At 49.0% G+C, this 230,686-nt stretch carries 211 protein-coding genes, 10 tRNA genes and 2 pseudogenes (2 of these 223 running past the window's edge); 157 read left to right on the top strand and 66 right to left on the bottom strand.

What is annotated here, in order from left to right:
- A protein-coding gene (locus H7A02_06970; protein MCP5171985.1) for an MFS transporter crosses the window boundary here: on the top strand, positions 1-885 show its 3' portion. 321 nt of this gene lie to the left of the window's left edge; 885 of the gene's 1,206 nt are visible here — the last part of the coding sequence; the start codon falls outside the window, past its left edge; it ends in the stop codon at positions 883-885.
- 46 nt (positions 886-931) lie between these two features.
- On the opposite strand, the gene H7A02_06965 is transcribed toward H7A02_06970, so the two are convergent.
- Genes H7A02_06965 through H7A02_06940 form a run of 6 tightly spaced genes read right to left on the bottom strand, consistent with a single transcriptional unit; the run spans position 932 to position 4,870 of the window.
- On the bottom strand, positions 932-1,711 hold the full coding sequence (locus H7A02_06965; GenBank protein MCP5171984.1) for an RNA methyltransferase: 780 nt from the start codon (positions 1,709-1,711) through the stop codon (positions 932-934).
- Positions 1,695-2,474 (bottom strand): pyridoxine 5'-phosphate synthase, encoded by a 780-nt coding sequence (locus tag H7A02_06960; GenBank protein MCP5171983.1) that lies wholly within the window; start codon positions 2,472-2,474, stop codon positions 1,695-1,697. Before H7A02_06960 ends, H7A02_06965 begins: the two co-directional genes overlap by 17 nt.
- Positions 2,471-3,085 carry a peptidylprolyl isomerase gene (locus tag H7A02_06955; GenBank protein MCP5171982.1) on the bottom strand — a complete coding sequence of 205 codons (615 nt, stop codon included), beginning with the start codon at positions 3,083-3,085 and terminating at the stop codon, positions 2,471-2,473. Before H7A02_06955 ends, H7A02_06960 begins: the two co-directional genes overlap by 4 nt.
- Positions 3,076-3,783 carry a TIGR04211 family SH3 domain-containing protein gene (locus H7A02_06950; protein ID MCP5171981.1) on the bottom strand — a complete coding sequence of 236 codons (708 nt, stop codon included), beginning with the start codon at positions 3,781-3,783 and terminating at the stop codon, positions 3,076-3,078. The genes H7A02_06955 and H7A02_06950 overlap by 10 nt, the downstream gene beginning before the upstream one ends.
- A gap of 55 nt (positions 3,784-3,838) precedes the next feature.
- Positions 3,839-4,138 carry a YciI family protein gene (locus H7A02_06945; protein ID MCP5171980.1) on the bottom strand — a complete coding sequence of 100 codons (300 nt, stop codon included), beginning with the start codon at positions 4,136-4,138 and terminating at the stop codon, positions 3,839-3,841.
- Positions 4,139-4,162: 24 nt separating this feature from the next.
- On the bottom strand, positions 4,163-4,870 hold the full coding sequence (locus H7A02_06940; GenBank protein ID MCP5171979.1) for an MFS transporter: 708 nt from the start codon (positions 4,868-4,870) through the stop codon (positions 4,163-4,165).
- Positions 4,871-5,087: 217 nt separating this feature from the next.
- Here H7A02_06940 and H7A02_06935 point away from each other — a divergent pair, with 217 nt between their 5' ends.
- The 10 genes from H7A02_06935 to H7A02_06890 all read left to right on the top strand — a co-directional run bounded on the left by H7A02_06935 (position 5,088) and on the right by H7A02_06890 (position 19,396).
- A complete protein-coding gene (locus tag H7A02_06935; GenBank protein ID MCP5171978.1) occupies positions 5,088-6,893 on the top strand; it encodes a thiamine pyrophosphate-binding protein in 1,806 nt (601 codons plus the stop codon).
- Positions 6,886-7,716, top strand: coding sequence for a citryl-CoA lyase (locus H7A02_06930; GenBank protein MCP5171977.1), 831 nt, complete (start codon positions 6,886-6,888; stop codon positions 7,714-7,716). The genes H7A02_06935 and H7A02_06930 overlap by 8 nt, the downstream gene beginning before the upstream one ends.
- Complete coding sequence (locus H7A02_06925; protein MCP5171976.1) at positions 7,713-8,522, top strand: hypothetical protein; 810 nt, start codon at positions 7,713-7,715, stop codon at positions 8,520-8,522. Before H7A02_06930 ends, H7A02_06925 begins: the two co-directional genes overlap by 4 nt.
- Positions 8,519-10,633 (top strand): TonB-dependent receptor, encoded by a 2,115-nt coding sequence (locus H7A02_06920; GenBank protein MCP5171975.1) that lies wholly within the window; start codon positions 8,519-8,521, stop codon positions 10,631-10,633. Before H7A02_06925 ends, H7A02_06920 begins: the two co-directional genes overlap by 4 nt.
- Before the next feature lie 142 nt (positions 10,634-10,775).
- The gene (locus H7A02_06915; GenBank protein MCP5171974.1) at positions 10,776-11,615 is read left to right on the top strand and encodes a hypothetical protein; all 840 of its coding nucleotides are present in this window, start codon (positions 10,776-10,778) and stop codon (positions 11,613-11,615) included.
- Between the two features lie 2 nt (positions 11,616-11,617).
- Positions 11,618-16,090, top strand: coding sequence for an EAL domain-containing protein (locus H7A02_06910; GenBank protein MCP5171973.1), 4,473 nt, complete (start codon positions 11,618-11,620; stop codon positions 16,088-16,090).
- A 138-nt stretch (positions 16,091-16,228) separates the two neighbouring features.
- A complete protein-coding gene (locus H7A02_06905) occupies positions 16,229-16,852 on the top strand; it encodes a threonylcarbamoyl-AMP synthase (protein ID MCP5171972.1) in 624 nt (207 codons plus the stop codon).
- 57 nt (positions 16,853-16,909) lie between these two features.
- Entirely contained in the window at positions 16,910-17,740 is an 831-nt protein-coding gene (locus H7A02_06900; protein ID MCP5171971.1) for a segregation/condensation protein A, read from the top strand.
- A gap of 62 nt (positions 17,741-17,802) precedes the next feature.
- Positions 17,803-18,555 carry an SMC-Scp complex subunit ScpB gene (scpB, locus tag H7A02_06895; protein MCP5171970.1) on the top strand — a complete coding sequence of 251 codons (753 nt, stop codon included), beginning with the start codon at positions 17,803-17,805 and terminating at the stop codon, positions 18,553-18,555.
- Complete coding sequence (locus H7A02_06890) at positions 18,548-19,396, top strand: pseudouridine synthase (protein MCP5171969.1); 849 nt, start codon at positions 18,548-18,550, stop codon at positions 19,394-19,396. Before scpB ends, H7A02_06890 begins: the two co-directional genes overlap by 8 nt.
- 32 nt (positions 19,397-19,428) lie before the next feature.
- On the opposite strand, the gene H7A02_06885 is transcribed toward H7A02_06890, so the two are convergent.
- From H7A02_06885 to H7A02_06870, 4 genes are read right to left on the bottom strand one after another with little or no spacing between them, the layout of a single operon-like run.
- Complete coding sequence (locus H7A02_06885; GenBank protein MCP5171968.1) at positions 19,429-20,175, bottom strand: YciK family oxidoreductase; 747 nt, start codon at positions 20,173-20,175, stop codon at positions 19,429-19,431.
- A gap of 57 nt (positions 20,176-20,232) precedes the next feature.
- On the bottom strand, positions 20,233-20,889 hold the full coding sequence (locus H7A02_06880) for an HAD-IA family hydrolase (GenBank protein ID MCP5171967.1): 657 nt from the start codon (positions 20,887-20,889) through the stop codon (positions 20,233-20,235).
- 17 nt (positions 20,890-20,906) lie between these two features.
- Positions 20,907-21,623: a bifunctional 2-polyprenyl-6-hydroxyphenol methylase/3-demethylubiquinol 3-O-methyltransferase UbiG gene (gene ubiG, locus H7A02_06875; protein MCP5171966.1), complete on the bottom strand. Its 717-nt coding sequence runs from the start codon at positions 21,621-21,623 to the stop codon at positions 20,907-20,909.
- An 18-nt stretch (positions 21,624-21,641) separates the two neighbouring features.
- Positions 21,642-22,964 (bottom strand): TRZ/ATZ family hydrolase, encoded by a 1,323-nt coding sequence (locus H7A02_06870; protein ID MCP5171965.1) that lies wholly within the window; start codon positions 22,962-22,964, stop codon positions 21,642-21,644.
- Positions 22,965-23,233: 269 nt separating this feature from the next.
- Here H7A02_06870 and gyrA point away from each other — a divergent pair, with 269 nt between their 5' ends.
- From gyrA to H7A02_06815, 11 genes are all read left to right on the top strand, one after another.
- Positions 23,234-25,810: a DNA gyrase subunit A gene (gene gyrA / locus H7A02_06865; protein MCP5171964.1), complete on the top strand. Its 2,577-nt coding sequence runs from the start codon at positions 23,234-23,236 to the stop codon at positions 25,808-25,810.
- 17 nt (positions 25,811-25,827) lie between these two features.
- Positions 25,828-26,913, top strand: a complete 1,086-nt coding sequence (pheA, locus tag H7A02_06860) for a prephenate dehydratase (protein ID MCP5171963.1) — start codon at positions 25,828-25,830, stop codon at positions 26,911-26,913.
- A 20-nt stretch (positions 26,914-26,933) separates the two neighbouring features.
- Positions 26,934-28,058 (top strand): histidinol-phosphate transaminase, encoded by a 1,125-nt coding sequence (locus H7A02_06855; GenBank protein ID MCP5171962.1) that lies wholly within the window; start codon positions 26,934-26,936, stop codon positions 28,056-28,058.
- Positions 28,058-30,316, top strand: coding sequence for a bifunctional prephenate dehydrogenase/3-phosphoshikimate 1-carboxyvinyltransferase (locus H7A02_06850; protein MCP5171961.1), 2,259 nt, complete (start codon positions 28,058-28,060; stop codon positions 30,314-30,316). Before H7A02_06855 ends, H7A02_06850 begins: the two co-directional genes overlap by 1 nt.
- Positions 30,317-30,321: 5 nt before the next feature.
- Positions 30,322-30,993: a (d)CMP kinase gene (gene cmk / locus H7A02_06845; GenBank protein ID MCP5171960.1), complete on the top strand. Its 672-nt coding sequence runs from the start codon at positions 30,322-30,324 to the stop codon at positions 30,991-30,993.
- Between the two features lie 195 nt (positions 30,994-31,188).
- Positions 31,189-32,868, top strand: coding sequence for a 30S ribosomal protein S1 (rpsA, locus tag H7A02_06840; GenBank protein MCP5171959.1), 1,680 nt, complete (start codon positions 31,189-31,191; stop codon positions 32,866-32,868).
- A 62-nt stretch (positions 32,869-32,930) separates the two neighbouring features.
- Positions 32,931-33,227 (top strand): integration host factor subunit beta, encoded by a 297-nt coding sequence (gene ihfB, locus H7A02_06835; GenBank protein ID MCP5171958.1) that lies wholly within the window; start codon positions 32,931-32,933, stop codon positions 33,225-33,227.
- 104 nt (positions 33,228-33,331) lie between these two features.
- Entirely contained in the window at positions 33,332-33,595 is a 264-nt protein-coding gene (locus H7A02_06830; GenBank protein MCP5171957.1) for a LapA family protein, read from the top strand.
- Between the two features lie 41 nt (positions 33,596-33,636).
- Positions 33,637-34,815: a hypothetical protein gene (locus H7A02_06825; protein ID MCP5171956.1), complete on the top strand. Its 1,179-nt coding sequence runs from the start codon at positions 33,637-33,639 to the stop codon at positions 34,813-34,815.
- Positions 34,816-34,940: 125 nt separating this feature from the next.
- A complete protein-coding gene (gene pyrF / locus H7A02_06820) occupies positions 34,941-35,639 on the top strand; it encodes an orotidine-5'-phosphate decarboxylase (protein MCP5171955.1) in 699 nt (232 codons plus the stop codon).
- 67 nt (positions 35,640-35,706) lie between these two features.
- Positions 35,707-36,027, top strand: a complete 321-nt coding sequence (locus tag H7A02_06815) for a helix-hairpin-helix domain-containing protein (protein MCP5171954.1) — start codon at positions 35,707-35,709, stop codon at positions 36,025-36,027.
- A 134-nt stretch (positions 36,028-36,161) separates the two neighbouring features.
- Here H7A02_06815 and H7A02_06810 read toward each other — a convergent pair whose 3' ends face one another.
- Positions 36,162-37,217, bottom strand: a complete 1,056-nt coding sequence (locus tag H7A02_06810) for an MBL fold metallo-hydrolase (protein MCP5171953.1) — start codon at positions 37,215-37,217, stop codon at positions 36,162-36,164.
- An 86-nt stretch (positions 37,218-37,303) separates the two neighbouring features.
- Entirely contained in the window at positions 37,304-38,134 is an 831-nt protein-coding gene (locus H7A02_06805) for a patatin-like phospholipase family protein (GenBank protein MCP5171952.1), read from the bottom strand.
- A 143-nt stretch (positions 38,135-38,277) separates the two neighbouring features.
- On the opposite strand from H7A02_06805, the gene ung reads away from it, so the two are divergent.
- Positions 38,278-38,976: a uracil-DNA glycosylase gene (gene ung / locus H7A02_06800; GenBank protein ID MCP5171951.1), complete on the top strand. Its 699-nt coding sequence runs from the start codon at positions 38,278-38,280 to the stop codon at positions 38,974-38,976.
- A 38-nt stretch (positions 38,977-39,014) separates the two neighbouring features.
- On the opposite strand, the gene H7A02_06795 is transcribed toward ung, so the two are convergent.
- A complete protein-coding gene (locus tag H7A02_06795) occupies positions 39,015-39,470 on the bottom strand; it encodes a DMT family transporter (protein ID MCP5171950.1) in 456 nt (151 codons plus the stop codon).
- Positions 39,471-39,711: 241 nt separating this feature from the next.
- On the bottom strand, positions 39,712-40,407 hold the full coding sequence (locus H7A02_06790; GenBank protein MCP5171949.1) for a hypothetical protein: 696 nt from the start codon (positions 40,405-40,407) through the stop codon (positions 39,712-39,714).
- Between the two features lie 194 nt (positions 40,408-40,601).
- Between H7A02_06790 and H7A02_06785 the strand changes: the two genes are divergently transcribed.
- The 3 genes from H7A02_06785 to H7A02_06775 are packed head-to-tail and all read left to right on the top strand — an operon-like array spanning position 40,602 to position 42,743.
- Positions 40,602-41,075: a gamma-glutamylcyclotransferase gene (locus H7A02_06785; protein MCP5171948.1), complete on the top strand. Its 474-nt coding sequence runs from the start codon at positions 40,602-40,604 to the stop codon at positions 41,073-41,075.
- Positions 41,068-41,655: an elongation factor P hydroxylase gene (locus tag H7A02_06780; GenBank protein ID MCP5171947.1), complete on the top strand. Its 588-nt coding sequence runs from the start codon at positions 41,068-41,070 to the stop codon at positions 41,653-41,655. The genes H7A02_06785 and H7A02_06780 overlap by 8 nt, the downstream gene beginning before the upstream one ends.
- On the top strand, positions 41,652-42,743 hold the full coding sequence (locus H7A02_06775) for a 4-phosphoerythronate dehydrogenase (GenBank protein ID MCP5171946.1): 1,092 nt from the start codon (positions 41,652-41,654) through the stop codon (positions 42,741-42,743). The genes H7A02_06780 and H7A02_06775 overlap by 4 nt, the downstream gene beginning before the upstream one ends.
- Positions 42,744-42,758: 15 nt before the next feature.
- Here H7A02_06775 and H7A02_06770 read toward each other — a convergent pair whose 3' ends face one another.
- Together H7A02_06770 and H7A02_06765 are read right to left on the bottom strand one after the other, a co-directional pair.
- The gene (locus tag H7A02_06770; GenBank protein ID MCP5171945.1) at positions 42,759-42,929 is read right to left on the bottom strand and encodes a hypothetical protein; all 171 of its coding nucleotides are present in this window, start codon (positions 42,927-42,929) and stop codon (positions 42,759-42,761) included.
- A gap of 163 nt (positions 42,930-43,092) precedes the next feature.
- On the bottom strand, positions 43,093-44,310 hold the full coding sequence (locus H7A02_06765; GenBank protein ID MCP5171944.1) for a pyridoxal phosphate-dependent aminotransferase: 1,218 nt from the start codon (positions 44,308-44,310) through the stop codon (positions 43,093-43,095).
- Between the two features lie 126 nt (positions 44,311-44,436).
- Here H7A02_06765 and msrB point away from each other — a divergent pair, with 126 nt between their 5' ends.
- From msrB to queF, 7 genes are all read left to right on the top strand, one after another.
- Positions 44,437-44,838: a peptide-methionine (R)-S-oxide reductase MsrB gene (gene msrB, locus H7A02_06760; protein ID MCP5171943.1), complete on the top strand. Its 402-nt coding sequence runs from the start codon at positions 44,437-44,439 to the stop codon at positions 44,836-44,838.
- 51 nt (positions 44,839-44,889) lie between these two features.
- Complete coding sequence (locus tag H7A02_06755) at positions 44,890-45,630, top strand: DUF1499 domain-containing protein (GenBank protein ID MCP5171942.1); 741 nt, start codon at positions 44,890-44,892, stop codon at positions 45,628-45,630.
- A 112-nt stretch (positions 45,631-45,742) separates the two neighbouring features.
- Positions 45,743-45,818, top strand: a tRNA-Glu gene (locus H7A02_06750).
- Positions 45,819-45,864: 46 nt separating this feature from the next.
- Positions 45,865-45,940: transfer RNA gene (locus tag H7A02_06745), tRNA-Gly, on the top strand.
- Between the two features lie 189 nt (positions 45,941-46,129).
- A complete protein-coding gene (locus tag H7A02_06740; GenBank protein ID MCP5171941.1) occupies positions 46,130-47,068 on the top strand; it encodes an ABC transporter ATP-binding protein in 939 nt (312 codons plus the stop codon).
- Entirely contained in the window at positions 47,065-47,838 is a 774-nt protein-coding gene (locus H7A02_06735) for an ABC transporter permease (GenBank protein MCP5171940.1), read from the top strand. The genes H7A02_06740 and H7A02_06735 overlap by 4 nt, the downstream gene beginning before the upstream one ends.
- Before the next feature lie 66 nt (positions 47,839-47,904).
- Entirely contained in the window at positions 47,905-48,726 is an 822-nt protein-coding gene (queF, locus tag H7A02_06730; GenBank protein MCP5171939.1) for an NADPH-dependent 7-cyano-7-deazaguanine reductase QueF, read from the top strand.
- Between the two features lie 39 nt (positions 48,727-48,765).
- On the opposite strand, the gene H7A02_06725 is transcribed toward queF, so the two are convergent.
- Positions 48,766-50,142, bottom strand: coding sequence for an adenylate/guanylate cyclase domain-containing protein (locus H7A02_06725; GenBank protein MCP5171938.1), 1,377 nt, complete (start codon positions 50,140-50,142; stop codon positions 48,766-48,768).
- 142 nt (positions 50,143-50,284) lie between these two features.
- On the opposite strand from H7A02_06725, the gene H7A02_06720 reads away from it, so the two are divergent.
- From H7A02_06720 to H7A02_06710, 3 genes are all read left to right on the top strand, one after another.
- Positions 50,285-50,836 carry a nitroreductase family protein gene (locus H7A02_06720; protein MCP5171937.1) on the top strand — a complete coding sequence of 184 codons (552 nt, stop codon included), beginning with the start codon at positions 50,285-50,287 and terminating at the stop codon, positions 50,834-50,836.
- A 120-nt stretch (positions 50,837-50,956) separates the two neighbouring features.
- Positions 50,957-51,044 (top strand) — tRNA-Ser (locus H7A02_06715).
- 166 nt (positions 51,045-51,210) lie between these two features.
- Positions 51,211-52,458 (top strand): tyrosine-type recombinase/integrase, encoded by a 1,248-nt coding sequence (locus H7A02_06710; GenBank protein ID MCP5171936.1) that lies wholly within the window; start codon positions 51,211-51,213, stop codon positions 52,456-52,458.
- Between the two features lie 33 nt (positions 52,459-52,491).
- Here H7A02_06710 and H7A02_06705 read toward each other — a convergent pair whose 3' ends face one another.
- Positions 52,492-52,674 carry an AlpA family transcriptional regulator gene (locus H7A02_06705; GenBank protein ID MCP5171935.1) on the bottom strand — a complete coding sequence of 61 codons (183 nt, stop codon included), beginning with the start codon at positions 52,672-52,674 and terminating at the stop codon, positions 52,492-52,494.
- A gap of 563 nt (positions 52,675-53,237) precedes the next feature.
- Between H7A02_06705 and H7A02_06700 the strand changes: the two genes are divergently transcribed.
- The 9 genes from H7A02_06700 to H7A02_06660 all read left to right on the top strand — a co-directional run bounded on the left by H7A02_06700 (position 53,238) and on the right by H7A02_06660 (position 64,939).
- Positions 53,238-54,281 (top strand): integrase domain-containing protein, encoded by a 1,044-nt coding sequence (locus H7A02_06700; GenBank protein MCP5171934.1) that lies wholly within the window; start codon positions 53,238-53,240, stop codon positions 54,279-54,281.
- Positions 54,282-54,291: 10 nt separating this feature from the next.
- Positions 54,292-54,639, top strand: a complete 348-nt coding sequence (locus H7A02_06695) for a hypothetical protein (GenBank protein MCP5171933.1) — start codon at positions 54,292-54,294, stop codon at positions 54,637-54,639.
- Positions 54,640-55,036: 397 nt separating this feature from the next.
- Positions 55,037-59,332, top strand: coding sequence for a Helicase associated domain protein (locus tag H7A02_06690; GenBank protein MCP5171932.1), 4,296 nt, complete (start codon positions 55,037-55,039; stop codon positions 59,330-59,332).
- Between the two features lie 665 nt (positions 59,333-59,997).
- Positions 59,998-60,897, top strand: a complete 900-nt coding sequence (locus tag H7A02_06685; protein MCP5171931.1) for a mechanosensitive ion channel — start codon at positions 59,998-60,000, stop codon at positions 60,895-60,897.
- Positions 60,884-61,732 (top strand): magnesium transporter, encoded by an 849-nt coding sequence (locus H7A02_06680; protein ID MCP5171930.1) that lies wholly within the window; start codon positions 60,884-60,886, stop codon positions 61,730-61,732. Before H7A02_06685 ends, H7A02_06680 begins: the two co-directional genes overlap by 14 nt.
- A gap of 47 nt (positions 61,733-61,779) precedes the next feature.
- Positions 61,780-63,072 (top strand): magnesium transporter, encoded by a 1,293-nt coding sequence (locus H7A02_06675; protein MCP5171929.1) that lies wholly within the window; start codon positions 61,780-61,782, stop codon positions 63,070-63,072.
- Between the two features lie 104 nt (positions 63,073-63,176).
- Positions 63,177-63,380, top strand: a complete 204-nt coding sequence (locus H7A02_06670; GenBank protein ID MCP5171928.1) for a LapA family protein — start codon at positions 63,177-63,179, stop codon at positions 63,378-63,380.
- 288 nt (positions 63,381-63,668) lie between these two features.
- The gene (locus H7A02_06665; protein MCP5171927.1) at positions 63,669-64,625 is read left to right on the top strand and encodes a DnaJ domain-containing protein; all 957 of its coding nucleotides are present in this window, start codon (positions 63,669-63,671) and stop codon (positions 64,623-64,625) included.
- On the top strand, positions 64,622-64,939 hold the full coding sequence (locus H7A02_06660) for a chaperone modulator CbpM (protein ID MCP5171926.1): 318 nt from the start codon (positions 64,622-64,624) through the stop codon (positions 64,937-64,939). Before H7A02_06665 ends, H7A02_06660 begins: the two co-directional genes overlap by 4 nt.
- Positions 64,940-64,963: 24 nt before the next feature.
- Here the strand turns inward: H7A02_06660 and H7A02_06655 are convergent, their stop codons facing one another.
- Complete coding sequence (locus tag H7A02_06655; GenBank protein MCP5171925.1) at positions 64,964-66,334, bottom strand: succinylglutamate desuccinylase/aspartoacylase family protein; 1,371 nt, start codon at positions 66,332-66,334, stop codon at positions 64,964-64,966.
- Positions 66,335-66,676: 342 nt separating this feature from the next.
- Here H7A02_06655 and H7A02_06650 point away from each other — a divergent pair, with 342 nt between their 5' ends.
- The 4 genes from H7A02_06650 to H7A02_06635 all read left to right on the top strand — a co-directional run bounded on the left by H7A02_06650 (position 66,677) and on the right by H7A02_06635 (position 70,797).
- On the top strand, positions 66,677-68,905 hold the full coding sequence (locus H7A02_06650; GenBank protein ID MCP5171924.1) for an NADP-dependent isocitrate dehydrogenase: 2,229 nt from the start codon (positions 66,677-66,679) through the stop codon (positions 68,903-68,905).
- A 69-nt stretch (positions 68,906-68,974) separates the two neighbouring features.
- Positions 68,975-69,051, top strand: a tRNA-Arg gene (locus H7A02_06645).
- 701 nt (positions 69,052-69,752) lie between these two features.
- Positions 69,753-70,349, top strand: a complete 597-nt coding sequence (locus tag H7A02_06640) for a hypothetical protein (protein MCP5171923.1) — start codon at positions 69,753-69,755, stop codon at positions 70,347-70,349.
- 10 nt (positions 70,350-70,359) lie between these two features.
- Positions 70,360-70,797, top strand: coding sequence for a PaaI family thioesterase (locus tag H7A02_06635; GenBank protein ID MCP5171922.1), 438 nt, complete (start codon positions 70,360-70,362; stop codon positions 70,795-70,797).
- A 111-nt stretch (positions 70,798-70,908) separates the two neighbouring features.
- Here H7A02_06635 and H7A02_06630 read toward each other — a convergent pair whose 3' ends face one another.
- From H7A02_06630 to map, 5 genes are all read right to left on the bottom strand, one after another.
- Positions 70,909-74,085, bottom strand: a complete 3,177-nt coding sequence (locus H7A02_06630; GenBank protein ID MCP5171921.1) for an EAL domain-containing protein — start codon at positions 74,083-74,085, stop codon at positions 70,909-70,911.
- A 159-nt stretch (positions 74,086-74,244) separates the two neighbouring features.
- Complete coding sequence (nth, locus tag H7A02_06625; protein ID MCP5171920.1) at positions 74,245-74,898, bottom strand: endonuclease III; 654 nt, start codon at positions 74,896-74,898, stop codon at positions 74,245-74,247.
- Positions 74,898-76,094, bottom strand: coding sequence for a succinyldiaminopimelate transaminase (gene dapC, locus H7A02_06620; GenBank protein MCP5171919.1), 1,197 nt, complete (start codon positions 76,092-76,094; stop codon positions 74,898-74,900). The genes nth and dapC overlap by 1 nt, the downstream gene beginning before the upstream one ends.
- Before the next feature lie 95 nt (positions 76,095-76,189).
- Positions 76,190-78,910, bottom strand: a complete 2,721-nt coding sequence (glnD, locus tag H7A02_06615) for a [protein-PII] uridylyltransferase (protein MCP5171918.1) — start codon at positions 78,908-78,910, stop codon at positions 76,190-76,192.
- The gene (map, locus tag H7A02_06610; protein ID MCP5171917.1) at positions 78,910-79,680 is read right to left on the bottom strand and encodes a type I methionyl aminopeptidase; all 771 of its coding nucleotides are present in this window, start codon (positions 79,678-79,680) and stop codon (positions 78,910-78,912) included. Before map ends, glnD begins: the two co-directional genes overlap by 1 nt.
- A gap of 365 nt (positions 79,681-80,045) precedes the next feature.
- On the opposite strand from map, the gene rpsB reads away from it, so the two are divergent.
- From rpsB to H7A02_06490, 24 genes are all read left to right on the top strand, one after another.
- A complete protein-coding gene (gene rpsB, locus H7A02_06605; protein ID MCP5171916.1) occupies positions 80,046-80,810 on the top strand; it encodes a 30S ribosomal protein S2 in 765 nt (254 codons plus the stop codon).
- Positions 80,811-80,923: 113 nt separating this feature from the next.
- On the top strand, positions 80,924-81,787 hold the full coding sequence (locus H7A02_06600; GenBank protein ID MCP5171915.1) for an elongation factor Ts: 864 nt from the start codon (positions 80,924-80,926) through the stop codon (positions 81,785-81,787).
- Positions 81,788-81,926: 139 nt separating this feature from the next.
- Entirely contained in the window at positions 81,927-82,664 is a 738-nt protein-coding gene (pyrH, locus tag H7A02_06595) for a UMP kinase (GenBank protein MCP5171914.1), read from the top strand.
- Positions 82,665-82,769: 105 nt separating this feature from the next.
- Positions 82,770-83,327: a ribosome recycling factor gene (gene frr, locus H7A02_06590; GenBank protein ID MCP5171913.1), complete on the top strand. Its 558-nt coding sequence runs from the start codon at positions 82,770-82,772 to the stop codon at positions 83,325-83,327.
- A 30-nt stretch (positions 83,328-83,357) separates the two neighbouring features.
- The gene (uppS, locus tag H7A02_06585) at positions 83,358-84,131 is read left to right on the top strand and encodes a di-trans,poly-cis-decaprenylcistransferase (GenBank protein MCP5171912.1); all 774 of its coding nucleotides are present in this window, start codon (positions 83,358-83,360) and stop codon (positions 84,129-84,131) included.
- Positions 84,124-84,966, top strand: coding sequence for a phosphatidate cytidylyltransferase (locus tag H7A02_06580; protein ID MCP5171911.1), 843 nt, complete (start codon positions 84,124-84,126; stop codon positions 84,964-84,966). The genes uppS and H7A02_06580 overlap by 8 nt, the downstream gene beginning before the upstream one ends.
- An 11-nt stretch (positions 84,967-84,977) precedes the next feature.
- Positions 84,978-86,177 carry a 1-deoxy-D-xylulose-5-phosphate reductoisomerase gene (locus tag H7A02_06575; GenBank protein MCP5171910.1) on the top strand — a complete coding sequence of 400 codons (1,200 nt, stop codon included), beginning with the start codon at positions 84,978-84,980 and terminating at the stop codon, positions 86,175-86,177.
- Positions 86,178-86,208: 31 nt separating this feature from the next.
- On the top strand, positions 86,209-87,573 hold the full coding sequence (gene rseP, locus H7A02_06570) for an RIP metalloprotease RseP (protein ID MCP5171909.1): 1,365 nt from the start codon (positions 86,209-86,211) through the stop codon (positions 87,571-87,573).
- Between the two features lie 46 nt (positions 87,574-87,619).
- Positions 87,620-89,977: an outer membrane protein assembly factor BamA gene (bamA, locus tag H7A02_06565; protein ID MCP5171908.1), complete on the top strand. Its 2,358-nt coding sequence runs from the start codon at positions 87,620-87,622 to the stop codon at positions 89,975-89,977.
- 66 nt (positions 89,978-90,043) lie between these two features.
- Entirely contained in the window at positions 90,044-90,565 is a 522-nt protein-coding gene (locus H7A02_06560; GenBank protein MCP5171907.1) for an OmpH family outer membrane protein, read from the top strand.
- Positions 90,566-90,585: 20 nt separating this feature from the next.
- Positions 90,586-91,608: a UDP-3-O-(3-hydroxymyristoyl)glucosamine N-acyltransferase gene (lpxD, locus tag H7A02_06555; GenBank protein MCP5171906.1), complete on the top strand. Its 1,023-nt coding sequence runs from the start codon at positions 90,586-90,588 to the stop codon at positions 91,606-91,608.
- A 43-nt stretch (positions 91,609-91,651) separates the two neighbouring features.
- Complete coding sequence (gene fabZ / locus H7A02_06550; GenBank protein ID MCP5171905.1) at positions 91,652-92,086, top strand: 3-hydroxyacyl-ACP dehydratase FabZ; 435 nt, start codon at positions 91,652-91,654, stop codon at positions 92,084-92,086.
- A gap of 27 nt (positions 92,087-92,113) precedes the next feature.
- Positions 92,114-92,884, top strand: a complete 771-nt coding sequence (gene lpxA / locus H7A02_06545; protein ID MCP5171904.1) for an acyl-ACP--UDP-N-acetylglucosamine O-acyltransferase — start codon at positions 92,114-92,116, stop codon at positions 92,882-92,884.
- Positions 92,885-92,888: 4 nt separating this feature from the next.
- Positions 92,889-94,061 (top strand): lipid-A-disaccharide synthase, encoded by a 1,173-nt coding sequence (gene lpxB, locus H7A02_06540; GenBank protein MCP5171903.1) that lies wholly within the window; start codon positions 92,889-92,891, stop codon positions 94,059-94,061.
- An 11-nt stretch (positions 94,062-94,072) separates the two neighbouring features.
- Entirely contained in the window at positions 94,073-94,684 is a 612-nt protein-coding gene (rnhB, locus tag H7A02_06535; GenBank protein MCP5171902.1) for a ribonuclease HII, read from the top strand.
- Between the two features lie 143 nt (positions 94,685-94,827).
- Entirely contained in the window at positions 94,828-98,325 is a 3,498-nt protein-coding gene (gene dnaE / locus H7A02_06530; GenBank protein MCP5171901.1) for a DNA polymerase III subunit alpha, read from the top strand.
- A 120-nt stretch (positions 98,326-98,445) separates the two neighbouring features.
- On the top strand, positions 98,446-99,396 hold the full coding sequence (locus tag H7A02_06525; GenBank protein MCP5171900.1) for an acetyl-CoA carboxylase carboxyltransferase subunit alpha: 951 nt from the start codon (positions 98,446-98,448) through the stop codon (positions 99,394-99,396).
- 108 nt (positions 99,397-99,504) lie between these two features.
- Positions 99,505-100,845: a tRNA lysidine(34) synthetase TilS gene (tilS, locus tag H7A02_06520; protein MCP5171899.1), complete on the top strand. Its 1,341-nt coding sequence runs from the start codon at positions 99,505-99,507 to the stop codon at positions 100,843-100,845.
- A gap of 201 nt (positions 100,846-101,046) precedes the next feature.
- Positions 101,047-102,675: a CTP synthase gene (locus H7A02_06515; protein MCP5171898.1), complete on the top strand. Its 1,629-nt coding sequence runs from the start codon at positions 101,047-101,049 to the stop codon at positions 102,673-102,675.
- Positions 102,676-102,707: 32 nt separating this feature from the next.
- Positions 102,708-103,556 carry a 3-deoxy-8-phosphooctulonate synthase gene (gene kdsA / locus H7A02_06510; protein MCP5171897.1) on the top strand — a complete coding sequence of 283 codons (849 nt, stop codon included), beginning with the start codon at positions 102,708-102,710 and terminating at the stop codon, positions 103,554-103,556.
- A 93-nt stretch (positions 103,557-103,649) separates the two neighbouring features.
- Positions 103,650-104,939, top strand: a complete 1,290-nt coding sequence (eno, locus tag H7A02_06505) for a phosphopyruvate hydratase (protein MCP5171896.1) — start codon at positions 103,650-103,652, stop codon at positions 104,937-104,939.
- A 102-nt stretch (positions 104,940-105,041) separates the two neighbouring features.
- Positions 105,042-105,863 (top strand): sulfite exporter TauE/SafE family protein, encoded by an 822-nt coding sequence (locus H7A02_06500; protein ID MCP5171895.1) that lies wholly within the window; start codon positions 105,042-105,044, stop codon positions 105,861-105,863.
- A gap of 142 nt (positions 105,864-106,005) precedes the next feature.
- Positions 106,006-107,391, top strand: coding sequence for an oxygen-independent coproporphyrinogen III oxidase (gene hemN / locus H7A02_06495; protein MCP5171894.1), 1,386 nt, complete (start codon positions 106,006-106,008; stop codon positions 107,389-107,391).
- Between the two features lie 156 nt (positions 107,392-107,547).
- Positions 107,548-108,756 carry an HDOD domain-containing protein gene (locus H7A02_06490; protein ID MCP5171893.1) on the top strand — a complete coding sequence of 403 codons (1,209 nt, stop codon included), beginning with the start codon at positions 107,548-107,550 and terminating at the stop codon, positions 108,754-108,756.
- 115 nt (positions 108,757-108,871) lie between these two features.
- Here the strand turns inward: H7A02_06490 and H7A02_06485 are convergent.
- A tRNA-Asn gene (locus tag H7A02_06485) sits at positions 108,872-108,947 on the bottom strand.
- Positions 108,948-109,096: 149 nt separating this feature from the next.
- Between H7A02_06485 and uvrB the strand changes: the two genes are divergently transcribed.
- The 13 genes from uvrB to H7A02_06420 all read left to right on the top strand — a co-directional run bounded on the left by uvrB (position 109,097) and on the right by H7A02_06420 (position 121,222).
- Positions 109,097-111,112: an excinuclease ABC subunit UvrB gene (uvrB, locus tag H7A02_06480; GenBank protein MCP5171892.1), complete on the top strand. Its 2,016-nt coding sequence runs from the start codon at positions 109,097-109,099 to the stop codon at positions 111,110-111,112.
- 87 nt (positions 111,113-111,199) lie between these two features.
- Positions 111,200-111,276, top strand: a tRNA-Val gene (locus tag H7A02_06475).
- Between the two features lie 362 nt (positions 111,277-111,638).
- Complete coding sequence (locus tag H7A02_06470; protein ID MCP5171891.1) at positions 111,639-112,199, top strand: PEP-CTERM sorting domain-containing protein; 561 nt, start codon at positions 111,639-111,641, stop codon at positions 112,197-112,199.
- A 190-nt stretch (positions 112,200-112,389) separates the two neighbouring features.
- The gene (gene thrS / locus H7A02_06465; protein ID MCP5171890.1) at positions 112,390-114,315 is read left to right on the top strand and encodes a threonine--tRNA ligase; all 1,926 of its coding nucleotides are present in this window, start codon (positions 112,390-112,392) and stop codon (positions 114,313-114,315) included.
- Positions 114,316-114,371: 56 nt separating this feature from the next.
- Positions 114,372-114,914 carry a translation initiation factor IF-3 gene (infC, locus tag H7A02_06460; protein ID MCP5171889.1) on the top strand — a complete coding sequence of 181 codons (543 nt, stop codon included), beginning with the start codon at positions 114,372-114,374 and terminating at the stop codon, positions 114,912-114,914.
- Positions 114,915-115,026: 112 nt separating this feature from the next.
- Complete coding sequence (gene rpmI, locus H7A02_06455) at positions 115,027-115,218, top strand: 50S ribosomal protein L35 (GenBank protein MCP5171888.1); 192 nt, start codon at positions 115,027-115,029, stop codon at positions 115,216-115,218.
- A 26-nt stretch (positions 115,219-115,244) separates the two neighbouring features.
- Positions 115,245-115,601 (top strand): 50S ribosomal protein L20, encoded by a 357-nt coding sequence (gene rplT, locus H7A02_06450; protein MCP5171887.1) that lies wholly within the window; start codon positions 115,245-115,247, stop codon positions 115,599-115,601.
- A gap of 233 nt (positions 115,602-115,834) precedes the next feature.
- Positions 115,835-116,890, top strand: coding sequence for a phenylalanine--tRNA ligase subunit alpha (pheS, locus tag H7A02_06445; protein ID MCP5171886.1), 1,056 nt, complete (start codon positions 115,835-115,837; stop codon positions 116,888-116,890).
- Between the two features lie 57 nt (positions 116,891-116,947).
- Positions 116,948-119,326, top strand: coding sequence for a phenylalanine--tRNA ligase subunit beta (gene pheT, locus H7A02_06440; GenBank protein ID MCP5171885.1), 2,379 nt, complete (start codon positions 116,948-116,950; stop codon positions 119,324-119,326).
- A gap of 9 nt (positions 119,327-119,335) precedes the next feature.
- Entirely contained in the window at positions 119,336-119,638 is a 303-nt protein-coding gene (gene ihfA / locus H7A02_06435; protein ID MCP5171884.1) for an integration host factor subunit alpha, read from the top strand.
- Complete coding sequence (locus H7A02_06430; protein ID MCP5171883.1) at positions 119,619-119,975, top strand: MerR family transcriptional regulator; 357 nt, start codon at positions 119,619-119,621, stop codon at positions 119,973-119,975. The genes ihfA and H7A02_06430 overlap by 20 nt, the downstream gene beginning before the upstream one ends.
- An 89-nt stretch (positions 119,976-120,064) precedes the next feature.
- Positions 120,065-120,141: transfer RNA gene (locus H7A02_06425), tRNA-Pro, on the top strand.
- A gap of 172 nt (positions 120,142-120,313) precedes the next feature.
- Positions 120,314-121,222, top strand: coding sequence for a TIGR01777 family protein (locus tag H7A02_06420; GenBank protein ID MCP5171882.1), 909 nt, complete (start codon positions 120,314-120,316; stop codon positions 121,220-121,222).
- A 12-nt stretch (positions 121,223-121,234) separates the two neighbouring features.
- Here the strand turns inward: H7A02_06420 and queD are convergent, their stop codons facing one another.
- Positions 121,235-121,591 (bottom strand): 6-carboxytetrahydropterin synthase QueD, encoded by a 357-nt coding sequence (gene queD / locus H7A02_06415; GenBank protein ID MCP5171881.1) that lies wholly within the window; start codon positions 121,589-121,591, stop codon positions 121,235-121,237.
- A 136-nt stretch (positions 121,592-121,727) separates the two neighbouring features.
- Here queD and H7A02_06410 point away from each other — a divergent pair.
- The 8 genes from H7A02_06410 to pepN all read left to right on the top strand — a co-directional run bounded on the left by H7A02_06410 (position 121,728) and on the right by pepN (position 128,625).
- Positions 121,728-121,803, top strand: a tRNA-Val gene (locus H7A02_06410).
- 14 nt (positions 121,804-121,817) lie between these two features.
- A tRNA-Asp gene (locus H7A02_06405) sits at positions 121,818-121,894 on the top strand.
- 243 nt (positions 121,895-122,137) lie between these two features.
- Positions 122,138-122,905: a hypothetical protein gene (locus tag H7A02_06400; GenBank protein ID MCP5171880.1), complete on the top strand. Its 768-nt coding sequence runs from the start codon at positions 122,138-122,140 to the stop codon at positions 122,903-122,905.
- A gap of 136 nt (positions 122,906-123,041) precedes the next feature.
- Entirely contained in the window at positions 123,042-123,953 is a 912-nt protein-coding gene (locus tag H7A02_06395; protein MCP5171879.1) for an NAD(+) kinase, read from the top strand.
- Positions 123,954-123,961: 8 nt separating this feature from the next.
- Positions 123,962-124,813 carry a rhomboid family intramembrane serine protease gene (locus tag H7A02_06390; protein ID MCP5171878.1) on the top strand — a complete coding sequence of 284 codons (852 nt, stop codon included), beginning with the start codon at positions 123,962-123,964 and terminating at the stop codon, positions 124,811-124,813.
- Between the two features lie 21 nt (positions 124,814-124,834).
- Positions 124,835-125,104 carry a DUF1315 family protein gene (locus H7A02_06385; protein ID MCP5171877.1) on the top strand — a complete coding sequence of 90 codons (270 nt, stop codon included), beginning with the start codon at positions 124,835-124,837 and terminating at the stop codon, positions 125,102-125,104.
- A 25-nt stretch (positions 125,105-125,129) separates the two neighbouring features.
- Positions 125,130-125,957, top strand: a complete 828-nt coding sequence (locus tag H7A02_06380) for a DUF2797 domain-containing protein (protein ID MCP5171876.1) — start codon at positions 125,130-125,132, stop codon at positions 125,955-125,957.
- Positions 125,958-125,973: 16 nt separating this feature from the next.
- Positions 125,974-128,625 (top strand): aminopeptidase N, encoded by a 2,652-nt coding sequence (pepN, locus tag H7A02_06375; GenBank protein ID MCP5171875.1) that lies wholly within the window; start codon positions 125,974-125,976, stop codon positions 128,623-128,625.
- Positions 128,626-128,976: 351 nt separating this feature from the next.
- Here the strand turns inward: pepN and H7A02_06370 are convergent.
- Positions 128,977-130,061 (bottom strand): IS3 family transposase gene (locus H7A02_06370; GenBank protein ID MCP5171874.1). Its coding sequence is split into 2 segments (ribosomal slippage): positions 128,977-129,800 and positions 129,800-130,061, totalling 1,086 coding nucleotides; the frame shifts between segments, so codons are not numbered across the junction.
- Positions 130,062-130,343: 282 nt separating this feature from the next.
- Between H7A02_06370 and H7A02_06365 the strand changes: the two genes are divergently transcribed.
- Positions 130,344-130,742, top strand: a complete 399-nt coding sequence (locus H7A02_06365) for a hypothetical protein (GenBank protein ID MCP5171873.1) — start codon at positions 130,344-130,346, stop codon at positions 130,740-130,742.
- A gap of 321 nt (positions 130,743-131,063) precedes the next feature.
- Here H7A02_06365 and H7A02_06360 read toward each other — a convergent pair.
- The 6 genes from H7A02_06360 to H7A02_06335 form a co-directional block, all read right to left on the bottom strand.
- Positions 131,064-131,139 (bottom strand) — tRNA-Phe (locus H7A02_06360).
- Positions 131,140-131,222: 83 nt separating this feature from the next.
- Complete coding sequence (locus H7A02_06355) at positions 131,223-131,495, bottom strand: oxidative damage protection protein (GenBank protein MCP5171872.1); 273 nt, start codon at positions 131,493-131,495, stop codon at positions 131,223-131,225.
- 19 nt (positions 131,496-131,514) lie between these two features.
- On the bottom strand, positions 131,515-132,558 hold the full coding sequence (gene mutY / locus H7A02_06350; protein ID MCP5171871.1) for an A/G-specific adenine glycosylase: 1,044 nt from the start codon (positions 132,556-132,558) through the stop codon (positions 131,515-131,517).
- A 2-nt stretch (positions 132,559-132,560) separates the two neighbouring features.
- Positions 132,561-134,618 carry an AsmA family protein gene (locus H7A02_06345; protein ID MCP5171870.1) on the bottom strand — a complete coding sequence of 686 codons (2,058 nt, stop codon included), beginning with the start codon at positions 134,616-134,618 and terminating at the stop codon, positions 132,561-132,563.
- 72 nt (positions 134,619-134,690) lie between these two features.
- On the bottom strand, positions 134,691-136,751 hold the full coding sequence (locus H7A02_06340; GenBank protein MCP5171869.1) for a TonB-dependent receptor: 2,061 nt from the start codon (positions 136,749-136,751) through the stop codon (positions 134,691-134,693).
- A gap of 196 nt (positions 136,752-136,947) precedes the next feature.
- Positions 136,948-137,235, bottom strand: a complete 288-nt coding sequence (locus H7A02_06335; GenBank protein ID MCP5171868.1) for a hypothetical protein — start codon at positions 137,233-137,235, stop codon at positions 136,948-136,950.
- A gap of 150 nt (positions 137,236-137,385) precedes the next feature.
- Here H7A02_06335 and hisB point away from each other — a divergent pair, with 150 nt between their 5' ends.
- The 3 genes from hisB (at position 137,386) to hisA (ending at position 139,461) form a co-directional block, all read left to right on the top strand.
- A complete protein-coding gene (gene hisB, locus H7A02_06330; GenBank protein MCP5171867.1) occupies positions 137,386-137,979 on the top strand; it encodes an imidazoleglycerol-phosphate dehydratase HisB in 594 nt (197 codons plus the stop codon).
- Between the two features lie 25 nt (positions 137,980-138,004).
- Entirely contained in the window at positions 138,005-138,664 is a 660-nt protein-coding gene (gene hisH / locus H7A02_06325; GenBank protein MCP5171866.1) for an imidazole glycerol phosphate synthase subunit HisH, read from the top strand.
- 65 nt (positions 138,665-138,729) lie between these two features.
- Complete coding sequence (hisA, locus tag H7A02_06320) at positions 138,730-139,461, top strand: 1-(5-phosphoribosyl)-5-[(5-phosphoribosylamino)methylideneamino]imidazole-4-carboxamide isomerase (protein MCP5171865.1); 732 nt, start codon at positions 138,730-138,732, stop codon at positions 139,459-139,461.
- A gap of 77 nt (positions 139,462-139,538) precedes the next feature.
- Here hisA and argF read toward each other — a convergent pair whose 3' ends face one another.
- The 5 genes from argF to H7A02_06295 form a co-directional block, all read right to left on the bottom strand.
- Entirely contained in the window at positions 139,539-140,444 is a 906-nt protein-coding gene (argF, locus tag H7A02_06315; GenBank protein MCP5171864.1) for an ornithine carbamoyltransferase, read from the bottom strand.
- Positions 140,444-141,619: an acetylornithine transaminase gene (locus H7A02_06310; GenBank protein MCP5171863.1), complete on the bottom strand. Its 1,176-nt coding sequence runs from the start codon at positions 141,617-141,619 to the stop codon at positions 140,444-140,446. The genes argF and H7A02_06310 overlap by 1 nt, the downstream gene beginning before the upstream one ends.
- Positions 141,620-141,756: 137 nt before the next feature.
- A complete protein-coding gene (locus H7A02_06305) occupies positions 141,757-142,536 on the bottom strand; it encodes a PepSY domain-containing protein (protein MCP5171862.1) in 780 nt (259 codons plus the stop codon).
- Positions 142,537-142,549: 13 nt separating this feature from the next.
- Positions 142,550-143,065 (bottom strand): FMN-binding protein, encoded by a 516-nt coding sequence (locus H7A02_06300; GenBank protein ID MCP5171861.1) that lies wholly within the window; start codon positions 143,063-143,065, stop codon positions 142,550-142,552.
- A gap of 83 nt (positions 143,066-143,148) precedes the next feature.
- On the bottom strand, positions 143,149-144,351 hold the full coding sequence (locus H7A02_06295) for a porin (GenBank protein ID MCP5171860.1): 1,203 nt from the start codon (positions 144,349-144,351) through the stop codon (positions 143,149-143,151).
- 273 nt (positions 144,352-144,624) lie between these two features.
- Here H7A02_06295 and grxD point away from each other — a divergent pair, with 273 nt between their 5' ends.
- From grxD to H7A02_06250, 9 genes are all read left to right on the top strand, one after another.
- Positions 144,625-144,960, top strand: coding sequence for a Grx4 family monothiol glutaredoxin (gene grxD, locus H7A02_06290; protein ID MCP5171859.1), 336 nt, complete (start codon positions 144,625-144,627; stop codon positions 144,958-144,960).
- Between the two features lie 184 nt (positions 144,961-145,144).
- Positions 145,145-145,747 carry a peroxiredoxin C gene (locus H7A02_06285; GenBank protein ID MCP5171858.1) on the top strand — a complete coding sequence of 201 codons (603 nt, stop codon included), beginning with the start codon at positions 145,145-145,147 and terminating at the stop codon, positions 145,745-145,747.
- Between the two features lie 81 nt (positions 145,748-145,828).
- Positions 145,829-146,041 (top strand): SlyX family protein, encoded by a 213-nt coding sequence (locus tag H7A02_06280; protein ID MCP5171857.1) that lies wholly within the window; start codon positions 145,829-145,831, stop codon positions 146,039-146,041.
- A 127-nt stretch (positions 146,042-146,168) separates the two neighbouring features.
- On the top strand, positions 146,169-147,359 hold the full coding sequence (locus H7A02_06275) for a trans-2-enoyl-CoA reductase family protein (protein ID MCP5171856.1): 1,191 nt from the start codon (positions 146,169-146,171) through the stop codon (positions 147,357-147,359).
- 99 nt (positions 147,360-147,458) lie between these two features.
- A complete protein-coding gene (locus tag H7A02_06270) occupies positions 147,459-148,241 on the top strand; it encodes an MBL fold metallo-hydrolase (GenBank protein MCP5171855.1) in 783 nt (260 codons plus the stop codon).
- Positions 148,242-148,244: 3 nt separating this feature from the next.
- On the top strand, positions 148,245-149,204 hold the full coding sequence (gene lpxL / locus H7A02_06265) for an LpxL/LpxP family Kdo(2)-lipid IV(A) lauroyl/palmitoleoyl acyltransferase (GenBank protein ID MCP5171854.1): 960 nt from the start codon (positions 148,245-148,247) through the stop codon (positions 149,202-149,204).
- A 136-nt stretch (positions 149,205-149,340) separates the two neighbouring features.
- Positions 149,341-150,228 (top strand): 4-hydroxy-tetrahydrodipicolinate synthase, encoded by an 888-nt coding sequence (locus tag H7A02_06260; protein MCP5171853.1) that lies wholly within the window; start codon positions 149,341-149,343, stop codon positions 150,226-150,228.
- Between the two features lie 37 nt (positions 150,229-150,265).
- Positions 150,266-151,306: an outer membrane protein assembly factor BamC gene (gene bamC / locus H7A02_06255; GenBank protein ID MCP5171852.1), complete on the top strand. Its 1,041-nt coding sequence runs from the start codon at positions 150,266-150,268 to the stop codon at positions 151,304-151,306.
- Positions 151,307-151,311: 5 nt separating this feature from the next.
- Positions 151,312-152,067, top strand: a complete 756-nt coding sequence (locus H7A02_06250; GenBank protein MCP5171851.1) for an MBL fold metallo-hydrolase — start codon at positions 151,312-151,314, stop codon at positions 152,065-152,067.
- 387 nt (positions 152,068-152,454) lie between these two features.
- Here the strand turns inward: H7A02_06250 and H7A02_06245 are convergent, their stop codons facing one another.
- Positions 152,455-152,922, bottom strand: coding sequence for a hypothetical protein (locus H7A02_06245; protein ID MCP5171850.1), 468 nt, complete (start codon positions 152,920-152,922; stop codon positions 152,455-152,457).
- A gap of 214 nt (positions 152,923-153,136) precedes the next feature.
- Between H7A02_06245 and H7A02_06240 the strand changes: the two genes are divergently transcribed.
- Together H7A02_06240 and H7A02_06235 are read left to right on the top strand one after the other, a co-directional pair.
- Positions 153,137-153,796 (top strand): OmpA family protein, encoded by a 660-nt coding sequence (locus H7A02_06240; GenBank protein ID MCP5171849.1) that lies wholly within the window; start codon positions 153,137-153,139, stop codon positions 153,794-153,796.
- On the top strand, positions 153,796-154,605 hold the full coding sequence (locus H7A02_06235; GenBank protein MCP5171848.1) for a class I SAM-dependent methyltransferase: 810 nt from the start codon (positions 153,796-153,798) through the stop codon (positions 154,603-154,605). The genes H7A02_06240 and H7A02_06235 overlap by 1 nt, the downstream gene beginning before the upstream one ends.
- 11 nt (positions 154,606-154,616) lie before the next feature.
- Here H7A02_06235 and dapE read toward each other — a convergent pair whose 3' ends face one another.
- From dapE to H7A02_06220, 3 genes are all read right to left on the bottom strand, one after another.
- Positions 154,617-155,753, bottom strand: a complete 1,137-nt coding sequence (dapE, locus tag H7A02_06230; GenBank protein MCP5171847.1) for a succinyl-diaminopimelate desuccinylase — start codon at positions 155,751-155,753, stop codon at positions 154,617-154,619.
- Between the two features lie 218 nt (positions 155,754-155,971).
- The gene (gene dapD, locus H7A02_06225) at positions 155,972-157,006 is read right to left on the bottom strand and encodes a 2,3,4,5-tetrahydropyridine-2,6-dicarboxylate N-succinyltransferase (protein MCP5171846.1); all 1,035 of its coding nucleotides are present in this window, start codon (positions 157,004-157,006) and stop codon (positions 155,972-155,974) included.
- Positions 157,007-157,030: 24 nt separating this feature from the next.
- On the bottom strand, positions 157,031-157,375 hold the full coding sequence (locus tag H7A02_06220; protein MCP5171845.1) for an ArsC family reductase: 345 nt from the start codon (positions 157,373-157,375) through the stop codon (positions 157,031-157,033).
- A gap of 163 nt (positions 157,376-157,538) precedes the next feature.
- Between H7A02_06220 and H7A02_06215 the strand changes: the two genes are divergently transcribed.
- The 3 genes from H7A02_06215 (at position 157,539) to H7A02_06205 (ending at position 159,651) form a co-directional block, all read left to right on the top strand.
- Positions 157,539-158,039: a histidine phosphatase family protein gene (locus H7A02_06215; protein MCP5171844.1), complete on the top strand. Its 501-nt coding sequence runs from the start codon at positions 157,539-157,541 to the stop codon at positions 158,037-158,039.
- 181 nt (positions 158,040-158,220) lie between these two features.
- Entirely contained in the window at positions 158,221-159,018 is a 798-nt protein-coding gene (locus H7A02_06210; protein MCP5171843.1) for a hypothetical protein, read from the top strand.
- Between the two features lie 90 nt (positions 159,019-159,108).
- Positions 159,109-159,651: a flavodoxin gene (locus tag H7A02_06205; protein ID MCP5171842.1), complete on the top strand. Its 543-nt coding sequence runs from the start codon at positions 159,109-159,111 to the stop codon at positions 159,649-159,651.
- A gap of 30 nt (positions 159,652-159,681) precedes the next feature.
- Here the strand turns inward: H7A02_06205 and cmoB are convergent, their stop codons facing one another.
- Genes cmoB through H7A02_06190 form a run of 3 tightly spaced genes read right to left on the bottom strand, consistent with a single transcriptional unit; the run spans position 159,682 to position 164,335 of the window.
- Positions 159,682-160,650, bottom strand: coding sequence for a tRNA 5-methoxyuridine(34)/uridine 5-oxyacetic acid(34) synthase CmoB (cmoB, locus tag H7A02_06200; protein MCP5171841.1), 969 nt, complete (start codon positions 160,648-160,650; stop codon positions 159,682-159,684).
- Between the two features lie 25 nt (positions 160,651-160,675).
- Positions 160,676-161,413 (bottom strand): carboxy-S-adenosyl-L-methionine synthase CmoA, encoded by a 738-nt coding sequence (gene cmoA, locus H7A02_06195; protein MCP5171840.1) that lies wholly within the window; start codon positions 161,411-161,413, stop codon positions 160,676-160,678.
- Positions 161,414-161,416: 3 nt separating this feature from the next.
- Positions 161,417-164,335 carry an insulinase family protein gene (locus H7A02_06190; protein MCP5171839.1) on the bottom strand — a complete coding sequence of 973 codons (2,919 nt, stop codon included), beginning with the start codon at positions 164,333-164,335 and terminating at the stop codon, positions 161,417-161,419.
- 236 nt (positions 164,336-164,571) lie between these two features.
- Between H7A02_06190 and H7A02_06185 the strand changes: the two genes are divergently transcribed.
- From H7A02_06185 to H7A02_06175, 3 genes are read left to right on the top strand one after another with little or no spacing between them, the layout of a single operon-like run.
- Positions 164,572-166,194 (top strand): long-chain-fatty-acid--CoA ligase, encoded by a 1,623-nt coding sequence (locus tag H7A02_06185; protein MCP5171838.1) that lies wholly within the window; start codon positions 164,572-164,574, stop codon positions 166,192-166,194.
- Positions 166,195-166,242: 48 nt separating this feature from the next.
- On the top strand, positions 166,243-166,866 hold the full coding sequence (locus H7A02_06180; protein MCP5171837.1) for a DUF502 domain-containing protein: 624 nt from the start codon (positions 166,243-166,245) through the stop codon (positions 166,864-166,866).
- A gap of 9 nt (positions 166,867-166,875) precedes the next feature.
- Entirely contained in the window at positions 166,876-167,622 is a 747-nt protein-coding gene (locus tag H7A02_06175; protein ID MCP5171836.1) for a hypothetical protein, read from the top strand.
- A 21-nt stretch (positions 167,623-167,643) separates the two neighbouring features.
- Here the strand turns inward: H7A02_06175 and mnmC are convergent, their stop codons facing one another.
- From mnmC to trmL, 3 genes are read right to left on the bottom strand one after another with little or no spacing between them, the layout of a single operon-like run.
- Positions 167,644-169,716: a bifunctional tRNA (5-methylaminomethyl-2-thiouridine)(34)-methyltransferase MnmD/FAD-dependent 5-carboxymethylaminomethyl-2-thiouridine(34) oxidoreductase MnmC gene (gene mnmC / locus H7A02_06170; protein MCP5171835.1), complete on the bottom strand. Its 2,073-nt coding sequence runs from the start codon at positions 169,714-169,716 to the stop codon at positions 167,644-167,646.
- Between the two features lie 39 nt (positions 169,717-169,755).
- A complete protein-coding gene (gene fldB / locus H7A02_06165) occupies positions 169,756-170,307 on the bottom strand; it encodes a flavodoxin FldB (GenBank protein ID MCP5171834.1) in 552 nt (183 codons plus the stop codon).
- Entirely contained in the window at positions 170,307-170,771 is a 465-nt protein-coding gene (trmL, locus tag H7A02_06160; GenBank protein MCP5171833.1) for a tRNA (uridine(34)/cytosine(34)/5-carboxymethylaminomethyluridine(34)-2'-O)-methyltransferase TrmL, read from the bottom strand. Before trmL ends, fldB begins: the two co-directional genes overlap by 1 nt.
- A gap of 51 nt (positions 170,772-170,822) precedes the next feature.
- Here trmL and H7A02_06155 point away from each other — a divergent pair, with 51 nt between their 5' ends.
- On the top strand, positions 170,823-171,593 hold the full coding sequence (locus tag H7A02_06155; protein ID MCP5171832.1) for a VIT1/CCC1 transporter family protein: 771 nt from the start codon (positions 170,823-170,825) through the stop codon (positions 171,591-171,593).
- Between the two features lie 2 nt (positions 171,594-171,595).
- Here H7A02_06155 and H7A02_06150 read toward each other — a convergent pair whose 3' ends face one another.
- Both H7A02_06150 and H7A02_06145 read right to left on the bottom strand, forming a co-directional pair.
- Positions 171,596-172,033, bottom strand: a complete 438-nt coding sequence (locus H7A02_06150) for a two pore domain potassium channel family protein (protein ID MCP5171831.1) — start codon at positions 172,031-172,033, stop codon at positions 171,596-171,598.
- A gap of 13 nt (positions 172,034-172,046) precedes the next feature.
- A complete protein-coding gene (locus H7A02_06145; protein ID MCP5171830.1) occupies positions 172,047-172,562 on the bottom strand; it encodes a glycine cleavage system protein R in 516 nt (171 codons plus the stop codon).
- A 185-nt stretch (positions 172,563-172,747) separates the two neighbouring features.
- On the opposite strand from H7A02_06145, the gene H7A02_06140 reads away from it, so the two are divergent.
- From H7A02_06140 to H7A02_06130, 3 genes are read left to right on the top strand one after another with little or no spacing between them, the layout of a single operon-like run.
- The gene (locus H7A02_06140; protein MCP5171829.1) at positions 172,748-173,590 is read left to right on the top strand and encodes a class I SAM-dependent methyltransferase; all 843 of its coding nucleotides are present in this window, start codon (positions 172,748-172,750) and stop codon (positions 173,588-173,590) included.
- 39 nt (positions 173,591-173,629) lie between these two features.
- A complete protein-coding gene (locus H7A02_06135; GenBank protein ID MCP5171828.1) occupies positions 173,630-173,890 on the top strand; it encodes a YheU family protein in 261 nt (86 codons plus the stop codon).
- 30 nt (positions 173,891-173,920) lie between these two features.
- On the top strand, positions 173,921-174,553 hold the full coding sequence (locus H7A02_06130; protein MCP5171827.1) for an alpha/beta fold hydrolase: 633 nt from the start codon (positions 173,921-173,923) through the stop codon (positions 174,551-174,553).
- A 16-nt stretch (positions 174,554-174,569) separates the two neighbouring features.
- Here H7A02_06130 and cptA read toward each other — a convergent pair whose 3' ends face one another.
- The 7 genes from cptA to H7A02_06095 form a co-directional block, all read right to left on the bottom strand.
- Positions 174,570-176,384 (bottom strand): phosphoethanolamine transferase CptA, encoded by a 1,815-nt coding sequence (gene cptA / locus H7A02_06125; GenBank protein MCP5171826.1) that lies wholly within the window; start codon positions 176,382-176,384, stop codon positions 174,570-174,572.
- A gap of 87 nt (positions 176,385-176,471) precedes the next feature.
- The gene (locus H7A02_06120) at positions 176,472-176,879 is read right to left on the bottom strand and encodes a diacylglycerol kinase (protein MCP5171825.1); all 408 of its coding nucleotides are present in this window, start codon (positions 176,877-176,879) and stop codon (positions 176,472-176,474) included.
- A 320-nt stretch (positions 176,880-177,199) separates the two neighbouring features.
- Entirely contained in the window at positions 177,200-177,643 is a 444-nt protein-coding gene (locus tag H7A02_06115; protein MCP5171824.1) for a CopD family protein, read from the bottom strand.
- A gap of 40 nt (positions 177,644-177,683) precedes the next feature.
- A complete protein-coding gene (locus H7A02_06110) occupies positions 177,684-178,079 on the bottom strand; it encodes a DUF393 domain-containing protein (protein ID MCP5171823.1) in 396 nt (131 codons plus the stop codon).
- Between the two features lie 15 nt (positions 178,080-178,094).
- Positions 178,095-178,700 (bottom strand): pyridoxamine 5'-phosphate oxidase family protein, encoded by a 606-nt coding sequence (locus tag H7A02_06105; GenBank protein ID MCP5171822.1) that lies wholly within the window; start codon positions 178,698-178,700, stop codon positions 178,095-178,097.
- Between the two features lie 53 nt (positions 178,701-178,753).
- A complete protein-coding gene (locus H7A02_06100; GenBank protein MCP5171821.1) occupies positions 178,754-179,170 on the bottom strand; it encodes a hypothetical protein in 417 nt (138 codons plus the stop codon).
- On the bottom strand, positions 179,170-180,204 hold the full coding sequence (locus tag H7A02_06095) for a folate-binding protein YgfZ (GenBank protein MCP5171820.1): 1,035 nt from the start codon (positions 180,202-180,204) through the stop codon (positions 179,170-179,172). The genes H7A02_06100 and H7A02_06095 overlap by 1 nt, the downstream gene beginning before the upstream one ends.
- A 157-nt stretch (positions 180,205-180,361) precedes the next feature.
- On the opposite strand from H7A02_06095, the gene H7A02_06090 reads away from it, so the two are divergent.
- Positions 180,362-180,607: a succinate dehydrogenase assembly factor 2 gene (locus tag H7A02_06090; protein ID MCP5171819.1), complete on the top strand. Its 246-nt coding sequence runs from the start codon at positions 180,362-180,364 to the stop codon at positions 180,605-180,607.
- Between the two features lie 103 nt (positions 180,608-180,710).
- A complete protein-coding gene (locus H7A02_06085) occupies positions 180,711-180,977 on the top strand; it encodes a hypothetical protein (protein MCP5171818.1) in 267 nt (88 codons plus the stop codon).
- A 62-nt stretch (positions 180,978-181,039) separates the two neighbouring features.
- On the opposite strand, the gene nadB is transcribed toward H7A02_06085, so the two are convergent.
- On the bottom strand, positions 181,040-182,653 hold the full coding sequence (gene nadB / locus H7A02_06080) for an L-aspartate oxidase (protein ID MCP5171817.1): 1,614 nt from the start codon (positions 182,651-182,653) through the stop codon (positions 181,040-181,042).
- A gap of 199 nt (positions 182,654-182,852) precedes the next feature.
- Between nadB and rpoE the strand changes: the two genes are divergently transcribed.
- From rpoE to H7A02_05945, 27 genes and pseudogenes are all read left to right on the top strand, one after another.
- Positions 182,853-183,449, top strand: coding sequence for an RNA polymerase sigma factor RpoE (gene rpoE, locus H7A02_06075; protein MCP5171816.1), 597 nt, complete (start codon positions 182,853-182,855; stop codon positions 183,447-183,449).
- Between the two features lie 137 nt (positions 183,450-183,586).
- On the top strand, positions 183,587-184,234 hold the full coding sequence (locus H7A02_06070) for a sigma-E factor negative regulatory protein (GenBank protein MCP5171815.1): 648 nt from the start codon (positions 183,587-183,589) through the stop codon (positions 184,232-184,234).
- Between the two features lie 34 nt (positions 184,235-184,268).
- Complete coding sequence (locus H7A02_06065) at positions 184,269-185,312, top strand: MucB/RseB C-terminal domain-containing protein (GenBank protein ID MCP5171814.1); 1,044 nt, start codon at positions 184,269-184,271, stop codon at positions 185,310-185,312.
- Positions 185,313-185,411: 99 nt separating this feature from the next.
- Positions 185,412-185,864: a SoxR reducing system RseC family protein gene (locus H7A02_06060; protein MCP5171813.1), complete on the top strand. Its 453-nt coding sequence runs from the start codon at positions 185,412-185,414 to the stop codon at positions 185,862-185,864.
- 37 nt (positions 185,865-185,901) lie between these two features.
- The gene (locus H7A02_06055; GenBank protein ID MCP5171812.1) at positions 185,902-187,281 is read left to right on the top strand and encodes a DegQ family serine endoprotease; all 1,380 of its coding nucleotides are present in this window, start codon (positions 185,902-185,904) and stop codon (positions 187,279-187,281) included.
- Between the two features lie 176 nt (positions 187,282-187,457).
- Entirely contained in the window at positions 187,458-189,257 is a 1,800-nt protein-coding gene (gene lepA / locus H7A02_06050) for an elongation factor 4 (GenBank protein MCP5171811.1), read from the top strand.
- Between the two features lie 75 nt (positions 189,258-189,332).
- Positions 189,333-190,085, top strand: coding sequence for a signal peptidase I (gene lepB / locus H7A02_06045; protein ID MCP5171810.1), 753 nt, complete (start codon positions 189,333-189,335; stop codon positions 190,083-190,085).
- Positions 190,086-190,150: 65 nt separating this feature from the next.
- Positions 190,151-190,537, top strand: coding sequence for a DUF4845 domain-containing protein (locus H7A02_06040; GenBank protein MCP5171809.1), 387 nt, complete (start codon positions 190,151-190,153; stop codon positions 190,535-190,537).
- Complete coding sequence (gene rnc, locus H7A02_06035; protein ID MCP5171808.1) at positions 190,534-191,223, top strand: ribonuclease III; 690 nt, start codon at positions 190,534-190,536, stop codon at positions 191,221-191,223. The genes H7A02_06040 and rnc overlap by 4 nt, the downstream gene beginning before the upstream one ends.
- The gene (era, locus tag H7A02_06030; protein ID MCP5171807.1) at positions 191,216-192,118 is read left to right on the top strand and encodes a GTPase Era; all 903 of its coding nucleotides are present in this window, start codon (positions 191,216-191,218) and stop codon (positions 192,116-192,118) included. The genes rnc and era overlap by 8 nt, the downstream gene beginning before the upstream one ends.
- Positions 192,119-192,157: 39 nt before the next feature.
- Positions 192,158-192,895, top strand: a complete 738-nt coding sequence (recO, locus tag H7A02_06025) for a DNA repair protein RecO (protein ID MCP5171806.1) — start codon at positions 192,158-192,160, stop codon at positions 192,893-192,895.
- Positions 192,892-193,263: a holo-ACP synthase gene (locus tag H7A02_06020; protein MCP5171805.1), complete on the top strand. Its 372-nt coding sequence runs from the start codon at positions 192,892-192,894 to the stop codon at positions 193,261-193,263. The genes recO and H7A02_06020 overlap by 4 nt, the downstream gene beginning before the upstream one ends.
- A gap of 206 nt (positions 193,264-193,469) precedes the next feature.
- Entirely contained in the window at positions 193,470-194,360 is an 891-nt protein-coding gene (cysM, locus tag H7A02_06015) for a cysteine synthase CysM (protein ID MCP5171804.1), read from the top strand.
- Positions 194,361-194,422: 62 nt separating this feature from the next.
- Entirely contained in the window at positions 194,423-196,672 is a 2,250-nt protein-coding gene (gene relA, locus H7A02_06010) for a GTP diphosphokinase (protein MCP5171803.1), read from the top strand.
- An 80-nt stretch (positions 196,673-196,752) separates the two neighbouring features.
- A pseudogene (mazG, locus tag H7A02_06005) lies at positions 196,753-197,529 on the top strand (nucleoside triphosphate pyrophosphohydrolase).
- A gap of 157 nt (positions 197,530-197,686) precedes the next feature.
- Positions 197,687-198,340, top strand: coding sequence for an adenylate kinase (gene adk, locus H7A02_06000; protein MCP5171802.1), 654 nt, complete (start codon positions 197,687-197,689; stop codon positions 198,338-198,340).
- Between the two features lie 133 nt (positions 198,341-198,473).
- Positions 198,474-199,454: a ferrochelatase gene (hemH, locus tag H7A02_05995; GenBank protein MCP5171801.1), complete on the top strand. Its 981-nt coding sequence runs from the start codon at positions 198,474-198,476 to the stop codon at positions 199,452-199,454.
- A gap of 152 nt (positions 199,455-199,606) precedes the next feature.
- Positions 199,607-200,524: a histone H1-like repetitive region-containing protein gene (locus tag H7A02_05990; protein ID MCP5171800.1), complete on the top strand. Its 918-nt coding sequence runs from the start codon at positions 199,607-199,609 to the stop codon at positions 200,522-200,524.
- A gap of 83 nt (positions 200,525-200,607) precedes the next feature.
- The gene (gene tsaB / locus H7A02_05985) at positions 200,608-201,387 is read left to right on the top strand and encodes a tRNA (adenosine(37)-N6)-threonylcarbamoyltransferase complex dimerization subunit type 1 TsaB (protein MCP5171799.1); all 780 of its coding nucleotides are present in this window, start codon (positions 200,608-200,610) and stop codon (positions 201,385-201,387) included.
- A gap of 8 nt (positions 201,388-201,395) precedes the next feature.
- Entirely contained in the window at positions 201,396-202,193 is a 798-nt protein-coding gene (locus tag H7A02_05980) for an undecaprenyl-diphosphate phosphatase (protein MCP5171798.1), read from the top strand.
- Positions 202,194-202,319: 126 nt separating this feature from the next.
- Positions 202,320-203,633 carry a M18 family aminopeptidase gene (locus H7A02_05975; GenBank protein MCP5171797.1) on the top strand — a complete coding sequence of 438 codons (1,314 nt, stop codon included), beginning with the start codon at positions 202,320-202,322 and terminating at the stop codon, positions 203,631-203,633.
- A 96-nt stretch (positions 203,634-203,729) separates the two neighbouring features.
- A complete protein-coding gene (locus H7A02_05970; GenBank protein MCP5171796.1) occupies positions 203,730-204,740 on the top strand; it encodes a tryptophan--tRNA ligase in 1,011 nt (336 codons plus the stop codon).
- Positions 204,737-205,066 (top strand): hypothetical protein, encoded by a 330-nt coding sequence (locus H7A02_05965; protein ID MCP5171795.1) that lies wholly within the window; start codon positions 204,737-204,739, stop codon positions 205,064-205,066. Before H7A02_05970 ends, H7A02_05965 begins: the two co-directional genes overlap by 4 nt.
- A gap of 285 nt (positions 205,067-205,351) precedes the next feature.
- Positions 205,352-205,696: a helix-turn-helix transcriptional regulator gene (locus tag H7A02_05960; GenBank protein MCP5171794.1), complete on the top strand. Its 345-nt coding sequence runs from the start codon at positions 205,352-205,354 to the stop codon at positions 205,694-205,696.
- An 11-nt stretch (positions 205,697-205,707) separates the two neighbouring features.
- Positions 205,708-207,006 (top strand): type II toxin-antitoxin system HipA family toxin, encoded by a 1,299-nt coding sequence (locus tag H7A02_05955; protein ID MCP5171793.1) that lies wholly within the window; start codon positions 205,708-205,710, stop codon positions 207,004-207,006.
- A gap of 473 nt (positions 207,007-207,479) precedes the next feature.
- Positions 207,480-207,755: an antibiotic biosynthesis monooxygenase gene (locus H7A02_05950; protein ID MCP5171792.1), complete on the top strand. Its 276-nt coding sequence runs from the start codon at positions 207,480-207,482 to the stop codon at positions 207,753-207,755.
- Positions 207,756-207,814: 59 nt separating this feature from the next.
- Positions 207,815-208,183 (top strand): DUF1801 domain-containing protein, encoded by a 369-nt coding sequence (locus H7A02_05945; protein MCP5171791.1) that lies wholly within the window; start codon positions 207,815-207,817, stop codon positions 208,181-208,183.
- Between the two features lie 35 nt (positions 208,184-208,218).
- Here H7A02_05945 and H7A02_05940 read toward each other — a convergent pair.
- A pseudogene (locus H7A02_05940) lies at positions 208,219-209,164 on the bottom strand (IS110 family transposase).
- A gap of 320 nt (positions 209,165-209,484) precedes the next feature.
- Between H7A02_05940 and H7A02_05935 the strand changes: the two are divergent.
- The 4 genes from H7A02_05935 (at position 209,485) to H7A02_05920 (ending at position 213,043) form a co-directional block, all read left to right on the top strand.
- Positions 209,485-209,796 carry a hypothetical protein gene (locus H7A02_05935; protein ID MCP5171790.1) on the top strand — a complete coding sequence of 104 codons (312 nt, stop codon included), beginning with the start codon at positions 209,485-209,487 and terminating at the stop codon, positions 209,794-209,796.
- A 244-nt stretch (positions 209,797-210,040) separates the two neighbouring features.
- Positions 210,041-210,991, top strand: a complete 951-nt coding sequence (locus H7A02_05930; GenBank protein ID MCP5171789.1) for a helix-turn-helix transcriptional regulator — start codon at positions 210,041-210,043, stop codon at positions 210,989-210,991.
- Between the two features lie 308 nt (positions 210,992-211,299).
- Positions 211,300-212,157, top strand: a complete 858-nt coding sequence (locus H7A02_05925; GenBank protein ID MCP5171788.1) for a hypothetical protein — start codon at positions 211,300-211,302, stop codon at positions 212,155-212,157.
- A gap of 442 nt (positions 212,158-212,599) precedes the next feature.
- Entirely contained in the window at positions 212,600-213,043 is a 444-nt protein-coding gene (locus H7A02_05920; protein ID MCP5171787.1) for a hypothetical protein, read from the top strand.
- On the opposite strand, the gene H7A02_05915 is transcribed toward H7A02_05920, so the two are convergent.
- Genes H7A02_05915 through metH form a run of 4 tightly spaced genes read right to left on the bottom strand, consistent with a single transcriptional unit; the run spans position 213,032 to position 218,501 of the window.
- On the bottom strand, positions 213,032-213,970 hold the full coding sequence (locus tag H7A02_05915; protein ID MCP5171786.1) for a prenyltransferase: 939 nt from the start codon (positions 213,968-213,970) through the stop codon (positions 213,032-213,034). The genes H7A02_05920 and H7A02_05915 overlap by 12 nt on opposite strands.
- 33 nt (positions 213,971-214,003) lie before the next feature.
- Positions 214,004-214,447: a hypothetical protein gene (locus tag H7A02_05910; protein MCP5171785.1), complete on the bottom strand. Its 444-nt coding sequence runs from the start codon at positions 214,445-214,447 to the stop codon at positions 214,004-214,006.
- A gap of 39 nt (positions 214,448-214,486) precedes the next feature.
- Complete coding sequence (locus tag H7A02_05905) at positions 214,487-214,777, bottom strand: DUF2970 domain-containing protein (GenBank protein ID MCP5171784.1); 291 nt, start codon at positions 214,775-214,777, stop codon at positions 214,487-214,489.
- A 28-nt stretch (positions 214,778-214,805) separates the two neighbouring features.
- Positions 214,806-218,501 (bottom strand): methionine synthase, encoded by a 3,696-nt coding sequence (metH, locus tag H7A02_05900; protein MCP5171783.1) that lies wholly within the window; start codon positions 218,499-218,501, stop codon positions 214,806-214,808.
- A gap of 244 nt (positions 218,502-218,745) precedes the next feature.
- Here metH and nfuA point away from each other — a divergent pair, with 244 nt between their 5' ends.
- Both nfuA and H7A02_05890 read left to right on the top strand, forming a co-directional pair.
- Positions 218,746-219,330 (top strand): Fe-S biogenesis protein NfuA, encoded by a 585-nt coding sequence (gene nfuA / locus H7A02_05895; GenBank protein MCP5171782.1) that lies wholly within the window; start codon positions 218,746-218,748, stop codon positions 219,328-219,330.
- 153 nt (positions 219,331-219,483) lie between these two features.
- Positions 219,484-220,077 (top strand): TetR/AcrR family transcriptional regulator, encoded by a 594-nt coding sequence (locus H7A02_05890; protein ID MCP5171781.1) that lies wholly within the window; start codon positions 219,484-219,486, stop codon positions 220,075-220,077.
- 88 nt (positions 220,078-220,165) lie between these two features.
- On the opposite strand, the gene H7A02_05885 is transcribed toward H7A02_05890, so the two are convergent.
- The 3 genes from H7A02_05885 to H7A02_05875 all read right to left on the bottom strand — a co-directional run bounded on the left by H7A02_05885 (position 220,166) and on the right by H7A02_05875 (position 227,566).
- Positions 220,166-221,233: a 3-deoxy-7-phosphoheptulonate synthase gene (locus tag H7A02_05885; GenBank protein MCP5171780.1), complete on the bottom strand. Its 1,068-nt coding sequence runs from the start codon at positions 221,231-221,233 to the stop codon at positions 220,166-220,168.
- Between the two features lie 253 nt (positions 221,234-221,486).
- Entirely contained in the window at positions 221,487-224,954 is a 3,468-nt protein-coding gene (locus H7A02_05880; protein MCP5171779.1) for a UvrD-helicase domain-containing protein, read from the bottom strand.
- The gene (locus H7A02_05875; GenBank protein MCP5171778.1) at positions 224,888-227,566 is read right to left on the bottom strand and encodes a PD-(D/E)XK nuclease family protein; all 2,679 of its coding nucleotides are present in this window, start codon (positions 227,564-227,566) and stop codon (positions 224,888-224,890) included. The genes H7A02_05880 and H7A02_05875 overlap by 67 nt, the downstream gene beginning before the upstream one ends.
- A gap of 131 nt (positions 227,567-227,697) precedes the next feature.
- Between H7A02_05875 and H7A02_05870 the strand changes: the two genes are divergently transcribed.
- The 3 genes in view from H7A02_05870 to H7A02_05860 are tightly spaced (at most 54 nt apart) and all read left to right on the top strand, a layout consistent with a single transcriptional unit that may run on beyond the window.
- Positions 227,698-228,516 (top strand): NUDIX domain-containing protein, encoded by an 819-nt coding sequence (locus tag H7A02_05870; GenBank protein MCP5171777.1) that lies wholly within the window; start codon positions 227,698-227,700, stop codon positions 228,514-228,516.
- Positions 228,517-228,570: 54 nt separating this feature from the next.
- The gene (locus H7A02_05865) at positions 228,571-229,824 is read left to right on the top strand and encodes a DNA recombination protein RmuC (GenBank protein ID MCP5171776.1); all 1,254 of its coding nucleotides are present in this window, start codon (positions 228,571-228,573) and stop codon (positions 229,822-229,824) included.
- A 25-nt stretch (positions 229,825-229,849) separates the two neighbouring features.
- Positions 229,850-230,686, top strand: the 5' portion of a protein-coding gene (locus tag H7A02_05860) for a DUF481 domain-containing protein (protein MCP5171775.1). The gene runs 255 nt beyond the window's last position; the window shows 837 of its 1,092 coding nt (coding positions 1-837); the start codon lies at positions 229,850-229,852; its stop codon lies off the right edge, out of view.

The following is a 230,686-nucleotide window of genomic DNA, read 5'->3' as shown; positions in this document are numbered from 1 at the left end:
ATTGTATTCGGTTTGTCTTTTGGTCTGATAACACCCTTTGTGCAGCCCGCCAAAGAAAGCTTACTTGCGCAGGTGACAGCGCAGGCAGTGCAGGGAGCCATTGCCAAGACGACTTTCGTACAGTTTTCTGCTAATTCTGTTGGTATTCTTATCGCCAGTCTCATGGAGCAGGTTGGGCTGTATGCGCTCTTAGTTGCTCAAGTGGTGATGTATGTCGCCGCAGCCTATTTTTTCCGAAACTGTCACTCTGAAACAAACGTTCTTGCAAAAAAAACGACAACACTCAGGGATGTGGTTTCCGGGGTGCAGCTGGTGTGGGGCAATACCCAGTTGAGACAGCTCATGTCGCTGGTGGCAATTACCAGTTTTGTCGGACTGGCAGTCTATCTGGTAGCCATTGCGTTTTTGGCGCGGGATGTTTATCAGGGCGGGGCATCATTTTTTGCGGTATTGCAATTTTGTTTTATGGCCGGTGTTGTGGTCGCCAATGGGTTGTTCATCCGCTTTCACCACTTGTTAAAGCGTCTCGGCAGAGCCCTGTTGCTGTGCTACGTATTCAGGGCAGTGTTGTTATTGCTGATATCGTTGCGATTCAGTGCCGAGTGGGCAGCGGCTCTGGTGTTTATCTGGGGGTGTTTTTACGGTTTATCCACAACGTTGGCACGATCCCTGGCTTTTAGCGAAGCTCCTTCGGAGTACCGTTCGAGGGTAGTGTCTATTTTTCAGCTCTGTCTGTTTGGTGCAGCTCCCTTTGGCGCGTTTGCGGCAGGCCTGCTGGTTGAAAGTCTGGGAGTGCTGGTCGCCATTAAGATTTTGAGTGGTGTGATTTTATTGACTGCGTTGGTGGGTGTTTTCAAAGGGCCGCTGTGGAATTTCAGGCATTGATGTCTAAAAAGCAAGGCAGGCTGAAAGCCTTTTGAAACAGGGTCACCTATAGTGTTGTTCTGAAGGCAAGCAAGGCTGCGGTAATGGCTACATTCAGTGATTCGACACCATTGTGCATGGGGATTCGAATAAAATAGTCGCAGGTCTTGTTTACTTCCGGAGATACTCCGTGCGTCTCGTTTCCCAGCACGTAAACAGTGGGGCAATGCTGCTCAAAATCAGCCAGTGTCTGCTGACTGTGCGAGGATAACCCGCATATCGTTGCGCCATTCCCTTTTAATGATAAGAGCCCTTTCGGCAGTGATGGGCAGCGGATGATTCGGCTTTTAAAAATAGTGCCTGCACTTGCCTTGATTACGAGCGGTGAGATACTGGCAACCCCTTTTTCCGGTAGCAGTATCCCGTGTGCAGGGCTGGCACATACGGAACGGATGATCATGCCCAGGTTTTGCGGGTTTGTGACGCCATCGAGTGCAATCAGGGTATAGTTACTTTTCGGGGCACTTCTCAGGAAGTCATCCAGTTGACAGTGGTTTGGACACTGAAGGTCGGCCGCTACACCTTGATCCTGTTTGGCATTTTTGGAGATTCGCGACAGCGCTTCTTTACTGTGGAAGACAACCTCGATTTTTCGGCGTTCGGCCAATAGCTGGATCTGGTTCATGATGCCACCGGATTTGTTGGACTGGGCAAGGTGTAACCGGAATACCGGTATCTGCTCATCCTGCAGTGCTTCCAGCACAGGTTTGCGACCATAGATCGTTAACATTCGGCTGAAAAACCGTTTGCGCTCGAGGTAGTCAGCGTGGTCAGTTTGTGGGTTCATGCCAGCACTCTGCTTCATGCAGCAGTGAAAGATAGGTTTGCACAGCGGTTACAAGTCCCATTTCGATGGCGTCAACGGTTAGAGCGTGGCCAATGGAAACTTCTTGCAACCCCGGGATTGTGGCGTAATGGGGCAGGTTGTTCAGGTTGAGATCGTGTCCAGCATTAACACCCAGCCCGATTTTTGTGGCGTAAGAGGCTGCTTCCCGGTGTTGATGCAGTAATGACTGAAACAGAACTTCATCATTCTGGGCGGCAGCGTAAGGGCCGGTATAGAGCTCTATTCTGTCCGCTCCAATCAGCTTTGCCTGTTCAATCTGCCGGATTTCCGGGTCCATAAACAGGCTGACACGCATGCCTTTTTGTTGTAACCGTTGAATAATGGGCCTGAGTTTTTCGCCAGTCTGGAAAAGGTCAAAACCGTGATCGGAAGTGAGCTGGTCATCGACGTCCGGCACCAGCGTGCATTGATCCGGCATTGTTTCTTCAACAAGTTCAATAAAGCCGGGATAGTCGCCGCGAGCATCCGCAAAAGGGTTGCCCTCTACATTGAACTCGACTGATGATAGGGGGGTGACCAGTTGACTGAGCTGGCGCACGTCGTTGGGGCGTATGTGGCGCTGATCCGGGCGAGGATGAACGGTAATGCCATTGACCCCTGCATCAATGCAGATTTTTGCGTGTTTAAGCAGATCCGGGTAATTGCCTTCACGGGAATTACGAAGCAGGGCAATTTTATTCAGGTTGATGCTCAGTGCGATCACAGGTCTGCCTGCTGATGGGCATCCATGCGAGCTTTCTGAATCATGATTGGCTGCCTGGGCAGATGTTGGTGAATGCCTGCACGTTTTACCGGTTGCTGGCTGATTTTCCGTACAACGCCCATTCCCTCGACGACCTCACCAAAGACCGTGTAACCAGGTGTTGTCGGTGTGGCATCCAGGTTCTTATTGTGGCTCAGGTTAATGAAGAACTGGGCGCGGGCTGAGTCGGGATCTGATGTTCTGGCCATCGCAATAGAGCCGGGTTTATTAACAAGACCATTACCTGACTCGTTGATGACAGGAGCGCCAGGCTCACGAGGGTAGAGGTCAAACCCGTAACCGCCGGCCTGTATGACAAAGCCCCTTACTACCCGATGAAAGATCACGCCATCGTAGTAATAACTGTTTACATAGTTGAGAAAGTTTTCCACTGTGGCCGGTGCTTTTTCCGGGTATAACGCCAGAACGATGTCGCCGTAGTCTGTTGAGAGCCTGACAACAGGTGATGATTGTTTTTGTGCCTGTAGGTTGTCTGCGGCATGAGCCGACAGTGCTAGTACAAGGGTACAGCACAAAAAGCAGATTGCGATAAACCGATGGATTAACCCCATTCGCTGAATTTTTTCCTGCGTTTTAGTCTGGGTATCAAAATGGTAAGTAGTGCACCCATAAATACTGAGAGGCCGCCATAGAGAAACCAGCTTTGGTGCTCATTACTGCGCAGTTGCTCATTGGTGGCGCTCAGTATATCGATTTCACCCTGCAGCATTCGGTTCTTTGTCAGTAGTTCTTCATTTTGTTGCTGGATAGAAATGGCGCTGGCAGAAATTTTGCGAATATTGTTGAGTTCAGCACTGATGCTGCCGCTTTCCGTTTGTACTGAAGTAAGCTGTGATGTCAGTGACTGATTAGCTTCGGTCAAGTCCTGCAACTGCTGTTGAAGAGCAATATTGTCAGCTTTGGTCGCCGCCAGCTGTTTTTCTACTTTGATTATCCGGTGCCGCGCAATTTGTTGCGTCACCAGATATTGAGTGGGCAGCCAGCCATCAAGTCCACCCGAAGTGGTGACATGGGTCCAGCCATCATTATTATCTTCTACCACCTTCAAAGACGTACCACTTTTCAAACCGTGATGCAGTATGGCGCAGCGGTTGCAGGGTGTTTTTCTCAGGGGCACACGCAGATCATCCGAAATATATCGGGTTTCAGCCTGGAGCCAAGTGGAGGCAAACAAAAGAGGTGCTGTCAGTAAAATGACGGCAAGTGTTTTCAGTATTGCTAGCCGGTTTGTTTGTCGCTGTCTTGTCATTGGGGTGTTCTTTTTTGAGATTATTGGTATGGGAGTGCCAATGTTGTAATACCGGTCAGGGTAGCACTTTTAAATAAGGCTTTACGGTAACTTTCCGGTAAACCCCTTCTTTCATGTAAGGGTCTGCATCGGCCCATGCCTGAGCAGATGTCAGTGAGTCAAACTCGGCAACGACCAGACTGCCGGTAAAGCCTGCCTCACCGGGTGCCTGGCTGTCAATGGCGGGGTGGGGGCCTGCGATCAGTAGTCGGCCATCGGCTTTCAGTTTTTCCAGCCGGGCCAAGTGGTCCGGGCGGGCAGACAGCCTTTTTTCGAGGCTGTTTGGAATATCTTCGCTGATAACGGCATACCACATATAGAGATCCGGTTTTATCGATTGCTAGTGTTTGTGACGAATAATCTCTTCAAGAGGCAGGCCGGTAAGATGGGTAATGCCTCTGAACAGGTAGAACAGCGCGCCCATCATGACCAGCATGCACGGAATTGCGATGACGGGAAAGCTGAGGGCAGTCATTTCACCCAGTTGTTCGTTAAACTCTACAGAGCCAGGTTGTCCTGTCACGATAGTCGTTGCCAGGATGTAATTCAGCACTGCGGACAGGAAAAAAGAACCGGCAATCAGCCAGGAGGCCCTGACGAGGCGCAGCTCAAACTGGCCCCTGGAGTGTTTTTCTTCCAGAGCCAAAGCGATGCGGTCAGTTTCAAGAATAGTGTCGTTATACAGAAAGGTTTTTACCAGGGGCCAGGGTGTTTTGAGGGAAATCATGGTGGCAATGCCAAATATCGCAGGGATAGTTGCTTCCTTTATAGCGATGTAGGCGGGGTCCAACTCCAGCAGCCCTATTCCGCCCGTTAACAGTACGCTGATAAAACCTAACGCCGAGAAGAAATTGACTTTTCGGCTTTTATGAAATTCTTTTACCCCATATGCAATGGGGAATAACAGTGCCGTCACCAATGCCAACTGAGTGCCAAGCCAGTTGTCCCCGCTGAGCTTTGTCAGGATTAATGTGGGAATAACGATGTTAAAGGCGAGGTTGGCCAACAATCCGGGTTGCTGAGTCTGGCTGTTTTGGCTTGAAGTCATGATGGCTGTTTGCTGTTATGTTCTAAGGACTGCTACGAAAGGCAGCTATTGTAAGGGATTTTCTTCGCCTGTCGAGCTGTTCACAAAACGGGTGAGAGCCAAACGATAATATAGCTAAACACTTGAAAAGGCTCTGGAAATAGAGTGATAATGACGAAATCATAACAACAACGTTAAGAAAAAAATATAACTTGTTGAAAAATAAGAGAATTAAATTATGCCCGTTTTTGAAGCGAAAGAGGAAAAGACAGGGATAGCAGAAATAAATGCCGAATTTGGTGATTTATTGATCAATTATCTCGAGCAACTGGGTGTTGAATATATATTTGGTATTCCCGGTGGGGCAATTGAACCTCTTTACAATGCCCTGGCGCGCAGTGAAGCCAGGGGTGGGCCTCGCGCAATAGTGGCTCGCCATGAAACCGGCGCAGCCTTCATGGCTGATGGCTATTCCCGCAATACCGGCAAGCTCGGTGTCTGCTGCGCGACGACGGGGCCAGGTGCTACCAATCTGATTACAGGGGTGGCGTCAGCTTATGAAAATAATATTCCCTTACTCGTGATTACTGCGCAAACGGCGCTATCAACGTTTGGTCGAGGGGCCTTTCAGGAGTCTTCCTGCACAGGTGTTAATACCGTCGGAATTTTTGAGCACTGCACCCGATACAACACTTTGATATCGCATGTGGATCAGTTTGAAACAAAACTGGCTACGGCAATAATGACCGCTTTTCAGGCGCCGATGGGTCCCGTACATATCAGCGTACCTTTGGATGTTATGCGTTCGGTTGCTCCCACCCATAACCCCAGCTACAACCTCCCCAAGCTGCTGCACAAACCGTCGTTATTGGATGACGATGCAGTTGAAGAACTCTACGAAGAAATTGTGCATGCACGGAAACCGGTGTTTTTGATTGGCGATGAAGCTGGCGAAGCCATCGGTACTATTCTCACCCTGGCAATGAATCTCGAAGCCTTGGTAGTAGTAACACCTCATGGGAAAGGTCTGGTCAGTCCGTACCATCCTCTTTTCAGGGGCGTCATTGGTTTTGCGGGGCATCAAAGTGCTATGGACGCACTTTCCGATCCAGCCGTTGATAAAGTGATTGCCGTTGGCGCCAGTCTTGGGGAGTGGGCCACGAATGGCTGGGATCGAACCGCACTGTTAAATCAACGGTTAATACATGTTGAGGAAGCGGAGTCGAATCTCACCCGGACGCCGATGGCCAGGCTGCATGTGAGGGGACGTTTGGAAACCATTTTTGAAAAGCTGTTGATGCGTTACGAAAATGACCCCAGAACACAGCTTCATGCGGTCACTGAGAATACGCCCGTCACAAAAACTGCAGAGCCGAAATCACCTGAGCGTCACTTCACACTAAACGAAGAAGACAAGCATTACGCCGACGCTACACCAATAAAACCCCAGCGGTTAATGAGGGAATTGCCGCGTTTGTTTCCACCAAATACCAGCTATCTGGCCGATACCGGCGCAAGCTTCGCGTGGGCAACGCACTACCTGCACCCGTTTGATCGTCGTATGAAGGGAAAACGCAATTCCCGGGGAGGTCTGTTTCGAGCGTCATTGGACTTTGCTTCCATGGGGTGGGCAATAGGTAGCGCTGTTGGTACTGCTTTTGCCAAACCCGGAGAGCCGGTAGTCTGTATCACCGGAGATGGCAGCATGCTGATGAACGGTCAGGAAATTACCGTGGCGGTTGAGCATAAATTACCCGTGGTGTTTGTCGTGCTCAATGACAGTGGCTACGGTATGGTGCGTCACGGACAGCGCTTAACCGGAGCTGAACAGATCGGGGTCGACATCGCGAAAACCAATTTTGCCTCTCTTGCCAGAGCAATGGGTGCTGATAGTTATGTAGTCTCATCGCCACAGGATCTGACGGATCTGGATATCAAGTCAATGTGTAACAGGGCAGGGCCCACCCTGCTCGATATCCGGATTGATAAATCAGAAATCCCCCCCATTGGTATGCGAACAGAGGCAATCAAGCAGGATGTCTGAAGAAAAAAAACAGGAAAAAATTACTACTAAAATCTGGCGGGAAGAGCCGGAATCCGACAACCCTTTCGCAGCTTCGGTCTGTTATTGCTCTGGCTTTGATGTGTATGGTGATCTGCTAGGGAAAGCCAGCTATATCGAGTACCTTTACCTCCTTTTTAAGCTGGAACCGCCGACTCGTGAGCAGGCGAAATTACTGGAGGGGCTGGCCGTTGGTCTGGCTAATCCAGGGCCGCGGGATCACAGTGTCAGAGCAGCTATGAGTGCCGGAGCAGGTGGTTCAACCCATGCTTCTGCGCTAATTGCCGCTATTGGTGTCGGTGCCGGCAACCTCAACGGTGGCCGGGAAGTTTACACCGCGATTAATTATTGGCGACAGTGCGGGGCAGACCTGGATGCCTGGGTAACAATGATTAAAGAGCCACCGGTGGAAGAGCGCGCCGATGTCTGGCATCACATGGAGCATGCACCCGGGTTTGACCCAAATGGTGCCAGTTGCCCCAAGCCGGTGAGACAGTTTCTGGAATACTTATCGTCAGTGTCACCCGGTGGCTCTCTGCTCTGGCTGAACAAAAATCGTGAAGCACTTGAGAAAACAGCTGACTGCCCATTGGCTATGTCCGGTGTTGCTGCAGCGGCTTTGAATGATCTTGAGTTCACGGCAGACCAGGCTGAAATCATCTATATGTTACTACGTCTTCCGGGTGCAGCGGCACACTCTCTGGAGCAGGAAAAACTTGGCTGGCGGCGTTATCCGTTTTTTGCCGATGGTTTAAAGCTGACCAACGACCCTGGCCCAGTAAATGATAAGAAGGAATCAGTATGAAAGGCCCCGAATTATTAGCCCACTACGAAGACAACTGGGAAACTGATATGGGGGCCTGGTTTCCGGGTGAAAGGGTGGTTTTAAGGGGGAAAGACCTCTTCTCTGAATTTGGTGAAAGCTCATGGATGGAGTATTTGCTATTTATTGTTACTGGGAAAAGGAACCCCGAATTGGCGAATTTGATTCAGACTATTTGGGTGTTGAGTACAAGTTATCCGGACCCTAGATTGTGGAATAACCGTGTGGCCTCTTTTGCTGCTTCTAGCAGAAGTACAGGAGTCCTGGCTCTTTCATCTGGAGTTGCTGTCTCTGAAGCGACGATTTATGGGTTGAAGCCGATTAAAGGTGCAACTGATTTTTTTATAAGGGTGAAAAAAAAGTTGCAGCAAGGTGATTTTCTGGAAGAAATCATTACAGATGAGCTTGTTAAATATAAATCAGTATACGGGTACGGACGTCCCATGGTGGCGCAAGATGAAAGAGTTGTACCCGTGTTGATGCTAGCAAAGAGATTGGGTTTTGATAAGGGTGAATATTTAGACTTAGCGTTTGATGTCGAAAAAATACTTAGTGAAAAACATAGAATGAAAATAAACATTGCTGCCGTATACGCAGCATTGATGGCTGATGCTGGGTTGTCTGCAATTGAGGCATATTATATGGCGAGCTTGTCATTTACAGCAGGCATGCTCGGACCTTTTGTTGATGCTCTGGATAAGCCTGAAGCTGCTTTTTTTCCGCTGTCTGTAAATCGATTGAGGTGCTCAGGTTTTACTGAGACTAGAAAATGGGGAGACATGAAATGAAAAAAAAGTTAAGTATTATATTATCGGCGCTATTAGTGAATGGATTCTCATATGCGAGTGAAGAAGTAGGCGCTGAAGAAGAATTATTTCCTTTTTTTGGCGGTGAAGAAATGATTAGTATTGCTACTGGATACAGTAAAGCCATTTCTAAAGCTCCTGCTGTTGCCTCTGTCATTACCTCTGAAGACATAAAAAGAATGGGTGCGACGGACATAGATATGGTTCTCGAAACTATCCCCGGACTTCACGTGGCTAGAGATGTGGTTGCTCATAACCCTATTTATACTTTTAGGGGCATATACGCTGATTTCAACCCTCAAGTTTTAATGTTGATTAATGGGGTTCCGGTAACTAACTTATTTCATGGTGACAGAAATCTGGTATGGGGGGGGATGCCTGTTCAGGCCATTGAAAGAATTGAAGTTATTCGTGGCCCAGGGTCAGCTATCTATGGAGCGGATGCTTTTGCTGGTGTAATTAATGTGGTCACAAAAGGACCGGAGGATATATCCGGGGTGAGCTCGGGAATAAGATACGGCAGCTTTAGAACTAAAGATGCTTGGTTATCTGTTGGCGATTCAGCAGGGGGGGTTAAATACTCTGCAGTTATCGAGATGCATAAAACTGAGGGACAAGATGAAAAGATTGAAGCTGATGCTCAATCTTTATTGGACATGCTGTCGGGAACAAATGCGTCTTATGCTCCTGAATCGATGAACTTGGGAAGAGAAAGTTGGGATGCAAGGTTTCAATTAGATTACAAGACAGTGATTGTCAGGGCGGGCGCGCAAGTCAGAAAGAATGTTGAAAATGGAGCTGGAGCGGCACAAGCTTTAGATCCGGTGAATCGCTTTGGCAGTGAAAGGCTGAACGCAGATGTAACCTTCCAGGATGAATTATATGGTGGGGATTTAGAATTTATGGTTCAGTTAAGCTACCTGCAAACTTCTCAAGAAGTTGAAGATGATCTGGTTTTATTTCCCCCAGGCTCTACAGGACCATTTGCTCCTCCTATAGGGATTTTTGCTAATGGAGTAATTGGAGACCCTGAAGTATATGAGAAACATACAAGGTTTAACTTTTTTGTGGACTATCATGGGTTCTTAGAGCATAAACTGCGAATGGGGGCTGGTTACTACTACGGAGATGTTTATAGAGTTGAAGAAGAGAAGAATTTTGGTTTCCGGCCAGACGGCTCTGTCATTATGCCTGGGGAAGCAAAGGTAAACGTAAGTGATACCCCATACGTGTTTTTGAGAGAAGATGACCGGGAAAACAAGTTTATTTATTTTCAGGATGTGTGGCAGTTAGCTAATGACTGGGAATTAACGGCGGGTATTCGTTACGATCATTATTCTGATTTTGGCAGTACAACAAACCCTCGAGCCGCATTGGTGTGGTCAGCTCGACATGATTTAACTGTTAAGGCTCTTTATGGTGAAGCGTTCAGGGCACCGTCTTTTGGGCAAACTAGGGCTATCAATAACCCCTCTATTTTGGGGAATCCTGAATTAAACCCAGAAACAATAAAAAGTTATGAAGTAGCATTTGATTACCGACCAAGATACGACCTGTCTTTGATTGCTAACCTTTTTTATTATAAATGGGAAGATATCATTCAATTTATTCCTGACCCTGGTGGCAGTAGAACAGCGCAAAATGCAGGTGAACAACTGGGGCATGGCATGGAGTTTGAGGTTAAATGGGAAGCATCTGAAAACTTGACGTTATCCGGAAATTTCGCCTGGCAAAAATCCAAGGATGAAAATCTGGATGCCGATGCTGCCAATGCTCCGGAGAAACAGCTGTATGGACGCGCTGATTGGGATTTTGCGGAGGACTGGAATTTGAACCTTCAGGCTAACTGGGTGATGGGTAGAAACCGGGTGAAAGGTGATCCGCGCAATGAGATTGATGATTATGTGTTGGTCGATTTAACCATGCGTCGAACCAACTTGTGGAAAAATTTTGAAGCAGCACTGATGGTCAGGAACCTTTTTGATGAAGATGCCAGAGAACCTTCGCCTAACGGTGATCCTGTGCCTTTTATCCCCGATGACCTGCCACTAGCAGGAAGAAGTATTCTGGGTGAGTTGAGGTATCAGTTCTAACTGATGAGTTGTCGTTAATCTAGCAAGGACAGGGATGCATACTCTGCTAATCTTCTTAATGCGAAGGCGACACTTTTTTTTCAAAGTGTTGCTTTCGTTGCTTTTATTTTCCTCAGTATCCTTTTCCCAGGAAGGTAATTCAGTGGCACTTGTGATTTACCCCCAGATTAGAGAACCCTTCTCGAAGGTGTTTGATGATATTGTTTTAGGATTTGATGAGCAGTTCAACGGTACAACCAGACGTTTACGCGTGCAAAAGAGTGACACTCCTGAAACTATTGCTTCAGGGCTGCAGGTGCATAATCCGCAGGTGATTTTGGCGCTGGGGAATCGCAGTTATGACCTTTATAAATCATCCAACAGCGCACCCCCTGTGCTATTGGGTGCTGTTGCGGAAACGGAGGAGCATATTACGGGTGTTTCCATGATTCCAGATGCGGAAGTTGTGTTGGGGCAGATGTTGAGCTTTTCACCGGGGGTGAAAAAAGTGTATGTCATCAGGCAGCGAGGCAGACTCGATCCTATGCTCTCTGTGGCAAAGCGCTATCTGGAAAAGCGTAAAATAATACTGGAAATCAGTGAGTGTGATGACCTGCAGCAGGGAGCCAGTGCCTACCGTCAGGTGCTGGATGACGCTGTTGAAGGTGATGCGATCTGGGTTTTGCCAGGTTCGAGACTGTTGGATAATGCCGTTTTGTCCTTGGCGCTGAATACCGCATGGCAAAAAAATTTGGTGATGTTTTCTTCAAACCCCTTGCATGTGAAGCGGGGTATGCTGTTTGCGGTTTATCCGGACAACAGGGGAATGGGGGCGAGCCTGGGGAGGCTTGCCAATGAAACACTTTCTGGAGAAAAGCTGTCGGGCATGATGCCGTTGAAAGATGTACTGATCGCGGTTAACGAGAGAACCAGTCGTCACCTCGCGATTGAATTGACTAACGAAATGAAAAGCAATATCGATTTGTTGTTGCCAGCGAGATAATTTTGGCTGAACCGGAAAGCACTAAAACCAAACCACGCACGCTGACGTTTCGCAAACAGCTGGCGATTGGCTTTACACTGGGTATTCTAGTGCTTGCTCTTGCGACTTCTCTGGGCGTGACCAATATCTCCAATGAAATGGTGCGTAATCAGCAGATACAGCAAGGGCTGAAAATTGCAGAATCTTTTGCACAGCAAAGCAAATTGGCGTTGCTTTATCAAAGCAACGAGTTGGCAAAAGATGTCGGTGATGGCATCAGGGAGTTTCCCGGGGTTATTGGTATTCGGATAACCACGATTGAAGGCACAGTTCTTTATCAGTCGGGAGAGATTGACAGTTCCCTGAAGCTATTTGACGAGACTTCTGAAAAGAAAACCCAGCTGGTATCCCTGGACAGCCAGGATCAATGGACGTTCATGGCTCAGTCGCTATCAGATGATTTGCAGGGCGATGACTGGTCTGAAATTTATGGCGAAGGTGAAGAGTCTCAGGGAGCCCTCCCTCTGGGTTTTGTCACCATCAGTATTGGTCAACAGGCTCTTAGAGAAATGCAGAGCAGTATTCTGCAAAGTAATCTGGCTATCTCCATCATTGTTGGTGCCGTGTTGTTGCTGTTGTTGATTATGTTGTCTCGCAGAATCACGAACCCTCTGGAAAGGCTATCCCAGGTGATGAAGCGGGCCGAAGGCGGTGACAGCCAGGCTCGTGCAGAGCTGAGAGGGCCTGTCGATATTGTCAACATGCAACACGCTTTTAATACCATGATGGAAGTGCTTGAAAAACGTGAAGGGCAGTTGATGCATGCGCGGGATGCGGCTCTGGAGTCAGCGCGAGTCAAAGGGGAATTTGCGGCAAACGTAACACATGAACTCAGAACTCCAATGAATGCCGTGCTTGGCATGATGGAATTGTTGATGACGATGGGGCTTAACGCCAAGCAGAAGGAGTATGTTGAGACAGCGAAGCAGTCGGGCGAAAACCTGCTTGAATTAATTGATGATATTTTGAATTTTTCTGAAATTGAAGCCCAGAAAATCGAAATTGTTCCGGTAGACAGTTACATCCACGAGCTGCTGGACGATGTGGTTAATTTACTTTCCAGTTCTGCATTAAAGAAAAAGCTGGATCTGGGTTATATCGTTGCCAAGGATGTGCCCAATGTTGCCTACGTAGACGCCTCGCGATTGAGCCAGGTGTTGATTAATCTGGTGGGTAATGCCATCAAGTTTACCTCGAAGGGACAGGTTTGCATTCGGGTCAAAATGTTAGTTGGTGATAGTGGCGATCAGGCGCTCTGTTTTGAAGTGGTGGACACGGGTATCGGTATCAGTCCGGAAAACCAGCAGAAAATTTTTGAAGCGTTTACTCAAGCTGATTCCTCGACAACCAAAGAGTATGGTGGCACCGGTTTGGGTTTGTCCATCAGTCGTCAGATTGTTGAGCTGATGGGTGGAAATATTGATGTTACCAGTGATATCGGTTCAGGCAGTGTTTTCTGGTTCTCTATACCGTTAATGCAATCTCCAACAGCGGTGTCTCTGGATGAAGGCGAGGTTATTGCTGATCAACCATTAGGTGACTTGCGTGTATTGGTGGTGGATGACAGTGCAATTGTTCGGGAATTTGCCCAGCAGCAAATTGAACAAATGGGGTTTCAGGTGTCGTGTGCTGAAACCGGTCTGTCAGCGCTGGATCTTGTCCGCAATTCAGAGAGTCATTTTGATGTTATTCTGCTTGATCAGGAAATGCCGGGGTTGAAAGGCAAAGACTTCCTGATGTTGACGAGAAGGGAAGAGAGTCTGTCTAAAGCGTTGATTGCCTTGCTTGTTAATCCCTGGAGCGATGTTGCTTCTGATCATGATGGTATTCCACAGCTTCCGAAGCCGCTGTTGTCAGATACGTTGCGCGACTTTTTTCAAAACCAGCTTAACGGGGTTCCCTCTAAGCAGAGTAACATCCCTCAAGAGGACGCATCTCCCAGTCAGATATTCACCTCTATTAAGAAAGTCCTGGTGGTTGATGATAACCGCCCGAACCAGCAGGTTGCCTCGGGAATGCTGGAGCGACTGGGGTGCAAAGTCGATGTCTGTTTTGATGGTAAGCAGGCAATTGATGAAATTGTTCGTCATCGCTATGACGCTGTATTAATGGATTGCCATATGCCAGTGATGGACGGCTATGAGGCTACGCGCCAGATTCGTATGTATGAAGCCGGTGACGAGGTATTGCCGATCATTGCAATGACCGCCAATACGGGGCAGGACGAGGTTAGAAAGTGCCTTGATAGCGGTATGACAGATTTCCTCTCCAAGCCTTTGCGCCTTGAAGACTTGAGAAAGACGCTATTAAAAGCTATCCCTGAGGGGCAAAGCTCTGTCGAAGAGGTAATGACTGCGCACGAGCCTGCTGCCCCATTGCAGTTTGTCGAGAAAAGTTTTGATCCGCAGGTCCTTAAAAACCTCAGAGACAGTGTTGGCGAAGTTGTCAGCGCGATGATAGAGGCTTTTCTGGAAGATACGCCGGTATATGTACAGTCATTGAGAACAGCCCTCGCAGAAGGTGATGCCAAACATGTCCGCGAACTGGCTCACACCATCAAGGGAAGCGCTGCGAATTTTGGTGCTGATAAAGTTGTGCGCATCAGTAAAGAACTGGAGGATATGGGTGCCAATAACGCTCTTGATGAGGCAGGGCAACAGCTGAATAAACTGACAGAAGCATATGAAGCCCTCAGTAAGGATCTGGAAGGCCAACTGCTTGGCGGGGCTTCAGAGCACCATCATTCTGAAGCATACAACCTTCTGATTGTTGACGATGATCGATCCATGAGGCTGGCTCTGGCCAATGTGTTTGACAGTGAAACCTATGCCATTGAGCAGGCCAGTAATGGCATCCACGCTATTTCGATATGTAAGCGGCACATGCCGGATTTGATTCTGATGGATGCCATGATGCCGGAAATTGACGGTTTTGTTGCCTGCCAGCGCATCAGGGAACTGCAGGGTGGTGCCGATGTACCTATTTTGATGATTACAGCGCTGGACAATGAAGAATCTATTGTTGAAGCTTTTAAATCAGGGGCGACGGATTATATTCCCAAACCCGTGCACTTTGCTGTTATGAAGCAAAGAGTGCAGCGGCTGGTTAAGGCCAGCAAAGTTGAAAAGCATGTGAAAAAGCTGGCCTATCACGACCCGTTGACTGGTCTGCCAAATCGCGCCCAGCTCATGCAACAGCTACGCGTGATGCTGAATCGGGCGAATCTGGAAAACGAAAAGGTAGCCATTCTGTTTTTGGACCTGGATCGCTTTAAAATGATCAACGACACCCTGGGTCATGATGCCGGAGATGTATTGTTAAAAGCAGTTGCAGACAGGATTCGCCGCTGTGTTCGTGATCAGGACTTTATTGCCCGCTTGGGCGGTGATGAGTTTACTATTGTGCTGGAAGGTGTTTTGAGCGAAGAAGATGTCTCCAGAGTGGCACTCAAAATCTGTGAAACCCTGGCTCAACCATTTGTGTTTCTGCAACAGAAAATGTTCGTAACAACAAGTATTGGCGTTTCCATGTTTCCGGAGCATGGTGCTGATACCGGATCATTACTTAAGCACGCTGACTCGGCGATGTATACAGCAAAAGAAACCCGCAACGGTTTCTGTTTCTATCAGGAAGGAATGGAAGATGAAATTGCCCGTCGGCTCGAGCTGGAAAGGGAGTTGCGAATTGCTATTGACGACGATCAGCTGGTACTGCATTTACAGCCGCAGATGGATTTGAATACCGGTGCGATTGTTGGTGCAGAAGCATTGGTGCGTTGGGACCACCCCAAGCACGGTTTGCTGGGGCCAATAGAATTTATTCCCATGGCAGAGGAAACCGGGCTGATCAATCAGATTGGGAACTGGGTGCTGGAAGAGGCTTGCCGTCTTATTCGCTTGTGGCAAGGGAAGGGGCGTCTTTTTAAGCTTGCCGTGAATCTTTCCGGGCGGGAGCTGCTTGAAGTTGGATTGCAGAAAAAAATCACCAAATTGTTGAATAAATATGATATTCCTGCAGATTCTCTGGAGCTGGAAATTACTGAAAGCATGATCATGGAAAATCCTGAGCAGAATCAGCAGGAGTTGCTGGCACTTAAGGATATGGGCGTGACCGTGGCTATTGATGATTTTGGCAGCGGTTTTTCTTCGCTGAATTATATTAAACGCCTACCGGTTGATGTCCTGAAAATTGACCGGAACTTCATCGTTGATATTGAAACCGACCCCAATGACAAAGCCATTGTTACCGGGATTGTGGCGTTGGCTAAAAGTCTGGGTTTGACAACGGTTGCAGAGGGTGTTGAAACCGAGGCTCAGAAGCAATTGCTGAAAGAGCTTCAGTGCGATACTTTTCAGGGATACCTGCTCAGTAGGCCAGTACCTGCCGATGAATTTGAAAAATCTTTTCTGCACTACAGTGAAACGGAAACGGTATAATCTGCTTTCCATCTTCTCAGCTTTATTTCCTACATTTGATTGTCTGTGTGATAATTGCCCCGCGTTCAGTTAGCCTGTAGCCACCTGCGTTGTCCACTAGTTCATTACTTCTTCGTCAATTAAGAAAACAGTGTTGATATGAGTCAGTTTTTTGCGATCCATCCGGATAATCCGCAGGCACGCCTGGTTCGGCAGGCGGTGGACATCATTCGCCGCGGAGGCGTAGTGGTATACCCCACAGATTCGGCTTATGCGCTGGGTTGCCATATCGGCGATAAAAAAGCACTGGATCGAATACGCCTGATTCGTAAACTGGATAAGCACCATAACTTTACGCTGGTGTGCCGGGATCTCTCTGAATTGGCGGTATACGCCAAGGTCAGCAACCAGTTGTACCGTTCAATCAAAGCGCATACACCAGGACCTTATACGTTTATTCTGGAGGCTACTGCCGAAGTACCAAGGCGGGTTATGCACCAGAAAAGGAAGACGATAGGCTTGCGAGTACCGGAAAACAGGATAGCGCTGGCGTTGCTGGAAGAATTGAACGAGCCGATCATCAGTACCACTTTGCAATTGCCAGGGGATGAGTACCCTTTAACCGATCCTTATGATATCCGCGATGTGCTGGAACGGCAGGTGGAGCTGATCATTGATGGTGGCTACTGTGGAATGGAACCCACCAGCGTGATCGATATGAGTGGCGATGAAATATCCATCCTTCGAGAGGGTATGGGCGACGTAACCGATTTTCAGTTGTGAATCTGGTCGTTCTGCCCATTAACGGTATAATGCCTCCTTTGCGAAAAAATAGCGCGTATGTCCACCGAATCTTCATCTGAACCCCATTTGCCAGTCGCTCCTGCGCATCCCGAGCAGGCAGAAATGCCTTTTGCCATGGTTTATGGGCAGGGTATTACCCAGTTGCCCAAGGATTTGTATATCCCGCCAGAAGCGCTGGAAGTGATACTGGAGGCGTTTGAAGGGCCGCTGGATTTACTGCTTTATCTGATCAAACGCCAGAACCTGAATGTGCTTGAAATCAATGTGGCGGAAATTACCAGACAGTATATGACCTACATTGAGATGATGCAGGCGATTGAGCTCGAGTTGGTGGCCGAATATTTGCTAATGGCGGCAATGCTGGCCGAGATCAAATCACGCATGCTGCTGCCTCGACAGAAAACCGTGGAAGATGAAGAAGATCCCAGAGCCGAGCTGATCCGGCGATTACAGGAATATGAACGTTTTAAACAGGCGGCGGAAGATATTGATGCCTTGCCTCGGATCGGCAGAGATGTTTTTCAGGCCTCAGCCAGTGAGCCGGACCGTACTAAAGAGCGGCCTCATCCAGAAGTGGATATGAGAGAGCTTATAGTGGCGCTGGCAGACGTGCTGAAACGGGCAGAGATGTTTGAAAGTCATCATGTGCAATTTGAGGTACTCTCCACCCGTGAGCGCATGTCGCAAGTATTGGACAGGCTTCGCGATGGCCAACAGTTCGTACCTTTTGTCAGCTTGTTTACGTTGAGCGAAGGTCGTATCGGTGTTGTTGTTACCTTTCTTGCCTTAATGGAATTGATCAAAGAGGCGCTGGTGGAAATTGTTCAAAGCGAATCTTTTGGGCCTATTCACGTCAAGGCCAGATGAACGACAGCGTTATATGACGCAAGCGCAATGATATGGTTACCTGAAGGTAAAGAGTTAAGAAGATGGATAACGATAAGTTAAAACAAATACTGGAAGGAGCGCTTCTCGCGGCAGGCAGGCCCCTGGATATCGGGCGTATGGAGATGCTGTTCGACCTTGGTGAGGCGCCCCCACGCGACCAGATCCGGGCTGTGCTTGAAGAGATAGAAGACGGCTGTAAGGGCAGAGGTTTTGAGCTTTCCAAAACCGGTAGTGGCTACCGCTTTCAGGTGCGTCAGGAGTTATCCGACTGGGTTAATCGGCTGTGGGAAGAGAAACCACAGAAATACTCTCGTGCCCTGCTGGAAACACTGGCCCTGATTGCTTACCGGCAGCCCATTACCCGGGGTGATATTGAAGAAATCCGAGGTGTTTCTGTCAGCTCTCAAATTATCAAAACGCTGCAGGAAAGAGAGTGGGTGAGAGTGGTGGGGCACCGGGACGTTCCCGGTCGTCCAGCCCTCTATGCGACAACACGTCAGTTTCTGGATTATTTCGATCTGCAAAGCCTGAATGATCTGCCGCCGCTGAGTGAAATCAAGGATATTGACGAGATTAACCCTGATATGTCGCTGCCCCTTGATGGTGGTATTGATGATCGGGTTGAGGGCGATAGTACTGCTGTGTCGTCAGGTGAGTCCGAACCAGAACTACCCGAGTCAGAGCGATCAGAGCCGGAAGATAGCTCACTCGTAGAAGAATTGCGGAGGTCGCAATTGGCCAATCTTGGTGAGACGGCTGATGACCACATTGAAGAGCGATCAGTTAATGAGTGATCACCCCGATAATTTGAATCAAACCGAAAAGCTGCAAAAAGTCATTGCGGCGGCGGGTTACGGCTCACGGCGTGAGATAGAACGCTGGATCGCTGATGGGCGCATCAGGGTGAATGGCAAAATTGCCACACTCGGAGATCGGGTTGGTGAGCAGGATGCCATTGAGGTGGATGGTCGTCGACTCCAGGGAGCTTCGACCAGACGGGATATCCGTGTGCTGCTTTACAACAAGCCGGAAGGCGAGATTTGCTCCCGCTCAGATCCTGAGGGGCGGCCAACGGTTTTTGATCATCTTCCCGCTATCAAGGGTGAGCGTTGGGTTGCGGTTGGCCGCCTGGATATCAATACCAGTGGGTTGCTGTTGTTTACCAACAACGGTGAGTTGGCAAATAAACTGATGCATCCCTCAAGTGGCATTGACCGGGAGTACTCGGTGCGTGTTTATGGTGAGGTTGATGATGACATGTTGCAGAGACTTCGTGACGGTGTATTGCTCGAGGATGGGGTGGCGAAGTTTTCCGATATTGTCCCGGGTCAGAAAAAAGGCGCAAACCGCTGGTATACCGTCGCCTTAATGGAAGGTCGCAACCGTGAAGTACGCCGCCTCTGGGAATCCCAGGCTGTCGAAGTTAACAGGTTAAAGCGGGTTAGGTTTGGCCCGATTTTTCTGCCTTCCTATACCCGGCCGGGGCAGTGGCTTGAGCTGGAGCATCAGGCTATTGCGGATCTGTGTGACCAAGCCGGTTTGCCGGCACCTAAAAAGCGCCCCATATTACCCGCTGAAAAACGCCAGCGTGAGCGTCGTGAAAATAAGCTGCGTTCCCGAGGGCGTCGTCAATAACCTTTTGATTCAAAACAGGCACTCAAACTCAATTATTGGGCGTCGAGAGACTGGCCGGTAAGTCCCTCGCTGTCCTTGCCCATCAAGTACAAGTAGGTTGGCATGATTTCACTGGCATGCTTGAGCGTGCTAGGGTCTTCTGCGGGATAGGCTTTTGCCCGCATTTGGGTTCTTGTGGCGCCCGGGTTTATGCAATTTACACGAATCTTTGATGTGCCCTCCAATTCACCTGACAGCACCTGACATAAGCCCTCGGTTGCGAATTTTGAAACGGCGTAGGCTCCCCAGAAGGGTCGGCCGGTTCGACCAACACTGGAGGAGGTGAAAATGATGGCTGCGCTATCTGATTTTTCCATTAGCGGCAGCAGTGCCTTGGTCATCAGGAACTGTGCGGTAACATTCACGTTTATTACTTTTTGCCAGTTTTCCAGCTTGTAGTTGGCAATGGGCGTGCGTTGTCCCAGTTCGCCAGCGTTGTGTAGTAGCCCATCCAGCCGGGTAAACGCCTTGGATAGGTTGTCATGCATGGCCTGATAGTCTTCTTCGGTAGCACCGTCCAGGCAGATAGGGTAGATAGCAGGTTGAGCGCCGCCAGCAGCCTCAATCTGATCGTAAACCTGTTCCAGCTTTTGCACGGTGCGACCGATCAGAATGACGGTAGCGCCGTGAGCCGCAAAAGCAAGGGCCGCTGCTTTACCTATGCCATCTCCGGCCCCGGTGACAGCAATGACTTTGCCTTTCAGTAAATCTTTCGGTGCGTGATAGTTGCGGTGATCCATACAAGTCTTCCAAAAAGTCAGCGATAGAGTGTGTGAGTTTCAGAGTAAACAGGAGTATCAAAAAATAATGTCATTTATTTCTGAAGCATGCGCTACCTGATAATGCGCTCCCCAGCTATCCGGTTGATCTTCATGAGACAGGTAGCCGTAGAGGGCGGCAATGGTTGTGGTGCCCGCATTCAGGCCTGCCTGAATGTCACGGAGGTGGTCGCCTACGTAAATGCAGTTTTCCGGTTTTGCTTTCAGTTCCGAACAGGCCAGTAGAATGGGTTCGGGGTCCGGCTTGGTACGGGAGACATGATCCGGGCAGATCACGGTTTCGGGAGGTGGTGTCAGGGGTAATCGCTTTAATATTTCCAGCGTATAGAGTTCCGGTTTGTTGGTAACGATTCCCCAGGGAATCGCATTTTCCGCCAGTCTTGTTAGCACCTCATTCATACCGGGAAACAGACAAGTCTGATCCGCTAGAGTATCCAGATAATAAGTCAGTAATTCCTGACGCAGAGGCTCGAACTCGGTATGTTCTCTGGGTAGCTTGAAGGCAAACTCAATGATTCCGGCCGACCCATTGCTGACTAGCTGGCGGACATTCGTTAATTGCAGCGGCTGTTTGTTTCTGGCGACCAGCAGGCGATTAAGCGCAGTGGCGAAGTCCGGTGCAGTGTCCAGCAGTGTGCCATCAAGGTCAAATAAAACGGCTTGTAACTCGCTCATCTTTAATCTGCCGTTAGTCATACCGGTTTGCGTGCGTAAACCATGTAGTTAACATCAATATCTGACTTGTTGAGTCTGTATTGCCGGGTCAATGGATTGTATGTCATGCCGGTTATGGCCTGTTGCTCAAGACCGCTATTGCGGATCCAGTTGCCCAACTCGGAAGGGCGAATAAATTTTTCGTATTCATGTGTGCCTCGAGGCAACATATTCAGTACGTATTCTGCGCCAATGATGGCCAGCAAGTAGGATTTCGGGTTGCGGTTAAGAGTAGAAAAAAATACATGACCACCAGGCTTCACCAGTGTGGCGCAGGCATTGATAACAGAGCTGGGATCCGGCACATGTTCAAGCATCTCCATACAGGTCACGATGTCAAAAGTCTCGGTTTGTTCGGCCGCCAGTTGCTCGGCCGTACAGCGCCTGTAGGTGACTTCAATGCCGGTTTCAAGGCTGTGAAGCTGTGCGACCGAAAGTGGAGCCTCGCCCATATCAATGCCAGTGACAACAGCGCCACGATGTGCCAGTGATTCGGTTAAAATGCCGCCTCCGCAACCGATATCCAATACCTTGCAGTCTGCTACCGGGGCGAGTTTATCAATCCAGTTGGCACGCAATGGGTTGATTTCATGCAGAGGCTTGAATTCACTTTCCGGGTCCCACCAGCGACTGGCAAGGGCCTCGAATTTAGCGACTTCGCTGCGATCGACATTTGCAGTATTATTTTCAGACATATTGGGCTCAGTAGTATCTCAGGCAGCGCTGCTTATTTTTTGCTGCCATTGTTTGGTTTTGATGGTAATTTCCTGTTGGTGCAGTGTTTGTAACTGCCCGTTTTTCAGCAAGGGTTTTCCTTCGACCCATACATGACGGACATGTTGCGCCTGCTCTGTATAAACCAGTTGCGAGAGTGGATTATACAGCGGCTGATTGGGGATTGCTGATAGGTCTACTGCAATCAGGTCGGCCAATTTGCCCACTCCAATGGAGCCAATCCGGTCCGACAGTCCCAGCGCTTTGGCGCCATTGATCGTCGCCATTGCCAGTGCCTGATGGGCTGTAATTGCCGTTGCATCCCCGGCGACAGCCTTCCCCAGTAGTGCCGCGAGCCGTATTTCCGGGAAAAGGCTCAGTGAGTTGTTGCTGGCGGCACTGTCTGTTCCCAGGGCGACATTAATACCATTCGCCATCAGTTTGCTGACGGGGCAAAAGCCGCTGGCCAGTTTCAGATTGGAAGAAGGGCAGTGAATCACCTGCACGTTATAGTGACTCAGCGTCTCAATATCATCATCATTCACCTGAGTCATATGCACACACTGTGTCAGCGGCGACAGAAAGCCAAGTTCTTTGAGGTTCTGTAGTGGTCTTTTACCTGTTGCGTGTAAACACTGCTGTACTTCCAGGGCGGTTTCGTGAAGATGAATTTGAACACAGGTATCGAGCTCTTCGGACCACATGGCAATTTTCTTCAGCACTGAATCATCAACGGTGTAGGGCGCATGAGGTCCGAAGGCAATATTGATCCGGCTGTGATCCTTGTATGCATCTCTGAGTGCAAGCCCTTTATGAAGATACTCGTCTGCATTTCTGGCCCAGGCCGTGGGAAAGTTGATGATCGGGAAGGCTACCTGAGCGCGCAGTCCCGACCTCGAAGACACCTCAGCGACCTGATCCGGGAAAAAATACATATCCGAGAAACAGGTGGTTCCGCTCGCGATCATTTCTGCTATTGCCAGTTCGGTGCCGTCCCGAACAAAATTTTCACTGACCCATCTCGATTCAGTCGGCCAGATATGATCTTCCAGCCAGGATTGAAGTGGCTGGTCGTCGGCAAAGCCTCGGAGTAATGACATGGCGGCGTGACCATGTGTGTTGACCAACCCAGGAGTGAGAACCTGGCCAGGGAGTTTCACATGTTGTTCGGGCACGTATTTGCGAAGTGCTTCAGAATCGGGCAGCAGGGCAACGATTGATCCTTCGTGAACAACCACAGAACATTCCTCAAGGACCTTGCCAGCGGGCTCCACCGGAATAATCCACTGTGGGCTAATCATTAAATCAACAGGCTGCGGCACCAGCTCTACTCCATTTTTGCAAAGGCATCAGTATACCCGACAGGGAGGGCGTGTTTATATCGTTAAAAGGCCGTTTTTAAGGCTAAAATAGGCCGTCCAGTTAAAGTATCTATGTTACAATCCGGCGCTTGTGTTTGTGCTGACAATATGGTCGTGGCTGCGTATAAGTTCGCTAGCGAGTAAAGGGCTTGTCAGTTCGGCAAAACAGTATTTTGGGATAATCAAGAGGTTCTTAAAACGACCTCGATTTAAGGGGAAGCCGCATTACTATGGGTGAGATCGCAAGAGAAGTATTACCCGTCAATATCGAAGACGAACTACGCCAGTCCTATCTCGATTATGCGATGAGTGTCATTGTCGGAAGGGCACTACCGGATGTGCGTGATGGTTTGAAGCCTGTGCATCGGCGGGTACTGTTTGCCATGAGCGTTCTCAATAACGACTGGAACAAGCCTTATAAAAAATCGGCACGCGTGGTGGGTGATGTCATTGGTAAATATCATCCGCATGGTGATTCGGCGGTATATGACACTATTGTTAGAATGGCGCAGCCGTTCTCTCTGCGTTACATGCTGGTAGACGGGCAGGGCAACTTTGGTTCGGTTGATGGCGATTCTGCAGCGGCCATGCGTTATACCGAAATTCGCATGAAAAAGATCTCCCATTCACTGCTGGCAGATCTTGATAAGGAAACGGTTGACTTCGTTCCGAATTATGATGGTACAGAGCAGATTCCCGAAGTTTTGCCTACCCGTGTGCCCAACTTGCTGGTTAACGGGTCTTCCGGTATTGCGGTGGGGATGGCAACCAACATTCCACCGCACAACCTGACAGAAGTGGTCAGTGGCTGCCTGGCGCTGATCGACAACGAAGACATAACCATCGATGAGTTGATGGAATTTATTCCCGGTCCCGACTTTCCGACAGCGGCGATTATCAATGGCAAGGCGGGTATTTTGCAGGCCTATCGTACCGGCCGGGGACGAATATATGTCCGCGCCAAGGCGGATGTGGAAGTTAATGAAAAAACCGGCCGCGAAACAATTATCATCACTGAAATTCCCTACCAGCTTAACAAAGCGAGGCTGATTGAGCGTATAGCAGAACTGGTCAAAGAGAAAAAAATTGAAGGTATTTCCGAGCTGCGTGATGAGTCCGACAAAGACGGGTTGCGGATTGTTATTGAGCTCAAGCGTGGCGAGGTGGGCGAAGTCCTGCTCAACAACCTTTACGCGCAAACACAGCTACAGAATGTTTTTGGTATTAATATTGTCGCTCTGGTAGATGGTCAGCCGCGCACTCTTAACCTCAAGGAAATGTTGCAGGCCTTTGTACGCCACCGCCGTGAAGTGGTCACTCGCCGCACAGTTTATCTGTTGCGCAAGGCCCGCGAGCGTGGTCATGTGCTTGAGGGGCTGGCTGTTGCCATTGCCAATATTGATCAGGTAATCGAACTGATCAAGGCTTCGCCAACGCCTGCAGAGGCAAAAGAACGCCTGATTAAGGAAGGTTGGGCTGCCAGCAGTATTACCCAGTTTCTTGATCGGGCAGGCAGTGATGCCTGCCGACCTGAGGGGCTGGAACCTCACTTTGGGATGCGAGATGGCAAATACTATCTGTCGCCGGCTCAGGCCCAGGCAATTCTCGAGTTGCGTCTGCATCGACTGACAGGAATGGAGCATGACAAGCTGCTGGCCGAGTATCAGGAGAAACTGCTTGAAATCTCCGAATATCTGGAAATTCTGGGTGATGCCAGTCGTTTGATGAGTGTTATCAGGGAAGAGCTGGCAGCTATCGTCGAAGAGTTTGGCGATGAGAGACGCACGCAGATAGTTGAATCCCAGCATGACTTGACAATTGAAGACCTGATTACGGAAGAAGACCGGGTGGTGACGATTTCTCATGGTGGGTATGCGAAAACCCAACCGCTGTCGGACTACCAGGCTCAACGGCGCGGTGGTATGGGTAAATCGGCCACCTCAGTGAAAGACGAAGATTTTGTTGAGCACTTACTGGTTGCCAGCACGCACGCCACGATTTTGTGTTTTACCAATATGGGTAAGGTTTACTGGCTGAAGGTCTATCAGATACCCGTTGCCGGTCGCAATTCCCGCGGTCGCCCCATGGTGAATTTGTTGCCACTGGAGGAAGGCGAGCGGGTCAGTTCTATTTTGCCAGTGGATAAATATGATGCGGATAAGTTTGTCCTGATGGCCACCGCGAATGGCACGGTCAAGAAAACCGCACTTGAACAGTATTCACGGCCGCGCAGTGTTGGTCTTCGCGCTGTTGATCTGGTTGATGGTGATCAATTGGTTGGTACGGCCATCACTGATGGCGGTTGTGACATTATGCTGCTCAGTAGCGAGGGCAAGGCAGTGCGCTTTGCCGAATCGGATGTGCGTGCGATGGGGCGTGTTTCAAAAGGTGTGCGAGGTATGCGCCTGCCTGTCGGCCACCGGGTTATTTCCATGATCATTCCGGCGGAAAATGGCTACGCATTGACGGTTAGCGAAAATGGTTATGGCAAGCGTACCGCGTTAACCGAATACCCGACCAAGGGCCGTGGCGGCAAGGGCATGATCGCTATCCAGGCCAGTGAAAGGAATGGCTCGCTGGTGGGGGCCACCCAATTGTTTGAAGGCGATGAGGTGATGCTGATCTCGGATCAGGGCACCATGGTGCGGACCCGGGGCGACGAAATATCACTGCTTGGTCGTAACACTCAGGGCGTTCGGGTGATCCGCCTGAAAGAGGATGAAACCTTGGTTGGGCTGGCCAGAGTTGCCGAGCAGGAAGCTGCAGAACCGGGTGAGCAAGCCGATGACGAAGTCTCAACTGACTAACTCTTGACAGGTAAAATATGGCAGATAACCGAGAACTCGGCCAACTTAGAGAAAAAATCGATAATATCGATGAGCAACTGCTCAACCTGATCAGTGATCGTGCCAGATGTGCACAGCAGGTTGCCGAGGTTAAAAAAAGTAGCGGGGATACCACCTACTACAGGCCTGAGCGCGAGGCCCAGGTGTTGCGCCATATCATGGAGCAGAATAAGGGTCCGCTGGGCAACGAAGAAATGGCACGATTATTTCGGGAGATCATGTCTGCCTGTCTGGCGCTTGAAGAGCCGGTAAAAGTAGCCTACCTGGGGCCTGAAGGCACCTTTACCCAGGAGGCGGCATTGAAACATTTTGGCCACTCTGCTGTTACAGTGCCTATGAATGCTATTGACGAGGTATTTCGTGAAGTTGCAGCGGGTGCTGCAAATTACGGGGTGGTACCGATAGAAAACTCGACAGAGGGTGTAGTGAATCACACTCTGGATAATTTTCAGGAATCCTCGTTAAAAATCTGTGGTGAAGTTGAGCTGCGTATTCACCATCACCTTATGATTGGTGCGAATACCAAAAAGGACCACATTACCCGGGTGTATTCTCATGCGCAGTCACTGGCTCAGTGCCGCAAGTGGCTGGACTCCCACTATTCAAATGTAGAGCGTGTGGCTGTGAGCAGCAATGCCGAAGCTGCGCGCAGGGTGAAAGGGGAATGGAATTCAGCAGCCATTGCCGGTGACATGGCTGCTGAACTTTATGACCTGGAAAAGCTGGCCAGCAGGATTGAAGACCGGCCGGATAATTCCACCCGCTTTCTGATTATAGGTAATCAGGACACACCTCCCAGTGGCAAGGATAAGAGCTCGATTGTGGTATCCATGCGAAATGAACCGGGAGCGTTACACGAATTGCTGGAACCCTTTCATCGAGCTCAGATCGATTTGACGCGTGTTGAAACCCGTCCCTCCCGAATGGGAAAGTGGTCTTATGTTTTCTTTATTGATTTTGAGGGCCATAGCGAAGATGAGAAAATCGCTTCATTACTCAAAGAGTTGCGCCCCAAGGTGGCGGAATTGAAATTGCTGGGCTCTTACCCGAAAGCAGTCCTTTAAATTTTTAGCTGAGAGACTCCATGTCGACAGAAACCTCCGCGCAGGTAACGGCTCTGGCCAAGCCTGGCGTTCAAAAATTGCACCCCTATCAGGCAGGCAAGCCCATTGAAGAGCTCGAAAGAGAGCTTGGTATCAAGGGAGCTGTAAAGCTGGCAAGCAATGAAAACCCGCTGGGAATAAGCCCTGTTGCACGGCAGGCAGTAGAGAAAGAGCTGGTTAATGGCGCACGCTACCCTGATGGTAATGGCTATTATTTAAAACGTCGTCTGGCCGAAAAGCTGTTGGTAAGTGAGGCTCAACTAACACTCGGAAATGGCTCCAACGATATCCTTGAGCTGGTTGCACGTGCCTTTCTGACACCGGAGCACAACGCTGTTATCTCACAGCATGCTTTTATTGTTTACAAACTGGCAGTGACTGAGCAGCAGTCCGAGCTGCGAGAGGTTCCAGCGGTAGACTGGGGACATGATCTGTTGGCCATGGCTACTGCTGTTGACGAAAATACCCGGGTTATGTATATCGCTAACCCCAACAATCCGACGGGAACCTGGTCTGGATTGGCTGAAATTGAACAATTGCTTGATACCGTACCGGATACCGTAATTGTGGTGGTGGACGAGGCCTATTTTGAATATGTTGACAAAATGGATTACCAGTCGGCCCTGACGTTACTGCCCGATCATCCGAATCTGATTGTGACCCGTACCTTTTCCAAAGCTTATGGCCTGGCGGCGCTGCGTGCAGGTTACGCGGTTTCACACCCCGCGGTGGCCAATCTTCTGAACCGTTTGCGGCAGCCCTTTAACGTAAATAGCCTGGCGCTGGCAGCGGCAGAAGCGGTTCTGGACGATGAGCAATATCTGAAAAAAAGTGTTGAAGTCAATCATCAGGGTTACGCGCAGTTGTCTGCCGGTTTTGATGGTTTGGGCTTGCACTATATTCCTTCAGCAGGCAATTTTATTGCAGTAGAAATTGAAAACGCTGCAGAGGTGTACCAATTGCTACTTAAAGAGGGCGTTATTGTCAGACCTGTTGATATTTATGGTATGCCGGGTCATTTGCGGATTTCCATAGGCCTTTTTGAAGAAAACCGACGTTGCCTGGACGCCATGGCGCGCGTGTTGTCCAGGGGAGGGCAGCACTAATGGGGCGGCAGTTGGACAATATACCGCCGGGCAAGGATTCAGTGGTTGTTAATAAACTGCTGGTGATAGGTATTGGGCTGATTGCGGGTAGCATGGCAAGGGCTGCCAGAGAGCGGGGGCTGTGCACTCAGGTGCTCGGTGTTTCTCGTCGTCGCCAGACGCTGGATAAAGCATTGGCAGCAGGTGTTGTCGATGTGGTGTTTGAGGACCTCGGCGAAGCGGTTGCCGAGCTTGGAGCCGGAGATATGGTTGTTATCGGCGTGCCGCCCTTAACCGTACCGGCTATTGTCAGACAGTTGCAGCCATTGCTCGACCCCGCTGTCACCATTACCGATGTTGCCAGTGTGAAAGGTGATGTCGTGAAGGCCGTTGTAGATGTCTACGGTGAAATTCCGGCCCAGTTTGTTCCCGGTCATCCTATTGCTGGCTCTGAAAAAAGTGGTGTTGATGCCGTTAATCCCAATCTGTTTGAAGATCATCGGATTATCCTGACTCCCCTTGCGGAAACGGGCAAAGAACATCTCCAGGTTGTTGAAAATTTCTGGCTCGGACTGGGGGCATCCATCACAAAGATGTCTGTTGAAGAGCATGATGAAGTGCTGGCCGCGACCAGTCATTTGCCACACCTGCTGGCATTTTCTCTGGTAGACACCCTGGCTTCAATGAAAGAGAATCGCGAAATTTTTCGTTACGCAGCAGGTGGATTCAGGGATTTCACCCGGATTGCCGCCAGCGACCCGGTAATGTGGCACGATATCGTAATGGCCAATAGTAGTGCGCTGCTGAAGGTTATGGAAAGTTTGTCCGGCAGTATGGAAGCGCTTCAGAGCGCGATTAAAAACGGGGACAGCGATTACATTATGGGTGTCTTTACCCGGGCAAGTGAAGCGCGTAAACACTTCTCCGTAATGCTCGAAAATAAAAGTTATCTGGAAACTGAAACTGGCAAAATGACTGATTATTGTGTATCCCCTGGCGGCAGTGTAAACGGCAGCATTCGTGTTCCCGGAGATAAATCCATTTCGCATCGTTCGATAATGCTTGGTTCTCTGGCAAAGGGTGTGACCGAGGTCAATGGTTTTCTGGAAGGTGAGGATAGTCTGGCAACCTTGCAGGCATTCCGTGACATGGGCGTTGTGATAGAGGGCCCGCTTGATGGCAGGGTGGTGATTCACGGGGTCGGCCTGAACGGGTTGCAGGCACCGGCTAATCCTCTTTATCTCGGCAATTCGGGCACATCCATGCGACTGCTCAGTGGCCTGATGGCTGGGCAAAAATTTGATGTAGAACTGACAGGTGATGAATCATTGTCTGGTCGGCCTATGGCGCGCGTTGCCAGCCCTCTGCGTGAGATGGGTGCCGTTATCGAAACGCAGGAAGGCGGCAGGCCCCCGCTCAGGATCAAAGGTGGGCAAGTATTAAAAGGGATTGATTACCACCTCCCCATGGCCAGTGCTCAGGTGAAGTCCTGTGTTTTACTTGCCGGATTGTATGCAGAAGGCACTACCCGTACCACAGAGCCTGCTCCGACACGCGATCATACTGAGCGAATGCTTGCTGGATTCGGTTATCAGGTAGAGCGCGAAGGTGCGTCAGCCAGTCTCTGTGGCGGCGGTGAAATGATGGCAACCAAGATAGATGTGCCCGCTGATATTTCTTCCGCGACCTTTTTTATGGTTGCCGCAGCAATTGCACCGGATTCTGATATCACGTTGACGCACGTGGGTATTAATCCGACCCGCATCGGGGTGATCAACATTCTGCAAATGATGGGGGCCGATATTCAGCTTCATCATATTCGTGAAGTAGGTGGCGAGCCAGTAGCGGACATTCGAGTACGTTATGCACCATTGCATGGTATTGATATACCCGAAGATCAGGTGCCATTGGCGATCGACGAATTTCCCGCCCTGTTTATTGCAGCGGCTTGCGCCGAAGGGCGCACGGTTTTGACGGGTGCCGAGGAGCTGCGGGTTAAAGAAAGTGACCGTATTCAGGCAATGGCTGACGGCCTGACGATTCTGGGTGTTCACGCCGAGCCGACAGCGGATGGCATTGTTATTGATGGCGGACCGCTGGGCGGCGGCAGTGTTGAAAGCTGTGATGACCACCGCATCGCCATGTCCTTTGCCATAGCTGGCCTGAGGGCTGAGGGGCCAATCAGAATCAGAAATTGTCACAATGTGGCAACATCATTTCCCGGATTTGTTGAGCTTGCTCGAAAAGCGGGTTTGCGGTTGCACGAGGAACAAGGCTGATGAAAGTGGTAACGCCAGTGCCAGTGATTGCCATTGATGGGCCCAGTGGGTCTGGAAAAGGTACGATCAGCCAAATGCTTGCGGCCAGGCTTGGTTACCATTATCTGGACAGTGGCGCCCTGTACAGGTTGTTGTCTGTTGCCGCGAAACGGCATGGCGTTTCACTGGATAATCGCGACAGCCTGTCGGTATTGGCTGCCCATATGGACATCAGTTTCCGAACAAATGAAGATGGCAGTCTAGCAAAAGTATTACTGGAAGGTGAAAACGTTTCCAGCTTGATACGTTCGGAAGGTGTTGGATCTGATGCATCCCTGGTGGCAGCTTATCCGGAGGTTCGCTCTGCGTTGCTGGAACGGCAAAAAGCATTTGCCAGGCCTCCCGGTCTGGTTGCCGACGGGCGAGATATGGGTACGGTTGTATTCCCGGATGCTACTCATAAGATCTTCCTCACAGCCAGCGCTGAAGAACGGGCCGAGAGGCGCTATAAGCAGTTGATTGATAAGGGAGAAAGTGTTAGCCTTGCCGCCCTCGTGGAACAGGTCAGAGCGAGAGATGAGCGGGATTCCACTCGCCAGGTTTCTCCGTTGATTCCGGCTGATGATGCAATTGTGCTGGACAGTTCTGATCTTTCCATTGATGAGGTATTTGAAAAAGTGCTCGAAATAGTGGCTTGAAATTTTAACATTGCCTGAATCAGGCGTTTGCTTAAAAAGCCCTTTGAGTTGTGAACGGAAGGCTGTCGGGCGTTAGCCAGAAATACGCCAGTCAGTCTTAATATGAATAGCCCACGTTACTGGCAGCGTGGTTAAGAGTCGGGGCTGAGGCTTTTACGGTGATGCTGAGGACTCGTTTTTACAGGTAATAATCCAATGAGCGAAAGTTTCGCAGATCTATTTGAAGAAAGTTTAAAAAGCGTTGAAATGACCCCCGGTGCGATCGTAACCGGTGTGGTAATTGATATTGATAAAGACTGGGTAACGGTTCATGCCGGGCTTAAATCCGAAGGTGTGATTCCCGTTAACCAGTTTTTGGATGCCAATGGCGAACTGAGCCTGCAGCCGGGTGACGAAGTTCAGGTTGCCCTGGAGTCGGTTGAAGACGGATTTGGTGCCACCCGCCTGTCTCGCGAGAAAGCGCGTCGTGCAGAATCCTGGATTGAGCTGGAAACTGCCCATAATGAAGATAAAGTGGTCACGGGTGTTATTAGCGGCAAAGTGAAAGGCGGCTTCACTGTTGATCTGAACGGTCTGCGTGCATTCCTGCCCGGTTCACTGGTTGATGTGCGTCCAATACGTGACACGGCACACCTCGAAGACAAACCACTTGAATTCAAAGTGATTAAGCTGGATCAAAAACGCAATAATCTTGTTGTTTCCCGCCGCGCGGTGATGGAACAGTCCAATAGTGCCGAGCGCGAAGAGCTACTGGCTAATCTGGATGAAGGTGTGGAGCTGAAAGGTATTGTCAAGAACCTGACAGATTACGGTGCCTTCGTTGATCTGGGCGGAATCGATGGCCTGCTGCATATTACCGATATGTCATGGAAGCGTATCAAGCATCCGAGTGAAATTGTAAATGTCGGTGATGAAATTGACGTTAAAGTGTTGAAATTCGATAGAGAGCGCAATCGTGTATCTCTGGGCATGAAGCAGACCGGCGAAGACCCCTGGGGCGATATTACCAATCGTTATCCGGAAGGGGCACGTGTAAAAGCCAAAGTGACCAACTTGACCGACTATGGTTGTTTTGCCGAGCTGGAAGATGGTGTTGAAGGTCTGGTGCATGTTTCAGAAATGGATTGGACTAACAAGAATATCCATCCGTCCAAGGTTGTTCAGCTTGGTGACGAAGTAGAAGTGATGATTCTCGATATTGATCAGGAACGTCGCCGTATTTCTCTGGGTATCAAGCAGTGCCATACCAACCCGTGGGATGATTTTGCAGCCAAGCACAATAAAGGCGACAAGATCTCCGGCAGCATCAAGTCAATTACCGATTTTGGTATTTTCATTGGTCTTGATGGCGGTATTGATGGTTTGGTTCATATGTCTGATATTTCCTGGAATGAGGCAGGTGAAGAAGCTGTTCATGAATTCAAGAAAGGCGACGAAGTTGAAACCGTTATCTTGGCAGTCGATTCAGAGAGAGAACGTATTTCTCTCGGTATCAAACAATTGGCAGATGACCCTGTATCCAGCTTCCTTTCGGCTAATGATCGCGGCTCTATTGTTACCGGCACTGTGAAAGAAGTTGATGCGAAAGCTGCGGTTATCACGCTTGCTGAAGATGTTGAAGGACAACTGAAAGCATCTGAGCTTTCGAGGGATCGTGTTGAAGATGCGCGCAACGTCCTCAGTGTTGGCGATGAAGTGGAAGCGAAAATCGTCAATATTGATCGCAAAAATCGTGTGATTAATCTTTCTGTTAAAGCAAAAGACTTTGATGAAGAGAAAGACGCCATTCGCGAGCATCAGAAGTCTGAAACAGAGAATGCTGCTCCAGCGACAATTGGTGATCTGATTAAAGCGCAAATGGAAAGCAAAGACTGAAGTCTGGTAAACGTCGGGGCAGCTGTGCTGCCCCGGCTTCAGAATTAAGGCAGAATAATAATATGACCAAGTCCGAATTAATTGAACGTCTGGTGACGAAGCAGGAGCAACTGCCTCCACGCGATGTAGAACTGGCGGTGAAGATGGTGCTTGAAAAAATGACTCATTCGCTGGTGAATAATTCGCGGATTGAAATCCGGGGCTTTGGCAGTTTTTCCCTGCATTTTCGTGCACCCAGGATTGGTCGTAACCCGAAAACCGGTGCTTCTGTCGAGTTGTCAGGTAAATATGTTCCCTACTTCAAGCCGGGCAAGGATCTACGGGATCGGGTCAACTTGAGCCTGAATAGCGAAAGCTAATCTGTCCGGCTTTGGTTACAATGAAAGGCAAGATGAAAATCTTGCTTTTTTTTTGGATTTTTTTTGTAGACTATCCATATGAAATCTTGGCCGGGTGAAGGGTGATGGGAAAACTGAAGCTGTTGTGGTGGATTGTAATCGGTGTTATGGCTATTGTAATTGGGGTTTGGGTCGTGGTGGACAACCCTGAGCCTGTCATGGTTCGGCTGGCAGGATTTAAGCTGCAGGAACTGCCCACAGGATTATGGATACTGTTGGCCTTTACGGTCGGTTGTCTGTTTGGCTTACTCTGTGGCTGGCCACAGCTTCTGAGGCAAAAGAAGCAGTTGAACAGTCTTCGGCGGCAATTGCGCAAAGCGGGCCTGTAGCGCGAGCGGTTTCCGACACAGTTTTTCTGAAAGGCAGATCTATGGAGATACTCTATCTTCTGGCAGCTTTAGTAGCGCTGGCTTTGGCCTGGTATCTGGGGCGTCGTAGCTGCAAAGATCATCAGCAGTCAGGTTTACCTGCCAACTATGCTGCGGGTATCAATCTTGCGATAGACCAGCAACCGGACGAAGCACTGGAAACATTTATCAGCTCGGTCGGCGTCAATGCAGATACGCTGGAAACACATTTTGCCATCGGCCAGTTAATGCGACAGCGAGGTGAGGTTGAGCGGGCAATTAAAGTTCACCAGAATCTGCTTTCCAGAACGGTACTGACTCAACAGCAACTGCAGCAGGCTCAATTGGAGCTGGCGAAGGATTTTCTGAAAGCAGGTTTACTGGACAGGGCAGAACGACTGTTACTGGAACTGGTTGAGAGTGACGGGCACTTTAGTTATGAAGCTGCCAGGCATCTCATGGAGCTTTATCAGGACGAGCATGAGTGGGAGAAGGCTATCAGGGCTGCCAGTTATTGCCGTCAGGGACTTTTTCCTGCCAGCCGGGACCGGCTTTCTGTGGAGCTTTGCCAGTTTTATTGTGAACAGGCATTTGAAGCCATGGGTAGGCAGGATTGGGATAAAGCGGTTATACCGCTAAAACAGGCAAAAAAAATCAGACGAAATTCTGTGAGAGTCAGCTTGCTTACTGGCAAGCTGTCCGAAAAAGGTGGCCGTTATGCCGAGGCGATTGAACACTACGCCCGAATTCCTGATCAGGATAGGGCCATGCTGCCGGAGGCTCTGGATTCTTTGGCCCGGTGTTACGAGCAACTCGACAGGCAAGCTGATTTTGTCGAGTTGTTGGGGGACTGGCTGATCAGGTTTCGTGACCCTCGTGTTTTGAGCTATCTGGCCCCGAGGGCATCTGCCGATTTTCAAGTCGATTTCAAGGAAATGATAGCCGACTTTCTTGAGCAGTGCCCCTCCGCAATGGGCATCCGGGCTCTGTTGGATATTGATGCCAAAACGGACGACACGGATAATGATACTTACCGCCGCCTGCAGGAGCAGTTGAAAATGATCAAGTCCGCTGTCGACAAACTGATAGAAGAGACGCCAGGGTATCACTGCGACAAATGCGGATTCACTGGTGAGCAGCTTCACTGGTTGTGTCCCCAGTGCAGAAGCTGGGAGACGGTGAAACCGACACAGGCATTTTAGGTTATTTTGCTGGTTGAGCAGGGACCGGATGGTTTCAGAATGTAGCTTTTCGGTGCGGTTGGCGGTCTTCGATCGATGAATATTTTTAGAAAATCATAAAGAGAAACTCAATGCACAAGATATCAGTGGGCGAAAGCCGTGTCATTGTCGCCCTGGATTATTCATCCAGTAGAGAGGCGGAAGCGTTTGTGGACAGTGTTAGTCCCGATACCTGCAAATTAAAGGTGGGTAAGGAGCTTTTTACCCTGGCTGGGCCTGCTTTTGTCGATAGATTGGTCAAGCGCGGGTTTGATGTTTTTCTGGATCTTAAATTTCATGATATTCCCAATACGGTTGCCATGGCGGTTGCCGCCGCTGCAGATCTTGGTGTGTGGATGACAGACCTACATGCCTCGGGGGGGCGCAGAATGATGGAGGCCTCAAGAGAGGTTCTGGCCCAGCGTAACAGTGATATGTTACTGATCGCGGTGACAGTGCTGACAAGCATGCAACAAAGTGACTTGCAGGAGCTGGGTATAGCGGCTTCGCCAGAAGAGCAGGTCATACGCCTGGCTTCTTTGGCAAAGAGTGCCGGAATGGACGGGGTCGTCTCTTCTGCTATGGAAGCCAGTAGCCTCAGGCATCAATTTGGTCAGGACTTTACACTGGTGACTCCGGGTATCCGCCCCCTCTCTGCACAGGCTGACGATCAGAGAAGGGTCGTGACCCCAGCAGAAGCTATTTCCAATGGCAGTAGTTATCTGGTCATCGGTAGACCGATTACTCGTTCTGACAATCCGCTTGAATCACTGCTTGCTATCAATCGCGAAATTCAGCAAGATTAGTCTCACGGTACATGGAGTACCGTTATTTAACATGGAGTGCCTTTGGCACAAGGAGTCAGTTATGACAATGCTAAAATTCTTTAGTAAACCACCTCTGTTTATTCTTCTCGGCGCTTTATTGGCCTGCCAGCTACCAGCTGTCGCGGATACGTCAGGCGTATCCAGTTCCATTTCTAAAGCTGTACAAGCAGCCACCGTGAACATTAACAGTGCGAGTGCTGAGGAGCTGGCCGATACCCTCATCGGGGTAGGCCTGAAACGTGCGGAGGCTATTGTGGCTTACCGAAATACAAATGGTTCCTTTACTTCTGTGGATCAACTGCTGGAAATAAAAGGTATTGGTGAAAAATTGTTGTCAAAAAATCGACATCTGATCGCACTCAAGTAATGCTTTTATATAACTCAGCTTGCCCGCAAGGGCGTCATATGGAAGGCCAGTCACTGACTGGCCTTCTGTGTGTGCCTTTAGTTAAATAGCCTGGTTTAATCAGAAGATAAGCAGAAGCAGGCGTTGAACAGGTATTACTGGAGTGACAGCCCCTCTTCCTGCCAGCGCAGCATACCTCCAGCCACATTCGCCACCCGTTCAAAACCGGCATTTTGTAGTATGCCTACGGCAAGTGCCGAGCGGCGCCCGGATCGACAAAGAGTGACTACCGGTTTTTCTGAAGGTATTTCAGAAATTCTGTCGCGCAAACTGTCCAGAGGAATGAGCTGTGAGCCGACAATAGTACCGTGATCAACGGCAATTTCCTGTTCGTTACGAACATCCAGAATATGCACGGCTTGGCGATTGCGAGCGACCCAGTCCGGCGATATTTCGGAAAACCCTGCAAATGTATTCGTGACCGGAGCCCAGTCAGGTTCAGCAGGTATTTCGCCATTTTCGGGCATTCCACAGCGCATGTTGGCTGGCAGAGCGACAGCCAGATGTTTTGGGTGTGGTAACTGCATGGCGGACATGTAGCCGACAAAGTCATCTTCATTCGCCGAACCGCCCAGGCGGGGATTGTACTGTTTTTCTTCGGCAACGGTACTTGAGGTTCTACCCGCGTAATCGTGACCAGGATAAACGGCACAATCATCTGGCAGGGTGAATATCTGCTCTTTTATGGAGTGATATAACCGGTGTGGGCTACCTTGCTGGAAGTCCGATCGGCCGCAGCCCCGGATAAGCAGAGCGTCGCCGGTAAAAACCATCGTTTGGTCTTCGGTTACAAAGCTGATACAGCCATCTGTGTGTCCGGGGGTTGCTCTGGCTGACAGGCTGCAATGCCCAAACCGAATTTTGTCGCCGTGGATGAGTGCTGTATCGGTGTTCTCGGCACCAATAACTTTAGCGCAGGCAATTTTGCAACCAGTGTGGTGTCGCATTAACCAGGATCCCGTCACGTGGTCTGCATGACAGTGAGTGTCTAGGGTATAGAGCAGTTTTAGGTCAAGCTCATGTATAAGTGCGGTATCTCGTCGGGATTGCTCATAAACCGGGTCGATAATAACGGCTTCGCGCGTAGTTTCATCGGCCAGAAGATAGGTATAAGTTGATGAAGTCTGATCAAAGAGTTGTCTGAATATCATGACTTTTCCTTCGTGTTAAGAGCACTTTGCTTCGGTCAGTATAGGCCGATAATAAAAGATGATGAAGAAGACCTCTGACTTGGCGGTTAACCCGCTTCAAGATGTTGCGTAATGCAGCGCTTCAGATAGCTTTTTGCCCCTTTCGCCTGGGCAAATATCTCGTGGGCTTTATAAAACTCGAGAACGCGTATATTCGAGATTTTCGGTTCGATAAAAATGTCCGGTGAAGAAGTCTTCAGTTTCTCCCGAATGATACTTTTTTGCATGATCTGGAAAGTATTAAAAACGGCTTCCGATAGCGATGGAATTTCCCCGACCGTAGCAGAGCGCTGGCCCAGTACGTCCACAGCGATGGTTAAATCACAGCTTTCAGGCAATAAATCGAAAGGAACCGGGTTAACTGCGCCGCCATCGATTAACACCCGTTCCCCAAGCGTGATCGGTTCGAATAGGCCGGGCATTGACATGCTGGCCCGGATTGCCGGAATTAATGCCCCTCTGGACTGTACCACCTGTTTCCGGCTCCAGAAATCGGTAGCGACAATTTTCAGGGGAATATTCAGTTCCGAAAAGGTCTTCGCGGGTACTGATGAAAACAGATAATTGAGCAGGTTTTCCACTCGGACCAATCCCTTTCCCCGGAACTGCGGTTTAACAAAGTCCATCCATTTGAAGATGTGTTTACGGGTGACAAGGTGTTTCAGGCTTTCATTTTCCTTCAGGCTGAACTCAAGAAATATCTCCCGTAATTCGGCTGCAGTTTTTCCACCGCAGTACATCGCGCCAATGAGTGCGCCAATACTGGTGCCGGTTACATAGCTGGGCCTCAAGCCAAGTTCTTCCAGTGCTTCAAGCATAAGGACATGGCTCACCCCTTTGGCTCCGCCACCGCCCAGCGCCAGACCGATTTTGTGCATACACCATCCTCTTGATTCAAAACCAAGTGTAATGCTGGAAATGGGCAAATAGAACCGGTATTAGACGGAAAAAAGAGTATTGCTCGAGTTGATTTTGTCCGGTAGTTAGGGTTTATTGCTGTTTGATTCCATGAGTGATCGAGATGTCATCCGCTTCAAACAAAATTAAATTAGATGCCAGTTGGCTGGCAGTGCTGGGCGAGGAGTTTGAAAAACCCTACATGCAGCAGTTAAAGGCATTTATCAAGGCTGAAAAAGCCGCAGGTAAGGTGATTTACCCTGCGGCATCTAACTGGTTTGCCGCTTTTGACCAGACACCGTTTGACCGGGTAAAGGTTGTGATATTGGGGCAGGACCCTTATCACGGGCCAGGTCAGGCGCATGGCTTGTGTTTTTCTGTATTAGCGGGTGTTACTGTACCCCCGTCATTGCGGAATATGTATCAGGAGTTGCAGTCTGACACAGGGTTTATCCCTCCCGGGCATGGTTGCCTCAGCCACTGGGCAGAGCAGGGCGTTTTGTTGTTGAACGCAACATTGACGGTAGAACAGGCCAACGCAGGCGCCCATCAGGGCAAAGGTTGGGAGCAATTTACCGACAGGGCCATCCAGGCATTGAATTCAAAACGTGAAAGACTGGTGTTTCTGCTGTGGGGAAGTTATGCCCAAAAGAAGGGCGCCTTTATTGATGTTGACCGGCATTTGGTGCTGAAAGCACCGCACCCTTCGCCGTTGTCTGCCCATCGTGGCTTTTTGGGGTGCAAGCACTTTTCCAAAGCAAACCGGTATTTGCAGGAAACGGGTCAGGTGCCGATTGACTGGCAGTTGCCAGCGTTACCCTGAATTGCGTGTTATTTATGGCAAGCGGCTTTGCTTTGAATCTACTTTCTTGATACCAGTAACACTCCGGCGATAATCAGCAGGGCTCCCATAGCCCTGTGCCAGGATAATTCAATTCTGGGGTAACCCAGCCAGCCATTCTGATCGTAAATCAGAGAAGCGATTATTTGCCCACAGACAATGGATATTGCCAGCGTCAGTGCCCCCAGTCTGGGCGCCAGAATAACGGATAGCGCAATATTGAATGCGCCAAAAGCACCGCCCAGCCAGGCCCACCAGGGTACGTTCGACAAGCTGCCCGGCCTGAACCAGGGGCCACCCTGGAACAATGCAATGCAACCCAGAATAACCGTGCCGATGAGGAACGAAATAAAGGCGGCCTGAACCGGGGAATTGAGTGCCAATCGCAATTGCGAGTTGACGCCTGCCTGGGATGCCAGAGAAAAACCAATTGCCAGGCTGCAGGCCAGTAACAGGTAGGTTGTGGTGGTATTCATTGACGACCTTTGCATGATGTTCTTGTCTTGTCGGGTATTGTAAGCCGTAGCAATTGACAGATCTCGACAGTTTACCGTTTCGTGTATTTTCGGCTCTGGAAAATGGCAGATCGTTCGAGATAGAATTTCAGAGGATAAAAAACCGAAAGCCCAATTCTAATGGCCTTTTTTCGAAGGACACTCCGTCCCGCCTGGTAGCGGTCTGTGTGCCGTCAGCTCCTTATTATGACATCAGAGCCAATCAGGACTCTGTCAGTATGGAGATAGCTGCCAGCGCTTCCGGATCTCTTGCCTTTATTTTATTGGCAATGTGATGCTGGAAAAAATAGCGGAAGTCCGCGCTCCCCCTGGCAGGATATAAACAACAGTCTCCCGGCAATACGGGAGTACTCTCCACTTTGTCATCATCAATCAGCATGCCGTTGATTGTGCCGTTGTGATGCAACTGCCAGCTCACCACTTCTTTCAGCGTCAGGCTGTGGAAGCCATCGTCCGAAAGTACGGCATGAGTACCGATGGTGTCGGGAAGCTCCTGCACAATGTCGTCTTCATATTCGCAATCAACCTCGTAATACTCGGCGGCTGTTTCCAGCTCAAGTATTTTGTGGATGGGAGCATCAAAGAAGATTTCGTCTATGCCTGGATCATAATACCCCTCCCAATGTCCATTCAGCGGGTCCTGAATTTCGGTGCAGGCTGTAATATTATCCAGCCAGGGCACCAAACCCACAATCTCGCCGTCCGCACGCAGCCCCCAGCAAAGCACCTTGATACTGAAGAGCTTGTCCGGATGGGATTCGTTGGAGTAGATCATTTCCAATCCGTCCAGCTCAGGGGCCAGGCGGATGAAACGACGATTGAATGGAGCAGAGTAGGGCTTCCCTGTGAAGAGATCGACCACGTTATCCGTGTTGTGGTCCACAGTTGAGGTAGTCATAATACGCCTCCTCATGGATGGTCGGCTAGGCCGGCTTGCTGCGTAGTGCCTGATCGCAGTCATCACTACATAAGGTACTATCGATTTTGGGAAAGCACAATACCTTGTGTTTAAAAGTTTTTAAATAAATTCGGCTGATCAAAACTGGTCAGCGGGAAACCGTCAGTACAGAAACACACAGGAAGGTTGAGATAATGCCACGATATTTTGCCTATGGCTCCAATATGAATCCTGAGCGGATGGCGGGCAGGGGACTGAAGGTCGTCAATGCAAAGGCTGGTTATCTGGAAGGATTCAAACTGTGTTTTAACAAGCAGTCTCGCTACTGTGCAGAAGAAGCCCGGGCCAATATTGGTTATGATCCGATTGGTCGAGTGGAAGGCGTCGTTTACGAACTGGCTTCTGCCTCTGAAATTTACAAGCTGGACCCTCATGAAGGGACGCCACTCTATTACAGTCGTGAACGCTTTTCGGTGATGACTGAAACCGGTTTGGTGTCAGCCTGGGTTTATGTGGCAAATCCGGCGGTGATCGCTGAACATGTTTTACCGCCGCGCTGGTATCTTGAGCATTTGCTGGCGGGTGTTGACTATTTGTCGGTTAGCTATTTGTCAGCTCTTGAAAAAACAGCCTGTCTGGAGATTTCGGGGAGCGTGGATATTGGATAGTGATCATTACTGTGAACGGCTGGAAAAACTGTTTGCCGGGAACTTTCGCGAGTCACATAACACCATTCTCTGCGGGGGTGCCAGTGAGCCGCTCTACCAGCCAGCGCATAGGAACAATCAGCTTCATGTGCTGTATTACCGCGAAAACTATCCGGCCAGCGCATTGCATGAAATATCGCATTGGTGTCTGGCGGGAGAAGCCCGTCGACTGTTAACGGATTTTGGTTATTGGTATCAGCCGGATGGCCGTACGGATCAGCAGCAAAGGGAGTTTGAACGGGTTGAGGTAAAGCCCCAGGCGCTGGAGTGGATGTTTTCCGAGGCAGCCGGACTGCGCTTTTCGGTCAGTGCTGATAATCTGTCTGGTGGTATTGGCGCCAGTCGACTGTTTGTTGATGCCGTTAGCAAACAGGCTCAGTACTGGTGCGAGAAACCGTTGCCGGCAAGGGCCGACCAGTTCTTGCAAGGTCTGGTTGCTGAATTCAGGGTTTTATCTGCCGATACCATCTTCAATGTGGAACGATATTTGTCGCCGTCCTCAGTTTGTGGTCTGGATGCTTTTGCCGAGGCGGAGGCATGAAAATAGTTGCCGATGAAAACATGCCTTTTGTTGCGGAATTATTTTCTCCGTACGCGGATGTATCACTGTTGTCGGGTCGTGAAATAACAGCACAAGATCTGATCGGCACGGATGTTCTGCTGGTCAGGTCGGTAACGGCTGTGGATGCCAGGTTGCTGGATGGCAGTTCGGTCAGGTTTGTTGGAACCGCGACTATTGGCACGGATCATGTCGATAAGCCGTACTTGCAACGCCGGGGAATCGAGTTTGCCTCTGCGCCCGGATGTAATGCCAACGCTGTGGTGCAATACGTCTTGTCAGCGTTCAGTGCCCTGCAGCAGAACTGGCATCAGTTGAAGGTGGGTATCATTGGATGCGGGAATGTTGGTGGATTGTTATATCATCAGCTAAAACGGTTAGGGGTTAACTGCTGTTGTTTCGACCCTTTTATCAGCCCTGCACAAATCACAGATCTGGTTCCTCTGGAGGAAGTGCTCAGGTGCGATGCTGTTTGTCTGCATACGCCACTCACAGTGGATGGCGATCACCCGACGTTTCATTTATTGAATGAGCAAATGCTTTCAAGGCTAAAGCCGGGCGCTATTTTGTTGAATGCTGGGCGCGGTGCTGTTATTGATAATCGGGCGCTATTAAAACTGCTCCCCTACCATGCCTTGAGGGTAGTGCTGGATGTCTGGGAGTCAGAGCCGGAAATTTCGCTGGCGCTGCTAAATGCTGTTGATCTGGCAACACCGCATATAGCGGGACACAGTGTTAACGGTAAAGTGAAAGGCACCTTGATGTTGAGGGATGCATTCTGTCGTTGGTCAGGTCAGTCGATACAGAAATTTGATTCGCCTGAAATTGTCAGAAAGGTAAAAGCAAGCAGCCTTGGTGAAGCGATTCTGGGTAGCTATGATATTCGTGCGGACGATAAACGGATGCGACAAGCATTGCTGGCAGTTGGTGTTGAGGTGGGAGCGGCATTCGATCAATTGCGAAAAAACTACCCGGAGAGGTGGGAGTTTCAGAATTTTTCCATAAGCCCGGAGGGGAAGGCGGAGTTGTGGAATAAACTGGCAGTACTGGGTTTTGCTCAAACAGGGTAATAACTGTAGAACAGTTTACTTTTCTGTTTGACGGGTGTTTTCGTCGGATTCGATGATATCCGCTTCCTGACAGGCTTCCTGTACCATATCTTCAGTAATGGGAACTTCCTTGCCATCTTCATCAATAATGGCGGCGCCATGGAAGTCCGTGTGTTGATCATTTTCCTGGTTTGTTTCGATACTCATAAGTCTTCTAATTACTGCCGGGTGTATAGGGTATATTAAAGTAAATATTCTGAGTTCAACATAACATGTCATTCTGGCAGACAACAGTCTTGTCAATTCCGAAAGCCTGTTATGGTTTCAGGTGTTGTGCGCTACTTCCCAAAAATGATTGTTTTCGATGTCGTCAGCTGTTGCGTCGCTTCTCCAGGAAATGGGCCAGACCGCCAATAGCTTCTTCAAGATCATCCTTGTTGGGAAGGAATGTAATCCGGAAGTGGTCTGGTGTCGGCCAGTTAAAACCTGTGCCCTGAACCAGTAAAATATGCTCTTCGATAAGCAGGTCGAGAACCAGTTGCTCATCATCGGTAACCGGGTAAACCTCGGGATCCAGCTTGGGAAAAAGGTACAAGGCGCCTTTTGGTTTGACGCAGGAAACACCCGGAATGTCAGTGAGCGCTTTCCAGGCAACGTCTCGCTGATCCCTGAGGCGACCGCCGGGAATAATCAGATCGCCAATGCTCTGGTAACCTCCCAGAGCAGTCTGGATAGCGTACATGGCAGGAACATTGGCGCAAAGACGCATTGAGGCCAGCATTTCGAGCCCCTGTATATAACTGTGAGCGCGGTTTTTTGCACCACTGATAATCAACCAGCCCGACCGGAAACCGGCCAATCTGTAAACCTTGGACAAGCCGTTAAAAGTTACGCAAAGGGTATTTTTTACCAGTGAGCCAAGAGGGATGTGTACGGCATCATCATAAATGATACGGTCATAAATTTCGTCTGCGTAGACAATTAGCCCGTGTTTTTCCGCCAATTCGACGATCTGCTTTAACAAGGACTCGCTGTAAACAGCACCGGTAGGGTTGTTTGGGTTGATAACCACAATGCCTTTGGTTCGGGCTGTGATTTTATCTTCTATATCGGTAATGTCGGGTTGCCAGTCATCATCTTCATCGCAAAGATAGTGCACAGGTTTGCCACCGGCAAGGGTCACTGCGGCCGTCCAGAGGGGGTAGTCCGGTGCGGGAATGAGTATTTCATCACCATTGTTGAGCAGGCCCTGCATAGCCATGACAATCAATTCGCTGACACCATTACCGAGGATGATATCCTCTACTTCAACATCCGGAATGCCCTGTATTTGGCAACGTTGCATAATGGCCTTGCGGGCGCTGTAAATACCTTTGGAGTGGCAATAGCCCTGGGCATTGGCGAGATTATGAATAACGTCGTATAGTATTTCACCGGGCGCATCAAGACCGAAAGGTGCCGGGTTGCCTATATTGAGTTTCATAATACGCTGACCGTCTTCTTCAAGCCGGTTGGCATGATCAAGTACGGGGCCGCGGATGTCATAACAGACATCGTTCAGTTTGTCTGATTTCTGAAAATGTTGCATATGCTGATGACTTAGTCGGGGATTCGAGGTCCAATAGCCAATAAAGCGCAGCATTGTAGCCTAAATTATTGACTTTAGAGAGTGTTAGCCGGTTGTTATCCAAAAAATTATTTCAGGGAATTGAGCATGAGTGGTGAGCAGTTTGACGAAAATTACTGGCGTGGGAAATTGACGGAGGATGAGTTCAGGGTCTGTCGTGAAAAAGGCACTGAACCTCCGTTTAGTGGGAAATATTGCCATGAGAAAGCACCAGGTCAATATCACTGTCGCTGTTGTGATGCGATACTGTTTAATGCCGCCGCAAAATACGATTCGGGCTCTGGCTGGCCGAGCTTCTACCAGGAGGCCGAGCGAGGTGCGATTGAAGAACACCCTGACAAGAGCCATGGTATGCAGAGAACAGAAATTGTTTGCAAGGCTTGCGGTTGTCATTTAGGGCACGTTTTTCCGGACGGGCCAGCCCCTACAGGGTTGCGCTACTGTGTAAATTCTTTATCACTTGCTTTTCATAAAGATTCCGTAGCGTAAAGCCGGTTTGCAAATCAGGTAATCAGATTTTCATTGCATGGATGACGCAGCATGTTTATTCGAGTGGTTTGGTATGGTTGTCTTTTATCCCTGTTGATAACGATTCTGGGCTGGCTGGCTTTTCGCCTTGAACTGGCGGGTTTTCGCCCCTCGTTTATGATGTTTGTGATTGGGCTGGCGGGCGGCGTGTTGGTCTGGTCACTGTCTGTTGTTGCCATTATGGTTGGCAGGGTCAGGAGAAGGCCTGTCGAAAGCCTGTTAACCTGGTCCGCAGTCATTGGTGGTCTTCCTGCGTTAATGGTTTTCAGTATGATTGGTGTGGAAGGGTTCTCTGCACCGATGATTCATGATATTTCTACTGATACCGAAACTCCCCCGCTTTTTTACTATGCTGTCAATGAGCGCGAGCCTGGGGAAAACTCGCTTGATTATGGTGGTGATGATCTGGCTGAAATGCAACGGAGTGCATACCCGGATATTCAGCCGCTGTTATTGGCTGCCTCAATGGAAGAGGTTCGCGATGCAGTCCGGAAACACATCCAGTCACAGGGGTGGATTGAGCTGGGAGATAACTCTGGTACACAGCAGTTAGAAGCCGTGGCGACTACCCGAGTAATGGGTTTCGAAGATGATATTGTGTTTCGCCTCACAGCAACGGGGCCGCTCACCAGGCTTGATATTCGTTCTGCTTCCAGAGTGGGAGTGGGGGACCTGGGAGCCAATGCTGAAAGAATTCGCCAGGCATCGAAAAGTATTCGGGACTATCTGCAGAACGAAGCGGAATTGCCATAAATAGAGTGCCGAAGTGCTTGACAGCAACCGGACTGATTCTTAGAATGCGCGCCTCTCTTGAAGAGATCACCGGATGGCTAGGCCTGAAGTGAATATTTTCAGGACAGACAGCGTCCCGTTCGTCTAGAGGCCTAGGACACCGCCCTTTCACGGCGGTAACAGGGGTTCGACTCCCCTACGGGACGCCATTTTTCTTGCGTGTATCTCTGGCAATCAGAGTTACAGCGACAAAAAGCGGGAATAGCTCAGTTGGTAGAGCGCAACCTTGCCAAGGTTGAGGTCGCCGGTTCGAACCCGGTTTCCCGCTCCAAATTAAAGCGCAGAGTTTTTGACTTTGCGCTTTTTTTCTATGGGTGCTGAGAAGTCAGTCGCTATTAGCATGTAAACTACAGATCTCCGGGGTGGATGTTCCTTCGGGTATTTCTGACTTAGACTGTTCGCCCACAGCAGTTTTAAACACAACATAACAACAGTTTGGTGAAAGCAATAAGGAAGAGTTATGGCTGCGGCCTTGTCCATTCGCAATTTGACAAAAGTTTACGATAACGGCTTTGAAGCTCTTAAAGGCATTGATCTGGATGTACAGGAAGGCGATTTTTTTGCGCTTCTTGGGCCAAACGGTGCGGGTAAATCGACCACAATAGGGATTATTTCTTCTCTGGTACGCAAGTCTGAAGGCAACGTGGAAATTTTTGGCACCGATGTGGATGCTGACTTTTCCCGTGCCAAGCGTGATATCGGTGTGGTACCTCAGGAATTCAATTTTAATCAGTTTGAGAAGACCTTTGATATCGTCAAGACACAGGCCGGTTATTTTGGGCTCAATGACAGTTTGGCAGCTGAACGTACCGAGAAATACCTCCGCTTACTGGATCTCTGGGATAAGAGGAATGTTGTTTCGCGGATGCTGTCTGGCGGTATGAAACGACGCTTGATGATTGCACGCGCACTGGTTCACGAACCAAAACTGCTGATTCTTGACGAACCTACGGCCGGAGTTGATATTGAGCTGCGACGCTCCATGTGGAAATTTCTTCAAAACATTAATGCACAGGGAACTACTATTATTCTGACGACACACTACCTTGAGGAAGCTGAAAGCCTGTGTCGCAGAATAGCGATTATTGATCACGGAAAAATTGTTCAAAACACATCGATGAAAGAGCTGTTGAGGCAATTAAACAAGGAGGTTTTTGTATTCGACACCGAACAGCCTCTAACATCGTTCCCGGACCTTAAAGGCTACTCAGGTCGTATTCGCGACGACTACTCCTTTGAGATAGAGGTCATAAAAGGCAGCTCTCTCAACGAGTTGTTTGCAGGGTTGAGTGAAGCCGGTATTCGAGTGGTAAGTATGCGCAACAAGGCCAACCGCCTTGAGGAGCTGTTTGTTTCACTGGTGGAATCGAAGAATACAGAAGCTGGAGGGAATGCATGAATATGACTGAATTGCACATCGCCTATCGGACGATTGTGGTCCGCGAGATTCGTCGTTTTGCCCGGATCTGGCAGCAGACATTATTGCCACCGGCAATAACCATTGCCCTGTACTTTGTCATTTTTGGAACCTTAATAGGGCCGCGAATTGGCGACATGTCTGGCTTCAGTTATATTGAGTTTGTGGTTCCGGGCCTGATTATGATGTCGGTCATTACCAACGCCTATGGCAATGTGGTGTCATCGTTTTATGGCAGTAAATTTCAACGCAATATTGAGGAACTGTTGGTTTCACCTGTGCCCAATATCGTGATCCTTTTGGGGTATGTAACAGGCGGTGTTGCCAGAGGCTTATCAGTAGGGCTGATAGTAACGTTATTGTCACTGTTCTTTACCCAGCTGCAAATTCATAGTTTGTTAACCACAGTAACGATTGTGTTTCTGACCGCTATCCTGTTTTCTCTGGCTGGTTTTATTAACGCTATTTTTGCGGGCAGTTTTGATGACATTTCCATCATTCCGACCTTTGTCCTAACGCCGCTTACCTATTTGGGGGGCGTATTTTATTCCATTAATATGCTGCCTGAATTCTGGCAGGGCGTCTCTCAGCTGAATCCTATTCTCTATATGGTCAACGCATTTCGCTACGGTTTTCTCGGAGTAAGTGATATCAGTCTGGTATGGGCATTTTCCATTGTGATCGGTTTTTGCATCTTGTTATCGATTTATTGTCTTTACTTACTGGAAAAAAGTAAAAAATTGCGAACTTGACCGCACCGGATGGAATATTGCGGACTAAAATTGGCATTTGAACATTCTTAAGCTGACAGGTGTGATGTGACTCAACCTTATAACCCTTTGGGGCGGCGTACGGAGTACCCTAAAAAATACGATTCTGGGCTGTTGTTTGCCATTTCCCGGCAAAGGGGGCGAGACGCCCTGTCACTGTCCAGCAAAGATCTGCCATTTTACGGGTTTGATCTGTGGACAGCCTTTGAGGTCTCCTGGCTTGACCGTGGAGGTAAGCCGGTGGTGAAAATTGCCGAGTTCTCGCTGCCCTGTAATACCGATCACATTGTGGAATCGAAATCACTCAAGCTGTACCTGAACTCCCTGAATCAGCAGCGGTTTGAGTCGCCATCAAAAGTGGCTGCGGTGCTGGAAGAAGATCTGTCGACTTGCGTGAACGGCCCTGTAATGGTGGATCTTTACACATTGGATAATTACGCGAGACAAGGGCTTCAGGTGATGCCGGGACATTGCCTCGACAACCTGGATGTGAAAGTGGATACCTATCAGCCAGACGCTTCATTACTGAGACTGGATGATGGCGGTATAGTGAGTGAATCACTTTACAGCCACCTGCTGAAAACCAACTGTCCTGTTACCGGCCAACCCGATTGGGCCAGTGTACTGGTGAAATACACTGGCTCGCCGATTAACCGCGAATCGTTGTTGGCCTATTTGATTTCCTATCGGGATCACCAGGATTTTCACGAGCAATGTGTTGAGAGAATTTTTATGGAAATTCTGGAGGTGTGCCAGCCCAGGGAGCTTGAAGTCTGTGCGCGTTATACCCGGCGCGGTGGTATTGATATTAACCCCTATCGAAGCACCAGTATGCGGGAACCCATTAAGTTGAGAGTGTCGAGACAGTAATCAGGTTGTCATCCTCACACGTGTTTTTCCGGCACAGAGCTAAAAAGTATCTTTCTTTTTCAGTCGACTTCCGACGCTGGATAGCGAGGCAATAATTTTGTCTTTGTCGTAGTTGCGAATCTTGTCGGCATCCAGGTAAATGGAAAACCCTTCCGTGGTGTGCTCGTAATAACTCTGTTCTTTGCCAAGGTTTTTACGCATATCAACTACCGTATACACACGAACAGGTTGCTGATATCCCTTGACTTTGATTTCACCCTTGTCGCGGCACATAATCTGATCTTTAACCAGCGAATAGGTTTCATGGGTAACCAGAATTTCGCCAGGTTCGGCAGCGGATTCCAGTCGGCTTGCCAGGTTCACCTCTGTGCCCAGCAGGGTATAGTCCAGTCGGTTTTCCGTGCCGAAATTACCTACCGTACAGAACCCGGTATTGATCCCCATACGAATTTCCAGTGGCTTTTGAATACCCTGGTTTAACCAGCGCAGCTGCAGCTCCTTCATCCGCTTTTTCATGGCAATGGCCATGGAAACAGCAGCCACACAATCCGCTTTCGTGCCTCGGCTGGTAGGGTCGCCAAAAAACACCATAACCGCATCGCCGATAAACTTGTCAATGGTGCCACCGTACTTCAGGGCAATTTCCGACATCTCTGTCAGATAGTTATTCAGCAGCGCTGTCAGTGCATCCGCTTCCATTTCTTCTGCCAGCTCGCTGAACCCTTTGATGTCCGAGAAAAAAATGGTCAGTTTTTTGCGCTGGGTTTCCAGCTTCACGTCCTTGCCCGATTGTATAGCTTTGCCCAGTGTGGGTGAGAGATATTTTGATAACCGGTAATTTCGCAGTTTCAGTTGCACCTGCGTACGTTCAAGTTCGGATATTTTTTGTTTCAGGATCCGGGTTTGTTTGTGGGTATAAAAGCCATAGATACAGAAGTAAAGACCAAGCGCTATTAGCACTGCGGCGCTAACATGCAAATCACCGGAAATAGCCCACTGCGGCTCCTTTAGCAGATAAAGTGCGGCAACACCGAGGCCAAAGCAAATGCTGTCAGGCAGCAGGCGCTGCAAGCCGCCACTCACAACGGCATTAAACTCCAGCAACAGAATAAAAAGCAGAGAGGGGAGCGGATCAAACTCAATAAAAGCAATGACGGTGCCTGCCACAAAAGCATCAACGTAGGAAATCCAGTTCAATCGTTGAATAGCGCTTTTGTTGAGAGCATTGATAAGAAGGTGTGCTGTGAGTGTATAAACGAGAAGAAAGGACAGAAACAAAAGCAGGAAAGGATTCAGTGAACCATCCCATTGGGAAGACATCGTTACCGCAATAGCGGCAAAACCCATCAGCAACCTGAACAGGTGCTGGTAACGAAGAGACGGCCTCTCAATGTGGTCTTGAATCTCTGGTGTCATTTTGACTTATAGTATTCAGATTACCCCGAGCGCCAATTACACGATTTATTACTGTAAATGTCCACGACATATCTCCCGGTTTTGTTACACTTTGTGCACTGACACACCGAATGAACAAACCAACAACACAGAGAAACTGATTGTGGACGCCATAACAGCCCTCCATAACCGCACGTCGGCAAACCGGTTAATAGCACCAGCACCGCAAGGTGTTATTCTTGAAAACATACAGCGTGCTGCTTTTCGCGCTGCTGATCATGCGAGACTGCGTCCCTGGCGATTCCTGATAATTCAGGGCAAAGGTCTGGATACACTGGGCGAATTGTTTGTGACATCAAAAGGGCTGGCACCCGGAACACCAGAAGCAGAAAAGTTGGCAAAGAAACCGCATCGTGCACCCATGATCATCGTAGCCATAGCCGGGCAAATAGAACATCCGAAAGTGCCTGAAATTGAACAGATGATCTCGACCGGTGCGGCTGTGCAAAATATGCTGAATGCAGCTTTTGCTCAAGGTGTTGGCGCCATATGGCGGTCCGGGGAACTGGCATTTCACCCGAAAGTAGAGCAGGGACTTGGTTTATCCAATGGCGAAAAAATAGTAGGTTTTCTCTATCTTGGAACACCGCAGGCTACACCACCGCCACCACCAGAGGCTGACATTGCCGAATACTTCAAATCCTGGCCGCAGTGATTGCTTTTAAAAAGCGACTTGTGTAGAGTTCGCGCTCCGAAAACAGCCCCTGTCCGAGCGATAACGAGCACGCAGAAGAGCAACTTGCAGGGGTTGTAAAAGGACTAACAATTTGAATTGGGTGAGGTGTCCGAGTGGTTGAAGGAGCACGCCTGGAAAGTGTGTATACGGCAACGTATCGAGGGTTCGAATCCCTCCCTCACCGCCATCTAATAGTCCGGTAAAGTCCGGAGTCGTCCAAAAAGGCCGCCAACCATCAGGGTTCGCGGCCTTTTTCGTTCTATAGCTGTTCAAAAAAGACTTGTAAAATCCAGTCGTTTTGGGAACACTGTTGGGAACACCACTTCGTCACATTTAACCTTGGTGTTCCCAAGATGGCTAAACAAGCAAAACCGCTGACAAATACAGAGATCAAACAGGCCAAGCCAAAAGATAAGGAATACAACCTTGTTGATGGTGAAGGTTTAAAGCTTCGGGTCAAACCTAACGGCTCAAAACTGTGGCTGTTCAACTATTACAAGCCCCATACCAAGCAGCGGGTTAACATCGGCTTTGGTGTTTACCCAGAAGTCTCTCTAGCAGAGGCGCGCAACCGGCGAAAAGCTGCCCGTGAATTACTGGCCCAGGATATCGACCCCAAAACACATCGTGATAAACAGCATAAAGAAGCAAAGGCTGCGACCGAGCTAACGCTAGAGAAAGTGATCAACCAATGGTTTGAAATTAAAAGGGATTCCATTACACCCGGCTACGCGGATGACATTTACCGCTCACTTAACAATCACATAATCTCCCGTCTTGGCAAATTGCCTCTCCATCAGATCACGGCACCAGTTGTGATTGACGCGCTCAAGCCTCTCGCGAATACCGGCAAACTGGAAGCTGTTAAACGCATCTGCCAGAGACTGAATGAAGTAATGGCTTATGCTGTGAATACTGGCCTGATTCACCACAATTCTCTGGCGGGGATTCGCCATGCCTTTAAAAAACCAAAGATCACACACAACCCCACATTGAAGCCCGAAGAATTACCGGAGCTAATGCAGACGCTGAAGATGGCTCACATTCGCCAGGTAACAGGTTATTTAATTCAATGGCAGCTTCACACCATGACGCGCCCAGGCGAGGCAGCCGCTGCCCGCTGGGATGAAATTGATTTTGACAATGCGCTATGGACTATCCCGGCAGAAAAAATGAAAAAGCGCCGTGAGCATCTAGTGCCTTTATCCAGTCAGGCGCTCACTTTACTAGCTGCTATCAAACCAATCAGTGGTAAAGGTCAGTATGTTTTTCCTAGCGACATTAACCCGAAGAAACACGCCAACGCTTCAACGGCAAATATGGCTTTGAAGCGGATGGGGTTTCAGGGACGCTTGACTGCTCATGGTATGAGAGCGTTAGCCAGCACTACGCTAAACGAACAGGGGTTTGATCCAGACGTGATAGAGGCGGCATTAGCGCACGTCGACAAAAATGCTGTACGTGGTGCCTATAATAGAGCCCAATATTTAAAGCGTCGAAAAGTGATGATGGATTGGTGGAGTGACCGTATTGAGCAGGCAACAACGGGAGCAATGATTTTAAAATCTGGCGTAAAAACATTGAGGGTTGTCGGTGAATAATTCTCTGGCTGCATTACCTGAGAGTCAGTCATTTTAGGCTTTTTTACGTGACTCTACCCACTCGACAACGACATTTTCATACCACCCCACTGAACGGGCACCAGTTAACTTAACCTGCTTGGGGAATTTGCCTTTGGCTATCTCTGCATAGATGGTTGACCGGGAAAGCCCCGTCATGCGCTGAACTTCTTTCAGGCGCAATATCCTAACGCTCATTCTGCATCTCCTTATTTGTGCATAGCTTCATGCTATGCACAAATAAGGAGACCACAACAATAAACCATTCCATGCTAGTGAAAGGTTTTTTGTAGATAGCCAGTTGGTCCTACCGTTTAATACGCCCCAATGATCTGTGGCGACTACAGACTTAGTCGCAACCCGTCCTTCATCGGAATATTTGATGAAGGCCAAGTGGTTCCACTGGAACCACTTGAGGATGAATGGCGGCTGCCAGGATAGGTACACCTTGACCGGTAAGCACTTCATTCATCCGTAAACAATTTCATTCACTACGACACTCAACAGGAGGTGATTAACAAAAATGAAAATACCGGCGATCAGTGGGCTACCCGTCTCTGTGACAATTTACACAGAGACGGGTCTGGCAGACCCGCAAAAAGCATCGCCAAAACAACGTACTAGCAGTATTAACGCTGATACAAAAGCTAATCAAAGCACCTATGCGGCCTATCAAATAGAAATATTCGGCAGGCACAGCACGCAACCCGCAGACCTAAATCTGTTCAGGCGTGCCAGGCATACGGTTATAGCAATTGTCCATGCTGTCCATTTTTGGCAGCCGCAGGCTGGGCGAATCAGCCAAGCGCGACCGGCGCTCACTCCGGTTTAACACTCAACAGGATCAGGGTTATATGGACAAGGTTGGCGGCAATAGAAATTATGGTTACGGCAAACAACTCGCGTGGGCGGGTAAAAATGCATTAGCTGATCATTACGGTCACGGAAAGTTTAGTACCCGCGCTTCCCACGCTGAACGCTGGAACCAGTTTGTCAGCTTTCTAAAAACTGAAGGCATCAGAGATGCCCGATACATTAACAAACAAACGATTGAACATTACGCCGTCTATTTAAAGGAACAGGTGGATAACGAAGACATGAAAGTTGCCTATGGACAAAATCTGTTATCGACAGTCAATGTCGTCATGGAAGCCATGCGTAAAGATAAAGCACTGGCTATCAAACCCGCCCAGTGGGTTGGCAACCGTTCAAATGTCCGCACCACCGTTCCCGTCACGCTTGCACCGTCCTGTACAGACAAACCTTTCCAGCGATTGCGCTTGCACGGTCAAGAACGGACGTTGCACATCGCTCGATTGACCAGAACGTTCGGCTTACGGTTCAAAGAGGCCTCTCTGCTCAATACAAAAGTAGCGCTAAAGCAGGCAGAACAGTTGGGGCGTATCAATATCACCCAGGGCACCAAAGGTGGTCGGGGTAAAGGTGTTGATCGCTGGGTACCCGTTAACCAACATCAGATTAAGGTATTAAAAGAAGCTGCCGAGCTACAGGCAACAGCCAAAAACCTGATGCCACCCGATAAGTCGTATATCCAATGGCGCGACCATGCCTACTACCAGTGGCGTACCGTGAATAAAGATACCGGCATCAAAGGGTTTCACGATATGCGCGCCGCCTATGCCTGTGAGCGCTATCAGGCGCTTACCGGATGTCCTGCACCGGTAGTAACCGGAATACGCCAAGCAGACAAAGCCCTGGATATCCAGGCACGAGTCATACTCTCCCAGCAATTGGGTCATAACAGGCTCGATGTGATTGCCGCCTATATCGGCAGCAGCAAATAAGGAGATTTCGATGATGCGCCCGAGAGGTAAATATCCCGCCAGGCAACATATGCTTCATTTAATGAAACGTCGACTAAAAGGCAGCAGGAGAAAGATCAACGAGCATTACAACCGGACTCTGTATATGTCTGATCTGCTGTGGGTAAAATTTCAAGTTGGAGCGTACCAGTATCAGCTCAAGCACCTGAGATGGTATCTTGAAGAAGGCACCAATCTGCTATTGCCTGATACCCGATACCGGCATTGGTTGACAGTAAAGGTAATTCTGGAAGCTCTCGACAAAGAAGCTGATTGGACACCCCAGCTACAAGGCTCTTGGACAGGCCCAACAGGTAATGAAATCGAGGGGCAAAACTAATCCTCGGTAAGATGCGCTCTAAGGGCTCCGCCCTGGCCGTAAGGCCATCCCGCCCTCGCCGGGGGGCAGATGGGTCAGCGAGCTGCCCCATCTACAACAGGGTATATTGAAAATACCCGGTTCAATGACTACTCGCCGCGAGCGGCTGCGTTCCTCATTGAGCCGTAAAATCGACAAGCGTACACCAAAAACAACCAATCCTGCTGTTGCAATTGATATGCCTAACCTTCATATTTGCATATATGAATCAACGCTAGCCTAAAGTGAACATTATTTAAGTAAGCTTTTTTCAGGAGTCCAGTTGTAGATGCAATGTCGGAAATGGATAGTGCTCATATGATTGAGTTCTATACTGCGAGTGATGTTTTGCAGGACGTTAAGGAATTCTTGTTAATCGTTGAAAATTATTCGCATTCAGTGCTCAACATACGGAAATTATTATAAAAATATGGATGGGCCAAAGCACAATAAAGCAAAAAAATATTTCAGTTCAGGGTTGTTTGATCAGCTTAAAGATTTCTCTGAGTTAGAGCGGAGAATTGAACTGCTGGACTCAAATAAAGATAAAGGAGATGCATTTGAGGTTTTTGCTGAGGCTTATATAAATTTAAATCCAATTTTAATGGCTAAGGAAGTCTGGCCTTTTGAATCCATTCCGATAAAGATAAAGAAAAAATTGCGGATCGATATAGATCGCGACAAGGGTATCGACGGACTTTTTGTTGATAAGCTAGGGAGATATTGCTCGTACCAGGTGAAATATAGGAGCAATAGAGCAGCTTTAAGATGGAAGGAAATTTCGACATTTCTTGGATTATCCGAGGGTATTGAGAGAAAGCTAGTCCTTTGTAACAGCATGGAATTGCCTGCTGATATACTAAATCAAAGGTCTGATGTGTTTAGCATCAGGGGCTATGATTTAGACAATTATATAAATCAAGCTTTCTTCAAGTCGATGTCTGATTGGCTAGATCAATCAACAATCAAAAAGGACAGGAAGAATCCTCTACCCCATCAAACCAAAGCAGTTAATAACATTGTAAAAGAGCTTTCCAGTTCAGACCGAACCACAGCAGTAATGGCCTGCGGTACAGGAAAATCTTTAGTTTCTTTATGGGTAGCAGAAGCATTAAATTCCAAAACCACGCTTGTTTTAGTTCCTTCATTAGCTTTAGTAAGACAATTGTTATTGGAATGGTGTGCTGAAACAGCATGGGAGAAATTTTCTTACCTTTGTGTTTGTTCTGATAAGACAGTAGCGGAAGACGTACTTGACAGCTCTGATCATGCTATAGATTTTAATTTCCCGGTTTCGACAGACGCATCTGATATTGTCGAATTCCTAGAATCTTCTTCGTACAGAAAGGTTATTTTTTCAACCTACCATTCCGCTAAAACTGTTTCTCTTGGGATTCCAGTGAAGCACAGTTTTGATTTATGTATTTTCGATGAAGCACATAAAACTGCCGGCAGGGAGGGAAAGAAATTTGGTTTTGCGCTAGATGAGAAAAATCTTCGAATTAAGAAAAGAGTGTTTTTGACTGCAACACCAAAGCACGTTCTAGTTAGGACTAAATCATCTGATGAAGGCGTACAAGCCTATTCGATGAACGACGAAACAATTTATGGCCGAGTTTCTCATAGGCTGTCTTTTTATGAGGCGGCTAAAAAGGGTTTTATATGTAATTATCAAGTCGTTGTCTCGGTAATCACTAAGGATGATGTAAGCCGCGAACTTTTAGATCGTGGGGCAGTGCAAATCGAGGAGGATGAAGTCAAAGCCAGGCAAGTGGCAAATCAACTGGCAATTAAAGAGTGCATTGATAAATATAAAGTGAAGAAGATTTTTTCTTTTCACAAATCAATAAAGTCTGCAAAGTCCTTTGTCGCACTAGATAATCAGGGTATTGGTAACCACATAGATTTTCTCAGTACTTATCATGTAAATGGTCGCATTCAAGCTGGGCGGCGAGAAAAAATAATTCGCGAATTTAAATCTTCCGATTATGCTCTCTTGTCCAATGCGCGCTGCCTGACAGAGGGGGTAGATGTGCCCGCTGTCGATATGGTTGCATTCATGTCACCGAAGCGCAGCCGCGTTGACGTTATTCAAGCCACAGGAAGAGCAATGCGGAAAAGTGGCAGTAAAGAAGTTGGTTACGTTCTTGTACCCATCTACTTGGAGCTTCAAACAGGTGAATCGATAAGTGACGCTATTAACGAAACTGATTTTGGTGAGGTTTTTGATGTTTTGAATGCATTGCAAGAGCAGGATCAAGAGCTTCATAACGCAATATGCTATTTGCGTGAGCAGATGCCATTGGCTAAAGGTTTTCGAGATGATCGATTTGAACGGCGCGTCAAAATGATTTCAAAAAGCCTTAAGCTCGATGACTTAAAAGCATCAATAACAACTAAGATCGTGAGGAAACTGGCACCAGTTTGGCATGAGCGGTTTGCTCAATTAAAAAATTACTACGAAGAGCATGGCAATTCGAATGTGCCTTCGACCTGGGAAAAAGATCCCCGTTTATCTAATTGGGTAAAGACACAGCGGCAGCAATATCAGTTGGGCATATTGACAGAGGATAAGATAAAGAAGTTAGAAAGTATTGATTTTAGCTGGAGCATTGTACAGTTCGCTTGGAACGAAAATTATAAGAAGCTGAAAGATTACTTTATTAGCTTTGGGAATTCGGCGATAAAAAAAGATTACGATGAATCACTGTACAACTGGGTCTGCACTCAGAGGAAAAACAATGAAGACGGACTGCTAAGCGATTTAAAGGTCGAGCTACTGAATGAGCTAGATTTTTCGTGGGAGCGATCTACTGCGGGGAAAGATTGGGATTCTAGATTTGAAGAAGTAAAACAGTTTTTCGATTCAACTGGAGGTTTTCCGAACGCTCGCGAGCCCATTATAGGAATGTGGTGCGTATTTCAACGGGAGAAGTTTCGTAGTGGAGATCTTTCAGTTTATAAAATAAACAAGCTGGATAGTATTGAGTTTAACTGGGAGCCTCGACAAGATAATTGGGATGCAAAATATAAAGAGCTTTGTGTGTTCCAGAAGAAATACGGGCATACGAGGGTTTCACCAAGAAGCTCAGAATATAAAAAGCTCAGCGCATGGGTTATATCTCAGCGGCAAAAGTATCCAACTTATTTGGAAAGTGATAACCAAAAAATAATTGAGCGAGTTAATCTTTTAAATAATATTGGTTTCGATTGGAGGACTCGTTCAGTTGAAGAGGAAGATAATAGGTTTCTCGAAATGCTCGATCAATTGCAGCTATTCTATACGAAGCATGGGCATTTCCACGTCCCTGTTGGAGATCAGGCATACACAGATTTGGGTATCTGGTTGAGGAATCAAAAATCTTACCATCGGCGAGGAAATTTAGTTGATTATAAAAAGGAGTTGATGGAAGAGATTGGGTTTAGTTTCGAAAGAAATGAAGTGCTGCCTGAAGAGCAACAGGCCGATCACGGAAAGAAAAAACAGATAGGGAAACCACGAACTAACAAAGAGAAACGTACTGTTGAGCATGTTTCAGACTTTCGTCAGGAGATATTTAAGAATAGCTTTGAAAAACTTGTCGCGTACAAAGCGAGATTTGGCCACACGAGGGTACCTGCTAGATGGGAAGAAGATGTACCTCTAGGTCGCTGGGTAGAGCGTCAAAGGATACTTTTTCGCAAGAACAAACTCCCAGAAATACATCAGCAAATGCTCGATGAAATTGAATTTAACTACAATGTGAGGGAGTCGAGAAAAGCTAAATCGGCTTCGCAAAAGTATAGCTTTGACGAACGCCTTAGCCAGGTTGAAAACTATAAAGCTCGCTTTGGTACCGCGAACGTACCAATTAGGTGTGGGCAGCAAGGTCTGGGGCAGTGGATTTCACGCCAAAGGAAAAAGTATAAGAAAGGTACGCTTCCTCAAGCTGAACAGCAACAGTTGGCGAGCTTGGGGGTCAAATTCGGTGAAAACTGGTATTCGGAACAAGGTACGGAACAACTAGAAACAACTGAACGGAAAAGCGCTTTTTCTGACTGGCTTTTAAGGTACGCGGAACTTCAAGATTTTTATTTGAAATTCGGGCACAGTAACGTCACCTTGAACCATTCCGCAGATAAGTCTCTTCATTATTGGGTTAGACGCCAGAGGCTACATTACAGCCAAGGACGTTTGTCTGATGAGCAAATTCAGCAATTGGAAAGCCTAAATTTTGCTTTTAGGCTTAGACCAGAATTCGTAAGCTGGGATCAGCGAGTTGAGCAATTGGAGGCATTCAAAGCAAAATTCGGCCATGTAGAAGTCACCAGAGAACAAGACCACGATGAAGGTCTGGCTAAGTGGCTTAAAAGCCAAGTTTCGCGCGGCAGGCTTGGGAAAATCGATGAAAGAAGAAAAATAGTTCTTCAAGGTTTAGGTGTCGATTTTCAGTCAGCCAAAGGTATTTCGTGGGAAGAAAGGTATGATCAACTGTGCGAATTTTATAAGCGGAATGGGCATGTTGATGTGCCACAAAGGTACGGTGGTACGACGGGTCTCGGGAAATGGGTAAATAGGATGCGCCAGAAACATGTCGCTGGCACCCTCTCGGAAGAAAGGAAAATAAAACTTGATAAGCTGGGATTTATCTGGGCGAAAAAGAGAGGAGAGCAGCCAATCCCCATGAACGAATAGCAAGTATCATCAGATGCAAATTTATCTCGTGAATTCCTCGGACAGTTTACCTAATTCGATGTTTGCGACCGGACGAAAACGGACGTTCATGGATCGGTAAATGCCTGGATACTTGAACTTGAAATAGCACTGCCTAGAGGTAAGCCGTGAATTCGCGGTGTAGGAACACTGTAAGGAACACTGTAAGGAACACCGGAATATAACGATTACAATAAATTATATAAATATCAAAGACCTATGATTTCTGTTCTACTTCCTCCCTCCCGCCAGAAACGAATAACCTGGCCTTGTGCCGGGTTTTTTGTTGCGGTGACGGGTGGGTGAGAAGCCTCGTAGGGTTCGACAAAACGCGAAAGCGTTTTGGGCGTCGGCGCTTGCAACGACGGGGTGAAACCCCGAGCAGCAGAGCTGCGAGTCAATCTCTTCTCGGATCTAAATACAAGACCCAACAAATCATGCATACATAACCAGCCAGCCCCTCTGACGAAATTCCGCTTTCATCATCGCCGTGATAATCTGTACAAAACTGTGCTAAAACTGCATTAAGGCAAGTTTAAGAGTGCCCGCTTTGTAAAGCATGTAAATAGACACAGGAGCTATGGCTACGAAAGCATATCTGTCTAATACACAATAACCGTTAAAAAAGTAGAAGAAAGGAGTATGGAATGGCCGAGTCTAATGAAGCTTTCGATTGGCCAGGTGCTCTGGCCGAGACTTACCAGGAGTTAGCCCGGCAAATAATGGACTATTTGCCGCAAATACTGGGTGCTGTGCTGTTGCTACTGGTTGGTTGGCTTGTTGCTGCGCTACTGCGTATGTTTGCGCGGAAACTTATCTTGGGTTTTGAATTACTGTTACTGCGCACTGCTGAAAAGCGGGGCTCGCAGTCACTACAGGTTCGCTCTTATGCACGGCTAGTTGGTGATCTTGTGTTTTGGAGTGTATTACTGTTCTTTGTTGCCGCCAGCGCCAATATGCTGGATTGGAAAATTTTCTCTGGCGTTGCATCCTCTCTGCTGATTTACCTTCCTAATGTATTGATGGGGTTACTGATTATACTGGCAGGTTTTCCTCTAAGTGGGGTTGCGCGCTCAACAGTGGCGAGAGCTGCCGAATCCACCGGTATTAACCAGTCGGATTTAATTGCCCGTACCGCGCAGGTCTCAGTTGTCCTGACAGCGATATTGATAGGCGTCGAACAGCTGGGTATCAACGTGGCTTTTCTCACTACTACGCTTATCGTTACTGCGGGGGTATTGTTGGGGGGTGCGGCGCTGGCTTTTGGGCTGGGCGCCAGACATTTTATTGCCAATGTGATTGGTGTGCAGACCGCGCGCAAACATTACCAACTGGGACAGCTCGTCAGAATCGATGATATTGAAGGCTATGTGCTGGACATTACCCCAACCGTGGTGGTGTTGGATACCAGGCAGGGGAGAGCGCTGGTGCCGGCCAAGCTGTTTCATGAACAAGTCAGCAAAATTATCGTAGAAAGCTCTGGAAGCAAAGGTGTACCTGTAGAGAAACCGTTTGATGATAAGAGAGGTGATCATGTCCCCTCGTGAACTGGACGTCGCATTAACGTTTATTCAACAACACCCTGATGCCGCAGCACGTCAGCTGGAATTGGAACCACAGGAAAATACTGCGGCGTTTATTCGGGTGCTACCCCTGAACAGGAGAAGCCAGCTTGTCGCCCATATGCTGCCTTCTTATGTCGCCAGATTATGTGCACACTGGCCTGCAGATATGACGGCAATGCTGCTTGCCAGTTTTAGTGCTAACCAGACTACCGCTATTCTGAGGTGTGTAGACAGCTCTGTGCGAGATGATTTGCTCAATGAGTTGCCAGAAAAAAAGGCAACCATGTGTCGCTTGTTGATGAGTTATTCTGAAGATTCAGTGGGCGCCTGGATGACCGCAGATATCACTGTATTGCCGACAGATTGTTCGGTGGCTGAAGCCCTGAAGAGGTTCGCTCTTGAAGAGGGGTTGGTACTTGGTGATTCACTGTTGTTTGTTGATGATGAAAACCGTCTGGCAGGACAGGTTAGACTGCGGGATTTGTTGCGTGCTAAAGGCAAATCTTCAGTTTCAAGCCTAATGAAAGATGTACCTGCTGTGTTATCAAGCAGAACCAGCCTGGCCGTTGCGTCCACTAATGAAGGCTGGCAGCATCAAGATATACTGCCGGTGCTGAATCGCAATAAGCAGATAGTAGGCCTTCTCCGCCATGCCGATTTACGGCGTAGCCTGGCGTTGTTTACGGGAGCCTCCCGTACAGTATCCGAGGATGATCTGCTGGGTGCCGTGGGAGAAGCTTACAGTGGTGCTCTGTTAGCGTTATTGGGTCTTCTGGGCAGCCCCAGGCCCACTGCAAAAACGGGACAATCCTCATGAAAAGCGATTTAACGATACCATCCGGGCAACCACAGAGTGCGGTTTCAATGTCTGCAGAGGTTCTGACTCAGGCATTTTTTCGAGAGTTTCCACGTGATGCTGCACGCAAGCTGGAGTCTCTCGAGCCACAGGATGCAGCTCAGATTCTGGCATCGACATCACCCACCCTGCGTCAGAGAGTCTGGGTGGATATCACACCGCCAGCGGCAAGTCGCATTCTGCCTTTGACTCCAGATGCTGTGGCTCTGGAGCTCCTGAATGCCCTCGATGCAGGTCCCTGTGCCAGTTTGATCAGTCGTTTAGATGAGAATCGGCGTGAACATTATCTGGCCGCAATGAATCAGTCACATGCCCATGAATTGAGAGAACTGTTGGATTACCCTCCGGACTGTGCAGGTCATATGATGGATACCGGCGTGTTGATGTTCAGTATGACGACAACGGTAGGGGAGGCTATGGCGCAGCTTACAAAGCACCCCGCCATTATGCGCCGACGACTTTACACGCTGGATAACGACATGCGTTTGCACGGACAGGTAGAATTGGTAGATCTGGTTGCAGCGCAGTCTAGGCAAACATTGGCAGAGTTGAGCCAGACAATCACTGTATTTGTGTCTGCACTTGACCCCAAAGAGGAAGTTGCCGAGAAATTGCAGAACAACACCATCGACATCTTGCCCGTTGTCGATGTCCACTATCGATTACTCGGCATTATTCGGGGAGCCAGGGCGATTGAAGCGGTGAAAGAGGATATTGCGGCGGACCTGCAAACCATGGTGGGTGCGAGCGCTGAAGAACGTGCTTTATCGAGCAGCTTTTTCGCTGTGCGTAAGCGCCAACCCTGGCTACAAATAAACTTGTTAACAGGTTTCCTGGCAGCTGCAGTGGTAGGTCTATTTGAGAGCACCATAGCGCAGTTCACCGCGCTGGCTGTCTTAATGCCCGTTGCAGCAGGGCAGTCGGGCAATACCGGTGCGCAAGCGTTGGCCGTTACCATGCGCGGGTTAACATTGCGTGAAATCACAACACGTCACTGGTTTAAAGTGATGTTTAAAGAAGCCAGTGCCGGATTGATTAATGGAATAGCGATTGCCCTGACCTGTGGTGTGGGGGTGTACCTCTGGAGTCAGAGTGTGGGTCTTGCTCTGGTGATAGCAATGTCCATGGTCATTTCCATGACTATTGCAGGGATGGCAGGTGCTTTGGTGCCTATCGGTTTAAAAAAAATGGGTCAGGACCCGGCGCAGTCTTCGTCCATTATTTTGACAACGGTGACAGATATCGCCGGGTTTATGTCCTTTTTGGGGATCGCCACAGCACTGTCTGGTTTGTTGTCATAAATCGGTATTTTGCGACTTTTGGCTATGTATGAACTTTGTGGCAAGTCGGTATATGTCCTTACTGCAAGGGGACGCGTGTGAGGCCCGCAGGCTGGGAGATGATTATGTCTGTAAGAAAATTTTTCTACACCCTTTTGTTGAGCGCGTTGCTGCTATTTGTTGTACAAAATATGGCGCAGGTCACCGTCAGTTTTTTGTGGTGGGAATTCAATTTGCCCCGAGTGATTATTCTGGCCGTGACCTTTGTTCTGGGCGCATTAACGGGTTATGGCTTGTTCGAAATACGTCATTTCCATAAAAAACGTTGATAACGACAAGCAGGGAAAACGGGCGTTTGTCTGGGTTTAAAACATCAAACCCATCGGTTGCATCGGGCTGCCAATTTACGGTTATAAAGAATAATTCGATGCGCGTTAGCCGGATAAAAACCATAATGTTGATCGGCATCTAATGTCTATAACCTTGAATACGCTATAAAGAACACCATAGATGATTTATCGGTTCGTCTTGTCGCTGATGCGAGCGGGTCATGGAATTTGTCTTGCTAAATTGGCCTATCAGTCAGTCTCGGTTTGTAGATTACTTAGGGTGGAGCAGTGGAATTCAAAGATTATTACAAAATACTGGGTGTGAATGAAAAAACCGAAGCGGCGGAGATAAAAAAATCTTATCGCAAACTTGCTCGGCAATATCATCCCGATGTCAGCAAGGAAAAAGATTGCGAAGACAAGTTCAAGGAGATCAACGAGGCATACGAGGTGCTGGGTGACCCGGAAAAACGTGCTGAATATGATCAGTTGAGGTCGATGGGTGCCATGGGGACAGACGGGCGTTTCAAACCGCCGCCTGACTGGGAATCCGCAGCACATTTTTCCGAAGGTGGTTTTACCGAAGCGGATATGGCCGGGTTCAGTGATTTTTTTGAATCAGTATTCGGGCGCTCAGGTACTGCCCACCGTCAATATGGTCGCACTGGCAGACAACAGCAAATGCGCATGCGGGGTGACGACCTTCACTTCAAGCTGGCATTGTTTCTGGAAGAACTGCATCACGGTTGTGACAAAGTCATCGAGTATCAAGTGCCCAATATTGACGAGTATGGTTTATTGAATCATGAACCGCGAAAGATCAAGGTTAAAATCCCGGCAGGCAGCTCCACTGAGAAACCGATACGCCTAAAAGGGCAGGGCGGCAAGGGAATAGGTGGTGGCGCGAACGGTGATCTCTATCTTGATCTGGAGGTTGCCCCTCACCCTGTTTACAGTGTCAAGGGCAATAACCTTTACCGGAAGCTGGCGATAACGCCTTGGGAGGCGGTGCTGGGTAGCAGTGTCAAGATGCAGACCTTGGCAAATGAAGTGCAGCTGACCATACCGCCTAACAGCCAATCCGGGCAGCAATTGAAGCTTAAGGGAAAAGGGCTGAATGGCGGTGATTTATACGTCGAGCTGGATATTGTTGTGCCCGGATCTTCAACTGACAAGGCCAAAGAACTGTATAGGGAACTGCAAAAGGAAAGCGGCTTTAATCCAAGACAGGGGGCTTCCCGATGAAAGATATCATGATACCGGATAATGCCGACGATCTGACATTGAAAGAGGTATGTGAGCGCTGTGTTGTGAGTGCTCAAAAGGTGATTACTCTGGTGGAGTATGGTGTGGTCGAACCTGAGGGTGGCCAGTTTTCGGAGTGGCGGTTCTCTTCAGCCAGCTATTTGCGGCTAAAGAAGGCCTTGAGAATACAGAGAGACCTGGAAGTCAATGAGCCCGGTGTGGCGCTGGCCATCGATCTGCTCGACAGATTGGAGCAGGCAAAACAGGAAATCGAGCACCTGGAAAAGCGAGTCAGGTACAGGGAGGAAAGCTAGCAAAACCTGCTTTTTGGTATGGGATTACTCGCTGTCTTCTTCCGCTTCAGAGGTCTCTTCATCTGATTCTGATTCCTTGGCCGCCAGGTCATCTACGACTTCTTCTTCCTTTATCAGTTCTTTGGGGGCAGCAATGGCAATATGAAATGCTGCAAAGCCAGGTAAAACCACTTGATTCAGAGCCATGCCGATTACGCGGCCTCGGTGTGGCGAGAGAATACCTTTTTTAATATTGGTAATTGGGTCGGTGACTTCCCCCAGCAGGTCTCCCTGGGCGACTCTATCGCCAAGCGCTACATTACTGAACAGGATACCCCCCTGGTCGGCTCTAACCCATGTGGCCTGGGAGTATACGGGTTCAGGGTCGCCCCAGAAACTGAAACGATCAATCATACCCATTTTGCTCATCAGGGTCGTAAGGCCATTAACGCCATGTGCTACGGCTTCTTCCTGAAGTCGCATTGATTCGCCAGCTTCCAGTGTGACTGCGGGAATACCGGCATCGACTGCGGCACTGCGCAAGGTACCATCCGTGCCTCCGCTTTGTAACACTACCGTCGCGCCAAATCCTTCGGTCAGTTTCATGACTTTGGGGTCGCGCAGATCAGCGCGGAGTTGCGGCATATTGGTACGGTCAAAGGAGCCGGTATGCAAATCTACCAAGGCATCGCAGTGACGAATGATTTCTTCAAAAAAGGAATAGGCGATTCTGGATGCCGAGCTGCCTGTTGGGTTCCCGGGAAAATAGCGGTTTAAGTCGCGCCGGTCAGTGAGGTAGCGGGACCGACGATGAAAGCCTTGTAAGTTTACAATCGGCACTCCGATAACAGTGCCTGCAAGAGATTTTGGCTCCAGGTTGTACATCACTCGCCTGACAATTTCGATGCCATTGAGCTCGTCACCATGGATTGCCGCCGTCAGGCATAACAGCGGGCCGGGCTTGGCGCCATTGACAACCAATACCGGTGTTGGCACAGCAATGCCGTCCATTGACTGGCTGGGTGACCAGGAAAGTCGAGTTGATGTTGAAGGCGGGACTTCTGTTTGCAAAATGACTAACGGTTCGGCGCTGTTTTGCTGATCGCTGTCGGCTTTTGGCGTCTCAGTATCTTCTGTCTGGGTAATGACTGGAGGGGGCAGCAGCTCAGGTTCAGACCCCGGTTCTACGATGGGTGATACGCTTTCAACAGGTTCCACAGCAGCAGGTTTGACAATAACCGGCTGGTCCAGCGGAACGCTTTTAGCTTGCGGGTGGCGTATCTTGATTTTTGGCTTCTGTTGATCCCCCTGTGCTTTTTCAGATGTCTCAGGGTTTGTGGCAGTGGCGTGGGTTTGCGCTATAGTCGTTCCACAAAAAATCAAGGCCAGTAAACTGGTAACCAAGTAGCGATACATTACTTTATCCAGATATTAAGCTTTTTCCGCTCAGGGTGAGAGTACGTTCTCAGACACAATCAAAGCCGATTAGTGCCAGAGTGCCAAAACCCTGTGATAAACACCAGAGCCTGCTAACACTAATGAAAGCGCATATTTGTTGCTGAAAATAGCAGTTTCGTCACCTTTTAGACATAGCCTGGTGGTAATTTTGTGAAGTTTTTCTTTACGGCTGTTGCGATTCTGCCTAAAAACCGATTTCCCGGCTGACCTGATGGCCTATTTGGTTTAGAATACAGTGCCGCTGTATCCTCTCCCAGCAGTTTCAAGTTTCAGTCAAAAGTAGAATTAATAGGATAGCTCGTGACCCAGAATCAGACGATTTATTACACCCTTACCGATGAAGCACCATCCCTGGCAACCTGTTCACTACTACCGATAGTTCGCGCTTTTACCAATGCGGCAGGTGTCGATGTCAAAATCACCAATATCTCTCTCGGCAACAGAGTTTTGTCAGTATTTTCCGATTACCTGAACGATGATCAAAAAGTACTGGATGGCCTGGCATTTCTGGGTGAGCTGACGCAAGATCCCCAGGCTAATATTATCAAGCTGCCTAATATCAGTGCTTCCATTCCCCAGCTTAAAAACTGTATAGCCGAGTTACAGGCACAGGGTTATGGCATTCCGGATTACCCCGAGAGTCCGGAAACAGAGACAGAGAAGGATATACAGCAACGTTACAATAAAGTGCTGGGCAGTGCGGTTAACCCTGTTTTGCGGGAAGGCAACTCGGACAGGCGAGCGCCCGCAGCGGTGAAGGCCTATGCTCGCAAGTACCCGCACAGCATGAAGCCATGGAGCATGGCTTCGCGTTCTCATGCTGATTATATGAGGGGAGGTGACTTCTACTCTGCCGAGCAGTCAATCACGATGGATAAGCCGACTGATGTGCGTATTGAGTTTGTGACACCAAAAGGCGAGGTGACGGTTAAAAAGGAACTCAGTCTGGAAGCGGGCGAAATTATTGACAGTATGCGCATGAGCGTGAAGGCTTTGCGCGAATTTTTTGAAAATACCCTGCAGGATGCCAAAGAGTCAGGCGTGATGTGGTCATTACACGTGAAGGCCACCATGATGAAGGTTTCTCACCCGATTGTGTTTGGCCATGCGGTTACCGTGTTCTACAAAGACCTTTTTGAAAAGCACGGGGAAAAGTTTAAGGAGCTGGGTGTCAATCCCAATAATGGTCTGAGCAGTGTGTACGAGAAAATTCAGTCACTGCCTCGCTCCCAACGCGAAGAAATCATGGAAGATATCCACGCCTGCTATGAAAATCGTCCGGAACTGGCAATGGTGGATTCAGTGAAGGGTATTACCAACCTCCACGTGCCCAGCGATGTGATTGTGGATGCCTCCATGCCTGCGATGATTCGTAATGGTGGTCAAATGTGGGGGCCTGACGGTAAACCCAAAGATACCAAAGCGGTCATGCCGGAAAGTACCTATTCCACCATTTACCAGGAAATGATTAACTTCTGCAAAACAAATGGCGCCTTCGACCCGACCACCATAGGCACTGTACCTAATGTTGGCTTGATGGCGAAAAAAGCAGAGGAATATGGCTCCCACGATAAAACATTCGAGATGCAAGCTGATGGTGTGATGCGCATCGTTGATACCGATGGCAATGTATTGATGCAGCATGATGTGAAAAAAGGTGACATCTGGCGCGCCTGCCAGACCAAAGACGAGCCTGTGCGCGACTGGGTGAAACTGGCCGTTATCCGTTCACGGCAATCGAACACCCCAGCCATTTTCTGGCTCGATCGCAACCGTCCACACGATATTCAATTGATCAAAAAAGTTGAGCGCTATCTGAAAGATCATGACACCAAAGGGCTCGATATCCGTATTATGACCTACGTGGAAGCCATTCGTCGCACCATGGAACGGCTGATTCGCGGCAGGGATACCATTTCGGTTACAGGCAATGTCTTGCGTGATTACCTCACCGACCTGTTTCCGATCATGGAGCTGGGTACTTCCGCCAAAATGTTGTCAATTGTGCCCATGCTGAAAGGTGGTGGCATGTACGAAACTGGTGCCGGTGGTTCAGCCCCCAAACACGTACAGCAGGTTCTGGAAGAGAATCACCTGCGCTGGGATTCTCTGGGCGAGTTTCTGGCGCTGGCAGTGTCGCTGGAAGATCTGGGCATCAAGAGCAACAACGCCAAAGCCAAAGTACTCGCCAAAACACTGGATCAGGCGACCGGTAAACTGCTGGAAAATAACAAGTCACCTTCGCGCAAAACCGGCGAACTGGACAACCGCGGCAGTCATTTTTATCTGGGGATGTACTGGGCCCAGGCGGTGGCAGAGCAAGCCGAGGATCCTGAGCTGGCAGCACAATTCGCTCCTTTTGCTAAACAGCTGGAAGAGAATGAGCGGAATATTCTGGGTGAACTTGAAGCCGTACAAGGCAGACCGGCAGGTATCGATGGTTACTTCCACGCGGATCGCAAGCAAGTGAAAGAAGTGATGCGGGCCAGTGCTACGCTCAACAGGATATTAGCTGAAGCAACAGCCTGAATTTGTTGCCGGTAACAGCCAGTTTTACTTGACTCAAAAGCCGCTAATCAATATATTACGCGGCCTCACGCACTCGTAGCTCAGCTGGATAGAGTACTCGGCTACGAACCGAGCGGTCGAAGGTTCGAATCCTTCCGAGTGCGCCATAAAAATAGAAAAGCCCACCCTTGCGGTGGGCTTTTCTATTTATAGTTCTGAAAAGATTGAACCGTTAAAGGTTCGACAAACTCCGGCAGGAGTTTGGAGCAAGCGGCAAAGCGGCGCAGCCCTGCAGGGGTTAAAGAGCCATAATAAAAAGTAGGGTCAGAAAAAGTAGGAAAAAGTAGGGTCAAAAAAGTAAAAAAAGTAGGGTCAGGTACGACTAAAAAGTAGGGTAGGTTTACTCTGACCCTATTGATTCTATTGATTCTATTGATTGATTGTTATTGCATACTAAGCAGCGGAGGCTCGAATAATGAAAAAAGGCCAGCAATCGTCAGCCAAACTTACTAAGTGGGGTGATTCGTTATTGAATAAGTTACCGGGCATTAGCCGTACCCGACGCAAGCGTGACGCAAGTAAAAAGCGTAGAGTGAACGACAAGCGTGCAATTGCGGACGGAGCAGAATCATAGGGTCAGAATCATAGGGTCAGAGTCGAATGGCACTAAGTTAAGCCTGTTTAGGTGCCGCTGTAGTGTTTAAAATAAGCTGCAATTTCCCATCTAATCAATAGGCTCAGAGTAAACCAACCCTAGTTTGAACACACTCTTTAACGGTGGTAATGGTCCCAAAGGAGAGCTTCTCCAATAACGGACTACATAATTTTTACTGTAGAATTTGTCTCTCCTGAATCTCAGGGATGAATAATGATTGAGTTTAAATGGGTGCTTAGTGGGTTGGCGATTGCCTTAACGTTTGTTGCCTTTGTGCCCTATATTCGCTCCATTTTTGTTGGTGATACCCGGCCGCATGTCTTCTCGTGGGTGATATGGGGAATTACCACGGGTATTGTGTTCTTTGCCCAGCTTGAAGGGGGTGGCGGTGTTGGCGCCTGGCCGATTGGCATTTCCGGAGCGGTGACTATTTTTATTGCGTTTCTGGCGTTTGTAAAACGCGGGGATATATCAATTACCACAACGGACTGGCTGTTTCTTTCTGCGGCGCTGGCTTCATTGCCTTTTTGGTATTTTACGGCTAATCCCCTGTGGGCTGTGGTTGTTTTGACGACGGTTGACTTGCTCGGTTTTGGACCCACAGTCAGGAAATCCTATGCGTTTCCGTATCAGGAAAATGCATTGTTTTTTGTACTGTTTCTGGTGCGGAATCTGTTTGTACTGCTGGCGTTGGAGCATTACTCGTTGACTACGGTACTGTTTCCGTTAGCGGTGGGGCTGGCGTGCTTGCTTTTGTTGGTGATGATCGGCTACCGTCGCAAAGCGGTGGATAGTTTGGGCAGTGAATAACGGGAGTATTATGGATATTGCACAACACTTCAGGGGTTTGACGGCGATGTATGCTGCTGCACCGATTAATGAAATTTTTAGGCCGACGCTTGAGATTTCGGAAGGGGAAGTGGTGATTGAAATGGAGCTGGATCGGAAGTTCCACCATGCCGGGGGAGCGGCCCATGGTTCTGTCTATTTTAAAATGCTGGACGATGCGGCTTATCTGGCGGCCATTTCGTTTGAGAAGGAGTTCATGTTGCTGACGGCTTCGTTCACTACCTATATGATGCGACCGGTTTCCTGTGGAAAGCTGCGAGCGGTAGGAAAAGTGGTGAATAAAACCCGCTCACAGTATATTGCCGAAGCAGTTGTGTACGATGCTGAGGGGCGGGAAGCAGGGCGTGGCAACGGTATTTTTGTGCGCAGTAAAACCAGGCTGGTCGATGCTGATGGTTATGATTTTTGATGATTCTGGTGAAGTTGATTTTTCTCGATGTCGACGGTACAGCTTTCCTGAAATCAATCGGCGTTTTCGCTTTGGCAGCATCTGTGCGCTTTCAGCGGTGTGTATGGATGGTTAAAACGACTCGCTGACGATCTTTTTGATCAGCATATTAAACTCGTCAATGGGTACAGGTCTCCCGAACAGATAACCTTGAAAGTGGAAGCAGCCGCTTTCCATCAGCAGTTGACGTTGCTCTTCTGTTTCGACACCTTCAGCGATAACAGCCAAGTTCATGTTTTGAGCCATGGTAATAATGGTGCGCACGATGGATTTGTCACTTTCGTCAGTGACAACATTCCGTACAAAGGATTGGTCAATTTTTAGCTGATGCAAAGGCAGTTTTTTCAGATACTGCAACGAAGAGTAGCCGGTTCCGAAATCATCCAATTCAAATTGAATGCCGTATTGTCGCAATTCACTCATTTTAACAATGATGCCATCCACATCTTCCAGCAACATACCTTCTGTTAACTCCAGTTTCAGTAGTTGTGGTTCTACCTCATGGCGAGCGACCGTTGCTTTGACTTGCCCTACAAAGTCTGCATGGTGAAACTGTTTCGGGCTGACATTCACCGAGATAGTCAGGTGACGGGCCAACGAATCGTTTTTCCAGCGTTTTAACTGGGAACAGGCGGCATCCAGGACCCACTGTCCCAGCGGTAAAATCAGGCCTGTTTCTTCAGCCAGCGGGATGAAATCGAAGGGGGGAATCAAGCCCTTTTCCGGATGGTTCCAGCGAACCAGTGCTTCTGCTCCCAGTGGTCGGTCATTAGTATCCACTTGTATCTGGTAATACAGTTCAAACTCCTGCTGATCAAGTGCCTGGCGCAGGTCTCTTTCCATGTCGGCCCTGGTATTGATGGCTTCTTGCATAACGGGATCGAAAAAGCGGAAGGTGTTGCGCCCCACTTTTTTGGCGTCGTACATGGCAATATCGGCGTATTTCAACAGATCGTTGACGCCTGCTTCATTGCCTAGAAACAGTACTGCACCAATACTGGCGGAGTTGTAGTAGGTGTGTGAATGGAGTTGATAGTCCTGGTTGAGGGCGTCAAGTATTTTGTTGCCGATGGACTCAACCTGACTCCCCGCTATTAGAGGCAGACTGCTCAAGTCTTCCAGCAGTATTACGAATTCATCACCACCGATGCGGGCAACGGTGTCGTCGTCTCTGACGTTGTTCTTCAGGCGTTCAGCCGCTTGCTGCAACAGCATGTCGCCGAAATCATGTCCCAGTGTGTCGTTAAGCACTTTGAAGTGATCAAGGTCCAGAAAGAGCAGGGCACCATGGCGCGAGGTTCGGGCGCTGGAGACCAGCGCCTGCTTGAGCCGGTCAACCAGCAGGCGCCGGTTAGGCAGTTGGGTCAGCGGGTCATAAAATGCCAGGTTTTTGATTTCGTCGGCGGCGGCCTTGTTCTGGCTGATATCGATAAATGTAACCACGTAGTGGGTAATAGTTCCTGCAGTATCCTTGACAGCCGTAATTCTCAGGTAGGCCGGATAGACTTCCCGGTTTTTGCGGCGATCCCAGATTTCGCCTTCCCAGGAACCCTTTTCAGAGATGCTTTTCCAGATAGTGGTATAAAACTCATCGTCATGCCTGCCGGAACTGAGAATGTTGGGGTTTTCCCCTCTGATTTCCTCTTGCGAATAACCGGTAATGGTTTCAAAAGCGCTGTTTACGCGAAGGATGTTGTTCTGTGCATCCGTCACCATCATGCCTTCTTGTGATTCAAATGCGATGGCGGCAATTTTCAGTTCTGCTTCGGCCAGCTTTTGTTCAGTGATGTCAGAGTAGGTGCCAGTCATGCGCACGGCTTTTCCGTTGGCATCGCGCTGTACCACTTTGGCGCGATCCAGTATCCACTTGTAATTACCATCTCTGGTCCGGAGTCGATAGGTTTGCTTGTGAACAGCGGTTATCCCTTTAACCGCATCCTGAATGGATTGCCATGCGCGTTGTTTGTCATCCGGGTGTACAAGCTCGGACCAGTGTTCGGCGGTGAGCTGAACCTGCCCATAGCTATACCCTAGTATTTCGGCCAGAATGCGGTTGCGGTGTACTGTTCCAGAGGGGATATCCCAATCCCAGAACCCCAGGTTGCCGCCTTCGAGCACCAGGTTCAATTGTTGCTCATTGCTGCGTAGTAGCAGTTCGGCGTTTTTTCGTTCATTGATATCGGTGTTTGAACCAAACCATTTAACGATATCGCCCTTAGCGTTGCGCAGCTGTATGGCCTGTATGTCGAACCAGTGGTATTGGTCGCCTCTGTGACGAATCCGGTATTCCATCCTGAAGTCTGCGCCTGAGCTGATGGCACTCTTCCACTTAATCAGAGCTGCGCGGCGGTCATCGGGGTGAAGCTGTTTCAGCCAGCCGGAACCCAATTGCTGATCTTCTGGTATACCGGTAAATTCCAGCCATTGGCGGTTAAGGTAATCACATGAACCGTCGGGACCACAGGTCCACACCAGCTGTGGCAGTAATTCAGAGAGCTGGCGGAAGCGGGATTCGCTTTCCTGTAATGCCGTCATGGTTGACTGAAAGCTGGAGGTGGCCTGGTTAAAGGCGGCAAGCAGAGCGCGCAGTTCCGGACTGCCGATTACCGGTACCCGGGTTGATAGATCCCCCTGGCTAACAAATTTGGTGGCGGAGACCAACGTTTTTATTGGCCGTAAGGCTCTGTGCAGAACAAGCCAGATACCCAGCAGGTATATGACAAAGGCTATGCAAAAAGTTTGCAGCAAAGGGCGGTAATAGCCCCATGTTTCATTGATGATGCGGTTGGGAGAGATAGAAATGCTAAGGATTCCATAATCTTTTTCATTAATCACCAGAGGGGCGCTCAGGCTAACGGGCATCTGATCGAACCAGTGGGCGAAAAGCGGCGGTGCTTTCAGGTCGATGGCAAAATCTCGATCAATAGAGATTGCTGTTGAATCGGAGTCAAAATTGATGCTGGTAATGTCTGTGCTCTCACCAAAGGCAGTAATTAATTCCGATATATCGATGTGATGGTTTTCTTGGCCGCTTTCCTTACTGCCAGCGAAGGACTGTACGAACACGGTCAGTGTGTCCAGCAGGTGATGGTGTTCTTTTTCCAGTTCTTCCCGGGCATTGTGTTTGATGTTGAGATAAGCATTGTAGGCGGTGCCGACGGCGAGACAAAGGGTGATGAGAGTCACGAGTAGTGATAATCGGGTTGCCAGATTGATCCGGCTCCATATCCCAGACGCCAGTTTGTTCATAAATTATCGGCAGGTCTGTTCGCTGTGGAGTAGAAAGGTGTATTTACCATAAGAGTATTTTATTTGTTTTGAACAAATTACAAGCCCTGTTATCGCCTCTGAAAAAGATGATGACATATTACCTTGTCGATATTGCTGGGTATAGTGGAAGCTGAAGGGTCAGGCTTTTTTTGCCTTGAACGGGGTTTTTCTGTTGGGGTAACAGGTGGTGCAAATTTCGCAAATGCGACCGTCACAGCCTCTGGCAGAACAATACTCCCGGCCGTAATAAATAATTTGCAGATGTAATTTATTCCAGCTTTCTTTCGGGAAAAGGCGCTTTAAATCTTTTTCAGTTTGGGTGACATTTTTGCCGCTGGTTAGCCCCCAGCGCTGGGCCAATCGGTGGATATGAGTGTCTACCGGGAAGGCTGGGTGACCGAATGCCTGGGACATCACCACGCTGGCGGTTTTATGGCCGACACCAGGCAGTTTCTCCAGTAGTGCCATATCTTCGGGTACTTCGCCAGCGTATTGGTCAACCAGTATGCGGGACAGGCCCAAGATAGCTTTGGATTTCTGTGGTGCAAGCCCGCAGGGTCGAATAACGTCATAGATGGCCTCGACGGTGACTTGACTCATATCGAACGGATTATCTGCCAGACTGAACAGCTGAGGGGTAACCTGATTCACTCGCTCGTCCGTACACTGGGCCGACAACAATACCGCAACGAGCAGGGTGTATGGGTCTTTGTGATCCAATGGAATAGGGGTGTCCGGATAAAGCTCGTTGAGCTTGCTGAGAATAAATTCACACCGTTCTTTTTTGAGCATCAGCTTTCAACAAACGCCTTGATTCGCTGTGCCGCCTCACGGCATTCATCAACAGAGGCGACCAATGCCATGCGAATTCGGTTTGTGCCGGGGTTGCTGCCATTGTGCTCTCGACCCAGCAGACTACCGGGCAATACTGTGACATGTTGTTGTGCGAAAAGCTGCGTTGCAAATTGTTGGTCGCAGCCCTTTCCTGCTGAACGGGTGTTGGCCCAGAAATAGAAGCCGGCATCGGGTTGTTGAAGCGCAAGCGTGTTACCCAATATTTCCTGAAATATCTGAAACTTCTGACGATATTGCTGACGGTTCTCACGAACATGCTGTTCATCTCGCCAGGCGGCGGCGCTGGCCAGTTGGGTGTGTACAGGCATGGCGCAGCCATGATACGTGCGGTAGAGCAAAAATTTTTCCATTATTTCTGCGTCGCCAGCGACAAACCCTGAGCGCATACCCGGCAGGTTGGAGCGCTTAGAGAGGCTGTGGAACACCATGCAGCGGTGGTAATCATGGCGGCCCATTTCAGCACAGGCCTGGAGCAATCCGGTGGGCGGGTGGTTTTCGTCAAAATAAATTTCCGAGTAACACTCATCGCTGGCGATAACAAAGTTGTATTGGTCGGCCAGTGCAATCAGCTTTTTTAGAATGTCGGTGCTCAGTACAGCACCTGTCGGATTGCCTGGGCTGCACAGGTAAAGCAACTGGCAACGCTGCCATATATCGGCACTGACGGCGTTAAAATCCGGTACAAAACGGTTTTCCTCGGTGCAATTTAAATAATGGGGTTGTGCGCCTGCCAGCAACGCTGCACCTTCGTAGATCTGGTAAAAAGGATTGGGCATGACGACCAGAGCATCGTTTGATGGTGTGACAACGGCTTGCGCAAAGGCGAACAACGCTTCACGTGTACCGTTAACAGGTAGTACCTGCGTGTCGGCATCTATGCTGGTGAGTGCAAACCGATGATTCAGCCAATGGGCTATGGCCTGGCGAAGTTCAGGGATTCCCTTTGTGGTCGGGTAAGCCGAGAGTTTTTCAATGTGATCAATTAAGGCCTGTTTGACAAAGGTGGGGGGCGGGTGCTTGGGTTCGCCAATTGATAGCGCGATGTGTGGCTTGTCTACAGGTGTTATCCCGGCTTTCAGTGCATTGAGCTTCTCGAACGGGTAGCGATGCAGTTTTTCCAGATTGGGATTCATGTGCTTGATGTTTACTCGGTTACTGTTTTTTATTTAACTTCATTGACGAACGTTCTCTCTTCGTCGTGTTTACCACAACTCTTCGCGAAGATTGTTTACTGCCAGAGTTTCATTTTTTGCAGGGGTTCGCCTTCAATATCCTCTTTGTTACGGGCGTCAAGCTCGCGACAGATAGTATCGCTCAAGCGTTCGCAAAAAGCCGCATTACTCAGGGGTTGGTAGTCGTTGTCGACCAAGTAAAACACGTCTTCAACCCGCTCTCCAAAAGTGGAAATTTTAGCACCCAGTAAACGCAGTCCAAAGCGCATAAAAATACGCCCCAGATGCGCCAGTAAACCGGGCCTGTCCGGTGTGATCACTTCCAGAATCGTGGCATTTTTATGAAGGTCGTTGCTTATGCTGGCGAGGGTGCGCATGGTTAGGTGCTTTAGCTGGCGCGGGGTGTGCCGTTGAATTCGGAAAGTGGTGCTGGCGGGGTTGAGTAGCGCATGTGATAACGTGCGTTGAACCTTGCTGACTACTTCCGGGTTCTGGCTGAACGGCTCATCATTTTCATCCAGTACGTAAAAAGTGTCGAATGTATTATTACTGTTGTCGGCGTTGAGTCGGGCATCCTGAATGTTCAGGTGTAGTTGATCCAGCGTTGCCGCTGCTATTGGGAAAACATTGCTGATGCCTTTCGTGTGAATGAATATCCGGGTGGCAACAGGTACTTCCACGCCGACATTTTCGATCAGGATCAACGGCTCTGATGAGTTCGGATGTTTTGCGATCGCCAGGGTATTAGCGATGATATCGTCTGGTCGCTCACGCACGAAAAAGTCGTCGTCCAGATCTCCCCAGATAGCTTCTGTCGTAGCTTTGTCAATCCCTATTTCTGCCAGTTGCTGAATACTGGTTGTCTTGATGCTGTTAACCCAGGCTTTGCGATCTACCGGGTTTTCCAGCCCTCGTTGCAAGGCGCGGCGGGTCTCCATGTAGAGCTGGCGCATCAGAGAGCCTTTCCAGTTATTCCAGAGGCTTTCGTTGGTGGCGGTAATGTCGGCAACGGTGAGAATATAGAGATAGTCCAGACGGATCTGTTCGCCTATCATACTGGCAAATTTGTGAATGACATCCGGGTCAGAGAGGTCTGACCGCTGTGATGTACTTGACATCAGCAGGTGGTTTTCCACCAGCCAGGCAACCAGCTTTACTTCCTCTTCCGGTAATCCGTGTCGACGGCAGAAACTGGCTGCGTCTATCGCGCCGAGAGTGGAGTGATCACCACCGCGACCCTTGGCTATGTCATGGTACAGCCCGGCCATAAAAGCGAGCTCTGGTTTGGGCAGGTTTTTGTAGATATGGGCTGAGATCGGAAACTCTTCAGCAATCTCCGGGCGATCAAAACGGCGCATATTTCTGATTAGCATCAGTGTGTGGGCATCTACCGGATAGCGGTGGAAAAGGTCGTGCTGGGTCTGGCCAATAATTTTGCCAAACTCAGGCAGGTATCTGCCGAGAATGCCATAGCGAGTCATGCGCTGTAACTGCGAGCTCAGTTGGTATGGACACTTCAATAAACGTAAAAAAAGGGCTTTGTTTTCAGGCTTGTTGCGAAAACGGTCATCGATCAGTCTGCGGTATTGGCGAATTTGACGAATAGTCGCGGCCCGAATACCGATTATTTTTTCGTTTTCCCCCAGCAGACAGAAGATCTCAAGCAACGAGGATGGGTGTTTGGCGAAAACCCATTCACCCACAGTTTCAATATGGTGATCCCTAACCTGAAAACGTTCATTCAGCGGATATACTCGCCTGGCTCTGTCTTTTTTCAGGATGGTTTCATCCAGATACTGCAGCATGACATCATTGAGCTCGCGAATAGAGAGTACTACCTGATAGTAGTGTTGCATAAAGTACTCGACACCGAGTCTTTCGTCGTCATCTTCATAACCCAGCATGGTGGCCAGTTTTCGCTGCGTGTCGAACAGGAGCTTTTCTTCCGGACGCTCGGCAATCAGGTGCAACCCGTAGCGCACTTTCCAGAGGAACGATTGGCCGCGGCGTAGTTGCAGGTATTCATCAGGGCTTAAAAAATCCTTGCCCACAAGTTCTTCGATGGAATCAACGCAAAAGTGTCGGCGAGCGACCCAGTTAATCATCTGTAAATCGCGCAAGCCGCCTGGCGCTTCCTTGATGTTGGGCTCCAGGTTGTATTCGGTATTTCCCTGCTTTTTGTGACGCTCGATCTGTTCGTCCAGTTTTGCCTGGAAGAAGTTTTTTGAACTCCAGATTTTTCTGGGGCCGGTTTTATTGATCATCGACTGACGAAGTTTTTCGTCGCCAGTGATGATTCTGGTTTCCATCAGATTAGTGGCAACGGTGATATCCGCTTTTGCTTCTTCCACGCACTGCGCGAGTGAGCGAACACTGTGGCCGATTTTTAGCTGGATATCCCACAGGAAAGTCAGGAAGCTTTCAATGCTTTGTTGATAGCGCTGGGGACTGCCGCGCCGAATCAGCAGCATCAAATCAATATCGGATTGAGGGTGCAGTTCGCCCCTGCCGTAACCGCCGACAGCGAGCAGGGCGATATTTTTATCCCACTGATACTGGTTCCAGGCGTGTTGCAGCATATGATCCATGAATTGAGAACGTTCATGAATCAGGCTGTCCGGTTCTTCACCTTCCAGAAAGCGGTTATCGAAGTGGGTATTTGCGGCGCCAATGGCATCCTTAAATGTCTGAATGATGTCGATGGGACGCCTGGCGGCGTCCAGTGCTTTGAGAAAACGTGTTTCGTCAAAAAACAATAAGGTCTTGTTATCACGCATTAAAAGTTTTCTTCACTGCGTGCAGTCAGTACTTCAACACCGTCACTTGTGACGGCCAGGGTGTGTTCCCACTGGGCAGACAGGCGATTATCCCGGGTTTCAACTGTCCAGCCATCTTTCTTGAGTTTGGTTTGATACTTACCTGCGTTGATCATGGGCTCGATCGTGAAAGTCATGCCTTCCTTGAGCGTCATACCCGTGTCGGGTTTGCCATAGTGTAAAACCTGTGGCTCCTGGTGGAATTCATTGCCAATCCCGTGGCCGCAATAGTCGCGAACCACACTGTAATAATTTTGTTCCGCATGTTGCTGAATGACATGGCCAATATCGCCAAGTCGACAGCCAGGCTTTACCAGTTGTATGGCTTTATAGAGGCATTCCTGGGTGACACTGATCAAACGGATAGCGTGCTCTGCCACTTTGCCTACGCAAAACATCTTGCTGGTGTCGCCGTAGTACCCGTCATAAATAACGGTTACGTCAATGTTGATAATGTCCCCGTTTTTAAGCGTTTTTTTCTCAGAGGGAATGCCGTGACAGACAACCTGATTCACGGATGTACAAATGGATTTTGGAAAGCCACGGTAATTCAGGCAGGCGGGGATGGCCTTCTGAACGTTGACAATGTGATCGTGACATATCCGGTCCAGCTCTGCTGTCGTTACACCGGGTACGACGTACGGTTCTATCAGTTCGAGGACCTCTGCAGCCATTCGCCCGGCAACACGCATTTTTTCGATTTCGTCAGCTGTTTTTATGTGAACAGACATGAGTAGGATTCCAACCCGCTTCTGGAGGGGCGGCTATTGTAACTACTCAAACCTTGAAAAGTCATCCTGACTTTCTGTTTCCGGGGTTTTGTCTGATTTTTGGCGTGTATTGTCGCCCTGATTGCGGTCAATACCCTTCGGCTATCGAGTCTCTTTATGGCTGGTTTGTTTGTTGTCTTTATGGTATAAAGCGCACCGCTTCAGGATATGGGCATTTGTGAGGTTCTACGAATGTTCCCGGAAGTCAATAAAACTTAACGACACACACATATCGGCACATCTGTCTGGGTGCTGGAATTCCCTTTGCGGAGTTTTGGTTGGCCGGTGGGATATGTGGAGGTTTAACCCTAATACAAGGTGAAATTATGACAACTGTAAGTATGCGTGACATGTTGCAGGCCGGTGTGCATTTTGGCCACCAGACCCGCTTCTGGAATCCCAAAATGGATCAGTACATTTTCGGAGCCCGTAACAAGATTCATATCCTCAATCTGGAGCACACTGTTCCTGCGTTTAATGAATCCCTCGAAATGGTTCGTCAATTGGCGTCCAACGGTAACAAAATTCTTTTTGTCGGCACCAAGCGTGCGGCACAAAAAACCATCAAAGAGCAGGCCGATCGTGCCGGTATGCCTTATGTCAGCCACCGCTGGCTGGGTGGTATGTTGACCAACTATAAAACCATTCGTGCTTCTATCCGTCGCTACCGCGATCTTGAGACTCAAAGTCAGGATGGCACTTTCGACAAGCTGACTAAAAAAGAGGCGCTGATGCGCACTCGTTTAATGGAGAAGCTGGAAAACTCTATCGGTGGTATCAAGGACATGGGTGGCTTGCCAGACGCATTGTTTGTCATTGATGTTGATCATGAGCGCATTGCTGTGCAGGAAGCCAACAAACTGGGTATTCCGGTTATCGGTGTCGTCGACACCAATAGCAACCCTGATGGTGTTGATTATGTGATTCCTGGTAATGATGACGCGATTCGCGCCGTCAAATTGTACGTCACGGCTATGGCTGATGCTGTTCTGGAAGGTAAAGGGCAGGGTGGCGTTGCGTCGAGCAAGGACGAATTTGTCGAAGTTGAAGCGGAAGCCGAAGCAGGTTCCGCCGAAGAAGCGAAAAGCTAGGTGGCGCCTGATTTGCTGCCGGGTAACGCCGGCAGCAATGTAAGAATGTAATGAAAGGGGGCAAAGCCCCCTTTTCCAAATCTTTAAATTTGTGAAAGTGTGAGGATCAATCAATGGCAGCAATTTCCGCCTCTTTGGTTAAAGAACTGCGTGAGCGTACGGGTCTCGGCATGATGGAGTGCAAGAAGGCGCTTGTTGAAGCTGATGGCGATATCGATAAGGCAATTGAAGATTTACGTAAGTCCAGTGGTATGAAAGCAGCCAAGAAAGCTGGCCGTACTGCTGCGGATGGTGTTGTATCCATCAAGATTGCAGATGACAACAGTTACGGTGTGCTGGTTGAAGTAAATAGTGAAACTGACTTTGTTGCCCGAGACGAGGGATTCCTGGCATTTGTTAGCGATGTAGTTGCCAAGGCATTTGCAGGCAAGGTGACTGATGTTGCTGCGCTGCAGGCTCAAGTTGAAGAAGCACGTCAGGCTTTAGTACAAAAAATTGGCGAGAATATCAGCGTTCGTCGTGTGGAAGTCATGGAAGGGCCCGTAGTCGGTGCCTATGTGCATGGTAATAACAGGATTGCTGTACTGGTGGCGTTGAGCGCTGCAGACGGTGAAGTTGCCAAGGATGTGGCTATGCATGTGGCGGCGGTGAATCCGCAGGTGGTTAAACCTGAAGATATGCCAGCCGAAGCCGTTGAAAAGGAAAAGGAAATTTATGCGGCGCAGGCTCGTGAAAGTGGCAAGCCTGAAGAAATTATTGAAAAAATGATTATTGGACGGATGAGCAAGTTTCTGGCTGAAAACAGCCTTGTTGAACAGGCGTTCGTTAAAGATCCTGAAATCAAGGTTGGTAAGCTTGTCAAGGATGCTGGTGCCGAGATACTGGCCTTTACCCGCTTTGAGGTCGGTGAAGGAATAGAGGTTGAGGAAGTGGATTTTGCCGCGGAAGTGGCTGCGCAAGTCAAAGCGCAAGGCTAACGAAAAGGCGGGGCTTGACCCCGCCTTTTGCTATCGTAGTATTCAGCGGTGACCAGAGTCTGTTAGCTCTGATTTTAGCAGGCTTGGGGGATAGCCAAAGCAAAGCCAAAACAAACGTTATATTGATCCGGAGACGTATATGCCTGGAAGTGGCCACGACAGAAAGTACAAACGTATTCTGCTCAAACTGAGCGGTGAAGAGTTAATGGGGGCAGAAGGGTTTGGTATTGACCCCAAAGTACTGGACAGAATGGCTCTGGAGATTGGTCAACTGGTTGGTATTGGTGTTCAGGTAGGTTTGGTGATTGGTGGTGGCAACCTGTTTCGGGGGGCGGCCCTTAGCGCTGCCGGTATGGAGCGTGTTACCGGTGATCACATGGGCATGCTGGCGACAGTGATGAATGCTTTGGCGATGCGCGATGCCCTCGATCGGAGTAATATTTCCGCCAGGGTGATGTCGGCTATTCCCATGAGTGGTGTGGTAGAACACTATGACCGCCGTACGGCGATGCGCTATCTGGATAGTGGCGACGTGGTGATTTTCTCTGCAGGTACAGGCAATCCGTTTTTCACCACTGATTCCGCTGCCTGCTTGCGCGGAATAGAAGTGGGTGCAAATATCGTGTTGAAGGCAACCAAGGTTGATGGCGTGTACTCCTCCGACCCGATGAAGGATAGTAGTGCAACGTTATATCAGCGGTTGAGTTACGACGAAGCCCTGGAAAAGAAGCTGGGAGTGATGGACCTCACTGCTATTTGTTTGTGCCGGGAGCACTGCATGCCTCTCAGGGTGTTTCGTATGTCCAAGCAGGGCGCTTTACTGAAGATAGTGCAGGGTGCCGATGAAGGGACACTGATCGAAGAAAGCATCGAATAAAAAATGTACTGATGATCGAAGTATCCGGTTATTAAAAAAGATTCAGAGTAGAATCGTACCGGAACAGAAATATTGAGTCGGGAATACTCAGAAGGGTTATTGAAAATGATTAAAGAATTGAAACAAGATGCCGAAGAGCGGATGACCAAAAGTGTCGAAGCGCTGGGATCTGCATTTAATAAAATCCGTACCGGGCGGGCCCATCCCAGCATTCTGGATGGTTTAACCGTGGATTACTACGGCGTGGCTACCCCTCTGAATCAGGTTGGTAACCTGACGGTGCTGGACGCGCGTACACTGTCCATCGCTGTTTGGGAAAAGTCCATGGTGGTGGCTGTGGAAAAGGCGATTATGAAGTCTGATCTGGGATTGAACCCGGCAACTACGGGTGAGTTAATTCGTATTCCCATGCCTGCCCTGACAGAGGAAACCCGCAAAGGTTACATCAAACAGGCCAAATCGGAGGCTGAAAACGCAAGAATTTCCGTGCGTAATATTCGTCGTGATGTTCTGTCGGATATCAAGGAACTGCAGAAGGAAAAAGAGATTACTGAGGACGACGAACGGCGTGCTCAGGATGATGTTCAAAAAATCACAGACCGCTATATTGCCAAAATTGACGAGGCGCTGGCGGTTAAAGAAAAAGACCTCATGGAAATTTAACGCGTTCGCGTTAAAAGCAGGCCTTGATTAATGAAAAATCTTGAGAGCACTCTTGAAGTTGCTGCCGGACTGAGGCATGTGGCTATCATCATGGACGGTAATAACCGCTGGGCAAAGCAACGGGGGCTAAACAGTTCCGCCGGGCACGAAGCGGGAGCGAAGCGTGTGCGCGACGTGCTGGATGCCTGTGAGCGGCATAGTGTCGATGTCGTCACGCTGTTTGCTTTCAGCAGTGAGAACTGGCAGCGACCAACGTACGAAGTTCGTGCACTGATGTCTCTGTTTACCTCCTACCTGAAAAAAGAAGTTGCCGCCATGCAGGATAGAGGTGTGTGCCTCAGGATTATTGGTGGTCGTGAACGTTTTAGTCCCAGGCTGCAGAAACTGATTGAAAAAGCAGAATCAGATACAAAAGCCGGTAGTAGAACGCTGGTGCTTGCTGTGGATTACGGCGGTCGGTGGGATATTACCCAGGCTGCCAGAAAGCTGGCGGAGCAGGTACAAAGCGGTCAGCTACAGGCAGCGGATATTACCGAGCAGCTGATGCAGCAGCAAGTGTGCCTCAGCGACCTTCCCCCTGTCGATCTCTGTATCCGTACGGCGGGAGAGCATCGTCTGAGCAATTTCATGCTTTGGCAAATGGCTTATGCCGAATTGTATTTTGCCGATTGTTACTGGCCGGACTTTGATGGCGCCGCGTTTGACCAGGCTGTCGAAGCTTTTCATCGTCGCCAGCGCCGTTTCGGGTTGAGTGGCGATCAAGTGGAAGCCAAATCGCCCGGTGCGGAGATGAAGCGTGCTTAGACAAAGAGTGATAACGGCATTATTACTCGGTGCTTTATTCCTCTCGGGTTTATTCCTGTTGTCACCCCATGTGTTTGCCATTAGTGTTGGGTTGGTTGTTGTTTATGCAGCATGGGAATGGTCTGATATGGCTGGCCTGCCAGGCTGGTTCTGGCGCGCTGTGTATACCCTGTTAATGCTGGTCGCACTTATCGTTGTTGCGGGGTTAACCGGCTTCTCAATACAGACTGGGCTCAATACTGCTGTGGTCAAAAGTTTTCTGTTGACTGGCTGCCTGTGGTGGCTGATAGCTTTCTTCCTGGTAAGGGGGTATCCCGGCAATGAATTGCTGTGGGGTAGCTGTTGGGTGCGTAGTATCATGGGCGCTCTGGTATTATTGCCTACCTGGGTTGCTGTAGTAGCCTTGATTCACTTGCCTAATGGTAGCTGGCTGCTGCTGATGGCTATTCTGATTGTGGTATTTGCTGATGTCGGGGCCTACTTTTCTGGCCGGAAGTTTGGTCGGCACAAACTGGCGCCAGGCGTGAGTCCGGGGAAAACATGGGAAGGCTTTGTAGGCGGATTGATGGCTAATGTAGGTTTGGCTGCCGTGCTGGGAATACTTCTACCGTTAAGCGTCCGGGATGGGGCTTGGTTGCTGGTTGTGATTGTTGTGACTTCATGCGCTTCGGTGTTGGGTGATTTGCTGGAGAGTATGGTGAAGCGGCATCGGGGAATTAAGGATAGTGGCAATATCTTGCCAGGGCATGGCGGTGTTCTTGATCGGGTTGACAGCGTTACCGCAGCATTACCGGTTTTTTCGCTGTTCCTGCTGGTAACCGGACTCAGTTTTTGATCGGACCTTTCATGCAAAAAGTAACCATTCTTGGCGCTACTGGCTCGATAGGCGTCAGTACTCTCGACGTGTTGGCTCGTCACCCTGAATCTTTTGAGGTCTTTGCTTTAACCGGGCACTCCCGAATTGCCGAGCTCGCCGTGCAATGTCGAACGGTTAATCCGCGTTATGCGGTCGTTGCTGATCGCGAGAGGGCGACCGAGCTCGAACAGCATCTCAAGGGCTATGATCTTAGAACAGAAGTGCTTTCCGGGGTTGAAAACCTTTCCTATGTGGCGGGCCACGCTGAAGTTGATGTGGTCATGGCGGCGATAGTGGGCGCTGCGGGTCTGGACCCAACGCTGGCGGCCGCAGCAGCAGCAAAGAAAATTTTGTTGGCGAACAAGGAAGTGCTAGTGATGGCTGGCGCAGTTTTTATGGATGTGGTTGAAAAATCGGGTGCTGTATTGCTGCCAGTTGACAGCGAGCACAACGCTATTTTTCAATGCCTGCCTGATGGTTATGGCAAGAAGAACCGTGGCGGTGTTTCGAAGATCTTACTCTCTGCCTCCGGTGGTCCTTTTCGCAATACGGCTTTGCAGGCATTGTCGGATGTCACTCCTGAACAGGCTTGTGCACATCCCAACTGGGACATGGGCAGGAAGATTTCAGTGGACTCTGCCACCATGATGAATAAGGGACTGGAACTGATAGAGGCCTGTTGGCTTTTTGATGTATCGCCCGAGCAGGTTGAGGTGGTGATTCACCCGCAAAGTGTTGTGCATTCAATGGTGTCTTATCAGGATGGTTCGGTGCTTGCACAGTTGGGGAACCCGGATATGCGAACCCCTATTGCTCACGCGTTGGCCTGGCCTGAAAGAATGGATTCAGGTGTTGATCCGCTGGATATTGTTGCCATTGGACAGCTGGCTTTTGAAGCGCCGGACTTACAACGTTTCCCTTGCCTTGCGCTTGCTATGCAAGCTGCGGCACTGGGTGGGGTTGCGCCAGCAGTGTTAAATGCGGCTAACGAGATTGCCGTCGCAGCGTTCCTTGACGAGTCGATCGGCTTTATGCAGATAGCTGAAGTGGTTGCAGGTGTCATGAAGGATGCTGCTGTTTGTGCTGATTGGAATGCTGAACCAATAACCCTTGACGCAATCAAACAAGCGGACCTTCAGGCCCGGAACTCAGCGTTAGCGCTGGTTTCCGAAAGGGTTAATCAACCCTGACTCAAAAATTTTAACGGGCAGTTAGCGAACTATGGAATTATTGCAGACTATTTTTTATACCATTATTGCGTTGGGAATACTGGTCACCTTCCACGAGTTCGGGCACTTCTGGGTGGCGCGCCGCTGTGGTGTAAAAGTGATTCGCTTTTCAGTGGGTTTTGGAACTCCGCTGGTCAGGTGGCATGATCGACACGGCACCGAATTTGTTATTGCGGCATTGCCTCTGGGCGGGTACGTGAAGATGGTTGATGAGCGTGAAGGCGATGTGGCTGAAGCTGATCTGCCTTCGGCTTTCAGCCGCAAGACGGTATGGCAGCGCATGGCTGTAGTGGTGGCAGGCCCGGTGGCTAATTTCCTGTTGGCTATTCTCGCTTACTGGATAGTTTATCTGTTGGGTGTTACCGGTGTTGCGCCGGTGGTAGACGCTGTTGCACCAGGCTCTGTGGCCGCACGTGCTGGCTTGCAGCCGGGCCACGAAATAGTGGCGGTTGATGGTGAAGCAACACCTACCTGGCAAGCATTGCAGCAGCAGCTGTTGCGCCGCATGGGTGAGACAGGCAGCGTGGAATTTGAAGTGGTGGATGCTGGTAGTGCAGCAAGTTCCCCGCGCTTGCACCTCACAGGGCAACTCAGTGAGTGGTTGACGGATGCTTCAGAGCCAGATCCGGTACAAGGCTTGGGGTTAACCCTGTTTCAACCCAAAATTGTGCCGTTGGCCAATGACATCGTTGCGGATGGTGCAGCTGATCGGGCTGGTTTGCGCACGGGCGATTTGATTATTTCTGCTGATGGCGAGCCTATGCTCAGTTGGCATACCTGGGTCGATTATGTGCGAGCTCGCCCTGCGCAGGTTATTGATGTGGAATTTGAGCGCAATGGTGAATTGATGATGACATCAGTTGTGCCTGCCAAGGCCGTCGGAGAAGAGGGTGAAACCATTGGGCAGGTGGGGATGTCGGTGGTGATCCCCGAATGGCCTGAGGATATGATCAGGGAGAAGCATTATGGTCCAGTGGGTGCATTGAGCCAGGCTGTGCAACAAACATGGGCTACCTCCGTGTTGATTCTTGATTCAGTGAAAAAGATGCTGAATGGATTGATTTCAGCAAAACACTTGAGTGGACCCATTACCATTGCTAAAGTGGCGGGCGCCTCGGCTCAATATGGATTATCTGCCTATCTGGGGTTTTTGGCGTTATTAAGTGTCAGTCTCGGTGTATTGAATTTGTTGCCAATACCGGTATTGGATGGAGGCCATCTGGCCTATTACATTATTGAAGCGGTGAAGGGATCGCCGGTTTCCGAGAAAATCCAGTTAGCTGGGTTCAAAGTAGGCCTTTTTTTGGTGATTGGACTGATGGTGTTGGCTCTATACAATGATCTGATGCGTCTCTAACCTCACAATAAAAGTTTAAAAAATTATAGAGAAAACTGGTTTGCTGATGAAGCGTTTATATCCCCTGTTGTTATTGATTTTTATTCCTTTTTTTACACGAGCTGAAGTTTTTCAGGTGGAAGATATCCGCATCGAAGGCTTGCAACGTGTATCTGCCGGCACGGTTTTTTCTTCCATGCCGGTCAATGTGGGTGACCTGATTGACGAAAACAGTGTTCGGGAGGCTACTCGAGGATTATTCCGTACCGGTTATTTTGACGATATTAAAATCGCCCGTGACGGCGGCGTATTGATTGTCGCGCTCAAGGAGCGGCCTGCGGTGTCGGAGATTGTCATTGAGGGCAACAAGGTTATTAAGACTGAAGACCTGATGAATGCCTTGCGGGACAACGGTCTGGCAGAGGGGCAGATCTTTCGTGAGTCTATCCTGGAAGGTATGGTTCAGGAACTGAGCCGCCAATATGTTGCTCAGGGCCGTTATGGCGCTCTGATCGAGACAGAAGTCACCGAGCTGCCGCGCAACCGCACTTCCATCAAACTGGTGATTGATGAAGGCGACGAAGCGAAAATCAAGCACATTAATATTGTTGGCAACCGCGCCTTTGAAGAGGATGAGTTGCTGGATGAATTTGAGCTGGCGACTACAAACTGGCTGTCCTGGATATTCAGCGATGATAAGTATTCGAAGGAAAAACTTTCCGGCGATATCGAACGGCTCGAATCCTGGTATCTTGATCGCGGCTATTTGAGGTTTTCTGTCGATTCTACCCAGGTTGCTATCAGCCCTGACAAGGAATCGGTTTATATCACCGTTAACGTAACTGAAGGCGATATATATAAGGTTGACAAGGTCGAGCTGGCAGGGGATCTAGTTGTATCAGAGGCCGAAATGCGCCGTCTGGTGCTATTGCAGGAGGGGCAGACGTTCTCACAGGTGCTGATGACCCAAACCAGTGAATTTATGACGCAGCGCCTGGGTAACGAGGGTTATACCTTCGCTGAAGTCAACGGTTACCCCGACATTAATGAGGAAGAAAAAACGGCCAAGGTCACTTTCTTTGTTAACCCGGGAAACCGCGCTTACGTTCGTCGCATAGAGTTTCGCGGTAATACCAAGACCATCGATGAAGTGCTGCGCCGTGAAATGAGACAGATGGAAGGTGGTTCTGCTTCCTCTGGCCTGATTGAGCACTCCAAAGAACGACTGGATCGTCTCGGGTTCTTTAAAGAAGTGGAGGTTGAAACCCGGCCTGTAGCGGGAACCAATGACCAGCTGGATGTGTTCTATACGGTGGAAGAACAGCCTTCCGGCAGCATTGGTGCCAGCGTTGGCTTTGCGCAAGGTTACGGGCTGGTACTGGGCGCCAATTTACAGGAGAACAACTTTCTGGGTACTGGAGACCGTGTCGGTATTGGTATTAATCGCAGTACTTATCAGACCAATTTGTCGTTCAACTATACAGATCCTTATTTTACCAAGGACGGCGTGAGCGCCGGGTTTAACCTTTTTGCCCGGAGCAGTGACTATGAAGAGGCAAATCTCTCCAATTACACTACGGACAGTTTTGGTGGCAGTGTTAATTATGGTTACCCTCTCTCTGAAACCCAGCGATTGGGGTTTGGTATCGGGTTTGAAAACCTTACTCTGGACACAGGGTTCTTTGTTGCCGAAGAAATTGATCAGTTTATTGAAGAAAACGGTGACAGTTACAATATTTTTACCGCCAACCTTAACTGGATTCAGTCCACGCTTAACAGAGGGGTTTTTGCGACCAGGGGTTCCCAGCAGAAATTGAGAGCAGAGTTGTCGGTGCCCGGTAGTGATATGGAATACTACCGTTTAACCTATGAAGCGCAGTATTACCGTCCGTTAATAAAAAATCTGACTTTGCGTCTGCAGACTGAACTGGGTTACGGTGACAGTTATGGCGGAACCTCACGACTACCGTTCTTTAAAAACTTTTATGGTGGTGGTTTTGGCTCCGTCAGAGGCTTCGAGAAAAATACGCTGGGGCCGCGTGATACCCCGGCATGTAGAGATGGCAGTTCCCAGTCTGAAAATCCCGGCTGCAGTGTCATAGACGATCCTGATCCGTTTGGTGGCAACGTGCTGGTTCAGGGCGGTGCGGAAATTATTTTTCCAGTACCCTTTATAAAGGATCAGCGCAGTGTGCAGGCTTCGGTATTTTTTGATGCCGGTAACGTATTCGATACGGATTGTGGTTCCAAACCTATTGAGTTTTGTGCCGAACCGGACCTTGGCGAATTGCGCTATTCGGTGGGCGTTGGTGGTACCTGGCTCAGTGGATTTGGCCCGATAACCTTTAGTATTGCCAAGCCGCTGAATTCCGGTGATGAGGATGACGAAGAAGTATTCCAGTTCTCTCTGGGGCAGACTTTTTGATACTCGGACATTTTGTATAAATTACACCGCTACATAATTAGCTTGAATAACCAAGGATATTAAAGAATGAACTTACGATTGACTAAACTGATACTGGTAATGCTGACAAGCCTGTTTTTCTCTACAGCTTTCGCCGAGGAAGGTAAAATAGCTGTGGTTGATTTTGGCCGGGCAATTTTTTCCACCGATGTGGCAAAGGCCCGGCTTGCACAGCTGAAACAGCAATCGAGTTTTGCTTCGCTGCAGGCGACTATTGATTCTACCTCTGCTGATTTGCAGGCATTGCAGAAAGAGGCAGAAGCGAAAAGCATGACCATGACGCAGGACCAGGCTGCAGAATTTCAACGCAAAGTGGAATATATCAAGGCAGACAGGGATCTGGCCCTGAGAAAAATCAAAGCTGAAAGCAATGAACTGCAAAACAGCATCCTCAAAGAATTGCAGCCAAAAGCCTCGGAAGCTCTGCAGGAAATAATGAAAGAAGAGAGCATCGCCTTATTGTTAACGGCTGAAGCTGTCATGATCGCGGCTCCTGGACTGGATTTGACCTCAAAGCTGACTGATCGGATTAACAAAAAGACCAAATAAACAGTTCGCTGAATTTATTTATGTCTCGAGGGTATTCATTACAGCAAATAGCTGAACGGCTTGGCGCGCAAATAAGGGGCGATGCGGATTGCCTTCTGAGCGGCCTGAATACTCTTCAGGGTGCCAGTGAGGGCGATCTGTCTTTTATTGCAAAAGACAGCTATCGAAAGCACCTGGCTTCCACCAGGGCATCAGCGGTGATTATGCCGCCGTCGATGGTAGAGAGCTTCGAGGGCAATGCCTTGCTGATGGACAACCCCTACCTTGGTTACGCCATAGCGTCAGCATTGTTTGATGACGCGCCAGTAAGCGAGCCGGGCATTCACCCTTCAGCCGTTGTTGCGGCATCAGCAGTTGTTCATCCCAGTGCATCAATTGGTGCTCATGCTGTTCTGGCGCCTTATGTCGAAGTGGGGGCGGGCAGTGTTATCGGTGCCGGTTGCTGCATCGGTGATGGTTCCCTGATTGGTGAAAATTGCCGCCTGTTCGCCAATGTCAGTGTTTATCACGGGATTACCATAGGCAATAATGTGCGGATTCACAGCGGTACAGTGATCGGTGCCGACGGTTTTGGTTATGCACAAAATCCAGCAGGCTGGCAGAAAATTTACCAGCTGGGTGGTGTGGTGATTGGTGACAATGTTGAAATTGGTGCCTGCACCACGATTGATCGTGGCGCGCTGGATGACACGGTTATTGAAAATGGCGTGATTATCGATAACCACGTAATGATTGCTCACAATGTGAGAGTAGGTGAGAATACTGCCATGGCCGCTTGTTCAGCTTCGGCTGGGAGTACGGTGATTGGCAGGAATTGTACTTTTGCCGGTCGCGCCGGTGTCGTGGGTCATGTGACACTGTGTGATGGTGTGCACGTTAGCGCCAATACCACCGTGACAAAATCGATAAGTGAACCAGGCGTTTACGCCTCAGGGATTCCAACCAGTAAAGTGTCAGAGTGGCGTAAAAATGCTGTGCGGTTTAACCAGCTTGATGCCATGAATAGCAGGATAAAGGCTCTGGAAAAGCAAACGGGCAAATAAAAAGTAAGAGATAACGCAGAATTTACGCGTCTTTGGAGAGTCAATGAACATCAATGAGATCAAGGAATTACTGCCTCACCGGTACCCTTTTTTACTGGTAGACAGAGTGCTGGAGCTGGAGCCAGGTAATCGCATTGTTGCTTACAAAAATATTACAGCCAACGAGGAAGTGTTTAACGGACACTTCCCGGCTAAACCTATATTTCCCGGAGTGATGATTATTGAAGCCATGGCGCAAACTTCCGGAGTGCTGGGTTTTGCAACAGTAGGCAAAAAGGCCGAGGACAATTTGCTGTACCTGTTTGCTGGTGTCGATGGTGTTCGCTTTAAACGCCAGGTGGTTCCCGGGGATCGCCTGGTGATGGAAGCCACGGTGATTTCATCGAAGCGCGATATCTGGCGGTTTGGTGTCAAAGCGACAGTGGATGGCGAGCTTGCTTGCGAGGCGACGCTGCTTTGTGCTCTGCGCCCTGCTTAACATACAGTCAGCTCTGAGGTTTTTCTGTTGATAGATCCCCGCGCCGTTATAGACCCTTCGGCCAAGATTGCCAGTGGCGTTGAAATTGGCCCCTGGACCATAATCGGCCCAGATGTCGAGATAGCGGAAGGCACAGTGATCAGCTCTCATGTTGTGATAAAAGGGCCGACCGTCATTGGCCGGAACAATCGCATATTCCAGTTTTCCACAATCGGTGATGACACGCCTGATCTGAAGTATCAGGGCGAAGCAACGCGCCTGGAGATGGGTGACAACAACGTTATCCGGGAAGGGGTTACCATCCATCGTGGCACGATTCAGGATAGCGCGCTGACCAAAATCGGTAACCACAACCTGTTTATGGCCTATGCCCACGTCGGCCACGACTGCGTGATTGGTCATCACTGTATTCTGGTCAATAATGTTGCTCTTGCCGGCCATGTGCACCTGGGTGACTGGTCAATTTTGTCGGGTTACACACTGGTTCATCAGTATCTTCATATCGGTGCCCACAGTTTTGCCGGTGCAGGCACCTTTCTGACACAGGATCTCCCGGCCTATGTGACGGCAACCGGGAATCCTGCCAGTGCCAGAACAATAAACAAGGAAGGTCTGAGGCGAAGGGGGTTCAGTCGGGAGTCTATTGCCGCAATATCCAAGGCATATAAAATTGTCTACAGGAAAGGTTTGTCCATAGACGAGGCTATTTCAGAGATAACCCCTTTAGCCCGCGAGTATCCGGAAGTACAGGTTTTTGTTGATTCGATACTTGCGTCAAAGCGGGGCATTACCCGCTAATACTATGCCTAAAGTTTTCAGGATAGGGGTGGTCGCTGGAGAGGCATCTGGCGACCAGTTGGGTGCAGGACTTATTTCCAACCTGAAAAAATACTTCCCTGATGCCGAGTTTGTTGGCATCGGTGGCGCAAAAATGCAGCAGCAAGGCTTCCGCTCTTTGTTTCCCATGGAACGTCTGTCGGTCATGGGATTGGTGGAGCCATTAAAACGACTGCCGGAGCTGCTGCGCATCCGGCGACGGTTGTTTCATTATTTTATTTCCCATCAATTTGATCTGGTTGTCGGTATCGACTCCCCGGATTTTAATCTTGGGCTGGAATTGAGACTGCGACGAAGGGGTATCAAAACAGCCCATTATGTCAGTCCATCGGTCTGGGCCTGGCGGCAGGGAAGAATCCGTAAGATTGCCAAAGCCGTTGATAGAATGTTGACACTGCTGCCTTTTGAAGCAGATTTTTACCGGCAGTATCGGGTGCCAGTAACATTCGTCGGCCACCCTCTTGCTGAAGAGATTCCATTTGAAAATGATACCGCTGCCGCCCGACAAGCGCTTGATTTGCCTGTCGATGCCATTGTTCTGGCAATCATGCCCGGCAGTCGCGCTTCCGAGGTGGCACAACTGGGTACGCTGTTTCTGGAAGTGGCTCGTCACTGCCAACAGAAAATTCCGGGATTGTTACTGGTGATTCCAGCCGCGAATGCTGCACGCCGCCAACAAATTGAGGAACAGCTCAGAGACTTCCCTGAGTTGCCAGTGAAACTGCTGAACGGGAACTCTCATCAGGCAATGGCTGCGGCAGATGCGGTGTTATTGGCCTCGGGAACGACAGCTCTGGAAGCGATGTTGTTGAAAAAGCCAATGGTAGTGAGTTACCGAATGGGTAATATGTCGTACCGTATTTTTTCAAAAATGATCAAGGTTCCCTATATTTCTCTGCCCAACCTGCTGGCAGCTAAAATGCTGGTACCCGAATGCATACAGAGCGATGCGACAGTAGAGCGGTTGAGTGCTGAGTTGCTGCCGTTATTGACCGACAAAGAAAAAGCCTCGGCTTTACAGGAGATCTATCTGGAACTCCATCGCCAGCTTCAGCAGGGTGGTAACGCCAGAGCTGCGAAGGTGTTGTCTGGAATGCTTGTTGGTGATTCGGCAAAAGGCGATGATGAGGCCCTGTGAGTGGTGGCACTATAAACAGTTATTCTCTGGACTACAGTGGTTCTTTATTAGCCGGTGTCGATGAGGTTGGACGGGGGCCTCTGGCGGGAGACGTCGTGACTGCCGCAGTAATTCTCGATGCAGACAATCCCGTTGAGGGCCTTGCTGATTCAAAAAAACTGACAGCTAAACGCAGGCAACAGTTATTTGATGAAATTCGGCAGAAAGCGATTTGCTGGCATATTGCCCGTTGCTCTGTGGAAGAGATTGATCGGTTTAATATTCTGCAGGCTACCATGATGGCCATGTATCGGGCCGTCCAGGGGCTGGAAGTACAGCCTGAATATGTTGCGGTTGACGGCAATCGTCTGCCCAAATGGTCTTACCCTTCTGAAGCTGTGGTAAAAGGTGACAGTAAAATTCCGGCGATCAGTGCTGCGTCAATTCTTGCCAAGGTGGTGAGAGACGCCGAGATGTGTGGCCTGGATCAACAGTATCCCGGCTACGGTTTCAGCAATCATAAAGGTTACGGCACTCGCCAACACCTTGACGCCTTGCGGGAACGCGGGCCGACACCGGTACACCGGCGCAGTTTTGAACCGGTGAAAAGCATGCTGTTGCCCAAGCAAGCAGGATTTTATTGAAATACTTGCTGGTCAGTTGTCACCGTTAGTGACAACAGGCATTGATTACTCAGTGCATTGATCTAGAATGTTCTGCCACTGACTTTTGTCTTTTGAATACCGCAACCGATGTGTAGTCGGGTCAATCAGGAATCCGGAATTTAATGGAACCAAGCTTTGTACATCTCCGTCTGCATAGTGAATATTCGCTGGTGGACGGCATGGTGCGAGTTAAGCCGCTGGTAGAGCGTGCCGCAAGCCTTGGTATGCCCGCTGTGGCCATTACTGATGTATGTAATTTCTATGCGTTAGTGAAGTTTTACAAGGCTGCGCAGCAGGTCGGTATCAAGCCGGTATGCGGCTCGGATCTACTGGTCGAAAACCCGTTGCCTGATGCGTTACCCTCAGGTGTCACGTTGCTGGTGCAGAATGGCGCTGGCTACAAGAACCTCACCACATTGATTTCTCGAGCGTATCTGGAAGGGCAGGTGCAGGGTAAACCCCTGGTACAGCGTCAATGGCTTGCCGAGAATGCCGAGGGATTGTTGATATTGCTGGGGCGAGAAAGCGATGTCGGACAGGCACTGCTTTCCGGTCGTCAGGAGCAGGCTTCAGAGCTGTTGCAGTTCTGGGCAGAGCATTTTCCTGAGCGCCTCTATCTGATGCTGTGTCGGACCGGGCGTGATGAAGAGGAAGATTACCTCCATGCGGCCGTGTCGCTGGCAGAAATAAACAACTGTCCGGTGGTGGCGACCAATGATGTGCGTTTCCTTGATGCCGAGCAGTTCGAAGCGCATGAAGCCAGAGTCTGTATTCGTGAAGGACGTGCTCTGGATGACCCTCGTCGAGAGCGGCGCTACAGTGATCAGCAGTATTTCCGCTCTGTGGAGGAAATGACGGATCTGTTTAGCGATATTCCCGAAGCATTGCAGAACAGCGTTGAAATCGCCAAGCGCTGTAATCTCGAGCTAAGTCTCGGCAATTACTTCCTGCCCGAATACCCTATCCCCGAAGGGATGACCATCAATGGTTTTTTCGAACAGGTTTCCCAGGAAGGTTTGGAAAAGCGGTTGTCTGTTATTCTGGACAGTGATGCGGATGACTATGCCGAGCGTAGAAAACCCTATGATGAGCGCCTTCGCTTTGAGCTCGACATTATTATTCAGATGGGATTCCCCGGTTATTTTCTGATCGTGATGGATTTCATTCGCTGGGCCAAGCAAAACGATATACCCGTGGGGCCGGGGCGAGGCTCTGGCGCCGGATCACTGGTTGCTTATGCGCTGGAGATTACCGACCTGGACCCGCTTGCCTATGACTTGCTTTTTGAACGGTTTTTGAACCCGGAACGGGTTTCCATGCCGGATTTTGATATTGATTTCTGTATGGACAACAGGGACAGGGTCATCGCCTATGTTTCTGAGCGCTATGGTCGTGAGGCGGTATCCCAGATCATTACCTTTGGCACCATGGCAGCAAAGGCTGTAGTGCGTGATGTAGCCAGAGTGCAGGGTAAGTCCTATGGTCTGGCTGACAAGCTTTCAAAAATGATTCCCCCTGATATTGGTATGACCCTTGAGAAAGCGTTGCAGCAAGAAGAGCGTCTCAAAGAGTTTCTGGATAGTGACGAGGAAGCTCAGGGTATCTGGGAAATGGCTCTGCAGCTGGAAGGTATTACCCGAAATGTGGGCAAGCACGCGGGTGGAGTTGTGATTGCCCCGACCCGGCTAACCGATTTTTCGCCACTGTACTGTGATGAGGCTGGAGAGGGGCTGGTTACCCAGTTTGATAAAGATGATGTCGAGCAGGCCGGGCTGGTCAAGTTTGATTTTCTTGGTTTGAGAACACTCACCATCATTGATTGGGCTGTGGCAATGGTGAATCAATATCGTCAGGTGCAGGGTGAGGAGCCGATTACCATTGAATCAATACCACTGGACGATGTGCTGACCTACGGATTGATGAAGCGGGCTGAAACAACGGCAGTGTTCCAGCTGGAATCACGCGGTATGAAAGACCTGATCAAGCGGGTGGAGCCAGGCTGTTTTGAAGACATTGTGGCACTGGTGGCGCTGTTTCGGCCGGGGCCGCTGCAATCCGGCATGGTGGATGACTTTATCAACCGTAAACATGGGCGTGCAGAGCTTGCCTATCCGCACCCGAAATACCAGCACGAAACACTGAAGCCAGTACTGGAACCGACCTATGGCATCATTCTTTACCAGGAGCAGGTCATGCAAATTGCTCAGGTTATGGGTGGTTATACGCTGGGCGGTGCTGACTTGTTGCGTCGTGCAATGGGTAAGAAAAAGCCGGAAGAAATGGCCAAGCAGCGCGAGTTGTTTATGGCTGGCGCCGAGAAGCAAGGCTTTGAGAAAGAACTTGCCAGCAATATTTTTGATTTGATGGAAAAATTTGCCGGCTACGGATTTAACAAATCCCACTCTGCCGCATATGCGCTACTTGCTTACCAGACAGCCTGGCTAAAGGCTCACTACCCCTCACAGTTCATGGCGGCGGTTATGTCTGCTGATATGCAGAATACCGACAAGGTGGTGACTCTGGTAGATGAATGCCACAACCTGAGTCTGCCTTTATTGCCACCGGATGTGAACCGGGGTGAGTTCTCCTTTACCGTATCTGACAAAGGCGAGGTGATTTACGGGCTGGGAGCCATTAAGGGGCTAGGAGAAGGTCCGGTAGAAAGTATTATCGCCGCTCGTCAGTCAGGGGGTGCCTTCAAGGATTTGTTTGATTTCTGTGCCCGGGTTGATGCCCGTAAGGTCAACAAGAGAGCACTTGAGGCCCTGATTCGCTCCGGCGCTCTGGATGAAATAGGGCCGGATGGCGAGATAGGTTATCGCCGAGCAGTGATGCTTGCAGCCATGGAGGAAGCGGTCAAACTTGCCGAGCAACATACCCGGAATACCAATAGTGGAATGAGCGATTTATTCGGAGCCAGTGTTGTGGAAAGTGCTCCGGAAGTAGGTTATCAGAGCTTTCGCTCTATCAGGGCTTTTAAGGCCAAGGAGAGACTCAGCGGTGAGAAAGACACCCTGGGGCTATACCTGACGGGTCACCCGGTGGATGAGTACGCGGAAGAACTGACCCACTTTGTGGGTGGCAGAATTGTGGATTTAAAGCCTTCCAGAGAAGGTCAGCTGGTAGCGGGCCTGGTAGTTGGCATGCGAACAATGAAGAACAAGCGCGGCGACAATATGGCTTTTCTGGTGGTGGATGATCGCAGCGGACGTATTGAGGTGGCTGTTTTTGCCGAAGCGTTTAATGAGCATCGCGAAAAAATTGCCAAGGATGCGCTGCTGGTCATCGAAGGAGTGGTGAGCGAAGACGATTATAGCGGTGGCCTGAAAATGCGTGCCATGCAAGTCAAAACCCTCCATGAAGCCCGTACCACGTACCTGAAAAGCATTTCTGTAAAGGTCAGTGCCACTCAGCTTAACGGTAACGGTGTGGATCAGCTGGTTGAAACTGTGATGCCTTACCGGACAGGGCAGTGCCCACTGCGGGTTGTCTATAATCAGGGGCAGGCCGTTGGGGAAATTGCCCTCGGCAAGGATTGGGCGGTAAACCCGGAAGACGAGCTGTTACACAGGTTGCGGGAGCAGTATGGTATCAACAGTGTGGAGTTGAATTTTCGTTGATGGTGTGCGGTGAAAAGAACTTATGGCTAAATTTTTCCTGGAATAGTAAATTAGGCGGTTATAATGCCCCATTAATATGGCTTTGCCCGAAAAGCGCACGATGAGAGAGAAAAACTTCCTATGGATTTGAATTACCTGGATTTTGAGCAACCGATTGCAGAGCTGGAAGCAAAAATAGAAGAGCTGCAGTTGGTTGGCAATGACAATGATCTGAATATTTCTGAAGAAGTTTCCAAGCTTCGTGGCAAGTCTCGCAAGCTCACCGAAAGTATTTACAAGGATTTATCGTCCTGGCAGGTTGTACAGGTGGCCCGTCACCCACAGCGTCCATATGCGATGGACTATATCAACCGTATTTTCACAGATTTTGAAGAGCTGCACGGTGATCGTCAGTTTGGTGATGATAAGGCCATTGTCGGTGGTGTGGCCCGACTTGAAGGTCGCCCAGTGATGGTTATTGGCGAAGAAAAAGGCCGCGGTGTTACAGAAAAAGTGTATCGTAATTTTGGTATGCCCAAGCCGGAGGGTTACCGCAAGGCAAAGCGGCTGATGAAAATGGCCGAGCGATTCAAAATGCCGGTGCTCACTTTAATTGATACGCCAGGCGCTTATCCGGGTATTGATTCGGAAGAGCGGGGCATCAGTGAGGCTGTGGCAGAAAACCTGGCAGTAATGTCCAGCCTCAGGACTCCTATGATTTGTACGGTGATTGGCGAAGGCAGCTCGGGTGGCGCGCTGGCCATAGGCGTGGGTGACTGGTTGAATATGCTGCAATACGCCACCTATTTTGTGATTTCTCCCGAAGGCTGTGCCAACATTATCTGGAAAACCAGCGAGAAAGCACCCGATGCTGCAGAGGCGATGGGTGTTACTTCATCGGTATTGGAACAACTTGGCATTGTTGACCAAACCATTCCTGAGCCGCTTGGTGGAGCCCACAGAGATATTGATAAGATGGCTCAGAGCCTTAAAAAGGCTTTGGTAGAGCAGCTGGATCGATTGCAGAAAGAGCCTCTGGACGATCTGCTCAAAAAACGTTACGACCGTTTGATGAGCTATGGTAACGGTTAGGGATGAGGTTGCCGGAGCGGGAGCCGACGTTTTAACGTCGGCTTTTTCTTTTGCGTTACACTTTACTTGTGAACGTCATTTTTATTGCAGGATGGTTTTCTGAGCGACATGTCTTTTAACGCCGATTGTCTGGCGGTGCACCTGAGGCAGTTTCGCGCCGCAGGGCACTGTTATGTTGCCTATAGTGGTGGCCTGGACTCCCATGTCTTGTTGCACGCGTTGGTGCAATTGCTGGGCAAAGAGAAAATTACTGCCATCCATATTAACCATCAACTGTCTGCTAATGCGGATCAGTGGGGGCAGCATTGCCAACATCAGTGTGAAAGCCTTGGGGTTAATCTGATCAGTGAGGCGGTGTCTGTCGACAGCGCAGGGCTGGGGCTGGAGCAGGCGGCTCGGAACGCGCGTTATGCCGTTTTTGAAAAGCTGCTACAGGAGGGCGAGTTACTCTTGATGGGCCATCATGCCGACGATCAGGTGGAAACGGTTTTGTACCGCTTGCTGCGAGGATCCGGAGTGAAAGGCCTGGCGGGTATTCCTCGGCAGCGCAAGCTCGGTAGAGGAGAGCTGATAAGGCCTTTGTTGCTGTATTCCCGCAATCAGCTGGAAAACTACGCGCGCCATCATCAGCTGGCCTGGATCGAGGATGAGAGTAATTTTGCTATTGATTTCGACCGGAATTTTCTGCGCCATCAAGTGATTCCGGCAATGGCAGACCGCTGGCCGGATTACACACAGCGGATTTCCCACAGCGCTTCACTTTGTGATGAGGCAAGCCAATTGCTGGATGAAGTTGCCGAAAATGATTTCGAACTCCTTTCAGAGCGACAGGAGCGACTGGGATGGAGCATAGCCTTTCCAGAACTGCTCGATTTACCCTTATTCAGGCGCAGTAATGTGTTGCGTTACTGGGCGAGTCGCCATCAGCAGTCACTGCCAGGCCACAAAGTATTGACAACGGTTGAGCGCGAATTATTTCTCGCCAGACAGGATGCAGCCCCGAAAGTAAGTTGGGGTGATACGGTCTTGCGGCGATTCGGCGAGCGAATCTATATGATGCCGGATGTGGCTGTTTCAACGTTCCATTTTGATGGTGTTATACCCTGGAATATTGATCATTGGCTGTCACTGCCTGGCGGTGGTTCTTTGTCTGCCTGTCCAACAAAGGGAGGCGGTTTGAAAATAGTAGCAGGCAGCAGAGTAGAGGTTTGCTGTCGACAGGGGGGGGAGCGATGTCGCCCGGCTGGGCGCAGTGCCTCGAATACGCTAAAAAAGTTGCTCCAGCAGACTCACCTTGAACCCTGGTTGAGGGATTGTGCACCATTGATTTACGTGAATCGTCAATTGGTGGCTGTCGCAGACTTATGGGTTTGTGAGGGTTTTCAGGCTGGAGTGGATGAGTCGGGCTGGCAGTTGAGCTGGGTGCCGGACCCGCGTTTTCGGCAATGATTTTTTAGGGAGTCCACCTCTTTTTCAAGCGTTTTCATTGAGACTTTTCGTTGAGGTAAGACGCCCTTTCTGGTAGTCTGGCTTCCCATCTTGAGACAGCTATTGCCCCACTGATTTTACCCTTGGCGTATCCGGCATGGTTGTTGCGAAAAAAATTCCGGCACTGCTTTCCAGTGTAATCGTTCAGATAATAGGGCTTTCATGACAAGGTTTATTTTTGTGACAGGTGGTGTTGTTTCTTCGCTTGGAAAAGGCATCGCCTCGGCATCTCTGGGTGCTATTCTCGAGGCTCGAGGCCTGAACGTTACCATCCTTAAACTCGACCCCTATTTGAACGTTGATCCAGGCACCATGAGCCCGTTTCAACACGGCGAAGTGTTTGTTACCGAAGATGGTGCCGAGACAGACCTCGACCTTGGTCACTATGAGCGCTTTCTGTCTTCAAAAATGAGCAAGCGCAATAATTTCACCAGTGGCAAGGTTTATGAAACCATCTTGCGGCGTGAGCGCAGGGGCGACTATCTTGGTGGAACTGTGCAGGTAATTCCTCACGTAACCGATGAGATCAAACGTCGGGTGTTGGCTGGCGGTGAGGGTTACGATGTCGCTATTGTTGAAGTGGGCGGCACAGTAGGTGATATTGAGTCACAACCTTTTCTGGAGGCAATTCGACAGCTGAAAGTTGAATTGGGTTACAAGCGGTCGGTACTGATGCATCTCACTCTGGTGCCCTATATTGCCACCGCTGGTGAGACCAAAACCAAGCCAACCCAGCACTCGGTTAAAGAATTACGCTCGATCGGGTTGCAGCCCGATATATTGCTGTGTCGCTCAGAAGTGGAACTTGAGGAAGGCCAGCGCAAAAAAATTGCATTGTTTACCAATGTGGAAGAGCGAGCGGTGATTTCCCTGCTTGATGCGAAAACTATCTACGCCATTCCCCATGATTTGCAGAACCGTGGCCTTGATCAATATATTGTTGACCGTATGCAACTGGACTGCCACGAGGCGGATCTCAGCGCCTGGGATTGGGTGACAGAAAACCATCTTAACCCGAAGCAGCAGGTAACAGTTGCCATGGTTGGCAAGTACATGGAACTACTGGATGCCTACAAGTCATTGAACGAAGCCTTAATACATGCCGGCATTCACACTCAGACAAAAGTGAATGTGAATTACATTGATTCCGAACGGTTGGAAAAGGATATGTCATTGCTCGAGGGCGCCGACGCTATTCTTGTTCCTGGCGGTTTTGGTGAGCGGGGTGTTGAGGGCATGATCAAAGCCGTTACGTACGCGCGTGAAAATCGAATCCCCTATCTGGGAATTTGTCTGGGCATGCAGGTGGCTGTTATTGAATACGCGCGCAATGTGGCGGGTTTGCGGGCAGCTAACAGTACAGAATTTGATTTGGGCACTCCTGCGCCTGTTATTGGCCTGATTACTGAATGGGTCGACGCCGACGGCAATATTGAAACCCGTTCGGAAGATTCAGATATGGGTGGCACTATGCGCCTTGGCGCGCAATACAGCCACTTGGTGCCAGGCACGATGAGCCATGAAATCTATGGTGCCAATACGGTTCTTGAACGGCATCGTCATCGCTACGAGGTGAATAATAACTTTGTTCCCCAGCTGGAAGAGGCAGGGCTCGAAGTTGGCGGCTGGTCCGAGAACAGTACGCTGGTCGAAACAATTGGTTTGCCAGGGCACCCCTGGTTTTTTGCCTGCCAGTTTCACCCTGAGTTTACGTCCAGTCCTCGCGATGGTCATCCGCTGTTTACCGGCTTTGTTCGAGCGGCGCTGGCTTATCGGGCTGAGAGCAGGTAGCTTGCCAGAGAATATCGTCGCGGAGACACGCTATGTCACAACTTATTGAGATAAAAGGCATAAGCCTCGCCAATGATCGGCCCTTTGTACTGTTTGGCGGAATGAATGTGCTTGAATCCCGCGATATGGCCATGCAGATCGCCGAGCATTATGTCGAGGTTACCAGCCGACTGGGAATTCCGTACGTATTCAAGGCCTCTTATGATAAAGCCAACCGTTCCTCCATTCACTCATTCCGTGGCCCGGGGATGGATGAAGGTCTGAAAATATTTCAGGAAATCAAAGATACGTTTAATGTGCCATTGATTACTGATATTCATGAAGTGGAGCAGGCTCAGCCAGTGGCAGAGGTATGTGATGTGATTCAACTGCCGGCTTTTCTTGCCCGGCAGACCGACCTGGTCAAGGCTATGGCCGATACAGGCGCTATAATCAACGTCAAGAAACCGCAATTTATGAGTCCTTCCCAGGTGGGTAATCTGGTGGAAAAGTTCCGTGAGTGCGGCAATAACCGGGTTATCCTGTGCGAGCGGGGCAGCTGTTTTGGCTACGATAATCTTGTCGTGGATATGCTCGGCTTTCAAACAATGAAAGATGCCAGTGGCAACGCGCCGATTATTTTTGATGTTACCCATGCATTGCAGTGTCGTGACCCGCTGGGGGATGCTTCCGGAGGTCGTCGTGCACAGGTCACAGAGCTTGGTCGGGCGGGTATGGCTGTGGGGCTGGCGGGTTTGTTTCTGGAAGCCCACCCCAATCCTGACAAGGCGCTGTGTGACGGGCCCAGTGCTCTGGCATTGAACAAGCTGGAGCCTTTTCTTGAACAAATAAAAGCAGTTGATGACCTGATTAAAGGTTTGCCTGATATTGATACTGCCTGATCATGGATCGGTATCTGGTATGCAATATTTGAGGCTATAGCGGACACTTTTGTCAGCGACAGGAAAGTTTTAAATTCTCTGGAGAAAAATTAAATGAGCAACATAGTTGATATTCGGGCCTACGAAATTCTCGATTCCCGCGGTAACCCCACTGTTGAGGCCGATGTGATTCTGGCAGACGGCAGTGTCGGTACTGCCTGTGCACCTTCCGGTGCGTCCACCGGTACTCGCGAAGCTCTGGAGTTGCGTGATGGAGACAAAAGCCGTTATCTCGGTAAAGGCGTGTTGACAGCGGTTGAGAATATTAATGCCGATATTCGCCAGTTGTTACTTGGCAAAGATGCTTGTGACCAGAGAGAGCTGGATCGCTTGATGATTGAAGCCGACGGCACAGAGAATAAGTCCAAATTTGGTGCAAATGCTATTCTGGCGGTGTCTCTGGCCGCAGCTAAAGCGGCAGCTATCTCAAAGGGTGTGCCGCTCTACGCACATATTGCTGATATTAATGGTACTTCAGGCCAGTACAGCATGCCGGTACCCATGATGAACATTATCAATGGTGGTGAACACGCGGATAATAATGTCGATATTCAGGAGTTTATGGTTCAGCCGGTCAGTGCTAAAACCTTTTCCGAGGCTCTGCGAATAGGGGCCGAGATATTCCATTCACTTAAAAAAGTATTGAGCAGCAAAGGGCTAAACACAGCCGTGGGCGATGAAGGTGGTTTTGCCCCCAATTTGTCTTCCAATGCAGAAGCTCTTGCCGTGATCAAGGAGGCTGTTGAAGCTGCCGGTTATGTTTTGGGTGAAGACATAACGCTGGCACTGGATTGTGCTTCCTCTGAATTCTACAAGGGTGGTCAGTACGACCTTGCAGGTGAAGGCAAGATATACAGCTCGGAAGGTTTTAGTGATTTTCTGTCCGAATTGTGCGACCAATACCCGATTATTTCCATTGAAGACGGTCAGGATGAATCCGATTGGGATGGCTGGAAGTATCAAACGGAAAAACTGGGTAATCGTGTACAACTGGTGGGTGATGATCTGTTTGTAACCAACACAAAAATTCTTGCCCGCGGCATTGAAATGGGAGTCGCTAACTCGATTTTGATTAAATTTAACCAGATCGGCTCGTTGTCAGAAACGCTTGATGCTATTCAGATGGCAAAAGACGCTGGTTATACGGCGGTTATTTCGCATCGATCCGGCGAGACAGAAGATACGACTATTGCTGATTTGGCGGTAGCTACTGCTGCCGGGCAAATAAAAACCGGTTCACTTTGTCGCTCGGACAGGGTGGCAAAATATAATCGACTCTTGAGAATTGAAGCTGAATTGGGTGCCATGGCGCCGTATCGGGGCAGGGCCGAATTTAAAAGCTGATATCGCTTGCAGTGTTAAAAAGCGGCGTTGATGATTGTCAGGGCCGCTTTTTTATGCGCTACACTTTATCAATCCGAATTCAGCTTACACTGCGATAAATATATGGCTTTAATTGTTGGTGTTGTCATTGGTTTGGTGCTGGGCTTGACGGGTGCTGGTGGCTCCGTTTTTGCCGTACCGCTTTTGATTGTATTGCTTGGCCTGCCAGCCCAGCAAGCCATAGGCTTATCTTTAGGTGCAGTGGCTATCAGTGCCCTGTTCGGCAGTTTAAGCCGTTTGAAAGGCGGCGATATCCAATGGCTGCCCGCAATGGTTTATGCCGTAGTAGGCGGACTTGTTGCCCCGCTTGGAAATTGGAGCAATCGACAGATTGATGAATCTGTATTGATGATTGCTTTTTCCGTGTTGGTGTTGGTTATCGCTTCCCGGATGTGGATTCAGGCCAACCGCCATCCGCAGGATGCAATGATTGTCAGGGCCGGTCAGCAAGAAAGCATTGAACAGGCTGGCGCTATTTGTCGGTTCAATCACTTTGAAACATTTCAAATTGGCCTGCCCTGCGTGCTGGGTATTACGGTGGGAGCATCAGTCACTGGCCTGTTGTCGAGGTTGTTTGGGGTTGGCGGCGGTTTTCTTATTGTGCCAACACTGCTTTTTCTGACGGGCATTACTATCAGGCAGGCGGTCGCCACGTCACTGGTTATTATTGCGATTGTCAGTGGTTCAGGTTTTGTCAGTTACTTGCTAACAGGTGAGCACCTGAACACATCACTACTGCTATTAATTGCGTCGGGTGGCGTTGTCGGTATGGTGCTTGGTATTGTGATCAGCCGATATATTGCGGGTCCCGGTCTTCAAAAGCTTTTTTCTGTGTTGATGCTGGTGATGGCGATATTGACGCTGGTGATGCAGTTAGCAAATTGAGCGGGGCTGGCTTTCAGATTGTGGTCATGGAGTTGGTTATTCTCTATCAGGTTTCTTTGCTGACGCATTTGATGTGTGTCAGTGTGTTTAAATTTGTCTTGCGCTTAAATGCAGCTCCATCAGTAATACTTATCTGGTTAGCATGAATACATCTATGGTTTGGGATCGCTCGCTGATTAATCGTTATGATCTGTCCGGGCCGCGTTATACGTCATACCCCACAGCGCCGCAATTCCATGAGCAATTTGATGAGCAGGATCTGCGCGCCGCTATTGAGCGCAGTAATGCTTCCGGGCGGCCACTTTCCCTGTATTTTCATATTCCGTTTTGCAGTACCGTCTGTTACTACTGCGGCTGTAATAAAGTGATTACTGCCAACCGCAAGCGTGCATTGCCTTATTTGAATCGGATGATTCGGGAAATAGCCATGCAAGCGGCATTGTTTGATTGCTCCAGGCCTGTTCAGCAGCTGCATTGGGGTGGAGGTACGCCTACCTATATTAGCGACGCTGAAAAATTTCTGTTGATGGCGTCAATTCGGGATCACTTTAACCTGCTTGATGATGACAGTGGTGAGTATTCTATCGAGATTCACCCTGGGGATATGGAGGTTGCAAGCATTACCTGTTTGCGGGAGCTGGGTTTCAACCGACTCAGTATGGGGATTCAGGATTTTGACCCGGTGGTGCAAAAGGCGGTGAACCGCTTTAATTCTGTGGACGAAGTCAAGGCATTAGTGAATGCTGCCCGCGACGAAGGTTTTCACTCAATCAGCATGGATCTGATTTACGGGTTGCCTCACCAGTCCTGGCAGACCTTCAATCGGACACTCGACAATATTATTGATTTGAACCCCGATCGCCTGTCTATTTTTAACTATGCTCATATGCCGCATTTGTTTAAGGTGCAAAAGCAGATTGATGCATCAGCATTGCCGACCTCGGAAGAGAAATTGTTGATGATGGAGAGGATGACAGCGCGGCTGTTGGACGCGGGTTATGTCTATATTGGTATGGATCACTTCGCCAAACCGGAAGATGAGCTGGCGGTTGCGCAAAGGGAGGGTGTATTGCAGAGGAACTTTCAGGGTTACGCCACTCACGGCAACTGCGATATGGTGGCCTTTGGCGTGTCTTCCATCAGTGCGATTGATAATGTATTTGCACAGAACCACAAGCAAATTGAAGATTATCAGGATGCATTGGATGGTGGTAAATTACCACTCGCCCGCGGTTTCGAGCTGAGTGCTGACGATTTACTTCGGCAGGATGTTATCAAACAACTGATTTGTCATTTTGAACTTGATATTCCACGTATAGAACAACAATATGGCATCGATTTCCCCTCCTACTTTGGAGAAGAAATTACCGCTTTGCAGCCAATGGTTAAAGACGGATTGGTCGACGTAGAGACCACATTCATTCGTGTCACACCTGCAGGAAGAATACTGATCCGTCGCATTTGCATGGTATTTGATGCCTATCTCAAAAAGCCCACAACAGAAATTCGTTACTCAAAAATCATTTAGCTTCTAACGCGATAACGCCAAGTCAAGACCTGTATGGCGATTGGGCCGGTAACGATAGGAAAATAACGCCATTTGACGCATTATTACGGATAATAATTCAAATATGGCTCTGGACGCGTTTTCTTGCGTAGAGCCGGATTTAAAAGGACTTGCCGTATGGATGTAAATGTTGCCCGACAACCCATTTTTAACCAGCAAAAGGAACTGGCAGGTTATGAATTGCTTTTCAGGGAAGACGAAGTGATCGGGCAAATGGTGGTCGATGGTGATTCAAAAACTTCCTCGGTTATTTCGAACAGTTATTTTTCAATTGGCCTGGAAAAACTGCTGGGAGGCAAGCGGGGCTATATTAATTTCATCAAAAACCTGCTGATTGAAAAATTTCCGTTATTACTGCCCCGGCAGTCAATAGTGGTAGAGATTCTTGAAGACATCGACGTGGATGATGACCTGATAGAAGCCTGCCAGGAGCTCTGCGACAGTGGCTATACACTTGCTCTTGACGACTTTGTGTTTTCGCCAGAGCTGTTGCCTCTGGTGACGATGGCCAAGATTATCAAATTTGATTTTCTGATCTCGACACCGGAAGAGATTCGTCAGTATCTGGCAATGTTACCAGCTGATTCGGAACGCACACTGCTGGCAGAAAAAATTGAAACAAACGAACAGTTTGATCTGGCAAAAGGAATGGGGTTTCAGCTTTTTCAGGGTTTCTTTTTCTGTCGTCCGGAAATTATCAAAGGTGCGGTCATTCCCGACGTATCACTCAAACTGCTTCAGGTGGTTGCGGAAGTTAATCAGAAAGATTTCAACATCGACAAGCTGGAAGAGCTTATTGAGCCAGATATATCCATCACCTACAAACTCTTGCGATATATCAACTCGGCTTATTATGCGCTGGAAACCAGAATATCCTCAATTAAACAAGCCATTACTTATCTTGGGCAAAATGAAATTCGTCGATTCGTCTCTATGGTGGCGCTGTCTAATCTGTCAGAGGGGAAACCTGATGAAATTGCCAGAAGTGCCTGCTGTCGAGCCAAATTCTGTGAGCTTGTTGCTGCAGTATCGCCGGTAAATGTTTCTGAGAGGGAGGCCTTTACCGCTGGCTTGCTGTCGCTGGTTGATGCCATTATAGGGCAGCCAATGAAAGTGATAATGGAAGCACTACCTTTGAGCAATGGCATTAAAGATGCGCTTGTTAGTGGGGCAGGGCATACAGGTCTTATTCTCAAACTGGCAAAGTTTTATGAGCGGGGTTGCTGGGATGATATTTCGAAAATCACACATGAACTGGATATTGATGAAAGCCTGTTGCCTGGTTTTTACTTTCAGTCCTGCCAGTGGAGTAACAGTATCTCGTAGAGTGTTTGGCTATTGCTTCGGGAAAATCTCAACCAAATCAGAACAAGTTGTTTCGTTCGGTAAGCATTTTTATCATAAAAAACGGGGCTTGTATCGCTACAAGCCCCGTTATGTTTGGCTCCGCCTGCTGGGCTCGAACCAGCGACCCAATGATTAACAGTCATTTGCTCTACCAACTGAGCTAAGGCGGATCAGTTAAGAGGCGCGTATGGTATAGTCCGTTTCCGGGGTAGTCAAGCCTGAAGTGTGCTTCTAAAACAGCGAATTTCCAGTGCTACAATTTCGCTCCATCATTACCCATTATGGAACCGTAAAAGCCAGTAGTCAGGGCAGGGAAGGTATGTCTAAAAAATTCGAGATTGTCAGTGATTATCACCCCGCAGGGGATCAGCCGGAGGCGATTCGCCAGCTGGTTGAAGGTATTGATATCGGGCTTGCGGCTCAAACCCTGCTGGGCGTAACTGGTTCTGGCAAGACTTTCACTATTGCCAATGTGATAGAGGCAATTCAACGACCAGCCATTGTTCTGGCGCATAACAAAACATTGGCTGCCCAGCTTTACGGCGAGTTTCGGGAGTTCTTTCCGAATAATGCAGTGGAGTATTTTGTTTCCTACTATGACTACTATCAGCCGGAAGCCTATGTGCCTTCTTCGGATACTTTCATTGAAAAAGATGCTTCGGTAAATGAGCATATTGAACAGATGCGATTGTCCGCGACCAAGGCGCTAATGGAACGTAAAGATGTGATCGTGGTTGCTACGGTGTCATCCATTTATGGTCTCGGCGATCCTGAATCCTACCTTTCGATGATGCTGCATCTGGTGCGTGGTGATGAAATTGATCAACGGGCAATTCTGCGTCGCCTGGCGGAGCTGCAATATACCCGTAACGACGCGGCCTTTCAGCGGGCAACCTATCGGGTTCGCGGTGATGTGATTGATGTATACCCGGCTGATTCTGACCGGGAAGCAGTCAGGATCGAGCTATTCGATGACCAAGTGGAAAATCTGTCGTTGTTTGATCCATTGACCGGAGAGGTGTTGCGCAAGGTTCCTCGAATCAGCGTATATCCCAAGACGCACTATGTGACCCCTAAACAGACCATTATGGACGCAGTGGAGCAGATCAGAGAGGAGTTGGGGCCACGACTGGAACAGTTGCGCGATAATAATAAACTGGTAGAGGCCCAGAGATTGGGTGAACGCGTTCGCTACGATCTGGAAATGATGAAAGAGTTGGGTTACTGCAACGGTATTGAGAATTATTCACGCTATCTGTCCGGACGCAATCCTGGTGATCCGCCGCCAACGCTGTTTGATTATCTGCCGGATGAAGCATTGCTCGTGATCGATGAATCCCATGTTACCGTGCCGCAGCTTGGCAGTATGTACAAAGGTGATCGCTCACGAAAGGAAACGCTGGTTGAGTATGGCTTCCGATTACCATCCGCGCTGGATAACCGGCCATTGCGATTTGATGAGTGGGAGAGGCTGGCGCCACAAATGATTTTTGTTTCAGCAACACCGTCCCGGTACGAGGCTGAAAAGCAGGGGCAGGTTGTTGAGCAGGTGGTACGCCCTACCGGACTGCTCGATCCCGAAATTGAAGTGCTGTCTGCGGATACCCAGGTTGATAACTTGCTGTCTCAAATTAAAGAGTACGTGGGTAATGATCATCGGGTGCTGGTAACCACCTTGACCAAGCGCATGGCAGAAGACCTGACCGAATATCTGGGGGAGCATGGTGTCCGAGTGCGTTACCTGCACTCCGATATCGAAACAGTTGAGCGGGTCGAAATTATTCGTGATCTCAGACTGGGGGAGTTTGATGTACTGGTTGGTATTAATCTGCTCCGCGAGGGTCTGGATATGCCGGAAGTGGCGCTGGTGGCGATTCTGGATGCCGATAAAGAAGGGTTTTTACGTTCCGAGCAGTCTCTGATCCAAACCATCGGCCGAGCTGCCCGGAACGTGGAGGGCAAGGCTATTCTCTATGCGAATAAAATTACCGGTTCCATGCAGCGAGCTATAGATGAAACCGATCGCCGCCGCAGTATCCAGCAAGCCTACAATGAGGAGCATGGGTTGAAACCCACAGGTATCAAGAAAGCCGTGCAGGATATTATGGAGGGAGCAGGCGTTACCAAAGTGGGTAGGGGTGCCCGGAAAGTTGCCGAACCCAGAAGCAGTTATTTCGCAGAAGCTGAAAGTAAAAGCGATGGTGATATCTGGAAGCAAATTGCGCTGCTGGAAACCCGCATGTTTGAATGTGCCCAAAATCTGGAGTTTGAAGAGGCTGCGCGTATCAGAGACGAAATTGCCAGTCTTCAGGAGCAAAAAATAGCAACATCATAAATGGCTATGATTTCCGGCTTGTCAAAATGGCATTCCACTGGTAGATTACGCGCCTTCTCGGTTCGATGATCCGATTGCACAAATAGCAGGCACGTAGCTCAGTTGGTTAGAGCACCACCTTGACATGGTGGGGGTCGGTGGTTCGAATCCACTCGTGCCTACCAAACATAAAGCCCCACCGGCAGGTGGGGTTTTTGTTTGTAGAGTGGATGAGAATCACCGGTTCGAGCCGAGCCTTGCAGAGGCGAGACAGCGCCGTCATAGACGGCGACCCGAGGAGTTTCTGTTCTCGTGTCAAGAGACTGCCGACAACGAGGCGTTTCTTGCTTCGTGTGAACATGTTTTTCTAAAGCATGCTCTCGATTCTACTGCTATTGGAAATCGAGACTGATATGTCGATTAATTTTACAGCAGGCAGTAGAAGATCATATTTTCTGATTTAAAAACATTAGGTTATTGTTTTGGCATGATTGTTGTATGTAGTGATGCAGTTGGGTGTTTTTAATTTCTAAGATAAGGATTTGTAATGAAAAGTTTAAGAAAAGTATTAATTTCAGCAAGCTTTGCTATTTCGGCCCTGTTAGCTGCTTCAGCAAATGCCAGTTTTATTGGTGCAGAGCTTCAGGCGAGATACTTGTTCCCTGATGCGGGTTCCCAGTTTTCGAATACAGAAACGTTTACCGTTGTCGACCCAGGTGTCGAGGTCAGTTTTTTCCCCGATGGAGACCCACGGACAAATCTTGACTTTTCAGCAACTAACTTATTTGTAACCTATAACAGTTCTTCAAGTTGGACAACAGCTGCATTTAATGGATTTATCGTTGAAGATATCAATAATGTTCTAGATGATATTGTTGGTGTTTCTCTGAATGCAGCTACAAATATGGCCGGTCTTGATTTGTCCCGTATTTCATTTACTGCCGATAGCTTTTCTGTTAACTGGAATGGTTTGGCATTCAACACCAGCACTGTTGTTTCTCTGGATTTCCAGTTTGGGTCACAAGAAGTTCCTGAGCCTGCCATTCTTTGGTTGTTTGGCCTTGGTCTGCTGGGCTTGGTTTTTTCGACAAAAACAGCACGTATCTGATATTTGTGAGGTAAGCAAAGAGAATTATCTTGTCTCTCTGGATTGCTTCTGAAAAGCCCACCGAAAGGTGGGCTTTTTGTTGCTTCTATTTTCTAAATCATTAAAATTTCGCGTTCACTAAAAAGCCGCTTTCGCGTGGCGCTCACCACGTGGCCTTTGGTAGGGGTCACCACTGGAAAAGGAAAAAAGTATGCCTGTCATCACTCTCCCTGACGGAAGTCAGCGCGTTTACGAACAACCTCTTTCAATTCTTGACGTGGCCAACGATATTGGTCCCGGGCTGGCAAAAGCAACACTGGCAGGAAAGGTAGGCGGTCACCTACTTGATGCCAGCTATGTGATTGATAAGGATGTTGAGCTTTCGATTATTACGGATAAGTCTGATGAGGGGCTGGAGATTATCCGGCATTCTACTGCTCATTTGCTTGCTCAGGCGGTTAAGCAGTTGTTCCCGTCAACCCAGGTTACCATTGGCCCAGTGATTGAGGATGGCTTTTATTACGATTTTGCTTTCGAGCGCCCCTTTACTCCAGAAGACCTGGATGCTATCGAAAAGCGTATGAGCGAACTCTCTTTGGCAGATGAGCCTGTATCGCGTCGGGTTCTACCCAGAGACAGTGCCGTGAGTCATTTTCGCGGTATGGGTGAGGCTTATAAAGCGGAAATTATCGAAAGTATTCCCAGTGATGAAGACCTCTCGCTTTACCGACAGGGTGACTTTGAGGATCTTTGTCGCGGCCCTCATGTGCCATCGACCGGCAAGCTGAAATATTTCAAGTTGATGAAAGTGGCCGGAGCCTACTGGCGTGGTGACTCGAGCAACGAAATGTTGCAGCGTATTTATGGCACTGCCTGGGCCAGTAAAAAAGAGCTGAAGGCTTATTTACATCGCCTGGAAGAAGCAGAAAAGCGTGATCACCGTAAACTGGGCAAAAAATTCGACCTGTTCCATATACAGGAAGAAGCGCCCGGGATGGTATTCTGGCACCCCAAGGGTTGGAGTATTTATACCGAGATCGAGCGCTATATGCGCGGTGTGCAGTGCAGCAACGATTACAAAGAGATCAAAACGCCTCAGGTCGTGGACCGCTCGCTTTGGGAGCGTTCGGGACACTGGGACAAGTTTCGTCAAAACATGTTTACCGTGGAGTCTGAAGCCCGTGATTATGCGGTCAAACCCATGAATTGCCCCTGCCATGTGCAGGTGTTCAATCAGGGATTGAAAAGCTACCGTGATTTGCCGCTGCGGCTCGCCGAGTTTGGTTCCTGCCATCGCAACGAGGCGTCGGGTACCCTGCAAGGTTTGATGCGGGTACGCGGCTTTGTTCAGGATGACGCGCATATCTTTTGTACCGAGGCGCAGATACAGGGAGAGGTATCGACGTTCACGGATTTATTGTATGACGTCTATCGGGATTTTGGTTTTAATGAAGTTATTGTCCGCCTATCGACTCGTCCGGAGCAAAGAGTAGGCAGTGATGAGGTGTGGGATAAAGCCGAGAAAGCCCTTGCCGATGCATTGGTTTCGAAAGAGCTTGAATATGAGCTGTTACCGGGGGAAGGTGCTTTTTACGGACCGAAGATCGAATTTTCATTGAAAGATTGTCTCGGTCGGGTTTGGCAGTGTGGCACCATTCAGGTGGATTTTTCTATGCCTGGGCGCCTCGACGCTCAGTATGTGGCTGAGGATGGCAGTCGTCAGGTGCCCGTCATGTTGCACCGTGCCATTCTGGGTTCTTTTGAGCGATTCATCGGTATTTTGATCGAAGAATATGAGGGCTCTTTCCCCGCCTGGTTAGCTCCCGAGCAAGCGGTAATTCTGAATATCACCGATAGTCAGCGGCAATATGCAGAAAAAATTGCTGAAACCTTGAAAAACAAGGGCTTCCGGGTCATAAATGACTTGAGAAATGAAAAGATCGGCTTTAAAATTCGCGAGCACACAATTCAGCGTGTTCCTTATTTGCTGGTTATCGGTGATAGGGAAGTTGAAACAGGGGCCGTGGCCGTACGCACGCGTGGTGGAGAAGATCTTGGCAGTATGTCAGTTGATGACTTTGCCAGCTTGCTTGCCCGCGATGTTGAACGCCGCGGTCGTGTTGTTTCAGAGGGTTAGGTTTGTATATAAACCCCCATGCCGGATATAAAGATTAATTGTTGGAGATTTGAGTTATTAAGAAAAATTACGCGAAGGGAAAGGTCAAGCGCGCTCGTTTGAATGATGAGATTGATGTCTCGGAAGTGCGTTTAATTGCAGCGGATGGTTCTCAGGCGGGTATTGTTTCCCTTGATGAAGCATTGAAAGCAGCGCAGGCTGATGGACTTGACCTGGTGGAGATCGCCCCGGAGGCAGAGCCGCCGGTGTGCAAGATTGAAGACTATGGCAAGAAGATATTTGAAGCCAAGAAGCAGCAAGCGGCCCAGCGTAAGAAGCAAAAGCAAACTCAAGTCAAAGAAATGAAGTTTCGTCCGGGAACGGATATCGGGGATTACCAGATCAAACTGCGCAATCTCAGACGTTTCCTTGAAAACGGCGATAAAGCGAAAATAACCCTGCGGTTTCGTGGTCGTGAAATGGCTCACCAGGAGCTGGGGATGGAGATGCTGAAGCGCATTGAGAATGATCTCTTGGAGTTGGGTAATGTTGAGCAATACCCAAAGATGGAAGGTCGTCAGCTAACTATGGTGATTGCTCCGAAAAGCAGGAAAAAGTAGTACCAGAAGGAAGTAGTTGATACTGCCCGCGTGCAGCCTAACTTTGGCAGACTGTCCGGGAGTTACTTCTTTAACATTAACCGAGAGCGATAGCTCGCAACGGAGAAAGAAAATGCCAAAAGCAAAAGCCCATAGCGGTGCGGCCAAGCGGTTTAAGAAAACTGCTGCTGGCTATAAGCACAAACACGCTAACAGAAGCCACATCCTGACTAAAATGTCACAGAAGCGTAAGCGTCATCTACGCGGAACCAGCACTATGAACGCTGCTGATACTCCGGCTGTAGATCGTTTGTTGCGGGTCTGATTAACTGATTTTAAGAGGATATAGCTATGTCACGCGTTAAAAGAGGTGTGCAGGCGCACCGCAAACACAAAAAAGTTCTGAAGCAGGCCAAGGGTTATTATGGTGCTCGCAGTCGCGTTTATCGCGTTGCTACCCAGGCGGTAACCAAGGCCGGACAATACGCCTATCGTGACCGTAAAACGAAGAAGCGTACATTCCGTTCACTCTGGATTACCCGTATCAATGCTCAGGCTCGTGCTGAAGGTGTGAGTTACAGTCAGTTGATAGCCGGGTTGAAAAAAGCCGGTATTGATTTGGACCGTCGTGTGCTTGCCGACCTGGCGGTTCATGACAAGCCTGCATTTGCTGCAATTGCTGAACAGGCAAAGGCTGCCCTGGCTTAATCAGTTTTGGCTGGCTTGTTATAAAGTCAGACCTGAAACGCAGTACATCAAGTAGGGAAAGGGCGCCGCTCTTTCCCTATTTTTATTTTGTTTAGAGGTTTTTGACGAAACAGAGACTTCCCGGAACCGTTAAACCTTTTTATATCATCGTGTATTGCCGTTAATGGCAGAGAAAAGGTTTGTTGTATTTCGTACGCTGTGTTTTGTTAAAAGTTTCTTAAGGAACAAATATTATGGAAAACCTGGAGCTTTTAGGACACCAGGCTAAACAGGCGGTTGCAAATGCTGCCGACGTGAACGCCCTGGATCAGGTGAGAGTTCAGTATCTCGGTAAAAAAGGTGAGTTGACTGGCCTGCTGAAAGGGCTGGGTAAGCTGTCGCCAGAAGAGAGGCCTGCAGCGGGAGCAAAAATCAACGAGATCAAGCAGCAAATACAGGTATTGATTAATCAGCGCAGTGTTGATCTGGAAAGTGCTGCCATTGAGTCCCAGCTTGCGGGGGAGACAATTGACGTTACCTTGCCTGGGCGCGGTGAAGAGGCAGGCGGACTGCATCTTGTCACGCGAACGATGGAGCGCATTGAGGCGTTCTTTACGCAGGTTGGTTACAGTGTTGAGCAGGGGCCGGAAATTGAAGATGACTACCACAATTTCGAAGCCCTCAACATTCCTGCACACCATCCTGCTCGTGCCATGCACGATACATTCTATGTTGATACCGCAAAAGGGTTTTTTAAAGCTGGTGAAGGTTCGGATACTGCTGAATACGTGCTTAGAACGCACACCTCTCCGGTGCAGGTGCGAACCATGGAAAACCAGAAACCGCCTATCAGGGTGGTTTGTCCTGGACGTGTCTATCGCTGTGACTCGGACTTAACTCATACGCCGATGTTTCATCAGGTAGAAGGGTTGGTGGTCGATCGCAATATCAGCTTCGCTGATCTGAAAGGGACTATCGACCAGTTTTTGAAGGCTTTTTTCGAAGCAGACTTGCCTGTGCGTTTTAGGCCATCCTACTTCCCGTTTACAGAGCCTTCCGCAGAAGTGGATATTCAGTGTACCAATTGCGAAGGGAAGGGCTGTCGTATATGCAGTCAGACTGGCTGGTTAGAAGTTATGGGCTGTGGAATGGTACACCCGAATGTTTTTACACAGAGTGGTATCGATCCTGAAGAATTTACCGGTTTTGCTTTTGGTATGGGCGTAGAGCGTCTTGCAATGTTGCGTTACGGTGTGAATGATTTGAGATTGTTTTTTGAAAATGATTTGAGGTTTTTGAAACAATTTTAGTTTAAAAAACATAAAGATAATGATTTATCTTAAAGTAAATAATAGATTGGTTTTTATATGAAGTTCAGTGAATCCTGGTTGCGTGAATGGGTTAATCCGGCTATCGATAGTGACGAGCTGGTCGCACGCGTCACAATGGCTGGCCTCGAAGTCGACAGTGTGGAGCCGGTAGCGCCAGAGTTTAGTGGTGTTGTGGTCGGTCAGATTACCGCTATTGAGCCACACCCCAATGCTGATAAGTTGCGTGTGTGCCAAGTGTCCGGAGGTGAGAGTGGATCTGTGCAAGTGGTCTGCGGTGCACCCAATGCGAGGTTGGGGTTGAAAATCCCTTTTGCCACTATTGGTGCAGTTCTTCCGGGCAACTTTAAAATTAAAAAAGCCAAGCTGCGCGATGTTGAATCGTTCGGCATGCTTTGTGCGGAAAAAGAGTTGGGTGTATCGGATGCTGATGAGGGGTTGTGGGAGCTGCCTGATGATGCCCCTGTGGGGGAGGACATCCGCAGTTATTTGAACCTCAACGACCGTATCATCGAGGTTGATTTAACCCCAAACCGAGGCGATTGCCTGAGTATTCGTGGATTGGCACGCGAGGTGGGTGTTATTGGACAGGTTGCCGTTAATGAAGTGAATTGCCAGCCAGTGCCTGCTGTTGTCGAAGATGTTGTCGACGTTGCCCTGATGGAGCCGCAAGCCTGTCCTCGGTACGCAGGGCGAGTGATTCGCAATATTGACGTCTCTGTTGAAACACCGCAATGGATGCAGGAAAAGCTTCGCCGTAGCGGGTTGCGTTCGATTGATCCGGTCGTTGATGTGACCAACTATGTGTTGCTGGAATTGGGGCAGCCTATGCATGCCTTTGACCTGAACAGGTTGAGTGGTGGTATTAAAGTCAGAATGGCTAAACCGGGAGAGCCGTTGGCATTGCTGGATGGCTCGGAGGTGAAACTCCAGGCTGACACTCTGGTTATTGCGGATAATTCCGGTGCCATAGCAATGGCTGGCATCATGGGTGGCGATCTCACTGCAGTAGGTGATAATACGCGTGATATCTTTCTGGAGAGTGCTTTTTTTGATCCCGTCTCCATTGCCGGAAAGCCGCGTAACTACGGCCTGCATACGGATTCTTCCCACCGATTTGAGCGAGGTGTAGACACTCGGTTGCAGGCAGTGGCTATTGAGCGGGCAACGGCGCTGTTGCTGGATATTGTTGGTGGCGAACCTGGCCCGGTTGTGCTGGCAGAATCCAGTGAACATATGCCTGCAACCGCCAGTGTCGCTCTCAGGAAACGGCGCCTACAGCAGCAGTTGGGAATGTCGTTTCAGTCCGATGACATCAGCCAGATGATGGCCGGTCTGGGTCTAAGACAGCTCTCCGTGGATACGGATGGCTGGGTTTTTGCTGCGCCCAGCTGGCGTTTTGATATTCAGATTGAAGCAGACCTTGTGGAAGAAGTAGCACGTATTCACGGTTATAATCGACTGCCAACGTCGTCAGTATCGACATCGCTGGAAATACGGCCAGGTAACGAGAAAATGCTTGATCTGGCTACTCTTCGCAGCAAGTTAACTGTTTCTGGCTACAGAGAGGCGATTAGTTACAGTTTTGTTAATCCCGCTGTCCAGCAAGTGCTTGATCCGGAAACAACGCCCGTCGTATTGGCTAACCCTATCGCCAGCGATATGGCTGTTATGCGAACCACATTGTTGTCAGGTTTGCTGCCGCTGGTACGCCATAACCTGAACCGTCAGCAATCGCGGATTCGCCTGTTTGAAACCGGGCTGAGATTTCAGCTTAATGAAGGTCTGCAGCAGCAGCGTGTTATTGCCGGGGTGATTACCGGGGCTCGCCATCCAGAGAGTTGGGCTTGCGGCAGTGATGCGGTGGATTTCTTCGATATTAAAGGTGATGTTGAAGCGTTGTTGTCAACAGGGAAAAGCGCCAACGATTTTTTATGGAGTCCTGCTTCTCTGTCTTACTTGCATCCAGGACAGTCGGCCAGAGTGACGCGCGGTGAGAAAACAGTGGGTTTTGTCGGGAGATTGCATCCGTTTGTCCAGAAGGCTCTGGATATTTCCCAGCCCGTTTTCGTGTTTGAGTTGCTGCTGGCAGAGCTGCTTTTGAATGAGTTACCGACCTTTTCAGATATCAGCAAGTTCCCAGAAGTTCGCCGTGATTTGGCAGTAGTTGTTGACCAAAACGTGACTTCCGGGCAGTTGTCAGAGGTTGTAACTGCTGCTGCCGGGGAGCATTTTGTTAACTTAAAGGTTTTTGATGTTTATCAAGGCAAAGGTATTGAAAACAATAGTAAAAGTGTTGCAATGGGGTTGACCTTTAGGCATGCTTCCCGCACGCTTACGGAAGATGAGGTTAGTGTCGCCATCGAAAAAGTTGTTGCGGCGCTTCACAACGAGTATTCAGCAGTGCTTAGAGGATAAGGGGTTGATATGTCTGCCTTAACAAAAGCAGATCTGGCAGAAATGCTATTCGAGGAACTGGGGTTGAATAAGCGCGAAGCCAAGGAGTTGGTGGAAGGTTTTTTTGAAGAGATTCGGCAAGCACTGGAAGATAACGAGCAGGTAAAGTTGTCAGGTTTCGGTAATTTTGATTTGCGAGATAAAAAAACCCGGCCTGGGCGCAACCCTAAAACAGGTGAAGAAATCCCGATTTCTGCGCGCCGAGTAGTGACCTTTAAGCCAGGTCAAAAATTGAAAGCAAGGGTGGAGAGCTATGCTGGAACCGAGCAATAACGATCAACTACCGCCTATTCCCGGCAAGCGTTATTTCACGATCGGTGAAGTCAGTGATCTGTGTGATGTGAAACCACATGTGCTCCGTTACTGGGAGCAGGAATTCCCCAGTCTGAGTCCTGTTAAACGCCGTGGTAACCGCCGCTATTATCAGCGTCAGGATGTGCTTTTGATTCGTCAAATACGTTCCCTGCTTTACGATCAGGGTTTTACTATTGGCGGTGCACGCCAGCGTCTGACGGGCGAGGGTGCGAAAGAAGAAGCTACCCAGATAAAGCAGCTTGTAGAGCAGACAGTCAATGAGCTGGAAGAGCTTTTGCTGGTTCTTAAGCATTAATTATTCTTTAGGTGAGCAGACCTTAAATATTTCTTGAATTGAAAAGCGTATCCGCTATCATGTGCGCCTTCTGAAAACCCCTGTTTTATCGGAGCGTAGCGCAGCCTGGTAGCGCACCACACTGGGGGTGTGGTGGTCGTCGGTTCAAATCCGGCCGCTCCGACCAGTTAGACAAAAAAGCCTCGGTGTTCCCGGGGCTTTTTTGTGTCTGTTTTAAACGGGAGGTCAGCAATATCTGATGGAGCGTTATTTTCCGATTTTTTGTGAGTATCTATTTAGTAACCATTTCTATTCATTCACATGTTATCTAGACTGTATATCATGAAATAGGTGGTGGCATGGTTGATCATTATTTACTGATGACAGGAGGAACCGGCTTTCTTGGTCAGGCGTTATGTCGGCACGCGCTTTCCAGGGGGCACAGGGTTGCTGTATTAACGCGTAACGTTATCCGCGCGGGCGACTTGCTTCCGAAAAACATTGGTCTTTTTTCCTCTCTGAATGATGTGGCGGATCTGGAGAAGGTGACTTGTCTTGTCAATCTGGCGGGTGAGCCACTCATCAACGGTCGCTGGAACAAAGCGCGTAAAGAAAAGTTTATGGCCAGTCGTGTTGGCACGACGCAGTCGCTGTATGCCGATTTTAGCCAGCGGGGGTTTGCCCCCCGGCTTGTCGTCAATGGCTCCGCGGTTGGTTATTATGGCCCTCACGAGGACAGACTACTGGATGAATCCGGCAAGTTTCACGATTCGTTTTCTCACCAGCTCTGTGCGGCCTGGGAAAACGCAGCAAAGCAATTTACAGAGCTTGGCAGCAGGGTCTGCCTGGTTCGCACGGGCATTGTTCTGGATAAGGAAAAGGGTGCTCTTGCCAGAATGCTACCGTCATTTCGGATGGCGCTAGGTGGAGTCATCGGTAACGGCAAGCAGTGGATGCCCTGGATTCATGTAGAGGATTTTGTCGGCCTGGTGTTTCACTTAATCAGGCGTTCGGATATTCGTGGTGCAGTCAATGCGACTGCTCCAAACCCGGTGACTAATAAACAGTTCACCAAAATATTGGGGGCGGTTCTCCACCGACCAGCGGTTTTCAGAATACCTGGGCCAATGGTTAGGTTAATTTTTGGAGAAATGGCTAAGGAACTGTTACTCAGCGGTCAAAAAGTTTATCCGCGCAAAGCTCTTGAAACCGGGTACGAATTTAAATTCCCACAGCTTGAGGCGGCGCTGAAAGATTTACTGGCCTAGCATTTCTCGGGTTTAGTGGCCGCTGTAAATAGCACCGCTGGTACAGGTTTCCCGTACCTGCACTTTGCTGAGTAGGGGCAGGGAGGGTTTGAGCTGTTGCCAGATCCAGCGTGCGATATTCTCGCTGGTTGGGTTTTCAAGGCCTTTAATATCGTTCAGGTAGTTGTGGTCCAATTGCTCATATACAGGCTTGAAATGCTCTTTCAGTTCGCCAAAATCCATTACCCAACCGGTCTGTTCGCCTGCATCACCGCTGAGAAAAATGGTGATGTTATAAGAGTGCCCGTGTAGGCGGCCACATTTGTGCCCAGGTGGTACATTGGGCAATAAATGAGCGGCTTCAAAAGTGAATTCCTTGAAAATTTCCATCATATGTACAACGTCAATCAGGTTAATTCTGCTGGGGGCGGCCATCTTAATACCGCTGTAAAATTAAGTATAGATAATCGCGCTAATAAGGTTTGACAAGACCCATGAATTCGGTAGAATGCGCGTCTCTTTCGGAGGGTGGTTAGCTCAGCTGGGAGAGCATCGCCCTTACAAGGCGAGGGTCGCAGGTTCGATCCCTGCACCACCCACCATGAAAGAATGTCGCGGCCCGGTAGTTCAGTTGGTTAGAATGCCGGCCTGTCACGCCGGAGGTCGAGGGTTCAAGTCCCTTCCGGGTCGCCATATTTGAGTAAAGCAAAAAGGCCGTCTTTTTAGACGGCCTTTTTTCGTGCGCGAGAATGTCGAAGTACTTTACATATATTGATGTTGAAAAGTTTTTTAAAATTTAACTTGTTTAAGGGTATTGTTCCTTTTGTGTGAATTTTGCTTTACGTATGCGGGCTCTTTTGATACGGTCAGTTCGTTTATTGGGGACTTGGCGACATAGCTAAGCTACAGTGGGCGCACTAGCTCAGGGAAGGGGTCATGACTAAAAGAATAAAGCTTAATTTAAATATCATCTTAGTATTTGTTGGTTTTTTTGTCTCTCAGGGAAGTGCTGCATTTATTTTTGTTGGTGAAAACATCAATTACTCTTTACCGGGAGTAATTTCTTATGTTGATAATCGAGATAATATTCTGGAATCAACTTTCGGTCTCACTGCAAACGTTGGCGATAGCTATAGCACTAATGTCCGTTTTGATTTGGGAGTTTTTATTAGCCCAAACGGAATTATTCCTCCCAATAATGAGCGCGCCTTCTATGTTGTGAGCGGAGGGCCTTTTTCTGAAGATACGCCTCCTCAAACAGAACAATCTGTATTCATTAATGGCCAATTAGTTTCTTACTTCGCTTCAGAAAGTGGCGGAAGTACTTCACATAGTTTAGTTATCCAAAATAATCTGGAGTTAGGCGATTCAAGTTTCCCAGACATTGTTGATATGTGGGTGTTGCGGCAATTTTTAGGTTTGGGAGCTAATGATAGTCAGTTGGTGTTGCAAGTTGAGTTTATCTACGATGCTGGTTTTATAAATAATACGGATTTATTCCTTCCTGATGATTTGACAGGTTTGATTGGAAGCCGCTTCGTTTTGGAAATTGATACAGCAGGAAATATCCCTCTTCTTGTTGGTAGTTCCTTACGGGCTACACCTCCTGCAGAGATTTCAATACCCGCAACATTGTGGTTAATACTGATGAGTTTGGGAGTGATGGTAAGTATTGTTAAGCCTCGCAATGAACTTCTGTGCTAGTACATAGATGGCAAGTGTATTTATAAAGAAGCATTAATTTACCAACACTCCGTAAAAGGCCGTCTTTTTAGACGGCCTTTTTGTGTGTGCGGTGTATAATTGATGCCAGGTTTTCTTTGAGCTTGCCAGATAACAAATGGATCACTTCAAACATATAGCAATTGTTGCCAACACACATATTTCGCAGGTACAGCATTCCGTTGAGCAGCTGGCTGCCTTGCTGCTTGGCCGCAGCATTGAGGTGTTGTTGGAAGCGGAAACGGCAAAAAGATTGGGCATGGTTGATTTGCCGGTCATGCAGGAGAGCGATCTACAGAACAAAATTGATCTGGTCATTGTTGTTGGTGGAGATGGTAGCATGCTGGCGGCAGCGAGGCATCTGGTGGATTACCAGGTGCCGCTAATGGGTATCAATCGTGGCAGATTGGGTTTTCTTAACGATATTTTACCCGCGGATATTGAGCGGGATGTTACCTTGGTTTTACAGGGTGATTTTATAGAATCGACGCGTTTTTTACTGGATGTGGAAATCAAGCGCGATCAGCAGTTAATTGGTACAGGTAACGCGTTAAACGATGTAGTGCTGCATCCGGGCAAGTCGGTGCGGATGATGGAGTTTGAGCTCACCATTGATGGCAAGTTTGTATACAGCCAGCGCTCAGATGGCCTGATTGTTTCCACCCCAACGGGGTCGACTGCCTATGCACTTTCCGGGGGCGGGCCTATTTTGCACCCCGGCCTGGATGCTATAGGGCTGGTTCCCATGAATCCGCATACCTTAACCAGCAGGCCTATTGTGGTGAGCGGTAACAGTTCGATAGAAATTCTTGTGGGAGCCCGAAACGAATTGCACCCTTTTGTCACTTGTGACGGGCAGGAATACATCAAAACTGAGCCGGGTGATATTATTCATATTCGCAAAAAAAACCGCCTGTTGCGATTAATTCATCCGCCGGGCCATAATTTTTATGAGACCTGCCGCTCCAAGCTGGGTTGGGGAAGTCGTCTCGACTTTTCCAGGGATACTGACATGCGGGAAGACGGTTAGCTGTAAAAGTGAAGGAATTAAACTGGACTTTAGTGGCAGAATTTCCGGCGGAAGCGAATCTGGTTATTGCCTGTCGTCAGCTGGACTACTTGAATATTCGCTATGATTTACGGCGCTCTTCCGGGGTGCAGCAACTATGGGTGGCAAACCCGGAGCAGGTCGACCAGGTTGTTCAGATTCTTCAGATAACGGTGCCGCCAACCGAGATGGATTCTGCACCAGCTCGGAAGCAAGCCTTGCTTGCCGGTTTTGAACGCTTTCCGGTCGTTTGCATTACGCTGGTTTTAGGGGTTCTGGGTGCATTGGTGGTGCCCTTTCAGTTTGACTGGGTTCACTGGCTGACCTTTCAGGAATTTGTCATTGTTGGTGATCAGATAGGCTTTCGTGCTGCAGAGGAATCCTTTGATAAAGGCCAGTACTGGCGTCTTTTAACACCAGCTTTTTTGCACTTTGGTATTTTTCATATTGCATTTAACAGTCTTTGGCTGTGGGAGTTAGGCCGCAGGGTTGAATTGTTGGTGGGGAGCGCACAGTCTGCTGTTATGCTGTTGCTAATGGCAGTAGGTGCCAATATTGCCCAATACTGGTGGAGTGGCCCCTCGCTGTTTGGCGGCTTGTCTGGTGTGGTTTACGGCTTGTTGGGTTATCTGTGGATTCGCCATAAAATTGCACCGCAGCGCTTAACCCAACTGCCCAGAGGCGTTGTCGGGTTTATGCTGGCTTGGCTGTTTATCTGCATGACCGGGGTGATTGATGCGCTGATGGCGGGCAGTGTCGCTAATGCAGCCCACGCCGGAGGCCTTTTGATAGGTATGGCTCTGGCTGTTTCCGGCGCTCCAAAGGCAAAAAATAATCGTTAAAACCACGAAAGTTTGAATATTATGGATTTACAGCAACTTATCAGCAGTATCACCCCGGAGGCTTACAGTAAGCTCCGTCAAGCAGTTGAAATCGGTAAGTGGTCTGACGGCACGCCGTTGACATCAGAGCAGAAAGAAAACTGTTTACAGGCAGTGATTGCCTATGATGCTGCTTTTAAACAGGAAGAGGACAGGGTGGGTTTTATCCACACCAAAAAGCATAGCCATTGTGGTGGCGAGGGCAAGGTTGAGCCATCTGACGATCAGCCTAAGCCATTAAAGTGGAATTAATAATGGTTCTTTTGGAAACCGGATCATGACAGAGCAGTACGCCGGTCATTTACAAAAGATGGCCACCAACCTTTCGGACAGGGTTGAATATCAGCTACCGCTGGATGATGTCTGGTTGCCGCTGAATAACTTGCTTGGCAGTAAAATCAGTTTGCAATTCGTTGGTGAAATTCACTGCACCCACTGCGGCAGACGCAGCAATAAAAGTTTTAACCAGGGGTATTGTTACCCCTGTTTTAAAAAACTGGCGCAGTGTGATCAATGCATTGTCAGCCCGGAAAAATGTCATCATCATTTGGGAACCTGTCGTGAGCCGGAGTGGGGTGATCAGTTCTGTATGACAGACCATATTGTCTATCTGGCGAATTCGTCCGGGGCCAAAGTGGGTATTACCCGAGCCAGTCAGTTGCCTACGCGCTGGATTGATCAGGGTGCAGTTCAGGCTTTACCGATACTGAGAGTTAAAACCCGCTACCAGTCTGGTCGGGTGGAAGATATCTTGCGTCAGCATGTGGCTGACAAGACTAACTGGCGGACGATGCTGAAGGGTCATGTTGAGCCAATAGATTTACTTGCGTTAAGAGATGCATTATTTGATCAGTGTGATACGGAATTAAAAGGGTTAGAGCAGAAATTCGGCCTGCAGGCTTTGCAGAGGCTTGAGGATGAAAGCGCCCTTGATATTCGGTATCCGGTGCTGGAGTACCCGACGAAAGTCACCAGTCACAATATGGATAAAACCCCATTGGTGGAGGGTACGCTAATGGGCATCAAGGGGCAGTATTTAATGCTGGACACTGGTGTCATAAATATCCGTAAATACACCGCTTACAAGGTTAACGTCACTTACTAATACAGGGTTCAATGCAGTGTTCAGAGACTCTCAACCGCGTACCATATATCTGAAAGATTACCGCCAGCCTGATTTTCTGATTGATCATACAGAGCTTTACATCAATATCCATCCGGGCCAAACCCGGGTGACTTCTATGCTGCAAATCAGGCGCAACCCGAATGTTGCCGATGCCTCTTCTACACTGGTTCTGCATGGCCAGCAGCTGGAATTGTTGAATATACGGATAGATGGTGTCGAGTTGCCGAAAAATCGTTATCGGGTTACTGCTGACGAGCTGCATATTGATGACTGTGATGCCGCGTTTACCCTTGAGACTGAAGTATTGATTCACCCGGAGAAGAATACTTCACTCGAAGGATTGTACCGCTCTCGCACCATGTATTGTACTCAGTGCGAGGCGGAAGGCTTTCGTAAAATTACCTATTATCTGGATCGTCCGGATGTCATGTCTGAATTCACCACCACCATTGAAGCCGACAACGAGTTTCCGGTGCTGCTTTCCAACGGCAATCTGGTAGCGCAAGGACAGGTCGAAGGGGGACGGCACTGGGCCAAATGGCATGATCCCTTTCGCAAACCCAGCTACCTGTTTGCGTTGGTGGCGGGTGATCTGGCTGTGGTGGACGACAGTTTTACAACCTGCAAAGGGCGAGAGATCAAGTTGCGCATATTTGTTGAAGAGAAGGATCTAAACAAATGTGATCACGCCATGCGCTCGCTGAAAAATGCCATGCGCTGGGATGAGGATGTTTATGGACGGGAGTACGATCTCGATATTTTTATGATTGTGGCCGTTGATGACTTCAATATGGGTGCCATGGAAAACAAGGGCCTCAATATTTTTAATACCTCATGTGTGCTCGCGGCACCAGAAACTACAACCGATTTTGCGTTTCAGCGAGTGGAAGGGGTTGTTGCTCACGAATATTTCCACAACTGGTCAGGCAATCGGGTAACCTGCCGTGACTGGTTCCAGCTGAGCCTCAAGGAGGGTTTTACCGTATTCCGAGATTCCGAGTTTTCTGCCGATATGGGCTCTCGCACCGTTAAAAGGGTAGAGGAGGTCAGCTGGTTGCGTACCGCCCAGTTTGCTGAAGACTCAGGTCCTACTGCCCACCCGGTGCAACCGGCATCTTTTATGGAAATTTCCAACTTTTATACGCTGACTATTTATGAGAAGGGTGCGGAAGTTGTGCGTATGGTTCGCACATTAATCGGACCTGAATTGTTTCGCGCAGGCAGTGATTTGTATTTCGAACGTCACGACGGGCAAGCAGTTACCATTGAAGATTTCGTGGCCGCCATGTCGGAAGTCAGTGGTCGCGACTTCAACCAGTTTATGAACTGGTATCGCCAGGCCGGAACGCCAAGGCTTGATGTGCGGGGAGAATACCTCGCTGACAAGCAGCAATACCAGCTGCACTTTCATCAGCATTGCCCAGCCACCCCTGAGGCAACAGAAGCTGAAAAGCAGCCGTTTCTGATTCCGGTTGCCGTTGGCCTGGTGACTGACAATGGCGATTTACCCTTGACGACTGATGGAAAAACCGAGCAGGTCATAGAGCTGACGGATACCGATCAAACCATTGTCTTCAACAATGTGCCTGTTCAGCCAGTGCCTTCGCTTTTACGGGGCTTTTCCGCGCCAGTGAAACTGAGTTTTCCTTATAGCCTTGATGACTACTCTTACCTGATGAGTCACGATACTGATGGGTTTAACCGTTGGGATGCTGGCCAACGACTGGCCGTCGCACTCATGCAACAGCTGGTTGAGGATTACCGAAAGGGCGCGCCACTGGTTCTGGATAACCGTTTGGTCAATGCTTTTGCCGCAGTTCTGGCAGACGCTAACCCCGACAAGGCCATGCTAGCACTGATTCTGACTCTCCCGACAGAGGCCTATCTTTCAGAGCTGGCTGATACGGTTGATGTTGACGGTATCCATTACGTGCGGCAGTTTGTTCGAGCGGAATTGGGCCAACAGCTCGCCCAGGAATTTATGGTTGTATATCGAACCGCCAGCGAAGCACTTTCAGCAATGGAATATCAGCCCAGTGCCGAACAAATTGGCCTGCGCAGCCTGAAAAACCTGGCGCTTGCCTATCTGGTGGCAGGGCGGCACACAGACTCGCTATCGTTCACAGAGCACCTGTTGGCAGATTCAGCCAATATGACCGACACCATTGCCGCACTGAATTGCCTGCTGAATGATTCCCGGGATGAGGCGAAGGCGTTAGTGCCCGATGTTCTTGAAAGCTTTTATCAGAAGTGGCAGCACGAATCCCTGGTGGTTAACCAGTGGTTTCAGTCTCAAGCCATGTGTTCGCTACCTGGTGGTCTGGAACGAGTACAGCAACTGATGGAGCATGAAACGTTCGATATTAAAAACCCCAACAAGGTACGTGCCGTAATAGGCGCTTTCTGTAGTGCGAATGCGGTTAACTTCCATCGGCAGGATGGCCTCGGCTATCAATTTCTGGCAGACAACGTGATCACCCTTGACAGACTGAATCCGCAAGTAGCTTCGCGGCTACTCGCACCTCTGTGTAAATGGCGTCGTTACTCTAATGAAAGGCAGCAGTTGATGAAGGCACAGCTGGAAAGAGTTGTTGCTGTACCTGATTTGTCGAAAGACGTTTATGAGATAGCCAGAAAGAGCTTGTAATGTAGTAATCGGCATTGATTTCAGTGCGGCAATAAGCGCGCTCTTCTTCGCGCCCCTCGGTTTACCGACATACGGCTGATGTTGTCTGGACACTCATCTTAATTCAATGCTGACTATTTTAATCCGATGATTTACTGGTAAAAACTATCAGCGATAGATGCCTATCTTATTGCGGGGTTGAGGCCTACGGCTCTAAACAAACGGGTAGAGTTGGGGGATGAAAAACCCTAAATATTTTTCATCCTTCGGGCGCCTTTTCAGGTATCCAAAAATCTAAGGTGGTCGTGTTTTGTCGAATCAAAGGGTTGTTCTGTAATCCCCCCATTTATAACCGTCTTTTTGAGTAGAGGGTTAAGCTGCTTGTAGCAGCTGTCTTGGGGGTATACCTCCAATAGCCATATTGGGCCGCTCGTTATTGTATTGCCAAAGCCACTCTGTCGCCAAAAGCTGGGCATGGGCAATGCTCTCAAACTGATGCATATCCAACCATTCATGCCGAGCGGTCCGGTTGAATCGTTCAATATAGGCATTCTGTGTGGGTTTGCCCGGTTGGATATACAGCAGGGTAATCCTGTGTGCGTTTGCCCACTCCACTAATGTCTGGCTCAGATACTCCGGGCCATTGTCACACCTTAGTGCTGTGGGTTTACCTCTCCATTCGATAATCTGGTCCAGCACACGCGTTACCCTTGCTGAAGGCAATGAGGTATCCACTTCAATACCTAGGCCTTCACGGTTGTAATCGTCCAGCACATTGAAGGTACGGATTAGTCTCCCATCTGTCAGTTGATCCGACATAAAGTCCATCGACCACACCTGATTCGGTGCCTTAGGTACATCAAGCTCACCGGGATAGTCCCGTTTAATACGACGCCGGGGTTTAATCCGCAGATTCAGCTCCAGCTCACGATAAATGCGATACACCCGCTTGTGGTTCCAGCCATAACCTTTCACATTACGCAGATACAGAAAACACAGGCCAAAGCCCCAGCGTTTGTGCGTGGTCGTCAGTCTCAGCAGCCAATCCGCTATCTGCTGGTTCTCACTGGACAGCTTAGCCTTGTACCGATAGCAGGTCTCACTGATCCCAAAGGTCACACAGGCTAACCGTATACTGACGCCATCCCGTTCAACGACTTTTTTCGCCATCGTTTTACGACAGGATGACTTTACAGCTTTCCCTCAAGCGCTTCCTGGCGAAGCTCTGCCTTAATTCTTTCCTCAGCGTACATCTTCTTCAACCGGGCGTTCTCGGTCTCCAGTTCTTTGAGCCGCTTCATTAACGCTGCATCCATACCGCCGTATTTGGAACGCCACTGATAAATCAGTGCTGTGCTGACGCCATGTTCACGCGCCAGTTCTGTGACCGGCACACCGGCTTCGTGCTGCTTCAAAATGGACAGAATCTGGCTGTCTGAAAACTTCGACTTCTTCATAGATAACTCCTAGTGATAACATCATAAAAGTCTCTACTTAAAAGCGCGATTATTTTTCGGGGGGATTACAGTTCTTGTCCAGCACCGGCCATAAAAAAACCCCGCTAATAAAGCGGGGTCTTGTTTATGGTGCCAGGGGCATAACGGAATTGAGTTCTTAATAGCATGAAAATAAAGGGAATAATTGATTTTAAATAGTGGGCATACCCCCAAAGTTACCCCCCTGTTAAGTATCTACTCCGTGAACTAGAATGCGAGTTTATTGATACAAGGAAGTGAGCTATGAAACGAATATGTTTGTTGGTGCTATTTTTATTCTCAAGTGCGGCTTGGGCTCTACCGTATCGCGATTTAGTTAGTTACTCAGAGGGGATTGCGGTTTCAATCTCCAAGGGCGCAAGGTTTGAATTACAGTCTGTTGAACCCACAATGAAGGTACCGGTGTATACCTATAAGGTAATCTTTGCCACAGATAGCGCGGAATTAATGAGCTTGAAAGATGCCGCAACAAACCCCTCATCATTCGCTACAAACACCGGCAAACGGCTTGCGTGGGAAGCTAAATATTGTACGGCAGAGCTCAAGCGTATCATGCTGCGCCATGGACTTGATATGGTTGCTGCTGAAATTACAGATATGAAAATGCAGACTCAGATGATAGCTGTGTGCTTCGCTGAGTAGATAGCGGCTGATTTTGGGCGGATGTACCTATCCTTTTGCTGCTGTATTGGTAAGCACCATTGGGTTTGACCTCCAAAAAAAGCCCTTTTTCATCGCTGATTTTGTAAGGTTTTTCCTTGGGCTTTGCCTGCCTGATTTTTGGGTCTGTTAGTGCCATTTTTACCCCTTTTTGGGGTAACTAGTTTTCAGATGAGAAAGTTACCCTCAATATGGCCTATATGCTTCTAGACCAATGTGGACTCATAAAAGGGATTTTAAGTTATAACCCCCTGCCGAATAAGGGGGTTTTTAGACTTCTTTGGACTAACAAAGAATGGTAGATGGTGCCCAGGGGCGGAATCGAACCACCGACACGAGGATTTTCAGTCCACTGCTCTACCGACTGAGCTACCTGGGCATTCTCTTGGACACCTGACGATGCTGCGAGAGGCGCGTATTAAACCTTCTCGTCTTCACCTCGTCAAGGGTGATACTGCAAAATTAATGGGAAGGGGGAACATAACCCTCGGCTGCATCTACTTCATCGCCACTGAGGAATTTGCCACGTTGCTCTGCGAGGTAAGTTCTGGCAGATAAATCCATCATGTTCAGGTGCTTTTCATTAATCAGCATGGTCTGGTGGGCTAGCCAATCCTGCCAAGCCTGCTTCGAAACTGTATTGAAGATATCTTCTCCGGCAGAGCCGGGAAAGGGGGGGGAATCCAGTCCTTCCATTTCTTTTCCGTATTTTTTGCATAACACTTTGCGAGCCATATTTATTTCCTGAAAAACATTAATATTGAGTGATTTCGGTTAACAAGTTTTTGATAGGCGTTGCTGTACCTTGTGTCAGAGGTTCATCCGGATAATGCCAGATCAATGGCGGAGTATCCATTACCGCTGATTGTTGTTCAGTTTCGACAATTGTAGGGCGATAGTCTAAATGAAAATGGCTGAAGGTGTGTCGTTGTTGTGGCAGGGATTGCCAACTTTTGACTTTCAGTCCGTAATTCAGGCAAAGGGGCGCAATTTCACCTTCCTGGCCGCACTCGGGAAAGCTCCACAATCCGCCCCAGATACCGGTAGCGGGGCGCTTTTCCAAAAGGACTTGCCCCCTGTTGTTTCGCATAATCAGCAACAGTATGTTTTTTACCGGCTGTGTTTTTTTCGGCTTGCTCCCCGGGAAATCTGATTGGCGCTTTTGCCTGAATGCGATGCAGTCTTGTTGTAACGGGCAGCCAGGGCAGTCGGGTTTGCTGCGAGTGCAGAGTGTTGCACCAAGATCCATAATGGCCTGGGTGTAATCGGCTGTACGTTCTCCTGGAGTGTACTCTTCAGCTTTTTCCCACAACAGTTTGCTAACAGCCGTCTTGCCAGGCCAGCCTCCGATTGCGTGGTATCGTGCCAATACGCGTTTGACATTACCATCCAAAATAGTGGCTTGCTGGTTGAAAGCAATTGCGCAAATGGCGCCTGCTGTTGAGCGCCCGATTCCCGGCAGATTTTGCAGTGCTTCAACGCTATTGGGAAATTCTCCCTGATACACCTCAACAATCTGCTGTGCTGTTTTATGCAAGTTGCGGGCACGGGCGTAATAGCCGAGCCCCGTCCAAAGATGGAGCACATCATCCAATGCAGCGGCGGACAAAGAGGCAGCATCGGGAAACCGCTGCATAAATCTCTGGTAATACGGAATAACGGTAGTGACCTGTGTTTGCTGCAGCATGATCTCGGAGACCCAAACCCGGTAGGCATTGATATTCTGTTGCCAGGGCAGGTTTTTACGCCCGTGCAGGTCAAACCAGTTCAGCAATGTTGCCGCAAAAGTATCAGGCATCGTTATTTCTTGAATATGCCGCGCAACAGGCTGTCTATCGCCTGCTGTTTTAGCTCATCCTTACTTTGTTGTTCTGGGTCTTGGGTGTCTGCTGACGATTTCTTTTCTGGTTTAAACAGCTTGTCTGAGAGCTTTTCAGCCAGTTTTTCCTTCAGCAGTTGATTCACAAAGTTTTCGTCAGGCAGGCAGCTATTCTTTGTGTTTTCTCCAAACGAACCTTTACAGCGCATGGGTATATCACGGTTACGGATTCGTTTGCTCTTCACGATACAACCCGTTGCGCTGGTGCGGTCGCCCTGCAGATTAGTGGTGATCAGCATATTGTAGGTTTTTGCTTCCAGGCTGACCTTGCCGTTGCCTCTAACGGCCAGATTCCCCAAGGCTGTTGTGAACGCGGGCAGAGTGACGATTTGCTCTTTAATCGTGATATCGCCGCTCAAGTTCCCTAGCATGGTGTTATTGCTCCATTGCTGTGGGCCGGTGTTTTCGCTTTCAATCAGTGACGCAATTTCACAGTAATTACGTTCGACATTGATATTGTTGATAACCGGTTCGAGCACAGAGAACTTTCCGGAACCATTTATATTGGCTATCAATGAATTGGTGTCGTCGCCGGAAGTTACCCCATTGAAGTTCAGATCCAATTTTCCACTGAGGTCTTTCTGTTCAGGTAGAGCCTGCTTAAGGTTAATTCCTTTAAGTGCGGCTTTGTAAATTAAGGTAGGTGTTTTACCTGAAAGGTTAATTTTTGTGTCCAGCTGAAACTGACCACCAAAGACGTCACCTGACAGGTCTGCCACATGAATAACATTGCCGTTGGCAAACAGATTGAGATGAAGCTTTTGAATTTCCATGGCTGCCTGCTTAAGTCTGTCGAGAGAAAGCTCGATGTGTCCTTTGCCTCCATCCAAAAGAGCTAGTGGGGCTAGTAAGGGTGTCAGCATTGCCGCTGAGTTCTGGTTTTGCTCAGTGTCCCCGGAAGCGGGTAGCTCAAGGGTATTGCCTTTTAATGACATCTCCAGCTGACGGGGAGGTATCAGGTTAAGTGAAAATGCGCCTGCGCCTGTGAAGTCATCCAATGTTATCCGGTATTGCTTTAGTTGGATCGCTTTTTCCGAGGCTGAAAAGTCAGTGTTGATGGAAAGCTGGGTGATACCTTCGGGGGGCTCGGGTAGCCATTCCCGGATTTTCAGGTTTTCGATATTCAGATTGCCTTTTGCCACAGGCGTGTTTGTCAGGTCTGCCACTTCAGTATTGACCTGGAATCTGGCCGATTGAGCATTACCATCCAGTTGGGTAACTTTTAATGAGCCAGCACTGGCATCGTAGCTGGCCTTAAAATGAGCCTTGATTCCGGGGTTATCTACGGCAAGGTTCCCATTGAAATCGAATTGCTGTTTTTCTGAATTTAGTTGGAGATCGATTTTAAGGTTGATTACTGAAGGTTCGTCACTCAGCAACGGCGTGGAAAAACTGAGTTCAACCGGGAACGGATGCTGTTCGAAATTCGGCCCCGTACTGAAAAATTGGATGGATTCAAGGACTCTTCGGGAATTATCTTCGCTAACCAGTTCAATACGGCTATCAACAAGACTAAAGCGATCAATGGTCAGCTGGAAGGGAGTGTCAGTATCCGACTTCCCGCTATGTTGTAAATTGGCTGCAGGTGCAGCAGGCAATGCAGCGACATTGCGGGCTTGCTGCTCGGATCTGATGGTAATGTCAGCCTGACGGATTTCTATCGCATTAAAACTGATTTTGCGGTTTAACAGGGATTTCCAGTCGAGAGCGAGGCTGGCCTGCTGAAAGGTGGTTTGTGGGATGCTGTGTTGAGCGCTCGAAAGTTCGGTGCTACCTATTTTTATAGCCAGTGTTGGAAAAAGTGTCCAGCTGAGGTCGCCGTGAATTTTTAGACTGACAGCATTCTCTGCTGCCAATTTTTCCAGTTCCGGTTTATAGGTATTGGGGTCTACGCCCAAAATCAGATATGCGACGCCAGCACATATCACTATCAGCAGGATTGCCAGCAACCCAAGTACACCTTTCACTAACTTTGACATTGATGGCAGTCCTCCCGGAACTGAAAAACGGCTTAAGCCTAACTATTTGTATAAATAAAAGGTTGGTGAGCGTTAGAAAGATAAGCGCGCGCCAAGTTCCAGACTGCGACCGGCTTCTGGTGAAACCTCCCGCAAGAAGGATGTGGCGTTACGAATCTCTTCGTCGAGCAGGTTACGGGCTTTTAGGAAAATGAGCCACTCCTGATTTCGCCAATGCACATGATAGTGCAGGTTGACGTCGAAACGGGTATAAGCATCGGTAGAAAATTCCTGATTGCCTGGGTGCTTTTGCTCTTCGACCTCGGTTAATCGCAATTGGCCACTCCATTCGCCTGACTGGAAGTTCAGGGCGACTCCGTATCGCAATGGCGGTATTCTCGGCACATCACCGCCGCTGTCAAGCCTGGCTCGCACGTAATCGCCAAAGGCTGTTAATCGCCAGTTGTCTGATAATGCCGTGGTGGCTTCAATCTCTGCTCCTGTGAATGTCGCATCGACCTGAGTGAACTGAAATATTGGCAGTTCTTCATCGGTGTCCTCAAGGCCCGTGTTGGCTTTGTAGATAAAGTTGTCGATTCGGTTGTAAAACAGGTTTAGATTCAGTTCCACAACAGTATCCAGATGGTAACCGGCTTCGATATTCAGGCTGGTTTCCTCGTCGAGATCGGCATCGCCCAAGTCAATGCTTGAGGTGGCCAAATGGGGGCCATCCGAGAGCAGCTCTTCCAACGATGGGGCACGTTGGGCGCGGTTTAGTGAAAGGCTCAGTTCCTGATCCGGAGATAAGGTCCATAACCCGGCAGCTGAAACACTGACGGTGTTGTGTTCAATTTCCGCGTTGCCGCTAGGATCGATGGTTTGACGGTCAATACGCAAACCGATTTCATACACTGGCTGCCGGTCATGCTCTTTTTCGGTTTCCAGTACCCAGAACAACCCCCGATTGGTGATATCCGATGGCGGGATAAACGCTTCGTCGCCGATGGCGGCAAAATCACGTTGCTCCAGTTGTAAGCCTACGGCGCCATGCCAGCCATAAAAAGGTTGATGGATCAATTCCACGCGGGACTCCCAGGCATCGTTCTCGAACCGGGTGCCGGGTCTGCCATTTTCCAGCTCGATATGCTCGTAATCGTTGTGGCTCAGGCGGAATCGTCCGCTGTCAAAACCGGCAAGTGGCAGGTTGTTCCATTCAGACTTGATGTCGACGCGGGTTTGCTCCATGTCAATGCGTACGGTTTCTTCCTCTTCGTGCTCGTCTTCGTCTCCGTGGTCTTCCTCTTCGTCATGATGGCTGTGGGCGCCGGAGGGGATGCCGTATTCGTTTTGCAGCTGGCTGATGGCGATACCAACAAAGCCATCGCTGCCAATCCAGGATAAGCCGACTGTTCCGCTACGGGCTTGCATATCGGTATTGGCAACAAAACCGTCAGTGGTTGCATGGTCAGAAGGGTCTTCGCCGGGTTCAACTTCCTGGGCCAGACCATGGATATCCAGGTTGTTGCTGTCGCGGTAGAGGCCGTCCAGGTGCCAGGCAAATCTCCCTGCACCTCCTTCAAGTAGAAACACGCTGTTATTCTGGTCGTTAACCGTATTGTGGCGCAGCTCGATGGCTCCGGAAGTGGTTTCCGGTAGCCGGTCAGAAATCCGGTTGTCGAGAACATTCACAACGCCTCCGATCGCACCGTTGCCGTAACGCAACGTCGCCGGGCCACGTAAAATCTCGATGCGTTCTGCTAATAGCGGCTCAATACTGATGGCGTGGTCTGCACTGGAGGTGGAGGTATCAAGTGACCCCAGACTGTCTTGAAGCACCCGGACCCGATTGTCCGACTGCCCACGGATGATCGGTCTGCCTACACCGGGCCCAAAGCCTGAATTAGTAACGCCGCGCTCGTTTTCCAGAGTTTCTCCCAGCGATGCAGCGGCATTGTTACGCAATGCGTCGCCTGTCAGCAAGCTGGTCGCTTTATTCACTCCGGAAGATAGTTCTCCCAAGGGGGATGCGGAAATAATCACTTCAGTCAGTGTGTCGTCTGCGTGGTGCTGTTCAGTCTCGGCATGTGGCCTGGCTAGCACAGGTTCCACAGAAAAAACGCCAACGATCATTGTCGGCAGTATCAGGTTTTTCATTGTTTTCTTCCTCGAATAGAAACATCAAGCAAGGCCAGACAGGTTGTCATTGCGCAAAGCAGCGATTCAGATGGTTCTTTTCATTGAGCCGTCACAACGTGCTTTACTGAAACACGCACAAGGTGCACCGTGCATAAGCACGAGCTGATTTTCTCAGATGACTAGTCTTGGCCTTTGCGGATAAAAAAGGTTTCGATCAGAGGGGGGCGGGAGGCGCGCGGCTATGCTGGCTGGTTACAGGCTGGTTTTTAGAGGCTGGCCTGGGTTGGGTAAAAATAACGGCATACTGCCGCTCAATCTGCAAGACGGGTGAGTTGGCACTTAACGTGAGGTTATGGCTGTCACCAGAGAGGCAGACAGAGCACTGTGCGTTGTCCCGGTCGAGATGAATGTGTTCGGCTGAAACCTGACCGGCAAACAGCACGCTGCCGATCAGCAGCAGTGCGAGCAGGGTATGAGTGCGAACATGAACGATCATGTGCATGAATCTAATGCAAGGCTGCCTGCTTGTCTAGAATGGCGGACACTATTTTCCGGTTATTTTATGGCGGCGATGGCATTGGCACTTTATAATGGCGCACTGATATAACTGTGAACGCCTACTGGGTGATCATTCGCAACAGGCGGAGCAAGCATGAGCGATCGAATAGCGACAGTCAGTCGCGACACGCTGGAAACCAAGATTACCGTTGAGCTGAATCTTGACGGAACCGGCACGGGTCAATTTGAAACCGGTGTGCCGTTTCTGGAGCATATGCTCGACCAGATCGCACGCCACGGCATGATTGACCTGAATGTTCGCGCTGATGGCGATACACACATTGATGATCACCACACGGTTGAAGATATCGGTATTACCCTTGGTCAGGCGTTTAACAAGGCGCTGGGCGATAAAAAGGGGTTGCGTCGCTACGGGCATGCTTATGTTCCTCTGGACGAAGCGCTATCTCGTGTGGTGATCGATTTTTCCGGGCGCCCCGGTCTTGAGATGCATGTAGATTATACCCGTGCGCGAGTAGGTGGTTTTGATGTGGATTTGTCCTACGAGTTTTTTCAGGGCTTTGTGAACCACGCTGGTGCCACGCTGCACATTGATAATCTTCGCGGTAGCAATGCTCACCATCAGATCGAGACCGTTTTCAAGGCTTTCGGTAGAGCGGTGCGCATGGCTATTGAGGAAGATCCCCGGATGGCGGGTATCACTCCCTCCACCAAAGGAACTCTTTGACACAATTTAGAGCTGTAGTTTTCCAATGACTGATTTTCGTACACGAATTGCCGTGCTGGATTACGGTATGGGTAACCTGCATTCTGCGTCAAAAGCGCTGGAGCATGTTGCCCCGCACGCAGATGTCATCGTGACGTCTGATGTTGCGGATATTGCGGATGCTGACCGGGTGGTTTTCCCCGGTGTTGGAGCCATTCGTGACTGTATGGGCGAGATCCGTCGGTTGGGGTTTGATGCGGCTATCAGCAAAGCCATTGCTGAGAAGCCTGTGCTTGGTATCTGTGTGGGCATGCAGGCGTTGATGGAACATAGTGAAGAGAACGGCGGCGTTGACTGTATTGGCGTACTGCCCGGCAATGTTCGCTACTTCGGCAAACACCTCACTGATGACTCCGGTGAGAAACTTAAAGTTCCTCATATGGGCTGGAATCAGGTGCATCAAACTATCGATCACCCCATGTGGCATGGTATTGAGCAAGACAGTCGATTTTATTTTGTACACAGCTATTACGTTCAGACAGCTGATAGCTCGTTGGTTGCCGGTACCTGCGACTATGGTGTAAATTTTTCTGCCTCTCTTGCGAGGGGGAACCTCTTTGCCGTGCAGTTTCATCCCGAGAAAAGCCATACTGCCGGGCTGAAGTTGCTGGAAAATTTTGTCAGTTGGCAGGGTTCTTCCAGCTAGTATCGCAACTGAAAAATGAATGCCATTCCACTTTAATGTAACAACCAAGAACTGGATATTTACCGATGCTGATTATTCCCGCCATTGATTTGAAAGACGGTGATTGTGTACGACTGAGACAGGGCAGAATGGAAGATTCAACGGTATTTTCAGGTAGCCCGGTCGACATGGCTGCCCGATGGGTGAACGCTGGAACTCGCCGTTTACACTTGGTTGATTTGAATGGTGCCTTTGCGGGGGAGCCTGTTAATGGTGGTGTGGTTACTGATATTGCCAGGGCCTTTCCGAACTTGCCTATTCAGATCGGCGGCGGTATTCGCAGCGGTGAAACGATCGAGGCGTACCTTAAAGCGGGTGTGGAGTTCGTGATTATTGGTACCAAAGCAGTTAAAGAGCCGGCGTTTGTCACTGAAATGTGCCAGCAATTTCCTGGCCATATCATTGTAGGTATTGACGCTAAAAATGGACTGGTGGCCACGGATGGTTGGGCAGAAGTCACCGATGTTAAAGCAACCGAACTGGCAAAAAAGTTTGAGTCCGATGGGGTCAGCGCTATTGTGTACACTGATATTGATCGAGACGGCATGATGCAGGGTGTAAACGTTGAGGCTACTGTCACGATGGCCCAGGCTTCTTCTATTCCTGTGATCGCTTCCGGTGGAATTACCAATATGGATGACATCCGCGCGTTGAGTGCGGTTGCGAGCCAGGGCATTTTGGGCGCTATTACCGGTCGGGCCATTTACGAGGGGACGCTGGATGTGGCTGAAGCCCAGGCGCTCTGTGACGCGGGCTAAGAGTTTCTGCCGTACTAAGGGCTTTCTGTCGGGCTAAAGGCTCTCTTTCGAAAGTGCTTTCGAAGAAAACGTTGAGGTTACTGATTCAACAGAAATTCCAGTAACGCTTTTTGTGCATGTAGCCGGTTTTCCGCTTCGTCCCAGACCACTGAATATTTGGAATCCATAATCGTATCGCTGATTTCCATGCCACGATAGGCCGGCAGACAGTGCATGAAAAGGGCGCCCGGCGCTGCCTTTGTCATTAGTGCTTCATCAACGCAATAGCCTGAGAATGCGGCTTCTCGCTCCTTCTTTTCTTCTTCCTGCCCCATTGAGGCCCAGGTGTCCGTAACCACGAGGTCGGCACCGATGACGGCCTGTTGAGGATCGCGAACAATGCTGACCCGACTACTGTATTTATTCAGCAGCGAGCGATTGGGCTCGTACCCTTTCGGGCAGGCGACAATGAGTTCGAAATCAAGAATATCAGCAGCATTCATATAGGAATGACACATATTGTTGCCGTCACCAACCCAGACTACTTTTTTGCCTTGCAAGCTGCCACGGTGCTCGACAAATGTCTGGATATCAGCCAGTAATTGGCAGGGGTGATAGCTGTCGGTGAGCGCGTTAATCACCGGAACGGAAGAATACTCTGCAAACTTCTCCACCTTGTCGTGACCGAAAGTGCGAATCATGACAATATCCACCATGCTGGATATTACCCGAGCAGAGTCTTCAATGATTTCACCACGCCCCAGTTGGGTGTCCTCAGGAGACAGGAATAGCGCATTGCCGCCCAGCTGGGCCATGCCCGCTTCGAAAGATACCCGTGTTCTGGTTGATGATTTTTCAAAAATCATCGCCAGCACTTTTCCGTCACAGGGTTTGCCTGCCGTGCCAGCTTTGTGTTGCGCTTTTAACTCGATAGCACGTTGAATAAGGCCGTTGAGTTCGGCCAGAGATAAATCGTGCAGGGTTAAAAAGTGACGTATGGCCATTATTGGGCCTCCTCAATAATCAGAGGCACCAGTGTGTTAACCAATTGATCAGCCTGCTCGCGGGTGAAATTCAGCGCAGGTAACAATCGAATGACAGAGCCTGCAGTAACATTGATCAACAACCCCTTTTCAATGGCTTTAGTGACCAAATCGCCACAGGGGTGATCAAGTTCAATGCCAATCATCAGTCCCTGGCCACGGATGTCAACAACCTGGTCGTAGTCTGCGAGTGCTGCTGAAAACTGTTCAATCAGATATGCGCCCAGTTTCGTAGCATTCTCGCAGAGATTTTCTGACTCGATAACGTCAATGGTTGCCAGCGCTGCAGCGCAGGCCAGAGGGTTGCCGCCGAATGTAGAGCCGTGATTGCCGGGCTGCATTAATTGTGAGGCAACACCTGATGCGAGGCAGACGCCTATAGGCATGCCGTTACCCAGCCCTTTGGCGGTGGTGACCACGTCAGGAAGAAAACTGCAGTGCTGATAGTTGAAGAAACGCCCTGTGCGTCCATTGCCGGTTTGGATTTCGTCAAGCATCATTAGCCAGTTGTTATCAGAGCACAGCTGCCGGATATTGGTGAGATAGTTTGCGTCGGGGATATGGATGCCACCTTCGCCCTGTATGGGTTCAACAAAAACAGCGACAACATTGTTATTGTTTTTGGCGATATTTTCCAACGCTTCCATATCGTTAAAGGGGGCTCGCACAAAGCCGCCTACCAGTGGTTCAAAACCAGCCTGTACCTTGCGATTGCCCGTGGCACTCAGTGTTGCCAGAGTACGACCGTGAAAGGAGTGTTCCATCACAATAATAGCGGGTTTGTCTATGCCTTTGGAATGGCCGTAAAGCCGGGCCAGTTTGATGGCTGCTTCGTTTGCTTCTGCTCCCGAGTTGCCAAAAAACATATTGGTCATGCCCGAGATAGACTGTAGTTTGTCAGCGAGAGTTTGTTGTTGCGGAATATTGTATAAGTTTGAGCAATGACACAATGTGGCCGCCTGATTCGACAACGCTCGGGTGACGGCAGGGTGTGCGTGACCAAGACCGCAAACTGCTATCCCGGCCAGCGCATCGAGGTATTTGTTGCCTTTTTCATCCCATACCCAGCTGCCTTCACCCTTGCTCAGGGTCAGTTGCCGGGTGCCGTAATTATTCATCAGTGCTTCTCTGCTCATGGCGAATGTCAACTATCTTCTTTTATAAAAATAAAACAACTAAAAACGAAAAAAGGCAGCGCCAGCTGCCTGTGAGACCCAGATATTAATGATATTACTGAATATAAGCAACGCCCAAGCATTTCATATGATGATACCTATTGACGTTTTTTGCCCAGTATCCGTTTGTGGTTTAACCAGGCCCATAGGCCGCTCAATGCCAGTAAACAGATCATAATGCCAGCCAAGTCGGTTAAATATACGCCGAAATTTCCCAATATCCGACCACTGTGGATATCCAGCAGCAGAGTTTCCAGCGTGATACTGGCTTTTATCTCTTCGTAAATTGCTTCCTGTAAATAGTCGGGCAGCTGTTTTTGTTCAGGCCATTGATGGATGTTCTGGTCTGGCTCGATGCTGGCTGTAAGTGTGTCCGGATTAAATGTCAGAATGCCACTGCTTGTTAGTAGGTATAGCATGTCGTTGGTGTTGGTAATACTGCGAACATCAGCAGGTAGCCCAAATGCAGGCGTTATCGTTTCAAGTACGTCCCCTGAACGGGTGAGAAGCAAAAGCTGATCCTGGCAGAGTGCCAGATAATACTGCTGGTATTCTACTGCGCCATGAAGAGGCGATGCGCATTCAGTAATGGGTGCATGGTTCATATACAGTTGGTTATTGAACTGGCTAAACCAGTTGTCATTTCCCAGTGAGAAGCCATAGGCTTTTATCGGATCATCATTTTCAAGACCATACCAGCTGAGCAGTAATGAATTATTTAAGCGAACGCTGGATAATTTGAGACTGTGGGTGTGGTTTATCAAAATGCCGGTTACAGCGAGCAATACAATGAGTAACCCCAGTATCAGGCCAATCCGCCGATGCCAGCGTAAAAGTTTAACGGTTGTTTTTTTGAGTGATCGGATATTTGAGGACAAAGGGGTTAATTACTTATTGGGCAAGAGCCTGTTTGTGGTAGTAGAGCGCCAGGTTGGCTGTTCTTGTTACGGCTCGAACAGACAGGGTGGCGCCGGTAATGCCATCTATTTTACTGTTTAACCGATAATTTTCATCCAGTTTTCCATTAATAAACTGTTTGCGGAAAGCCGGATAACGGACTTCACCGCCGCGACTCTCCCTGTATTCAAGAATCTCTACCTTATGGATACGGTCACTATCAATCACTATGCCGATAGTGATGGGTAACTCCTTGCCAATCTCTTCAAGTATCCAGGCCGTCCGATTGCCAAGTTTCCAGTAGCGTACACGCAGGCTGTTGACAGGGCGGTTCATGATTTTTGCAGCAGTCAGTTTGTGTGCCTTGCCAAGCCACAGGGTTTCCAGAGCGGGTTGCTGGTGATTGAAGGATTCTGCCAGAAAGTCATTTGTTGACAGATAGACGCCTTTTGCCTGGATGCTGGTTGTAAACAGAATGAAAACCGGTAACAGGTATTTAATGGCGTTCATGGCGGAGCCTTGAAAAAATGGCAGGGGATAGCTTATACCCCTGCCGTGACCAAGATTAATAGTTGAGTGACGCGCTTTAGCTGTTAGAAACTCCAGCCAACGCCCAAGTTAAAGGCGTCACTCTCTGCATCACCGACACTATCCGAATAGTCGGCTTTCAGCACGACACGGGGGTGTAGCCAGTAATTAATGCCGTAGTCCCAGGTGTCGTAATCAGTATCTGACTTGTCGCCGCGCTCGAATTCACTGTAACGGGCAAAGATTCCCAGCTTGGGGGTGATTTTGAACGAGGGCTCCACATACCAGCCATCGAGAGAGTCAGCCTCTGCGGTTTCTGCGTCGTCTCCGTCAATGTCCCAGTTGGCATACAGTGCCCGCAATCCAAAACGATCACCCTGGTAAGCAAGGTGTGTTTCAAACAGAGTGGCTTCGGCGCTCTCGCTGAAAGTTGTGCTGCCTTGAGTAATATCCTGCTGGTGCTGAATGGTTGCGGCCAGTTCCAGCCCGGGAATGCCGGTGTATTTCAGGCGGCCGGTGAAGGCCAGATCTTCTGCGTTGGCTTCGGCTGATTTCTGGCGGCCACTGCGTATGCGAAATGAATTCGGCACTTCAAGCCCGCTATGTATTGCTGCGTTATAGCTCAGGCCAGGCGCGATCTCTCCTGTTACCATGACACCAGTTTCCCACCATGTGGCGGGAATGATTTCTTTTTCAACATTATTGCGCTCGGTACCGTAGAAAGTATCCGGTTCATGGGTCTCGTTTAAGATGCCAACGGGTATCAGGAATTGACCGATTTGCACGCGATGGTTGTCTGCGAAATCCCACTCGATAAAGGCTTGTTCAAGTTCAACTTCACCGGGCTTTCCGTCTCCGGCGAGGGAGTGTTCCAGCTCAAACTCGGAGAAAAAGCGCAGATCATCAGTAAACTGATGAGCGAAGTAGAGGACATAGCGGTGTGCATCAATCTGATCATTATCGTCCTCTATGTGGTTAAAGTGATGTTCGCCGTAACCGCCTATGGAGGTTCTTTCTACCCACGACGCCAGTTTTGTTGAAACACTGGAGACCGATTCAACCGCATCTGCCGTCGCGGTTACACGGGTTTGAGTTTCCTTTATTTGCTGGGTGTTTTTCCCCAGTTCAGCTTTCAGGGTTTGAATTTCAGCTTGCTGTTGTTGTATCAGCTCCCACATTTCTTCCATGCTGGGCGTAGCTGCACTGGCAGAAGCGGTCAGTGCGGCAGCATTCAGGCCGATAATGGTTGCAAGTAATTGTTTCTTCATAAAAATTTCCCGTTGCTATATAGATAAAGTTGGTGTGAATGTTTTTGTTATTGGTCTTTCGTTGATGCGAAGGTGGCGTATGGTAACGACAACTTTTTACGAATGCAACTCATTATCATTATCGTTTGATGTGAATCAAAAGTTGTGTGGGCTCATACGCCAAAAGCTTTTGGTTCGGGAGAAGTTATTTTAAGGAGAAGGTTTTAGACGGGGGCAGAAACAGGTAAAATAACCAACCTTTCCAGTCAGATATTATTTAAAGGTAGTCACTCTATGGATATTATGGATACGATTCGTGAACAGATAGAAGGCAACGCCATCATCCTCTATATGAAGGGTTCTCCTAACCAGCCTCAGTGTGGTTTTTCGGCGCGTACGGTGCAGGCGGTTATGGAGTGTGGCCAGCGGTTTGCGTATGTGGATATTCTGTCAAACCCGGATATTCGTGCCAATTTGCCAAAGTATGGTAACTGGCCGACGTTCCCGCAGCTGTGGGTTAACGGCGAGCTGATCGGCGGTTGCGATATTGTTACCGAGATGCATCAAAAAGGTGAATTGAAAGAGGTTATCGAGGAAGCTGCGGCAAACGATGAAGGTAGCGCCGAATAGACTGTCATTTTTACTTTGAGTCAGTGCTGATTCGGTGAGTTGCTTTGGGTTGGTTAGGTATAAGTAAGACCAATCATTGGTATAGCGATTTACAATGGGACAGTTTGTGGCCAATGTGTAAAATGATTGTCAGAGGTTGTTAACCCGATTTTAATCTTAAACGTTCACTAACAGGAGTTATAACATGGGTGTATTAGTAGGTAAGCCGGCCCCGGACTTTACTGCAGCGGCAGTGTTGGGTAATGGAGAAATTATTGACGCATTTAACCTGGCTGAATCAACCAAGGGGAAAAAGGCGGTTATCTTCTTTTATCCACTGGATTTTACATTTGTTTGCCCTTCAGAGCTGATTGCGTTTGATCACCGATATGAAGAGTTTCAAAAGCGCGGTGTTGAGGTGATTGGTGTATCCATTGATTCCCAGTTCAGTCACAATGCCTGGCGCAACACAGCCATTGAAGATGGTGGTATTGGCAAGGTTAAATATACTCTTGTGGCGGATACCAAGCACGAAATTTGCCAGGCATATGATGTTGAGTCAGCAGGTGGAGTAGCCTTTCGCGCTTCTTTCCTGATCGACGAAGAAGGAAATGTTCGCCATCAGGTCGTTAACGATTTGCCACTTGGCCGTAATGTGGATGAGATGCTGAGAATGGTGGATGCGCTTAACTTCCACCAGGCGCACGGTGAAGTTTGTCCTGCAGGTTGGACTGAAGGAGACAGTGGTATGACTGCGACACCGGATGGCGTTGCCGCATACTTGTCAAGTAATGCTGACAAGCTGTAAATCAGCTATTTGTTGTTAAGTTATACAGAAGGCCGCAGGTATTTACCTGCGGTTTTTTTTGTAAAAAAGAGGTTGGGAACAGTGAGTGAATCACGTTTAATCGAACTTGAAACCCGGCAGGTTTATCAGGAAGATTTACTGGATGATCTTAATAAAATTGTTGCTGCTCAGCAGATGCAAATTGATGAGTTGAGCGAGGCTTGCAAAATTTTGATCGATCGCTTCAATGAACTTGCAGAAGGTGGTTTGTCTGACGGTGGTGTTGCCAGCGATAGCCCTCCGCCACATTATTGAAACAACCGAAATTGCAGTAACCAAAGAATGATGCAGGTAGCGCATGGCGCAATAAACGCCTTCGCTGTATTATTGGCGCCTGACCAAAAATTGAAATAATTCCAGAGACTGATTGACGGAGAGCGGGATGATTATCAAACCTAGAATTCGTGGTTTTATGTGTATTACTACGCATCCAGCCGGTTGTGAAGCCAACGTAAAACAACAAATTGATTATATAAAATCCAGAGCGCCTATGGGCGATGGCCCCAAGCGAGTACTGGTAATAGGGGCATCGACGGGTTATGGCCTGGCTTCGCGGATTACCGCTGCGTTTGGCTATGGTGCGTCAACACTGGGTATTTTCTTTGAGAAGGAAGGTGAAGAAAAACGGCCCGGTACTGCCGGCTGGTATAACTCTGCCGCTTTCCACAAGTTTGCCGATCAGGATGGACTTTATGCGAAGAGCATCAATGGTGATGCATTTTCCGATGAGATCAAGGCCAAAACGATTGCAACCATTAAGGAAGATCTCGGTCAGGTGGACCTGGTTATCTACAGTCTGGCGGCCCCCCGCCGTCAACACCCTAAAACCGGTGAAGTATTCAGCTCTACCCTCAAGCCAATTGGTAAAGCCGTCACCCAGCGCGGGCTGAATACCGATAAAGAAGTGATTCAGGATTTCTCTCTGGAGCCAGCCAGCCAGGAAGATATTGATAACACTGTCGCTGTCATGGGCGGTGAAGACTGGCAGATGTGGATTGATGCGCTTGATGAGGCTGGTGTCCTGGCGCCTGGGGCTAAAACTTCATCTTTTACCTATGTGGGTGAAAAGCTGACCTGGGATATTTACTGGAATGGTACTATTGGACAGGCCAAGAAGGATCTCGATAAGAAAGCCTTGGATATTCGAGGCAAGCTGGCTGTTTCTGGTGGTGATGCCCGTGTATCGGTGCTCAAGGCTGTGGTTACGCAGGCGAGTTCAGCTATTCCAATCATGCCGCTTTATCTGTCACTGCTGTTCAAGGTGATGAAAGAAGATGGTAGTCACGAGGGGTGTATTGAGCAGTTATTCAGGCTTTATAAAGAGTGCCTGTATTCTGATTCACCAAGGCTGGATGACGAAGGACGTTATCGCGTCGATGAACTGGAGTTGCGCCCGGAAATACAGCAGGCGGTAGAAGATGCCTGGGGTGTGATCACCACGGAGAGATTGCATGAGCTATCTGATCTGAAAGGTTACAAGGAAGAGTTTTTGCGGTTGTTCGGATTTGAAGTCCCTGGTGTGGATTACGAAGCTGACGTTAACCCTGTAGTGCCTATAAATAATCTCGTCTGATGTCATGGGGGCCGGTGCGCAAGCATCGGCCTTTTTGTTATGCCTGTCATAAAATTGTCTGATCTGGTTCGTCGAATAACGGCACCCAACCCTGGCCGTATGACAGGCAATGGCACAAACACTTATTTAGTGGGTAATGAAAAGGTTGCGGTTATTGACCCCGGTCCACCAATCGATTCTCATATCAACGAAATTTTGGGTGCCTGTGGTGATCGCCTGAAATGGATTCTGGTTACACACACGCATCCGGATCATTCTCCTGCTGCCAGTATGCTGGCTGAACGATCGGGAGCCCAATTACTGGGCTGTGTGATGCCTGATGATGGCCATCAGGACATGAGTTTTACGGTTAAACAAAATATTCAGCATGGCGAATTGCTTTCGTCCAGCGAGTTTGTTCTTGAAGCAATTCATACACCGGGACACGTAGCAAATCATTATTGTTATTTTTTGCATCAGGACGGTCTGTTGTTTTCAGGCGACCATATTATGAACGGATCATCGGTAGTCATCATTCCCCCGGCCGGTGATATGGCCCACTATCTACAATCGACTGAGTTGTTGGCCGGTTTTCCGATCACGGCAATTGCTCCGGGCCACGGCGATGTAATGGATAACCCCGAGCGAGTGCTGAAAAATATTGTTCGGCACCGAATGATTCGCGAGAAAAAAATCATGCGAATACTTCGGGAAATGGAGCAGGCGTCACTCGATCAATTGTTGCCTCCGGTATACGATGATGTTGATCCGGCGCTGCATAGGATGGCGAAATTATCCCTGTGGGCTCATGTACTTAAGCTTGAACACGAAGGCCAGATAAAAAAGCGAATTGTTGGCCACTGGGCTTTTGGTGAAGAACTGTGGGTCCCTTCGACTCGGTAACACATGAATAAACCGCCATTTGAGAGTAAATTTCTGCATCCGCGCTTTTGGCTGACCTGGCTGGGCCTCGGTTTATGGCGTGCCATTTTGATACTGCCGTTCCCGATCTTGCTTTGGCTCGGCAGGTTGCTGGGTCGTCTGATGTATCGTGTTGGACATGAAAGAAGAGCGATTGCCGAGTGCAATCTTGAACTTTGCTTTCCCCAGATGACCGCTACAGAACGGACGACGCTGGTTAAAGAGAATTTTTCCAGTTACGGCATGGCTTTTTTTGAAGTCGGTATGGCTTGGTGGTGGTCGGATAAACGATTTTTTCGGCTGATTCAAATTGAAGGCGTGGAGCATCTGATGCAATTACAGCAAAAAGGAAAAGGCGCTTTGCTGATGGCAATTCATTTCACCACCCTTGAGGTGGGTGCTTCTGCACTTTCGGACAGGTTCTCGATTGATGGCATGTATCGCCCTCACAAAAATGCCGTTTATGACTACGTGCAGGCGCGTGGTCGACTTTCGCGCAGTACCGGGGATAGCGTTGTTTACCCGCGTAAGGATGTGCGTGGCATGTTCAGAGCTTTGCGCCAGGGGCGAATTATCTGGTATGCCCCGGATCAGGATTACGGCCCAAAGCAAAGTGTTTTTGCCAGCTTTTTTGGTGTACCTGCGGCTTCGGTAACAGCAACTGCTCGCTTTGCCCGAATGGGCGATGCTGCTGTTGTACCGTTTACCCAGATTCGCTTGCCTGGTAGTCAGGGCTACCGGGTAACCGTGCATCCGCCATTGGAGAATTTTCCTGCTGGTGATGATGTGGCTGATGCGGAAACCATTAACAGATATGTCGAAAGCTATATTTCTGAATGCCCGCAACAGTACATGTGGGTTCATCGGCGGTTTAAAACCCGCCCACCGGGTGCTGAACCGGTTTATCCTGCAAAAGTAAAAAAACGCAAAAAGAACAGGCTTTAACAACATTTCATAATCGGTAGATAAATACTAAATAAGCGTCTAATGCGCTTGTACCGCTTGCTTCTCGTCAGTACCATTACGCCTTCGCTCTAAAGTAGCTTATCGCTGTAACAGTAATCGAGTTTGAGGGTTTTCAATGATAACCGGTAGTCTGGTCGCTATGGTGACACCCATGTGTGCCGATAATCTTGAAGTGGATTGGAATGCCCTTGAAAAGCTGGTTGAGTGGCATATTGAGCAGGGTACCAATGCTATCGTTGCAGTAGGAACAACAGGTGAGTCGGCAACACTGGATGTTCAGGAACACGTGGCGACTATTGCCGCGGTAGTAGAGCAAGCAGGTGGCCGTGTTCCCGTAATAGCGGGCACCGGGGCAAACTGTACCAATGAAGCAATTGAACTGACACGAGCCGCGCAACAGGCAGGAGCAGACGCCTGTCTCTCGGTAACGCCGTATTACAACAAACCGACGCAGGAAGGTTTGTATCTGCATCACAAAACCATTGCTGAAGCCGTCGATATCCCACAGATTTTATATAATGTTCCCGGCCGTACTGCCTGTGACATGCTACCGGATACCGTGCGCCGGTTAGCCAGTGTGCCCGGGGTTATCGGCATTAAAGAAGCAACGGGTGATATGGCAAGAGCGCGGGAACTGATCAACAGTTGCCCCGAAGGTTTTGCAATTTATTCGGGAGACGATGAAACGGCTGTCGAGCTGATGATCATGGGTGGGCATGGCAATATTTCGGTGACGGCAAATGTCGCACCCCGGCAGATTGCCGAGATGTGCAAGTTGGCGATGAACGGAGATGAGGAATCAGCAAGCCAGGCGCGTGCTATTCATCAGCAACTGTTGCCGGTTCACAAAGCGATGTTTCTGGAGTCCAATCCGATTCCCGTCAAGTGGGCGGTTGCCGAGCTTGGGCATATGCAGCACGCGATAAGGTTACCCATGACAGAGCTTGCAGAGCCTTACCGGCAGCAGGTTAGAAGTGCACTAGTAGCAGCAGGCTTGCTGTAAACGTTTTTCAGGAACAGGTTTGGGGGAAGCAATAGGCATGTCGAGATCGATAACTAAGTGGCACAGGGTACCGGTTCTTGTCGGGATACTGGCAATGAGTGGTTGTGGTGATTTGATTCGGGATCGAAGCTCGGATTATCTCAAATCGGAGGAAATCCCTCCTATGACATTGCCTGATGGTGTGGATGCTTCCGTCATCGGGCAGATTTATGTTATCCCGGATATTGCCAGTACAGAGGTTTCCGCTGAGAGTAACGTTTTGCCGCGTCCTCGTCCGCTTTCAGAAACCCGGTTTGAAGAAACAGTAAAAATCCAGTCTTATGAAAATAGCGCATGGATACTGATTAACCGGCCGCCAGAAGAAGTCTGGCCTCGGGTGCGTAATATTCTCAGTCGAAACGGCGTTCCCACAACCAGTGTTGACGCTGCATCGGGCATTATGGAAACCAGCTGGGTCCAGTTTAAAGATGATGACAAGAACAGTCACCGTTTTCGTTTGCGGGTTGAACCTGCTGTTCAAATCAACAGCACGGAAGTGAAACTGACGCATACTCAGGTTGCTGTTGGTTCAGAAGAAGCGGCAGCCAGCTGGCCAGAGGTGTCGCAGGACAAGGAGCGGGAAAAGCAGATGCTGGAAATCGTTGCCAACATGATGGCCAGTGATATCAGCAGTGGCACAATTTCGTTGCTCGCCCAGTCTATTGGTGGCGAAGCCAAGGTTGAAATGGTCACGCCTCAGGTAGCTGATCCATTTCTGAAACTGAAACTCAATTATGATCGCTCGTGGGCTTCGGTGATCTACTCTCTTTCGCGAGGCGGGTTTTCGGTAACGGATCAGGACAAGACGGCTGGTGTAGTTTATGTCGACTACATGGAAGAAGCGGAGCAGGAGGAGGGTGATGGATTTCTCTGGGGGCTATTTGGCGGTAAAAAAGAGCCGGAAAAAAATGCTTATCAGGTTTTGGTAAAATCGGTCGAACAAGGCGTTGAAGTGCGTATTACCGGGGCCGGGCGTGAGAGCATTCAGACTTCACAGTCTGCCAGACTATTGAAAATCATACGCAATAATCTCTCCTGAGCTTGATGAAGTTTGCCTCGCTTGGAAGTGGCAGTAAAGGCAATGCGACACTTGTCGAGGATGGTCATAGCTCGCTTCTGATTGATTGCGGTTTTTCAGTGAAAGAGACTGAGCGACGGCTATCTCGTCTTGGGCGCAGTGCTGAAGACTTGTCGGGTATATTAGTGACCCATGAACACGGTGACCATATTCGCGGCGTACTGCCGCTTGCCAGGAAATATTGCCTACCGGTCTACATGACAGCTGGTACTGCCAACACGCTGAAATCCCCTCACCATAAACTGAAGATCATAGATAGCCACAACAGTTTTCAATGTGCATCGATGACGGTGATTCCTGTTGCCGTTCCCCACGATGCCAGAGAACCTGTTCAATATCTGGTGAATGACGGCAGACACACTTTGGGGGTACTAACCGATCTGGGCCATATCTCGTCCCACGTTGCAGAGCAGTACGCAAACTGTGACGGACTGTTGCTGGAAGCAAACCATGACCATGCAATGTTATCTAACGGCCCCTATCCCCCGAGACTTAAACAGCGTGTTGGTGGTGACTGGGGGCACCTCAGCAACACGCAGTCACGTGAGCTGCTTGAGCATGTGGCGTTGGGGCGCCTCCAGCATCTTGTACTTGCGCATATCAGCGAACAAAACAATCACCCTGAAAAAGTACAAGAAGCTGTTGCCGGCCTTGAGAAGCAAGTGGCTGCTCTGCACATTGCCTGTCAGTCAGAGGGTTTTGGGTGGCTATCTCTCGAGTAGGTGAGTATTGAGAGAACACTTTTTCTGCGCATATTGCCCTTTCTTCAGACCCGGCTATTAGAAACTGTTTAATGAATGAACAACCCGTATTACAAATAAACTAGCGTACGATCTTTCTTTGTCCACAGTTAGACTGATAACCTTATAAAAAATGACGGAATGTCTCGTAAGTCATTGATTCTTGATATTGATAGCTCTAACTATCTGATAAATATATACTTTTTCATATGGTTAAAAAACAACCAATCTGTACAGAGGGCTTGTTTCTAGTGGCATTTATGCAGTTTTCTAAAAGTAATTCACAGAGTTATCCACAGATTCTGTGGGTAACTTACGCGTGATAAAAGTCAACCAACCGGTATTTGAAACGTTACATTGACAAAAATGTTACTTAATTTGTCTGCAGTGTTTCGGCTTTAGCAATTCTCCGGACAGCTGTTCTTCCAGTAGTGCTGCATCCTGACAATTGAGCGAGGGGTTATCTTCGAGATTGACGCTTTCAAGGCGGGGTAAAAATAGCAATGGTTTGATGCCGATAATGCTATTACCCTTGAGGTTGATCCGGATGAGGCCAGTAAACACAGTAATTCCCTCAAGGCTGATGAGCCCGGCATGTGAGCAGGAAAGTTTGGAAAGCTGGGCAGGCCGAGTGACCTGCTGATCGATAATTGCCTGTTCCACACACTGAGCGAGGGCCTGGTCAGCAATACGGTGGTCTTTAAATAAGGGAGCTGGTTCAAAAACACTTCGCTCATTTACGGTCAGACGGTAACGGTTACAGCCACTCACGAGCGTGCAGATAAGGCATAATAGAATGCTGGATGCTATGAGTTTACGACGTTGTAGAACGCTCATGTCATTGGCCTTGTTTCCAGTTGTTTTAAAATACGGGACTGCAAAGCAAGAAATATGTTGATATGAGAGATCTGTGCTTGCAACCCCTGTACGTTGTACCAGAATTATAAGGTAAATAAATAGTGGTGCTTAATAATTTCCTTAAGCAAGTGTCAAAGGCAGGATCACAGAAACAAAGGCATTCATAATTGTTGTTATTTTAGGAGAATAAACGATGAAACTATTTAAACACATTCTGATAACCTCTCTGGTTATGTTATTGGTGGCCTGTGCTTCGACTGACCCTTACACGGGGCAGCAGAAAACCAGTAATACTGCAAAAGGTGCAGGTATTGGTGCTATTGCTGGAGCAGTTGTTGGCGCGGCTACCTCGAGTAAAGACGATCGCAAAAAAGGAGCCTTGATAGGTGCCGCCGGAGGTGCGGCGATCGGTGGAGGTATTGGCTATTATATGGACCGTCAGGAGGCCGCATTGCGGGCCAAGCTGGAAGGTACCGGAGTCAGGGTGGTAAGAGAAGGTGAAAACATCCGCCTGGTCATGCCTTCCAATGTTACTTTTGGCGTTGATCGGCATGAGGTACGCCCCGAGTTTTATGGCACTTTGGAATCAGTAGCGATTGTGCTCGCTGAATTCAACAAGACCAATATTCGCATCGCCGGACACACTGACTCAAGCGGCAGCGCAGAATACAACCAGACACTGAGTGAGCGCCGTGCCAGTAGTGTGGGATCATTTCTTAGCAGCCACGGAGTTCTGGCTGGACGGATTTACACAACCGGCTACGGCAAACGTTACCCGATCGCCAGTAATGACACTGCGGAGGGCCGTCAGGCCAACAGGCGAGTAGAGTTGGAGCTGGTGCCGATTAACTAGTGCTGGAAGTGTCTGATCCCATTGTTGCTGTAGTGTTTCGGCCCGGCTTTAATAGCCGGGCCGAATTGCTTTCTGCGCAGCTTAATCTCCCTCTCAGGACAATTGACGAGTTACCCGCATTGGAGGCAGGAATCGCGCTGTGTGTGGATGAGCAGGGGCTGTGTTTACTGCCATTCGGTTCGGGTGCTTCAGGACCTGTTCGCTGCGATTTTGTTGCCGGCTCTGCCCAGCACCGTCGGCTTTATGGCGGGGGAAAAAAGCAGGACATTTCAAAAGCGACCGGTTTGAATAAATCAGGTTTCAAGCCGTCAATACTGGATCTTACCGCAGGTTTAGGGCAGGACGCTTTTGTCCTGGCGTCACTGGGCGCTAGGGTCACTATGGTTGAACGAAATCTGCTGGTGCATGCGTTACTTGCAGATGGACTCGAGCGGGCACGGACTGCAGCAGGGGACGAGCAGTTGCAATCCATATTGAATCGAATGGTGCTATACAACGCAAACGGTGTTGAGTATCTTCAGCAGATCAGACCGGAATCAATGCCCGACGTTGTTTACTTGGATCCGATGTTTCCGCCTCGCGAAAAATCCGCCAAAGTTAAAAAAGAGATGCAGGTTTTTCATCAACTGGTGGGTGAAAATAATGACGCTGATCAGCTGCTGGCAGAAGCCTTGGTGAAGGCTCGTTATCGCGTTGTCGTGAAGCGGCCAGCGCATGCACCGATCCTTGGGAATCGGGAGCCAGGTTATTCGCTGAAAGGTAAATCCACCCGATTTGATATTTACCCGATAAAAAAACTGCCGGTTTGATCGCTTGCTTTTTAGCCTAGCAATTTTTCCATGATCCGCTGATAGATACTGCTCAGGGTATCCAGGTCTTTTGTGTTAACACACTCGTTCACTTTGTGAATGGTGGCGTTCACCGGTCCAAGCTCTACGACCTGAGTGCCGTGGGGTGCGATAAATCGGCCATCAGATGTGCCGCCGGCAGTTGAGAGTTCTGTAGTCGAACCTGTAATCTCTTCAATACTGGCAGTCGCAGCTTCGATCAGAGCGCCTTTGGAGGTCAAAAATGGCTGGCCACTCAGGTTCCATTGAATATCGTAATCCAGTTTGTGCTGGTCAAGAATCGCTTCAGTTCGCGAGCGCAGTTGTTGCTCGGTTAACTCGGTAGAGAAGCGGAAGTTAAATATGACGTTTAGTTCGCCGGGAATCACATTAGTTGCACCTGTGCCACCGTTGATATTGGAAATCTGAAAGCTGGTGGCCGGGAAAAAATCATTGCCGTTGTCCCATACCTCAGCTGCTAATGCTGCCAGCGCAGGGGCTGCGCGGTGAATAGGATTGTCGGCAAGGTGAGGGTAAGCAACATGTCCTTGCACGCCTTTTATGGTGAGTTCACAGCCCAGGGAACCGCGGCGCCCGTTTTTAATGATATCACCGACAGACATACTGCTCGACGGTTCACCAACCACACACCATTCAGGCATCAGGTTCTGTTCCGCCAGCCAGTTGACGACTTTGATAGTGCCGTGAGTGGCGATGCCTTCTTCGTCGCTGGTGATTAAAAAAGCAATCTGGCCCTGATGATCAGGGTGTTCGCGAATAAAGTTTTCCACGGCAGTGATCATTGCGGCAAGAGAACCTTTCATATCTGCGGCGCCTCTTCCGTGGAGCATGCCATCAATTATTGTGGGTTCAAATGGTGGTGTTTGCCAGTCTCCATGAGGGCCGGTAGGCACAACGTCGGTATGCCCGGCAAAGCAGAGGGTAGGTCCATTCTCGCCACGGACTGCCCAAAAATTTTCCACATCTCCGAAAGGGAGCATAACTACACAAAACCCCAGAGCTTCCAGCCGTTCAATCATTAACTGCTGACAACCGGCATCGTCAGGGGTTACCGATTGACGACGAATTAGCTCACAGGCAAGCTGAACGGTAGGGCTGGTGTGACTCATTTACAGGATCTCTTAACAAGGTGTCGGGTTAGTGTACTGGAGTCGAAAGAAAAATGCCTGGCTGGTAAGTCAGGCATCAATCGCCATCAATCGGGAAGCCTGGGTCGTGGCCAAAAGTCTCCCTTGCCAAGGACTGCGACCATGATCAGTGGGAAACGCCTTGCGGATTGAACGTTTTGGTCTCGCGCAGAAAGCGTTTGTCATTAACCAGAGGTGTCCTAGTTTGAACTGTGCAGTGCTTCGTTCAACTCTACTACCGATTTGTTGGTCAGACACTCGACGGTTCCGGTCATAGAGTTTCGACGGAACAACAGGTCGTTTTTACCTGCCAGATCTCTGGCTTTGGCTTCCCCGGCAGGCTGGTTATGGTCGTCCAGCATCAGCACCTTGGTGCCAGCCGTAATGTAGAGGCCAGACTCTACTGTGCAGCGATCACCTAGGGGTATACCGATACCTGCATTAGCGCCAAGAAGGCATTCTTTGCCTACAGAAATGATAATATTCCCGCCCCCGGAAAGGGTGCCCATGGTGGATGCGCCACCGCCCAAATCAGAGCCTGCGCCAATAAAGACCCCGGCAGAAACTCTGCCTTCAATCATGTTGGGACCTTCGGCTCCGGCATTAAAATTCACAAAGCCTTCGTGCATGATGGTGGTGCCTTCGCCGATATAGGCACCGAGCCGAACGCGGGCAGTGTGCGCGATGCGTACACCACTTGGTACCACGTAATCAGTCATTTTCGGGAATTTGTCCACGCAGTTTACCGACAGGACCTTTCCTTCCAGCCGTGCTTTTAATTGGCGATCAGCCAATTCGCTGAGATCAATGGCACCTTCGTTAGTCCAGGCAACATTGGGCAGCACGCCAAATACGCCCGACAGGTCGGTACCGTGAGGCTTCACCAGACGGTGAGAAATGAGCTGCAGCTTCAGGTAGCCTTCCGGAACAGACGTTGGCGCAAGGTCTGACTCGAGGATGCAGGCCACAACAGGACGAGTACTGGTTTGCAGTTGCTCGGCGATAAATGCCTGTTCCTCAGCACCCGCTGAACTCAGTGCGATGGACAGTTTGCCGAGCGATTCGCTGTTGAGCGTAATGGCCTGATTGCCTCCGGTATAATCCAGAGTTGCAGCAATGGCCTCAAACATTTTATTGTCAGCATTTATAACGGGCTGGGGATAGAACACTTCCAGCCATTCACCTTTATTGTTCTGGGTGCCGACACCAAGGCCGAAACTAAACAGAGCGGTCATTTTGTTTCCTTATTTGTTGAGCGGCTAGCCAAGGAGCTCCTGATAGCGGGCTTCTTTAAAACCGATTTCAATTATTTTACCGGTATCCAGCACGGGTCGCTTGATCATGGCCGGATATTCGAGAAGCAGGTTAACGACGTTGTCTTCATTGGTAGACTGTTGTACCTGTTCGGGTAGTTTTCGCCAAGTGGTACCGCGTTTGTTAATAACGGTTTCCCAGCCGCATTTATCGACCCAGTGCTGAATTGCCAGGTTGTCAATGCCGTCAGCTCTTACATCGTGAAACCGATAATTTATATCGTGATTGTCGAGCCATTTGCGGGCTTTCTTGATGGTGTCACAGTTTTTGATGCCATAAAGAGTGATCATGCGATAAGCGCCGGATTGTTACGATGTACTTAAACAGAAGGGCAGGCATTTTAGCAGAAACTCACGGTGATTGAATCTTTGTATTGAATACCCTGTGTTGTCATAAATTTGTCATTGAGTGTAGTGATTAATAGCGTCTCAAGGAAACTAACTGACTCCCGCCATGAAATTTATTACGTTTGTTCGTCACGCCAAATCCAGCTGGAAAGACAGAACCATTCCTGATATGTCGCGCCCCCTCAATCAGCGTGGCCGTTCTAATGTGCCTGAAATGGGGGGGCGTTTGGAATACCGAAGGATCAAAGTAGAGCATTTGTATACCAGTCCGGCTTTGCGGGCGACTGAAACAGCGGTTTTACTGGCGACCACCCTGAGATTTCCCAAAGAGTGTATTGAGCATGTTTCAGGACTTTACAGTTTTAATTACGAGGATTTGCTGCTCTGGTTGCGGTCATTGCCACGGGGGCAGGACAATATTGTTGTCGTCGCTCACAATCCGGCCATTACCGATCTGGTGAATTTTCTGGCATTGTCTGATCTGGAAAATATTCCCACTTGTGGCATCGTTCATATGAAAGCTGATATTGATTGCTGGAGCGAGCTTGGCGCAGGCACTGCCGTTATTGATTTCCATATCTACCCCAGACAGATCGATTTAGGCTGATAATTTTTTGCATTTGCCTTAATCGTTGCGTTCTCTTCGGGTTATCAGCGTTTACATCAGGTTTTTTAAAGGTTAAATGGGCGTTGGTTCACGTTTGTTTTGTTACCTGATTGAAAGCGGAATTTGTCATTCATACAATTGTGTGGATTTGTTTCTCAAATAATTTATGGATGGTTCACTCATGGGTTTAAGGATATTACCTTTATTGATAATTCTGTGCTCTCTTGCGACTTCGGCCACGGCAGGCGTGAGTTCTCTCTCGACAGAGCAACCAGTGTTCAGTGCAGATGGTGAAGAATATTGGGAAGTCAGTGTAAAGTGCACGGGCAGGAAAACGGAAAGAAGACCAATCTGGCGCAAGCAATCAGGTGGTGAATGGTGTGCAAAGGATGTGTCAGGCTTTTGTAAAAAGTCCAAAATGGCTGCGGCATTGAAAGTTTGTAGTTTTAAATACATGCAGGCCGTAGAGGATGCACAGTCTGATGAGCAACAGTCGTCAGGTGGTTCTCGGCAGGCAGTGGTTGAGAGCGTGTTGAACAGTAATCCCGAAAACCAAAACCCAAGAGTAGCCATTAAAGAAAATGCTAAACCGGCTTCACCCTCCAGGATAACCTCTTCTGATTCGTCGGTTACAACTTCAGAGAAGGTTTCTTCCAGTGAAGTTGCCCCGGCTAATGAAAATCATTCAGAGAATAGGCAGCCTCAAGAGCAACCTGCTCCGAATGCCGGAGGAGATATCGAAAGCGACTTTGAACGGGATAAGCTGGCTCTGGAAAAGGAACGCCTGCTAGTCGAGCAGCAACGGCTTGAATTGCGGAAACAGCGTATCCGGCTACAGCAGCAGGAGCTTGAGCTGAAGAAGCAGTTGGAAAAGGCCAAGTCAAATTCGCCAGAAAAGCCGCCTGCCACAGCGAAGAAACAGGAGGATGAAGACAGTTCAAAACCGGTTACGGTGCAACAAAAGGTTCTGGGATTGTAGCTTTTCGAAGAGGCCTTTCAAAACGAATATTGCACATTTGGCGCTCAACTGGGAAAATCCCGCGCTGCTTTATATGTGAAGGTTTTATTCGTGTCCAAAATTGGTTTGTTCTTCGGTAGTGACGAAGGAAACACCGAAGGTGTTGCCAGTCGCATTGCAAAACGTTTAGGCGAAGATATTGTTGATATTCATGATGTTGGCGAAGTAACCCAGCTTGAATTCATGGATTATGACAAGTTGATTCTCGGCATTCCCACCTGGGATTTTGGACAGATTCAGTCTGACTGGGACGATTTCTGGGAAGATGTGGAAGAAATTGATTTTTCCGGCAAAACTGTCGCTTTTGTTGGTCTGGGTGATCAGTTTGGCTATGGCGATTTCTTTCTGGACGCCATGGGCATGCTTCACGATGTAGTGATTAAATCTGCTGACCAGATTGTGGGGTATTGGTCGACAGAAGGTTATGACTACGATGCGTCAAAGGCCGAGATTAATGAGGGCACATTATTCGTGGGACTGGCTCTGGATGAAGATCAACAGCCGGAATTAACGGCTGAACGACTTAACCGCTGGTGCGAGCAAATCCATAATGAATTTGGGCTGGATACGCCGCTAAACCTGATCGAGGATTAACCGCAAGGTTTCCTGAAAAAAACAGATCAATTAAATCTTCTCGGCAATAAAAACACCCCGTAGTGGTGCGGGGTGTCCCTCAATGGTCAGGCTACTGTCTTCGGGGTTGAGAAAGTCAGCCAGTGACTCAAATGTCATCCATTCTGTGCGGCGTTGTTCCTCTAGCGAGGTTTGATTTATATCCACCAGTCGGGGATTTTGCAAACCGCATTGTTTCAGCCATAGCAGCATTTTTTCTGCGGTAGGGATATTCCATACATTGCGCATCTTGGCATAGCGGCCTGCGGGAATGAGGACCTCTTGGTGATCCCCATTAATCAGCAGGGTCTCAAGCACCAGTTGGCCTCCGGGCCGCAGGCAGCCGAGCAGTTCCTGAATGTGTTCTTCCGGTTGTCGGCGATGATAAAGCACACCCATGGAAAACACTGTATCGAAAGCTTCCAGTTGCGCTGGCATGTGCTCAATGCCCAGTGGCAGTACATCCACCGGGTGCTGGCCTGCAAAATGTTTGATAGCGTAGAATTGGAAGATAAACTTTACTGAGGGGTCTATGCCGATAACTCTTTTGGCTCCCTCTCCGTACATGCGCCAACAGTGGTAACCGTTGCCGCAACCAACATCCAGAACAGTTCGATCTTCTAAGGGTGACAGGTGAGGCAGTACACGATCCCATTTCCAGTCTGAACGCCATTCGGTATCCAGATGCATACCGAACAGGTAGTAGGGGCCCTTACGCCAAGGGTGCAGGCCCATCAACGTTTTTTTCAAGAGTTTCCGGGTTTCGCCATCGCAGTTTTCGGCTGTTCCAAGAGCTACCTCTTGTCGGAATTCCGGAGATGAAACGCAAATAGCCGGTAGATTTTCCAGAACCTGTTGCCATTGCGGCAAGTCGCCCCAGCGTGCAACGGAAATGTGCTCTTCGATTTGAGAACGAACATCCCAGGTTATAAGGTCTGGTTGCGCAGCCAGCCAGTCAAGGAATGGTATATAGAATTTCATGGCAGTGTCGCTTGGCAAACCGGGCTCAGTTCTTGATGGCAATCAATGAGGCGAAGTTAAAGCACTGAAACCATACATCAATGCTGGAAAATCCGGCGGTAGAAATGCGCTGCCGGTGTGTTTCGAGGGTTTCCGGAATTAGCACGTTTTCCAGTGCCGAGCGTTTCTGGCTGATTTCAAGATCACTGTAGCCTTGCGCCCTTTTAAAGTGGTGATGCAGGTCGATCATTAACTTATCATGCTGGAGATTATCAAATCGCACTTTCTCCGAGAGCACCAGAATACCGCCTGGCAGCAGGCCATCATAGATTTTCCTGGTTAAGGCTTGGCGTTCCGCCAGGGGAATAAATTGCAGTGTGAAGTTGAGCACTACCATAGAGGCGCGCTCGATGGATATATCCTGCACACCCGTACATACCAGAGAGACAGGTGTCGGGCTGTCGGTTGCCGTTACAATATCCTGGCAGCGTTGAATCATCTCCTGGCTGTTGTCTATGGCAATAATTTCACACCCGGGTTGTCGAATGCGTTCACGCATCGCCAGTGTGGAAGCTCCCAGCGAACACCCCAGATCATAACAGCGGCTATTGGCCTGAACATATTGTTCAGCCAGAGTGCCGGTCATGCCGATGATGGTTTCGTAGCCGGGTACCGAGCGCTTGATCATGTCGGGGAAAACATCCACGACTGCGTTGTCGAAACGAAATCCGGCTACATCCAGTCGGGGTGTCGCGTAGATTCTGTCTTTAGCATCTTCTGACATGATTTACAGCACAATTCGCTCAAGTTTCAACGCGGCTGCCGCTGCCGCAGCATCGGCATTGGTGATAACGGCGGTACTGGCGCGGTCTGGTGTCAGGTAGGTACTGGCCACTCGTTTCAGGTCGTCCAGCGTAACCTTTAGCACTTGGTTGCGGAACCGCTCTCGGACCTCGCGAGTGTTGCCGTAAAGTTCGGCATGGAATGTCTGTTTTGCTTCTCCGGCTGGAGAGGCAGGTTTATCAATACTACCGATAACACCGAGAATAGCCTCTTCAACCTGTTGCCAGTCGTGGTCTTCGTTTTGCAGCCAGGTGAGAGAAGCGTCGAAGTCATCCAGTGTTCCCTCTATTCGGGGATCCCGATAGGAGTAAAAACGAAAAGCGGCGATATGATTGTCTTGGCTGGCACCACCGCCGTAGGCACCGCCCTGTTCGCGAATGGCTCGGTGCAGATAGCCATTGCGCAGGAAACCACCCAATACAGAGAGCGCCGCTGAATCCGGGTGTGCTGTACTCACGGTGGGATAGGCTTTGGCGCAGAAATTTACCTGAGTGCTGGTTTCCCAGAGCTGCGATACTGCTACAGGGGAAGGGTTGTACTGCAGGTTCTGGCCGGTTTTGGTCGACCGGAAAGAGGCACATTGATTAATAGACTGGCTGTAGTCGGCGAGCTTTTCATTTTCCGCTACCAGCAACCATTCTCCCTGAGTATTCAACACGGCGTTATGAATGGCTTGCAGTTGTTCTGCGAGGGCCTGCAAGCGGGAGCGTTCTTTGATTTGGCTATCCAACTCTTTAATCGTTCGAATACCCTGCAGGCCGCTCCAGCGGTGGCTGATTTGAGCGCCGGGGCTAATGCCGCTGGCCGCTGCGCTCATTGCCAGTGAATGACCATTGCCGGTAACCGACATTTCGCGTCGGGCGCGGATCTGAGCGACCAGCTCCCGCAAACGGTCAAGCTCGTCAAAGCGAACCTGATCCAGCGTTTGTTGCATCAATTCGCACAGTGCTTGCTGATGACGATTCAGCCCTTTGGCTGATAACGTGAGGTGGCCTGTTACCTGCTGTGCATTATTCGGTGCTCCCCTGACGCTGGCGAAGGCATGTATACCCCCGCAAACCTGAGCTTGCCAAAGTTGGGTGGCCAGATAATCGCGCTCCCCAACACCCATCTCGGTGATGCAGCTGGTGTAAAGTGGCAACAGGTCCAGCAAGGGTTCATCAAGGTCTGGCAATGGCAGTACGACTTGCTGGTAAACCAGGCCATTGGTACCAACACCGTAGCTGGTCAGAGGGATAGGGATGTCCTGATGTGATGTTGTCGGTACGTAGGCCATGGTTTTGGGGATATCCTCAAGTCCAACCTTGGGCAGTATGGATTCGTCATCCTTTTGCATTTGCCGCTTGGCGAGGGCCCGTGCTTGTGCTACTACGAGTTGTTTTTCCTGATCACTTAACCCGGCCTTAATGGAAGCCAGGCGATTGGTTTCAGCCTGCTCTCGCTGGGTGGCAAGTTCCGGTTCAGGCTTCAGGGTTAAACGCACCCGGTGATTATTTTCCAGTAACAGGCGTCGAGCGAGGTTTTTGATATAGTCGGGGTTCCTGATGGCTTCACGCAATTTGTCGAGTACAGGTTCGAGATTCAGTAATGCAATTGGATCGCCCCGATGGGTGGCGCTGGTAAGAGAAGTCATGAGTAACTGCAAACCATAGGGGTAATTGTCACCACCAATTTCTCGCTGATGAAGCTCTAGCTGATGCAGTGAAGCTTCAAGTTGTGAGTAGGGTACGCCTTTTTCAGCAACATCTTTGAGAACGTCAAGCACCATGCGTTCGAGTTCGTCAGCCCGTTCCGGCTCGCTGCCTTCAATGCCGCAGACAAAACACATTTCCCGCTGAGAGTCGTCCAGACCGCAAAGTGGTGAAGGTGAGGTTCCAAGGTCTGTGGTTTCCAGTGCATGCTGCAGGGGCGAAGCACTATTGTCGAGTAGTACACTGGACAGTAGCTGCGCCTCCATACTGGCTTCCAGATCAGTCGATAACCCCATTAACCAGCCGAGGATAATATGGGTTTTCCGCTCGGTACCGCCCGCTTCATTGAGGGCGTAGCTTTCGGTGACTTGTATCGGCGTTTGATAACGTTTTTCGTCGGGTACCGATATTAACCTGTCCAGCTTCTCAAAACGCGATAAGGCCTCAGATTCAAATTTCTCCTGCAATTCAATCGCAGGAATATCACCGAAGGTCATAAAAATTGCATTGGAAGGGTGATAGTGGGTTTTGTAAAAATCCTTCAGTTGCTGGTATGTCAGGTCTGGTATATGTTCGGGATCACCACCACTGTTGTAATGGTAAGTTGTGGTGGGGTAGAGATGTTCACAAAGGGTGTGCCAGAGTGTAGATGGTACAGAACTCATGGCACCCTTCATTTCGTTAAAAACCACGCCCTTGTAAACGAGAGGTGAATCGGGATTGTCGGTTTCGGCAAACTCGATGCGATGCCCTTCCTGTGCAAAATCCAGTTCATCAAGGCGGGAAAAGAATACGGCATCCAGGTAAACGTCGAGTAAATTGTAAAAATCTTTTTTATTCTGACTGGCGAAGGGGTAGGCGGTCCAGTCTGAACTGGTCATCGCATTCATAAAGGTATTGAGCGATCGACGGATCATCATAAAAAACGGATCACGAACAGGATACTTTTCACTGCCGCAAAGTGCTGTGTGTTCCAGTATATGCGCGACACCACTTGAGTCTGAGGGAACTGTTCTCAGGGCGACGAGAAACACATTCTCAGGGTTGTCAGCCGCAATATGGATATGCTGGGCACCTGTTATCCGGTGTCGGTACTCTTCGACATCAATATTCAGTGATTCAATACGCTCAGTGCGCAGATACTCAAAGGCAGGGTGGGCCTGGGTATTCATTAAAACCTCAGTATGGGTGATTTTATGGTGTGTCGGCTAGCGCTGATATTTTAACCGGCCAGCAGTTAAGAGTCATTCGCAATTCGGTCATGTTTGGAATGAATGATGGGTGAGGGCTGTTTTCATTCACGATCACTGGCAATGATGACATTGCCTTGAATACGGTATAGTTAGCCAGGATCTGTTAAGCGGGTCCTGGCTTTTATAAAAGAATGAGGTAATAGGGGGAAAGGTTTATGCTGGGGTTGATGCAAGATTATCCACTGTTGGTTCATACCATTCTGGATCATGCAGCGCGGAATTTTGGCGATCGGGAAATTGTAACCCGGGCGGTTGAGGGTGGCATAAGGCGCACTACTTATGCCGGGCTGCATTCCCGTGCACGCCGGGTGGCAAAAGCGCTGGTGTTGGAAGGTATTGAGCCGGGTGAGCGGGTAGCAACTATGGCGTGGAATACCGACCGTCACATGGAGACCTGGTATGGAATTATGGGTATGGGGGGGGTTTGCCACACGGTGAATCCGCGACTTTTTCCCGAACAGGTGATTTATATTCTTAACCACGCTGAAGACAAAATTCTGTTTATTGATACCACTTTTCTGCCGCTTGTCGAGGCGATAAAGGATCAGTTGCCTCTATTGCAAAAAATTATTGTGCTGACCGATACCGCTAATATGTCGGATCAGAGTATTGCCAATATGATCGCTTATGAAGACTGGCTGTCTGAGGTGGATGACGAGTACCAATGGCATGAGATGGATGAAAACAGTGCTGCAGCCATGTGTTATACCTCCGGTACTACTGGTGATCCCAAAGGTGTTCTTTACTCCCACCGCTCCAATGTGCTGCATGCGATGGCGGTGAATCAGGCGGACGCGCTCTGCCTGAAGTCTTCAGACTCTCTGATGCCGGTGGTGCCCATGTTTCATGCTAATGCCTGGGCGCTAACCTACGCAGGTCCTGCTGTTGGTGCCAAACTGGTCATGCCGGGAGCGATGATGGATGGTGAAAGTATCTATGAATTACTGGATACCGAGCAGGTGACCGTAACTGCAGCAGTGCCAACAATCTGGTCAATGTTGCTTGCTCATCTGGAAGCTACAGGCAGTATGCTGCCAACGCTCGATCGTGTGCTGATCGGCGGTTCAGCGTGTCCGCCATCAATGATGGACAAGTTTGAAGATTATTACGATGTTCGTGTGATTCATGCCTGGGGTATGACTGAAATGTCACCACTGGGCACAATGTGTACACCTACCTATGCAACGGAGAAACTTTCTCCAGAGCAGCAGCGGAATATCCGGCTCAAGCAGGGTCGCAGCCCTTACCTGGTAGAAATGAAAATTATGGATGACGACAATAATGAGTTGCCCCGGGATGGCAAGTCTTTTGGGCGGTTGCTAGTCAAAGGCCCCAGTATTTCAAAAGCCTATTTTAAACTGGATAAACAGATACTGGACGATGAAGGTTGGTTTGATACCGGCGATGTTGCCACTATAGATCAATTTGGTTTTATGCAAATTACCGACAGAGCCAAAGATGTGATTAAATCCGGTGGCGAATGGATCTCTTCTATTGATATTGAAAATGTTGCAGTGGGCTACTCTGGTGTTATAGAAGCCGCGGTTATTGGTCTGCCGCACCCGAAATGGGAAGAAAGGCCGTTGCTGATTATTGTGGCGGAACCCAGTCGGGCAGTCAGTAAAGAAGAGATTCTCTCTCATTTGGAGGGTAAAATCGCCAAATGGTGGATGCCGGACGATGTGGTTTTTGTGGATCAGATTCCCCATACGGCAACGGGAAAAATCAGCAAAAAAGATTTGCGTGAGCAGTTTAAAAATTTTCGGTTCGAGAGCTGATGAGCTTCAGCCTGGAACCCGGTTATACGGCTATCGGGAAATGAATCGATGAACAAAACCAAGGCCTTCATCGGGTTAACTATTATGGGTGGGCTGGCAGTTATGCTGCCCGTTGTGCTGTTGTTACTGATTATTCAGTGGCTGTACGGGTTCACTTCCGGGCTGCTTGAACCGATTACCTCATTGCTAAGTGACAAAGCGGAAATCAACCAGTTACTGGCTATGCTGCTGGTTACCGCCATTTTCCTGTTTTTGTGTTTTCTGATCGGTCTCACAGTCAGAACCGCGATTGGCAGCTGGTTACATGACCGGGTCGATCACGCTCTGGTAAGGGTTGCGCCGGGTTATAAAACGATTCGTGAAGTAGTTTCCCAGCTGCTGGGTGGCAATGGTGATACCAGCCTGTTAAAAGGGACACCAGCCCTTGCCAGAATTTTTGGAGCAGGCAGTCCTGTCACAGTAACGGCTATTATCACCAGTCGTCACACGGACGGTGGCTACACAGTTTTTGTACCCACGGCACCTATTCCAACATCCGGTGTTATTTATCATTTGCCAGCAGACTGTGTTGAAATTCTGAAAGGCGTATCGGTTGAAGAGGCCATGCGCACAGTTATTTCCTGTGGTACAGGTAGTGCGGAGCTGCTGCAGAGGCGATTCCAAAAAAAATAAGGCTCCGGCATGGGTATCGGCAATGAAAAGGCATTCACATTGGCTGCAGCGAATACAGAACTGTTGTTTGCCATGCCCATTTATCGTTGTCAGCTAACGCAGTGGCAGGTACTCAATCGTCAGCTGAAGGAAGTGATTCTGGCAAAAAAGGCCGTGTGTAAAGGCATTGTGCGAAGTAATCAGCTGGGCTGGCACTCAAAGCTGGATTTGCATACTTGGGATGATGCCAGTATTAACGTGCTGATGACATTAGTAAAAAGCGCGGCAACACAGTTTTTAACAGACGTGAGCCTGTATAGCGGGCGCCTGGATCCGGCAGGTTGGCAAGTGGAAGCCTGGGCTAATGTGAATTCTTCAGGGGCCAGCAATCGCAAACACACGCATGACACGAAAAGTGGCGTTATTCTCTCGTCATTTTATTACGTTTGTACCGGTAACCCTGTGAGTGATGAGTGGACGGGGCATACCTGGTTTGAAAGTCGGGGGAATATTCCTGATTATTTCCGGTTTCAGCCAGAGCTGTTTTCAAGAACCGTTGATAACAAGCCCAAAGAGGGCGAATTGATACTGTTTCCATCCTGGTTACCTCACGGTGTTCGGGAGTATCGCGGCGAGGGTGAACGGATTTCCATTGCTGTGAACCTGTGGCACCGTGACATTTCATTAACGAAAAGCACGGATCAGCCCAGCCCGCAATGGGCCTGGAGGTGTTTCCCCGGATTGATGAACCGACTTAAGCAGTGGCGGGATAATTGATTATAAATCCGGACTGTTAATTCAGATTTTGTTGCGTTTCATGTCCCGAATAATAAATCGGCCTGGATGAATTGCTTGCCGTAAATCCAGCTCCAGTGGTGGTATTTCATTGCAAATCTGACTGGCGATAAGTTCGGCACACAGTGGCGCATAACTCATGCCACGGGAACCATGACCGCAATTCAGGTAGAGTCCCGGCCAGTGTTTGCCTGCGACAGGTATATGAGCCCGGGCGTTTTTTCTCAGCAATGCGTAATCCTGGCGATATTGCTGGTAGTCAGGGGCAGGCCCGGCGACTGGCAGGTAGTCCGGTGTTGTGCAGCGGAATCCGACGCGGCCCGCAAGTGAGGCGATATCAGGAGAACCAAACAGTTCAGGCAAGGCGCTGTCTGTATCCTGCAAATGTTGCAGGTTGGTCCTGTGATCAGTTTCACTCAGTGCTGTGCCGGTTTCACCAACATTGTAAGTTGCCCCAAGTGTATGATTTCCTTCGATAGCGGGTGCCAGGTAGCCCCGGCCACAGATAACGGTTTTCAATGATCGGCTGGCGGATGTTTCCGGAAGTGTGGATATCTGCCCGCGAATGGGTTTGAGTGGCAAATGAGATGTTTGAGCGAAATGCCTGGATCCGTTGCCGCAGGCAATAACAGCAATATCGGCGATAGCGGCTGTTGCTCCGGAAGAGTCTTCAGCCAGCCACCGCTGCTGTTTATTCTGTTCGAGTCGATCTATGTCCGCCTGGATTACCTGTATATTCGGGTGCTCAGTTAATGTCCGGCACGTGTCGGGTGGATGGATCCAGCCGAGACCGGGGAAGAACAGGCCGCAGTCACTTGCCAACGCCACACCGGCAATGTCGACCAATGCTCCGGATGTTTTTAGCTGAACCAGATCATCGGGATAGCGTTGATCAATCTTCGGAAAATGTTCAATATCCGCTGGTGATTCCGGTAACACCAGCACACCGCTCGGATGCAGCCAGTGACGATGGTAGCGGCTGGAAAATAACAAACTGGCAAGCCCAAAGCGGGCCAAGACTGAAGATTTACTGGAAAGTTTCGGATAGAGGATACCCTGGGGGTTGCCGGAAGCCTCTTGTGCCAAACGGGTATGGCGTTCAATCAAGGTAACCCTTAACCCTCTCTCCGCCAGACTTCTGGCGGTACAGCAGCCGGCAATGCCACCGCCGATGATGATTGCTGAACAGGGGGTTGCCCGTTCTGTATTTTGTATATTCAGATACCAGGGAGGCAGGTATGGCGAGTTAACTGCCGCCGGTCTAGTGCTGATAGAAGCGGTAGCGAGGGGTAAACTGAGCATCTCGCCACGCAGCATATCCCGTTTGTGGCCAAACCCCGGTACTTTACTAACGCTGAAACCAACGGTAGCAAGACCTCTCTTGACGATACCTGCAGCAGTGAAGGTGCTGAATGTGGCATGCTGGCCGCTCAGGTCTGCAATATGCTGGAACAGATCATCTGTCCACATTTCGGGGTTTTTGGCTGGCGCAAAGCCGTCGAGAAACCAGGCATTTACCCGCGTATTGCCCTGTCGGGCAAATAACGGATGGTCGCTCTGTTTTATGGCCGCAAACATTTCACTGGCATCACCATAGAGCAGGGTAAGACGTATTTGCCCTTTTGCCATCGAGAGCTGATGAATGCCGGGAACAGCAATGGGGTATTGTTCAACAAGCTCAAGGCTCAAATTCGCGAGTTCCGGCCACAGGGCAAGAGCCCTTACTAAATCAGTTTTTGTCAGCGGGTATTTTTCTGCTGCGAGGTAATGCAGTGTACGTGCTGATGGCTTATCTGTATTTAATTGAAGCCATTGGTGGGCAGCACAGAGAAAGTTAAGCCCTGTGCCAAACCCGGTTTCGGCGATCGTGAAGTGTGGGAGGTCCTGTGCCTGCCACCTTTCTATCAAATCGTTCTGGTCAATGAAAACATAACGACTTTCATCGATACCACTGGCACTGGAGAAGTACACATCATTGAATATCGATGATTGAGGCTGCCCGTTTTCGGACCATTCGATTTCCGCTACTTGCAGATCATTCGGGGGAGCGGGGTGAGGAGGTGCTGTTTCTGTCATGAGATGTCGTGATACCGGATGGTAGTCTGGCAGCGCAGGCTAACGTTTGAATTCGTTAACAAGTTGCTGACACCAAAGTTGGACCCGTTGATCTGTCTGGTCAAACTGGGTTTCATCATCAATAGCAAGGCCGACAAATTGTTTACCACTCGCTGTTAATGCCTTTGATTGCTCGAAAGAATAGCCTGTAGTTGGCCAGTAACCGAGAGTGGTTGCCCCCAGACTTTTCACCTTGGCATGCAAATAACCTAATGCGTCGAGAAACCATTCCGGGTAGCCTTGCTGATCACCAATACCAAACAGGGCAACCTGTTTGTTGCTGAAATTAACAGCATCCAGCTGATCCCATACCTGTTCCCAGTCTTCCTGCAGTTCGCCGTAATCCCAAGTGGGAATGCCGAGTAGTAGTTGCTGATATGCATTCATGGTGGCAACGGGTTCCTGTGCAATATTGAACAGGTCGACCGGTACTTTCAGGTGCCTCATTTCAGCGACTATTTTTTCGGCAACAATTTCGGTATAGCAGGTAGACGAACCGTAAAACAACCCGATGGTTTTGGCGGGGAATGAACACAATGACGGCGTATTCATCATATCGCCCCTTGAAAACCGAGTTGCCGCCAAGACTCATAAACCACCAGCGCGGTGGCATTAGAGAGGTTCAGGCTTCGGCTGTTAGGCTGCATGGGTATTCTCAGAATATGTTCGGCTGGGAATCTGTTGAGAAAAGCCGGAGGCAAGCCTCTTGTTTCCGGGCCAAAAACGAGAGTGTCTCCCTGCTGAAAGCTGACCTCTGTGTATGCGGTATGGCCTTTGGTGCTGATGGCAAACATGCGTTGTGGCTGTACCGTCTCTTCAAAAGCGTGCCAGTCGTCATGTATGTCGACATCTTGATATTCCCGGTAATCGAGACCGGCCCGCTTCAGTCTTTTGTCATCCAGCTCAAAACCCAGCGGTTTTATCAGATGAAGCCTGAAACCGGTGTTGGCGCAGAGACGGATAATATTGCCGGTATTGGGGGGGATTTCGGGTTCGTAAAGTACTATATTCAGCATTGCGGTATGATGCAGTCAGAGCCTGGAAATTAAAAGGGTTGAGGACCGTTTATGAACAGCCATGACGAACTTTCCACTCTGGATGAGTATAAAGCCCACCATCGCCCTCACAAAATTGCCGCGCGGTTAGATGAGGGGCCTCCTTCCGTTTATCTCAAAGATTTTGTTTACGGCGCTATTGACGGTGCGGTGACAACGTTTGCCATCGTTGCTGGCGTGGCGGGAGCAGGCCTGTCGGCAGGCGTTATCATTATTCTGGGTTTTGCCAACTTGCTGGCTGATGGGTTCAGCATGGCTGTCAGTAACTTCCTGGGTACAAGGGCTGAAAACCAGCACAGGGAGAAAACACGGCAGCGTGAATTCGAAGAAATTAACGAATTTCCGGAGGGTGAAGCGGAGGAAATTCGGCAAATTTATGCCCGCAAGGGTTTTGAAGGGGATCTGCTGGAACAGATTGTAGAGGTCATAACCTCCGATGATCGGACCTGGGTTGATACCATGATTCAAGAGGAACACGGCATGACGTTGCAAGAACATGACGCCGTGCGAGCTGGCATCTCCACCTTTGCTGCCTTTGTGCTTGTGGGGTTGATTCCTCTGGTGACTTATCTGACAAACTGGATGGCTCCGAATACGATTGAGGAACCTTTTTTCTGGAGCTGCCTGCTGACAGCGATGGCTTTCTTTCTGGTTGGCGCAGCGAAGGGCAAATTCGTAGATCAGAACAGGTTCAGTTCCGGGATGGAAACCGTTGGTGTGGGTGGTATTGCGGCCATTATGTCCTATGCGGTGGGCGTGTTACTGAAGGGGTTGGTGGGGTAAAATTACTTTTTTTCCCAGAATCTGGCCATTTCCAGGTACATGAATGAGGCACTCCAGGTGATCATCACCAGGCCGATAAGTGCCTCCAGCCCGGCGACAAAGCGTAAGTTGTTGAATGGCACTACATCCCCATACCCCAGAGAAGAGTAGGTTGTAAAGGAAAAGTAGGCACAATCGAGCAAGGACTCGACCCTGTTGGCGGAACTGCTTTCCACAAGGTGGCCATAGTTGCCATCACTGGTCATGAAGTAATAGGCCGCTGCATATATCCAGACTTCCAAGACATGTGCACAAATCGCCCCCAACATGCCTATTGCCACCCGAAATCTGGGCAGGCAGGGTATTTTTGGCAGAACAATAGAAAGCCGACTGAGCACTTCATAGTGAATATAGACAGTGATAAACACCAGAAAACTGTTGATTACAATAACATTCAGCATGCACAGGCTCCGCTTAAATATTGCACTCCAGCTCAACAATCAGATCGTCGGACAGGGTTTCCAGCGCGCTTTGCAAGTCTCCCAGAGACAAGTTTTCCGGTAGGTGAATTTTGGCGTCAGCACGAAACAGTACTTCAGCGCTCATGGGGGCCTCTTCACAGGAGGTAGTCAGTTCCTCGACATTGACATGAAGTTTGGCGAGTAGTGTTGAAATTTCACCAACAATACCGGGACGGTCATTGCCAACGACATTCATGGAAACCAGCTGGCCGGTAGCGCGCTCAAAGGCTGCGCTGGGCTCTACGCTGATCCGGAGACCACTGCTTTTTAATTTGTGCAATTCGTCGATCAGTTGCTGCTGCTGGTGTTCGTTAATTTCTATCAGCAAGAGTCCTGCAAATTTTCCAGCCAGGCGAGACATACTGCTTTCCAGCCAGTTGCCGCCATTAGTGCGGACGACGTCGGCTATCTTTTCAACGATACCGGGGCGGTCATCGGATATAACTGTGAGTGCAAGATAGTTATTCATAGTCCGGTCCTCATTTGCCGGTATGTTTTGGCGCTATTATGCAGTAATGTAAATCATCAGGCCACGACTGGATCTGCCCTGTAAAGGCGGAATCAGTTCAGGGCAAGTAATTTCGGTCCATTGAATCAGGAACTGTTACCGGCTCCTTGAATCCAACAGTTTTCCCATCGATCAGGAATTTTATGATGACTCTTGTTAAACAGCTTCTATTGTACGTTTTGCTGGTGCCTTGTTTTTCTACTTTTGCGACAGAGGTGGCTGGTCAGGACAAGGGATCCCGATTGCAGTACGCTATTAATGGTGAGCACCGGACTGACAGTTTCGTTAGCAGGGATCAATATCGGCATCCTCGTCAGACACTGGAATTTTTTGAAGTTGAAGCGGATATGAGTGTGGTTGAGATATGGCCTGGCCAGGGCTGGTACACCGAAATTCTGGCACCGTATCTTTCTCGGGGTGTTTTTTACGCGGCACATTTCCCGGCAGGTGTGGGGGTGTCATTTTACGACAAATATCGTCGTTTGTTTGAGGAAAAGCTGGCGAGGAACCCTGATATTTATGGCGCCGTCAAGATCACGGATTTTGATCCGAAGCGAGCCGTACTGAGCGTGCCTGACAGCAGCCTTGACCGCGTGCTTACTTTTCGTAATGTTCACAACTGGTTGCGCACTGAAAGTGAGGCGACAGCCTTTGAGCTGTTTTATCGGGCATTGAAACCCGGCGGCATTCTGGGAGTGGTTGAACACCGCGCGCAAGCCAAAACTGATTGGAATACCATGAAGGACAGTGGTTACATGACCGAGCAGTATGTTATAGAGCTTGCCGAAAGCGCGGGATTTGTGCTGGAAGCGCGTTCGGAAATGAATGCTAACCCTAAGGATAATAAGCGACACCCCGAAGGTGTCTGGAGCCTGCCTCCAACGCTTCGCGGTGTGACTCCTGGCGGATACGAAGCCAGAAAATTTCTGGCCATTGGTGAGAGTGACAGAATGACACTGAAATTTCGTAAACCCGATCAAAATAACTGATTACTTTGGAGAGTGGCAATTGTGACAACAGCATCGGTCATTGAAATCCCGGCAAACCGACTCGCTTCGGAGATACTGTCTGCCATTATTGACGAGTTTGTGGCACGGGAAGGTACGGATTACGGTGCATCCGAAGTCAGTTTTGAAGCGAAAACCCGTCAGGTGCGCAACCAGATTGACCGAGGACAGGTGGTCATCTGCTTTGATCCGAAAACTGAGAGCTGTACGTTGCTGACCCGACAGCAGTTTCAGGTTTTGATGACGGAAAACTGCGCTGAAGACAATTCTATTCTGAGCTGACGTGATTTTTGCAGCATAATGAAATATCTGATGACTCAGGCTGATTCCGGTATTCGTGGATACGGCACTCTGATTCTTGCTCATGGTGCCGGTGCGCCTATGGACAGTGATTTTATGAATCAGCTCGCCGATATTCTGGCTCAGTTCGGGGTCACTGTGGTGCGTTTTGAGTTTCCCTATATGTCACAACGACGCAAAGATGGTAAGAAGCGACCGCCAAACCGGACACCACAATTGATCGAATGCTTCGAGGCAGTGATTGCCGATATCGACGCGATGCCGACGTTGCCGAAGCCTCTGATGGTGGGTGGAAAGTCAATGGGTGGGCGTATGGCGAGTATGCTGGCGGCCAATGAGCGAGTGAAAGGCGTGTGCTGCTTTGGTTATCCGTTTCATCCACCCGGCAAACCTGAAAAGCTGGCGGCGAGAGTGACACATTTACGGACAGTTGAAAAACCGGTGAAAATATTTCAGGGTACGCGCGATCCATTCGGCAAACCGGATCACCTGTCCGGTATTTTATTCAGTGATTCTGTGCAAATAGAGTGGCTGCAAGATGGCGACCACGACTTGAAACCGCGCATAGCGTTAGGGCTAACTCAAGAGCAGCTATTGAGGAGGGCTGCACAAGCGGTTGCCAAATTATTTGCAACAGTTTGTTAACTCTTCTTAGCGTGTACTAGAAAGCTTTTGCACTGCTTATTGCACTTGCTGCTTTCGCCGTGTTTTTTGATTTATCACCCATTGCACCTGTGTTTGTAACCCGGATAGAGGGTTGTAATCTGTCCTTTGTCTTCGTGAACATTTTTTCATCAATATCGAACGGGTAGTCTTGCAGATTTTTCGGATTCTCGGGATTTCCTATCCAGCGAGGATGGGGGGTGAACTGGCTGGAAATCAGGCTGCGTGTCAGGTCCATACTCTTAAAATTAATGCCGGTTATATCCGCCCAGGTATAAATAAAGTCAGCGGTGCTGTAAGGGCGATGAGCATAATGCTGCCATCTGTCTGTGTGATTTTCCGACTTGTATTCAGGGCTGGCCCAGATTATAAAAGGCACGGTATACATGGCTGGTAAAGGTGCAGCTTCATTGCGTCCCGTAAACAGCTGCTCTGACGTATCAAAAACTTCCTCGCCGTGGTCGGAAAAATAGACCAGCAGGCTGTTCCGGCTTTTCATTTTCAGGCATTTGATCAACTCTGCAACAACGTAATCATTATAGAGAATAGCATTGTCGTAGCTGTTGTATTCCTCCAGCAGGTCTTCGCTAATCCAGGAGGGTGCACTTTCAGCCGTTGTGAATTTCGCAAATGATGGAGGATAGCGATAACTATACTTGCGGTGCGTGCCCAGCAGATGAATAACAATCAGTTTCTTTTTTGCGCTGGAGTCAAGGGCCTCAATAAGAGGCTGGATAACAACATCATCGTACTGTCTGAAATTCTGGTTCCTGTTGTTGTTAAGGTAAATTTGATGATCCGCGAGTTGGGAGAGCGTGGTCAACATAGTGTTGCGCCGGGTTTGAGTTTGCTGGTTCGTTATCCAGGTGATTTCATATCCGGCCTGCTTCATCATATTGAGCAATGTTGGCTTATCAAAAAAATCATTCGGATTTTTTGAGTTGGCAAATGACAACACCTGCTGCAATGCTTCGATGGTGTAGGGACGGGCGGTAACCACGTCATCGAAGACAGTCAATTCGTCTCGTATGGTATCCAGCATGGGGGTGGTTTTCCGGGAGTAGCCATACAGGCTCATCCGTTGGCGATTGGTCGATTCACCAATGACCAGAACAAAGGTTTTTTCAGCGTCGGCGTTTTTTTCCTTGAAGTCAGCCAGAGGCGGCAGCTGGTTGTTAGCGTCCAGAATGTTATTCATCGAGGTTAGTTGTTGTTGATACTTAATGAACCCCACCACCAGGTTCCAGGGTGCAACAGGCTCCATTCTGATCATCTGGTGATACCAGCCTGCCGAGAGGCTGGCGCCTTCTATCAGGCGGGTATTGATAATTGGCCAGCATGTGATGAGTGTAAAAATAATGATAAGTGTCATCCGGTAACGCAGGCTCGCTGCAACGGGTTGTATCTTTTTCCACATCCAGAAAGGTATCAGGCAAAAGCCCGTTAGTACCAAAGGATGCCACCAGCGCAGATAGGAGCTGATAAATTCAAAACTCTCTGCGGCATTGGATTCAAAAATAATAAAAATGGTGCTTTGCGAAAACTCCTGACCGTAGATAAGCCAGTATCCCAGGCTGGCAAGCGCGCCGAGTAACATTGGCAACCCAAACAGTGCGGCGAGAAACTTTGCCCTTGAGGGAAATAAAAGTATGGGTATCAGACCGATAACGCCTAGCAATATGGACTGTCGCAATCCAACTGTACCGGTCATCCCGGTAGTCAGTAGCAATAGCTGGAAACTGCCGGAAAAATACAGGAAAAAAAAGTAAATCCAGAGAATTGGGTGGTTTTTTGAAAACGATGATTTACTCATAAAAGACCGCGTTCTTGTTGTTGATCGTTCCTGTAGCAGGCCGTCCCTGATAGCAGGAGGCTCCCGTGTTGTGAGTGGCAATCACCTTCAGAGCAAGATTATTAACCAGACCAGAACCACCAATATCAGAGATAGCAGCTGCGCTGCGCTACCCATGTCTTTGGCCCGTTTCGATAAGGGATGTATCGCCAGAGATATTCGGTCAATAGTGGCTTCTATGGCTGAATTGATGATTTCAATGATGAGCGTTAAAAACACGACGCAAACGAGCAGTGCGCGCTCCGCACTGGTGACATCCAGAAAAAAAGCGGTAGGTATAAGAATGAAGTTGATCATCAATAATTGCCGGAAAGCAGCTTCGAGCTTGAAGGCAGCAGCCAGACCACTGAAAGAGTAGCCTGTAGCGAGTAATATTCGCTTTAAGCCTTTGTTTCCTTTTACAGCCTCATTGCTGGTTCGAATGATGTGCGGAACAGGTGTGTCCGATAGCGGCATTCTCATCATGGATGTACCTGATACCTTAATAAGTGTCGTCCTGAGGGTATTGGGCTCACGCATCCTTACAGCAGCCTGTTATTTGTAGTCTGCTGACGGTCAGATTTTTCAGTGTGTCTAAATCTTTCCCGCCATTGCCAGGGAATGATAAAGGTGAAAACTTAAGAGAACCTTATGTACAGGTTCTTCCAAAAGAATTGTTTATGCGTAGGGTTAAAGAAGGGGGCGGCACTAATAATCCGGGGCTTATCTGAAGAGAAACCACGGTGTGCGGCCTGTCAGGTTGTATTGTTTCTCATCAATTGCACAAGCTGCCGGCTTTAGCCGAGCCAGCCAGTCCGGAAAGAAAGCCCTGCTATTACAAACAAAATCGAGATGATGGTAACCGGCACGATATGCCAGGCCATAACCACCAGATTCTTTTCGGAAAGGCAGGGAATAACGCGTAATTTTGCATCAAGTGCAAATCCGAAAGTTATTGCCAGAAGCGCGATTTTTACCAACAGAATGCGGCTGACCGGGTTGGATAAATCAAGCCACTGGGTTAAATCCGGTAGTATTCGATAGGCCATTAACAGTCCGGTGATTATCTGGATAATGAGAGCGGGCATACCGATTTTTTCATAGGCGGTTTCAAATTTCAGCAGCTGCTCCGCAGAGCGTTCTTTCAACACGCGGGGTAATACCACGGTGGAGAGGACAATATGGCCGCCGGTCCAGATAGTAGCTGCCAGTAAATGCAGTAACAGTAGTATCTCGTACATCTTTGTGACTCCGGTTAACGAATGATAGGAGGCGGGTCAATCACTCGGTCAGGTTGTTGATTTTTTCCGACCCGCGTATCTTCAAAAGGATATTGCGCACCAGGACCAGTACCGGATATAGCAGTTTTGCGCGTTTCTCTGACTTGAAAATCCGGTAGTTTAATCGGTTAAAAAAACCTGATCTGTCGCTGATCCTGGCTAATACGGAAATGGCTGCGCTGCCGTAATAAAGCTGTTTGCCAGTCTTTACGACGATTCCCCTGTCAATATCTATTCCATAAGCAGTGATTTCTGTCATCACATCACTTTTTTTTCTGGCATTCACCATGATTAATTTCCCTCCATCTTTGTTCGGGCGAATAGCCTGACAGTAGTGTCTGCATACAGGGCATTCTCCATCGAACACTACCATTATCTCTTGCCGGGGCGGGATCATGTCATTCATGTCAGTCTACGGAACCAGCACCTCATTAACCCAGCGCCCGTTTGTTAATCTGTAAAGTGTTCGCTCATGAAGTCCGTCTTTTGGTGATCCCAGCCAGACTTCTATGGATGTGGCGACTATGTCGACACCAATAGCATTGTCGGCATAGTCGATATCCTGCTCGGACGGGTATTTTTGTTTGAGCTGTTCCATGCCTTCAAGAAACTGGCTTCTGGTGGCGATCGGACTGCTCTGTGTGGAGTCTGTCTGGTAATAGTGATCCAGCAGTTTTGATTCGTAGGGTTTGTGTTGCCAGTGTAACGCCATCTCTTGCGCGGACAAGGGATTCAACTGCCCCCGAATTCGGTATTGTTGCATCAGCGAAGGCCAGAAAACGAGCAATTCGCAATTGGGCAGCAAATTCATGTCTCGCCATTTTGGGGATGTCTCGTTAATGAATATCCTAAAGGCGTCATCGGTAACCATTCTCAATACCAAGGTTCTCAGAGAAGCCTGTTTGTCTTCCGAGGTGGTTGCCAGAAAGCAATAGGTTGCATTTGCATCACGGTTTGATTTGGCTTTTTGCCAGTTGCTTTTAAATATGTCGACAGGGTTGCACACGGGCATTTTCATTTCCTGTTAGGGGTTTTATCGTGTGATATTGGGGTGTGGTAATGAGAGGACCCTTAAGGTTCATCGATGATCAGCGGGGGGTGTTTGGCTTTTGCCCTGAGCCAGTTCAGGCTTTTGAGTATGCCGGGTTGTGAAACGACCTTGCGTTCAAGTGTATATTTTCCCGGATAGTCCAACAGTAGAACGCCCATCAGTATGGTAAGTAAACCCTGCCCAGGCAGTACCAGCATAAGAATGCCACCACAGAGAAGAACCACGCCCAGAAGATTTTTGCCGATTAACAATAGAAGCCGAATTACGGGGTGCTGCTTTTTCCAGCGTGTTGGCGTACGTTCCTGGTGGCTAAAATAATCCTCCGGTATCCGGGATACCAGCCAGGGCAGGGACGCCAGACTGAAGACAAAAACAAAAAAGGATACAACGCCCAGCCAGGTGAGTAGTGTGTGGTGTTCTGACGCCCAGCCGAGCATCAATCGGACTCCAGTGTATAAGGGAGTGGACTTAACAAAAAGGTCGCCGGTGGTTCACTGCCGATGATGATACGCTCGGCTGCAGCGGCTTCTGCCGTGAGGACCACAAGGGCCTCGACTTTGTTGCTGTCTACTTGAACCGAGCTGACGATATTACCCACACTCTGACCTTCTTCTGTCAGCTTGCAGGCGCTTCCGGCTACGGGTACAACAGGTGCATCAATAACAAGATGGTACATTCGGCGTTTGAGCTTGCCCAGGTATTTCATGCGGGCGACAACTTCCTGTCCGGTGTAGCAACCCTTTTTGAAACTGATTGCCCCGGCGGCTTGTAGATTGAGCATCTGGGGAATAAACATCTCAAATGTAGCTTCCACCACCTGACCAAGGCCCAGTTGAATCATCTGTAATTGCCACAATTGTGTACCGGCAGGTTGCGCCTTTTGGGTAAGTGTTGACCAGTAGTTCTCCAGTTCTGCAAATGGCACCACTATCAGCCAGCAGTTGTTGGCAACCTTGACAGCGAAACAGTCTCCCTGTTGTGTCATGTCATTGCTTTCAATGGGCAGATTCGGGAAGCAGGAAGCAAGTAATTTATCGGCTTCCGGGCCGCAGAGCCCGAGCTGTGCGTACGCCTGCGATGCGTCTTCCAGTTGTGCTTTGAAAAAGGGTGCAAATTTATTCAGTGTGCTGTGGGTAGATGCAACCAGATCTGCCGACATAGTCAGCAGTATTTGCTGCTCTGCAAGCTGTAATGCTCTGAAAGTATTGAGCATACGACCTTTCGGGTTGCATTGAGCACCAGGCAGGCTCCGAGTGTTTGACAGTTCCCTGAAATCACAAGTCATTTGCCCCTGAAGGAATTCGTTCGCACGCTCCGCTGATACTTTTAAGACACCCATATTGGCAAGAGGAACCAGTCGTGTTGATTCCCGAAGATTGGCGTAGTCTGCAATGGTTTCGCCGAAGGATACGCTGTTGTCCTCGGCCAGAGTCGCGTCAAGATTATTCAGAAATGTCAGCCAGTTGTTCATAGTCAGCCAGAAAATAAAAGATGCTGTATCTTAGTGGGTAAACCTCATTGCTTCCACTATAATGCGCGTTATAACCGGAAAGCGTGCAGAGTGAGTTTATCCTGTCTGCCAGGTGATCTGTTGTCGATGATGTCTTTAATTACAGGGTTACGTGAAAATGGAAAAAAACCGACTTGTCTGGGCCAGTCGTCGTGGCATGCTGGAGTTGGATCTGTGGCTGTTACCCTTTGTTGAAAAAATTTATCCGGGTCTGGATGATGTGGACAAGGAGCGCTATCACAAACTGCTTGAAGGCGAAGATCCGGATCTCTTTGCCTGGTGTATGGGGCACAGAATACCGGAAGATCCCGATCTGAAAATTATTGTTGATATTCTTCGCAGCACTCGTGACCAAATCCGTTGAGATACAAATTTGCCGTTCAAACCAACAGCTGACTTGGCTATTGCTGATTCACCTTTTGGTGCTGACCCTGTTGCTTTGTTTGCCAGTGACAGAATGTCTTCAATTGACTCTATCTGCAGGTGTCGTTTTTGGTGGGGTGAGCCTTGTTAGGGAATGGCGTTGCCTGCCCCATCAAAGGGTGATCTGTCGAGATAAGCGGTGGGTTATTGATGGCTCAGTCGGCCCGGAAGAAGTTGAACTCAGGCAGTGGTACCGCTTGGGTCGCGTGCTGGTGCTGCATTTTGATGGAGGCAGGTATCTGGTTCTGTTCCCCGACTCTCTGGACAAATCAGGTTATAGCCTGTTATTGCAAAAGCTGCGTTTTTCGTAGATTTTGCCGTCCTTGTATTTGTGATGTTTCTTGTACCCTGTCAGTACGACGTTCGTGTCGTTTTAGGTGATGACGTTCTGTCCTGCAAAGTTGATTGGTACAATCACAGTATCCCTTGCGATTGGCGAGGTTTCCGGATAATCCAGTGTGTAATGCAGACCACGGCTTTCGCGGCGTTGTTGCGCGCAGCGAATGATCAGCTGGGACACCATTGTCAGGTTTCTCAGCTCCAGTAAATCCGGTGAAATTTTATAGTTGCTGTAATACTCATGAATTTCTTTTTGTAGCATTTCGATCCGGTGCTGGGCCCGCTCCAGTCGTTTTCGGGTACGGACAATACCGACATAGTCCCACATGAAGCGTCGTAACTCGTCCCAGTTATGGGAAATGATGACATCTTCATCGGAGTGAGTGACCCGGGAGGCATCCCATTCCGGAGCTGTATCAACGTCTGGAATCTGCTCAAAGGATGCGTCGATGGCTTGCGCAGCCGCGCGACCATAGACAATACATTCCAGCAGTGAATTACTGGCCATACGGTTGGCACCATGAAGCCCGGTAAATGCCGTTTCGCCTACGGCGTAGAGATTTTTCAAATCGGTGCGCCCTTGCTGATCGACCAGAATTCCGCCACAGGTGTAATGCGCTGCGGGCACAACGGGAATGGGTTCTTTGGTGATATCTATACCGTATTTGAGACAGCGCGCTTTGACAGTAGGAAAGTGGGACTCGATAAATTCTGCCGGTTTGTGAGTGATATCCAGATAGACGCAGTCACTGCCGAGTCGTTTCATCTCGTGGTCGATGGCCCGCGCAACAATATCTCTGGGGGCCAATTCTGCATCGGGGTGGAATTGTGGCATAAAGCGATCACCATTGGGCAGGCGCAACAATGCGCCCTCGCCGCGGAGTGCCTCAGTAATCAAAAATGCTTTTGCATTAGGATGATAGAGACAAGTCGGATGGAACTGGTTGAATTCCATATTGGCAACACGACAGCCCTTGCGCCAGGCAATAGCAATACCGTCGCCACTTGCTCCGTCCGGGTTACTGGTATAAAGATAGGCTTTGCTGGCACCGCCTGTTGCCAGCACGACAGCTTTTGCCTGAAACAGGCAGACCTGATCACGTTTTGCATCCAGAACATACGCACCGGTACAGCGGATGGCTCGAGACCCTTTATCAGCCTGGGTGATCAGGTCAACAACCAGGTGATGCTCAAAAATTTCAATATTGGGGTGAGCCAGCACCTTCGCCGACAGGCTGCCTGAAACCTCTTTACCTGTGGCATCGGCAGTGTGAAGCACCCGACGATGACTGTGGCCACCTTCCTTGGTCAGGTGGTAGTCGTGGCTATGGTCATCCCTTGAGAAATTAACGCCCTGGGAAACCAGCCATTTGATTGCCGAAGGGCCGTTTTCAACTGTGTGTCGAACAGCATCTTCATGGCATAACCCGTTTCCGGCTATTAAAGTATCCTTAATGTGTGCTTCCAGGCTGTCTTCAGAGTCAAGCACTGCGGCGATTCCGCCCTGGGCCCAGAGTGTTGAGCCTGAAGAGATTTTGGATTTGCTGATAAGGGCGATCTTGTAGCGATCGGCAAGGTGAAGCGCTACAGTCATGCCTGCTGCGCCGCTGCCAATAATCAAAACATCGTGAAAATAATTGGGTTGCATTTGTGAATTTGTAGTTGTTGTGAGTCGGCGCTATTTTGAGTGCACGCATGATAGTATAGCGGCACGAAAATGGGTACCTTGTAAATCAGGCTCGATTGCTTGCGAACTATTTGGTGCCATAAGGGTCTAGCAAGCTGTTAAAAAAAATCGCGATAGAGATTGAGTAAATATTTCCCCGGAGAGTGTTGTTGAGAAGTATATGGAAGCTGAACAGATAAAAGAAACGGACAAGCAGCTGGTTAAGCGTGTACAGAAAGGGGATAAGAGAGCCTTCGATCTGCTGGTGTTGAAGCACCAATACAAGGTGCAGGCGATTGTCAGCCGTTACATCAAGGATTTTGATGAAGTTAATGACGTAACCCAGGAAGCGTTCATCAAGGCCTACAGAGCGATTGCCAGATTTCGGGGAGATAGCCAGTTCTACACTTGGCTCTATCGTATTGCGGTTAATACTGCGAAAAACTATCTGGTGTCTCGAAATCGCCGTCCGCCTGCAAGCGATGTGGATGTGGCTGATGCTGAATATTATTCAGGCAGTGACAACCTCAAGGACGTTGGCTCGCCGGAAGAGCTGATGTACCGCGATGAGCTGGAAGCAGTTGTGGACGATGCCATTAAAGGGTTGCCGGAAGATTTGCGCACCGCCGTAACTTTACGCGAATTCGAAGGTCTCAGCTATGAAGAGATCGCTGATGTTATGGGTTGCCCGGTAGGTACAGTGAGATCACGAATTTTTCGAGCCAGGGAGTCCATTGACCAGCAAGTACAAAATCTGGCAGAAGGGCTTCTGAAATAGTTGGTAAATGTGGGGAACCATTCTTCCCTTTTTATGTCTGATCAGCTAGATTTCAGATCATTGGTATTTTAAACGGACTAAACGGCACAGGCGGATCGTCCGAAAAATCAATAAACACATTGAAAAGTGGATAAAACATGAGCAATTCCGATTCTTTCAGAGCAGAAGCAATTTCGGCACTTATGGATGGTGAAACTGATGAGATGGAGTTTCATAGGGTACTCAAGGATGTCAACTCAAACACTGAATCCCGTGATCGTTGGCACCGTTACCAGATTGCCTCTGCGGCCATGCGCAAGGAGCTTCCGGAAAGGCTGGTGGATTTATCAGGCTCCATTCGCGATGCAATAGAACTGGAAGGCAAGCCTTCGTCGTTTGCACAGCGCTTCATCAGTCCGATTGGCAGATTTGCCGTTGCCGCCTCTGTTGCTTTGGTTGCAGTACTTGGGGTACAGCAGTTTAATCAAGAGCAGCAGGTCACTGCTGGCAGCGGTGCGCCTATAGCCGTAATAGATCCTGTTGAGCAGAGCGCTACACCGGCCCAGTTGCCATCCACGTTTAATCTGCCACGGGTTCCGGTCAGAACTGTGAGTGCGACCAGTGGTGGTCAGCAACAGCAACCAGTAGCATTAATCTCCAGGCAAGCGATACCGGATAAAGCAACTCAGGAACAGATCCAGAAGTACCTTAATGAACTTATGTTGCGGCATACTGAAAATGCCTCGTTAAATACGAGTCAGGGTATGTTACCCTTTGCGCGGATGCCCCAAAAACAACCTGACTGATTGACAGGAACCACAGGAAGATAAGTTTTCGATAATGGTGCTATCGCTGCAAGTATTACCTACACGAACTACCTCCCCAATATTAAAAGCGCTACTGGTTTCTCTGGTGGCGTTTTTTTGTTTTTCGTCAAATGCTGAAGATGAATTGCCAGTTGAGCAGTCTTCGGAGCAAACAGTTTCCATTACCAAGACTTCCGTTGTTAATTTGCTGGAAAAAATGGCGCAGGCAAACCGTTCATTGACATATCGAGGAATTTTCACCTACGAACATGGTGGGATTCTGAAGACGATTGAGGTTGCCCACGCCGTTCGCGATGGCATGGAGTATGAGAAACTCACACACCTGAACGGACCGCTGCGTGAAGTTATTCGGCATGGGAAAAGGCTGGATTGCCAGCGAGTAGGGGATATGCTGCTGCTGGGGCTAGGCTCAGAGTTGGAAGATGCGATGTATTCCCGTCTTGAAGATCACTACAGCATCTATATCAAGGGTGAAAACAGAGTCGCCAATCGCGATGTGATAAGCGTGCATGTAGTGCCAAAAGATAAATACCGCTATGGGTATCTGTTGTCCATTGATAAGAAGACGGGCTTGTTGCTGCAGTCATTATTAATTGACCACTCAGGCAAGGGTAACCGGGTTCTTGAGCGTTTTCAGTTTGTGCAGCTGGAGCTGGGAGCGATGATCAATGAGGCCGATGTTATGCCTTCTTCCGCCGATCATGTGGTCGCTTCAGCAGAAAGCCTGCCCTGTGCAGGCGCAAAGCAGCCTGCTGACAGCCAGCGACAGTGGCGCGCTGCCTGGTTGCCTCCCGGGTTTGCATTTGCGGGCTATCAGCCTCGGACAGAAAAAACCGGAGAATCGTTGATTTACACCGATGGCCTGGCGGTGTTTTCGATATTTGTGGACACCCAGGAATTAATTGATCTTCCCGAAGTCGAAGCCCGCAGAGGCGCAACCTTCGCGTATATGGTGCGAAAGGGTATTGATAACAGGGACTTCCTGATTTCTATAGTGGGCGAAATTCCGTCCGCTACCGCGAAGCAGATTGCCCATTCAGTGGCCCCCTTACAGTAGGTGAAACAGAAGTAGGCAGTAGGTGAAGCAGCAGTGGGTGAAACAGGCCGGCAGACGAAATAGGCAGAAGCTTGAATCAACTGGCGAGAAGATATTACCGTGATTGAAGAAAGAGGAATAATTCGCTCCGTTGAAAAGACGGCTCTCTGGGTGGAGACGGTTCAGAAGTCTGCATGTTCCAGTTGTGGTTCGGAAAAAAATTGCGGTCAGAATACTTTAATAGAAAGTCTTTTACACAAAACCACCGGTAATACAACATCGATTCGGGCGCTGTTGCCGGATGGTGATAGGAACCATTATCGGGTTGACGAGCAAGTACTTATCGGTGTGCCTGATCATGTGGTGGTTAGTGGTACCTTGCTGCTGTACTTTCTGCCCTTGTTGACGTTGGTTATTGGTGTGACAGTGGCTTATCAGTGGAGTGGTGCTGATTCGATGATAGCATTGGGAGCACTTTCCGGTCTGATTGTTGGCGGTGGGCTGGTGAGGCTTCATTCCCGTCATTGTTATAATGATCCGGCTATCCAGCCGGTAGTATTAAAAAAGCTTTAAATGTTAAGTTCAAAACCATAGTTTTTCGGAGGACATCATGCGAAAGTTGGTTGTTGGTTGGATGTTAACGATTGGTTTTTTGGCGCCGTTGTTAGCTGTTAGCGCAAACTTGCCGGATTTTACCGGTTTGATTGAAAAGAATTCGCCAGCAGTGGTAAAGATTAACACCGTTGCCAAGGTAGGGGGCGCGAGCCGCATACCGAATATTCCCTATGGCGAGTTACCGGAAATATTCCGCGATTTTTTTGATGGTTACCGGGATCAGCAGCCCAGAGAAGCGCGCTCAATGGGGTCGGGTTTTATTATTTCTGAAGATGGTTATGTGCTCACTAACCACCATGTTATCGAAAGAGCTGACGATATAATGGTGCGCCTGAGTGATCGGCGCGAATTCAGCGCCAAAGTCATTGGTGCAGACAAACGCTCTGATCTGGCATTACTGAAAATCAATGCGGATGATTTGCCGACAGTTACTTTTGCGGAGCCGGAAGACCTGAAGGTAGGGGAATGGGTGGTTGCAATAGGTTCTCCATTCGGTCTCGATTACTCGGCCAGTGCCGGTATTATCAGCGCTATTGGTCGCAGTATTCCCACTAAAAGCGGTGATAATTACGTGCCTTTCATTCAGAGTGATGTGGCAATCAACCCGGGTAATTCCGGTGGGCCACTGTTTAACCTGGACGGTGAAGTGGTTGGCATCAATTCACAAATTTATACCCGCTCCGGTGGTTCCATTGGCGTATCTTTTGCGATACCCACTAGCCTGGCGCTTGAAGTGGTTGATCAGCTTAAGGCCAAAGGTCGTGTCGATAGAGGCTGGTTGGGTGTTTATATTCAGGACATCGATAAGGAGCTGGCAGAATCTCTTGAGCTGGACCGACCTCAGGGCGCCCTGATCGTGCAGGTGGAGCCGGATGGTCCGGCAGACAAGGCAGGCATTCGTGCGGGCGATGTGATTCTTTCCTTTGACGGTAAATCTATTGATGAGTCAGGCGATTTGCCTCATGTTGTCGGCTTGTTACCTCCGGGTAAAAACGTGACGGCACAATTGATGCGCAAGGGCAAATCCAGAACGGTGAAGGTTGAGGTGGGCGCCTTGCCAGGTCAGGTTTCGGCGCAGGGTGATTCTCCGGGGCAGGGTGATCGGCTGGGGCTTTCACTGCGGGAGCTGGATGAAAAATCCGCCCGTAACTGGAACCTTCGAGGTGGCGTTGTTATTACCGAGGTTTTTCCGGATACCGCAGCGGCACGTACCGGACTGAGGCCCGGAGATGTTATCGTCCAGCTAGGTTACAATGCTATTCAGAATCTTCAGGAGTACCAGGCGATAATTGATGACTTGCCTGAGAAGTCACCGGTAGCGATTCGTTTTTTCCGAGCAGGTCGGCCGGTGTTCAGAACGATCGAAATACGCTGATTGCCCTCCGTCCGTTTTATTTCACGAATCGCCGCCCGGAAACGGGCGGCGGTTAGTGCGTGAAGCAAGCAAATAAGCTAGACTGCGCGTCCCGGAGCACGCTCCGGCTTCCTTGCAGGTTTTATTGCAAGCCTTTATCGATTTTCTAGACGTTCAGCAGGAATATTGACAGCCTCGTGTCCGATTTAACCCATATTCGAAATTTTTCTATCATTGCCCACATTGATCATGGAAAGTCCACTATCGCCGATCGTTTTATACAAGTCTGTGGTGGCTTAAGCGAGCGCGAAATGGCCGCTCAGGTGCTCGACTCGATGGATATCGAAAGAGAGCGGGGAATTACCATCAAAGCGCAAAGTGTGACACTGAATTACACAGCCAAAGATGGCAAGACATATCAGTTGAATTTTATCGATACTCCGGGGCATGTGGATTTTTCCTATGAGGTATCCCGCTCTCTGGCGGCCTGTGAAGGTGCATTGCTGGTGGTGGATGCAGGGCAGGGGGTTGAGGCGCAGTCTGTAGCAAACTGTTATACGGCTATTGCTCAGGGACTTGAGGTGATTCCGGTTCTTAACAAGATGGATCTGCCTCAGGCAGAGCCCGAAAAGGTGATTGAGGAAATAGAGGATATCATTGGCCTCGACGCGCAGGATGCTGTTCGCTGCAGTGCCAAAACCGGTATCGGCATTGATGAAATCCTGGAAGAGCTGGTTTTGAAAGTGCCACCACCCAAGGGTGATATTAATGCACCCTTGCAGGCTCTGATTATTGATTCATGGTTTGACAACTATCTGGGTGTGGTGTCGCTGGTGCGAGTGATGCAGGGTACGCTCAAGAAAAAAGACAGAGTGATTGCCAAATCTATCGGCAAGCCTCAGGTTATTGACAGTATCGGTGTTTTTACTCCCAAAAGGCTGGAAACAGGGCAATTGAAGGCCGGAGAAGTAGGTTTTGTGGTTGCCGGTATCAAGGATATCCACGGTGCCCCGGTGGGGGATACGTTTACCCATGTACACACTTCGGATGTTGCCGCACTGCCGGGGTTCCAGCGGGTAAAGCCACAGGTTTATGCGGGTATGTTTCCGATCAGCTCAGATGATTTTGAAGACTTTCGCGATGCGCTGGCAAAACTCACACTTAATGATGCCTCGCTTTTTTATGAGCCGGAAAGTTCCGATGCGCTGGGCTTTGGTTTTCGCTGCGGTTTTCTGGGCATGCTCCATATGGAGATTATTCAGGAACGTCTGGAGCGAGAATACGATCTTGACCTGATTACCACAGCACCTACTGTGGTTTACGAAGTGCAGAAAACCAGTGGCGACGTGGTACAGATCTCCAGTCCGTCAAATTTGCCCGATCCAGCCTATATACAGGAACTGCGGGAGCCTATCTGTGAGGCGAATATTCTGGTGCCAAAGGATTATCTGGGCAATGTGATTACACTTTGTGTCGAGAAGCGCGGTGTACAGAAAGACATGCAGTTTGTCGGTGGTCAGGTTTCCATACGCTACGAGTTGCCAATGAGTGAAGTGGTGATGGACTTTTTTGATAAATTGAAGTCTGTCAGCCGAGGATTTGCTTCACTGGATTATAATTTCACACGCTTTCAGGCAGCGCCGCTGGTGCGGCTTGACGTTCTGATTAATGGTGAAAAAGTGGATGCGCTGGCATTAATTGTGCACAGGGACAACTCCCAGAGCAAAGGCCGTCAGTTGACAGAGAAAATGAAAGAGCTGATTCCTCGGCAGATGTTTGATGTGGCGATTCAGGCCGCAATCGGTGGCCATATCATTGCCCGAACAACAGTGAAAGCACTGCGTAAAAATGTGACGGCAAAGTGTTATGGTGGCGACGTGAGCCGTAAGAAGAAGTTGCTGGAAAAACAGAAAGCCGGTAAAAAGCGGATGAAACAGGTTGGCAGGGTGGAAATTCCACAGGACGCATTCCTGGCCGTACTGAAAACAGACAGTTGATGACGTATTCTGTTCGATGAGCGAGAAACCCGCGCAACCGTTTATTGTGATAGTTGGAAGAGAATAAGACAGATTATGGATATTAATTTCCCCCTCATTTTGGTGATTCTGACTGCTGTCAGTGGTTTTGTCTGGGCCCTGGACAAAATTTTTCTTGCCTCTCGCCGCGGCGAAAATGAGCCGAGATCTGGCTGGGTAGAATATTCAGGATCTTTTTTTCCGGTACTGTTGGTAGTGCTGGTATTGCGCTCGTTCCTGTTTGAGCCTTTTCAGATACCATCCTCATCCATGGTGCCAACGCTGAAAGTAGGCGACTTTATACTGGTGAATAAATATGCCTATGGCCTGCGTCTGCCTGTTACTGGTACAAAAGTGATCGCAGTGGATGATCCCCGGCGCGGTGATGTTATGGTGTTTTTCCCGCCAAATGACGACCGGTATTTCATTAAACGGGTGATTGGCTTGCCGGGTGATGAAATTCATGTGGTCAACAACCAGCTTTATATTAATGGCAAGAAGATAACGCAGACAGCCGTCAATTCAGAAGGTGAGGACCCGCGTTATTTGCTGGCAGAGGAAGCGTTGGGAGAAGAGGGCCATTTGATACGCAAGCAACGCTTTGCCAGCCGCTATGGACAGAACTATTCTACTGTGGTGCCGCAGGGTCATTATTTCATGATGGGAGATAACCGGGATAATAGCAGTGATAGCCGTGTCTGGGGGCCTGTTCCCGAAGAGAATATCGTTGGCAAGGCTGTTGTCACCTGGATGCACTGGGATAAGTTCTTCAGCTTGCCGAGTTTTCAGGGGGTTGGCACAATTCGTTAAGCATGATTGATCGTTTAGGGTGTTCGCTGATAAACCATTTTGGAACATAAGCAAGGGGGACCGATATGTTGGCACGAGGAAGACTTGCAGGAAAACAACAGGGACTAACCACGATAAGCTGGCTGGTGGTATTAGCTGTGCTGGGTGTGCTATTGACGGCCGGATTCAAGCTGGGGCCGCTCTACCTTGATAACTATTTTGTGCGGGCAGCGATTCATTCTCTGGCCAATGAGAATGTAGCCGAAATGACCAACGCTGATATTCGACGCCGCATGAGTAATACATTCACTGTTAACAATATTCGTGATGTAAGCGTTAAGGATATGGTTATTACTCGGGAGAAGAAGCGTATTCTGGTCAGTCTCAATTACGAAAAGCGCGTCAATTTCATGGGTAATCTTGATTTTGTCGCTGTCTTTACCAATGAATACGATAGTTCCGAAAAACAGTGATAGACAGCCGACAACGACTTCAGGTGCAACTGGGTTATGAATTTAAAACAGTGGCTCTGCTGGAACTGGCGCTCACGCATCGCAGCTGCGGTGCCCGAAATAATGAGCGCCTGGAGTTTCTTGGGGACGCGGCCCTTAATTTCATCATGGGTGAAGCGCTTTACCAGCAGCTGACAGCGGTTGATGAAGGTGATCTGAGCCGCCAGCGGGCAACCCTCGTAAAAGGGAAAACGCTAGCCGAAATTGCCCGGGAGCTGAATCTTGGAGAACACCTGCTGTTGGGATCGGGTGAAATGAAAAGTGGTGGTCATCGTCGTGATTCCATCCTCGCTGATGCGGTTGAGGCTATTATCGGTGCAATATATCTGGATAGCGGTATGGCGGAATGTAAAAAGTGTGTGCTTCGCTGGTTTGCATCCCGACTTAACAAGGTTTCTGCTTCTGCGGATCAAAAAGATGCCAAAACACGCCTGCAGGAATTTTTGCAGGGCCGAAGCCGCCCACTACCACAGTATTCGGTGGTTGCTGTGAGTGGAGAACAACATTGTCAGCACTTCTCCGTGCAATGTGAGGCTGATGGCCTGGATCGCCCTGTTACGGGTAAGGGAAGCAGCCGCAAAGAAGCTGAAAAGCTCGCTGCCGAGAAAGCTCTGAAAATACTGCAAGGTAACATTATTGATGGTTAAACAGGAATCGACGACCCATTGCGGTTACGTAGCGATTGTTGGGCGTCCCAATGTTGGCAAATCAACACTGCTAAATCATCTGCTAGGGCAAAAACTCAGCATCACCTCGCGCAAGCCACAAACCACACGGCACAACATGCTGGGGATTAAAACGGAGGGTGATTACCAATTGATATTTGTTGATACCCCCGGCTTGCACAGCAATCAGCAAAAAGCTATTAACCGGTACATGAACAGGGCTGCGGAGAGCGCCATTCGCGATGTCGATGTTGTCGTATTTGTGGTGGACCGGACATCCTGGAATGACGCTGATGACAAAGTTGCCGAAGAGCTGAAAAAAGTCAGCTCCCCGGTGATTGTTGCGGTCAATAAGCTGGACCGTGTTGAGGATAAGGCATTACTGCTCCCCCACTTGAAAGCGCTCGCGGAGCGTTTGCCAAATGCTGAAATTATGCCGGTTTCGGCGTTGCAGGGGGTTAACCTCCGGGAGCTGGAAGCTGCGATACGCAAACATATTCCGGAAAGTGTGCACTTTTTTCCGGAAGATCAGATTACGGACCGCACCGAACGGTTTTTGGCTGCGGAAATAGTGCGTGAAAAAATCACTCGCCAGTTGGGTGCAGAGTTGCCTTATCAGGTGAATGTTGAAATTGAAGAGTTTACCTATAAAGGTGAAATCTGCCATATCAGTGCGCTGATTCTGGTTGAGCGGGATGGACAGAAAAAGATAATCATTGGCGATAAAGGCAGCCGTATAAAAATGATTGGTCAACAGGCTCGCATGGATATGCAAAAGCTGTTTGACTGCAAGGTTATGCTGAATCTCTGGGTGAAGGTTCGCAGCGGCTGGTCCGACGATGAGAGAGCGCTGCGCAGCCTGGGGTATCTGGATTGAGAGTGCAGAGTCGTTAGATAGCGATGATGGTGGATCAGGATGAGGGTTGAGTGTGAAGAGGCTTTCGTGCTGCACAGTCGACCCTATCGGGAAACCAGCCGGTTGGTGGATATATTCACACGACATTATGGTCGCTTCAGAGTAGTTGCCAGAGGCTCTCGTGGCGGTTCAGCGCGCAAACGTTCGCTTAACCTGATGCCTTTTACCTTACTGCAGCTTAGCTGGAGTGGTCAAAGTGAACTCAAAAATTTGATGGCCGCAGAGAGTGTCGCTGCCACCCCTTTTTTCCGGGGTAAAACCCTTTATAGCGGCTTCTACCTTAACGAATTGATGATTCGTCTTCTTGCTGAACATGACCCTCACGAAGGACTGTTTGATCACTACCGAGAGTCGATCCAGCAGTTGGCCTCTGAAGAAAATCTCGAAATATTGTTGCGGCAATTCGAAATGCGCCTGCTCAACGAAATCGGTTATGAGTTGGTAGTGGATGTGGATGTGGTCAGTGGTGAACCCGTGCATGCCAATGCATCTTATCGGTATGATGCAATATTGGGTGGTGTCGAGCAGGTATTCTCTGCGGTGCAACCAGGGAGTTTGCAACGACAGATGGAATTGTTCAGTGGTCGCAGTCTCTTATCAATAGCCGGTAATGAACTGATGGAGCCGGAAGTGCTCAGTGATGCCAAACGATTGCTGCGGCTTGCACTCAAGCCACATCTTGGCGACAGACCGTTGCAAAGTCGAAAATTGTTTCAGGCATTAGGGGGAAAGCAATGATCGTAGGAATAGGAACCGATATCGTCCAGGTTGCCCGTATTATCTCCGTGCTTGAGCGACAGGGAAGGGCTTTTGCCGAGCGGGTACTTTGTGGCAGTGAGTTGGCAATATTTGATCGGAAAAAACAGCAGGCTGCTTACCTTGCAAAACGCTTTGCTGCCAAAGAAGCGGCCAGCAAGGCACTTGGTACCGGAATAGGAAAAGTCTCCTGGCAGGATATGGAGATCACCAATAACGGGAATGGAGCTCCATTGTTAAATCTTTCGGGTGCAGCCGCCAGACGATTGAGCGATCTCGGCGGCTCACAGGCGTTAATCAGTCTGTCTGACGAAAAAGACTATGTGGTAGCCTTTGTCGTACTAAGTTAGCGCACTTACCCTTTATTGATTCAGAAAAGACCGGCGTGCACAGGAATTTCAGCAGGACACAGAACTGGGTACAATGCGGGCTTGTGTGCGCAGAGCCTTCAACACGCAACGCTGTATTTAGAACCGGTAATGTTGGCGGCGCGGTTGGCAGAAATGACCATTCTGGTTTCTGCGGTTTGTCAGCAAATCATTTGATAGAGAGACTTATGCATTACCCTACCATTGAAGACTGTGTTGGCAATACCCCCCTGGTGCGTTTGCAGCGTCTGCCTGGCAAAACAAGTAATACGATTCTGGTCAAGCTAGAAGGCGAAAATCCGGCGGGTTCTGTCAAAGATAGACCAGCCATGAGCATGATTCAGCGAGCGGAAGCGCGTGGCGACATCAGGCCGGGTGATACACTTATTGAAGCCACCAGCGGTAATACAGGTATTGCGCTGGCGATGGCTGCCGCGATAAAGGGGTATCGCATGGTGCTGATTATGCCCGAGAACAGCACGGAAGAGCGTAAAGCAGCAATGGCTGCTTACGGTGCCGAATTAATTCTGGTCAGCAAAGAGGAAAGCATGGAGGGCGCTCGTGATCTGGCCAAGAAAATGGAGGCTGAGGGTGAGGGCTTCGTGCTCGATCAGTTTGGCAATGCAGATAATCCGATAGCGCACTATGAGGGAACAGGTCCCGAGATCTGGCGACAGACGCAAGGAGAAATCACTCATTTTATCTCTTCTATGGGTACTACGGGCACTATCATGGGGGTCTCACGTTATCTCAAGGAGATGAACCCGGAAATAGAAGTGATTGGCTTGCAACCGGATGATGGTGCCAGTATTCCCGGCATTCGTCGTTGGCCAAAAGAGTATTTGCCCGGTATCTACACTCATGAGCGGGTGGACCGGATTATTGACATGGGGCAGCAGGAGGCTGAAACCACCATGCGTGCCCTGGCCCGTCAGGAAGGTATTTTTTGTGGCGTGTCGTCCGGTGGTGCGGTGGCCGGTGCACTCAGGATATCCCATCAGCTGGAAAATGCTGTCATTGTGGCAATAGTTTGCGACCGGGGTGATCGCTATTTATCGTCGGGTATTTACAGAGGTTGAGTAGAGACGAGGGTAGTGCGATGGTAACGGATTGATTTAATGGGAATTTGAAAAAACGGGTTATGGTACAGGTCAGAGCATTATCGCCTCTGCATGGCAGTGGAGAAATTGATTTATCGGAGTGGGTCGACCAGTTACTGAGTACGGCGGTTCTTGCTCGGTCCCATAAAGAAGAAATTCTGCGAGCCTGTGAAGTGGCCCAGCGCGTGGCGGACGCCGATAAAGGACATCATCCCGCATTGCGGCAAAGCTTTCATACCGGCCTGGAAATGGCTGAAATTCTGGCCGATTTCCACCTTGATCAAGATGGCTTGGTGTCAGCAATTCTCTATCGGGCTGTCAGGGAAGAACGGTTGTCGATAGCGTCTGTTCGCAAGGAATTTGGCGAAGGAGTGGCCACACTGATTGGCAAAGTGTTGCAGATGGCTGTGATCAGCATGCGGCGCAACGACAGTGGCAGCGATGTGTTTGGAGAGGCTGCAGGTCGTCAGGCGGCCAAGCTGAGACAAATGATGGTCGCGATCATTGATGACGTTCGCGTTGCCCTGATCAAACTTGCCGAACGGACCTGTGCAATTCGCTCGGTTAAAAATGCACCGGAAGAAAAACGCTTAAGAGTCGCGCGGGAAGTTTTTGATGTTTACGCGCCGCTCGCACACCGGCTCGGTGTCGGTCATTTAAAGTGGGAGCTGGAAGACCTTGCATTCAGATACCTTCAGTCAGACCAGTATACTCACATTGCAAAATTACTCGACGAACGCCGCCTCGACCGGCAGCAGTATATTGAAGAGGTCATCCAGCAACTTCGTCAGCGACTGGAAGAGCTGGGAATAAGAGGAGAGGTTGTAGGCCGGGTAAAGCATATTTACAGTATCTGGCGAAAAATGTATCTGAAAGGGCTCCATTTTTCCCAAGTCTACGATATTCGCGCTGTTCGTATTTTACTGCCCACTATTCGTGATTGTTACGCAGTGCTTGGCGACGTACATAGCCGTTGGCAGGCAATTCCCGAAGAGTTCGATGATTATATCGCCCAGCCAAAAGAAAATGGCTATCGATCTCTCCACACTGCGGTGGTGGGGCCAGACCAGAAAATTCTGGAAATTCAGATACGCACGTTCGATATGCATCAGGAGGCAGAGTTTGGTGTCTGTGCTCACTGGGCTTACAAAGGCAGTGACAGCCAGTCAGCAGCCGAAAGTTATGAGGCAAAAATAGGCTGGATGAGGCAAGTGCTGGAATGGCAGGAAGAACTGGAAAGTGACTCGGAAGCAGTGTTGCCTTCCTCTGCTGACCACCCCGAGATCAAGATTGATCGCATCTATACCTTTACCCCCCAGGGGCACGTGGTGGATTTGCCTGCCGATGCAACGCCGCTGGATTTTGCCTACCGGGTTCATACCTCTATCGGGCATCGTTGCAGGGGCGCCAAGGTTAATGGTCGCATAGTGCCTCTTAATACCCCGCTAAACCTGGCCGATCAGGTAGAGATTTTGGCAGGGAAGGAAGAGCGGCCCAGTCGGGATTGGTTGTCCCATGCCCTGGGGTACCTTAAAACCAGCGGTGCTCGTTCAAAAGTACAGCAATGGTTTCGAAAGCAGGACTTTGAAAAAAATTGCCAGGCTGGTCGTCAGTTATTTGAGAAGGAGCTGCGTCGTCTCAATCTGGCCAAGCTTGATCTTGACCTGCTGGCAGAAAAGTTTAACAAGCACCATGCCGAGGGGCTATATACGGCGATTGGCGCTGGTGATATTGGTATCGAGCAGGTATTGAATGCCGCTCAGTCCCAATTGGGTATTGTTCATAAACTTGATTATCCCAAACGGCACAGTTCCGCAAAGCGTTTTGATGAATCAGATGTGTATATATACGGTGTTGGTAACCTGGCTACACGTATTGCCGGTTGCTGCCAACCAATCCCTGGTGAGCCAATAGGCGGTTACGTCACTCATGGCCGTGGTGTGAGTATCCACCGCAGTGATTGTGGCAATTTGTTGAGGCTGCAGAAAAATGACCCGGCGCGGGTTATGGAAGTCAGCTGGGGTGGAGAGCCTTCACAGGTTTATTCGGTGAAGCTGATTCTGGAAGCTTATGATCGCAGAAGCCTGCTTAAAGATGTCACCACTGTGCTTGATAAATCTGATCTCAATGTGCTGGCAATGGATTCGAAAAGCAGTGAAGACGAAAAAGGAAATTATGTTTTGATGGCAGTTACGGTCGAAGTGCCTGATCTCGAGTCTCTGAGTGCGGCGCTGACCCGGTTGCAACAGATTCCTAATGTTTATTCGGTTCATCGTGCAGAACAGTTTTAGATTTGCATTTGAGATGTAAGCAATCAACAGGGATACCCGTGGAAAATACAGATTACACCCTCGATGACTTACGCTACCTGATGGATCGGCTCCGTGATCCGCAAACCGGTTGCCCCTGGGATTTAAAGCAGAGTTTTCAGTCCATCGTTCCCTACACGCTGGAAGAGGTTTACGAAGTTGTTGACGCTATTGAGCGAGAAGATTACCCGCACCTGAAAGAAGAGCTGGGTGATCTGTTATTTCAAGTGGTTTTCTATACACAGTTAGCTGAAGAGCAATCGCTATTTGAGTTTTCCGAGGTGGTGTCAACCCTGGTGGAAAAGCTGGTTGTGCGACACCCGCATGTTTTTCCGGATGGTTCATTGCATAGTAAGCGAAAAGCAGGAGAGCCGCATGCCGATACAGATATCAAACAGAACTGGGAAGTAATTAAGAGGCAGGCGCGTGCAGAAAAAGGGCAGAAGAGCATGCTGGCTGACATTCCACTCAGTATTCCCGCTCTGGCTCGGGCAGCTAAACTTCAGAAGCGTGCCGCCAGCTGTGGCTTCGACTGGCCAACAATAGAAGGTGTCGTAGACAAACTGGATGAAGAAGTGGGTGAGGCTAAAGCTGCAATACTGGATGGCAACAAGGCTGCTATCGAAGAAGAGCTCGGTGATGTGCTTTTTTCGGTTGTCAACCTGTGTCGGCATCTCGGTGTTGATGCCGAAGGTGCGTTGCGCCAGTCCTCGAGAAAGTTCGAACATCGCTTTGCATATATTGAGTAGCAAGCTGTGGCGCGACAACAGTCCGTTGATAGCCTGAATCTACAACAACTTGATGAGCTGTGGGAAGCGAGTAAAAAACACACCCGGTGAGGCTTCTGGACATGTTTTTATGCGCCTTGTTTCGCTGACGCTGAAAGCTTGTCAAGCTTGAGAATCCACCCCTTTACGTGTAATGTTCGCCTCCTTGTTTGGGGTGGCTCCGGCTTTGGCCCCTGATTGGTTGATTACATACAGTGGAGAACGAGTGATGCGCATTATCCTGTTGGGCCCCCCGGGCGCTGGTAAAGGTACTCAGGCACAATACATCACGGAGAAATTTGGCATCCCGCAGATCTCTACAGGAGATATGTTGAGAGCCGCAGTCAAGGAGGGCACCGCTCTTGGTCTGCAGGCCAAGGAAATCATGGCTGCCGGAGGTCTGGTTTCAGACGAGTTGATTATTGCTTTGGTGCAGGAGCGAATTCAGCGACCAGACTGCGTTAACGGATTTTTGTTCGATGGGTTCCCCCGCACTATCCCTCAAGCTGAAGCATTGCTTGCTCAGGGTGTAGCCATAGACAAGGTGTTGGAAATTCAAGTTGCCGATGAAGAAATTGTTGCGCGATTGAGCGGTAGAAGGGTTCATGAGCCTTCTGGCCGTATCTACCATGTCCAGCACAACCCGCCGCAACAGGAAGGTCTTGATGATGTAACGGGAGAACCTCTTGTTCAACGCGAGGACGACAAGGAAGAAACCGTTCGCAATCGCCTTGCTGTTTATCACGACCAGACAGAGCCTCTGGTTGCCTTTTACAGTGCTCTGGCTGAGGGTGGCGCTGAAAACGCGCCCGAGTACGCCCAGGTAGACGGCGTGGGTGAGCTGAGTGCTGTGCAGGCAAGACTAGAGAAAATTTTCAGCTGATTTTTGGGCGCTGGCATCCCTTGCTGCTGAATACTAGGCAATGCAAAATGGGTTCTTCGGAACCCATTTTGGTATCTATTCCGTAACCGATATCGAAACGCACAACCCCATTGAAATTGAGTACAGAGCTGCTATGTCCAAACATTTCGCTGTCATTTTAGTTAACCTGGGAACGCCGGAATCGCCGGATAAAAAAGCAGTCGGTAACTTTCTCAAAGCATTTCTTTCCGATCCAAGAGTTATTGAAGCTCCAGCATGGTTTTGGCAACCATTGTTGCGTGGTTTGATTGTGCCTTTGCGTGCGAAAAAATCAGCCCAGGCCTACCGGAAGATCTGGTGGTCCGAAGGCTCGCCGTTAAAAGTCATTTCTGGCAGGCAAGTGCAGATGGTACAAAAAGTAATGACGGAACGCTTGGGCGATTTTGCTCCGGTGGTTGCGGAAGCCAGCACTTATGGTCGGCCCTCTATTGAAGAACAGATGAAAAATCTTATAGCTGAAGGGGTGCAGAGCTTTGTGATCATTCCCATGTATCCACAATATTCCAGTACCACGACAGGAGCGGTTTGGGATCAGGTGTCGAGGTTTATAAAAGAGACAAGGGATGTGCCCGAGTTAACGCTGGTAAAAAGTTTTTATCAGCGAAAAGACTATATCGCTGCGCTGGCAGAAAGTGTGCAAGACTTTTGGCAGAACAATGGCCGGAAACAAAAATTGTTAATGTCATTTCATGGCATACCCCAAGCGTATGCTGACAAAGGTGATCCCTATCCGGAACATTGTCGCGCGACGGCCGAGTCGTTGGCAAAAGCCCTTGCGTTGAAGGATGACGATTGGGCTTACAGTTTTCAGTCACGCTTTGGTCCCAAGCAGTGGGTAAAACCCTATACAGAAGAAACCTTGAAAGCGTGGGGAGCTGCTGGCCTTGAAAGTGTCGATGTAGTGAGCCCGGCATTTACTGTTGACTGCCTGGAAACACTCGAAGAACTCAATATGGAAAATCGGGATCTGTTTATAAATTCGGGGGGGAAAGAATATGCCTATATCCCCTGTCTCAATGACAGAAAGACGTTTGTTGATATGCTGGCAAATCTGATCCAAGACAGAATTTATTAAAAACTGTCAACATTTTTTTGAGTATTCGCAATAAAAATGCATAAAACTCTGGAAAAATAAAATATATTGCATAGAATCTGATCAAGCCCTTGGGGTAAAGCTAGAAATGGGGTTTCTTCAGTGCACTTATTATTTAGGTAGGAGCAAAAAAAATGGCCAAAGCCGCAAAAAAAACAACTCGTAAAAGCAAGACTGCAAAAAGTCCTATGAACTCTCTGCTCGACAAAGCTCATGATGCTTTATCAAAAGCTCAAAAAGAAACCGATATCCAGATTAAAAAGGTGAAAGCGGCCAAGAAAAAAGCGTTGGCTGCCAGGGACCGGATGACCAAGAAGGCAACGGATGCTGCTGAAAAAGCATTGAAGTCGGCTCAGTCTGAAGTTCAAAGCAATCTCAAAAAGCTGGATAAAATGCAGGAAAAAGTGACTGGTGCTCGTATGGAAGTCAAGATAGCCAAACTTCAGGATAAAGTCCGTGAAGCTGAAGATAAGGCTCGGGAACGCATTGAAGAGTTTGAAAGTAAGCTCAGAGATGGTGCCGAGAAAGAAATGAAAAAGGCGCGTGCTAAATTTGAGGAAAACTGGAAAAAAAGCAATGCCGCAGCCGAAGCCAAAAAGATTAAAGCTTACGCCAAAAAAGTTTCTGCACGAGTTAACGATGTTGAAAAGCGGGTTGAAAAAGAAGTCAGAGATTTGTTGAAAAAAGCGGGCATCGAAACAAGCGCAACTACGAAAAAAGCACCAGCCAGGAAGTCTGCAGCGAAGAAGCCCGCGGCTAAAAAAGCGCCTGCCAAGAAAGCGTCCGCTAAGAAGCCTGCGGTGAAAAAGGCGACCGCCAAAAAAACTGCGGCCAAAAAAGCACCCGCTAAAAAGCCTGCGGTGAAAAAGGCTCCCGCCAAGAAAGCTGCGGCCAAGAAAGCACCGGCTAAAAAGCCTGCAGTGAAAAAGGCGCCAGCGAAAAAAGCACCGGCCAAAAAACCAGCAGTTAAGAAAACGCCGGCCAACAAACCTGCCGCGCCTCAACCTGCGGTCAGTGCTGCACCAGCGCCAACAGAGCAAACCTCTTCGTAGTGACAGGGCACTGTTTTTTAATAAGCACATTCATTTCATATACTGATAGGTTACAATCCCCCGCTTAGCCCGGGGGATTTTTTTTGTCTGCTGCCAACTCGAATTCCACTTTATTGTGCCTGGATACATCCACTGAAGCCTGTTCCGTCGCGCTACAGTATCGGGGAAGTATATTTTCCCGTTTTGAGGTGGCTAGCCGGAAGCATACTCGCTTGCTGTTACCGATGATTGATGATGTTTTGGCTGAAGCGCGGTTGGATCTGTCGTCCATCAATGCATTAGGGTTTACTGTAGGGCCTGGTTCATTTACAGGTGTTCGCATTGGCTTTGGCGTGGCGCAAGGTATTGCATATGGTGCTGACCTGCCGGTTGTACCGGTTTCCAGCCTGGAAGCAATGGCAGTATCGGCCTGCCACCGGTTCAAGTTTCCTGTGGGGAGTTTGCTATTGTCGATTATGGATGCCCGTATGGATGAGTGTTATTGGGCGCTGTTTTGTGTGGCAGACAACAACGAGCTGCAAAGACTGTGTAATGACAGCCTCTGTGCGCCAGAACAAATAAACCTGAATATCGCTTTCTTGAGTCATGAGAACTCAGATCTTCACCTGATAGGTGATGGTTGGAATTATGCTGACAGGTTGTCTCTACAGCCTGCAAGCGTAGCCGCAGAATTTTATCCTGATGCAAAAGCGGTGTTGACCATTGCTGTCAACAAGTTTGATGAAGGTGCGTTTGAGAATATCGAGCGTGTTCAGCCTCTCTATCTACGTGACAGAATTACCTGGCAGAAGCGTCGGCGCTTAAGAGATGCCGAGACCTCAGCCGGTAATACAGAACAAAATAGTAACCATAAAGGAAGTTAAGGCGTTTCATGGACATTATTGAAATTATCGCCCTGGCTATTATTCAGGGCCTTACCGAATTTCTGCCTATTTCCAGCTCAGCCCATTTGATTTTGCCCTCTGCATTGCTGGGCTGGAATGATCAGGGACTGGCTTTTGATGTTGCTGTGCATGTAGGGTCACTGATTGCTGTCATCGGTTATTTTCGTAAAGAGATTGTAGAGCTGATCGGCTGCTGGTTTGGCAGCTTCCTTGGGGCTGGAGTCACCCCGGAAAGTCGGCTTGGCTGGTATCTTATTCTGGCGACGATTCCGGCTGGTTTGGCGGGTCTGGTGTTTGATGAATTTATTGAAAATCACTTACGCTCAATCGCCGTGATTGCAGCAACAACAATTGTTTTCGGATTGCTGCTGGGATGGGCTGATCGCAAAGGCAGTCGCAGCCTATCGCTTAACCAGTTTAACTGGCGCTCGGCATTGTTTGTGGGCGTTGCTCAGGCGTTGGCATTGATTCCCGGCACTTCCCGTTCCGGTATCACCATTACAGCTGCGTTGGCGCTGGGGTTTAACCGGGAATCAGCGGCACGCTTCTCTTTTCTGATGGCCATTCCGGTGATTACTCTGAGTGGTGGGTACAAGGTGTTACAGCTTCGGCAACTGGAGCATGTGCCCTGGGTTGATATTGCAACGGGAACTATTCTTTCTGGTATCGCCGCTTACCTGTGCATACATTATTTTCTGAAACTGATTAATCGTATTGGTATGACGCCTTTTGTGATTTATCGGTTATTGCTCGGTATTGTTTTGATCGCTGTTATGGCGGTGTGACAAGTGATGGTGCCTATCCTTGAAGCAGGCGTTGTGGCAGCTTTCAGTATTGCGGGTACGGCTTTAATATGGCAGCGGATCTCTTGGGCAGCCCCTCAGACAAATCAGTAAACGGAAATTTGCATAATGATCAAACAACAAAACTACAATCAAGGCCTGCTGGATTTTATCGGTGCATCACCAACACCTTTTCATGCGGTGGACTCTATGCGAGACACGTTACTGGAAGCAGGCTTTGTTGAGCTCTCTGATAGCCAAAAGTGGCAATTACAGCCTGCCGGTCGCTACTTCGTAACCCGCAATGCATCGTCTATCATTGCTTTTATTACGGGCCAGCAACCGGCATCGAAATTCGGTATTCGCATGGTCGGTGCACACACCGACAGCCCCTGTCTTAAGGTGAAGCCCCAGCCGGAAATAAAGAAAAACAATTACTTCCAGGTCGGCGTGGAAGTCTATGGTGGTGCATTACTTAACCCCTGGTTTGATCGGGATCTCTCGATAGCTGGCCGGGTTGTCTATCGTGATGGTAACAGTCCGGTTATTCAGCACAAGCTGGTGGACTTCAAAAAGCCGGTTGCAGTAATACCGAGCCTGGCGATTCATCTTGATCGGGAAGCCAACGAAAACCACAAGGTGAACCCGCAAACGGACATTCCTCCCCTGATGTTTGCTCAAGGTGAAAACCGCTATGAGGATTTTCGAACTTTGCTTGCCGCCGAGTTATTGAGCGAGGGGGATGATCAAAAAGAATTGCAGGTGCTGGATTACGAACTTTGTTTCTACGATTGCCAGAAACCTGCGGTGGTTGGTTTGTATAATGACTTTATCGCCAGTGCGCGACTCGACAACCTGCTCAGCTGTTATACCGGTTTACAGGCACTGCTCGGTGCAGGTACAGAAGTAACCACATTGCTGGTGTGTAATGACCACGAAGAAGTAGGCAGTGTATCAGCCTGTGGAGCCCAGGGGCCGATGTTACAGTCAGTGCTGGAACGTCTTTACCCTGACGCCGAAGAGAGAACTTGCGTGATCAATAATTCTCTTATGGTGTCGGCGGATAATGCTCACGGCATACACCCGAACTTTGCCGATAAACATGATGCTAATCATGGACCAGTGCTTAATGCCGGGCCGGTGATTAAGGTGAACTCGAATCAGCGCTACGCCACATCAAGCCTGACTTCATCGCTATTTCGTGTGCTTTGCGAACGAGAGCAGGTTCCTGTTCAAGTGTTCGTCAATCGAACAGATCTGGGTTGCGGCAGCACGATTGGCCCGATTACGGCTTCAAATATCGGTGTGCCAACACTCGATGTGGGTGTGCCTACCTTTGCGATGCACTCCATTCGTGAGCTGGCAGGCAGTGACGATGCTTATAGCCTTTATCGCGTGTTGCGGTCTTTTTATAACCATACCGATATTCTGCAAATAAGTTAGGCGGCATCGACACTCCGGATAACGTTATAACTTTATTGAAACTGTTAAATACGTAGAATGACGTCTTTAGCTGATATATGGAAAAACTCACCAGCCATGAATGACAATACTTTACTGACCGGTATCACGACCACGGGAACACCTCATTTGGGCAATTATGTAGGTGCTATCCGCCCGGCTATCGTGGCCAGCCAACAGGGTACAGGTAACGCGTATTACTTTCTCGCGGATTACCACGCGCTGATCAAGTGCCAGGAACCGGCCAAAGTACATCAGTCCACACTGGAGATTGCGGCCACCTGGCTGGCTCTTGGGTTAAACACGGATAATGTGGTGTTCTATCGGCAATCTGATATTCCGGAAATCAGTGAACTGAACTGGCTGCTGACCTGTGTCACCGCCAAGGGGTTGATGAATCGTGCCCATGCTTACAAGGATTCAGTACAAAAGAATCTGGATAGCGGTGAAGATGCCGATTATGGCATCACCATGGGACTGTTTGCCTATCCGGTTCTGATGGCATCTGACATTCTTATGTTTAACGGCAAGCGCGTGCCGGTGGGGCGCGACCAGATCCAGCATATTGAAATGGCCCGGGATATTGCCCAGCGCTTCAACCATATTTATGGTGAGCATTTTCAACTTCCCGAGGCGGTTGTGGACGACAATGTCGCCGTACTGCAAGGGCTTGATGGGCGCAAAATGAGCAAGAGCTATAACAATACCATTCCATTATTTCTGCCAGAAAAACAACTTAAAAAGCATATCAACAAAATTAAAACCAACCTATTGGAACCTGGTGAGCCGAAAGATCCTGACACATCAACCGTGTTTCAATTATGGCAGGCATTTGCAACAGCAGCGCAAACTGAAGCCATGCGTCAGGAGTTTGCCAATGGTATTGCCTGGGGTGAAGCCAAGAAGCAGTTGTTTGAGTTGGTTAACAGTGAACTCTCTGAGGCCAGAGAGCGCTATAACGAGCTGCTGGACAATACGGATTTTATTGAGCAAAAGCTTCGAGAGGGTGCTGAAAAAGCAAGAGCATACAGTCAGCCATTTATGGAAAAGCTGCGCACAGCTGTTGGAATTGGAGCATTAAACCGATGAAATCAAAGTACTTAAAAAACGCCGCTTTTGGGTTGGTTATAGCCTGTGTGACCGTCAGTGTTTATGGCGAAACGGCTAACACAGCCAATGAGATTGATCTGGATTGCCAGGACCATTCCCGACAATTGATTCAGCAGCTATCTACTGCCGGGTTGCTGGTGGAAGGAGGCGCACCGCGAGCAGAGGGGATCAGCCTTGATTTATGCTCCAAAGCCCAGAAAACCGCTCAAGCACAGCACGAAATAGCAAAGAAAAGAGCTGTTGAAAACTGGTTTTTCCAGTCGACAGGCGGTAAACCGGGTAACGAACGATTAAAGAAAAGATAGTCTGTATGACGGGCCGAATGAAGGGGGCTGAGAGAAATTCGGGCTGGTTACCTGATTAATCAGCACCCAACCCCCGAATAACGCTCTATCTTATCTGCTAACCCGTCCGTGTTGAGCTGACAAATTCCACAATCATTAGTGATGGTAAAAATAATCACTATTCCATAAAAATTCATTTAATGACTATATTTTTCAACATTATGAAATAAGAAATTTTGCTGTTTCCAGTTCTTTATGCCACTATTGGAATATCTATGCGGAGAAATGATGTTGATCAGCAAGGAAATGACAGATAAAGCTATTGCTCAGGAACTGGGGGAGTGGATCAAAAAAATCCGCTTGAGCAAGCCAGGAGGCGGTATTACGCAGGCAGCGCTGGCAAAACGGGCCGGTGTTAACCGCTCCACGGTGGTTGCTCTTGAGCAAGGGCGGGGTAAGCTGGAAACGCTAATTCCGGTATTAAGATCGCTTGATGCACTGGAGTTTCTGAATAATCTGGCGCCGCCTTCAGACATTAGCCCTCTACAACTGGCCAGGCGCCAGGGTAGCAAAAGAAAGCGAGCTTCAAGTAAGCAGGCGGCGATAGGCGGCACTCATGATGATCATAAAAATCACGAAACTGATTGGTAATGGCTGACGCTATGAAAACAGCTCAGGTGCTATATCAGGGTATGGAGATTGGAGCGGTAGCCTGGGAGCCGGTTCAGCAGTTGGGATATTTTGAATATACCGCTGAATTTATTCGTTCTGGCATACAGCTTTCGCCCCTTGTGATGCCCGCGCGGCAGAGGGGCGAGGTATTCAGTTTTCCCGCTCTTAATAAGGCATCCTTTTTCGGTTTGCCTGGTATGTTGGCCGATGCGCTGCCGGACAAGTTTGGTAATGCTGTAATTGATGCGTGGCTTGCCAGGCAAGGGCGTGACAGGGCGTCATTTAGCCCGGTAGAACGGCTATGTTATATCGGCAAACGTGGTATGGGGGCGCTGGAGTTCAAGCCCGCTACTCAAGATAAAGGCTTAAACGTTTCAACTACTTTGGACGTTGATGAGTTGGTATCTCTGGCGCAAACCATCACCAGAAACCGTTCCGGTTTGGCCACAAATATTTCCGGTACGGATACCAGTGAGGCCATTATGGATATTATCCGTGTTGGTACTTCTGCCGGGGGTGCCAGGCCAAAAGCAATTATTGCATTGAATGCCAAAGGAGAAGTTCGTTCCGGGCAGGTGAGCGTGCCCCCAGGGTTTGAACACTGGCTGATCAAATTTGATGGTGTAACAGACATGGAATTGGGTGAGCCGCAACAGTACGGCCGCGTTGAATACGCCTATTACCTGATGGCAAAAGCCTTTGGCATAGACATGATGGAAAGCCGTTTGCTCGAAGAGGGCGGCCGAGCACACTTTTTAACTCGTCGGTTTGATCGTAACGGTAACAATAAAATTCATGCTCAAACGCTTTGTGGGCTGGCGCATTACGACTACAACATGGCTGGGGCCTATAGCTACGAACAAGCATTTCAGGTTATGCGTGCACTCGGCCTTAGCAAGCCGGAAGCAGAGCAACTGTTTCGCCGAATGCTATTCAATGTTGTATTCCGCAATCAGGATGATCACACAAAAAATATTAGCTTTTTAATGGATAGTTCAGGTCAATGGCGGTTATCCCCAGCTTACGACCTTATTTACGCACATAATCCGGCTGGACAGTGGACCAATCAACATCAGATGAGTATCAACGGTAAACGAGATGAATTTAGCTATCAGGATATTCAAACCGTGGCAGATAACATCGGGCTAAAAAACTACCGAGAATTGATTGATCAAATTACAGAAGTTACGGCTCTCTGGCCTGAATTTGCCGACCAAGCCGCGCTAAGTCAAATGCGAATAGAGGAAGTTAAAAGCGGGTTTCGACATGCTCTTTTAGAGCTTAGATGAAAGCAAGTAATGAGTATTAATATGCAGCCAGAGGTAAGCCTCTAATAAAAAAATAGCGCTTTCGCCACGTTTGTTCATTTTTTACTACCCAAAACTCCTAAATATAAAGGTAATTAACCGTATTACAGTTCTTTTAAATATACTGATTTTTTGCACAGTTTATTACATGCTTGTCAAATTATATGCTCGCTTTATGCTGAGCCAATGCGCGTTATCATTCCCGAGAAAAATAAATAACCAGGGAAAACAAGGTGTTATTGGTTTTGAAAGATGACATAAGTAGATCCCCTTATTTTAGATAACGAGACCCCCTCGCTTTGTTCTGGAAGGATTCGGAAATGTCAGAAAATATTATTATTTATCAAGTAGTTAAAATAAATCGCCGAATGTAGACTTTTGCAAAGTGTCTGCGCATTTATGACCTTTAGGTTATGCGCGATATACAAATGTTATATTTTTCTGAGAGTATCTACATGGCAATAATCGTTGCAGGAAAACTGAAAATAAAGTCTGGTTTTCGAGATGAATTCGTTAATAAATCGCTAGCGGCAATGAAGCTGGCAAGAGAAAATTCAGCCTGTGAAGATTTTTCGGTGTCGCCGGACCCAATTGATATAAACAGAGTAAATATCTTCGAAAGATGGAAATCTCGTTCTTCACTGGATAAATTCCGAAACGCTGGACCAGAAAGTGATATTTTTTCAATCGTGGAAGCATTTGATGTGAACGAATATGAAGTCAACACTTAAAATATTATAACGTGACATCTTGTATCGTTTATCAGGCTATTAGATTTACGAGGAGCGAAATGACAGAGAAGCCAAAAACTGTTCAAGAGTATATTGCTACTAAACCTAAAGATGCTCAAAAACGGTTATTTGAATTGCGTGAATACTTGAAGGCTGCTTATCCTGAAGCCAGCGAAGAACTAAAATGGGGTAAGCCAGCGTTGGTACATAATGGAATTTTGTATGTTTACGCTGCTGCAAAAAAACATATAAGTCTTCACCCAACCCCTTCAGTAATTTCCTATTTTCGTAATGAATTTGGGTCCCTGATTTCGTCTGACAATACAATCCAGTTCTCTTTGAATGATCCAATACCGGAAAAGGTAGTCATGAAAATTGCTAAGCAAAGAATTTTTGAAAAAGAAAACAAAGGTATCAAATGGAAATAAAATATAACAAGTGACTATGGTCTCCCGTCAAGTATTTAGGCCATTTTTTCATCCCAATAAGTGCCATTTTTGACCATTGTGTTGAGGATGGTGAGTTGCTTTCTCATACATGCGACGAGTGCTACCTTCTTCGGCTTGCCTGCGGCCACCATTCGCTCATACATGGGTTTGAGCTTAGGGTGGCACTGGATGGCTGACATCATGGAGACAAACAGCACCGTTCTCACTTTGTGCCTGCCGCCTCGAATGTATCGCTTGCCTTCATAGCTACCGCTGTCCCGGTTCATGGGGGCGACTCCAACCAGTGCAGTGCGGCGATCTCTTTGCGGTTGAGTGTGCCCAGTTCAGGGAGTTCACTCATTAAGGTATAAGCCAGCACATTACCGACCCCTTTGGCACTGAGTAACAGGTCCCGTTTCTGCCGCCATTCGGCCACACTGTCGATTAACCTGTCGAGCTGTTTATCAATCCCCGCAGCTCTTTTTTGAGGGCTTTGAGAATATTCAGCATGGGTTTATGTACGGATGCGGGCATACGCTTTAAGCGATTCTTCTGCATGGTACTCATTTCCAGGCATTGGGAACGTACGGTCAGTAAGTCACTGATCGCTCTGAGCTTTTCAGGTTTTATGGAAGACAACCTGGGTTGCATCGCTTCGCCAAAGTGGGCGATATCCATGGCATCGAGTTTATCGGTTTTGGCTACACGCCCGGCGGCTTTAGCAAATTGCCTGACCTGACTGGGATTGCAGACAACAACGGGCAATCCTGCCTGATGAGCGGCGATCACAAACTCCAGTTCCAGCCGTCCAGTGGATTCAATCAATACCCGGGTGGGTTTGAGTGATTGCAGTTCCTTGACGGCGTTTTTAATGCCCGCCTTATCATTGCTGACGCTGAAAAATTGGCCGTTGGGTCTCACATAAATATCGAGTTGTTGACTACTGGTGTCGATACCGACATTGATCTCTGACGTGTTCATAATATAAGCTATCTCCGCCTTGCTATTCGGGCTCGAGGCCCACATGACTATTCGAGTTATGCCTAAGTGAGTGCTTGTCACGTTCACACTTGTTAACGGTCTTTACGAACCAGCGCAGCAACGAACTGTGACAAACAAGGCCTTCGGTGGCCGCCGAAGGTGGGTCTCAATTTACCCGTTTGATAAAAGGATTTACATGCTCAAAACAAGACAAAAACAACCATACAAGTAAAGGCAGCCGGAAAACCAAAAGCTCCGTTTCACTCCGCTTTTGTTTTCCGCTGCTTTAGGCGTTAGGTGTAAGCCAAAAAAGAGAATATATGATTATTGATACAGTTTTTTTAATCTCTATTTTGTTGTTTTGTATGCCTTTATTTATTCCCACTTGGAAATGGTATTGGATTAGCTCGGCATTCATCGGCATTCCATTACTTATACTATGGGTGCAATATTTTTATGATGTATCTCAGCCAAACTTCAAAAGTGGCCCCGGTGGAGGGCTGGGATTAGCTATTTTTGGTATTCCTACAGTGTCTTTTTTTGTAGGTATGTTTGCGCGTTATTGTCGCTGGTTGCTACAAATAAAAATCAACGAATTAAAGGCAAAAAATGCAGCGTCCAAAATCACATAACAAACCGCAGCAATCGCTCTCGTTGGTCGCTGGGACAGCCAAAGCTCCGCGGCTTTTGAGCATAGCTGCGCTTGGTGAGGTTTTTGGTGATGGAAAGATTCAAAATTGATCCATACCGTTAAAGAGAAATAAATATGTGCGGTTACTTTTTTAAGTAGCTTGATGCGATATAATTTTCAGCGCCTTCATATAATTTTGGGCTTATTCTTACCTGCTTGGTTTGTAACATTGACAAGGAGAAGCAATGTCACATTTCACACTATCCTCGAATGGTACTGCTTTAAACGCTCGTACTGAGCTGTTGCAGGAAACCTATTCCAATATCGCGCAACGCACTGTCAACACAGTAGGTGATAATCCTTTAACGTTTTCTTTTAATGGAAGAATGTTGGAAGACGTGACGGTTATGCGGTCGAGCTCAAGCCCGGTTTATGCGCGAAGATCTGAGTCTCAAGCTTCGGACGGTAATGATAACTGGATTCTGCATTTGATTACTGATGGCAAAGCAATGATTCAACAAAAGGGCGCTGACGAGTCGATATGTGGTGCGGGTACTTTATATGTTGAGCCTGCAGACAGCCCGGGGGTTTTTCTCCTGGATAACATTACCTTTTATGATATCAGCATACCGCGAGGTTTAATTGCTCCGCGAGTTGGCAGTGAAAACCGGTTTTTACGCAAAGCAAATAATGTTAATGAGTCGCCGGTGGCAAAACATTTTCTTGATTACGCCAGGCTGTTTACTCATGACACGGGAATACTCTCGCCTGAAATGTCAGCACTAGCAAAAAACCATATGGTTGATTTGGCGGTGCTGTTGCTCTGTGGTGCGGAAGAATCTGTCGGCGCTACCCAAAATCAGGGCCTTAAAGCCGCACGATTGCAGGCGATCAGACAGGATATTATGTCTCATCTTTGCGATAGTGATTTAGCAATTGGAGCGGTGTCAGCCCGGGTAGGTATTTCTCCTCAGTACGTTCGAGCTTTATTTAATGCTGAAGGTACAACATTTGCTGACTTTGTCGGCAATAGTCGTCTTGATTTGGTCTGCCGACAATTAAAGAACCCGTTGTACAAGCATTACAGTATTAGTCAGTTGGCCTATGACGCGGGGTTTAATAATTTGTCGTGGTTTAACAAAGCGTTTAAACAACGTTTTGATTTAACACCAACCGAAGTTCGCAGAGAATCATAATGTGACGTACGCTAGTCTAGTTCGCTGATAACTCTCTTTCTCTCTTTTTATTCATTCTTTTCATAAGTCAGGCCTTGAAATTCATACCTTGAAATAACGAAAATTTCGTTCGTGCCCATCTGGCCGCTCTGTTCTGGTAGCGCTAGGCACGCAAGTTTGTAGCGATCAGTGGCAGCACCACTTTTTCATTTACGCCATTATGTTTGTGCCCTGGTAATTCAGGGCGGTTCATCATTATTGAATGATATTTATACCTCTGATGCTAAGGGTAAAGGCTATTGGAGAATTAAGGACAAGATAGGTGTGTTATGAAATCAAGTATTACATTATTAATCTCGGTGCTACTGATATTTGCCCCCATGCAAGTGTCGGCTGCACTAATTGTACAAACTTTTCAAGGATCTAAAGACAACATTGTCACTAATAAAGACATTAAGGGAGATATTGCACCGGAAACTCAGGCCGACCTTTTTCTTCATTTTCTGGGGGCAACGGTTACAGGGTCTAAAACCAAGTTGCATTCATCTCCTGGAACCGTGTGGAATGCTCAAAAATTTGACACGTCCCTTGGAACACTAAACAGTGTTGAGTTGACTTATACAATTACCGATGCAGAAGCAAATGGCGTAGGGCTGGTTAGCGGAAGCTGCGCTGCAGGAACCTATTTTGGTCTTAAGGGAAGTTGTGATATCAGCATAGATGTCGGCTATGTTGCTTTTTACGGGGTTGAACTCAGTAATTATGAGCCGGAAGGCCCGCTTGCTCCGGGTGGCTTAATCACTGCACCTGTCGATATAGGACTAGTTCGATATTTAGATGTTGATGATTTGTTTTATTTCACCGCAATTGATCTTGAGGGGAAAAGCATTACGTTTAATCAATTCGATTTAAACAATTTTATGGGGTTGGATACGTTCACCATTGAGCCCATTATTTATACCGGCAACACTAGTACTATTACTTGTGATCCTGGTGATCTTTCTGTCGTGTTTGGTTGTGAGGGGGCTACCCGAGCTTATTATTCTGCTGATTATCGGGTGGATCTGCGCTATGACTACACAGCAGTATCTGTTTTACCGCCTGTTGAAGTTCCTGCACCAGGAAGTTTTCCGCTGTTAGCCGGAGGGCTTTTTTTGTTGGGGATTGCTCGCCGCAGTTTGTTTTAGAACGACTTTGCATGTGGTTTAAAGAGTAACGGGTGTGCCGCTCATTTCTCATTTTCAACTTGGCGCCGAAAGTTTGAGATATGGAGTGAAGAGGATTCAAAGGGGTGGTCTGTGAGTCAACCGGTTTTATTTATCGCGTTCCAATATCGCAGGCCCACCTAATATTCTGAGGTAAATGTTTAAAAATAAACAAGCATGTTGTTATATATTTTTAATATTTTTTGATAAAAAACAACTAAATATGAAAACAATTTGACGGCTTGTTGAATATATTAAACATATATGTTTATATTTTTCTGTTGGTGGCGTATTTAATTTGTTATCGAAGAGGTTGCTCTGGGCGCTTCTTTGAATTCATAGGCAAGAAGCGTGATTGTAGTGGTATCAGGCAAGCCTCCTGCAACCAGACTTATTTAAACAATGAATTCACGAGGTCGTTACAATGACTGGCAGCCGGGCACAAGAGCAGGCAGCGGAAATGCAGCTGTTGGAAACAATTCTGGAACGGGCGGCAGAAGAATTGGGTGACGTCCATCCGCAGATTATCCGCTATTTCTTTTCTCAGTGTCCGGAAGCGGAAGAAGTGTTCACTCAACACGGTGGCATTCATAGGATAGCCATGCAGAACGCTATGATCGATTGGGGAATGTACTGCCTGTTATGCTGGCTTGATAATGTGGGCGAAGCTAAAAATGCGTTGACTGATGCTGCTCACCGTCACAAATCCAGCCAGATTGATTCCAGATTTACCCGGACTCTGATGGAAAGTATGTTTACCGTTCTTGGTAGGGGTGTTTCCCTGGAAGATGTTGCTGAACAACGGTTGTGGCATCGTATCGAGTCAGAAATAATCCGGTTTCTGATACAAGCCGAATTATCCCATTAGTAATGACAATGCCAGCAATAGTGGTGTAAGGATTGCTGTGGCCGTATTAACGGCAAGATATTCAGGATGTTCTCCAATTGATGCGCCATAGCGAATCGCGCCAACCAATGCATATAGTCCCAGGGGTATGGGCAGCAGTGAGATGAGGCTGAGCAGAGGGAAATAACCGTAAGCGACGCAAAGTATCACGGTCATGATTGTTAACATGATGAACAGTGCGTATACGGCGTTGCTGAAGGGTATGCCGCGAGCGATAGGCAGGTGATAGCGGCCTGCTTCGGTGTCGGCATTTAGATCCGGATATTGGTTTAATAGCAACAGGTTATTAACAAGGCAAAAGGGCACGATAGCGGCCAAACCAGCCAGTATTGAGTATTGTTTCTGAAGCAAAAACTGGGTACCCAGTACCATTAAAACACCGAAGCCTAAACCGGGTGCAATCAGGCACAGCAAGGGGCGTCGGTTTATCCAGCCAGTGTAATAGATAATCAACAGAATACCGGTGACGCCGATCGGTATTATGGCCAAACCGTGTGTCCAAACAAAGAACAGACCAATAGCAATAACCGCTGTTAATGACGCAATACCTGCAATCAATATGGTGCTTTTCTGTTCGGGGTGTTTTGGTAAGAAGCCGCTGCCACCATTGAAAGGGGTTCTGCGGGTGTTGAAATCCAGGCCACTTTTGAAGTCGTGATATTCGTTCAACAGATTGACACTAATGTGGGCCAGCAGAGCTCCTATTACAATCAGGCTCAGGTGGCCGATATTAATGTCGGTTTGACTTTGAAGCGCGATACTTACACCGAGAAATACGCAAACCGGGGTTAATACCAGAAACGGTAACCTGGCCGAATGGGCGATTGCGGGAACGACCAACTCAGTAGAACGTTGGGGTAACGTTTTGGGCTTTAGCGGAAGATTCATGGTTTAGAAATCGTTTCCTGTTTTTCTGTTCAGTCACGATACTTCATCGGTATCCCACAAAGCCATTCGTTTGAAAATATAGAAGGCAATGATCAGGTCGTAAGCCAGGCAAAAAGCTGCGTAACCAGTTGGTACTTGTGTCCAGGGAATGGCGTCGCCTATACCCGAAATGAAAAGTTCATGGCATATATCCCATACGGCGTGTATCAGATAGCCATAAATTAAAATCCAGGTGGCGATGAGTTGACCAGCTAATGCGAAAAAAAGAAAAATGATGACACCGATAATCTCAGCGTGTAGTACTTCAAGATTTCCGTAGTAGTAAGCAAAACCAATGTAAATTAAGGCGATGGGGAACAGGCTTAATGAATAGAATATTTTTTCGTTTTTAGGTTTTAAAAATTTTCGGGTTGGCATTATCGTTCCGGGTATTGCTACGATAATGCCAATCAATAAGCCGATAAAGGTACTGGTCATAGGCCTTAATCCTTGTGCTACAAAGACAGATGCGGCGTGTCAGGCACCGACATTTGATAACACCAGCTTAACCACGGTAACAACGGTAATAATGAAAACAATAGTGAGAATAAGTCCGGCGGTAATAAATGCGAGCGGATGGCCGTGTTGGAAATCCCGCTCCCGGTTTTTCTGACTTTGCACACCGAAAAAGGAGGCAAGGGTACTGAAGACAATTTGCCAAAAAGTGGGGGCTTCACTTTTTGGTTGCTGGTTTCTTTCTGCTGAACCAGCTAGTTCCGAATCCGGTTTTTCCGAACTTTTTTGTTTCGGGGTATCAGTTGAGTTCATTGTCCGTTCCTGCTCAGTCCAGACCTGTTTAGTCCAAAATAGGGCGCAACCAGCGTTCCACGGTTTCAATGGGCTGCTGTTTTCGTTCAGCAAGGCTTTCCAGTTGATCCCGCTGAATTTTACCCGTGTTAAAGTATTTTGCCTGAGGGTGCGAGAAATACCAGCCGCTGACCGAAGCCGCGGGCAGCATGGCAAAGCTGTCCGTGAGCTGGATACCCGTCTGTTCTGCGTCAAGCAGCGCAAACAACGTTGCTTTTTCGCTATGATCAGGGCAGGAGGGGTAGCCTGGAGCGGGCCTGATTCCCTGATACTTTTCTTTAATCAACGATTCATTGTCCAGTTGTTCTTGCTGGGCGTAACCCCAGAACTCAGTGCGAACTCTACGGTGCATATGCTCGGCAAAAGATTCGGCCAGTCGGTCTGCCAGCGCCTTCACCATAATACTGTTGTAATCATCACCCTTGGCTTCGTACTCTTTTGCCAGCTCATCGGCTCCCAGACCGGTAGTCACGGCAAACCCGCCGATATAGTCGGCAACACCTGAATCGGCAGGCGCTATGTAGTCGGCGAGCGAGAGCAGCTCGTCTCCAGCCCCGGTTTTGCGAATCTGTTGTCGGATTTGGTGCAGTGTTGCAATAGGCTGCTCACGAGATTCATCAGCGTACACGTTAATATCATCATGATTAACGGTGTTGGCCGGCCATAAACCGATGACGGCACTGGCTTTCAGGCGTTTTTCTGCAATGATTTTTTGCAGCATGGCTTGTCCGTCAGCAAACAGGTTGCGTGCCGCTTCACCTACCGTTTTGTCGTCGAGAATTTTCGGGTATTTGCCCGCCAGATCCCAGCTGATGAAAAAGGGCGTCCAGTCAATGGTGTTTATCAGCTCTTCGAGAGGGTAGTCCTCGAATACCTTGATGCCGGTGAATGTTGGCACCGGTGGTTGGTAGTTGTTCCAGTCGAGCTTCGGGCCGGATTCTATGGCCTGGCTGTAAGGCAGGGAGGTGCCTTTGGGTTTGCGGTTGGCAGTCCGTTCGCGCACGGTGACATATTCGGCTTGTAAATCCAGAACAAAAGCATCGCGCTGCTCTTTACTTAGTAGCTTGCTGGCGACACCGACGGCGCGAGACGCATCGGGAACATACACTGTCTGGTTTAGCTGGTATTGCGGATCAATTTTAACGGCGGTATGCGCTTTGGATGTAGTGGCACCGCCGATCATTAATGGCAGGTTGATTTGACGACGCTCCATTTCACTGGCGATATGTACCATTTCGTCTAGCGAAGGCGTGATCAAGCCTGACAGGCCAATAATATCTACCTGTTCTTTTTGGGCGGTATCAAGGATGGTTTCTGCTGGCACCATTACGCCCAAATCTACCACTTCGTAGTTATTGCATTGGAGTACCACGCCGACAATGTTTTTGCCGATATCGTGTACATCACCTTTCACCGTGGCCATCAAAATTTTACCGTTAGTTTCGGCACCTTCGCTTTTTTCCGCTTCAATATAGGGTTGTAGATACGCGACGGCTTGTTTCATGACTCGGGCAGACTTAACCACTTGCGGAAGAAACATTTGTCCTGAACCGAACAGGTCACCGACGACGCTCATGCCGTCCATTAACGGGCCTTCGATAACATCGAGAGGGCGGGTGGCTTCCTGGCGGGCCAGCTCGGTATCTTCTTCAATAAAATTGTTAATACCTTTAACCAGCGAGTGTTCAAGCCGCTTTGAAACGGGCCACGTACGCCACTCCAGGTCTTCTTTTCGCTCGGTGCCACCGCCATCGCCCCGGTATTTTTCGGCAATGGACAGCAGGTTTTCGGTACCGTCGGCGTGTTTGTTGAGAATCACGTCCTCTACACAATCTCGAAGTTCATCCGGCAGGTCGGAATAAACCGCCAGTTGCCCTGCATTCACAATGCCCATGGAGAGACCGGCTTTAATGGCGTGATACAGAAATACCGAGTGAATCGCTTCGCGAACCGGATTGTTACCCCGAAAAGAAAACGAAACGTTACTGATTCCGCCGGAAATTTGTGCGCCAGGCAGGTTTTGTCGAATCCAGCGTGCGCTCTCAATGAAATCAACAGCGTAGTTGTTGTGCTCTTCAATTCCCGTGGCCACGGCAAACACGTTGGGGTCAAAGATAATATCCTGAGGGTTAAAACCGACCTGATTCACCAGAATGTCATAACTGCGCTGACAAATTACTTTGCGTCGCTCAAGGTTGTCTGCCTGGCCGTCTTCATCAAACGCCATAACAACCACGGCAGCACCATATTTCTGGCAGAGCCTGGCTTGTGCGATAAAAGGTTCAACACCTTCTTTCATACTGATAGAGTTCACCACGGGTTTGCCCTGAATACATTTCAGGCCTGCTTCGATAACCTCCCATTTGGACGAATCCACCATAATCGGTACTTTGCAGATATCGGGCTCTGAGGCGACAAGCTTCAGAAAAGTCGTCATGGCTTTAACAGCATCCAGCATGCCTTCGTCCATGTTGATATCGATGATCTGGGCGCCGTCTTCCACCTGTTGTCGGGCGACTTCCAGCGCAGTGTCGTAATCGTCGTCCAGAATCAACCGTTTAAATTTGGCTGACCCGGTAATATTGCAGCGTTCACCAACATTGACAAAGAGAGACTCTGCGGTAATGTTGAAAGGTTCCAGGCCTGCTAGGCGGCAGGCAGATGGTATTTCCGGAACACGACGCACTGTTTGATTGGATACCGCTTCGGCAATGGCGCGAATATGCTCTGGCGTAGTACCGCAGCAGCCGCCAACAATGTTGAGAAAGCCTGCGCTGGCAAACTCACCGACAATGGCTGCCATTTGTTCGGGGGTTTCGTCATATTCACCAAATTCATTTGGCAAACCGGCATTCGGGTGTGCGCTGACCAGTGTGTCGGAAATGCGTGACAGCTCTTCAATGTGCGGTCTTAGCTCGGTTGCTCCCAAGGCGCAATTCAAGCCAATAGCAAAGGGTTTAGCATGGGCTAGAGAGTTCCAGAACGCCTCCGGTGTTTGGCCTGAAAGAGTTCTTCCACTGGCATCGGTGATGGTTCCGGATATCATGATTGGCAGCTCAACACCTTGCTGTTCAAACACCTGTTGTACCGCAAAAATAGCTGCTTTGGCATTCAGTGTATCGAAAATGGTTTCGATCAGAATAATATCGGAGCCGCCGTCGATTAAGCCTTCGGTTGCGACTATATAGTCAGCGACCAACTCGTCAAAGCTGGTATTTCGGGCGGCGGGATTGTTAACGTCCGGTGAAATAGATGCGGTACGGCTGGTAGGCCCAAGGACTCCCGCTACCCACCGAGGTCGCTCAGGGGTGCTTTCTGCATCACAGGCCTCCCGTGCTAGCCGTGCGCCAGTTTCGTTAAGCTCGCGCACCAGTGATTGCATGCCATAGTCGGATTGAGAGGCAATTGTGGAGTTGAATGTATTAGTTTCGACAATATCAGCGCCGGCCTGAAGGTAAGCGCGGTGGATATCTCTAATGACGTCGGGTTGTGTCAGTGATAATAAGTCATTGTTACCAACTACATCTTGGCCCCAATCCGCAAACCGAATGCCGCGATAGTCTTTTTCGACAAACCTGTGAGATTGGATCATGGTTCCCATCGCACCATCCAGTATTAAGATGCGTTCGGATGCCGCTCTGTGGAGGGATTCAATACGTTGCTGCTGGGGTGTTTGTGCGGTCAAGACGTGCTTTCTCTTGTGCTTGGGTTAATGTCATTTGATGGGGCATTAACTAATGGTTATCGGGAATACTGTTTCAGGTACCGCATTCTAGCAGAGCAGCAATTGAAAGTGGCCGTTCAGGTGTGCTTGTTGTGGCAAATTATCCTGACTGCTAGAATACATGAGTAAATTACTCAGGTATATCGCCAGTGGCGGTTGCCCTTTTATCCAATATCACGTTATCCGAGTATCAAGAGTTTTGCTTATGGACAGTGTAACCATCACAGAATCAGCCCAGAAATATCTCAGTGACCTTTTGGCCAAACAGGAGGATAAAACGACAGGGATACGGATGTTTGTTTCGGACCCCGGTACGCCGAGAGCCGAGACCTGTATTGCCTATTGTAAGCCCGGTGATTCAAAGGAGGATGACTTGGTTGTTGCATATGATATGTTCAGTGTCTGGTTTGAACATCGCAGTCTGCCCTTTCTGGAAGATGCTATTGTGGACTTTTCCGAGGATAAATTTGGTGGCCAATTGACAATTAAGGCACCCAATTCCCGATTGCCCAATATCAATGAAGACAGTCCGATCGAAGATCATATTAATTATGTGCTTCATAATGAGGTGAACCCGGGTTTGGCCTCACACGGCGGGAATATCACACTGGAAGAAGTTGTCGATGGCTATGCAATTCTTCGCTTTGGCGGAGGTTGTCAGGGCTGCGGTATGGCCGATGTCACCCTCAAACAGGGGGTTGAGACTACGCTGATGAATCAGGTACCTGGGCTCAAGGGTGTCAAGGACGTTACAGACCATACGGATAGAAGCCAAGCCTATTTTTCATAAGTAGTCGGTCAGGCGAGATGTTGTAGGGCGCTTTTGGGGGGAAGACAAAAAGTGTGATCTATGTCACAATTACAGGGCAGGCTGTTTGATGTTGCCTGTAATTTAATATAGCGCAATATATAGCCCGATAAAAACAAAAAGGAAGGCAGGACATTGCCACGATTGCCCGAGTTTGACAGACCTGAAGTGCTGAATGCTGCTCTGGACGTGTTCATAACGGATGGTTATGAAGCAAGTTCTATCAGCAAATTACTGGAGGCTATGGAGCTTAATCGAGGCAGCCTTTATTCGTCTTTTGGTGACAAGGAGTCGCTTTTTCGTGAAGTGATGACCACCTATGTGGACAGCTTCGAGGCGATGACAGCCCGAACCCTGGTAGGCACCAGTCATCCTCTTCAGGCTATCAAGGCCTTTTTTACGGGACTGTTTCTTCATGGCGAAACAGTCCGGCTCGAAAAAGGTTGTTTGCTTTTTAATACCATTTCCGAGCTTGCCAATACCAACAAGCCTCTGGCGAAAGAAGCCCGGAATCACATCTTCGTCATTCGCGAATTGTTCTGCAAGCGCTTGCAGGAGGCAAAGGATATGGGACTTATTGCTTCTGGTTTAGATATTTCAGCACAGGCAGACACGCTCATCGCGACAATGGCAGGTTTACGGCTGTTGGGGAAGATGGGGGTACCGCACAAGCAGCTGGAGCAGGTAATAGACACCGTAATAAACGGGTTTAGTCAAACAGAAAAATAAATTAAAAACAATAAAAACAAAAGCCTACAAGATTTTCATAATGTAGGCTCTCATATTTGTTGTGAGCTTTTTTGATCTTTTCGCGGTGTCAGGTGGTTCTTGCGGGCAGTATATCTTTCAGCTTTTTGGCCATCTCCTTCAAGCTGCTCTCGGTTGTTTCCCAATCGATACAGGCGTCAGTAATTGACACACCGTATTCCAGCTCTTCCAGATTGGCCGGGATTTTCTGATTGCCCGCCTTGAGGTTACTTTCAATCATGATGCCGATAATGGATTTATTACCTTCCAGAATTTGGTTGGTAACGTTCTCCATCACCAGAGGCTGCAATTCGTGGTTCTTGTTGGAATTGGCGTGACTGCAATCCACCATAATATTGCAGTCGATACCGGCCTTTTTAAGAGCCTGTTCCGCCAGAGAAACACTAACCGAATCATAGTTCGGTTTGCCATCGCCGCCGCGCAGAACAACGTGAGCATAGCGGTTGCCGGCCGTCGTGATGACTGACACATTGCCATCATTATTGATACCCAGAAAACGGTGAGGGCTGGCAACAGATTGAAGTGCATTAATGGCGACGGTGAGACCACCATCCGTACCGTTTTTGAATCCCACAGACGATGACAGACCTGAAGCCATTTCCCGGTGGGTTTGTGATTCAGTGGTGCGCGCACCAATGGCAGACCACGCGATCAGGTCCTGCATGTACTGAGGTGAAATGGGATCAAGGGCCTCTGTAGCCGTCGGTAAACCGAGGTCGGCAATATCCAGCAATAGCTGGCGCCCTACATGAAGGCCTTCCGTGATTTTGAAGGAGTCGTTAATGTAAGGATCATTAATCAGGCCCTTCCAGCCCGTGGTCGTACGCGGTTTTTCGAAGTAGACGCGCATAACGATCAGCAGAGTATCAGAAACCTCATCAGAGAGTTTTTTCAGCCGTTGGGCGTACTCCATAGCGGCTTTGGTATCGTGGATGGAGCAGGGGCCAACCACCACCATAATACGGTGATCTTTTTTATCGAGAATGTTTTCAATGGCATGACGTCCATTCGCGATAGTTTCCTGAGCCTTTTCGCTGGCTGGCAGTTCCTGTTTTAGTTCGCGAGGAGTCACGAGTACTTCTTGCGACTGAATGTTTACATTTTCAATACTGCTCATGGAGTGGCCTGTTTTCTCTGGTTACCTGTTAACGGAGATTAGCTTATCGAGAGCTGGGCATTCTACTTTAAAATTTTGGCTTTGTGGCGGCAAATTATTAAAAACTATAGTGTTGTTTGGCGAAACCAATCATGCATTCTGTGATTAAAAGAGTCGCTTCGAGAATTGTGGAATATTGAGAATTGACAGAAATTTCAATAATAGAGGGGAACATAAATACAATTAAAGAGTAAAAGGGTGGTTTACTCTGGCCCTACTGCCCCTCAAAGACTTCGAAAATACTGGAAAATGGAAAGTAAAGAGCTGTTCTTACTGGCAATGATTCCAATTGCCTGAACAGCTTTTCATAAAGCGCCAGCTGGTGGCGATAAGTGCTTTTCTGTTGAGCGAGAAATGCATCTACTGACTCGTTCTCATCAGGCTGAGAGCTTTTGTAATCGACTACCCAGCGAATACCGTTATCAATAAAGGTTCGATCGATAATGGCTGTGCGTGGTTGCTGTTCCTCATCAAGGTAGCCAAGCGGCAGCTCACACTGGCTGTGCTGGTGCTGGTGATCAAGGAGCCACTGTGCCTTGGGATCATTCAACATCGTGATAACAGCCTGCTGTAGTTTGATCAGTGCCTGTTCGGTGTTGGTCATTCCCAAATATCGAAGCTGAAGGTCCCATGCGGTCAGGCGTTGAGTCACCGTTTGCGTGCTCCATGAGTGAACACCTTCATAGGTTATTTGTTTGAGAATACGGTGCAGAACGGTGCCGGTATGACGGGCATCACTGTTAAGTGTCTCGATAACAACAGCGGACGATGATCCTGTTTTTTGTGGGGGATTCTGAATGTCACGCAGTTTTGCCACCACTGTATTCTGTTGCCAGTTCGCGGATAGCCGGTGTATGTGCGTGAAACGGGTCTTGGTATACTCCCGCTCTTCGGTCGTATCGACAAATTGATGGGTACTGACACAGGGGTGACGTTGTTGGACTGCCGACTCCATCCAGGGCCACAATCTGGCCAGCAGGCTATTGTTGGCCGGTTTTTTTCCGGTTCTGATATTAAAAAGCAGGTGTAGTTTGCTGATAGCCCGGGTTGCCCCCACATAGATAACGCGGGTGCTCTCAAGTCGGTTTTTTTCCTTTGTTTCCTGTTGCAAGTGCCGGTAGAGGGGGTCTTTATCATCGCCACTGGCTTGCAGGGGGCCAATTAATAATTGTTGTTGTCCTTTTTGCGTGATCCTTTCTCGCCACATTAGCAATTGTTGTTTGTCGTTACCTCCGCTGCGATTCAGGCCCGGAATAATGACAGTGTCAAACTCGAGCCCCTTGGCTTTGTGGATGGTCATAATCTGAAGGCTGCTATCAGCAACAGGATCTGGGGCCGCATACAGGGCGGTGACTGCTTGCTCAAAGGTTGGCCAATCGGTGATTGGATTGTGTCCTTCCAACAGATCGAAATACTGCAGGCAGTGGTCCATATCTGCTGGTTGGCGCAGGGCTGAAGGTCCGCCCAATGCCTGCCAGACGCTTTCAACCCAGTTGCGTAACGGCAGACGCTGCCGTTGTTGCCAGGCGGGAATGATCACGTCGCTAATACGCTGAAGAATTTTTTTTCCGGACTCAGAGAGTTCACTGACCTGCTGGTAGTGCATTAACTGTAATAGCAGCAATGGGTATCTGCTGGCAGTAGCAGGGCTTTCGGTGATGGGTGTATTGGCCAGGTAATAAAGGTCGTACAGGTCCAGTCCGCACCAGGGCGCGCGCAAGATCGAAAGCCAGGCGATGCGATCTGCCGGAGAGAGCAGGGCGCGGGTGAGCGACATCAGATCGATGACCGGCATTCGCTGAGCCAGAGGATCAATGTCCGAAGCCTGCCAGCGGTGCCCGGCCTGATGGAGCGCAGGCAGGATATTCTCAAGATGCCTTCGGTTGCGCACCAGAATGGCAATCGAACCCTTTGGGTTTTCCAGCCTGGCCTCACTGACCAGCTCCACTATACGGGTTGCTTCGGCAATATGGTCGGGATGGTCAAAAAAAGCGTCCACCGTGACAGCGTTGCCGTCCAGTGCTGGGTGAAAGGGTGTAGCCGGGGCGTAACAAACGGCACCACGAGCGATATTGTCCCGCGACGGGAAAGCCAGTTTAAAAACGTCATTCACCCAGTCAATAATCCCGGCCTGGGAGCGGAAGTTAACCTGCAAATCCAGAGGCGTCAGTTCAATATTGCCTATTGGTTGGCTGCGGGCTTCCAGAAACAGGCCCACATTGGCATTCCTAAAGCCGTAAAGCGATTGCATACCATCGCCAACGATAAACAGGCTGCGACCATCACCGATCTGCCAGCCCTGAGTCAGCAGGCGAAGTATGTCGAATTGTATGGACGAAGTGTCCTGGAATTCATCAATCAGAATATGCTGAATGCGATAATCGAGGCTCAATGTCAGATCTGTCGGGTTATCCTGGTCGCCAAGTGCTCGCTGGGCCGCCAAGGTGATTTCGGTGAAGTCACAACAGCTTTCCTGCTGAAAGTGCAATTGCAGTTGAGCAGCCAGCGCAGGTAATAATTTTGTGAGCGCATCCAGTGTTTGCCATTGGCTGTCAGAGTATTGCTCAGAGGGCAGATAGCGTACTTCGAGTAATGTGTCCAACAGTCCTGACTGGTCGCGACACCAGCTTAGCAAATCCCGAAAAGCCGTTTTACGCAGCTCACCGAATTCGGGGTCGTCTTTTGCTGTTGGAAAACCGAGCTTGATATTGATACCCCGATCAGTGCGCCAACCGGGATCGCTGTCGCTGGCTGTGATTAACAGATTCACCAGTCCCTGCCACTGCGCCATAGCCTCCGCGGTACAAGGGGGCAGCCCGGTCAGGCCGAGGCAGTTGCAAACAGTGGATTCGGATGCTCTGTTCACAAGGTTCTGTGCAGCGTAGTCCGCCAGCAAACAGAGGTCGCTCGCGACTGGTTGCAACTGCGCAGCAAGGGTTTCCAGTGTTTCCTGAATGGTTTGCTGCAGAAATTGCTCAAGGTAGGGCCTGGCGTCTCTGGCACTGATCAGATGCTGCAGCCACTGTTCGCGTTTTTCCAGCAGGCCGATTAACAACTGCTCCAGTTTATTGAGGTTATTGTCCAGGTGTTGCAAAAGCGTTCCTACCGCGTCGCCCAGATAGCCATTTCTGTTGAGCTGGTTTAACAGAAACTCACTGGCAGCCTCGCGGTAATGAGGGGCGGGTTGGTCCAGCGGTTCACTGGTTGTATTCAAACCACTTTCCAGACTGAGCTGTTGTGCGAGGTTTCGGCAAAAGCCATCGATAGTCTGTATTCGCAAACGATTAGGAGACTGTAATAACTGCCAGTTTTTTTTGGCATCCTGCTGTAAGGCTTCACGGGCAAGTTGCCATGTCTGGTAAGCGTGGGGTTGTTCCGGGGGGATATCTTCGCGGGCCAGTTGCAGGGCGGCGATAATGCGCTGGGTCATTTCTCCGGCGGCTTTGCGGGTGAAGGTCAGGCAGAGAATTTCTTCGGGTTTATCAACCTGGGCCAGCAACTTCAATACGCGCTGGGTCAGTAGCTCGGTTTTGCCGGAGCCTGCCGGTGCGGACACCGCAAAAGACTGGTTCGGATCGAGGGCTTGCTGGCGCTGATGATGATCGGTAATGGTGGTCAAGATTCTATCTCTGATGCGGTGTATTCCGGCCAGCGGTTTAACGGCAGTAATTCCGCCTGCCATTGGGCTACCGCGCGATTGTAAAAGCAGACCTCGGCATCGCCACGTTTAAATTCGTCAGCCAGTTGTGCCAGTTCGGTGCGCCATTGAAGCCGTAATTCGTGCCAGCCGTTCGGGTTGTTGTCCGTGTTGATAACAGTTAATCCCGGTGCGATGCTGTCCTGACCAGTCACACCGATAAAACATTGCTGCTCGGCATTAATGGCGGCAAATGCAATGCCGACAACCTCTTCTCCGCTGCTCAGGGCGTAGAGTGGTAATTGTGGTTGTTCCGGGCGTTCACCCATCCAGCTACTGATACCGGGATTGCCTGTTTTGTAGTCGATAATAAATTGTTTGTCATTTTCCAGAAGGTCTACCCGGTCAATCCGTAAACTCATCGGTAAATCGGCAAATACAATGTCGTGATGTGCCTCAATCTCTTTAATACGGAACGGTGAGCGCTGTTTTTCCAGTTCCAGCCAGCGCTTCAGCAACCGCTGAAGACGCTGGGTTTCCAGCCGGGTAAACCGTTCGCCCAGCAGTTCCGGGTGACTTTGCTGCCAGCGGGATAGGCTGTCAGTGATAGCAGCATTCAGTAGCTGATCGAGTTGTTGTTCTGTCAGCCGTAGAAGACTTTTCTGGTCTTTTAGTTGATACCAGATGTACTCCAGGCAAAGGTGTAACAGTGAACCTCTGTCCCTTGCACTTAGTCCCAGGCCAGGTTCCGGAGGGCTGTGGGCACCCAGGCGGTAACGGGCGAAAGCATTAAAAGGGCAGGCGGCCTGTGTGTCGAAAATGGCACTGCCACCTTTAACGGGTTGATTGGTCATTGGCAACGCCGGGCCACGGCTGCAGTCCACTTGTTCAAGTAGTGCCGGTTGATACAAGGCCTCTTGAGCATCGCCATTTTCCAGCAACTGCTCAATGTTGATGTTGCCGATGTTCTCTATTAAGGGGGTACAGGATAGTTGGCGGTCTTTGTCTTTAAGGCTGTAGCTGAAGACAACCTCGGCTGCGTTACAGAGATAGCCGTCGATCTGTTCCTGAGCGAGCTGCAGTTCCTTTTCCGGGCTTGAACGGGGTGTCCGGTATTCCCGCTGGATAGATGTGCCAAGCAACGGGTGAGGCTGGCAGGGTTGTGGCCACTGCCTGTCGTTCATTCCGATAACCCAGAGGTGATCAAAACGCAGCTCTGCAGATTCCAGCAGACCCAGGATCTGGATGGGAGAATCCGGCGTTTCTGGTTGAAAAACTGTCTGTCTGGCAAATTGTTGCAGATGGCGCAAGGCTTCGTATAAATCAACTTCAATGCGCAACTGGTCCAGTGCCGAGAACTGCTCTATCAGTTGTAGCCAGTGTTGCTGTTGCTGGTATTCGATGCTGTCCAGCGTGCGGTCTCCGGGCCAGTTCGTGGCGCGGAGTTGTTCGCAGAACAGTGTGGCCCAGCCACTGAAGTTGTTTCGGGTGGCGGACTGTCGTCGCAGCGCTTCAAATTGTTCCAGACCGGCGGCGAGTGCCGGGGTGCTGCCATCTTCCCTATACAGGTCTGCCGCCCGGGAAAGCTGGTAACGGAATTCGCTGGTGCGGATTCTGAATTTAGCCAGGTTGCGTAACTGCTCCTCAGCTGTTGCCCGAACAGGCAGATTGTCCTCACCCCAAAAGAAACTGTTCAACAACTGGCAGCAATCGCTCAGGGCTTGCTCGTTTCTGTTCAGGTTGAGCAATGCCATGGCTGTCATCACCATGGGCGTTTCGGCCAATGGAATACCGGCACTAATATTAAAGGGCGGCGTGATTGACGAGAAGGTTTGTTGTCGGTTATCCGGTAGTAGATGTTTGAGAAAGATGCGTTCGACCTGGGGGCGCAGGCGAGCCAGGTCCGGAACGACAATGCCTATTCGACAATCGGGTTCGGCAGCAACTGTTCTGGCTGCCCATGTTGCAGCCACCTGCAACTCCTGTATTTCGTCGGGGAGGCCGATTTTTCTGGCGCAAGTCGAGTTCACAGGTTGTTCTCTGACCGGAATTTCCAGTTCCCGGCAAGCGCTTATTAACAGCTTGTGGTAGAGAGGTGGCAGGGTTTGAAAGCCTACGGTCAGTATCCGTTGGTGCCGTGTTAGTTGTCCCCCGGTCATGATTTCTTTCAGCTGCAAGGCGCAATCACTGAGTGTTATCAGGTGGCGCTGAGACATTAAGTCACGAAAATTTGATATCCAGCGAAATAAATGCGGGGCATCGGTGGTCAATATTGCGTCGGGGATTTGCCATTGCTGAATAATGGTATAACCCTGCTGCGCTGAACTGGCATAGGAGGAAGGAACCACCAGCGGAGGGCGATGAGGATCTGTAGTAATTGCCAGCTCCCAAAGTATCCTTTCCTGCTGTGGTGAGACGGGCAAGTGATGGCAGCAAGGAGCTATTCCGGCATCACAACAGTGCTGCCAGTTTTCGAGCAACCAACTTTCCAACGAGTGGACTTCGGGTGGGTGCCAGGTCTTGAACCCCTGGTCGACCTGATGCTTACCCCAAGCCTGATGAATTTTGCTGGCCAGGCGATTGTTGGCGGTAATAATCAGGGCTCCGGATTCGATGGCACTCGTCAGAGTGCCGATATCAAAAAGAGGTCGCAGCATATAACAAGAAAAATTGTGTTGGACTTGCTGTCGGCTGGTCGCGACAGGTTCTGGTTGCTTTGGTTGCTTTGGTTGTAGTCATGCGGCAATCATCGCACAATGAACGCCACGATAAAACGGAATACCGGATAGTGAATCAGTCAATTAAAATTCCCGTCGCCAGCCAGCCGAGACCTTCTGCCAGCATTATTTTACTGCGTGAGGGTGAGCAGGATGTTGAACTGTTTGTGGTAAGGCGCAATCAACAAATGCGCTTTGCTCCCGGTGCTACGGCATTCCCCGGCGGCGCTCTGGACAGGCAGGATATTGAGTTTGCCAAAAAATTGGATGCAGATGACCCGTTGTTACCCTACCGTATTAATGCTATTCGGGAATTGTTTGAAGAAACCGGTTTGTTACTGGCTTCAGATCGCACTGGAAATTTTTTGTCTGCCGCTGAAACGGCTGTGTTGTCCCATTACAGAAAGGCGTTAGTGGATGATCTGTTGAGTTTCGAACAGTTTGTCAGCCAAGAGCAATTGGTGCTGGAGATAGACAGCCTGGTTCATTTTGCCAGGTGGGTGGCGCCAGCAGTGGTAAAACCACGGTTTGAGACGGATTTCTTTCTGGCCCTGGAGCCGGGAGATCAACAGGGCCAATACGATCCGGGTGAACTGGATGCGGCTTACTGGAGCCCTCTGGGTATGTTGATGCAACAACTGCAGCAGGGTGAAATAAACATGGTATTTCCCACGGAAATGAACTGCCTTCGCCTTATGCAGCACAGCACCGTAGAGCAACTGATGTCTGAGCTGGCCCAGCCTGCGCCAGTGATTAGAACGGTTGCGGAAGAAACACCGGAAGGAATTTTTCTTTGTACTCCCCCCGAAGCCGGTGTGGGCGAGCAAAGACGGAAATTTCAGGGAGCGAGGGTTTCGGGCCAGAAATCAGACACGGATAAAACAACGTAATCTTTTCTTGCGCACGGCAGTGTTTACCACTGACGTCATTGGTAGAATGCAGTCATGAATCTTTCAATCACATATGACCACGTAATTTTTTTGCTGCTCGGGTTAGTGGTTGGCGGTGTTTTTGCTTTTTTGATTAGCCGTTTGCTTAATAGTCGCAAACTGGCGGACATAATGGCCCAGTCAAAATCTGATATAGCCGTGCTGGAGACCCGGTTAAATGCCGACAAAATCCGTTATGAAGAGCAGCTTGAATTACTGCGACAGGCACGTGCGAACCTGACGCAGGAGTTTGAAAATCTTGCTAATCGAATTTTTGATGATAAACAGGAAAAATTTGCCCGACAAAGCAAACAGGCGCTGGATATTTCTATTGATCCTCTGCGCCGGGAGATTGGTGATTTTCGCAAGAAAGTTGAAGATGCCTACGATAAGGAAAATGCTGAACGCAATAAGCTGCTGGGGCAGGTAGTGGAATTACAGAAACAGGCTCAACGTGTTGGTGAAGATGCCATTCAACTCGCCAATGCCCTGAAAGGTGACAGCAAATTTCAGGGTAACTGGGGTGAGGTAGTTCTGGAGCGCTTGCTGGAAGAGTCCGGGTTAAGCAAGGGGCGTGAATATGAAACTCAGGTTTCGTTGAAGGATGAGGAAGGGCGACGCAGGAATCCTGATGTGATTGTACACCTGCCGGATCAGCGGGATATCGTTATTGACGCCAAGGTGTCGTTAACAGATTACGAACGCTATTGCCGGGCCGATTCTAAAGAGGAACAGCAATTGTTTCTTAAGCAGCATTCGCAATCTATCCGTACTCATATTGCGGGTTTGAGTCGCAAAGCTTACGAACAGCTTGAAGGTGTCAATACACTCGATTTTGTGCTGATTTTTGTTCCGGTTGAGGCTGCCTTTATGTTGGCGCTGCAGAACGATCACACCCTGTTTCGGGATGCTTACGATAAAGGCATTATTCTGGTAAGCCCCAGTACGCTGCTGGCGACCTTGCGCACCATCCACAATATCTGGCGCTACGAAGATCAGAACCGCAATGCCGAGAAAATTGCTGCCGAAGCGGGCAAGCTGTACGACCAACTGGTATTGGTGGTGGAATCACTGGATGAGGTAGGACGCCACATTGACAAAAGTCATGATGCCTGGCTGCAAACCCGCCGCCGACTGGTGGAAGGGCGTGGTAATCTGGTGAAAAAATTTGAAGACATCAAGCAACTCGGTGCTCGTTCAAAACGGCAGTTGCCGGAGGATTTGATTGTGGAATCCGAGCATCAGGAACAACAACAGAAACTCAAATAATCATTTATTCTTCGAGAGTGCAACCATGAATAAAACTGTGTTGCCGGGCCTCTTTTTCTCCCTGGTATTGACAATATTCCTGCCGTCTGCCGGAGCTGAACCTGTTGTCTGGTCTGGTGACAATGATCCTTCGCCCCGGCAGCATGACTGGGTCAGGCTAACCTCTGATGAGTGGTTGAAAGGAAAAGTGGTTGCGCTTTACGACGATGAACTTGAGTTTGTCAGTGCCAAGCTGGGGAAGCTGACGCTTAAATGGGCAGATATTGCCGAGCTTCGTACTGCCAAAACACAGACATTGCGAACGACTGATGGGCAGGTGTTAGAAGGCAGACTGTTGATCAATCAGCAAAATATTGATGTATTAACATCGGAGAAGTCACAGCAGATTCCGCGCCGGCAGCTGGTTTCTATTCCTGCAGCAGAGAAACCGACCGAAAGTCCCTGGAAGCGGTCAGTGAGTTTTGGGCTGGATGTTCGTAGCGGCAATACTGACCAGCTTGATTATGTGACAGATATTGAATTAAAACGAATTACCGGAAGCTCTCGCTGGTTGACGGATTACACGGCCAGTTTCAGTGAAACGGATAATGTTGAAACAGGCAACAGCCACCTGTTAAGCAGTTCGTTTGACTGGTTTCTTTCCGATAAACTGTTTCTCCGGCTGCCTGACGTCGAATATTTCAGAGATCCATTTCAAAACATTGAGAACAGGGTCACCGCCGGTATTGCTTTGGGTTACAAATTGTTGGCGAAAAAACGGGTGAGCTGGGATGTTACCGCAGGTCCGAGTTATCAGTACACCGTTTTTGATGAAGTTCCGGAAGGGCGTGACGACAGTGAATCTTCGGCAGTGTTTGCGCTA

Source organism: Pseudomonadales bacterium (assembly GCA_024234435.1).
GTDB lineage: Bacteria > Pseudomonadota > Gammaproteobacteria > Pseudomonadales > Porticoccaceae > JACKOF01.
The sequence above is the reverse complement of the archived record's forward strand: the minus strand, read 5'-3'. Positions and strand labels throughout refer to the sequence as shown.

What these genes read in the sequence shown, in the direction of transcription:
- H7A02_06965 (MCP5171984.1), bottom strand. Translation starts at nt 1,711, where the DNA reads ATGAACCCACAAACTGACCACGCTGACTACCTCGAGCGCAAACGGTTT.
- H7A02_06955 (MCP5171982.1), bottom strand. Translation starts at nt 3,085, where the DNA reads ATGGGGTTAATCCATCGGTTTATCGCAATCTGCTTTTTGTGCTGTACC.
- H7A02_06950 (MCP5171981.1), bottom strand. Translation starts at nt 3,783, where the DNA reads ATGACAAGACAGCGACAAACAAACCGGCTAGCAATACTGAAAACACTT.
- H7A02_06945 (MCP5171980.1), bottom strand. Translation starts at nt 4,138, where the DNA reads ATGTGGTATGCCGTTATCAGCGAAGATATTCCAAACAGCCTCGAAAAA.
- H7A02_06940 (MCP5171979.1), bottom strand. Translation starts at nt 4,870, where the DNA reads ATGACTTCAAGCCAAAACAGCCAGACTCAGCAACCCGGATTGTTGGCC.
- H7A02_06935 (MCP5171978.1), top strand. Translation starts at nt 5,088, where the DNA reads ATGCCCGTTTTTGAAGCGAAAGAGGAAAAGACAGGGATAGCAGAAATA.
- H7A02_06930 (MCP5171977.1), top strand. Translation starts at nt 6,886, where the DNA reads ATGTCTGAAGAAAAAAAACAGGAAAAAATTACTACTAAAATCTGGCGG.
- H7A02_06925 (MCP5171976.1), top strand. Translation starts at nt 7,713, where the DNA reads ATGAAAGGCCCCGAATTATTAGCCCACTACGAAGACAACTGGGAAACT.
- H7A02_06920 (MCP5171975.1), top strand. Translation starts at nt 8,519, where the DNA reads ATGAAAAAAAAGTTAAGTATTATATTATCGGCGCTATTAGTGAATGGA.
- H7A02_06905 (MCP5171972.1), top strand. Translation starts at nt 16,229, where the DNA reads ATGAGTCAGTTTTTTGCGATCCATCCGGATAATCCGCAGGCACGCCTG.
- H7A02_06900 (MCP5171971.1), top strand. Translation starts at nt 16,910, where the DNA reads ATGTCCACCGAATCTTCATCTGAACCCCATTTGCCAGTCGCTCCTGCG.
- scpB (MCP5171970.1), top strand. Translation starts at nt 17,803, where the DNA reads ATGGATAACGATAAGTTAAAACAAATACTGGAAGGAGCGCTTCTCGCG.
- H7A02_06890 (MCP5171969.1), top strand. Translation starts at nt 18,548, where the DNA reads ATGAGTGATCACCCCGATAATTTGAATCAAACCGAAAAGCTGCAAAAA.
- H7A02_06885 (MCP5171968.1), bottom strand. Translation starts at nt 20,175, where the DNA reads ATGGATCACCGCAACTATCACGCACCGAAAGATTTACTGAAAGGCAAA.
- H7A02_06880 (MCP5171967.1), bottom strand. Translation starts at nt 20,889, where the DNA reads ATGAGCGAGTTACAAGCCGTTTTATTTGACCTTGATGGCACACTGCTG.
- ubiG (MCP5171966.1), bottom strand. Translation starts at nt 21,623, where the DNA reads ATGTCTGAAAATAATACTGCAAATGTCGATCGCAGCGAAGTCGCTAAA.
- gyrA (MCP5171964.1), top strand. Translation starts at nt 23,234, where the DNA reads ATGGGTGAGATCGCAAGAGAAGTATTACCCGTCAATATCGAAGACGAA.
- pheA (MCP5171963.1), top strand. Translation starts at nt 25,828, where the DNA reads ATGGCAGATAACCGAGAACTCGGCCAACTTAGAGAAAAAATCGATAAT.
- H7A02_06855 (MCP5171962.1), top strand. Translation starts at nt 26,934, where the DNA reads ATGTCGACAGAAACCTCCGCGCAGGTAACGGCTCTGGCCAAGCCTGGC.
- H7A02_06850 (MCP5171961.1), top strand. Translation starts at nt 28,058, where the DNA reads ATGGGGCGGCAGTTGGACAATATACCGCCGGGCAAGGATTCAGTGGTT.
- rpsA (MCP5171959.1), top strand. Translation starts at nt 31,189, where the DNA reads ATGAGCGAAAGTTTCGCAGATCTATTTGAAGAAAGTTTAAAAAGCGTT.
- ihfB (MCP5171958.1), top strand. Translation starts at nt 32,931, where the DNA reads ATGACCAAGTCCGAATTAATTGAACGTCTGGTGACGAAGCAGGAGCAA.
- H7A02_06830 (MCP5171957.1), top strand. Translation starts at nt 33,332, where the DNA reads ATGGGAAAACTGAAGCTGTTGTGGTGGATTGTAATCGGTGTTATGGCT.
- H7A02_06825 (MCP5171956.1), top strand. Translation starts at nt 33,637, where the DNA reads ATGGAGATACTCTATCTTCTGGCAGCTTTAGTAGCGCTGGCTTTGGCC.
- H7A02_06815 (MCP5171954.1), top strand. Translation starts at nt 35,707, where the DNA reads ATGCTAAAATTCTTTAGTAAACCACCTCTGTTTATTCTTCTCGGCGCT.
- H7A02_06810 (MCP5171953.1), bottom strand. Translation starts at nt 37,217, where the DNA reads ATGATATTCAGACAACTCTTTGATCAGACTTCATCAACTTATACCTAT.
- H7A02_06805 (MCP5171952.1), bottom strand. Translation starts at nt 38,134, where the DNA reads ATGCACAAAATCGGTCTGGCGCTGGGCGGTGGCGGAGCCAAAGGGGTG.
- ung (MCP5171951.1), top strand. Translation starts at nt 38,278, where the DNA reads ATGTCATCCGCTTCAAACAAAATTAAATTAGATGCCAGTTGGCTGGCA.
- H7A02_06795 (MCP5171950.1), bottom strand. Translation starts at nt 39,470, where the DNA reads ATGAATACCACCACAACCTACCTGTTACTGGCCTGCAGCCTGGCAATT.
- H7A02_06790 (MCP5171949.1), bottom strand. Translation starts at nt 40,407, where the DNA reads ATGACTACCTCAACTGTGGACCACAACACGGATAACGTGGTCGATCTC.
- H7A02_06785 (MCP5171948.1), top strand. Translation starts at nt 40,602, where the DNA reads ATGCCACGATATTTTGCCTATGGCTCCAATATGAATCCTGAGCGGATG.
- H7A02_06775 (MCP5171946.1), top strand. Translation starts at nt 41,652, where the DNA reads ATGAAAATAGTTGCCGATGAAAACATGCCTTTTGTTGCGGAATTATTT.
- H7A02_06770 (MCP5171945.1), bottom strand. Translation starts at nt 42,929, where the DNA reads ATGAGTATCGAAACAAACCAGGAAAATGATCAACACACGGACTTCCAT.
- H7A02_06765 (MCP5171944.1), bottom strand. Translation starts at nt 44,310, where the DNA reads ATGCAACATTTTCAGAAATCAGACAAACTGAACGATGTCTGTTATGAC.
- msrB (MCP5171943.1), top strand. Translation starts at nt 44,437, where the DNA reads ATGAGTGGTGAGCAGTTTGACGAAAATTACTGGCGTGGGAAATTGACG.
- H7A02_06755 (MCP5171942.1), top strand. Translation starts at nt 44,890, where the DNA reads ATGTTTATTCGAGTGGTTTGGTATGGTTGTCTTTTATCCCTGTTGATA.
- H7A02_06740 (MCP5171941.1), top strand. Translation starts at nt 46,130, where the DNA reads ATGGCTGCGGCCTTGTCCATTCGCAATTTGACAAAAGTTTACGATAAC.
- H7A02_06735 (MCP5171940.1), top strand. Translation starts at nt 47,065, where the DNA reads ATGAATATGACTGAATTGCACATCGCCTATCGGACGATTGTGGTCCGC.
- H7A02_06725 (MCP5171938.1), bottom strand. Translation starts at nt 50,142, where the DNA reads ATGACACCAGAGATTCAAGACCACATTGAGAGGCCGTCTCTTCGTTAC.
- H7A02_06710 (MCP5171936.1), top strand. Translation starts at nt 51,211, where the DNA reads ATGGCTAAACAAGCAAAACCGCTGACAAATACAGAGATCAAACAGGCC.
- H7A02_06705 (MCP5171935.1), bottom strand. Translation starts at nt 52,674, where the DNA reads ATGAGCGTTAGGATATTGCGCCTGAAAGAAGTTCAGCGCATGACGGGG.
- H7A02_06700 (MCP5171934.1), top strand. Translation starts at nt 53,238, where the DNA reads ATGCTGTCCATTTTTGGCAGCCGCAGGCTGGGCGAATCAGCCAAGCGC.
- H7A02_06695 (MCP5171933.1), top strand. Translation starts at nt 54,292, where the DNA reads ATGATGCGCCCGAGAGGTAAATATCCCGCCAGGCAACATATGCTTCAT.
- H7A02_06685 (MCP5171931.1), top strand. Translation starts at nt 59,998, where the DNA reads ATGGCCGAGTCTAATGAAGCTTTCGATTGGCCAGGTGCTCTGGCCGAG.
- H7A02_06680 (MCP5171930.1), top strand. Translation starts at nt 60,884, where the DNA reads ATGTCCCCTCGTGAACTGGACGTCGCATTAACGTTTATTCAACAACAC.
- H7A02_06675 (MCP5171929.1), top strand. Translation starts at nt 61,780, where the DNA reads ATGTCTGCAGAGGTTCTGACTCAGGCATTTTTTCGAGAGTTTCCACGT.
- H7A02_06670 (MCP5171928.1), top strand. Translation starts at nt 63,177, where the DNA reads ATGTCTGTAAGAAAATTTTTCTACACCCTTTTGTTGAGCGCGTTGCTG.
- H7A02_06660 (MCP5171926.1), top strand. Translation starts at nt 64,622, where the DNA reads ATGAAAGATATCATGATACCGGATAATGCCGACGATCTGACATTGAAA.
- H7A02_06655 (MCP5171925.1), bottom strand. Translation starts at nt 66,334, where the DNA reads ATGTATCGCTACTTGGTTACCAGTTTACTGGCCTTGATTTTTTGTGGA.
- H7A02_06640 (MCP5171923.1), top strand. Translation starts at nt 69,753, where the DNA reads ATGATTGAGTTTAAATGGGTGCTTAGTGGGTTGGCGATTGCCTTAACG.
- H7A02_06635 (MCP5171922.1), top strand. Translation starts at nt 70,360, where the DNA reads ATGGATATTGCACAACACTTCAGGGGTTTGACGGCGATGTATGCTGCT.
- H7A02_06630 (MCP5171921.1), bottom strand. Translation starts at nt 74,085, where the DNA reads ATGAACAAACTGGCGTCTGGGATATGGAGCCGGATCAATCTGGCAACC.
- nth (MCP5171920.1), bottom strand. Translation starts at nt 74,898, where the DNA reads ATGCTCAAAAAAGAACGGTGTGAATTTATTCTCAGCAAGCTCAACGAG.
- dapC (MCP5171919.1), bottom strand. Translation starts at nt 76,094, where the DNA reads ATGAATCCCAATCTGGAAAAACTGCATCGCTACCCGTTCGAGAAGCTC.
- glnD (MCP5171918.1), bottom strand. Translation starts at nt 78,910, where the DNA reads ATGCGTGATAACAAGACCTTATTGTTTTTTGACGAAACACGTTTTCTC.
- map (MCP5171917.1), bottom strand. Translation starts at nt 79,680, where the DNA reads ATGTCTGTTCACATAAAAACAGCTGACGAAATCGAAAAAATGCGTGTT.
- rpsB (MCP5171916.1), top strand. Translation starts at nt 80,046, where the DNA reads ATGACAACTGTAAGTATGCGTGACATGTTGCAGGCCGGTGTGCATTTT.
- H7A02_06600 (MCP5171915.1), top strand. Translation starts at nt 80,924, where the DNA reads ATGGCAGCAATTTCCGCCTCTTTGGTTAAAGAACTGCGTGAGCGTACG.
- pyrH (MCP5171914.1), top strand. Translation starts at nt 81,927, where the DNA reads ATGCCTGGAAGTGGCCACGACAGAAAGTACAAACGTATTCTGCTCAAA.
- frr (MCP5171913.1), top strand. Translation starts at nt 82,770, where the DNA reads ATGATTAAAGAATTGAAACAAGATGCCGAAGAGCGGATGACCAAAAGT.
- uppS (MCP5171912.1), top strand. Translation starts at nt 83,358, where the DNA reads ATGAAAAATCTTGAGAGCACTCTTGAAGTTGCTGCCGGACTGAGGCAT.
- H7A02_06575 (MCP5171910.1), top strand. Translation starts at nt 84,978, where the DNA reads ATGCAAAAAGTAACCATTCTTGGCGCTACTGGCTCGATAGGCGTCAGT.
- rseP (MCP5171909.1), top strand. Translation starts at nt 86,209, where the DNA reads ATGGAATTATTGCAGACTATTTTTTATACCATTATTGCGTTGGGAATA.
- bamA (MCP5171908.1), top strand. Translation starts at nt 87,620, where the DNA reads ATGAAGCGTTTATATCCCCTGTTGTTATTGATTTTTATTCCTTTTTTT.
- H7A02_06560 (MCP5171907.1), top strand. Translation starts at nt 90,044, where the DNA reads ATGAACTTACGATTGACTAAACTGATACTGGTAATGCTGACAAGCCTG.
- lpxD (MCP5171906.1), top strand. Translation starts at nt 90,586, where the DNA reads ATGTCTCGAGGGTATTCATTACAGCAAATAGCTGAACGGCTTGGCGCG.
- fabZ (MCP5171905.1), top strand. Translation starts at nt 91,652, where the DNA reads ATGAACATCAATGAGATCAAGGAATTACTGCCTCACCGGTACCCTTTT.
- lpxB (MCP5171903.1), top strand. Translation starts at nt 92,889, where the DNA reads ATGCCTAAAGTTTTCAGGATAGGGGTGGTCGCTGGAGAGGCATCTGGC.
- dnaE (MCP5171901.1), top strand. Translation starts at nt 94,828, where the DNA reads ATGGAACCAAGCTTTGTACATCTCCGTCTGCATAGTGAATATTCGCTG.
- H7A02_06525 (MCP5171900.1), top strand. Translation starts at nt 98,446, where the DNA reads ATGGATTTGAATTACCTGGATTTTGAGCAACCGATTGCAGAGCTGGAA.
- tilS (MCP5171899.1), top strand. Translation starts at nt 99,505, where the DNA reads ATGTCTTTTAACGCCGATTGTCTGGCGGTGCACCTGAGGCAGTTTCGC.
- H7A02_06515 (MCP5171898.1), top strand. Translation starts at nt 101,047, where the DNA reads ATGACAAGGTTTATTTTTGTGACAGGTGGTGTTGTTTCTTCGCTTGGA.
- kdsA (MCP5171897.1), top strand. Translation starts at nt 102,708, where the DNA reads ATGTCACAACTTATTGAGATAAAAGGCATAAGCCTCGCCAATGATCGG.
- eno (MCP5171896.1), top strand. Translation starts at nt 103,650, where the DNA reads ATGAGCAACATAGTTGATATTCGGGCCTACGAAATTCTCGATTCCCGC.
- H7A02_06500 (MCP5171895.1), top strand. Translation starts at nt 105,042, where the DNA reads ATGGCTTTAATTGTTGGTGTTGTCATTGGTTTGGTGCTGGGCTTGACG.
- hemN (MCP5171894.1), top strand. Translation starts at nt 106,006, where the DNA reads ATGAATACATCTATGGTTTGGGATCGCTCGCTGATTAATCGTTATGAT.
- H7A02_06490 (MCP5171893.1), top strand. Translation starts at nt 107,548, where the DNA reads ATGGATGTAAATGTTGCCCGACAACCCATTTTTAACCAGCAAAAGGAA.
- uvrB (MCP5171892.1), top strand. Translation starts at nt 109,097, where the DNA reads ATGTCTAAAAAATTCGAGATTGTCAGTGATTATCACCCCGCAGGGGAT.
- H7A02_06470 (MCP5171891.1), top strand. Translation starts at nt 111,639, where the DNA reads ATGAAAAGTTTAAGAAAAGTATTAATTTCAGCAAGCTTTGCTATTTCG.
- thrS (MCP5171890.1), top strand. Translation starts at nt 112,390, where the DNA reads ATGCCTGTCATCACTCTCCCTGACGGAAGTCAGCGCGTTTACGAACAA.
- rpmI (MCP5171888.1), top strand. Translation starts at nt 115,027, where the DNA reads ATGCCAAAAGCAAAAGCCCATAGCGGTGCGGCCAAGCGGTTTAAGAAA.
- rplT (MCP5171887.1), top strand. Translation starts at nt 115,245, where the DNA reads ATGTCACGCGTTAAAAGAGGTGTGCAGGCGCACCGCAAACACAAAAAA.
- pheS (MCP5171886.1), top strand. Translation starts at nt 115,835, where the DNA reads ATGGAAAACCTGGAGCTTTTAGGACACCAGGCTAAACAGGCGGTTGCA.
- pheT (MCP5171885.1), top strand. Translation starts at nt 116,948, where the DNA reads ATGAAGTTCAGTGAATCCTGGTTGCGTGAATGGGTTAATCCGGCTATC.
- ihfA (MCP5171884.1), top strand. Translation starts at nt 119,336, where the DNA reads ATGTCTGCCTTAACAAAAGCAGATCTGGCAGAAATGCTATTCGAGGAA.
- H7A02_06430 (MCP5171883.1), top strand. Translation starts at nt 119,619, where the DNA reads ATGCTGGAACCGAGCAATAACGATCAACTACCGCCTATTCCCGGCAAG.
- H7A02_06420 (MCP5171882.1), top strand. Translation starts at nt 120,314, where the DNA reads ATGGTTGATCATTATTTACTGATGACAGGAGGAACCGGCTTTCTTGGT.
- queD (MCP5171881.1), bottom strand. Translation starts at nt 121,591, where the DNA reads ATGGAAATTTTCAAGGAATTCACTTTTGAAGCCGCTCATTTATTGCCC.
- H7A02_06400 (MCP5171880.1), top strand. Translation starts at nt 122,138, where the DNA reads ATGACTAAAAGAATAAAGCTTAATTTAAATATCATCTTAGTATTTGTT.
- H7A02_06395 (MCP5171879.1), top strand. Translation starts at nt 123,042, where the DNA reads ATGGATCACTTCAAACATATAGCAATTGTTGCCAACACACATATTTCG.
- H7A02_06385 (MCP5171877.1), top strand. Translation starts at nt 124,835, where the DNA reads ATGGATTTACAGCAACTTATCAGCAGTATCACCCCGGAGGCTTACAGT.
- H7A02_06380 (MCP5171876.1), top strand. Translation starts at nt 125,130, where the DNA reads ATGACAGAGCAGTACGCCGGTCATTTACAAAAGATGGCCACCAACCTT.
- H7A02_06365 (MCP5171873.1), top strand. Translation starts at nt 130,344, where the DNA reads ATGAAACGAATATGTTTGTTGGTGCTATTTTTATTCTCAAGTGCGGCT.
- H7A02_06355 (MCP5171872.1), bottom strand. Translation starts at nt 131,495, where the DNA reads ATGGCTCGCAAAGTGTTATGCAAAAAATACGGAAAAGAAATGGAAGGA.
- mutY (MCP5171871.1), bottom strand. Translation starts at nt 132,558, where the DNA reads ATGCCTGATACTTTTGCGGCAACATTGCTGAACTGGTTTGACCTGCAC.
- H7A02_06345 (MCP5171870.1), bottom strand. Translation starts at nt 134,618, where the DNA reads ATGTCAAAGTTAGTGAAAGGTGTACTTGGGTTGCTGGCAATCCTGCTG.
- H7A02_06340 (MCP5171869.1), bottom strand. Translation starts at nt 136,751, where the DNA reads ATGAAAAACCTGATACTGCCGACAATGATCGTTGGCGTTTTTTCTGTG.
- H7A02_06335 (MCP5171868.1), bottom strand. Translation starts at nt 137,235, where the DNA reads ATGCACATGATCGTTCATGTTCGCACTCATACCCTGCTCGCACTGCTG.
- hisB (MCP5171867.1), top strand. Translation starts at nt 137,386, where the DNA reads ATGAGCGATCGAATAGCGACAGTCAGTCGCGACACGCTGGAAACCAAG.
- hisH (MCP5171866.1), top strand. Translation starts at nt 138,005, where the DNA reads ATGACTGATTTTCGTACACGAATTGCCGTGCTGGATTACGGTATGGGT.
- hisA (MCP5171865.1), top strand. Translation starts at nt 138,730, where the DNA reads ATGCTGATTATTCCCGCCATTGATTTGAAAGACGGTGATTGTGTACGA.
- argF (MCP5171864.1), bottom strand. Translation starts at nt 140,444, where the DNA reads ATGGCCATACGTCACTTTTTAACCCTGCACGATTTATCTCTGGCCGAA.
- H7A02_06310 (MCP5171863.1), bottom strand. Translation starts at nt 141,619, where the DNA reads ATGAGCAGAGAAGCACTGATGAATAATTACGGCACCCGGCAACTGACC.
- H7A02_06300 (MCP5171861.1), bottom strand. Translation starts at nt 143,065, where the DNA reads ATGAACGCCATTAAATACCTGTTACCGGTTTTCATTCTGTTTACAACC.
- H7A02_06295 (MCP5171860.1), bottom strand. Translation starts at nt 144,351, where the DNA reads ATGAAGAAACAATTACTTGCAACCATTATCGGCCTGAATGCTGCCGCA.
- grxD (MCP5171859.1), top strand. Translation starts at nt 144,625, where the DNA reads ATGGATATTATGGATACGATTCGTGAACAGATAGAAGGCAACGCCATC.
- H7A02_06285 (MCP5171858.1), top strand. Translation starts at nt 145,145, where the DNA reads ATGGGTGTATTAGTAGGTAAGCCGGCCCCGGACTTTACTGCAGCGGCA.
- H7A02_06275 (MCP5171856.1), top strand. Translation starts at nt 146,169, where the DNA reads ATGATTATCAAACCTAGAATTCGTGGTTTTATGTGTATTACTACGCAT.
- H7A02_06270 (MCP5171855.1), top strand. Translation starts at nt 147,459, where the DNA reads ATGACAGGCAATGGCACAAACACTTATTTAGTGGGTAATGAAAAGGTT.
- lpxL (MCP5171854.1), top strand. Translation starts at nt 148,245, where the DNA reads ATGAATAAACCGCCATTTGAGAGTAAATTTCTGCATCCGCGCTTTTGG.
- H7A02_06260 (MCP5171853.1), top strand. Translation starts at nt 149,341, where the DNA reads ATGATAACCGGTAGTCTGGTCGCTATGGTGACACCCATGTGTGCCGAT.
- bamC (MCP5171852.1), top strand. Translation starts at nt 150,266, where the DNA reads ATGTCGAGATCGATAACTAAGTGGCACAGGGTACCGGTTCTTGTCGGG.
- H7A02_06250 (MCP5171851.1), top strand. Translation starts at nt 151,312, where the DNA reads ATGAAGTTTGCCTCGCTTGGAAGTGGCAGTAAAGGCAATGCGACACTT.
- H7A02_06245 (MCP5171850.1), bottom strand. Translation starts at nt 152,922, where the DNA reads ATGAGCGTTCTACAACGTCGTAAACTCATAGCATCCAGCATTCTATTA.
- H7A02_06240 (MCP5171849.1), top strand. Translation starts at nt 153,137, where the DNA reads ATGAAACTATTTAAACACATTCTGATAACCTCTCTGGTTATGTTATTG.
- dapE (MCP5171847.1), bottom strand. Translation starts at nt 155,753, where the DNA reads ATGAGTCACACCAGCCCTACCGTTCAGCTTGCCTGTGAGCTAATTCGT.
- dapD (MCP5171846.1), bottom strand. Translation starts at nt 157,006, where the DNA reads ATGACCGCTCTGTTTAGTTTCGGCCTTGGTGTCGGCACCCAGAACAAT.
- H7A02_06220 (MCP5171845.1), bottom strand. Translation starts at nt 157,375, where the DNA reads ATGATCACTCTTTATGGCATCAAAAACTGTGACACCATCAAGAAAGCC.
- H7A02_06215 (MCP5171844.1), top strand. Translation starts at nt 157,539, where the DNA reads ATGAAATTTATTACGTTTGTTCGTCACGCCAAATCCAGCTGGAAAGAC.
- H7A02_06210 (MCP5171843.1), top strand. Translation starts at nt 158,221, where the DNA reads ATGGGTTTAAGGATATTACCTTTATTGATAATTCTGTGCTCTCTTGCG.
- cmoB (MCP5171841.1), bottom strand. Translation starts at nt 160,650, where the DNA reads ATGAAATTCTATATACCATTCCTTGACTGGCTGGCTGCGCAACCAGAC.
- cmoA (MCP5171840.1), bottom strand. Translation starts at nt 161,413, where the DNA reads ATGTCAGAAGATGCTAAAGACAGAATCTACGCGACACCCCGACTGGAT.
- H7A02_06190 (MCP5171839.1), bottom strand. Translation starts at nt 164,335, where the DNA reads ATGAATACCCAGGCCCACCCTGCCTTTGAGTATCTGCGCACTGAGCGT.
- H7A02_06185 (MCP5171838.1), top strand. Translation starts at nt 164,572, where the DNA reads ATGCTGGGGTTGATGCAAGATTATCCACTGTTGGTTCATACCATTCTG.
- H7A02_06180 (MCP5171837.1), top strand. Translation starts at nt 166,243, where the DNA reads ATGAACAAAACCAAGGCCTTCATCGGGTTAACTATTATGGGTGGGCTG.
- H7A02_06175 (MCP5171836.1), top strand. Translation starts at nt 166,876, where the DNA reads ATGGGTATCGGCAATGAAAAGGCATTCACATTGGCTGCAGCGAATACA.
- mnmC (MCP5171835.1), bottom strand. Translation starts at nt 169,716, where the DNA reads ATGACAGAAACAGCACCTCCTCACCCCGCTCCCCCGAATGATCTGCAA.
- fldB (MCP5171834.1), bottom strand. Translation starts at nt 170,307, where the DNA reads ATGAATACGCCGTCATTGTGTTCATTCCCCGCCAAAACCATCGGGTTG.
- trmL (MCP5171833.1), bottom strand. Translation starts at nt 170,771, where the DNA reads ATGCTGAATATAGTACTTTACGAACCCGAAATCCCCCCCAATACCGGC.
- H7A02_06155 (MCP5171832.1), top strand. Translation starts at nt 170,823, where the DNA reads ATGAACAGCCATGACGAACTTTCCACTCTGGATGAGTATAAAGCCCAC.
- H7A02_06150 (MCP5171831.1), bottom strand. Translation starts at nt 172,033, where the DNA reads ATGCTGAATGTTATTGTAATCAACAGTTTTCTGGTGTTTATCACTGTC.
- H7A02_06145 (MCP5171830.1), bottom strand. Translation starts at nt 172,562, where the DNA reads ATGAATAACTATCTTGCACTCACAGTTATATCCGATGACCGCCCCGGT.
- H7A02_06140 (MCP5171829.1), top strand. Translation starts at nt 172,748, where the DNA reads ATGACTCTTGTTAAACAGCTTCTATTGTACGTTTTGCTGGTGCCTTGT.
- H7A02_06130 (MCP5171827.1), top strand. Translation starts at nt 173,921, where the DNA reads ATGACTCAGGCTGATTCCGGTATTCGTGGATACGGCACTCTGATTCTT.
- cptA (MCP5171826.1), bottom strand. Translation starts at nt 176,384, where the DNA reads ATGAGTAAATCATCGTTTTCAAAAAACCACCCAATTCTCTGGATTTAC.
- H7A02_06120 (MCP5171825.1), bottom strand. Translation starts at nt 176,879, where the DNA reads ATGCCGCTATCGGACACACCTGTTCCGCACATCATTCGAACCAGCAAT.
- H7A02_06115 (MCP5171824.1), bottom strand. Translation starts at nt 177,643, where the DNA reads ATGTACGAGATACTACTGTTACTGCATTTACTGGCAGCTACTATCTGG.
- H7A02_06110 (MCP5171823.1), bottom strand. Translation starts at nt 178,079, where the DNA reads ATGATCCCGCCCCGGCAAGAGATAATGGTAGTGTTCGATGGAGAATGC.
- H7A02_06105 (MCP5171822.1), bottom strand. Translation starts at nt 178,700, where the DNA reads ATGAAAATGCCCGTGTGCAACCCTGTCGACATATTTAAAAGCAACTGG.
- H7A02_06100 (MCP5171821.1), bottom strand. Translation starts at nt 179,170, where the DNA reads ATGCTCGGCTGGGCGTCAGAACACCACACACTACTCACCTGGCTGGGC.
- H7A02_06095 (MCP5171820.1), bottom strand. Translation starts at nt 180,204, where the DNA reads ATGAACAACTGGCTGACATTTCTGAATAATCTTGACGCGACTCTGGCC.
- H7A02_06090 (MCP5171819.1), top strand. Translation starts at nt 180,362, where the DNA reads ATGGAAAAAAACCGACTTGTCTGGGCCAGTCGTCGTGGCATGCTGGAG.
- nadB (MCP5171817.1), bottom strand. Translation starts at nt 182,653, where the DNA reads ATGCAACCCAATTATTTTCACGATGTTTTGATTATTGGCAGCGGCGCA.
- rpoE (MCP5171816.1), top strand. Translation starts at nt 182,853, where the DNA reads ATGGAAGCTGAACAGATAAAAGAAACGGACAAGCAGCTGGTTAAGCGT.
- H7A02_06070 (MCP5171815.1), top strand. Translation starts at nt 183,587, where the DNA reads ATGAGCAATTCCGATTCTTTCAGAGCAGAAGCAATTTCGGCACTTATG.
- H7A02_06065 (MCP5171814.1), top strand. Translation starts at nt 184,269, where the DNA reads ATGGTGCTATCGCTGCAAGTATTACCTACACGAACTACCTCCCCAATA.
- H7A02_06055 (MCP5171812.1), top strand. Translation starts at nt 185,902, where the DNA reads ATGCGAAAGTTGGTTGTTGGTTGGATGTTAACGATTGGTTTTTTGGCG.
- lepB (MCP5171810.1), top strand. Translation starts at nt 189,333, where the DNA reads ATGGATATTAATTTCCCCCTCATTTTGGTGATTCTGACTGCTGTCAGT.
- H7A02_06040 (MCP5171809.1), top strand. Translation starts at nt 190,151, where the DNA reads ATGTTGGCACGAGGAAGACTTGCAGGAAAACAACAGGGACTAACCACG.
- era (MCP5171807.1), top strand. Translation starts at nt 191,216, where the DNA reads ATGGTTAAACAGGAATCGACGACCCATTGCGGTTACGTAGCGATTGTT.
- recO (MCP5171806.1), top strand. Translation starts at nt 192,158, where the DNA reads ATGAGGGTTGAGTGTGAAGAGGCTTTCGTGCTGCACAGTCGACCCTAT.
- H7A02_06020 (MCP5171805.1), top strand. Translation starts at nt 192,892, where the DNA reads ATGATCGTAGGAATAGGAACCGATATCGTCCAGGTTGCCCGTATTATC.
- cysM (MCP5171804.1), top strand. Translation starts at nt 193,470, where the DNA reads ATGCATTACCCTACCATTGAAGACTGTGTTGGCAATACCCCCCTGGTG.
- relA (MCP5171803.1), top strand. Translation starts at nt 194,423, where the DNA reads ATGGTACAGGTCAGAGCATTATCGCCTCTGCATGGCAGTGGAGAAATT.
- adk (MCP5171802.1), top strand. Translation starts at nt 197,687, where the DNA reads ATGCGCATTATCCTGTTGGGCCCCCCGGGCGCTGGTAAAGGTACTCAG.
- hemH (MCP5171801.1), top strand. Translation starts at nt 198,474, where the DNA reads ATGTCCAAACATTTCGCTGTCATTTTAGTTAACCTGGGAACGCCGGAA.
- H7A02_05990 (MCP5171800.1), top strand. Translation starts at nt 199,607, where the DNA reads ATGGCCAAAGCCGCAAAAAAAACAACTCGTAAAAGCAAGACTGCAAAA.
- H7A02_05980 (MCP5171798.1), top strand. Translation starts at nt 201,396, where the DNA reads ATGGACATTATTGAAATTATCGCCCTGGCTATTATTCAGGGCCTTACC.
- H7A02_05975 (MCP5171797.1), top strand. Translation starts at nt 202,320, where the DNA reads ATGATCAAACAACAAAACTACAATCAAGGCCTGCTGGATTTTATCGGT.
- H7A02_05970 (MCP5171796.1), top strand. Translation starts at nt 203,730, where the DNA reads ATGAATGACAATACTTTACTGACCGGTATCACGACCACGGGAACACCT.
- H7A02_05965 (MCP5171795.1), top strand. Translation starts at nt 204,737, where the DNA reads ATGAAATCAAAGTACTTAAAAAACGCCGCTTTTGGGTTGGTTATAGCC.
- H7A02_05960 (MCP5171794.1), top strand. Translation starts at nt 205,352, where the DNA reads ATGACAGATAAAGCTATTGCTCAGGAACTGGGGGAGTGGATCAAAAAA.
- H7A02_05955 (MCP5171793.1), top strand. Translation starts at nt 205,708, where the DNA reads ATGAAAACAGCTCAGGTGCTATATCAGGGTATGGAGATTGGAGCGGTA.
- H7A02_05950 (MCP5171792.1), top strand. Translation starts at nt 207,480, where the DNA reads ATGGCAATAATCGTTGCAGGAAAACTGAAAATAAAGTCTGGTTTTCGA.
- H7A02_05945 (MCP5171791.1), top strand. Translation starts at nt 207,815, where the DNA reads ATGACAGAGAAGCCAAAAACTGTTCAAGAGTATATTGCTACTAAACCT.
- H7A02_05935 (MCP5171790.1), top strand. Translation starts at nt 209,485, where the DNA reads ATGATTATTGATACAGTTTTTTTAATCTCTATTTTGTTGTTTTGTATG.
- H7A02_05930 (MCP5171789.1), top strand. Translation starts at nt 210,041, where the DNA reads ATGTCACATTTCACACTATCCTCGAATGGTACTGCTTTAAACGCTCGT.
- H7A02_05925 (MCP5171788.1), top strand. Translation starts at nt 211,300, where the DNA reads ATGAAATCAAGTATTACATTATTAATCTCGGTGCTACTGATATTTGCC.
- H7A02_05920 (MCP5171787.1), top strand. Translation starts at nt 212,600, where the DNA reads ATGACTGGCAGCCGGGCACAAGAGCAGGCAGCGGAAATGCAGCTGTTG.
- H7A02_05915 (MCP5171786.1), bottom strand. Translation starts at nt 213,970, where the DNA reads ATGAATCTTCCGCTAAAGCCCAAAACGTTACCCCAACGTTCTACTGAG.
- H7A02_05910 (MCP5171785.1), bottom strand. Translation starts at nt 214,447, where the DNA reads ATGACCAGTACCTTTATCGGCTTATTGATTGGCATTATCGTAGCAATA.
- H7A02_05905 (MCP5171784.1), bottom strand. Translation starts at nt 214,777, where the DNA reads ATGAACTCAACTGATACCCCGAAACAAAAAAGTTCGGAAAAACCGGAT.
- nfuA (MCP5171782.1), top strand. Translation starts at nt 218,746, where the DNA reads ATGGACAGTGTAACCATCACAGAATCAGCCCAGAAATATCTCAGTGAC.
- H7A02_05885 (MCP5171780.1), bottom strand. Translation starts at nt 221,233, where the DNA reads ATGAGCAGTATTGAAAATGTAAACATTCAGTCGCAAGAAGTACTCGTG.
- H7A02_05880 (MCP5171779.1), bottom strand. Translation starts at nt 224,954, where the DNA reads ATGGCAGGCGGAATTACTGCCGTTAAACCGCTGGCCGGAATACACCGC.
- H7A02_05875 (MCP5171778.1), bottom strand. Translation starts at nt 227,566, where the DNA reads ATGCTGCGACCTCTTTTTGATATCGGCACTCTGACGAGTGCCATCGAA.
- H7A02_05865 (MCP5171776.1), top strand. Translation starts at nt 228,571, where the DNA reads ATGAATCTTTCAATCACATATGACCACGTAATTTTTTTGCTGCTCGGG.